The sequence below is a fragment of the Pseudorhodoferax sp. Leaf265 genome, from assembly GCF_001422365.1.
GTDB lineage: Bacteria > Pseudomonadota > Gammaproteobacteria > Burkholderiales > Burkholderiaceae_C > Pseudorhodoferax.
The window spans coordinates 276,687-500,366 of sequence record NZ_LMMT01000012.1 but is presented as its reverse complement, the minus strand read 5'-3'; the positions used below and the strand labels follow the sequence as shown (position 1 = coordinate 500,366).

Below are 223,680 nucleotides of genomic sequence, written 5' to 3'. Positions count from 1 at the left end.
GGCTTGCCCTAGGGCGACAATGCAAGCTGCCCCACTGCACCGCGCCCATGCTCGCACGCCTGCAACGACTGCTCTGCCTGCTTCTCGCCTCGCTGGCCCTGGCCTGGCTGCTGGGCTGGTGGTCCTCGTCGCCGCTGCTGGCCATGGCCGGCCTGGCATTGCCAGCGCTCGGCTACGGCGCCCTGCTGGCCTGCGAGTTCGCGCTGCTGGCCCGCCAGCACAACGACCCCGCGCCACGGCCGACGCCGGCGCAACTGCTGGCAGCCTGGTGGGCCGAATGGCGCAGCGGCGTGCAGGTGTTCTTCTGGCGCCAACCGTTCCGCGAACATGCCGAGCCCGACCACTTGCCGCCAGGCACGCGGGAGCGCGGCGTGGTGTTCGTGCACGGCCTGTTCTGCAACCGTGGTTTCTGGGCGCCCTGGATGCGGCGCGCCCGCGCGCTGGGCCTGCCCCACGTCGCCGTGAGCCTGGAGCCCGTGACCGGATCGATCGATGCCTACGTGCCGGCCATCGATGCCGCGGTGGCCAGGCTCATGGCGGCAACCGGCCAGGCGCCGGTGCTGGTGTGCCACAGCATGGGCGGCCTGGCGGCGCGCGCCTGGCTGCGCACGCCAGGGGCTGCGGCCCGCGTGGCGCGCGTGGTCACGATCGCCAGCCCGCACAGCGGCACCTGGATGGCGCAGCTGGGCCATGGCGAGAACGCCCGCCAGATGGAGCGGAACAGCCGCTGGCTGGTCCGGCTCGCACGCGACGAGCTCCAGACCCCACCCGTGCCCTTCACTTGCTGGTATTCCAACTGCGACAACGTGGTGTTCCCGGTGTCCACGGCCGCGCGGACCGGCGCCGACAACCGTTTCGTGCCGGGCCATCCCCACGTGGCGCTGGCCTTCCAGGAACTGGTGCTGCACGACAGCCTGCAGCTCGTGCGCGCCGCCTGAATCCAGCGGCAGAATCCCCCTCCCCATTTCCTTCGAAGCAGGAGCGGCCTTGGAAACGCTGGACAAGCTGGATCGCCAGATCCTGAACGCGCTGCAAACCGATGGCCGCGCCACCTACGAGCAGATCGCCGAGCAGGTGGGCCTGTCGGCCAGCGCCGTGCTGCGGCGCGTCAAGCGGCTGGAAGACAGCGGTGTGATCGACCGCTACGTGGCGCTCGTCAAGCCCGAATCCGTGGGTCTGGCGCTGACGGCCTACCTCAACGTGCGGCTGGAGAAGCTGGCCGAGACACACAAGCGCAACCCCATGGACCTGTTCCGCGCCAGCGTCGTCACCTGGCCCGAGGTCGTGGAATGCGAGGCCCTGACGGGCGACATGGACTACCTGCTGCGCGTGGTGGTGCGCGACATGGCGCACTACCGCAGCTTCGTGATGGGCACGCTGCTCAAGCACCCCAGCGTGCAGGACTGCAAGACCAGCTTCGTGCTGGACCGCGTCAAGGCCACCACCGCCCTGCCGCTGTAGCCAGTCTCAGTGGTCGGCGCGCAGCTGCGCCGCGTTGCGCACCAGGCCACGCGGCATGTCGGTGCGCAGCACCTCCAGGCCGGTACGCGCATGCTCCTCCCGGTCCAGCAGGCCGGAGAACATGAAGCTCACGTCGCTCATGCGCTGGCGCGCCAGCAGCAGGCCCTCGTGGTCCGCAAGCGCTGCCATCCAATCGCCACGCAAGACCCACAGGGCCTCCGGATCGGCTGCCGATTTGATGCGGACGGCAAGGCTCACCCGCTGCTCCGCATTGGCCACGGTCGCGAGCTGGGCCAGCATCAGGCGCCGGATCTCCTCCAGCCGGCCGCCCCGTCGGGACCATGGCCAGCGCAACCAGCCCTGGCGTTCAACACGCTGCGCGGAATCCGAGCGATCACCGGAAGCACTGCCGAGAGTCGTCAAAAACACGGGGGGTTCTCCTGCTGCGGGACCAACTTCATGTGCCGCAGTATCTAAACGGCTGGTTACAGCCAGATTGCAGCCCGCACCAAGCTTTGTTTCGTTTGTTGCGTGATGCCAATTGCCCTTCAGTCTCGGCAGAAATCCGTGCGGTACTGCCTGCAACAAGGTCGCATTGGTCGTATATTGCTGCAATGCAGCATAACACCCCACCCCCTGTACCGTCCGCGGTTGACGGTATCGCGCGTCCGCATCGGCGCGACGGGGCCGACAAACGCCGCACTGCCCCGGTCATCGTGCCGATCCGCTCCCTGGGCCCGGAGCACCGGGAACGCATTTCCCGCCACCTGATGGCCTTGAGCCCGCACGACCGCTACCTGCGCTTCGGCTACGCAGCCGCCGACGAGCATGTGCGCCGCTATGTCGACAGCCTGGACTTCACGCGCGACGAGATCTTCGGCATCTACAACCGCCGGCTCGAACTGATCGCCATGGCGCATCTGGCCTTCTCCATCGATCCTTCGCTGACCTCCTGCGCGGAGTTCGGCGTGTCGGTGTCCGAGCATGTGCGCGGGCGTGGCTACGGCGCACGCCTGTTCGAGCGCGCCGTCATGCATGCCCGCAACGAGGGCGTGCAAAGCCTGTTCATCCACGCGCTCAGCGAGAACACGGCCATGCTCAAGATCGCGCGCAACGCTGGCGCCACGGTCGAGCGCGACGGCTCCGAATCCGAGGCCTTCCTGCGCCTGCCGGCCGCCACGCTGGACTCGCGCGTGAACGAACTCGTGCAGCAGCACCTGGGACTCACGGACTACCACCTCAAGGCCCAGGCCCACCAGTTCCGCGGCTTCCTGCAAGGCCTACAGGAAGTGCGCCAGGGTGTGCAGGGCGCGCGCCAAAAGTCCGGCCGCTGAGCGCTGCCGGCGCATGCCGGGCTGGGTGCCCCGGCGGCGATCCGCTATCCTTGCGGTTCCCCCACAGCCGCACGCCGTGCACCCCCGTCAGTGTCAGACCCCTATCCTGGGCGCTCCGCGCCCGGTAGCCTCGAGCGCGAAGACAAGCGCAGCTTCCTGCAACGCCTGGCCGAATTCATCCATCCCGGCCCGGATTCGCGGGCGGAATTGATCGAAACACTCAACGACGCGGAGCAGAACGACATCATCGGGCCCGACGCCCGCGTGATGCTCGAAGGTGTGATCCGCATGGCCGACCAGACGGCCGGCGACGTGATGGTGGCGGCCACGCGCATGGACTGCCTGGACATCGACGCACCCTACGAAGAACTGCTGCACCAGGTCATCAACACGGCGCACTCGCGTTTCCCCGTCTACGAGGGCGAGCGCGAGAACATCATCGGCATCCTGCTCGCCAAGGACTTGCTCAAGTTGCAGCGGGCTCCCGAACTGAACCTGCGCGCGCTGCTGCGCCCGGCCGTGTTCGTGCCCGAGAGCAAGGGCCTGAACGACCTGCTGCGCGAATTCCGCGGCAACCGCAACCACCTGGCCGTGGTCATCGACGAGTTCGGCCGCGTGGCCGGCCTCATCACGATCGAGGACGTGCTCGAGCAGATCGTTGGCGAGATCGAGGACGAGTTCGACATCGTGGAAGACCATGGCGACATCTTCGGCCTGGCCGACCGCACCTACCGCGTCAGCGGCGACACGCCGGTCGAGCGCGTCGAAGAAGCCTTCGCCGTCACGCTGCAGGCCGGCCCGGAAGATGACCGCTTCAACACCATCGGCGGCCTGATCGCGCACGAGGTCGGCCACGTGCCGCGCCGCGGCGAGAGCCACGACCTGTCCGGCCTGCGCTTCCTGGTGCTGCACACCAAGGGCGGCGCGGTGCGCTGGTTCAAGGTGTTTCCCGCGACCGAAGCCGGCGACTCCGCTCCATGAATTTGCGCGCCCTGCCAGGCGCCTGGGTGGCCATGGCGGGCGCGCTGCTGGCCGGCGGGGCCCATGCCTTGTCCATCTCCGCGCCCTGGGACGGCCAGCCCCAGTGGTGGCTGCAGCTGTTCGCGCTCGAGGTGCTGGTGCGTCTGGTCGACAGTGCGCCCAGCACGCGCGCCGCGGCGCTGCGCGGCTTCCTGTTCGCGCTGGCCTGGTTGGGCGGCACCTTCTGGTGGCTGTTCATCTCGCTGCATGTCTACGGGGGGCTGCCGGCCGTGCTCGCGGTGCTGTCGGTGGTGGCACTCGCCGCTTTGCTCGCGCTGTACTACGCGCTGGCTGCCGGCATCGTGCGCCACTGCAACATCCACAACCCGTTCGGCCGCGCGCTGCTGTGGGCCGCACTCTGGACGCTGGCCGAGCTCGCGCGTGGCCTGCTGTTCACGGGCTTCCCCTGGGGCGCGGCGGGCTATGCGCACGTGGACGGCCCGCTGGCCGCCTTCGCGCCCTGGGTCGGCGTCTACGGCATCACGGCCGTCGCAGCGCTGGCGGCCGCGCTGCTGGCCTCGGTCGCTGCCTCGGCGCAGGGCCGCCTGCCAGCCGCGCTGGCGCTGGTGGCGGTGGTCGCGCTGTCCTTCGGCCTGGGCCGCCTCCAGCCGGCGGCCGAGAGCGCCGTCATCGCCCAGCCGCTGCGCGTGAGCCTGCTGCAAGGCAACATCCCGCAGGATGTGAAGTTCGAGCCCGGCATCGGCATCGAGCAGTCGCTGCAGTGGTACGGCCAGCAGCTCAACCTGGCCTCGGCACCGCTGGTGGTCGCGCCCGAGACCGCGCTGCCGCTGCTGCCCGAGCAGTTGCCCATCGGCTACTGGCAGGCGCTGCAGGCACGCTTCGCGGCGGGCGGGCAGACCGCGCTGATCGGCATGCCCATGGGCGACATGCGCAGTGGCTACATCAACGCCGCGGTGGGCTTCACCCCGGGCCACACGGCCCATTACGAATACGCCAAGCACCACCTGGTGCCCTTCGGCGAGTTCATCCCGCCGTTCTTTCGCTGGTTCACCGAGATGATGCACATCCCGCTCGGCGATTTCCGCCGCGGCGATGTGGGCCAGGCCTCCATGGTGCTGGGCGCGCAGCGGCTCGCGCCCAACATCTGCTACGAGGACTTGTTCGGCGAGGAACTCGCCGCGCGCTTCGTCGACCCGGCCAAGGCGCCCACCATCTTCGTGAACATGAGCAACATCGCCTGGTTCGGCGACAGCATCGCCATCGACCAGCACCTCTCGATCTCGCGCATGCGCGCGCTGGAGTTCCGCCGGCCCATGCTGCGCGCCACCAACACCGGCGCCACCGCCATCGTCGATGCGCAAGGCCAGGTCACGCACGCGCTGCCGCGCCTCACGCGCGATGTGCTGACCGGCGAGGTCTATGGCCGCACCGACATCACGCCGTTCGCCTGGTGGGCGGGGCGCTTCGGCCTGGCACCGCTGTGGGGCCTGGCGCTGGCCGTCGTGGCGCTGGCGCTGTGGCGCAGGCAGCGCCCGTAGAATCTGCGGTTTGCGTGCCCACGGCGCGCCGCTTTCGACCACATTGCCGGCCTGCGGCCCGGCTCCGCATCGATGCTGTCATTCCAACAAATCATCCTCAAGCTGCAGACGTACTGGGCCGAGCAAGGCTGCGCACTGCTCCAGCCCTACGACATGGAAGTGGGCGCGGGCACCTCGCACACCGCCACCTTCCTGCGCGCGCTCGGCCCCGAGCCGTGGAAGGCTGCCTACGTGCAGCCCAGCCGCCGCCCCAAGGACGGCCGCTACGGCGAGAACCCGAACCGCCTGCAGCACTACTACCAGTACCAGGTGGTGCTCAAGCCCGCGCCCAGCAACATCCTGGAGCTGTACCTGGGTTCGCTCGAAGCGCTGGGTTTCGACCTCAAGAAGAACGACATCCGCTTCGTCGAGGACGATTGGGAGAACCCCACGCTGGGCGCATGGGGCCTGGGTTGGGAGGTCTGGCTCAACGGCATGGAGGTGACCCAGTTCACCTACTTCCAGCAGGTCGGCGGCATCGACTGCAAGCCCATCACGGGCGAGATCACCTACGGCCTGGAGCGCCTGGCCATGTACCTGCAGGGCGTGGACAACGTCTACAACCTGCAGTGGACGGAAGGCCTCAGCTACGGCGACGTCTACAAGCAGAACGAGGTGGAGCAGTCCACCTACAACTTCGAGCACTCCGACGCCGACTTCCTGTTCACCGCCTTCAACGCACACGAGAAGCAGGCCAAGCACCTCATGGAGCAGCAGCTCGCGCTGCCGGCCTACGAGCAGGTGCTCAAGGCGGCGCACAGCTTCAACCTGCTGGACGCCCGCGGCGCCATCAGCGTGACCGAACGCGCCGCCTACATCGGCCGCATCCGCAACCTGGCACGCGCCGTGGCGCAGAGCTACGTCGACAGCCGCGAGCGCCTGGGCTTCCCGATGGCACCGCGCGAATGGGTCGCGCAGATTCCCCCGAAGAAGGCGGCCTGAGAACCCTATGACTGCCCAGAACCTTCTCGTTGAACTGTTCGTCGAAGAACTCCCGCCCAAGGCCCTGCGCAAGCTTGGCGACGCCTTCGCGGGCCAGCTGCTGGAGCAGCTGCGCGCCCAGGGCCTGGCCAACGCCGACGCGCAACTGACCGCCTTCGCCTCGCCGCGCCGCCTGGCCGCCCACATCACGGGCGTGCTCGCGCGCGCGGCCGACAAGCCGCAATCGACCAAGCTCATGCCTGTGGCCGTGGGCCTCACGGCTGACGGCCAGCCCACGCCCGCGCTGCTCAAGCGCCTAGCGGCGCTGGGCGCCGATGCCTCCGCCGTGCCGCAGCTCAAGCGCGCGCCCGATGGCAAGGCCGAAGCCCTGTTCTTCGACAGCGTGCAGGCCGGCGTCGCGCTGGCCGAAGGCCTGCAGAAGGCGCTGGCCGAGGCCATGGCCAAGCTGCCCATCCCCAAGCTCATGAGCTACCAGCTCGAAGAAGGCTGCGAGCTGCCGGGCTGGACCAGCGTAAGCTTCGTGCGCCCGGCCCATGGCCTGGTGGCGCTGCACGGCAGCGAGGTCGTGCCTGTCACGGCCCTGGGCCTGAAGGCCGGCAACAGCACGCAGGGCCACCGCTTCGAGGCGGCCCAATCGCCCGTGGTGATCGCCCACGCCGACCGCTATGCCGACACGCTGGCCGAGATTGGCGCCGTGATCGCCGGCTTCGACGCGCGCCGCGCCGAGATCGTGCGCCAGCTGGCCGCCGCAGCCGCCCAGGTCGGCGGCGGTGCGCGCCCCATCGAGGACGAGGCCCTGCTCGACGAAGTGACGGCCCTGGTCGAACGCCCCAATGTGCTGGTCTGCGCCTTCGAGCCCGAGTTCCTGGATGTGCCCCAGGAGTGCCTGATCCTCACGATGAAGGCCAACCAGAAGTACTTCCCGCTGCTGGACGCCGAAGGCCGGCTGACCAACCGCTTCCTCGTGGTCAGCAACATCCGCCCCGCAGACGCCAGCGCAGTGACCGGTGGCAACGAACGCGTGGTGCGCCCGCGCCTGGCCGACGCCAAGTTCTTCTACGACCAGGACCGCAAGAAGACGCTGGCCGCGCGTGTGCCGGGTCTGGACAAGGTGGTCTACCACAACAAGCTGGGCAGCCAGGGCGAACGCATCGCGCGCGTGCGGGCCATCGCGGCTGCAATCGCGCAGCAACTCGGCGGCGCCGGCCTCGCGGCCCAGGCCGACCAGGCCGCGCAGCTGGCCAAGAGCGATCTCGTGACCGACATGGTCGGCGAGTTCCCCGAGCTGCAGGGCACCATGGGCCGCTACTACGCGCTCAACGACGGCCTGCCGCCCGCCGTGGCCGACGCCATCGAAGACCACTACAAGCCGCGCTTCGCGGGCGACGCGCTGCCGCGCAACGAGGTCGGCCTGGTGGTCGCCCTGGCCGACAAGCTGGAAACCCTGGTCGGCATGTTCGGCATCGGCAACCTGCCCACCGGCGACCGCGACCCGTTCGCGCTGCGCCGCCATGCGCTGGGCGTGCTGCGCATGCTGTCCGAGAAGAACCTGCCGCTGGCACCCGAGGCGCTGGTGCGCGCAGCCGTGCCGGCCTTCGGCGACAGGATCCAGGACCCGACCGAGGCCCTGCTGAACTTCCTCGACGAACGCCTGGCCGGCAGCCTGCGCGAGCAGGGCTACAGTGCCCAGGAGGTCGACGCCGTGCTGGCGCTGCGCCCCGCGCGCCTGGGCGAGGTGCCCAAGCGCCTGGCGGCTGTGCGCGCCTTCGCCGCCCTGCCCGAGGCCGCCGCGCTGGCCGCCGCCAACAAGCGCGTGTCCAACATCCTCAAGAAGGCCGGCGAGGTCGATGCCCATGTCAGCGAACTGCTGCTGCAGGAACCCGCTGAGAAGGACCTGTACGCCGCGCTGCAGCGCACCGCACCCGCCGCCGACGCGCAGTTCGAGGCCGGCGACTACACCGCCTCGTTGCAGACCCTGGCCGCGCTGCGCGCGCCCGTGGACGCCTTCTTCGACGGCGTGATGGTCAACGCCGAGCAGGCCGACCTGCGTCTGAACCGCCAGGGCCTGCTCAAGTCCCTGCATGCCGCGATGAACCGTGTCGCCGACCTCGCACGCCTGGCCTAGACCCGCCATGAAACTGGTCATCCTGGACCGCGACGGCACCATCAACGTCGACAGCGACGAGTTCGTCAAGTCGCCCGAGGAATGGGAGCCGCTGCCCGGCGCGCTGGAAGCCATCGCCAAGCTCAACCACGCCGGCTGGCACGTGGTGGTCGCCACCAACCAGTCGGGCCTGGGGCGCGGCCTGTTCGACGTGGTCTCGCTCAACGCCATCCACGCCAAGATGCACAAGGCGCTGGCCACACTGGGCGGCCGCATCGACGCGGTGTTCTACTGCCCGCACACGCCCGACGACCACTGCGCCTGCCGCAAGCCGCAGCCGGGGCTGTTCCAGCAGATCGGCGAACGCCTGGGCGTGGACCTCAGGGATGTGCCCACCGCGGGCGACAGCGCGCGCGACCTGCAGGCCGGCGTGGCGGCCGGCTGCGAACCGCACCTGGTGCTGACCGGCAAGTCCGCGGCCTGGAGCAACCAGGGCACGGCACCGCCGCTGCCGAACGACTTTCCCGCCCACACCATCGTGCACCAGGACCTGGCGGCCTTCGCCGAATTCCTGACCGCGCGCGAACTGCTGCAACGCTCCGCCCCCGCACCATGAGAAAAGCCCCCACGCTCCCCCGCTGCGCGAGGTCCGCGGCCCCCCGAGGGGGCGCTTCTCGTCTTGGGGCGGCCCGGCGATGAGAAACGGCCTGTCCCCCGGCGCCTGGCTGCTGGCCTTCGTGCGCTCCGTGCTGCACCTCGTCTGGATGGTCGTGACCATCGTGCCCTGGGCCACGTTCGCGATCGTCGCCTCGGTGTTCGTGAGCCCCACGCGCATGTACTGGATCTGCGCCGGCTGGCTCAAGACGGCCGTCAACGGCGGGCAGTGGATCCTGGGGATCCGCAACCGCATCACCGGCTTCGAGAACCTGCCGCATGGCTCGCTCGATGCCGCCGTGCTGCTGGTCAAGCACCAGTCGACCTGGGAGACGCTGGTGATGCCGGCGATCATGCCGCACCCCCTGGCCTACGTGTTCAAGCGCGAGCTGCTCTACATCCCGTTCTTCGGCTGGTCCATGGCGCGCATGGACATGATCCACATCGACCGCAAGGACGGCTCGCGCGCCTTCGCCAAGGTGGTGCAGCAGGGCCGCCGCCTGCTCAAGCAGGGCAACTGGGTCATCATGTTCCCCGAAGGCACGCGCATCCCGCGCGGCGGCGTGGGCAACTACAAGTCGGGCGGCACGCGCCTGGCGATCGCCTGCGGCGCGCCGGTGGTGCCGATCGCCGTGACCTCGGCCAAGTGCTGGCCGCGCAAGGCCTTCGTCAAGCGGCCCGGCATCGTCGACATCTCCATCGGCAAACCGATTCCCACCGAGGGCCGCAAGGCCGACGAACTCATGCGCGAGGTGCAGGCCTGGATCGAGGCCGAGATGCACCGGCTCGACCCCGACGCCTACCCAGGACTCAAGTGAAGCCCCTGGTCCAGCTGGCGCTCGACTTCTTCGCGCCGCCCGCCGCGCCCGCCCAGGTGCCGGCGGCGCCGCTGCCGGACCCGGTGGCGGCCGTGCGCTTCTCGCACCCGCAGGCCAACCGTCAGGCCCTGCTCGGCCCGGCCGTGGTGGACTACCTGTTCAAGCGGGCCAAGCGCCGCAGCATCGGCTTCGTGGTCGCGGCCGACGGCCTGGTCGTCAGCGCGCCGCGCTGGGTGCCACTCGCGGAGATCGACACGGCCGTGCGTGACAAGAGCGGCTGGATCCTGCGCAAGCTGGGCGAAGCGCAGGCGCGCCAGCAGCGCATGGCCGATGCCCGCATCGTCTGGCAGGACGGCGCCACCCTGCCCTTCCTGGGCCAGCACGTCCGGCTCGAACTCGACCCCAGCCACCGCTTCGCGGGCAGCGGCGGCGCCGCGCTGGATGCCGAGCGCGGCGTGCTGCAGCTGGCCTTGCCCGGCCATGCCGCACCCGAGCAGATCCGCGACACCGTGCAGGCCTGGCTCATGCGCCAGGCCAAGCGCCTGTTCACCGAACGGCTGCAGCACTACGCGCCGCAGCTGGGCGTGCAATGGACCAAGCTCACACTGTCCAGTGCCGGCACGCGCTGGGGCAGCGCCAGCAGCAGCGGCGCGATCCGGCTGAACTGGCGGCTGGTCCACCTGCGCCTGTCCATCATCGACTACGTCGTCGTGCACGAGCTGAGCCATCTGCGCGTGATGGACCACAGCCCCCGCTTCTGGGACACGGTGGCCTCCATCGTGCCCGACTACGCCGCGCTGCGCGGCCAACTCAAGGACGAGCCCATCCCCCAATGGCCATGACCTCTTTCGCGCGGAGCGCGCACCCATGACCGAACTCCTGCTGCTGCTGGCCGTGCTGGGCATCGCCGCGCAGGTGCGCAAGACGCGCGAACAGCAGGCCCGCGTGGCCCTGCTCGCCCAGTACCTGCGCCCCTACCAGATCGAACAGCAGATGGAAGCGCTGACCGACGGCTACCTGCGCTGGCTCGGCGAGTCCGACGCGGAGCGCGCACGCCAGGTGCGCGGCGTACTGGCCGGCACCGAACAGGCGCTGGCCGGCCAGTTCCAGCGCTTCGCCACCGATGTCGCCACCATGCCCGCGCCGCAGGCCCAGGTCAGCAAGCTGCCGATGTGGATTCCCTGGGCCCAGCAGCTGCTGCCGCGCTACCGGATGTTCGACGTGCGCGAGGCCTTCAAGATCCATGCGCGCGGCATCGCCGAGGTGGCCGCCAACAACGCAGGGTTGAGCGAGAAGACTTTGGCACGCCGCATGATGGCCGAGCTGCTGCTCATGCAGCACACCTGCCACTGGTTCTGCCGCTCCAAGGCCGTGGCCGACGCACGCCTGGTGCTGCGCCACCAGACCGCCTGGCAGCAGGCGCTGGACACGGCCTCGCCGCAGACCGCGCGCGACTACCGCGAACTGCTGGGTCTCCCGCCAGCCTGATCCTCAGCGGCGCGCGCCGGCCGCCTGCACCGCGGTGGCCGCCTGCCGCACGCCATGCGCGCCCTGCACCACGAGTTGCAGCCGGCGCTGCAGCCAGGGCAGCAGCGGCGCCTGCGGCTCGGGCCAGCCCAGGTCCGGATCGGCCTGGCCGCCCACGCCGGATTCCACGGTGCCGGCCAGCACCCCCGCCACCTCGGCCTGCGCCGCCACGAGCGCCTGGCGTGCCGAGGGCTCGTCGAGCCGCTCGCGCCGGCGCTCCAGCATGGTGCGCACGGCCGACAGCTGCGCCAACAGCACATGGCAGCGCGTGAGCAGCGTGGCCATGGCCGGCACCGGCAGCTGCACGCGCGTGGGCTCGGCATGGCTGCGCTGGGCGCTGGCGGCGATCGAGCCGATCGCCTCGTAGAACTCGCGCCGCGCCAGCCGCAGCGCCAGGTCGGACTGGCCAGCCTCGGGCCAGCGCAGCGCCTCGGCCGCGAGCACGCGCGCGGCCTCCTGCACGCGCGCGATCAGCCGCGCGAGGCTGCGCCGCTCCCAGGCCGGCAGCACGTAGCAAAAGCCCCAGGCCAGCAGCGCGCCCAGCAGCGTATCGGCCAGGCGCTCGCCGATGGCGTAGCCGCCGGCCGGGTGCGCCATGTGGGCCTGCAGCAGCGCCATCATGGTGGCCGCCGTGGCCGTGACCAGGTAGCGCACGTTGACGAAGGCGTGGGCCACGCCCACGGCCAGCAGGAAGGCCACGCCCGACAACCAGGTCTGCCCCAGCCAGGCGAACAGCAGCACCAGCAGGCAGCCCAGCGCGGTGCCGGCCACGCGCGCATCGCGCCGGGCCAGGGTCTGGTCCAGGTTGCCGCGCAGCACCACGGCCACGCTGAGCACCAGCCAGTGCGGGTGCGAGGCCCAGGGCAGCGCAAGCGCCAGGAAGTAGGCCGTGCCCAGCGCCGCGGCGCTGCGCAAGGCCTGGCGCAGGATCGGTGAGGACAGCCGTCGGTGCGGTGCCAGCGCGGCCAGCGGCCAGCCTTCGGGCGAGACGAAGAACTGCAGTTCGGCCGCGCTCAGCGGCGTGGGCTGGGCCTGGCCGCGCCAGGTCTGCAGCATGCGCGCGAGATCGTCGGCGATGTGCTGGGCCCGCTCTCCCAGGGCGGCCGCCAGCGCGCTGCGGCGTGGATCGTCGGCAAAGGCGGCCAGCGCCGCCGGCAGGCCCTGGTCGCCGACCGGCGCGGCGGCCATGGGCCGGTCCCATTGCACGGCCTGGGCCAGCCAGCCCAGCGTGTCGGCCGTGGCCGCGATGCGCGCCGCCAGCGCCAGCCGCAACCGCTCGGCCGCGGCATCGTCGCCGAGCAGGTCCAGGTCGAGTTCGCTGCCCAGCAGCGTGTCGCGCAGCGCGATGGCGTGCAGCAGGATCGCGATCTGGCGCTGCGCGCCGCTCGCCTCGGTGGCCGGGAACAGCAGGTCGCGCGCGGGCTGCAGGCGCTCGTCCAGCGCCACCTGCCGCTGCATCCAGTCCTGCAAGGGCAGCGCGCCCGAGATCTCGCGCGGGCCGGCCGACAGCATGGCGGCGCGTGAGCGCAGCAGCGCGGCCGTGCCCTCGACCACGGCCGCCAGCGCCAGCGCGCGGTAGCGCGGCTGCAGCCAGCGCGAAGCCATGAGCGCCCAGCCCAGGTAGACCAGGCTGCCGAAGGCCGTCCACAGCGCGTGCTCGACCTGGACCTGCCAGGAGTCTGGCGCCGGCCCGGCCATGGTGAACACGATGGCCAGCACCGGCACGAAGGAGATCGGCCCTGCGCGCGGCCCCCAGGCCAGCAGCATGCTGGAACCGAAGCCCAGCACGGCGACCAGCCCGCCCAGCACCACGGCATGGCCGCGCAAGGCCGTGACCAGCACGCTGGAGACCAGGCCCACGGCCGCAGCCATCGCCACGCGCCGCCAGGTGCGGTGCGGCGGATTCGGCGTGTCCGCTAGGCTGGCGTAGATGGCGCCGCCCGAAGCCAGCAGCGAGGCCGGAAGGCCGCCCAGCGCGCCAGCCAGCAACTGCACGAGCAGCACGCCCAATGCCGTGCCGATGCCGTTCAGGCCGTAGGCGGGCAGTTGCACCAGCCAGCGGCGGATGGCTTCGAAGGGGGAAGTCAACGCGGCTCCTTCATGGGGCCGGCGATCTTAGACGCCGCGGGTGGCACATAGGTTGCCCACTCGGCTTCGGGCGCCCGCATGGCCTCGGCCAGGTAGCCCACCATCGAGGCGATGCGCACCGACACGGCCGACTGCTGGTGGTAGACCGCGTGCACGGGCCGCGGCCTGTACAGCGTGGCCTGCGGCAGCACCTCCACCAGCCGGCCTTGCGCGATGTCGCGCGCGGTCATGAAGTCGCCCAGGTAGGTGATGCCCATGCCCGCGATCGCCATCTGGCGCAGCGTCTCGCCGCTGGACGACAGCAGCGTGGGCTGGATGCGCGCGGGGCGGCCATCGGCATGCTGCACGGGCCACAGGTTCAGCGCCTCGGGCTGGCTGAAACCCAGCAGCTCGTGCGCACGCAGCGCTTCGGCGTCGGCCGGCGTGCCGCGGCGGGCCAGGTAGTCCGGGCTGGCCACGAGCCGGTTGCGCACCTGGCCCAGCAAGCGGCTGTGCAGCGTCGAATCCTTGAGCTCGCCGATGCGGATGGCCAGGTCCACGCGGCGCTCCAGCAGGTCGATGAAGCCCTCGTTGCTGTTGAGCACCAGGTCCACGCCCGGGTGCAGCGCGCGGTAGCCCGGCAGCAGCGGCACCAGCACGTGCAGCACGAAGGGCGAGGCCGCATCGATGTGCAGCGGGCCCGCCAGCCGGCCGCGCCGTTCCATGAGCCGGTCTTCGGCCACGCGCACCGACTCCAGGATCTGGCGCGCGTCGTGCACGAAGTTGCAGCCCTCGTCGGTCAGGTCCAGCCGCCGCGTGGTCCGGCGCAGCAAGGTGGTCTGCAGCTTGTCTTCGAGCCGCGCCAGCAGCCGGCTCGTGGTGGAGACCGGCTGGCCCAGGTGCTCGGCCGCGGCGGTCAGCGAGCCCGTGTCCACGACGGTCAGGAACACGGTGACTTCTTCGAGCGTCAGCTTCATTTTCTCAATCAAAGCAAAAGTATTTTCGAAATTCTGCCGTTTACTGGAAAGGTGTGCATCGCCACAATCGCCGTCTCCGGGTTATCCCTAGACACACCACCCTGCCCGCCATGCACGCCACCACCCCATCCACCCAGGCCGCAACCAGCGGCCCCGCCCGCAGCGCCACAGGGCCGCTGCTGGCCCTGGCCATCAGCTCCTTCGGCATCGGCACGACCGAATTCGGCCCCATGGGCATGTTGTCGTCCATCGCCGAGGGCGTGGACGTGTCCATCCCGTCCGCCGGCCTGCTGGTCTCGGCCTACGCCATCGGCGTGACGCTGGGCGCCCCCTTCATGACGCTGCTGCTGGGGCACTGGTCGCGGCGCAAGGCCTTAATGGTGCTGATGGCCATCTTCACGCTGGGCAACCTGTTGTCGGCGCTGGCGCCCGGCTACGCCAGCCTGATGGTGGCGCGCGTGGTCACCAGCCTCACGCACGGCGCCTTCTTCGGCATCGGCGCCGTCGTCGCGGCCAGCCTGGTGCCGCCGAACAAGCAGGCCAGCGCGGTCGCCACCATGTTCATGGGCCTCACGCTGGCCAACATCGGCGGCGTGCCGGCCGCGACCTGGCTGTCCGACAGCGTGGGCTGGCGCCAGTCCTTCGCCGCCATCGCGGCGCTGGGCGTGCTGGCCATGCTCGCGCTGCGCCTGGCACTGCCGCGCGACCATGCCGCACGGGCGCGCACCGACGTGCGGGCCGAACTGCGGGTGCTCACGCGGCCCGTGGTGCTGGCCGCCATGCTGACCACGGTGCTGAGCTCGGCCGCGATGTTCTCGCTCTACACCTACATCTCGCCTGCGCTCAAGACCTTCAATGCGGCTTCGCCCGCGCTCATCACCGGCCTGCTGGCGCTGGCCGGTGTCGGCTTCACGATCGGCAACAGCCTGGGCGGCAAGTTCGCCGACCGCTCGGTCGACAAGACGCTGATCGGCTTCCTGCTGCTGATCGCGGCCAGCATGCTGGCCTTCCCGTGGCTGGCGCAGACGCACATCGGCGCGGCCGTCGGCGTGCTGGTCTGGGGCATCGGCGCGTTCGCCGTCGTGCCGCCGATCCAGATGCGCGTGATGCGCGCGGCGGCCGAGGCGCCTGGCCTGGCCTCGGCCGTCAACATCGGCGCGTTCAACCTCGGCAACGCGGTGGGCGCGGCCATGGGCGCGGCCGTGCTGAGCGCAGGGCTGGGCTATGCGGCCGTGATGGTCGCGGGCGCCGCCGTCGCCATCCTGGCGCTGCTGCTGGTGCTGTGGTCCGCCCGGCGTGGCGCCCGGCAGGACGTGGTGCACGCCGCGGCCTGCTGCTGATCAGCCTTCGCGCACGCAGACCAGGCTGTAGGCCCAGGGAGCGACCGAGAGCGTGAGCCGGTAGCTGGCCTCGGGCGCATCGATGGCGAAGGCGATGGGCACGACATCCAGCAAGGCGCCCGCAGCGCCCAGTTGCCGAAGGTAGTCCCCCAGGTGCAGGCGCAGTTCGTAACGGCCCATGCGCAACGGGGCGCCGGCCAGCAGGGTCAGGCCGCGGCCCTCTTGCACCGCCTCGGCCAGCGGCGCGCCATCGGCGTCGTGCAGCGCCACGCGCAGGCCTTCAGCCAACCGGCCGTGCTGGCTGTCCAGCACCTGCACCACCACGCTGCCGTGCAGGCCGTCCAAGCCGTGGTCCGCGATGCGCCCGGCCAGCCGCAGCCGCGTGATGCGGCCGATCTCGGCCAGCGTGTTGGCCAGTTCGGTGGCACGGTCGTTGGCAAGGCGTTGCGCGAAGACCGCGAGCGCCGAGGCCCGCGTGTGCCGCTTGATGCACAGGATGAACGGAAAGCCGAAGCGCGCGCGGTAGGCCGCGTTGAGCGCATCCCAGCGCGCGCTGTCCTCGGCGCCCAGCGCGCCCAGCGCCAGCCCCCCTTGCTCGCGCACCGAGTCGGCCGTCATGTCGCCCAGACGGGCGGCCGCGCCGGCCAGTTCAGGGTGGCCGTTGAACAGCGCCACGCGCGCCTGCTCGGGCCGCGCGGCCACGGCCGCCAGCATCGCGCGGTGCAGCGCATCCGCGCTCGCGAAGGGCCGCTGGTCGACGATGGCTGCGGCGACCCAGGGCGCGTGCTCGAACACCTCGCCAAGGTGGTCCGAGAACGCTGACGCGTCGGCCGCGTTGAGCAGCGCGAGCGTGGGCAGGGCCGCCATCACAGCAGCTGCGCCAGCGTGCGCACGCGCGCGGCGAGCGGCGGCAGGAAGCCGGCGTCGAACAGGCGCGTGGCGGCCGGCACGGACGGCAGGGCCTTGGCCTGCGCCATGAGCGCGGCGGTCGCCGTCAGCCGCTCGGGGTTGACCGCACCGATGCCGATGCGCGCCCCCTCGGGATGCGCCATCTCCAAGCCCAGCGTGCCGACCAGGCGGGCCCGGTTGGCCACCCGGTCCAGGCCAGGGTTGCGCCGCGCCACGGCTGCGATGGCCGCGTCGGGATCGGCCACGGTGTCGGCCAGGCCCCGGTTCACGGCCCGCACCAGACCCGCCACGGCCCCGGGGTGCGCATCGCGCAGCGTCGGCGTGACCATCAGCGCCGCGCCGTACAGCGAGGGCACGTGGTGTTGCCACTCGAAGTGGCGCAGCAGCCGGTCGGCATCCAGCCCGGCCTCGATGGTCTGCGCGCGAATGGTGTTGACGAAGCCGAACAAGCCGTCCCAACGGCCTTGCAGCATCAGCGGCACGATGTCCTTGTGCGGCAGCGCCGAGACTTCGATGGACACGCTGTCCGGTGCGATGCCGCAGGCCGCGCAGAACTCGGGGAACATGCGCCAGGCTGCATCGTTGGGGTGCGTCACCAGGCGCTTGCCGGCCAGGTCCTGCGGCGCCAGCACCGGCCCATCGGCCGGCACGGCAATCGTGTACGGCGATCGGTTGTGCATGGCGAACACGGCCACCGGCGCCTCCTCGGGCCGGCTGGCCGCGCACTCGACCAGCGCGTTCATGTCGCCGTAGCCCGCGTCGTACAGGCCGTCGGCCAGGCGCGGCACGGCATTGGCCAGCGTGTCGCCCTCGGTGAACTCCAGGGCCAGACCCTCCTCGCGGAAGTAGCCTTTGTCCTCGGCCACGAAGAACCAGGCCTGCGGGCCGGAATAGAAGGTGTTCAGGATGAAGCGCAGGCGCAACGGGGTCTGCACGTCGGATGTCGTCATGGGGGGTCTCCTGGGAACGGTTCAGTCTTCTTTGAGCGCTTCGGCGCGGGTGCGCTTGACGCCGGGCAGGGCCATGGCCGCGAGCATCAGCGCGGCGGCCACGAGCAGGCCGGCGCTGATCGGCCGCTCGACGAAGGTCTGGGCATCGCCGCCCGACAGCAGCATGGCGCGCTTGAAGTTCTCTTCCATCATCGGCCCCAGGATGAAGCCCAGCACCAGCGGCGTGGCCTCGAAACCGAGCTTGACCATCAGGTAGCCCAGCAGGCCGATGCCGACCGCGAGGTAGACGTCGAGCGCGCGGTTGTTGATGCTGTAGATGCCGATCGCGCAGAAGAACACGATGGCCGGGTACAGCAGCCGGTAGGGCACCTGCAGCAGCTTGACCCACAGGCCCACGAGCGGCAGGTTCAGCACCACCAGCATCAGGTTGCCGACCCACATGCTGGCGATCATTCCCCAGAACAGCGTGGCGTGTTCGGTCATGACCTGCGGGCCCGGCACGATACCCTGGATGGTCATGGCGCCGGCCATCACGGCCATGATGGCGTTGGACGGCACGCCCAGCGTCAGGAGCGGGATGAACGAAGTCTGCGCGCCCGCGTTGTTGGCCGATTCGGGCGCGGCCACGCCGGCGATGGCGCCCTTGCCGAAGCGCTCGGGCGTGCGGCTCAATTTCTTCTCCAGCGCATAGGCGCCGAACGAGGCCAGCAGCGCGCCGCCGCCGGGCAGCACGCCCAGCACCGAGCCCAGCAGCGTGCCGCGCAGGATGGGGCCGATGCTTTCCTTCAGTTCTTCCTTGGTTGGCAGCAGCTCGTGCATGGGCACGGCCTGCACCTCGCGCGGCTTGTGTTCCAGGTTGAGCATGATCTCGGTCAGGCCGAACAGGCCGACCGCGATGGCCACGAAGTCGATGCCGTCGGCCAGTTCCATGACGCCGAAGGTCAGGCGCGGCATGGGCGAGTTGGCGTCGGTGCCGGCCAGGCCCAGGAACATGCCGAAGACGATCATGACCACGGCCTTGGACAGCGAGCCGTTGGCCAGCACCATGGAGCAGACCAGGCCCAGCAGCATCAACGAGAAGTACTCGACCGGGCCGAATTGGAGCGCCAGCGCCGCCATGCCCGGGCCGAACACCGAGATCAGCAGCGTGGCCACCGTGCCCGCGACGAAGGAGCCGATGGCCGCAATCGCCAGCGCCGCGCCGCCGCGGCCGTTCTGCGCCATCGCGTAGCCGTCCAGCGTGGTGGCGACCGAGTTGGCCTCGCCCGGCAGGTTGACCAGGATGGCCGTGGTCGAGCCGCCGTATTGCGCGCCGTAGTAGATGCCGGCCAGCATGATCAGCGAGGTGGCCGGCGGCAGGTGGAAGGTGATGGGCAAGAGCATCGCCATGGTGGCCACCGCGCCGATGCCGGGCAGCACACCGATCAGCGTGCCCAGCAGCACGCCGACGAAGCAGAACAGCAGGTTCTGCGGCAGCACGGCCACCTGCAGGCCCATGGCGATGTTGGAGAGGAGTTCCATGGCGGCTCCTGCTCAACGCGGCCAGATGGGAATCGCCAGGCCCAGGCCCTTGACGAACACGAGCGCGGCCAGTGCAGCCAGTACCGCGCAGACCAGCGGGGTCTCGCGCTGGCGGCTGATGTTGCTGGCCAGCGAGGCCACGGCCGTGGACACGATGACCGCCAGCACGATGCCCAGCCGGTCCACCATGGTGCCGAACAGCAGCACGGCCAGCGACAGTACGAGCACGGGCCGCAGCACGATGGCCACGGGTTCGGCCGCCACGCGGCGCGCCCCCGTGAGGGCCATGCCCGTGCCCGCGGCGACCAGCATCCAGGCCAGTGCGCGCGGCACGTAGCCCGGGCCCATCTCGGTGGCGTTGCCGATCTCCAGGTCGCCCACGGCGGCCAGGCAGACCAGGCCGAGAACCAGCACGAACAGGCCGGCCAGAAGGTCCTGGCGCCAGGCCAGGGCACGCAGCAGTTGCATGGCGGTGCTCCGGTGTGCAGCGCCTGCTTACTTCTCTTGCGCGCCGGCTTCGATGATGAGCGGCTTCCACACCTCGATCTGCTCGCCGACGAACTTCGTGTAGTCCGCGCTCGTCATCGCAATGGTCTCCACGCCCCAGCCGAACAGCTTGTCCTTGACGGCCGGCAGTGCCACGGCCTCGGCCACGGCGTCATGGATCTTCCTGACCAGGTCGGCCGGCATGCCGGCCGGGCCCGACACGCCGAGCCAGTTTTCCAGCACGATGTCCAGGCCCTGCTCGCGGAAGGTCGGCACCTCGGGCGCCTGCGAGATGCGCTTGGGCGCGGCCACGGCGATGGCCACGGCCTCGCCGGCCTTGACCATGGGCATGTTCTGCGCCAGCAGGTCGTAGTAGGTCTTGAGCACGCCGGCCTTGAAGTCCTGGATCGCCGGCGCGCTGCCCTTGTAGGGCACGTGGACCATGGTGATGCCGGCCTTCTTCTTCACGCCCTCGCCCAGGATGTGGCTGATCGAGCCCACGCCGCTGGAGCCATAGCTGAGCTTGGTCTCCTTCTTCGTGAGTTCGATGAAGCCCTTCAGATCCTTCACGCCCAGCGCGGGCTGCACCAGCAGGCCGGGCGCCGAGGCGCCGATGTAGGCCACGTGCGTGAAGTCCTTGAGCGGGTCGTACGGGATCTTCTTGAACTGCGTGGGCGCGATCGTGAACGGCGCGTTGTTGGCCAGGATCAGCGTGTAGCCGTCCGGTGCTTCCTTCTTCACGATGTCGGCCGCCAGCGTGCCGCCGGCGCCGGGCCGGTTGTCGACGAGGAACTGCTGGCCGAGCTTCTCGCTCAGGTGCTGGCCCACCAGGCGCGCCACGATGTCGCTGGTGCCCCCGGGCGGGAAGCTCACGACGATGCGCACGGGCTTGCTGGGCCAGGTGGTGGCCTGGGCCACGGCCTGCTGGGCCGGTGCGAAGGCAAGGACGGCCAGCGTGGCCAGGGCAGACAAGGTGCGGAGCGACATGGCGATTTCCTTGGGTGGGATGCGGGAATGGGGCGGATCGTAGAAATCGGCTGCATTGCCGTCCATCACCGATTTCGAAGTGCTGCATTCGAAAAATCCGTATGCTCCAGGCCCATGCCGCAATCCCTCGTCTCTGCCAACCTGCGCTACCTGGACCAGGTGGCGCGCTCCGGCTCCATCCAGGCCGCGGCCAAGGAGCTGCACGTGGCGGCCTCGGCCATCAACCGGCAAATCCTGCAACTGGAGGAGCAGCTCGGCGCGCCGCTGTTCGAGCGCTTGCCGCGCGGCATGCGGCTGACGGTGGCCGGCGACGCCGTGGTCACGCTGGCACGGCGCTGGCGCCAGGACGAGCGCCGGCTGGAGAGCGAGATCCGCCGCTACCAGGGCGTGCACCAGGGCCATGTGACGCTGTATGCCATGGACAGCCACTCCACCAGCGTGCTGCCGCCCCTGGTCGCGGCGCTGGGCGAGAGCCACCCGCTGATCTCGCTGTCCGTCAACCTGGGCAGCACCGACGAGGCGCTGGCCGCCGTGATGGCCGGCACGGCCGACCTGGTGGCCGCCTTCAACCTGCCGCCGCGGCGCGAGGTGCTGGTGCTGTGGCGCACCGAACTGCCGTTCGGTTGCGTGGTCGCGCCCAGCCACCCGCTGGCCGGCGCGCGTTCGGTCAGCCTGCAGGAGGCGGCTGCCTACCCGGTGGCGCTGCAAAGCCGCGCCCTGGCGATCCGGCGCTACCTGGACGCGCAGTACGGCTGGCTGTTCACCGAGGCGCGCGGGCGCTTCGAGAGCAATTCGCTGCAGCTGGTCAAGCAGCTGGCCCTGGGCGGGCGCCATGTGGTGTTCACCTCGGAACTGGACGCCGCGCCCGAACTGGCCGCCGGCCTGCTGCGCTTCGTGCCCGTGCGCGACAAGGGCGCCGAGCCGCAGACCATCGGCATCGCGGTGGACGCGACGCGTCCGCCGGGGCCACTGGTCAAGGTGGTGGCCGAGCATTTGCAGGCCGCCATCGAACGGGCATTGGCGGCCAGCCGCGACGGGGCTTCTAGAATCGCGCCCCCAGCCTCTGGATGAACACCATGAACCGCTGCCGCACCACGATGGCCTTGCTCGCCACCCTCCTCGTCGCCACCGCCGCTTCGGCCCAGGTGCGCGAATTCCCGGCCGCCGCCCTGCGCGGAACCTTCCAGGTCGTCCAGCCGCCCGACATCCTGCTCGACGGCAAGAGCGACCGCCTCTCGCCCGGTGCGCGCATCCTGGGCGTGCGCAACGAGCTTGTGATGTCGGCCGCCCTCGTCGGCGAGCGCCTGGTCGTGAACTACACGCGCGAGCCCAACGGCATGGTCCACCAGGTCTGGCTGCTGAACCAGCAGGAAGCCGCGCTCAAGCGCGACAGCGCCACGCGCGAACGCAACTTCCTCTTCGCCTCCGAAGAGGACACCCGGCCCAAGGACGACGGCAAGACGCCGTTCCACCTGCTGCCCAAGTACGGGCAGTAAGCAGCGCCCTCCCCTTGACCAAGAGCGGCCGCCAGCCGCCTGTCTGCCATTTCCCCGCGAGAACGCCATGACGAAAAAAGTCTTCATCAAAACCTTCGGCTGCCAGATGAACGAGTACGACTCGGACAAGATGGCCGACGTGCTGCATGCCGCCGAGGGCTACGAGCCCACGCAGGATGTGGACGAGGCCGATCTGATCCTGTTCAACACCTGCTCGGTGCGCGAGAAGGCGCAGGAGAAGGTCTTCTCCGACCTGGGCCGCGTCAAGCACCTGAAGAAGAAGGGTGTGCAGATCGGCGTGGGCGGCTGCGTGGCCAGCCAGGAGGGCGAGGCCATCATCGCGCGGGCGCCCTTCGTCGATGTGGTGTTCGGCCCGCAGACCTTGCACCGCCTGCCCGAGCTGCTGGCCCAGCGCCGCCGCCAGGACCAGCCCCAGGTGGACATCAGCTTCCCCGAGATCGAGAAGTTCGACCACCTGCCGCCCGCGCGCGTGGAAGGCGCCACCGCCTTCGTCTCCATCATGGAGGGCTGCTCCAAGTACTGCAGCTACTGCGTCGTGCCCTACACGCGCGGCGAAGAGGTCTCGCGCCCGTTCGAGGACGTGCTGGTGGAGATCGCCGGCCTGGCCGACCAGGGCGTGCGCGAGGTCACGCTCCTGGGCCAGAACGTCAACGCCTACCGCGGCCGCATGGGCGACACCACGGAGATCGCCGACTTCGCCCTGCTGGTCGAGACCGTGGCCGAGATCCCCGGCATCGCCCGCATCCGCTACACCACCAGCCACCCGAACGAGTTCACGCCGCGCCTGATCGAGGCCTACGCGCGCGTGCCCAAGCTCGTGAGCCACCTGCACCTGCCCGTGCAGCATGGCTCGGACCGCATCCTGATGGCCATGAAGCGCGGCTACACGGCCATGGAATACAAGTCCACCGTGCGCAAGCTGCGCGCGATCCGGCCCGCCATGGCCATGAGCAGCGACTTCATCGTCGGCTTCCCGGGCGAGACCGAGGAAGACTTCGGCAAGATGATGAAGCTCATCGACGATATCGGCTTCGACAACAGCTTCTCGTTCATCTTCAGCCCGCGCCCCGGCACGCCGGCTGCCAACCTGCACGACGACACGCCGCACGCGGTCAAGTTGAAGCGCCTGCAGCACCTGCAGGGCGTGGTCGACGCCAACGTGCGTGCCATCGCCGCGCGCCGCGTGGGCACGGTGCAGACCATCCTCGTGGAAGGCCCGTCCAAGCGCAGCCATGCCGGCCAGCCCGAACTGATGGGCCGCACCGAGTGCAACCGCGTCGTCAACTTCCCGGGCTCCGAGCGCCTGGTCGGCCAGATGGTGGACGTGCGCGTGACCGAGGCCATGTCCTACTCGCTGCGCGGCGAGGTCTGCACGCGCGAGACCGCGCCGGCCGCGTGACGCGCCCGCGCTTGTCCTTCCGCCAGCTGCTGCTGCTGGCCTTCCTGCTGATCGCCGCGCTGCTGGGCGGCGTGGCGGTGCGCGCGGTGTTCACGTTCGACATCCTGATGCAGCGCAGCCTGGGCTTCTCGGCCCGCACGCTGCAGCTCAACGGCGTGGCACAGACGCTCAGCGAGCGCAGCGCCACGGCCGAGCGCGCCGCGCGCCAGTCGCTGATCTTGAACGACGCGCTGCTGCGCCGGCGCTTCGCCGACAGCGCGCGCGAGGCCCAGGGCCTGGTGACGGGCCTGCAGCCGGCCGACCTGCCGCCGGCGCTGGCCGCGCGCTGGCGCGGCCAGATGGGCAAGATCGAGCAGCTCATGGACGGCCCGGCCGAAACCGCGCTGGACCGCGAGCGCGCCGTGGCGGCCGAGTTCCGCGAGCTCGACGTGCTCAACGTCACGCTGGCGCAGCAGATGCAGGCCGCCATCGAGCAGCGCCGCCAGGCGCTCAACGCCGAACTGGACGCCAGCCGCAGGCAGATCACGCAGCAGGTGATCGGCATGGTGGTGCTGGCCGTGCTGCTGGCCATCGCGCTGGGCCTGTGGCTGGCACGCCCGCTCAAGCGCGTGGAGCGCGCCATCGTGGGCCTGGGCGAGAACCGGCTGGACCAGGCCATCGAGATCCAGGGCCCATCCGACGTGCACCGCATCGGCCAGCAGCTGGACTGGCTGCGGCTGCGGCTGTCCGAACTCGATGCCGACAAGGCGCGTTTCCTGCGCCACATCTCGCACGAGCTCAAGACGCCGCTGGCCGCGCTGCGCGAGGGCGTCTCGCTGCTCGAGGAAGGCGTGGCCGGCGAACTCAACGACAACCAGCGCGAGGTGGCCGGCATCCTGCGCCAGAACACGGTGCAGCTGCAAAGCCAGATCGAGGCGCTGCTGCGCTTCAACGCCGCGGCCTTCGAGGCACGCCAGCTCAAGCGCGAGCGCGTGGACCTGCTGGAACTCATCGAGGCCCAGGTCGACGCCCAGCGCCTGCAGTGGCGCGCCAACCAACTCACGGTGCAGGTCGAGGGCGAGAGCCTCACGACGCGGGTGGACGCCGAGAAGATCGGCACGGTGCTGGCCAACCTGCTGTCCAACGCGATCCGTTTCTCGCCGGTCCGCGGCCGCATCCTGATCCAGCTGCAGCAGCACGAGCAACTCGTGCAGATCGACGTGCAGGACGAAGGCCCCGGCGTGGCCGAACCCGACCGCGACCGCATCTTCGAGCCCTTCTTCCGCGGCCAGCGCCAGCCCGAGGGCGCCGTGAAAGGAACGGGCATCGGTCTTTCCATCGTTCACGAGTACATCGCGGCCCATGGTGGCAAGATGGCGCTCCTGCCCGGCCCGGCCGGCGCCCATTTCCGCATCGAACTACCCCATGTGTCCTGAACCACGCGCGGCCCGCGCGTCCTCATCCTTGCTGTGTGCGCTGGCCGCTGCGCTGCTGGCCGGCTGCGTGGCCCCGCCACCCGCGCCGCCGCCCGCCCCGCCGCCACCGCCGCCCGCGGTGGCTCCGGTGCCGCCGCCGCCCGCCGTGCCGCCGGTCGAATCGGCCGTGCCGCTGCCCGTGCAGGGCGGCCAGCCCGGCGGTGTGCGCACGGACAGCAGCACCGTGGCCCAGGCCTTGCTCGTGTATGCCGACCGTGTGCGCCGCATGGCCCCCAGCGAACTCGCGCAGGAGGTCACGCGGCTGTCGGACATCCCCGAGGCGCAGCGCCAGCCGGCCGAGGAGCTGCAGCTGGCGATCACACTGGCGCAGACCCGCGTGCCGGCCGACCTCGTGCGCGCCCAGGGCCTGGCCCAGCGCGTGCTCGGCAACCCGCGCGAGGAAGCGCGCGGCCTGTACCCGCTGGCCGGCATGCTGGTGGCGCGCTATGCCGAACAGCGCCGTGTGGAAGATGCCCTGGACCGCCAGGCGCAGCAGCTGCGCGAGCAGCAGCGCCGCATCGACCAGTTGACCGAGCGGCTGGAGGCCGTGCGCGCCATCGAGCGCAGCCTGACCTCGCGCCCGCCGCCCAACGGTGGCCACCGCCCGCCGCCAGGCCAGCCCTGACATGCCCGCCACCGAATCCGCACGCACCAACATCCTCGTCGTCGACGACGACGCGGACATGCTGCGCCTCCTGTCCATGCGCCTCACGGCCGCCGGCTACCGCGTCACGGCCGTGGGCTCGGCCGAGGCCGCGCTGAACCAGCTCGACATCGAGCAGCCGCAGCTGGTGCTGTCCGACGTGCAGCTGCCCGGCCGCGACGGCCTGGCGCTGTTCGACCTCGTGCGCGCGCGGCATCCGGCCCTGCCCGTGATCCTGCTGACCGCGCACGGCACCATCCCCGACGCCGTGGAGGCCACGGCGCGCGGCGTGTTCACCTACCTGACCAAGCCCTTCGACGGCAAGGCCCTGCTCGACAAGATCGCCCAGGCGCTGTCGCTGTCGGCGCCCACGGCCGCCGTCGTGCCCAAGGGCGGGCACGACGAGAGCTGGCGCGACGAGATCGTCAGCCGCTCGGCCCGCATGGCCGAGGTGCTGGCCGAGGCCAAGATGGTGGCCCAGTCCGACGCCAGCGTGCTGATGCTGGGCGACAGCGGCACCGGCAAGGAGCTGCTGGCGCGTGCCATCCACAAGGCCAGCAGCCGCGCCAAGAAGCCTTTCGTGGCCGTGAACTGCGGTGCCATCCCCGAGGCACTGCTGGAGTCCGAACTGTTCGGCCACATGCGCGGTGCCTTCACCGACGCCGTGACCAACCACAAGGGCCTGTTCCAGACCGCCGACGGCGGCACGCTGCTGCTCGACGAAATCGGCGACATGCCGCTGGCGCTGCAGGTCAAGCTGCTGCGCGTGCTGCAGGAGCGGGCGGTACGGCCGCTGGGCTCCAGCCAGTCGATCCCGGTGGACGTGCGCATCCTGTCGGCCACGCACCGCGATCTGGAGGTGGCCATGGCCGCCAAGGAGTTCCGCGAGGACCTGTACTACCGGCTCAACGTGGTCACGCTCACGCTGCCGCCGTTGGGTGAACGGCGCGAGGACATCGCGCTCCTGGCCCAGCACTTCCTGCAGACGCTGGCGACCAAGTACAGCAAGCGCCTGTCGGGCTTCGCCCCTGAAGCGCTCAAGGCGCTGACCACCGCAGCCTGGCCCGGCAACGTGCGCCAGCTGCACAACGTGGTCGAGCAGGTCTGCGCGCTGTCGACCACGCCGCTGGTGCCGCTGGCCCTGGTGCAGCGCGCGCTGCGCCAGCCGGCCATCGAGGTGCTGCCCTATGCCGAGGCCAAGCGCAAGTTCGAGCGCGAGTACCTGATCAACCTCTTGAAGCTGACCGACGGCAACGCCGCCGACGCGGCCCGGCTGGCCGACCGCAACCGGACCGAGTTCTACCGGCTGATGCAGAAGCACGAGCTCACGCCGGGGTTGTTCAAAGGAGAATCTGCGGCTTCCGGCGAGACCGTCGCCGAACCGCGACAAGGCTAAGTCCTTGTTTTTCCTCGATATCACCACACAGCGACCGCGACCTGTCGCTGTTCGGCGACAAAAACCGGGGTTTTGGGGGCCGTTTCCCGAACGAACCCGTGGAAACCCCGACAAACCCGTCCAAGCCGTTGATTCATAAGGTGTTCTAGCGTTGGCATGGGGATTGCAGTGAGAGAGGCATATGAGCTCTGTCTCTTCCTCCTCCTCTCACCGCGAGAACACCATGGAACAACCCAACGTCGCCCGCGTCGGCCGGCAAATCGTCGGTCGTGCCTGGGACAAACAGCGCAGCCCGCTGCGCGCCGAGCGCCATCCCAATTCCGTCACCGCACCGCCCGTGAACCGCGGCTCCATGACGCCCCGTCCCTGGCGCGGCTTCTGGAACAGCCTGGGCACGGCGCTGCTGATGTCCATCCCGGGCATGGGCCCGGCCGCCGCCAAGGTCGCCGCGCCCGCACCGGAAGCCTGGCAGCAGGCTGCCAGCCGCCGCCGCATGGCGCTGATGCTGATCGTGCTGCTGACCACCGCACTGGCCACCGGCCTGTTCGCCAGCATGCAGCCCGACTACGACAGCGTGCTGCTCGAAGTCGGCCAGCTGTCGCTGTTTGCGCTGCTGTCGGCCTGGATCGTGTCGGGCTTCGGCACGGCGCTGATGGGCTTCTTCGTCGTGCTGCGCGGCGACAAGCACGCGCTGTCGGCCAAGGAAGTGCGCGACCACGCGATGCCCACCGGCGCCGACGAGCGCACGGCGATCATCATGCCGATCTGCAACGAGGACGTGGCCACGGTGTTCGCCGGCCTGCGCGCCACCTGCGAATCGGTGCTGGCCACGGGCCACGGCCGTGCCTTCGACGTGTTCGTGCTGTCCGACAGCAACGACCCCGAGAAGCGCCGCGCCGAACGCGCCGCCTGGGAAGACCTGCGCGCCGTGCTGGCCCAGGAGTCCAACGGCGGCCCGTCCATCGAGGTCTACTACCGCCTGCGCACCCGCCGCACGCACCGCAAGGCCGGCAACGTGGCCGACTTCTGCCGCCGCTGGGGCAAGGACTACAAGTACATGGTGGTGCTGGACGCCGATAGCGTCATGAGCGGCGACTGCCTGACCTCCATGGTCAAGCTCATGCAAGCGCACCCCCGCGCCGGCATCATCCAGACCGCCACCCAGTCCATCGGCCACCAGACCCTGCACGCCCGTGCGCAGCAGTTCGCCTCGCGCATGACCGGCCGTTTGTTCACGCTGGGCATGCAGTACTGGCAGCTGGGCGAGTCCCACTACTGGGGCCACAACGCCATCATCCGCGTCAAGCCCTTCATGGAGCACTGCGCGCTGGCCCCGATCAAGGGCACGGGCGGCCTGTCCGGCGGCATCATGTCGCACGACTTCGTCGAAGCCGCGCTGATGCGCCGCGCCGGTTTCCATGTCTGGCTGGTGTCCGACCTGGTCGGCAGCTACGAGCAGCAACCGCCGGACCTGCTGTCCGAACTGCAGCGTGACCGCCGCTGGTGCCAGGGCAACCTGCAGAACGCCCGCCTGATGGCCGAGCCCGGCATCGCCGGTGTGCACCGCGCCATGTTCATCACGGGCACCATGTCCTACCTGTCGGCGCCGCTGTGGCTGGCCTTCATGACGCTGGGCACCACGCTGTGGCTGTCCGGCCATGCCCAGGCCACCGGCCTGGCCAGCGTGAGCCATGCGCTGTCCGCCATCCCCGCCGAGCTGATCGGCCTGTGGATCTGGACCCTGGCCGTGCTGTTCCTGCCGCGCCTCTTGGGCATCGCCGCCGTGCTGATCCAGGGCGAGCAACGCCGCTACGGCGGCACCGCCGGCCTGGTCAAGAGCGCTGCGCTGGAAAGCGTGCTGGCCATGCTGCAATCGCCGGTGCGCATGCTGGCCCACTCGCTGTTCGTGTTGGTCGCGCTGACCGGCGTGAAGCTGGAATGGAAGTCGCCCCCGCGGGACGCCGAAGCCCTGCGCTGGCGCGATGCGGCCCGCAGCCTGGCCCCCATGAGCGGCATCATCGCCCTGCTGGCCGTCGGCATCGCGCTGATCGACCCGAGCGCGCTGGTCTGGCTGATCCCGGTGGGCCTGCCGCTGCTGCTGGCCATCCCCGCCAGCGTGCTGACCAGTCGCAGCGACCTGGGCGCCGCCATGCGCCGCCAGCGCTGGCTGCTGATCCCGGAAGAAAGCTGGTCGCCCGCCGTGCTGCGCCGCGCCTGGATGCACGCCAAGCTGCCGCTGCGCCAGCAGCCCCTGGCCCTGGCCGCCTGACCGGTCGCCCTCCCCAAAACGCCCCTCGCCGAGGGGCGTTTTTGTTTTTGCAGCCTGTGCGCTTTTTGCGCACGCCCAGCGCGAAAATCAGCGCTTGAGAGCAGCACCCTGTTTGCCTACGATGCGGCCCCATTCCCACCATCACAAGGCGATTCCCATGCACCTCCTGCGTGCCCCGCGCTCCATCCTGGCCTGGCTGGCCGCCGCCGCACTGCTGGCCGGCTGTGCCACAGGCCCCTCCCCGTCCTCGCCATCGGCCAGCGTCGCGCCGGCCAGCGCACGGGCAACCGAACCTGTGCGCGTGAAGGTCTTCATCGCCGCGATGTTCGAGATCGGCCAGAACACAGGCGACCGCGCCGGCGAGTTCCAGCACTGGTACGAGCGCTACTGGAGGAACGCCACACCCATCCGCGTGCCGGGCGCCATCGCGCCCGTCTACTGCAACAGCGACGGCGTCTGCGGCGCCGTGCTGGGCATGGGCAAGGTCAACTCCTCGGCCTCGATGCAGGCCATCCTGCTGAACCCGGCCTTCGACTTCTCCCAGGCCTACTACCTGATCACGGGCGTGGCCGGCACGCCGCCTGCGCGCGGCACCATCGGCGACGTGTCCTGGGGCAGCTGGCTGGTGGACTACGACCTGGGCCACCGCTGGGCGCCCGAGGAGAACACGCCGGGTGCGCCGACCTTCATGCCGCGCAAGGGCTACGAGGAATACCGGCGCTTTCAGCTCAACCCCGCGCTGCTGGCCTGGGCCATGCAGCTGTCGGCCAAGACGCAGCTGTTGGACTCCGACAGCGCGCGCGCCTACCGGCTGCGCTACCCCGAGCCGCGCGCGCGCCAGGCCCCGAGCGTGGGCCAGGGCACGCACATGACGGGCGACACCTTCTTCCACGGCCCGGGCATGTCGGCGCAGGCCCAGTACATCGCCAAGCTCTACGGAGCGGACGACTACGTCATCACCGAGATGGAAGCCGCGGCCATCACGCTGGTCATCAAGCGCACCCATGGCACGGACCGCATCATGAGCCTGCGCGGCGCCGTCAACTTCGACCAGGGCAACCCGCGCGAGACCACGCTGCAGCACCTGGACCCTGCGCCCGGCGAGACCGCGGGGGGCTTCGCCGAGACGGTGGAGAACATCGCACGCGTGGGCGAGCGCGTGGTCGACCACATCGTCAGCCAATGGCCCGAATGGTCGGCCGGCGTGCCGCCGCGCTGAGCGCCTGAAGGGCCATGCACGCCAGCGTCCTCACCTACTTCATCGAGGTGGCCCGCAGCGGCTCGGTGCGCAAGGCATCGGAGCGGCTGCATGTGGCGGCCAGTGCCGTCAACCGCCAGATCCTGAACCTGGAGCAGGAGCTGGGCACGGAGCTGTTCGACCGCCTGCCCGGCGGCATGCGGCTGAACCCCGCCGGCGAGCGGCTGCTGCGCCACGCGCAGGAAACGCTGCACGGCTACCAGGTGCTGCGCACCGAACTCGACGCGCTGCGTGGCGAGCGCAGCGGCCACATCCAGCTGGCGGCCATGGACTCATGCTTCGAGAACCTGCTGCCCGCCGCGGTCGAGGCGTTCTCGCAGCTGTTCCCCGCGGCCACCTACACCATCGTCTCGACCCAGCCCATGGAGGTGCCGCAGCTCGTGGCCTCGGGCCAGGTCGACGTCGGGCTGAGCTTCGTCACGCGGCTGCCGGCCGGCGCGGTGGCCGTGAGCCTGGCGCACCTGCCTTTGGGCGTGGTGATGCCGCCGGGCCACCCGCTGGCCAGCCACGCGCGCGTGGCGCTGCGCGACTGCGCGCGCCATCCCTTCATCCGCTCGGGCGCCCAGCCGGTGTTCGGCCCCACGCTGTCGGCCGAATACACCGCCTTCTGGGAGGCCATGGAGCCGGTCGCCACCTGCAATTCCACACCGCTGGTCAAGCGGCTGGTGATGGCCGGCAAGGGCATCACGACCTTCTCCAAGATCGCGCTGCTGGACGAGCTGCGCCGCGGCGAACTGGTCTGGCGGCCGTTCGCGCTGCCGGTGCTGAACCAGCTGCAGGTCGGCATCGTGGTGCCGGCCCAGCGCGCGCTGCCGCAGCTCACGCAGAACTTCGTGGGCCGGCTGGCACACCGGCTGGCGCAGCTGGAGCAGGAAGCCGCGGCGCTATAGGCGGCGCGGCCTGCGCACGGCGCGAGCGCCGGCCTCGCCATCGCAGACACCGCGGCGCACCCCACGCGCCTATGCTGGCGGGCAGGAGAAACCATGCCAGACGCCGCCGCCAAATTCGACGCCGAACGCGCCGCCGAGTACGAACGCCAGAGCCGCATCGCGCTGGCCGGCTACGAGGCCTGCCACGAACTCGCCGCCTGCCTGCTCAGCGCGGCGGTGGAGCCGGGCGGCACCGCCCCACGCACGGTGCTGGTGGTGGGCGCGGGCGGCACGGCGCAGGAGATCCAGTGCCTGGCGCGCCTGCAGCCGCACTGGCGCTTCACGGCCGTCGACCCGTCGCCGCAGATGCTGGACCAGGCCATGGACAGGCTGCGCTCGCTCGGCCTGGCGGACCGGACCGAGGCCGTGTGCGGCACCGTGCAGGACCTGGCACCTGCACGGACCTTCGACGCCGCCACGCTGATCGGCGTGCTGCACCACCAGGGTGGCGATGCGGCCAAGCACGCCCTCCTGCGGACCATCGCGGAACGCCTGCCCGCGGGCGCGCCGCTGGTCCTGGCGGGCAACAGCCACGCCTACGCGAGCCGGCCGCTGCTGCTCAAGGCCTGGGCCGAACGCTGGCGCATGGCCGGCGCCGGACCGGACGAGGTGCAGGCCAAGCTCGCCAAGATCCTGCAGGGCGCCGACCCGCCGGCCACGGAAGCGGCCTCGCTGCAGCTGCTGGAAGCGGCGGGCTTCATGCGGGCCGAGCGCTTCTTCTCCAGCCTGTTCTGGACCGCCTGGATTGCCTTGCGCGCCTGAGCCGCAGCGGCGTCCGCACTTGTGCGGACAGCAGCCGCCACCGCAGCTCCGCATGCCATGGCAGCGTCATGCCGTGTCACGGCCTTGTCGTGCGCACTGTCGACACTGCGCGGCTCCGGGCAAGCGCCCACAACCGCTCCAGTGCAATGACCCAAGAACCACGCGACGCCACCGAACAGGACGTCGCGACAACACCAACGCACCCCTTCGCCAGCGACCGCCGCAGCATGCTGCGCGGCGCTGCCGGCCTGTCCGCCATGGCGGTGGGCGGTGGCTTCCTGCAGGCCGCGCAGGCGGCGCAGGCGGCCGTCACGAGCTTCGCGATCGCCGTGCTGCCCGACACGCAGTTCTATTCGCGCTACGCGACGACCGACGAGGGCCAGCAGTTCCAGAACCGCTACGGCTCCACACCCTATGCCGCGCAGACCCGCTGGATCGCCAACAACGCGGGCACCTACAACATCCCGTTCGTGATCCACCTGGGCGACGTGGTCGACCAGGTCGGCAAACCCAACCAGTGGCGCGTGGCCGACGAGGCGATGCGGCAGCTGGAAAATGCCAGCGTCCCCTATTCCATCCTGGCCGGCAACCACGACGTGCTGGCCGACTACGACTACCACGGCCCGAGCGACCAGGGCTTCGGCACCGATGCCCAGCGCAACCTGGCGGCCGAGCCCTACCTGCAGTGGTTCCCGACGAACCGCGCCGCCCGCCAGAGCAGCTTCCGCGAGCGCGACAGCTCGGGCTTCAACGAATGCCACGTGTTCAGCGCGCATGGCGTGCAGTTCATGGTGCTGTCCCTGTCCTGGCGCGTCTCCGACGCCGCCATCGCCTGGGCCCGCGACGTGATGCGCCGCAACCCCACGCTGCCGGTCATCCTGTCCAACCACCAGTTGCTCAACATCGCGGCCGACGGCGTCACGCCGGCCGAGACCGACTACGGCAAGATGCTGTGGGACAGGCTGATCTGCGACAACGACCAGATCTTCATGACGCTGAACGGCCACCACCACGGCGCGGCCTACCTCAAGAAGTTCAACAACTTCGGCAACGAGGTGCACCAGATGGTGGTGGACTACCAGATGGACTACCAGGGCGGCAACGCCATGATGCGCCTGTACGAGGTGGACTTCAGCGCCAACAAGATCGACGTGATGTCGTTCTCGCCCTGGGTCGTCGGCAAGCCCGCCAACACGCTGACGCAGTTCGACTTCGCCGAGCTGACCGCGGCCAACCAGCGCTTCACGATCCCCATCAACTTCAAGAAGCGCTTCGCGGGTTTCCTGCGCTGGCGGCCGCTGCTGGCCACCACCGGCACGCCCATCCTGCCGCGCGTGCGCAGCGAGTTCCTCGCGGGCTACGTGGAACCCCAGCCCACGGTGCAGCGTCCACCGGCCGACGCCAACGACTTCCCGCTGATCACCGGCGAGGACAACTATGCGCATTGGCGCGCGCCGGCCGGCATCGCCGAGGGCCAGGTGGTGCGCGTGGGCGAGGCCCTGCCCAACATCACCACCAGCGGCCAGCACGTGGGCCAGCACATGTACCGTGCCGCACCCACCGGCGCCGCGCAGCTGGGCGATGTGGTCTGGTCCACCGACAGGCACTACCTGTCGTCGGCCCCCGGCAGCGTGCGCTTCCTCAACTCCGACAAGACCGTGGACCGCCTGAACGCCTTCCTGACCCAGGTCGGCGCGTCCATCAACAACCGCAGCTTCTGGAACGGCTACACCATCGAGGCCTTCATCAAGCTGCCGGCGGACTGGGACGCGAACAAGCACCGCTGGGCCAACCTGCTCGGCCGCGTGGGCCGGCGCGGCAACGTGCCGGGCGGCTTCCGCGGTGGCGACCCGGAAGCCTCCAGCGTGCTGTTCGCCGTCTCCAGCCTGCGCGAGGTGCAGTGGGAGATCGTGCCCGCCAGCAACGCGCAGTACCCGCAGACGGCCTGGTCCGGTGAGCTGATCCGCAACACCTGGTACCACGTGGCCATCGTCAACGACCCGGCCACGCGCACGACCACGATGTACGTGGACGGCGCGCCGGTGCTGCGCAACATCGCCAACGCGGAGACGGGCACGCGCTCGCTGAGCGTGAACAACCCCTGGATCGTCGGCGCCGGCTGGTGGGACACCGTGCTCACGGACGGCTACTACGGCTGGATCGGCGAGATCCGCCTGGTCGGCCGGCCGCTGCCGGCGACGCAGTGGCTGACGGCCCGCCGCAGCTGATCCCCGCGCTTCATCCCCGGAGGCGGCCCGCGGGCGGGCTGCCCGCCCTTTTTTCGTTCTGGAGTTTTCGCATGTTCTCTCGCATCGCCATGGCTGCGGCTGCAGCCCTGCTGGTCGGCACCGGCGCGCACGCCGCACCCCTGCAGGCCACCGCCAGCATCTTCAACGGCAGCGGCTACGGCAGCAGCTACGCCGGCCCGGGCGGCACCACCTCGCCGGGCAACGCGGCCCTGGGCTGGGTCGTCGACGGCGGCAACGGCGCCTTCGACGCGTTCGGCTTCTACAACAGCGGCACGGCCGGCCTCACGCAGACGCGCCAGGTCGAGCTGCTGAGCGGCAATGTCTTCCGCTTCTTCGACAGCTTCGCCAACACCTCCAGCCAGGTCATCACCACCACGCTGAACTTCTTCGGCAACCTGGGTTCGGACGGCGACGAACTCGTCCATTACAACCAGAACGGCCTGGTCGTCAGCTGCGAGGACGACTGGACCGGCCACTGCGGCAGCGACCCGGTGCTGGCACTGGTCTCGGGCAACAACGGCCTGGGCATGGCCTCGATCAGCCCGGACCGCTACAACGTCAGCTTCTCGGTCAGCATCGCGCCCGGCGAGGTCCTGAGCCTGCTGAACTTCGCCTACCTCGCCAGCGACGAGAACGGCCCGGGCGCCGACGACGTGGCCCTGGCCCAAGCCACCGGCCTGGCCCTGCTGGACGCGCCGCGCCTGGAGGGCCTGAGCGCCGAGCAACTGGCCACGCTGGCCAACTACACGCTGGCCAACGAGGTGCCCGAGCCCTCGGGCATGGCGCTGATGCTGGCCGGCCTGGCGGCCCTGGGCTGGCGCGCCCGGCGCCAGGCTTGAGCACACCATGAAAAAGGCCCGCGGCGCTGGCGCGCCGCGGGCCTGGCGGCTTGGGCGCGCCTCAGAACGGCAGCTTGGGCATGCCGCCCCCGCCGCCCATGAGGCCCTTCATGCCGCCCATGCGCTTCATCATCTTCATGAGGCCGCCGCCCTTCATCTTCTTCATCATCTCCTGCATCTGGCCGAACTCATTGAGCAGGCGGTTGACCTCCTGCACCTGAACGCCGGCACCGGCGGCGATGCGGCGCTTGCGCGTGGCCTTGATGAGGTCGGGCTTCCTGCGCTCCAGCGCCGTCATGCTGTGGATGATGCCCTGCTTGCGGCGGATCTCGCGCTCGGCGCGGTCCATGTCGACCTGGCCGGCCTTGGCCGACATCTGCGTGGGCAGCTTGTCCATCAGGCTGGACAGGCCGCCCATCTGGTTCATCTGCTGGATCTGGGCCAGGAAGTCGTTGAGGTCGAAGCCCTCGCCGCTCTTGACCTTGGCCGCCAGCTTCTGCGCCGCCGCCATGTCCACGTTGGCCGTGACCTGCTCGACCAGGGCCACGATGTCGCCCATGCCCAGCACACGGCCGGCATGGCGCTCGGCGTCGAACACCTCCAGCCCATCGATCTTCTCGCTGGTACCGGCGAACTTGATCGGCACGCCCGTGACATGGCGGGCCGACAGCGCGGCACCGCCGCGCGAGTCGCCGTCGGTCTTGGTCAGCACGATGCCGGTGAGCGGCAGCGCCTCGCCGAAGGCCTTGGCCACGTTCATTGCATCCTGGCCCTGCATGGCGTCGACGACGAACAGTGTCTCCACCGGGTTCAGCGCGGCGTGCAGTTCGCGGATCTCCTGCATCAGCGCCTCGTCCACGGCCAGGCGGCCGGCCGTGTCGACCAGCAGCACATCGAAGTAGTGGCGTTTGGCGTGGTCCAGCGCGGCGCGCGCGATGTCCACGGGCTTTTGCTCGCCCGTGCTCGGGAACCATTCGGCGCCGGCCTGTTTGGTGACGGTCTTGAGCTGCTCGATGGCGGCCGGGCGGTAGACGTCGGCCGACACCGTCAGCACCTTCTTCTTGCGCCGCTCGGTCAGCAACTTGGCCAACTTGGCCGTGGTGGTGGTCTTGCCGGTGCCCTGCAGGCCGGCCATCAGCACCACCGCGGGCGGCTGGGCCGCCAGGTTGAGCTCTGCGCCCGGCAGACCCTGGCCCATGGTGGCGGCCAGCTCGCGGTTGACGATGCCGACCAGGGCCTGGCCCGGCGACAGCGATCCCAGCACCTCCTGGCCGAGGGCCTTTTCCTTCACGCGGGCGATGAAGTCGCGCACCACGGGCAGGGCCACGTCGGCCTCCAGCAGCGCCATGCGCACCTCGCGCAGCATGTCGGTGACGTTGGCTTCGGTGATGCGGGCCTGGCCGCGGATCTCCTTGACCAGACGCGAGAGTTTTTCGGTGAGAGCGGACGCCATGGAGGTCCTTTGCTCCAGCACAAGGAGCGCAGTTGGGGGAAGGGAGAAGCGGCCGGCGCCCGGAAGGCGTGCCGGTAAACTGAGCCCATGATTTTAGCGAGCGCCTCCATGGCCACCGTGTTGCTGTCGGCCGCCGCCGCCGCGGCCTATGCGGTTCCGGCGGCGGTCGCCTCGCGCCTGCAGCCCGAGCGCAGCCGTCACGCGCTGTTGCCGGCCTGGGTGCTGCATGCGCTGCTGCTGTGCTGGGGCCTGTGGTTCACGGCCACGCCGCGCTTCGGCTTCGCGCCCGCGCTGTCGGTCACGGCCTGGCTGGTGCTCACGGTCTACGCCGTGGAAAGCCATGTGTTCCCGCAACTGCGTGCGCACTGGGCGCTGGCCGGTTTCGGCGCCGTGGCGGTGCTGATGGCCCTGGTGTTCCCGGGCACGCCCCTGCACGAGAACGCCTCGCCCTGGCTGCCGCTGCACTGGGCCCTGGGCATCGCCTGCTATGGCCTGTTCGCGGCGGCCGTGCTGCACGCCTGGCTGATGCGCCGCAGCGAGCGCGCCATGCGCGACGCCGGCCCCTCGTTCAGCGGCGTGCCGCTGTTGACGCTGGAGCGGCTGACCTTTCGCTTCGTGCAGGCCGGCTTCGTGCTGCTGACGGCCACGCTGGCGGCCGGCTGGCTCTTCGGCGAGTCGCTCTACGGCGCGGGCGCCGGCCACTGGCGCTGGGACCACAAGACGGTGTTTTCGCTGCTGTCCTGGCTCACCTTCGCGGTGCTGCTGGTCGGCCGCGCGCGCTTCGGCTGGCGTGGCCGCACCGCCGTGCGCGTGCTCTATGCGGGTGCCGTGCTGCTGCTGCTGGCCTATGTGGGCTCGCGTTTCGTGCTCGAAGTGTTGATCGGCCGGGGAGCCGCATGAAGTTCCTGATTGTCCTGCTGGTGGTGGCCTTCGGCGTCTGGCTGTGGCGCTCGCGCCGGCCGGCGCCACCGCCGGCCAAGCCGCGTGCCCGCAACGCACTGCCGGCCGAGATGGTGCGTTGCGCTGCCTGCGGCCTGCACCTGCCGCTGGCCGACGCCGAGCGCAGTCCGCGCGGCGTGTACTGCAGCAAAGAGCACCGGCGCCAGATCGAGGGCTGAGACGTGACGGGGGAGACGGCATGACCGCCCTCGACGACGCCTGGCCACCGTCCGACTTCGACCCGCGCACCGCGGTCCTGCCGCCGGTCGGCGACCTGGCCATGACACGTGCCTGGTACGGTTTCATGACGGCGCGCGTCACGATCGCACTGGCCCTGCTGCTGCTGCAGGCCACGCAGTACGCGCTGACGGGCACCGTGCCGGCCTGGGTGCTGGCCATGTGCGCGCTGTACCTGGCCAGTGCGCTGGCGACGCGGCTGCTGGCGCGGCCGCGCCTGCCGCGCCATGCGCTGGAGCCGACCTGGCTGCTGACGGTGGGCATGGATGTGCTGGTCATCGCGCTGCTGCAGCTGTTCCAGTCCGGCACCATCAGCTACACGCCCTTGCTGGGCGTGCCGGTGCTGCTGACGGCGGTGCTGGGCACGCGGCCCATGGCCATCGGCATGGCGCTGGCCATCACCTTGCTGCTGCTGTTGGAGACCTGGTGGGCCTCCGCGCACGGCATGGCCGAAAGCACAGGGCGCTCCCTGCAGGCCGGGCTGGCCGGCCTGGGCTACCTGCTGGTGGCCTTCCTGGCCAACCAGTTGGCGGCCCGGCTCATGCGCGAGGAGCAGCTCGCGCTCGCCGGCCTGCACGCCGCCCGGCTGCAGGCCCAGGTGAACCAGCTCGTGATGGAAACGCAGACCGACGGCGTCGTGGTGGTGGACACGCACACCCGCATGCGCACTGCGAACCCGGCGGCGCGGGCGCTGCTGGGCCTGGACCCGGCGGGCCTGCGGCCTGCGCTGGACGCGCAGCCCAGTTGGGCGCCGCTGCTGGAACTGGCGCGCGCCACGTTCGAGCAAGCCACGCCGCAGGCGGCCGACCTGACGCTGCGCAGCACCAGCCGCGGCGCCCGGCGCCTGCGCGTGCACACCCGCATGACCGAGGCCCCGGGCCGCGCCCACGAGCGGCTGTGCGTGATGTTCCTGCACGACCTGCGCGAGGCCGAGGCGCGCACGCGCACCGAGAAGATGGCGGCCATGGGCCGCATGTCCGCCGCCGTCGCGCATGAAATCCGCAACCCGCTGGCCGCCATCGTCCAGGCCAATGCGTTGCTGGACGAGGAGCTGCAGGCACCCGGCCAGCGCCAGCTCACCCAGATGATCCAGCACAACGCACAGCGCCTGTCCAAGATCGTCGACGAGGTGCTGGATGTGGCCCGCGTGCCCGAGGCCGGCCGCACGGCACCGCCCAGCCTGCTGCTGGATGCCAGCGTGCAGGACATCTGCGCCGACTGGGCGCAGCGCGCGCCGCAACGCCGCCGCGTGCAACTGGACCTGGCCACCCAGGGCCTGCCGGTGGACTTCGACAGCGAGCACCTGCGCCGCGTGCTGGTCAACCTGCTGGACAACGCGCTGCGCTATGCCAGCGAGCGGCCGGCAGCGATCCAGGTGACGACGCGGCTGTCGGCCGATCGCCAATCCAGCCTGCAGGTCTGGAGCGATGGCGCGCCCCTGGAGGAATCGGTCGAACGCCACCTGTTCGAGCCATTCTTCTCCTCGGAGAGCCGCTCCAGCGGACTGGGGCTGTACATTTGCCGCGAACTCTGTGAGCGCCACCGCGCCAGCATCGGCTACCAGCGCAGCGCGCGGCAGCGGGGCGGCGCCAGCGTCCAGGGCAACGAGTTCTCCGTGCAGTTCCGTCCCCCGAAGCCCGCAGAGCGCACCCCGCCCGCCCATTGAGCCATGCCACCGCACACGCAAGCCCCTTCCGCGCAACCTGCCAGCGTCCTGGTGGTGGACGACGAGCCCGACCTGCGCACGCTGTACGAGCTCACGCTGCTGCGCGAGGGCCACCGCGTGGAGACCGCCGGCACCCTGGCCGAAGCGCAGGCAGCGCTGCAGGAGCAGCGCTTCCGTGCCGTCATCACCGACATGCGGCTGCCCGATGGCCTGGGCCTCACGCTGCTGCAGGAGCTGCGCGCGCAGCAGCGCGCCGAGCGCTGCATCGTCATCACGGCCTACGGCTCGGCCGAGAACGCCGTGGAAGCGCTCAAGGCCGGCGCCTTCGACTACCTGACCAAGCCGGTGGACCTCAAGCAGTTCCGCGCCGTGGTGGCCTCGGCCCTGCAGGAGCACGATGCGGTGGTGCCGCGCCCGGTTGCGCGCAGCGCCCAGCCCGATGGCGCGGCCCATGCGGCACCCGCGCTGGACCGGCTGGTCGGCGAGTCCGAGCCCATGCGCCTGGTCAAGCAGCGCATCCTGAAGGTGGCGCGCAGCATGGCACCGGTGCTGGTGCGCGGCGAATCGGGCACCGGCAAGGAACTCGTGGCCCAGGCCCTGCACGCCGCCAGCCACCGCGCCGCCGCGCCGCTCGTCGCCGTGAACTGTGGCGCCATTCCCGAGAACCTGCTCGAGGCCGAATTCTTCGGCGCCAAGAAGGGCTCCTACACCGGCGCGATGACCGACAGGCTGGGCTACTTCCAGGCCGCGCGCGGCGGCACGCTGTTCCTGGACGAGATCGGCGACCTGCCGCTGGCCATGCAGTCCAAGCTGCTGCGCGCGATCCAGGAGCGCAGCGTTCGGCCGCTGGGCTCTACCCAGGAGGACACGGTCGACGTGCGCATCGTCAGCGCCACCCACAAGGACCTGGCGGCCGAGGTCAAGGCCGGCCGCTTCCGCCAGGACCTCTACTACCGCCTGAACGTGATCGAGATCGTGGTGCCGCCGCTGCGCGAGCGCCGCGACGACCTGCCTGCGCTGTGCACGGCCCTGCTGGGCCGCATCGCGCACGAATCCGGGATGCGGGTGCCGCCGCCTTCCGGCGCGCTGCTGGCCGAGCTGCAGCAGCATCCGCTGGCCGGCAACGTGCGCGAGCTCGAGAACCTGCTGCACCGTGCCGTGGCCATGAGCGAGGGCGATGAACTCAGCGCCGATTTCCCCGACAGCGGCAGCCAGGCACTGGCACCACTGCCGGCAGGCGACGAGGCCACGCCCAGCGACCTGCAGGCCTATTTGGACCGGCAGGAGCGCGCCATCCTCGTGCGCGTGCTGCACGAGACCGGCTTCAACCGCACCGCCGCGGCGGCGCGGCTGGGGCTGTCGCTGCGGCAGATCCGCTACCGCATCGCGCGGCTCAACATCGCCACGCCGCAGGACAACGAACCCCATGACGAGTGACGCACTGTGGCAGGGCGGCTGGTACCGCTTCGCGCGGCACCAGCCCTCGCCCAACTTCGGGCCGCGCCCGGTCGGTGCGCGCATCGATCTGGTGGTGCTGCACTCCATCAGCCTGCCGCCCGGCCAGTACGGCGGCGACGAGGTCCTGGCCCTGTTCGACAACCGGCTCGACTGGGACGCCCACCCCTACTTCGCGCAGATCCGCGGCCTGCAGGTGTCGGCGCATTTCTTCATCCGCCGCGGCGGCGAGCTCTGGCAGTTCGTGGACGCCGATGCGCGGGCCTGGCATGCCGGCCGCTCGCACTGGCGCGGCCGCGACGAGTGCAACGACGACTCCATCGGCATCGAGCTCGAGGGCCTGGAGGGCGAGCGCTTCGAGCCGGCCCAGTACGACACCCTGGCCAGCCTGTGCGCCGCGCTCGCCCAGCGCTACCCAATCGCCCATGTGGCCGGCCACGAGCATGTGGCGCCCGGCCGCAAGCAGGACCCCGGGCCGGGTTTCGACTGGGCCGCGCTGCAGCAGGGCACGGGCTGGCCGGCCGACTGGTTTCCACTTGCAGTGCGCGGATCCGCCCCCATCTAAAACGGGTTGCTGGAACAGCTTGCGAAAGCGCCTGGCGGGCCGGACCCAGCAACCATGCCGGCTGCAAGGCGGAATGGGGCGCCATCCCGCATGAAACCTCATCTTTGCGCGACCATGGCGCACCGCTGCTGGCGCTGCGGCGCAGTGCCACGCATCCTCATACAAAAAGCCGCACAACACGCTACCTGTAGTGGCTAGAATGCCGCCGAACCCTAGATATGGGGCCGGCCCGGAACGCTTTTCTGCTGCGCCAAGGCCCTGTTTGCGGTGACGACACACCGCCAGATTTCGATCCCGTACCCAGCACCACAAGGAAGCCATGCAAACCGCAGCTCACCTCCCATCCGCCTCGCAACCGTCTCCCACGGGCGCCGCTGCGCGCGCCACCACGGCCGGCAGCACTGCACCGAACGCGCTGGCGCACTACCAGATCATCCGCCGCAACGGCGCCGTCGTGCCGTTCGAGCCGAACAAGATCGCCGTGGCCATGATGAAGGCCTTCCTGGCCGTGCACGGCACCCAGGGCGCGGCCTCGGCCAGCGTGCGCGAGACCGTGGACAGCCTGACGCAGGCCGTCACGCGCGCGCTGGTGCGCTCGCGCCCGGGCGGCGGCACCTTCCACATCGAGGACGTGCAGGACCAGGTCGAATTGGGCCTGATGCGCGGCGGCCACCACGAGATCGCACGCGCCTACGTGCTGTACCGCGAGCGCCGTGCGCAGGAACGCCACCGCCAGGGCGAGCAGGAGCAACCGGCCGCAGCCCCGACGCTGCATGTGCTGGACGGCGGCGAGCGCGTGGCGCTGAACCTGGCCGACCTGCAGCAACTGATCGCCGACGCCTGCGCCGGCCTGGGCGCGGACGTCAAGCCCGAGCCCATCGTGGCCGAGACCATGCGCAACCTGTACGACGGCGTGCCGCTCGAAGAGGTGTTCAAGGCCGCCATCCTGGCCGCCCGCACGCTGATCGAGAAGGATCCGGACTACACCTACGCCACGGCCCGCCTGCTGCTGCACACCATCGTCAAGGAAGTCCTGGGCCGCGAAGTGGCGCCGGCCGACATGGGCGCGGCCTACGCCGACTACTTCCCGCAGTTCATCAAGAAGGGCGTGGAGAACGACCTGCTGGACGAGAAGCTGCAGCAGTACGACCTGGCCCGGCTGGGCGCGGCCCTGAAGGCCGAGCGCGACCAGAAGTTCGACTACCTGGGCCTGCAGACCCTGTACGACCGCTACTTCCTGCACGTCAAGAAGACCCGCATCGAACTGCCGCAGGCCTTCTTCATGCGCGTGGCCATGGGCCTGGCGCTGGGCGAGATCGACCGTGAGGCGCGCGCCATCGAGTTCTACGAGGTGCTGTCCTCGTTCGACTTCATGTCCTCCACGCCGACGCTGTTCAACAGCGGCACGCTGCGCTCGCAACTGTCCTCGTGCTACCTGACCACCGTGCCCGACGACCTGGACGGCATCTACGAGTCGATCAAGGAAAACGCACTGCTGTCCAAGTTCGCAGGCGGCCTGGGCAACGACTGGACGCGCGTGCGCGCGCTGGGCAGCCACATCAAGGGCACGAACGGCGAATCGCAGGGCGTGGTGCCCTTCCTCAAGGTGGTCAACGACACGGCCGTGGCCGTGAACCAGGGCGGCAAGCGCAAGGGCGCGGTCTGCACCTACCTGGAAAGCTGGCACCTGGACATCGAGGAGTTTCTCGAGCTGCGCAAGAACACTGGCGACGACCGCCGCCGCACGCACGACATGAACACGGCCAACTGGATTCCGGACCTGTTCATGCGCCGTGTCATGGAGAAGGGCAACTGGACCTTGTTCTCCCCTTCGTCCGTGCCCGACCTGCATGATCTCTTCGGCACCGAATTCGAGAAGGCCTACGTGGCCTATGAAGAGAAGGCCGCGCGCGGCGACATCAAGCCCAGCAAGACCGTCCCCGCCACCGACCTGTGGCGCAAGATGCTCTCGATGCTGTTCGAGACCGGCCACCCCTGGATCACGTTCAAGGACGCCTGCAACGTGCGCTCGCCGCAGCAGCACGTGGGCGTGGTGCACTCGTCCAACCTGTGCACCGAGATCACGCTGAACACCAGCGACACCGAGACCGCCGTCTGCAATCTGGGTTCGGTGAACCTGCTGCAGCACTTGAAGGACGGCCCGAACGGCAAGTCCATCGACCACGAGAAGCTCAAGAAGACGATCTCGACGGCGATGCGCATGCTCGACAACGTGATCGACATCAACTACTACGCCGTGAAGAAGGCGCGCGACTCCAACCTGCGCCACCGCCCCGTGGGCCTGGGCGTGATGGGCTTTCAGGACGCGCTGTACGAACTGCGCATCCCCTACGCCAGCGATGCCGCCGTGCAGTTCGCCGACACCTCGATGGAAGCGGTCTGCTACTACGCCTACTGGGCCTCGACCGAGCTGGCAGCCGAACGCGGCCGCTACTCCAGCTTCAAGGGCTCGCTGTGGGATAAGGGCATCCTGCCGATGGACTCGCTGAACCTGCTCGAACAAGCCCGCGGCGGCTATGTGGAAGTCGACCGCTCGGCCACGCTGGACTGGGACAGCCTGCGCGCCAAGATCAAGCAGGACGGCATGCGCAACTCCAACTGCGTGGCCATCGCCCCGACCGCGACGATCTCCAACATCATCGGCGTCGACGCGTCGATCGAACCGTGCTTCGGCAACCTGTCGGTGAAGTCCAACCTGTCGGGCGAGTTCACGGTCATCAACCACTACCTCGTGGCCGACCTCAAGCGCCTGCACCTGTGGGACGACGTGATGGTCATGGACCTCAAGCACTTCGACGGTTCGCTCGAGCCCATCGACCGCGTGCCGCAGGAGATCAAGGCGCTGTACGCCACGGCCTTCGAGGTCGAGCCGGCCTGGCTGGTCGAAGCCGCGGCACGCCGCCAGAAGTGGATCGACCAGGCCCAGTCGCTGAACATCTACATGGCCGGTGCCTCGGGCAAGAAGCTGGACGACACCTACAAGCTGGCCTGGACGCGTGGCCTCAAGACCACCTACTACCTGCGCACGCGCAGCGCCACGCACGCCGAGAAATCGACCGTGGCACCGGGCCGTCTGAACGCCGTGTCCTCGGGTGCGAATGCCGCACCGGCCATGAGCGCGCTCGACGCCGCGGCCGCCAAGGCACGCGCCCAGATGGACGCGCAGATGAATGCGCCGCTGGCCGCTTCGGCCGCGACCGATGTGAAGTTCTGCGGTGTGGACGACCCCACCTGCGAAGCCTGCCAATAAGACCGCGATGAAGCGCTGACGCGCAGCCTCTTTGCATCGCATGCGCCTGCGCGTTTTGCGATGCACTGGAGCAACAAACATGCACGGCGCCCGGGTGAAGCCTTTGCTTTTCAGGGCGCCGCTTTCATAATCTCGGCACTGGAAAATCTATGCTTACCTGGGACGACGAAGTCAAGCCCTCCTCGCCATCGACACAACACAGCGGGTCCACGGGACACCGCGAGGCAGCGGTCTCTCCCAATTCCGTGAACGCTGTCCCCGCCGCCGCAACGGCCGCGGTCCAAACCTCCTCCTTCAACGCGCCTGCGACTGCATCGCGCCTGCCCGATGTGGCGCTGCCGCCAGTGGCCGCACCGCGCCCCGCCGCAGCAGCGGGTGCCGGCACACACCGCGTGAACGCGGCCGACAAGCGCATCATCAACGGCCAGACCGACGTCAACCAGCTGGTGCCGTTCAAGTACAAGTGGGCCTGGGAAAAGTACCTCGCCACCTGCGCCAACCACTGGATGCCGCAGGAAGTGAACATGAACCGCGACATCGCCCTGTGGAAGGACCCGAACGGTCTGACCGAGGACGAGCGCCGCATCGTCAAGCGCAACCTCGGCTTCTTCGTGACGGCCGACTCGCTGGCCGCCAACAACATCGTGCTGGGCACCTACCGCCACATCACGGCGCCCGAGTGCCGCCAGTTCCTGCTGCGCCAGGCCTTCGAGGAAGCGATCCACACGCACGCCTATCAGTACATCGTGGAGTCGCTGGGCCTGGATGAGTCCGAGATCTTCAACGCCTACAACGAGGTGCAGTCGATCCGCGACAAGGACGAGTTCCTGATCCCCTTCATCGAGGCGATCATGGACCCGAACTTCCATACCGGCACGCCCGAGAACGACCAGACCCTGCTCAAGAGCCTGATCGTCTTCGCCTGCCTCATGGAAGGCCTGTTCTTCTATGTCGGCTTCACGCAAATCCTGGCGCTGGGTCGGCAGAACAAGATGACGGGCGCGGCCGAGCAGTACCAGTACATCCTGCGCGACGAGTCCATGCACTGCAACTTCGGCATCGACCTGATCAACCAGCTCAAGCTCGAGAACCCACACCTGTGGACGCCCGAGTTCAAGGCCGAGATCAAGGCGCTGTTCGAGAAGGCCGTCGCACTCGAGTACCGCTACGCCGAGGACACCATGCCGCGCGGCGTGCTGGGCATGAACGCCTCCATGTTCAAGGGCTACCTGCGCTACATCGCCAACCGGCGCGCCACGCAGATCGGCCTGGAGCCGCTGTTCCCGAACGAAGAGAACCCGTTCCCCTGGATGAGCGAGATGATCGACCTGAAGAAGGAACGCAACTTCTTCGAGACGCGCGTCATCGAGTACCAGTCCGGCGGCGCGCTGTCCTGGGACTGAGACACCGACAACAACATGTTCCACCGCACGTCACGCCCTCCGAACCGCACCGACAGAGTGCCGGCGTGCACGTGTCCTGAATCCATGGCGCTGGGGCTTTTGGCCCCAACGCCATGCATCGCTTGTGGCGCCCCAACGCGCCGCAAGTGCTCTTTGTAATCCGATCAAGGAGAAAACCATGGCAACTGCGAAGAAACCGGCCGCTAAGAAGGCCGCCCCGGCGAAGAAGGCCGCTGCTCCGGCAAAGAAGGCCGCTCCGGCCAAGAAGGCTGCTGCTCCGGCGAAGAAGGCTGCACCGGCCAAGAAGGCTGCGCCTGCGAAGAAGGCCGCACCGGCCAAGAAGGCGGCACCGGCGAAGAAGGCCGCACCGGCGAAGAAGGCAGCGCCCGCCAAGAAGGCGGCACCGGCGAAGAAGGCCGCACCTGCGAAGAAGGCAGCACCGGCGAAGAAGGCTGCGCCCGCCAAGAAGGCCGCTCCGGCCAAGAAGGCTGCGCCCGCCAAGAAGGCCGCTCCCGCCAAGAAGGCTGCTGCTCCGGCGAAGAAGGCCGCTGCTCCCGCCAAGAAGGCTGCTGCCAAGAAGGCCGCTCCGGCCAAGAAGGCGACCGCCAAGGCCGCCCCCGCCAAGAAGGCTGCTGCCAAGAAACCTGCAAAGAAAGCGGCCCCTGTGCCTGCTGCCGCTGCCCCTGCAGCGTCCACGCAGACCACGCTGAACCCGCAGGCCGCCTGGCCGTTCCCGACGGCCAGCAAGCCCTGAGCGTTGCGCTGCAAGGCGCGACCAAGCCCGGTGCCGCAAGGCCCCGGGCTTTTTCATTTCATGGCCCGCTCACAAACCCCATGCGGCCCGGTCCACGCTGTAGTTCTGCGGGCCGCGCTGGGCAATCTTCAAGGCCCCGATGCGGCTGCCCAGCTCAGCGCAACGCGCCAGCGGCCAGCCACGCTCCAGTCCGAACAGCAAAGCGCCGCGGTAGGCGTCGCCGCAGCCCGTGGGATCGACGAGTTCGTCCACGCGCACCGGCGCGACCAGTGTGCGCTCGCCCGCGACCCAGACCTCGCTGCCCTCGCCGCCCAGCGTGACCACCAGCCCCTGCACCTGGCGCGAGAGTTCGGCGAAACCCAGGCCGGTGCGGTCGCTGAGCATCTTGCCCTCGTAGTCGTTGACGGTGACCCAGGTGGCCAGCGAGACGAAATGGCGCAGCGCGGCGCCATCGAACATCGGCAGGCCCTGGCCCGGATCGAAGACGAAGGGAATGCCGGCAGCGGCGAACTGCTCGGCGTGCTGCAGCATGGCGTCTCGCCCGTCGGGCGAAACGATGCCGAGCTTCACATCGCCGCGCGCCTCGATGCGCGTCTGGTGCGCCTGCATCATGGCGCCGGGGTGGAAGGCCGTGATCTGGTTGTTGTCGCTGTCCGTCATGATCATGGCCTGGGCCGTGTAGCTGCCCTCCACCACGCTCACGTAGTCGGTGGCGATGCCCAGGTCCTTCAGGCGCTGCAGGTAGTCGGCACCATCGGTGCCCAGCGTGGCCATGGGCAGCGGGTCGCCACCGAGTTGCTGGAGCGCGTAGGCGATGTTGCCGGCACAGCCGCCGAAGTCGCGCCGCAGGCTGGGGACCAGGAACGACACGTTCAGGTTGTGGATCTGGTCGGGCAGGATCTGGTCGGAGAACCGCCCCTCAAATCGCATGATGGTGTCGAACGCGAGCGAGCCGCAGATGATGCTGGCCATGGAGACTCCTGGAAGGTGGAAGATCAGGGATAGAAGGGGTCGAGCCGGTAGCCAACGACGCGCGCGCGGCCCGCGTTGTCGGCGATCTGCAGGTCGGCACTGGCCGTCCATTCGCCATGGGCATCCAGCGCTGCGGGCGGGCTGCCAAGCTCCTGCGGCATCAGCACGCGGCGCAGCACGGGCTGCTCGGCGATGTCGGTCAACGTCAGCGCGATGGCCGGCAGCGCCACCGCATGCGCGGCCCGGTTGCGCAGCGTCAGGCTGAGCCGGAAGCCGCCATCGCCCAGAGCCTGGAAAGCCGAGCCGTCGATGACGATGGCGTCGATGCGGCGCAGTGGCTGGACGCTGCAGGACAGCGGTGCGCACAGCACGCTCAGCAGTGGCTGCAGGCCGGGCGCCGTGGCGGCCAGGCGGTCGCGCTCGTGCACGGCCCACTGCCACAGGAGCAGCACCCCGGCCAGGCCGGCGGTCAGGGACCAGAGCAGGCGCGTGCGGCGCGTGGTGGCTGGCACCACCACGGGCGGCACGGGCGCGGCATCGCGCAGGAACGAGAGTTCGGCATGCGTCGGGTCTTGCGGAACGGGCCGCACCACGGGTGGCGCAGCCACCACGCGTGGCGGCAACGGCGCGGGCCTGGGCGCGTCCTCGGCGGCCGCGCGCAGCGGCAAGGGCATGGCGTGGTCGGCCTGGGCGGTCCGCAGCGGCGGCGCCGACCCGGCCGCCAGCGACACCACGAGGCGGCCGGGCGGCTCGGCCGGCGTGGGTGTCTGCCCCGGCTCGGCGCTGACGCGCTGCAACTCCGGCACGACGGTTGCCCCGGGCAGGCCAGAGGCCGGTTCCGCGGCCGGACCAGCAGCCTGGGCCTGCACGTAGTCGGCCAGGTCCTGCTCCAGCGACGCGACGGAATCGGTCACCGGGATCTCGGCAGGCGCATGGGGCAGCCAGGGCGGCACATCGTCGTCGGCGACGGGCTGCGGTGCCTGGCGCTCGTTCGCCTCCAGGCCTTCGGCTTCGACGGGCTGCGGCGCCTCGGCCACGGACTCGGCCGTCGCCAATGCCGCCGGGGCGGCTTCGTCCGGTGCGCCCAGGTGGCGGGCAGCGTCAAAGATCTCGGCGCAGTGGCCGCAGCGCACCCAGCCTTCGGAGATGCGCAGCTGATCGGGCACGACCCTGAAGCGGGTTCCGCATGCAGGGCAGCGTGTGATCAGCTGGGCCATGGACGCGGTCAGCGTGGCGCGCCGCGCGTGGCCGTCATCAGGATCCAGCCGTCTTCCTCGTCAGCCACCTGCAGCGCCAGATAGGGCGCGTAGGCGGCCTTGAGCTCGTCGGCCTGGCGCGCGAGGATGCCGGCCAGCACCAGGGCACCGCCGGGCGCCACATGGGCGCTGAGCAACGGCGCCAGCATCTTGAGCGGCGTGGCCAGGATGTTGGCCAGCACCACCTGGTAGACGCCGCTCGCGGCATCGGGAAGGCCGGCACGCAGGAGCACGCCGTTGGCGTGGGCGTTGTCGCCGGTGGCCTGCACGGCCGCCTCGTCGATGTCGACGGCATCGACGGCGCTGGCGCCATGCTTGGCGGCCGCGATGGCCAGGATGCCGGAACCGCAGCCGTAGTCCAACACGCGGCCCCAGTCGCCACCCGTCCCGCGGCCGGCGATCCAGCGCAGGCACATGCGCGTGGTCGGGTGCGTACCGGTGCCGAAGGCCAGGCCCGGGTCCAGCCGCAGCACGTGCTGCGCCGCGGCCGGCGGCTCATGCCAGGTCGGCACGATCCAGAAGGCCGGCGTGATCTCGACCGGCGCGAACTGCGATTGCGTCAAGCGCACCCAGTCCTCGTCGGGCACGGCACCCACGCCCTGCAGCGTGCAGGCCGCGAAGAAATCCTGCGCCTGCAGCAGCAACGCGGCCTCGTCGGCCAGCGCCTCGGTGGCGAACAAGGCCACCAGGCGCGAACGCTGCCAGCCCTCGGCCGGTGGGGGCATGCCGGGCTCGCCGAACAGGGCGTGCTCGGCCTTGGTGTCGCCATCGGCGTCCTCGACGCTGACCGACAGCGCGTCCAGCGCTTCCAGCGCATCGCTCAGGGTCTCTACCCGGTCCTCCGGGCACAGCAGGCGCAGTTCGAACATGGAACTCACCGCTTGTGCTGCGCCAGCCACTCTTCCAGGTAGTGGATGTTGGTGCCGCCCGCCATGAACTTGGCGTCCACCATCAGCTCGCGGTGCAGCGGGATGTTGGTGTTGATGCCCTCGATGACGGTCTCGGCCAGCGCCGTGCGCATGCGGGCCATGGCCTGCTCGCGCGTGTCGCCGTGCACGATGATCTTGCCGATCATGGAGTCGTAGTTGGGCGGCACGAAGTAGTTGCTGTAGGCGTGCGAATCCACGCGCACCCCAGGTCCGCCTGGCGCATGCCAGGTCGTGATGCGGCCCGGCGAAGGCGTGAACTTGTACGGGTCTTCCGCGTTCACGCGGCACTCGATGGCATGGCCGCGGATCTCGATCTGGCGCTGCGTGAACGGCAGCTTCTCGCCGGCCGCCACCATGATCTGCGTACGCACCACGTCCACGCCGGTGATCAGCTCGGTCACCGGGTGCTCGACCTGCACGCGCGTGTTCATCTCGATGAAGTAGAACTCGCCGTTCTCGTACAGGAACTCGAAGGTGCCGGCGCCGCGGTAGCCGATGCGCTTGCAGGCCGCCACGCAACGCTCGCCAATGCGCTCGATCAGCTTGCGCGGGATGCCCGGCGCGGGCGCCTCCTCAATGACCTTCTGGTGGCGCCGCTGCATGGAGCAGTCGCGCTCGCCCAGGTACACGGCGTTCTTGTGCTTGTCCGCCAGCACCTGGATCTCCACGTGCCGCGGGTTCTGCAGGAACTTCTCCATGTAGACGGCCGGGTTGCCGAAGGCCACGCCGGCCTCGGCCTTGGTCATCTGCACCGCGTTGACGAGCGCCGCCTCGGTGTGGACCACGCGCATGCCGCGCCCGCCACCGCCGCCGGCGGCCTTGATGATGACCGGGTAGCCGATGGTCTTGGCGATGCGGCGCATCTGCACCGGATCGTCGGGCAGTTCGCCCTCCGAGCCCGGCACGCAGGGCACGCCGGCCTTGATCATGGCCTGCTTGGCCGAGACCTTGTCGCCCATCATGCGGATGTTCTCGGGCGTCGGGCCGATGAACTGGAAGCCGCTCTTCTCGACGCGCTCGGCGAAATCGGCGTTCTCGCTCAGGAAGCCGTAGCCGGGGTGGATGGCTTCGGCATCGGTGACTTCGGCAGCCGAGATGATGGCCGGCATGTTGAGGTAGCTCTGGGCCGAGGGTGCCGGGCCGATGCAGACGGCCTCGTCGGCCAGGCGCACGTACTTGGCGTCGCGGTCGGCCTCGGAATAGACCATCACGGCCTTGATGCCGAGCTCACGGCAGGCGCGCTGGATCCGCAGGGCGATTTCGCCGCGGTTGGCGACGAGGATTTTTTTAAACATTGCGGCTCCGCGGCGAAATCGCCCAGCACGCTGCGCGTGCCAATGCGATGTGCCGGACTGCGTCCGTCCGCGCCAGCGCGCGAGCGCCGCGGTTGGCGACGAGGATCTTCTTGAACATGAGGCGGCTTATTCGATGACGAACAGCGGCTGGCCGTACTCGACGGCCTGGCCGTTCTCGCACAGGATCTGCGTGATCGTGCCGGCCTTGTCGGCCTCGATCTCGTTGAGGATCTTCATGGCCTCGATGATGCAGACCGTCTCGCCTTCCTTGACCGTGCTGCCGATCTCCACGAAGGCCTTGGCGCCGGGACTGGGCGAACGGTAGAAGGTGCCCACCATGGGCGACTTGGCCACATGTCCCTTGATGGCCGGCGCCGCAGCGGGTGCGGCGGCAACGGGCGCCGCAGCCGCCTCGGCCACGGGCTGCTGGGCGGCCTGGACCGGTGCGGCCACATAGGCCACGGGGCCCGGCGGGACGCCCTTGACGATGCGCACCTTGCCTTCGGCTTCGGTGATTTCCAGTTCGGAGACGTTGGAGTCCGAGACCAGGTCGATCAAGGTCTTGAGTTTGCGTAAATCCATGAAGGCTCCTGTCGCCCAGACGAAAAGGCTGGAATCTAACTCAAATCCAGCAAACTTTCGCCTATTGCAGGCATTTTTGATGTTCTTCGCCGATCAACGGCGAACAGATTGGCGTCGATGGGACTAGGAAACGCGGATTTGCGTCGCCCAACGTTGCAAATCTTGGGGGGTTATTTGCCCTATTTTACGTTCGGCCACATGTCCGGTCGCATCCAGCACCAAGGTGAAGGGCAAACCGCCCGCGGCATTGCCCAGTTCCTTGACCACCGACAGGCCCGCCAGACCCAGGATGCCAACCGGGAAAGCGACCGGCGTCTTGTCGAGGAACTTCTGCACGGCCGCGGGCTTGTCGACGGCCAAGCCGACCACTTGCCAACCGTTCGGCGCATGTTGACGGAAGAAGGCATCGATCATGGGCAGTTCCTCGACGCAGGGCGGGCACCACGGCGCCCAGAAGTTGACCAGCAGCGCACGCCCCTTGAAGGCGGACATGGGCAGCGTTCCACCTTCGGGCCGCTCGCTTTTCAGCGCCCACAGGCCGGCGCTTTCGGCCGGAACTGCCGCACCCGCCCGGCGCAACCACCAGGCAGAGCCGGCGCCGGCCACCAGCGCCACCGCACCGGCGGCCAGCAGCACGCCACGCCGGGCAGGAGAAAAAGTTCGCCCGCTCATGCCGTGGCCTCCTGTGCGACGAGCTTGCGCACGGCCTCCAGGCTGCCGCGCGGCGTGCGGCCGCGCGCATCGGGCTTCAAGGCACCGCGCAGTTCGCCCAGGTCGTGCACCAGCAGGTGCACGCCGATGGTCTCGTCGAGATCGGAGCACCGGCTTTGCAGGCTCAGCGCCTCGACAGGGTCGCCGCGAAAGCCGGGCACGGTGCTGGGCGCGTAGCGCACGCCACGGTCGATCAACATGATCTCGGCCGACTTCGGGTCGTCGCAGAACAGCTGCAGATAGATGTCGGAGCGGCGCGTGGCCGTGCCATGCCACACGGCGCCGGCCAGGTAGGGGCGGAAGGACTCCAGCCGCTCCATCCAGGTCAGTGCCAGCCGGCGCAGCGCAGCCAGCTCCCGGGGTTGGGTGTCGGCGCAGAAGATCGCAATGTGCTCGCGCACTGCGTCTTCCAGTTCATCGTTGCCCGGCAGCCGTGCGCGCGACCCCAGGCCCAGTTGCTGCACTGCACGGCGCTTGGCGGCCCCCCACTCCAGCCCGTCGTCGACGACCAGGCGCGCCGCAACGGCCGCGATCTCTGCACTTGCGTTGTCCATGGACGGATTGTGCGCCGCGCCCGAACAGCCCTGGCGCCACTCCTAGAATCCCGCGATGCACATCCATATCCTCGGCATCTGCGGCACCTTCATGGGCGGCCTGGCGGCGCTCGCGCGCAGCGCCGGCCACCGCGTGACCGGCTGCGATGCCGGCGTCTACCCCCCCATGAGCGACCAGTTGCGCTCGCTTGGCATCGACCTGATCGAAGGTTTCGGCGCGGACCAGCTGGCGCTGGCGCCGGATGTCTTCGTGGTCGGCAACGTCGTGTCCCGGGCCCGGCTGGCCGACGGCACGCCCAAGTTCCCGCTCATGGAGGCCATCCTGGACGCGGGCGCGGCCTACACCAGTGGCCCGCAGTGGCTGGCCGAGCAACTGCTGCAGGGCCGGCATGTGCTGGCCGTCGCCGGCACGCACGGCAAGACCACCACCACCTCGATGCTGGCGTGGGTGCTCGAGTGCGCCGGCCTGAACCCTGGCTTCCTGGTCGGCGGCGTGCCTTTGAACTTCGGCATCTCGGCCCGGCTCGGCGCGCCCGGTGGCTGCTTCGTGATCGAGGCCGACGAATACGACACGGCTTTCTTCGACAAGCGCAGCAAGTTCGTGCACTACCGCCCGCGCACGGCCGTACTGAACAACCTGGAGTTCGACCACGCCGACATCTTTGACGATTTGCCCGCCATCGAGCGCCAGTTCCACCACCTCGTGCGCACCGTGCCGGGCCGGGGCCGTGTGGTCGTCAACACCGAGGAAGCCGCCCTCGCGCGCGTGCTGGCCCAGGGCTGCTGGAGCGAGACCGTGGGCTTCGGCGCAGGCGGGCGCTTCACGGCAAAGGGCACGGCCGAGCGCTTCGACGTGCTCGACCAGGGCCGGCCCGTGGCCCAGGTGCAGTGGGCGCTGTCGGGCCTGCACAACCGCATGAACGCGCTGGCCGCCATTGCCGCGGCCGAGCACCTGGGCGTGGCGCCCGCGGTAGCGGCCGAGGCCTTGCAGCGCTTCGAGAACGTGCGCCGGCGCATGGAACTGCGTGGCGAAGTCGCCGCCGGTGGCGGCTCGGTGCGCGTCTACGACGACTTCGCCCACCACCCCACGGCGATCCGCACCACGGTGGACGGCCTGCGCGCCCAGATCGGCCCGGCCGGCGGCCGCATCCTCGCCATCTTCGAGCCGCGCAGCAACACCATGAAACTGGGCAGCATGAGCGCCAAGCTGCCCTGGAGCCTGGAATCGGCCGACCTGGCGTTCTGCCATGCGGCCGGACTCGGCTGGGACCCGCGCGAAGCCCTGGCCGCCATGGGCGAACGCATCCAGGTGGCCGACAGCATCGACCAGTTGCTCACCCAGGTGCTGGCCGCCGTGCAGTCCGGCGACCACCTGCTGTGCATGAGCAACGGCGGCTTCGGCGGCGTGCACACCCGCCTGCTCGATGCGCTCAGGGCGCGCTTCGCTCAGTAGCTGACGGTCAGCTGGTCCAGGTCCAGCCGCACGACCGGCTTGGCCAGCGCCGCGCTCGCGGCGCGCGCGAAGCTCGCGAACCACTGCGGGTCGGCAAGCAACTCGGGGCCGGCGGCACGGGCGATGGCGACCAGCTTGTCGGCCAGCAGCACCTTGCCGGTGGCACGCAGGGGCTCGCACTCCAGCTGCACGAACTGCGTGTCCAGCCAGACGCGGGCCTGCTCCTGCAGCATGGGCGTGGCGTCCTCGAGGTCGAAACGCAGTTCCTGGCCACCGGCCAGCCGCACGGACACTTCACTGCGCATGGCTTCTCCCAGAAAAGCCCGCAGCATCGCCGCGGCGCCATGCCGCGGCAATCGACGCAAACCCGACTTCAGGCCGCCGTGCGGCGCTTGGCCACGGCCCGGGCCAGTGTCTCCAGCACATCGACCGACGGCTCCCAGCCCAGGCAGGCGTCGGTGATGCTCTTGCCGTAGGCCAGCGCGTGCACATCGTCCTTGCCCGGCGTGAACTTCTGCGCCCCGGCCACGAGGTGGCTTTCCACCATCACGCCGAACACCTGGCGCGAGCCGGCAGCGATCTGGGCCGCGATGTCGCCAGCCACCTCGACCTGCTTCTCGTGCTGCTTGCTGCTGTTGGCGTGGCTGCAGTCCACCATGAGCGTGGGCTGCATGCCCGCCGCCTCCAGTTCCTTGCAGGCCGCGGCCACGCTGGCGGCGTCGTAGTTGGGCGCCTTGCCGCCGCGCAGGATCACATGGCAATCCTTGTTGCCGTTGGTCTGCACGATGGCGACCTGGCCGTTCTTGTGCACCGACAGGAAGTGGTGGCCGCGGGCCGCCGCCTGTATGGCATCCGTGGCGATCCGGATGTTGCCGTCCGTGCCGTTCTTGAAGCCAATGGGGGCCGACAGGCCCGAGGCCAGCTCGCGGTGGACCTGGCTTTCGGTGGTCCGCGCGCCGATGGCGCCCCAGGCGATCAGGTCGCCGATGTACTGCGGTGAGATCACATCCAGAAACTCACTACCGGCCGGCAGGCCCAGACGGTTGATGTCGATCAACAACTGGCGTGCGATACGCAGGCCTTCATCGATGCGGTAACTCTCGTCCAGGTATGGATCGTTGATCAAACCCTTCCATCCCACGGTGGTGCGCGGCTTTTCGAAGTAGACCCGCATGACGATCTCCAGGTCGTCGGCGTACTTGTCGCGCAGCGGCTTCAGGCGGCGCGCGTACTCCAGCGCGGCGGCCGGATCGTGGATCGAGCAGGGGCCGATGACGACCAGCAGGCGGTCGTCCTTGCCGGCCATGATGTCGTGGATGCGCCCGCGCGTGCGGCTGATCAGCGCCTCGACCGGCGTGCCGCGGATCGGGAAGAAGCGGATCAGATGTTCGGGAGGCGGGAGCACGTTGATGTCCTTGATGCGTTCGTCGTCGGTCTGGCTGGTTTTCTCGACGTTCGCGTACCAGGCGTCGGGGGTCTGTTGCGTGCTCATGGTCTCTTCCGTGGGTTGAAATCGATGGGGCCAAAAAAAACCGCCGGTCCTTGCGGTACCGGCGGTCTTTGGAGGTTCTGTCGTCTGCTGTTTACGCGCGCGCCTCTCGTCCGCCGGATTCCGGGAACCAAAAGTAGGCAAAGTAAAAAGCGCGGGAGGCAGACATCGGGGGCGACTCTAGCACATCGAATCGGTCAAGCCGTGCCACCGACCGTGAGGCCGTCGATGCGCAGCGTGGGCTGGCCCACGCCGACCGGCACGCTCTGGCCTTCCTTGCCGCAGGTGCCCACGCCCGAATCGAGCTTCATGTCGTTGCCGATCATGGACACGCGGGTCAGCGCGTCCGGCCCGTTGCCGACCAGCGTCGCGCCCTTGACCGGGTACTGGATCTTGCCGTTCTCAACCCAGAAGGCCTCGCTCGCGGAGAACACGAACTTGCCCGAGGTGATGTCGACCTGGCCACCGCCGAAGTTGCTCGCGTACAAGCCCTTCTTGATGCTGGCGATGATCTCGGCCGGCTCCTTGTCCCCTCCCAGCATGTAGGTGTTGGTCATGCGCGGCATGGGGATGTGGGCGTAGCTCTCGCGCCGGCCGTTGCCGGTGGGCTGGACCTTCATGAGGCGCGCGTTCATCGCGTCCTGGATGTAGCCCTTCAGGATGCCGTCCTCGATCAGCACGTTGCGCTGGCTGGCATTGCCCTCGTCGTCCACGTTGAGCGAGCCGCGGCGGTCGGCAATGGTGCCGTCGTCCAGCACGGTGACGCCCTTGGCCGCCACGCGCTGGCCGATGCGGCCGCTGAAGGCGCTGGAGCCCTTGCGGTTGAAGTCGCCCTCCAGGCCGTGGCCGATGGCCTCGTGCAGCAGGATGCCGGGCCAGCCGGCACCCAGCACCACGGTCATCTCGCCGGCCGGCGCGGGGCGCGCGTCCAGATTGGTCAGCGCGGCCTGCACGGCCTGGTCGACGTACGTGTCGATGACTGCGGAATCGAAGTAGGCCAGGCCAAAACGGCCGCCGCCGCCGCTGGAGCCGACCTCGCGCCGCGTCTGGCCGCCCACCTGCATCTCGGCGATCACGGTCACGGACAGGCGAACCAGCGGACGCACGTCGGCCGCCAGCGTGCCGTCGGCCCGCGCGACCAGCACCACGTCGTACTCGCTGGCCAGGCCGGCCATGACCTGCACCACGCGCGGGTCCTTGGCACGGGCGCGTTGCTCCACCTGTTCGAGCAGCTTGACCTTGGCCGTGCTGTCCAGCGTGGCGATCGGGTCCAGACCGTCGTACAGCGAGCGGCTGCCCGCGATCCTCTGCGCCGGCACCTTCGCACGCTTGCTCTGCGCGACCGAGGAGATCGCGCGCACGGTGCGCGCGGCATCCAGCAGCGAGGCCTCGGAGATGTCGTCGGAATAGGCGAAGGCCGTCTTCTCGCCGCTGACCGCACGCACGCCCACGCCCTGGTCGATGCTGAACGAGCCGGTCTTGACGATGCCCTCCTCCAGGCTCCAGCCCTCGCTGCGCGTGTACTGGAAGTACAGGTCGGCATCGTCGACCTTGTGCGCCTGGATCTCGGCCAGCGCGCGCTGCAGGTGCGCGGGCGTGAGGCCAAAAGGATCGAGCAGCAGTTGCTGGGCAGTGGCGATGCGGGCCAGGGTGGGTTCTCTGGAGATCATCAGGGCATTCTAGGAGCCCACTGCCGGCCGTGCTGCCGTCAGGTTTGCAGCAGCCGCTTGGATTTGGCGATGGACATCAGGATGCCCAAGCCCATGCCCAGCGTGACCATGGCCGTGCCGCCGTAGCTCACGAAGGGCAACGGCACGCCCACCACGGGCAGCATGCCGCTGACCATGCCCATGTTGACGAAGGCGTAGGTGAAGAAGATCAGCGTCACGGCCCCCGCCAGCAGCCGCGAGAACAGCGTCGGCGCTTCCAGCGCGATGACCAGGCCGCGCAGGATCAGGAACACGAAGGCCAGGATCAGGAAGCCGTTGCCCAGCAGGCCGAACTCTTCCGAGTAGGCGGCGAAGATGAAGTCGGTGGTGCGCTCGGGAATGAATTCCAGGTGCGTCTGCGTGCCCTGCATGAAGCCCTTGCCGAACACGCCGCCCGAGCCGATCGCGATCATGCCCTGCAGGATGTGGAAGCCCTTGCCCAGCGGGTCGCGCGTGGGGTCCATCAGCGTGCACACGCGTTGCTGCTGGTACTCGCGCAGCACCACCCAGCGCACGCCGTCCTGGCACAGGTCGGACGAGAACCAGACCAGGAGACCGATGCCGATCGCACCCAGCAGCACGGGCGGCACGATCAGCCGCCAGGGCAGGCCGGCGAAGAAGATCACCGACATGCCGGCCGCCGCCACCAGGATGGAGGTGCCCAGGTCGGGCTGGTGCATGATCAGCAGCACCGGCACGGCCAGCAGCGCGAACGCCACGACGAAGTCGAACGGCTGGCGGTGCCCCTCGCGCCGCTGGAACCACCAGGCCAGCATCAGCGGCGTGGCGATCTTGAGGATCTCGCTGGGCTGGATCACCACGCCGACGTTGATCCAGCGCTGCGCGCCCTTCTTGGTGATGCCGAAGAACTCCACACCCAGCAGCAGCACCACGCCTACCACATAGACGGGCACGGCGAACTTCATGAGCTGCTGCGGCGGCACCTGGGCGACCACGAACAGGATGGCGCCGGCCAGCAGCATGTTGCGGCCATGGTCGACAAAGCGCGTGCCATGGTCGTAGCCCGAGGAGTACATGGCCAGCAGGCCGGCCGCGCACAGCAGCAGCACGGCGAAGGCCAGCAGCGCGTCGAAGCCACGGAACAGCGGCAGCGCACGGCGCCACAGCGGGGGATTGTCGAGAACAGCGGCCATGGAAGAGAAAAAATCCGAGGGCGGATTATCCGGCGCGCGCGGGCCGCAGCATGCATGGCACCGCGATCACCCGGCCCTTCACCGGTCCATCACCCCCCCAATACGCGGTTCTTCCCGGTCCGTTTGGCCAGATACATGGCCGCGTCGGCACGCTTGAGTGCGTCGGCCATGGTCTCCTCGTCGCCCAGCTGGGCCACGCCGGCACTGAAGGTGATCAGCACCTTGTCCTTGCCGTTGAGGAAGTAGCGCGTGGTCAGTTCGCGCTGCAGGCGTGTGAGGATGGCGATGGCGTCGACCAGCACGGTGTCGGGCAGCACGATCACGAACTCCTCGCCGCCATAGCGCGCGAGCGCATCCTGCGGCCGGATCGCCATGCGCGCCACCTCGGTCAGGTGCAGCAGGGCGTTGTCGCCGGCATCATGGCCGAGCTGGTCGTTCAGGCGCTTGAAGTTGTCCACGTCCAGCAGCGACACGCACAGCGCCTGGCTCTTGCGCCGCGCCGTGGCCAGCTCGCGCTGCAGCGTCTCGTCCAGGCCACGGCGGTTCAGCACGCCGGTCAGCGCGTCGTGGCGGGCCAGCGCGCTCACGCGGTCCAGCTCCACATGCAGCTTGGTGATCTCCACTTCGGCCTCCTGGGTCTTGGCCCGCATGGCCTGCAGCTCGTCGCGCGAGTGCACGGTGTCGCGCGCCATCGCACGCGTGGCGGCGATGGCCTCCTGCAGCACCGGGCCCAGTTCCTCGAGCGAGGTCGCCTGTTCGATCTGGCGCGCGCAGTGCTCGATCTTGCTGTGGTAGGTGCTGCTGCTCTCGGTCATGAGCGACAGGCGGTCGACGAAGGTGGCCAGCAGCTGGCGCATCTGCAGCTGCGCCTCGTAGGCGCGGCCCTTGGCTTCCGTCTGCTTGAAGATGACGTCCTTGAGCCGGCGCTCCACGTCGTCGAGCCGGCGCAGGTTCAGCGGCGGCGTGGCGGCGCTGCGCAGCGCGTCGATCTGACCGCGCATCCAGCGGTCGTCCACGCAGAGTTCCCCGATGTTCTCAAACACCAGGTTCAGCAGGTTCAGCAGGCCGTTGCGGATCTCGGCCTGGTCCTCGGCCGCGAACGACAGCCGCAGCGTGTAGTTGCCCAGCACCGAGCGCGCGTCACGCAATTGCAGCTGCGGCCGGCGCAGCAACTGCAACACCTCGGCCGTCTGCTCGGCAAAGCGGGCATCTTCCTTGCCCAGGGCCGGCTGCGCGCACTCGATCAGCCGCGCCACCTGCTCCAGCACCAGCACGGTGGCCGCATCCGGCTCCGGGCCTGTGGCGACGGGCTCCAGCGCAGCGAAGGAAGAAGGCCCGACCGCAAAGCTGCCATAGGCCACCAGCGCGGCCTCGACCTTGTCCCAGCTGCGCTGGCCGATGGCCGACTCCAGCAGGCCCAGCTGTTTCTCCTGGCCCGGGTTGCGCGCGGGCATGGCGGCCGCGATCTGGCGCAGGGACTCGGATGGAAAGTGGGCGGGCGGCAGCGTGCCCGCCACCTCGTGGTAGAGCGTCTGGTAGTTCTCGGGCGTGGGTGGCAGGCGCTTCTCGGCCAGCCGCTTGAAGGCTTCTCTGGCGATTTCGCTGGGCGATCGGTCGAGCATGGAACGACGGGGAAGCAAGGTCGAAAGCGTGACGGAGGGCGTACGGAGTCGGTGATCGTACCGAATTCGGCCCTCAGCATCCAATTTGTGTGTACAAGCAACACCCGGCGCCATCTTCCCCGGGAGAGGAGGCATTCAGCGGACCGCTGCGACGCGCCGGCGCGGCGGCCGTGGTCGGGCGCAAGGTGTGGCGGAGCCAAAGGCAGCGGGACTGGCTCTGCCAGACCGCTGGATGTGCCCCTTCGCGCGGTAAAAAAAGGGGCGGCTCAGCCGCCCCCGGGGACGGTCTTTACCTGATGGCGATCGGGTTCACGATCGCCTGGACCCCGCCGGTCATCCGGCTCGCGCCCAGCACGAACATGAACTCCCAGGCCTTGTCCTTCACGAGTTCGGCCGTGTCCACGTTCTCCAGGATGTAGATGCCGTTCTTCGGGATCAGGATCTGGTGGATCTCGAAGATGCCTACGCCCTTCTCGAACGGAATCGCCTCCACGCCCCAGGTGTCGGCGCCCACGGCCACCACCTGCTTGCTGGCCAGGTACTCGGCACCCTCCTTGCCGACGCCGGGCTCGCCACCGATGTAGCGCTTGTCGTCCTTGCCCACCAGGCTCAGCCAGCCGCTGTAGAACAGCACCACGTCGCCCTTCTTGATCTCCACGCCCTGGCGCCTGGCCTGCTCGTCGATCTCCTTGCGGTTGTAGGCGGTGCCCTCGGCGACAGGGTTCTGGCCGTAGTAGGCCGTCATGTCCAGCACCACGCCGCGTGTGACGAAGCCCGGCACCTTCTCGATGCCCAGCTTGGTCAGCCCGTTGGCCTGCACGAACTCGCTGTTCCTGTTGCAGTTGTAGTAGACGTTGTCCACGCCGATGTGGCCCATGCCGTCGATCTGCGTGCCGGTGCCCACGTAGCCCATGTAGATGTCGTCGTTGTAGTTGGTCTTGGTGGCGCCCAGGCCGACGCCGCCGACCTGGCCGGGCTGGTTGATGACCAGCGCCCAGCTGCGCGGCCCATAGGCCGGCGTCTTGGCATTGGTCTCCACGCCCAGCCGGTAGGTCTTGCCGGTCTTGACCAGCTTGGACGCGGCCAGCGCCAGTTCGGGCGTGAGCAGGTTGCCGGCGCCGATCTCGTCGTTGGCGCCCCACTTGGACTTGCACCAGTCGGGCTGCTGCGGCTGCTGTGCACAGGCCGGCAACACGGCCAGGCTGGCCGCGGCCAGCAGCAGTGGAACGAATCGGTAGGGGGTTCCCATGGCATCTCCTCCTTGGCGAGGGCCGGCAGATGCTGAACGCTCCGCGCGCCCCGCGGGTCTCCTCGTGAACGGGCCGGCACACGGGGCTGGACCATCATCGCCAAAGGGCCAGCGGCGCGGTATTAAAAGATGGCAAAGGGGGGCCTCAGCGCGGCGCTTCAATGCGCTTGAAGGGCCGCTTGCCGAAAACCAAATGGACGCGCCGGGCCTGCGCCGCCAAGCTTGCCGCATGACGGATGACGACGTGCAGGCCGCATTGCGCCGGCTGCGGGGCCGCAGCACACAGCGCGTGGACGAGGTCACGGCCGCGCCGCTGGCCGCGCTGGCGGCCACGCTGGACCATGCCGAGCGGCCGCCGCTGCCGGGCGATGCGCTGCCGCCGCTGGCGCACTGGCTGTTCTTCTGGCCGCTGCGCACCACCAGCGGCGTGGAGCGCGACGGCGAGGCTGACCGCCACGCCGAACTGCTGCCGCCCGAATGGCCGCAGCGCCAGTGGACCGGCGTGCGGCTGCGCTTCCACCATGCGCTGCGCGTGGGCGACGAGATGTTGCGCCAATCGCGCGTGCAGCAGGCGCAGGCCCTGCCCGAAGGCGGCGTGCGGCTGACGCTGCGCCACGAGATCACCAACGCCCAGGGACTGGCACTCGAGGAAGAACAGGATCTGGTCTGCCGCGCGGCCGGCGCCCGGCCCGGCACCACGCCGCAGCCGGCACCCGCCGAGGCGCATTTCGCGCGGCTGCTGACGCCCGGCGCCGTGCTGCTGTTCCGCTATGCGGCCCTGCGCTTCGACAGCCAGGCCGCGCACGACGGCGCCACCGGCCTGCTGCCGCCGGCCCTGCTGGCCACGCTGGCGGTGGACCTGCTGCGGCGCGAGCGGCCGGACACCGCCCTGCACGCACTGGATTGCACGCTGCTGCGCCCGGTGCCGGCCGGCCAGCCACTGCGCCTGGCCGGGCGCGACGACGGCCCGGGGCATCGCACACTGTGGGCCCAGGATGCCGCGGGCCGGCTCGCGCTGCGGGCGCACGCCGAGTGCGCGGACTGATCAGGCCGTTTCCAGCTGCTGCGCCCGGGCCGCCGCCGCATCGGCCACCAGCAGGTCGACCAGGTCGCGCGCGAACGGCGGCAGCGCCTTCAGGCTGCGCATGCAGATCTGCTGGGCGCGCACGGCCCAGTCGTCGGACAGCGACACCGTGCGGATGGCCATGGACTGCGCGTGGCGCGCGGCCGCGCTGGCCGGCAGCACGCCGATGCCGGTGCCCGCCTCGATGAGCCGGCAGGCCGTCTCGAAGTTGCCGACCTGGATGCGCACCTGCATGGGCCGGTGCAGGCTGTCGCACACACGGCGCAGGAAGCCGTGCAGTGCGCTGGCCTCCGACAAGCCGATGTGGTCGCAGTCCAGCGTGTCCCCGAAAGCCATGCAGGGTGCCTGCGCAAAGGCATGGCCGGTGGCCACCACGAGCACCAGCCGGTCCACGCGGTAGGGAATCACCTCCAGATTCTCGGTGCGCACGGCGCCAGCCACGAGGCCGATGTCGGTTTGCCCTTCGCTGACGGCGCGCACGGTGTCCGGGCTCAGCTTCTCGCGCAGATCCACGTTCACGTCGGGATGGCCGACCAGGTACTCCTTCAGCACGCCAGGCAAATACTCCAGCGCCGTGGTGTTGGCGAACACGCGCAGATGGCCCTTCACGCCCTTGGCGTACTCCTGCAGTTCGCCGCGCAGGTGCTCCAGCTGCGCCAGCACCAGGCGCGCGTGCTGCACCATGGCCTGGCCCGGCGGCGTCAGCGTCACGCCCTGGCTGGTGCGGTAGAGCAGCTTGGTGCCCACGCTTTCCTCCAGGTTCTTCACGCGGATGCTGGCGCCGGGCAGCGAGATGTGCGAGGCCTCGGCGCCGCGCGTGAGGCTGTTGGCTTCGGCAATGCGTACCATCAGGCGCAGATCGACGAGGTCGAAATGGACGGCCATGCGGGTCTCCTCCGCTTGTTTTTGTCGGTCGCGGATTCTGTGGTGCCCGCAGGCTTTGCGGCGCATCCCGAAACACTTGCTCACACCATGTCCTTGACCCACCTGCTCTACCTGCATGGCTTTCGCTCCTCGCCGCTGTCAACCAAGGCCCGCCTGATGGCCGCGCGTGTACAGGCACAGCACCCGGACCTCACTTGGTGGTGCCCGCAGCTGCCGCCCTCGCCGCGCGAGGCCATGGACGGCCTGCTGGCCGGCACCCAGGACTGGCCGCGCGAGCGCATGGCCGTGGTCGGCTCCTCGCTGGGCGGCTTCTACGCCACCTGCGTGGCCGCGCAGACCGGCTGCCGCGCCGTGCTGCTGAACCCGGCCGTGCACCCGGCGCGCGACCTGTCGCGCCACATCGGCGAGCACAGCGGCTGGCACGACCCGGCGCAGCGCTTCGTCTTCACGCCCGACCACGTGGCGGAACTGCGCGTGCTGGAGCAGCAGGCCGCCGCGGCCGACACCGCGCGCATGTTCGCCATCGTGGCCAAGGGCGACGAGGTGCTGGACTGGCGCGAGATGTGCGCGCGCTATCCCGAGGCCCGCATCCGGCTGCTCGAAGGCAGCGACCACGCCATCAGCGAATTCCCCGCGCACATCGACGAAGTCTTCGATTTCCTGCTGGCCGCTTAGGCTTCACCCGGCTCGGGGACAATACCGCCCATGTACGCATTGTTCGAAGAAGCCGGCAAGTTCATGACCGGCCGGGTGCTGTCCGAGGCCGATGCCTCGGCCCAGGTGGAGCTGGACAGCGGCAAGCGGGTCAAGGTCAAGGCCGCCAACCTGCTGCTCAAGTTCGAGAAGCCCACGCCGCAGGTGTTGCTGGCCGAGGCCCGCTCGCAGGCCGAGTCCATCGAGCTCGAACTGGCCTGGGAGTTCGCCAGCGACGACGAATTCGGTTTTGCCGACCTCGCCAAGGTCTATTTCAGCGACAACGCCACGCTGGCCCAGCAGGTCGGCGCGCTGCTGCGCCTGTTCGAAGCGCCGCACTACTTCCGCCGCGCCGGCAAGGGGCGCTTCCGCAAGGCCCCGGCCGAGCAGATCCAGCAGGCACTGGCGGCCATCGAGAAGAAGCGGCTGCTGCAGCTGCAGATCGACGACTGGGCGCAGGAACTGGCCGAGGGCCGCTGCCCCGCGCCCATCCGCGACCAGCTCTACCGCATCCTGTTCAAGCCCGACAAGAACGGCCCCGAGTACAAGGCCGTGGTCGAGGCCTCGCGCGCCACGCAGACCGCGCCGCTGGACCTGCTGCAGCGCGCCGGCGCCATCGATTCGCCCTACGAGTTCCACTGGCGCCGCTTCCTGTTCGACCAGTTCCCCAAGGGCACGGGCTTCGCCGCGCTGCAGGCCCCGGCCATCGCCGACGAACTGCCGGTGGCCGCCGTGCGCGCCTACTCCATCGACGATTCGCAGACCACCGAGATCGACGATGCGCTGTCGCTGCAGGGCCTGGGCACGGACGAGGTCACGGTCGGCATCCACATCGCCGCACCGGGCCTGGCGATTGCGCCCGGCACGGCCATCGACCAGGTGGCGCGCACGCGCCTGTCCACGGTCTACATGCCCGGCCACAAGATCACCATGCTGCCCGACGAGGTGGTGCAGAGCTACACGCTGCAGGAAGGGCGCGACTGCCCAGCCGTCTCGCTGTACGCGCGCTTCGACGCCCAGACGTTGGCATTGCGTGGCACCGAGACCCGGCTGGAACGCGTGCCGATCGCCGCCAACCTGCGCCATGACCAGCTGGACACGCTGATCACCGAGGAATGGCTGGCGCAGGAGACGCCGCCCGCGTTGCCGGATCTTCCGGCGGGTGTGCAGCCGGCCGAACTGGCCTTCCTGTACCGGCTGGCGCGCCACCTCAAGGCCCAGCGCGAAGTCGTGCGCGGCAAGCCCGAGACCTTCAACCGGCCGGACTACAACTTCCGCCTCGTCGAGAGCCCCGAGGCGCCGCTGGGCGAGGAACCGGCCGGCCGCGAACGCGTGGAGATCAGCGTGCGCCAACGCGGTGCCCCGCTCGACCTGATCGTGGCCGAAGCCATGATCCTGGCCAATAGCAGCTGGGGCCAGTGGCTGGCGGCCTGCGGCGTGCCCGGCATCTACCGCAGCCAGGCCAGCCTGGCGCCCGGCGTCAAGGTGCGCATGGGCACCAAGGCCTTGCCGCACGCAGGCATCGGCGTGCCGGCCTACGCCTGGAGCACCTCGCCGCTGCGCCGCTACACCGACCTCGTGAACCAGTGGCAGATCATCGCCTGCGCGCGCCATGGCAAGACGGCCGCGCTGGCCGCGCCGTTCAAGCCCAAGGACGCCGACCTGTTCTCCATCATCTCGAGCTTCGATGCCGCCTACAGCGCCTACAACGGTTTCCAGGGCGGCATGGAACGCTTCTGGACCTTGATGTACCTGCAGCAGAACGGCATCACCGAGATCGACGGCCAGGTCATCAAGGACGGCCTGGTGCGCGCCGACACCCTGCCGCTGGTGCTGGGCGTGATGGGCGCGCAAGGCCTGCCGCGCGCCGCCCATGTGCGCGTGAAGCTGGGCGCCATCGACCTCATCACGCTGGACGTGGCCGGCACCGTGGTCGAACGGCTGGACCCGCTGGACGCGCCCGCCGCCACCGAGGAAGAGACGGACGACGAGGAGGCCGCGGCCGGCCCCATCGCGATCGCCGTGGACATGGACGCGCCGGTCGCCCCGGCAGAGGACGCACCCACGCCATGAAGGCGCCGGCCTGGTTGCGCCGACTCAGCACGCTGCAGGCGGCACTGCTGTTCTCGGTCGCCGCGCACGCCGCGCTGCTGGCCGTGCGCTTTGCCGACCCGGCCGCGTTCGACCGGCTGTTCCAGGACACGCCGCTGGAGGTCATCCTCGTCAACGCCAAGTCCGACGAGCGGCCCGACAAGGCCCAGGCCATCGCCCAGACCTCCCTGGCCGGCGGCGGCGATGCCGCGGCCGGGCGCGCCACCTCGCCGCTGCCGCCTTCGCCGCGCGCCGACGTCGGCGACGCCATCGAAGAGGCGCAGCGCCAGGTCGAGGCCATGCACCAGCAGCAAACCCTGCTGCTGGCCCAGGTCACGCGCATGCTGGCCGCGCTGCCGCCGCCCGACCCGCGCAACATCAGCGAATCGGCCGAGGCACGCGAGCAGGACGAGCGCCGGCGCCAGCTGCTGCAGCACCTGGCCGAGATCGAGCGGCGCATCGAGATCGAAAACGCGCGGCCCAAGCGCCGCGTGGTGAGCCCCTCCACGCGCGAGGCGGTCTACGCCGTCTACTACGACGCGCTGCGCCGCAAGGTCGAGGAGCGCGGCACGCAGAACTTCCCCGAACACAACGGCAGGAAGCTGTACGGCGAACTGGTCATGATCATCACGGTGGACCACAGCGGCCAGGTGCTGTCCACCGAGGTCGCCGAGAGCTCGGGCAACCGCCTGCTGGACCAGCGCGCCCAGGCCATCGCGCGCGCCGCCGGCCCCTACGGCGGCTTCACGCCGGCCATGCGCATGCAGGCCGACCAGATCCTCGTGGTCTCGCGCTTTCGCTTCGCGCGCGATGCCACGCTGCAAACCAACGTCAGCACGCCACCATGAGCTTTGATTACTGCGTGATGGGCAACCCGGTCGCCCACAGCCGCTCGCCCTGGATCCACGCCCGCTTCGCCGAACTGACCGGCGAGGCCGTGGTCTACGACCGCCTGCATGTGGAACTGGACGGCTTCACGGCCGCCGTGCAGGCCTTCCGCGACCGCGGCGGCCAGGGCTGCAACGTGACCGTGCCGTTCAAGCTCGAAGCCGCGGCGCTGGCCACGGCGCATTCGGCGCGCGCGCAGCTGGCCCAGGCCTGCAACACGCTGAAGTTCTCGCCCGAGGGCATCTATGGCGACAACACCGACGGCGCCGGCCTGGTGCAGGACATCACGCAGCACGCGGGCCAGGCCATCGCCGGCCATGACCTGCTGCTGGTCGGCGCTGGCGGCGCTTCGGCCGGGGTGCTCGGTCCGCTGATCGAAGCCGGTGCCCGGCGCATCGTCGTCGCCAACCGCACGGTCGCCAAGGCCCAGGCGCTCGTCGAGCGGCACGCGCCACTGGCCGCGCCGCGCGGCTGCGTGTTGTCGGCCTGCGGGCTCGACGCGGTTCCCGGCCGCTTCGACATCGTCGTCAACGCGAGTGCGAGCAGCCTGGCCGGCGCCAGCGTGCCCGTCGCGGCCACCGTGCTGGCCGAAGGTGCGTTGGCCGTGGACATGATGTACGGACCTGCAGCCGCGCCCTTCCTGGCCTGGGCGCGTGCCCACGGAGCGCGCGCGCGCGACGGCCTGGGCATGCTGGTCGAGCAGGCGGCCGAATCCTTCGCGCTGTGGCGCGGCGTGCGCCCGCCCTCGGCCCAGGTGCTGGCCGAGCTGCGCGCCATCGTGGACGCCTGAATGCGCCAGATCGGCCGCTGGCTGCTGTTGCTTGCCGTCGCCGCGCTCGCGCTGCAGCTGTTCTTCGTCGCCCGCATCGCGCTGATGGCCCAGCTCGCGCCGCAGTCCACCGCATTCCAGCGCTCGGAGGCCTGGCGCCTGGCGACCGGCGGCGGCAGCTTCCACTGGCGCCAGCAGTGGGTGGACGCGGACCGCATCTCCGACCACCTCAAGCGCGCCGTCATCGCCTCGGAAGATTCCGGCTTTCCCGACCACGACGGCGTGGACTGGCAGGCCATGGAGAAGGCCTGGGAGAAGAACGAGAAGGCCGCGGAACGTGCCACGACGCGGCCCAACGCCAGGCCGGCCAAGATCGTCGGCGGCTCCACCATCACGCAGCAACTGGCCAAGAACCTGTTCCTGTCGGGTGAGCGCACGCTGCTGCGCAAGGGCCAGGAGTTCGTGCTCACGCTGGTGCTCGAAGCCCTGCTGGACAAGCGCCGCATCCTGGAGATCTACCTCAACAGTGTGGAATGGGGCGAAGGCGTGTTCGGCGCCGAGGCTGCCGCGCGCCACTACTTCAAGAAGAGCGCGGCGCAGCTGTCGGCCTACGAGGCCGCGCGGCTGGCCGTGATGCTGCCGCGGCCGCGCTACTTCGAGAAGCTGCCGAACTCGGCCTACCTGGCGGGGCGCAGCCGCACCATCGTCGCCCGCATGGGCGACGTGCAACTGCCGTGATGGGAACAGGCACCCGCGCCAAGATCGTCGGCTGGCTGCTGCTGGGTCTTGTGCGCCTGCTCACCGGCGCGCAGGCGCGCTGGTGGGGCTGCCCGCCCAAGGCCGAGCAGCGCATCTACTTCGCCAACCACCAGAGCCATGCCGACCTGGTCATGATCTGGGCCGCGCTGCCGGCCGAGCTGCGCGGCATCACACGGCCCATCGCGGCCAAGGACTACTGGACCAAGACGCCGCTGCGCCAGTGGATCACCACCGCCGTGTTCAACGCCGTCTACGTGGACCGCGAGCGCACCGAAGGCCAGGACCCGCTCGCCCCGCTGGTGCAGGCGCTGGACGCCGGCGACTCCATCATTCTGTTCCCTGAAGGCACGCGCGGCCACGCCGAGGAGCCGCAGGCCTTCAAGGCCGGGCTGTACAACCTGGCGCTGCGCTTTCCGCAGGTGGTGCTGGTGCCGGCCTGGATCCACAACGTGCAGCGCGTGATGCCCAAGGGCGAGGTCGTGCCCGTGCCCATCCTGTGCTCGGTGACCTTCGGTGCGCCCATGCAGCTGCAGGCCGATGAATCCCGCCAGGACTTCCTGGCCCGCGCGCGCGATGCAGTGGTCGCGCTGAGAGACGTATGAGCAGCTGGCTGCGCAGCTTGAGTTCCAGCGAGCAGGTCGGCGCGCTGTTCGTGCTCGTGTTCGGACTGCTGGTCCTCGTGACGGGCGCGCTGGTCACGCTCTCGGTGCGCAGCCGCCACGAAGCGGACGAGGTGCGTGCGGCCTTCCACGCCGACTGGTGGGCGCTGCTCAAAACCAGCTGGTTCATGGTCAGCGTGTTCTGGATCGGCTGGGTGATGGGGGAGGTCGCCGCCACCGTGCTGTTCGCGCTCGTGGCCTTTCTCGCGCTGCGCGAGTTCATCACGCTGTCGCCGACGCGGCGCGGCGACCACCGCAGCCTGGTGCTGGCCTTTTTCGTGGTGCTGCCGGTGCAGTTCTGGCTGGCGGGCAGCAAGCACTTCGACCTGTTCACGGTGTTCATCCCGGTCTATGTGTTCCTGGCCATCCCGGTGGTCAGCGCGCTGGCCGACGACCCGCAGCGCTTCCTCGAGCGCAACGCCAAGCTGCAATGGGGCATCATGGTCTGCGTCTACGGCATGAGCCATGTGCCGGCCCTGCTGCTGTTGAACCTGCGCCACTACGAGGGCCGTGGCGCCTTCCTGGTGTTCTTCCTGGTGTTCGTGGTGCAGACCTGCATGCTCATCCAGCACCTCGCGGCGCGGCATTTCCCGCGCCCGCCGGCAGCGCCCCACGTGAGCCGCAGCTTCAATTGGACCAGCTGGGCCGTCGCCGTGCTGGCCGCCAGCAGCCTCGGCGTGCTGCTCTACGCGATCACGCCGTTCCGTCCGCTGGAGGCGCTGGCCATGGGCGCCATCGCCTGCGTGGCCGGCAGCATGGGCCACCTGGTCATGAAGGCGCTCAAGCGCGACCGCGGCGTCACCAACTGGGGGCCGCAGGGCCGCTCGGTCACAGGCGCCAACGGCCTGCTCGACCGCGTGGATGCGCTGTGCTTCGCGGCGCCGGTGTTCTTCCACTCCGCGCGCTGGTACTTCGGCGCATGACCCCTGCATGAGGCCCGCATGAGAATCCTGGGCATCGACCCCGGGCTGCAGTGCACCGGCTTCGGCGTGATCGACGCCGACGGCCCGCACCTGCGCTACGTGGCCAGCGGCACGATCAAGACCATGGCCAGCGCCGCCATGGGCGACTTGCCGGCCCGGCTCAAGGTGCTGTTCGACGGCATCGGCGAAATCAACGCACGCTACGCGCCGCAGACGGCCGCGGTAGAGATCGTGTTCGTCAACGTCAACCCGCAATCCACGCTGCTGCTGGGCCAGGCGCGCGGCGCCTGCCTCACGGCGCTGGTCGCGCGCGACCTGCCCGTGGCCGAGTACACCGCCTTGCAGATGAAGAAGGCCGTGGTCGGCAGCGGCCGCGCCGACAAGAGCCAGGTCCAGGAGATGGTCAAGCGACTGCTGCAGCTGCCAGGCGTGCCCGGCAAGGACGCGGCCGATGCGCTGGGCATCGCGATCACGCACGCCCATGTGGGCCAGGCCATGGCACGGATCGCGCAGGCCACGCCGCTCAGGCGCGCGACGACGGGGATGTACAAGGGTGGGCGGGCGCGCTGAGCGCCACGCTCAAACGATGCGTTCGAGGACCAGCACCGCGAAGAAGCCCAGCGCCGCCAGCACCGTCCACTTGAGCGTGAGCAGCCCCCAGCGCTTGTAATGCGGCCGCCCGGTGCCGGCATAGAACGCGAACATCACGCCCGCGGCCAGGAGCAGGAAGAAGATCGCCCAGCGGAACAGCAGCATCGGCTGGGCGGCTCACCAGGCCCGCAGGGGCTGGGCGAAGCCCTTGGGCGCCTTGCGCTCGTCGTCGAAGCTGACGATCTCGTAGCACTCGGGGTGGGCCAGCAGTTCGCGCAGCAGCTTGTTGTTCATGGCATGGCCCGAACGGAAGGCGCTGTAGGCCGCCAGCAGCGGCTTGCCGACGATGTAGAGGTCGCCCATGGCGTCCAGGATCTTGTGCTTGACGAACTCGTCGTCGTAGCGCAACCCATCGCTGTTGAGCACCTTGTAGTCGTCCATGACGATGGCGTTGTCCAGCCCGCCGCCCAGGGCCAGGCCGTTGGCCCGCATCATCTCCACGTCCTTGGTGAAGCCGAAGGTGCGGGCACGCGCGATGTCGCGCGCATAGGAGTCCGACGACATGTCGAACTCCACGCGCTGGCCCGTGGAGTCCACGGCCGGGTGGTGGAACTCGATCTCGAAGCTGAGCTTGAAGCCGTGGTAGGGCTCCAGGCGCGCCCACTTGAGATTGGCGCCCTCGCCCTCGCGCACCTCCACGGGTTGGGTCATGCGGATGAAGCGGCGCGGCGCGCGCTGCAGTTCGATGCCGGCGCTCTGCAGCAGGAACACGAAGGACGCGGCCGAGCCATCGAGGATGGGCACCTCTTCGGCGCTGATGTCCACGTACAGGTTGTCGATGCCCAGGCCGGCACAGGCCGACATCAGGTGCTCGACCGTGTGCACCTTGGCGGCGCCGTTGGCAATGGTCGATGCCATGCGTGTGTCGCTGACCGACTGTGCCGTGACCGGGATGTCCACGGGCTCGGGCAGGTCGACACGGCGGAACACGATGCCGGTGTCGGGCTGGGCAGGGCGCAGCGTCAACTCCACGCGCTGGCCGCTGTGCAGGCCCACACCCACGGCCGTGGTGATGGATTTGAGGGTGCGTTGCGCAAGCATGGACACGATTTTAAAGGGCATGGTGCCTGCCTACGCCCCGCAGGGCCATCGCTCCAACGATCACCCCGATCGCCACAATCAATGCAGCGACGGCAGCACCCGCAAAGGCTCCGGCGGCCGCGGAGCAGGCCATGGCCAGCAGCCGCCGCGGCCTGGCTCTGCCAGGCCGCAGGCGGCGCCCCCCCTGGGGGGTTTCGGACTTCTACACGCAGTGAGAAGTCCAGACGGGGGAGAGCCGTTTAATCGGCTTGCTTGCGCAGGAAGGCCGGGATCTCGTAGTCGTCCATGCCACCCGAGGACAGCGCGTCCACGCGCGCCGTGGCCTGCGTGCGGTTGGGTGTGCGCCAGACCTTGGGCACCTGCATCGCGTCGTAGTCGGGCTGGGCGTGGCCCATGCCGCCCATGCCGCTGGCGGCGCTGAGCGTGGGGATGGCGAAGCCCTGGTTGTCGGTGCCGGTGCGCTGCACCACCTGCAGCGGCGGCGCGACACGGCGCTGGTTGCGCGCCAGGCCGGTGGCGACCACGGTCACGCGGATCTGGTCACCCAGGCTTTCGTCGTAGGCCGTGCCGTAGATCACGTGCGCTTCGGCCGAGGCGTAGGCGCGGATGGTGTTCATGGCCAGGCGCGACTCGGACAGCTTCAGCGAGCCCTTGGCCGCCGTGATCAGCACCAGCACGCCCTTGGCGCCGGACAGGTCGATGCCTTCCAGCAGCGGGCAGGCCACGGCCTGCTCGGCAGCGATGCGCGCGCGGTCCGGGCCGGCGGCCAGGGCCGTGCCCATCATGGCCTTGCCGGGCTCGCCCATCACGGTGCGCACGTCTTCGAAGTCGACGTTCACATGGCCGGGCACGTTGATGATTTCGGCGATGCCGCCCACGGCGTTCTTGAGCACGTCGTTGGCGTGGGCGAAGGCTTCGTCCTGGGTGGCGTCGTCGCCCATGACCTCGAGCAGCTTCTCGTTGAGCACCACGATCAGCGAGTCGACGTTGGCTTCCAGCTCGGCCAGGCCGGCATCGGCGTTGGACATGCGCTTGGGGCCTTCGAAGTCGAAGGGCTTGGTGATGACGCCGACGGTCAGGATGCCCATCTCCTTGGCCACGCGGGCGATCACGGGCGCCGCGCCGGTGCCGGTGCCACCACCCATGCCGGCCGTGATGAACAGCATGTGCGCGCCGTTGATGGCCTGGCGGATGTCGTCGATCGCGGCCTCGGCCGATTCGCGGCCCTTCTCGGGCTTGCTGCCGGCGCCCAGGCCCGTGGTGCCGAGCTGGATGGTCTTGTGCGCGGCCGTCCGCGTGAGGGCCTGCGCGTCGGTGTTGGCGCTGATGAACTCCACGCCTTGCACGCCGCAGCCGATCATGTGCTCGACGGCATTGCCGCCGCCGCCGCCGACGCCGATGACCTTGATTTGGGTGCCGAGGTTGAACTCTTCGACTTCGATCATTTCGATGGGCATGTTCTTGTCCTTCAATCTTTAAAAATGTTGCAGTTGCCTGGTGTGTTCTGACGTTCTAGATGCTCTTGTGTCTTCGTTGCGGGGGCGGGTGTGGGCTTCGCCATCGCCCCCCGTCCCCGGCATGCCAGGGACCGGCGCGCGCCGGCCGCGGGGGCCGGCTTTGCTGGATCAGTCGGTGTGACATGGATGGTTCTCAGAAGTTGCCGATGAACCAATCTTTCACACGGCCCATGGCGGTCTTCATCGAGCCCGCCTTCTGCGCCACCTTGTAGCCGCGCATGCGTGCCACGCGGCCCTCTTCGAGCAGGCCCATGACGGTGGCCGCCCGCGGCTGGGCCACCATGTCGGCCAGCGCGCTCGAGTACTTGGGCACGCCGCGCCGCACGGGTTTCAGGAAGATGTCCTCGCCGAGCTCGACCATGCCGGGCATGACCACGCTGCCGCCCGTCAGCACGATGCCCGAGGACAGCACCTCCTCGAAGCCCGACTCGCGGATGACCTGCTGCACGAGCGAGAAGATCTCTTCCACGCGCGGCTCGATCACGCCGGCCAGCGCCTGGCGGCTCAGCATGCGCGGGCCGCGGTCGCCCAGGCCCGGTACTTCGACCTGGGTGTCCGGGTCGGCCAGCAGCTGCTTGGCGCAACCGTTCTCGACCTTGATGTCCTCTGCGTCCTTGGTCGGCGTGCGCAGCGCCATCGCGATGTCGCTGGTGATCAGGTCGCCGGCGATCGGGATCACCGCCGTGTGGCGGATCGCGCCCCCCGTGAAGATCGCCACGTCGGTGGTGCCGGCGCCGATGTCCACCAGCGCCACGCCGAGTTCGCGCTCGTCTTCCGTCAGCACGGACAGGCTGGAAGCCAGCGGGTTCAGCATGAGCTGGTCCACGTCCAGGCCGCAGCGGCGCACGCACTTGATGATGTTCTCGGCCGCGCTCTGCGCGCCCGTCACGATGTGGACCTTGGCCTCCAGCCGGATGCCGCTCATGCCGATCGGCTCCTTCACGTCCTGGCCGTCGATCACGAACTCCTGCGGCTCCACCAGCAGGAGACGCTGGTCGGTCGAGATGTTGATGGCCTTGGCCGTCTCGACCACGCGCGCCACGTCGGCCTGCGTGACCTCGCGGTCCTTCACGGCCACCATGCCCGAGGAATTGATGCCGCGGATGTGGCTGCCCGTGATGCCCGTGTAGACATGGGCGATCTTGCAGTCAGCCATGAGCTCGGCCTCCTTCAAGGCCTGCTGGATGCTCTGCACGGTGGCGTCGATGTTGACGACCACGCCGCGCTTGAGTCCGTTGCTCGGCGCCACGCCGAAGCCGGCCAGCTTGAGCTCGCCACCGGGCATGACCTCGGCCACCACGGCCATCACCTTGGCCGTACCGATGTCCAGCCCCACCACCAGATCTTTGTATTCCTTCGCCATGTCGGTTCCTGTTGTTGGCGTCTATTTGCGTTTGGGCGCCGCCGTCGTGACCGTGGTCACGCCGCGCAGCTTGAGGGCGAACCCGGTCGGGTAGCGCAGGTCGGCCGATTCCAGCGCATCCGCGCCGCGGCCGTACTGCTGTGCCACCGTGGGCAGGGTCTTCACGAACCGTTCGATGCGCCCGGTGATCTCCTCGGGCGTGCCGCGCCCGAGTTCCACCACGGCGCCCGATCCGAGCTGCACGCGCCAGCTGCCGCGGCCCGTGAGCTCCAGTTGCGCGACCTCGGCGTCGAGCGGGTCGAACAGCGGTGCCAGCGTGCGGTACATGCCCAGGATCTGGTCCGACTCGCCATCGGGCCCGAGCAGGCGCGGCAGATCGCTGCGGTGCACCTCGTCCACGTTGGCCTCGAACACCTCGCCGAAGCTGTTGAGCAGCTGCGAGCCGCTCTCCGGGCCCCAGTAGGCGGCGGCCTGGTGCTCCTGCAGCGTCACGCCCAGCCGGTTCGGGAACTCGCGGCGCACGGTGGCGCGGCGCACCCAGGGCACGGCCTCGAAGGCGCCGCGCGTGGCGTCCAGGTCCACTGTGAAGAAGGTGCCGCGCAGATGCGGTGCCACGTTGGCCTTGAGCGTGAGCACGTTGTTGTGCGTGACCTCGCCGCGCACCTCGATGCCGCCCAGCGCGAACACCGGCTGGCGCAGCACCCACAGGCACAGCGCGCCCAGCGTGAGGCCGGCGAAGATCAGGAACAGCACCGAGGCGGTGACGTTCATGAGCTTGACGTCCATCGGCGCTGGCAGCGTGGCGTTCATGCGGCGGCGGCTCCCGGGGTGTCCAGCGTGGCCGAAGCCAGCACGCGCAGGCACAGATCAGGGTAGGCGATGCCCGACGCGCGTGCGGCCATGGGCACGAGCGAGTGGCCGGTCATGCCCGGCGAGGTGTTCATCTCCAGCAGGAAGGGCTTGCGGTCGCTGGCGCGGATCATCAGATCGGCCCGGCCCCAGCCGCGGCAGCCCAGCGCGCGGTAGGAGGCCAGCACGATGCGCCGGATCTCCATCTCCTCGGCCTCGGGCAGGCCGCTCGGGCACAGGTAGCGCACCTCGTCGGTGAAGTACTTGTTTTGGTAGTCGTAGGCGCCTTCGGGGGCCTGGATGCGGATCACCGGCAGGGCTTCGGCGCCGGCACCCGTGCCCAGCACGGCGCAGGTCACTTCCTCGCCTTCGATGAACTCCTCGCAGAGCACGTCGGGGTCGTACTTCGCCGACAGGCGCACAGCGTCGATCATCTCGGAGTAGCCCTGCACCTTGGTCACGCCGATGGACGAGCCCTCGCGCGGCGGCTTCACGATCAGCGGCAGCCCCAGCGCGTCGGGCACCTGGCGCACGTCGGCCAGTTCCTGGCTGCCGGGCTGCAGCACCACATGGCGCGGCGTGGGCAGGCCGCAGGCCTCCCAGATGCGCTTGGTCATGACCTTGTCCATGGCCATGGCGGAGGCCATCACGCCGGAGCCGGTGTAGGGGATGCCCAGCAGCTCCAGCGCGCCCTGCACCGTGCCGTCCTCGCCATGGCGGCCGTGCAGCGCGATGAAGCAGCGCGCGAAGCCATCGCTCTTGAGTTCGTGCAGGCCGCGTTCCGCCGGGTCGAAGGCGTGCGCATTGACACCGACCAGGCGCAGCGCGTCCAGCACGCCGTTGCCCGACAGGAAAGAGATCTCGCGCTCGGCCGACGTGCCGCCCATCAGGACCGCGACCTTGCCCATGCTGGCTGCCAAACCCGTGCTCATGCCTTCACCCCCGCCAGTTCCACCACCTTCGCCGGCACGCCGCCGATGGAACCGGCGCCCATGCACAGCACCACATCGCCGTCGCGCGCATTGCTGCGGATCGCGGCCGGCATCGCGCCGATGTCGTCCACAAACACCGGCTCGACCTTGCCGGCGACGCGCAGCGCACGGGCCAGCGCCCGGCCGTCGGCCGCGACGATGGGCGTCTCGCCGGCCGCGTAGACCTCGGCCAGCAGCACCGCATCGGCCTCGCCGATGACCTTGACGAAGTCCTCGAAGCAATCGCGCGTGCGGGTGTAGCGGTGCGGCTGGAAGGCCAACACCAGGCGGCGGCCCGGGTAGGCGCCGCGCGCAGCGGCCAGCGTCACGGCCATCTCGACCGGGTGGTGGCCATAGTCCTCGATCACGGTGTAGTGGCCGCCATCGGCTGCCGGCTGCTCGCCGTAGCTCTGGAAGCGCCGGCCCACGCCACGGAACTCGGCCAGGGCCTTGAGCAGGGCCGCATCTGGCACGTTCAATTCCACCGCCACGGCAATCGCCGACAACGCGTTGAGCACGTTGTGGCGGCCGGCCAGGTTCAGCACCACCTGCAGGTCGGGCAGCGTCACGCCGTTGCGGCGCAGCACCGTGAAGTGCATCTGCGTGCCCACCGCGCGCACGTCCACGGCGCGCACCTGGGCGTCCTCGCCGAAGCCGTAGCTCGTGATCGGGCAGGTCACCTGCGGCACGATCTCGCGCACGGCGGCATCGTCCGTGCACAGGATGGCCGTGCCGTAGAACGGCATGCGGTGCAGGAAGTCGACGAAGGCCCCCTTGAGCCGGCCGAAGTCGTGGCCGTAGGTCTCCATGTGGTCGGCGTCGATGTTGGTCACGACGGCCATCACGGGCAAGAGGTTCAGGAACGAGGCATCGGACTCGTCGGCCTCGACCACAATGTAGTCGCCGCCGCCCAGCTTGGCGTTGGCGCCGGCGCTGTTGAGCCTGCCGCCGATCACGAAGGTCGGATCCAGCCCGGCCTCGGCCAGCACGCTGGCCACCAGGCTGGTGGTCGTGGTCTTGCCGTGCGTGCCGGCGATCGCGATGCCCTGCTTCAGGCGCATCAGCTCGGCCAGCATCAGCGCGCGCGGCACCACCGGGATGCGCATGGCGCGGGCCTGCTGCACCTCGGGGTTGTCGGCCTGCACGGCGGTCGAGGTGACGACCGCGTCGGCGCCGGCCACATGGGCCGCGTCGTGGCCGATGAAGGTCTGGATGCCGAGGCCGGCGAGACGGCGCAGCGTGGCGCTGTCGGACATGTCCGAGCCCGAGATCTGGTAGCCCAGGTTGCGCAGCACCTCGGCGATGCCGCTCATGCCGGCGCCGCCCACGCCGACGAAGTGGATGTGACGGATCGCGTGTTTCATCGCGCGGCACCTCCCGAACGCTGCGCCACTTCGTCGGCCTCGCAGTGCTCGACGAAATGGATGGAATGACGGATGGCGTGCTTCATGGGCGGGCCAATGCTTCGATCTGGTCGGCGACACGTGCGGCCGCCTGGGGTTTTGCCAATGCGCGCGCCTTGGCCGCCATGGCCTGCAGTGCGTCGCGCGAGAGTCCGGCCAGCAGCTGCGCTAGCCGGCCCGGGGTCAATTCGGTTTGGGGCAGGTGCATGCCGGCGCCCTGCCCGGCCAGCCACTGCGCGTTGTCGCGCTGGTGCGACGTGGTGCTGACGATCAACGGCACCAGCACGGCCGCCACACCGGCCACGCAGAGTTCGCTGACAGTGATCGCACCGGCGCGGCAGACCACCACGTCGCAATCGGCCAGGGCCTGGGCCATGTCCTCGATGAAGGGCACGGCCTGGGCCGTGGCACCGGCACCGGCAGCGGCATAGGCCTGGGCCACGGCTGCATCGTTGCCCTGGCCGCACTGGTGCAGCACCTGGGGGCGCTGCGCCGGCTCCATGGCTGCCAGCGCCTGGGGCAGGCAGTCGTTGAGCACGCGCGCGCCCAGGCTGCCGCCGACGACCAGCACGCGCAACGGACCACTGCGGCCGGCAAAGCGTTCGGCCGGCGCCGGCAGGGCCTCGATCTCGCGGCGCACCGGGTTGCCGGTGACCTGCGATTTCTTGACGCGGGCCACGTCCGGCCCGTCGAAGCCGAAGGCGACAAAGTCGGCCACCGGCAGCAGCGCCTTGTTGCTCATGAGCAGGGCCGCATCGGCATTGACCAGCGCCAGCGGCTTGCCGAGCGCGGCCGCCATCAGCCCGCCTGGGAAGCAGACGTAGCCGCCCATGCCTAGCACCACATCGGCGCGGCGCCGGCGCAGGATCTGCAGGCAGGACCAGAACGCCCCCAGCATGCGCATGCCACCGGTCAGCGTGTGCACGAGGCCCTTGCCACGCAGGCCCGAGAAGCCGATCGTGTCCAGCGCGATGCCCGAGGGCGGCACGAGGCGGTTTTCCATGCCGGTGCGCGTGCCCAGCCAGCTGACGGTCCAGCCGCGCGATTGCAGCTCGCGCGCCACCGCCAGGCCCGGCATCACGTGCCCGCCCGTTCCCGCCGCCATGACGACCAAGTGGCTCATCCGCCGCGGCCCCCGTGCATGAGTTGCCGGCTCTCGTAGTCGATCCGCAGCACCACCGCGATGGCCACTACATTGAGCAGGATGGCCGAACCGCCGAAGCTCATGAGCGGCAGCGTGAGCCCCTTGGTGGGCAGCGCGCCCAGGTTCACGCCCATGTTGATGAAGGCCTGGAAGCCCATCCACACGCCGATGCCCTGGGCCACAAGGCCGGAGAACACGCGGTCCAGCGCGATGGCCTGGCGGCCGATGTGCATGATGCGGCGGATCAGCCAGAAGAACAGCACGATCACGCAGACCACGCCGACCAGGCCGAACTCCTCGCCGATCACGGCCAGCAGGAAGTCGGTATGGGCTTCGGGCAGCCAGTGCAGCTTCTCCACGCTGCCGCCCAGGCCCACGCCAAAGATCTCGCCGCGGCCGATGGCGATCAGCGAATGCGAGAGCTGGTAGCCCTTGCCCAGCGCGTGCTTCTCGTCCCAGGGGTTGAGGTAGGCGAAGATGCGCTCGCGCCGCCACTCGGAGGTCAGGATCATGAGGCTGAAGGCGGTCAGCAGCACGGCCGCGATCAGGAAGAACATGCGCGCGTTGACGCCGCCCAGGAACAGGATGCCCATGGCGACGATGGCGATCACCATGAAGGCGCCCATGTCGGGCTCCAGCAGCAGCAGCACGCCGACCAGCGCGATGGCCACGCCCATGGGCAGCACGGCGCGCCAGAAGTTCTCCTTCACCTCCATCTTGCGGACCATGTAGGCCGCGGCATAGAACACCACGGCGAGCTTGGCCAGCTCGGACGGCTGGAAGTTCATGATGCCGATGGAGATCCAGCGGCGCGCGCCGTTCACACCCTTGCCGATGAAGGGCACCAGCACCAGCACCAGCAACGCGACCGAGAACACGAACAGCCAGCCGGAGTACTTCTCCCAGGTCTGCATCGGCACCTGGAAGGCCAGCAGCGCAGCGACGAAGGCCACGCCGATGGCGATCGCGTGGCGGATCAGGAAGTGGGTCTGGGTGTAGTTCTTGAAGCGCGGGTTGTCCGGCATCGCGATGGAGGCCGAATACACCATCACCAGGCCCCAGGCCAGCAGCGCGACGCAGACCCACAGCAGGGTCTGGTCGAAGCCCAGCACGCGCACGGGTGTGGCGCGCGTCTGCGCGTAGCCGCCCAGGCCCAGGCGCACGGGCAACGCGTCGGCGGCGGCCTGCGGCAGGCCGCGGAACCAGTTGGGCAGGCGCAGCGAGGGCAGATTCACAGGGAGCCTTCCATGGCCACGCCAGCGGCGTCGGCCAACACGCCCACCGCGGCGCGGAAGACCTCGGCGCGGTGTTCGTAGTTGCGGAACATGTCGAAGCTGGCACAGGCCGGCGACATCAGCACGGCGTCGCCGGGTTGGGCGCGGTCGGTGGCCAGGCGCACGGCCTCGTCCATGCTGGATGCGTCGTGCAGACCGACGCCGGCCTCGGCCAGCGCGGCACGGATCAGCGGCGCGTCGCGGCCGATCAGCACCACGGCGCGCGCGAAGGCGGCCACGGGCTGCGCCAGCGGCGCGAAGTCCTGGCCCTTGCCTTCGCCGCCCAGGATCACGACCACGCGGCGCTCGGCGCCCAGGCCGTTCAGCGCGGCCACGGTGGCGCCCACGTTGGTGCCCTTGCTGTCGTCGAAGTACTCGATCTCCTCGACGAGGGCGATGGGCTCCACGCGGTGCGGCTCGCCGCGGTATTCGCGCAGGCCGTAGAGCATGGGCGCCAGCGCGCAGCCGGCGGAATGGGCCAGCGCCAGCGCGGCCAGCGCGTTGACGGCGTTGTGCCGGCCGCGGATGCGCAACGCGTCGGCCGGCATCAGGCGCTGCAGGCTCAGTTCCTCGGGCGCCTCGGAGCGCTTGCGCTTCAAGCCATCGCTCTCGCGTGCGCGCACCAGCCAGGCGATGCCGTTGACGACTTCCAGCCCCCAGTCGCCCGGGCGCTGCGGCAGTTCGGCGCCGAAGCTCTGGTGGTCGCGCTGCACGGGCTTGGCCTTGGAGCCCTTGGCCACCACAGGCTTGGGCAGCATGGCCATGACTTCGGCGTCGTCGCGGTTGAGCAGCATCAGCGTGCGCGCGCCGAAGATGCGGGCCTTGGCCTGGGCGTAGGCGGCCATGCTGCCGTGCCAGTCCAGGTGGTCCTGCGTGAGGTTGAGCACGGTCGCGGCCGTGGGCTCGAACTGGCTGGAGGCGTCCAGTTGGAAGCTGGACAGCTCCAGCACCCAGACCTCGGGCAGGTCCTGGGCCGCGATACGCGCGGCCAGCGTGTCCAGCAGCGTGGGGCCGATGTTGCCGGCCACGGCCACGCTCTTGCCGGCGCGCTCGACGAGCTGGCCGGTCAGCGAGGTCACGGTGGTCTTGCCGTTGGTGCCGGTGATGGCCAGCACGGCCGGACGGTAGCCGGTCTCGACGGGCGGCGGCGCGATGGGCGGCAGGCTGGTGTCGTCGTCGTCGGACAGCACGGGCGCGGCCGGCGGCGGGGCCGACTCGGACGGCGCGGTGTCGTCGGACGGGTCGGCGTGGATGGGTTCTTCCGCCTGCTCGGGCTCCTGCGCTTCCTGCTCCGGGGCATCTTCGGCCTCGGCGGGCAGTTCTGCGTCGCGCAGGTCCTTGATCGCCTGTGCGAACAGGTCGAGTTCGCCGCCGACGAACAGGCCGATGGCGCGCGCGGCGTCCAGCACCGGTGCCAGCTGTGCGGGCGACAGGCCGGGCGAGCGGTAGACGGCACGCACGTCCTGGCCTTCGACCAGGGCCGCGCCGAATGCGCCAGCGACGAAACGCACCTGCGGCAACTCGGCCTGCAACTGGGCCAGTTGCGGCGGCGCCTCGCGCGTGTCGGCCACGGTCACGCGCGCACCATGGGCGGCGCACCAGCGCGCCATCGCCAGGCCGGACGCGCCCAGGCCCAGGATCAGCACGGAGAGGTCTTGAAGGTGTTTCATCGCAGCTTCAAGGTGGACAGGCCGATCAGGCACAAGAGCATGGTCACGATCCAGAAGCGCACGACGACCTGCGTCTCCTTCCAGCCGCTCTTCTCGAAGTGGTGGTGCAGCGGCGCCATCTTGAGGATGCGCCGGCCCTGGCCGTACTTCTTCCTGGTGTACTTGAACCAGCTGACCTGGATGATCACGGACAGCGCCTCGACCACGAAGATGCCTCCCATGATGGCCAGCACGATCTCCTGGCGCACGATGACCGCGATGGTGCCGAGCGCCCCGCCCAGCGCCAGCGCGCCCACGTCGCCCATGAAGACCTGGGCCGGGTGCGCGTTGAACCACAGGAAGGCCAGGCCCGCGCCGGACATGGCGGCGCAGAAGATCATGAGTTCGCCCGCGCCCGGGATGTTGGGCAGCAGCAGGTACTTGGCGAACACGGCGTTGCCGGTCACGTAGCAGAACAGGCCCAGCGCTGCACCGACCAGGATGACGGGCATGATGGCCAGGCCGTCCAGCCCGTCGGTCAGGTTCACGGCGTTGGACGCGCCGACGATGACCAGGTAAGTCATCACCACGAAGCCCAACACGCCCAGCGGGTAGCTGACTTCCTTGAAGAACGGCACCTGCAGGCCGGCCTTGGGCGGCAGGCTCAGGTCGAAGCCGGACTGCACCCAGGCCATGAACAGCTCGAACACGCGCTGGTTGGAGTTCTCCGAGATCGAGAACACCAGGTAGACCGCGGCCACCAGGCCAATCAGCGACTGCCACAGGTATTTCTCGCGCGAGCGCATGCCCTCGGGGTCCTTGCGGACGACCTTGCGCCAGTCGTCGACCCAGCCGATCGCGCCGAAGCCGAAGGTGACCAGCATCACGATCCAGACGAAGCGGTTGGACAGATCGAACCAGAGCAGCGTGGACAGCGCGATGGACAGCAGGATCAGCACGCCGCCCATGGTCGGCGTGCCGCTCTTGGCCAGGTGCGCCTCGATGCCGTAGCCGCGGATCGGCTGGCCGATCTTGAGTTCGCGCAGCCTGCGGATCACGAACGGGCCCATGCCGATGCCGATGACCAGCGCGGTCATGGCGGCCATCACGGCGCGGAAGGTGATGTACTGGAACAGGCGCAGGAAGCCCAGTTCGGGCGACAGCGTCTGCAGCCATTGGGCCAGGCTAAGCAGCATGGGCACCCTCCTGCTGCAGTGCCTCGACCACACGCTCCATCCTCATGAAGCGCGAGCCCTTGACCAGCACGCTGGCCACCTGCGGTGCGCGCGCGCGCACCGCGGCGATGAGCGCCTGGGCGTCGTCGAAATGTGCGGCTCCGGGGCCGAAGGCCGCGACCGCGCCTGCGCTCTGCGCACCCAGCGCGAGCAGGTGCTCGATGCCGGCCGCACGCGCCTGCGCGCCGGCTTCGGCATGGAACTGCGGGCCGGCGTCGCCGACCTCGCCCATGTCGCCCAACACCAGCAGGCGCGGGCCCGGCAGCGCGGCCAGCACGGCGATCGCGGCGGCCACGGAATCGGGATTGGCGTTGTAGCTGTCGTCCACCAGCGTGCGGCCGCCGGACAGCGCCAGCGCGCGCGAACGGCCCTTGACCGGCTCGAAGGCCGCCAGGCCTGCGGCGATGGAGGCGATCGGCACCCCGGCCGCCAGCGCGCAGGCCGTGGCGGCCAGCGCGTTCTGCACGTTGTGGCGGCCGGCGATGCGCAGGCGCAGCGCGAAGCCGCCCTGCGGCGTGTGCACGCGCACCTGCCAGGCGCCGCCGGACCAGCGCGGCTCGTCGGCGCGGACTTCGGCGCTCGCGCTGTCCAGGCCGAAGGTGATGACGCGGCGTTGGCCGGCCATCTCGCGCCACAGCGGCAGGTAGGTATCGCCGGCTGGCAGCACCACGGTGCCGCTCGGCGGCAACGCGGCGATGACGGAACCGTTCTCGCGCGCCACGGCCTCGATGGTGGCCATGAACTCCATGTGCTCGCGCTGCGCGTTGTTGACCACGGCCACCGTGGGCTGGGCGATGGCGCCAAGCAGCGCGATCTCGCCCGGATGGTTCATGCCGAGTTCGACCACGCCCAGCCGGTGGCCGGCGCGCAGGCGCAGCAGCGTGAGCGGCAGGCCGATGTCGTTGTTGAAGTTGCCCTGGGTGGCGAAGGCGGCCTCTCCGACCGCCGCGCGCAGGATGGCCGCGACCATTTGCGTGACCGTGGTCTTGCCGTTGCTGCCCGTCACCGCCACCAGCGGCAGCGTGAACTGGGCGCGCCAGCCGCGCGCCAGCGCGCCCAGTGCGGCGACCGTGTCGTCGACCTCGATGCAGGGCAGGCCATGCACGGCAAAGCCGCCGCTGGCGCCGCGCAGGCACAGCGCGGCCGTGGCGCCGGACGCCTTGGCCTGCGCCAGCATGTCGTTGGCGTCGAAGCGCTCGCCGCGGATCGCGACGAACAGGTCGCCGGCCGCCAGCGTGCGCGTGTCGCTGTGCACCCGGGCACAGCGCACGGCGCCGTCACCCTGCAACGCGCCGCCGGGAATCCAGGCCAGGGCCTGGTGCAGGCTCAGCATGCAACACCTCCGGCCCGGGCCGACAGCGCGGCTTCGGCCTGTGCGCGGTCGGAGAACGGCAGCTTGGCGCCGGCGATCTCCTGGGTGGTCTCATGCCCCTTGCCGGCCAGCAGCACCACATCGTGTGCGGCGGCCTGGGCCAGGGTTTCGGCGATGGCGCGGGCGCGGTCGGCCTGCACCCGCGCCTCGCGACGGTGGGCAAGGCCCGCAAGAATCTGCTCGATGATGCTCTCCGGGGTTTCCTGCCGGGGGTTGTCGCTGGTCACGACGACGCGGTCGGCCGTGCGCTCGGCCACGGCGCCCATCAGCGGGCGCTTGCCGGCGTCGCGGTTGCCGCCGCAGCCGAACACGCACCAGAGCCGGCCGCCGCGGGCCTCGGCCAGCGGGCGCAGCGCGTGCAGCGCCTGCTCCAGCGCGTCGGGGGTGTGGGCGTAGTCGATGGCCACCAGGGGCTGGCCGTCCAGCGCGATGCGCTCCATGCGGCCCGGCACGGGCAGCAGCGCCGTGCAGGCCGCGACGGCGTCCGCCAGCGCGAAGCCCAGCGCGCGCAGGGCGCCGATGACGCCCAGCAGGTTGTTGACGTTGTACTGGCCGATCAGCGGCGTGGCCAGGTGGACGGCCTCGCCGCCTTCGCGCACCGTGAAGGCCAGGCCACCGTCGGCGTAGCCGATGTCGGTGGCCACCAGGCGTGCGGCGCCCTGGGCCGAGACCGTCCACAGGTCCAGCGCACCGGCGGCCAGCCGGTCGGCCAGGCCGCGGCCATGGCCGTCGTCCACGTTGACGACGGCGGCCTGCAGGCCGGGCCAGGCGAACAGGTCGGCCTTGGCCTGCCAGTAGGCGGCCATGGAACCGTGGTAATCCAGGTGGTCCTGCGTGAAGTTGGTGAAGATGGCCAGGCGGATGCGCGTGCCGTCCAGCCGCCGCTCGGCGATGCCGATGGACGAGGCCTCGATGGCGCAGGCCGCCAGGCCCGTGTCCACGAACTGGCGCAGCCGCGCCTGCAACAGCACCGGGTCGGGCGTGGTCATGCCGGTGGACACCAGGGCCGGCGGCACGCCCGTGCCCAGCGTGCCGACCACGGCGCAGCCACGCGGCTCCACACCGGCGGCCTGCTGCGCCTGCGTGAGTGCCTGGGCCAGCCACCAGGCGGTAGAGGTCTTGCCGTTGGTGCCGGTCACGGCCAGCAGGTCCAGCGCCTGCGAGGGTTGTTCATAGTAGGCCGCAGCGATCGGGCCGGAGCCGGCCTTCAGGCCATCGAACGCGGCCACGGCTTCGCCACCGAAGCCATAGGCTTCGCTGCCTGCGCGCTCGACCAGGCAGGCCACCGCGCCCTGGGCCAGCGCCTGCGGCACGAAGCGCCGGCCGTCCGTGGCCGCGCCGGGCCAGGCGATGAAGCCGTCGCCGGGGCCGACCTGGCGGCTGTCGGTGTGCAGCACGCCCGTGACGCGGCTGCGCAGCCAGGCTGCGCAGTCGGCGACGGTGGCGATGCTGGCCAGTGCTGGCATCAGAACGACTCCTCCACGGTGGTCGCGACCACCTGGGGCTTGACGGCCATGTCGGGCTGCACGCCCATCATGCGCAGCGTCTGCTGCACCACTTCGCTGAACACCGGGGCGGCCACCGTGCCGCCGTAGAAGGTGCCGTTGCTGGGCTCGTCCACCATCACGCCGACGATGATGCGCGGCTTGTCGATGGGCGCCATGCCCGTGAACCAGGCGCGGTACTTGCCCACCGCGTAGCCCTTGCCGGCCTGCTTGCGCGCCGTGCCCGACTTGCCGCCGACCGAGTAGCCCACGGTCTGCGCCAGCTGGCCCGTGCCGCCGGGGCCGGCCGCCATCTGCAGCATGTGGCGCACAGCGGCCGCATTCTTGGCCGAGAACACCTGCGTGCCGACCGCCGGCTCGCTGTGCTTGAGCATGGTCACGGGGATGATGGAGCCGTCGTGCGCGAAGGCCGTGTACGACTGCACCATCTGGAACAGCGAGGCCGACAGGCCGTAGCCGTAGGCCATGGTGGCCTGCTCGACCGGCTTCCAGCTCTTCCAGGGGCGCAGCCGGCCCGTGACGGCACCGGGGAACTGCACCTGCGGCTTCTGGCCGTAGCCCAGCGCCGTGAAGGTGTCCCACATCTCGTGCGGCGTCATCTTCTGGGCGATCTTGAGCGCGCCGACGTTGGAGGACTTCTGGATCACGCCCTCGACCGTCAGCGTGCCGTAGTTGTGGGTGTCGCTGATCGTGAAGCCACCGAGCTGGAAGCGGCCCGGGTTGGTCTCGATGATGGTCTGCGGCGTGACGCGGCCGGCCTCCAGCGCCATGGCCACGGTGATGGGCTTCATGGTCGAGCCGGGCTCGAAGGTGTCGGTGATGGCGCGGTTGCGCAGCTGCTCGCCGGTCAGGTTGCGGCGCTGGTCGGGCACGTAGCTGGGGTAGTTGGCCAGCGCCAGCACCTCGCCCGTGACGGCATCGAGCACCACCACGCTGCCGGCCTTGGCCTTGTGCTGGGCCACGGCGTCGCGCAGCTTCTGGTAGGCGAAGAACTGCACCTTGCTGTCGATGGACAGCTGGATGTCGCGCCCGTCCACGGGCGGCACCTCGTCGCCGATGTCCTCGACCACGCGGCCGAGCCGGTCCTTGATCACGCGGCGCGAACCGGCCTTGCCCAGCAGCTCGTGCTGGAACGCCAGTTCCACACCTTCCTGGCCCTGGTCTTCGACATTGGTGAAGCCGACCACGTGGGCCGAGGACTCGCCTTCGGGGTAGTGGCGCTTGTACTCGGGCCGCTCGTGCACGCCCTTGATCTTGAGCGCCATGATCTGCTGCGCGATCGGCGCATCGACCTGGCGGCGCAGCCAGACGAAGGTCTTGTCCTCGTCCTCCAGGCGCTTGTTGAGGTCGGCGATGGGCATGTCCAGCAGCTTGGCCAGCTGGCGCAGCTTGGCCGGGTCGCGGTCCACTTCCTCGGGAATGGCCCAGATGCTGGCGGCCACCACGCTGCCGGCGAGCAGCAGGCCGTTGCGGTCGAGCACGCGGCCGCGGCTGGCCGGCAGCTCCAGCGTGCGCATGAAGCGCACCTTGCCCTGGCGCTGGAAGAAATCGTTCTCGATGACCTGGATGTAGGCCGCGCGCGCGGTCAGGCCGACGAAGCCCAGGGCCAGCGCGGCCACCACGAACTTGCTGCGCCACACCGGCGTCTTGCCCGCGAGCAGCGGACTGGAGGTGTAGCGCACGCTACGGCTGTTGCGGCTCATCGCCGGGCTCCCGGACGTTGCGGCGCCGCCGCTGCCGAGGCCGCGGGGGCGGCGGGCAGCGGGATCAGGGCGCCGGTGCTGGCACTGACGTATTGCGTGATGGCCGGCGTGGTGGTGCGCATCTGCAGCTGCTCCTTGGCGAGCTTTTCCACGCGCAGCGGCGTGGCCTGGCCCCGGCGCTCGACCTGCAGGCGATCGAACTCCACGTCCAGCCGGCGCGCCAGCCGGGTCTCGCGGTCCAGCTGCACTGTGAGGTTGCGCGACTCGTACTGCGTGCGCACGAGGTACATGGCGCTGGCCATCACGGCCAGCAGCAGCACGAGGTTGAGCCGGGTCATAGGGCCCCCACGCTTGTCACTGCGTGTACTACGCTGCCCCCCGAGGGGGTCGCGTTCCGCCTCGGGGCGGCCCGGCGGCAGAACTTCGCTTCGCTCATGCGCCCGTCCTCTCGGCCACGCGCATGACCGCACTGCGCGCGCGCGGGTTGGCGGCGACCTCGGCCGCCGAGGGCATCACGCGGCCCAGCGACTTCAGCGGCATGGCCGCGCTCTTGCCCAGCATCCAGTCGGGCGAGCGGCGGTCCACCGTCTCCTTGGCGTGGCGCGCGACGAACTGCTTGACGATGCGGTCTTCCAGCGAGTGGAAGCTGATCACCGCCAGCCGGCCGCCCGGCGCAAGCACGCGCAGGGCCGCGTTCAGCGCTTGTTGCAGCTCTTCAAGCTCGGCGTTGATGTGAATCCGAAGAGCCTGAAATGTGCGCGTTGCAGGGTCCTTGCCCGGCTCGCGGGTTTTGACCGCGCCAGCCACGAGTTGGGCCAGCTCGGCGGTGGTTGAAACAGGGCCCCGTTCTTGTCGGCGAGCAACAATCGCCTTTGCAATCGGAACAGCAAACCGTTCTTCGCCATAGTCACGAATCACCTCCGCGATGGTTGTGGTGTCGGCCGTGGCAAGCCACTCGGCCACGCTAGCGCCGCGCGTCGTGTCCATGCGCATGTCCAGCGGCCCATCGGCGCGGAAGCTGAAGCCCCGCGCCGGATCGTCGATCTGGGGCGAGCTGACGCCCAGGTCCATCAGCACGCCGGCCACGCTGGCCTCGGGCAGCTCGCCCAGGGCATGGAAGGCCTGGTGCCGAATGGAAAAGCGCGGGTCGGCGATCTGCGCCGCGGCCGCCACGGCCTGCGGGTCGCGGTCGAACGCGACCAGCCGGTCGTCCGGGCCCAGCCGCGACAGCAGGAGGCGGCTGTGGCCGCCGCGGCCGAAGGTCGCGTCCACGAAGGTGCGTGCCGCACCCGGTGCCGGCTGCGCCTGCTTGTTGAAAAGAGCCTCGACTGCTTCGTTCAACAAGACGGTGGTGTGAATCCATGAGGTTTCCACCGCCGGCCCTTAGAAGTTGATGCCCTTGAACGCTTCGGGCGGCGGCGCCTTCAGCGCCTCGGCTTCCTTGGCCTGGTAGGTCGCCTTGTCCCACAGCTCCAGGTGGTTGCCCATGCCCAGCAACACCGTGTCCTTGGTGATGCCGACCGCCTCGCGCAGTTCGGGTGCGACCAGCACGCGGCCGCTGGCGTCCATGTCGACGTCCATCGCGTTGCCCAGAAAGAGGCGCTTCCACCAGTGGGCTTCGGCCGGCAACGCGACGATCTGGGCGCGGAACAGTTCCCACTCGGGTCGCGGATAGACCATCAGGCAGCCGTGCGGATGCCTGGTGATGGTCAACGCGCCCTTGCCGCCAGCCTCCGATTCGAGCGCAGGCCGATACCGGGTCGGCATGGATAGCCGACCCTTTGCATCGAGACTGAGCGACGAAGGCCCTTGAAACACCGCGCACCACCTTGGGTTCGTGCTGGGGAAAATTGGGCTGAAATAGCCCTGACACCCCACAAAACTGCACCTTTTCCCACTGTAGCACCAAACGCGCGGGCCACCCGATGGGTGGCCCGTCTTTTTGTAATCAAATCAATGACTTAGCTAGCAGAAACGCAGCGCCGCAAAAGAGTAAAAATCGTTAAAAATGAAGCACTTAGCACGAATATTCAATGTGCGTGCTGAGCTTCGCGATTTCGACCCACTGGCTGCATACACAGGTGACGCCTGGTACGCGGTTCACAGAATATAGCGCGACAGATCCTCGTCCCGGCTCAGCGCGTCGAGACGTGCATTGACGTAGGCGGCATCGACGACGACGGTCTGTCCATCGAGCTTGGTGGCCTCGAAGCTGACCTCGTCCAGCAGCCGCTCCAGCACCGTGGACAGGCGCCGCGCGCCGATGTTCTCGGTGCGCTCGTTGACCTCGTAGGCGATGTGGGCCAGGCGCGTGACCCCCTCGGGCGTGAACTCCAGCGTGACGTTCTCGGTCGCCAGCAGCGCCTGGTACTGGCGCACCAGCGAAGCGTGGGTCTGCGTGAGGATGGCCTCGAAGTCCTGCACCGACAGCGACTGCAGCTCCACGCGGATCGGGAACCGGCCCTGCAGCTCGGGGATCAAGTCGCTGGGCTTGGACAGGTGGAAGGCGCCCGAGGCGATGAACAGGATGTGGTCGGTGCGCACCACGCCGTACTTGGTGGTCACGGCCGTGCCTTCGACCAGCGGCAGCAGGTCGCGCTGCACGCCCTGGCGCGAGACCTCGCCGGCCTGGCCCTCGCTGCGCGAGGTGACCTTGTCGATCTCGTCGATGAAGACGATGCCGTTCTGCTCGGCGTTGTGCACGGCCTCGAGCTTGATCTCTTCCTCGTTGACGAGCTTGGCCGCCTCCTCCTCGGTCAGGAGCTTCATGGCCTCGCCGATGCGCAGCTTGCGCGTCTTGCGCTTGGACTGGCCCATCTGGCTGAACATGCCGCGCAACTGCTCGGTCATTTCCTCCATGCCGGGCGGACCCATGATCTCCAGCGCCTGCTTGGCATCGGCCACGTCGATCTCGATCTCCTTGTCGTCCAGCAGGTGCTCGCGCAGCTTCTTGCGGAAGGCTTGGCGCGCCGTGCTGTCCACCGGCTTTTCGGCCGGGCTGCTCGCGGAAAAGCCGAAGGAGGCGTCGGTGGCCGGCAGGCGCGCGGGCGGCAGCAGCACGTCGAGCACGCGCTCCTCGGCGGCGTCCTCGGCGCGCGTGCGCATCTTGCGCATGGCCTGCTCGCGCGTTTGCTTGACGGCCGAGTCGACGAGGTCGCGGATGATGGAATCCACGTCTTTGCCGACATAGCCGACCTCGGTGAACTTGGTGGCCTCGACCTTGATGAAGGGCGCATCGGCCAGCCTGGCCAGGCGGCGCGCGATCTCGGTCTTGCCCACGCCCGTGGGGCCGATCATGAGGATGTTCTTGGGCGTGATCTCCACGCGCAGCTTTTCCTCGACCTGCTGGCGGCGCCAGCGGTTGCGCAGCGCGATGGCCACGGCGCGCTTGGCGTCCTTCTGGCCGACGATGTGGCGGTCGAGCTCGGAGACGATCTCCTGCGGGGTCATCGATGACATGGGATTACAGGACCTCGACCGTGTGGTGCATGTTGGTGTAGATGCAGATCTCGCCGGCGATGCCGAGCGACTTGCGCACGATGTCCTCGGCCGACAGCTCGGTGTTCTGCAGCAGTGCGATGGCGGCCGACTGCGCATAGGCGCCGCCCGAACCGATGGCCACGATGCCGTGCTCGGGTTCGAGCACGTCGCCGTTGCCGGTGATGATCAGCGAGGCCGTGTGGTCGGCCACGGCCAGCATGGCTTCGAGCCGGCGCAGCACGCGGTCCGTGCGCCAGTCCTTGGTCAGCTCGATGGCCGCGCGCGTCAACTGGCCCTGGTGCTTCTCGAGCTTGGCCTCGAAGCGCTCGAACAGCGTGAAGGCGTCGGCGGTGGCGCCGGCGAAGCCCGCCAGCACCTTGCCCTGGTGCAGCTTGCGCACCTTGCGGGCCGAGCCCTTGACGACGATGTTGCCCAGCGTGACCTGGCCGTCACCACCGATGGCGACCTGGACGCCCTGGGGTGTGGACCGGCGCACGCTGACGATGGTGGTACCGTGAAATTGCTCCATCGGATGGACCTGGGGTTGGATGCGTGAAAAACAAGCGGCTGGCGCGCAGCGCCGGCCGGGCGCGACCGCTTCAGTGGCTGCGCGGCAGGAGGGTGGCGTGGTCGGCCAGGCCGATCACATGGAAGAAGACAGCCACGAGCCGGTGCAGTCCGCGGAACTCCAGCCGCTGCCCGGCGGCCTGTTGGGCCGCGGTCCAGTTCAGCACCGAGCCGGCGGCGGCGAAGTCGATGCGCACCAGGTCCGCGCAATCCACCACCAGCGGCTGGCCGGCAGTGGGCGGCGCACCCATGGAAACCAGTGCGCCCAGTGCGTCGCCGGTCACCACGCCAGCGAGCCGCACGGCAGGCCCAGGCCCATCGTTGGCTGCGGCCTGGCCGCGAGCGCCGGCAGCATCCGACGCGGCCAGGCTGCAACGCCCGTCCTCCCAGGGCGGCGGCGCCACCTCATAGGTGATGCAGTAGTCGAGCGCGACGAGGTCGAACTCCTCGGGCCGCTGCGTCAGCCGCAACCAGGCCAGGCGCAGCCGCCACCACGCGGCGGGCTGCGCGCGCTGCCCCGACACGGTGTGGTGGCGCAGCAGCTGCTCCAGCCGCGGGCTGCCCCGCGCCGACAGGCGCAGCGGCTGGTCGGCCAGCCGGGACAACAGATCGGCCAGCGGCCCGAGCGCGGGCGGTTGCACCGCGTCGAGAGCGCCCCAGTCCAGCTGCACGGTGTCGCCGCGGAACTCGGCGAGCTGCACGGCCAGCGCCGTGACCTGGGCCGCATCCAGCAAGGCCGGCGCCGTCCAGGCGAGCGCGGCGCCGGCGGCCGGCATTGCGCGGTCCGGCGCGCCGATCACCGCCCAGGCCGGCGCCTGGCGCTGGTGGCGCACCGTGAAGTCGATGGCCATGGCCTCGAAGCGGCCCTGCTGCGCCGTGGCACGGTAGAGGTCGAACAAGGCCGCCCAGGCGCGCAGGGCCACGGGCACCGGCGTCTGCGCCTCGGCCAGCGCGAGCAGTGCCGCCTCGCAACCGGCGTCGTCGCCATTGGCGAAGCGGATCGCGGCCTCCTCCAGCCCGGGGTCGGCCACGAACTCGCCGCCTTGGGCGCCAGCGCCCAGCGACCAGTCCACATCCGGCAGCATGTCTTCGGGCGGCGCCTCGGCCAGCAAGGCCTCGCGCGGCTGGATGTCGGTGGCCGCGAAGTCGGTGACGCGGGCCTCGGCCGGCTGCGGCTCGGCATTGACGGTGGGCGAGAACCGGGGCACGGCGGCGGCAGCGTCGCGCGGCGGTTGCCACGGTTGGCGCACCATCTGCGCCTCGATCTCGTCGATCTTCTTGAGCGTGCCTTCGCGCTGGCCGGGGGCGGATGGCCGGCTGCTGTCGAAGAAACCGGAATCGTCCAGCGCCATCGGCGTGGCGGACGCGCCCACGGCGCTGCGCTGGCGCAGCTTGCGCAGCTGGTCGAACTCACGCTTGCGCACGAAGTCGTTCGCGCGCTTGCGCTCGATCATCTCCTTGAGCACATGCTTGTTGTACTGGCTGTCGCGTTCGTCCAGCTGGTCCAGCTCGGACCAGTTGACCATCGGGTTGCGAACGAACTTGACGACCTTGGACAGCAGTCCGCCGGGCGGTGGCGCGTCTTGGGCCATGGGCGTGGCGGAACGAAAGGCGGAACGGGACCTCAGTCGCCGAACATCTTCTGCTTGAGCTCGCGGCGCTGCTGCGCTTCCAGCGACAGCGTGGCCGTGGGGCGGGCCAGCAGGCGGCCAACGCCGATGGGCTCGCCGGTCTCGTCGCAGTAGCCGTAGTCGCCAGCGTCGATGCGGGCGATGGACTGCTCGATCTTCTTGAGCAGCTTGCGCTCGCGGTCGCGCGTGCGCAGTTCCAGCGCGTGCTCTTCCTCGATGGTGGCGCGGTCGGCCGGATCGGGCACGACCACGGTGTCCTCGCGCAGGTGCTCGGTGGTCTCACCGGCGTTGTTGAGCATGTCCTGCTTGAGCGTGACCAGCTTGAGGCGGAAGAAGGCCTGCTGCTTCTCGTTCATGTACTCCGAATCCGGCATGGACAGGACTTCAGCGTCGGTCAGTTCCTCGGCCGACTTGGTCTTCCAGTTGTTGGCCAGCTTGGGGTCCTTCTTGGACACAGCGGCGGAGGGCGGCGGAGCGATCATGGGAGACGACATATCTTGCAGAAAACTGGCTTTGGCGGCGGTGGAGGCCACCGCAGGGGCCATCGATGGTACGGTGATTTGCGAGAGCCGCGAAGCCCTGCCGGCACGGGCGGGCATGGGGGCCGCTGCGGGCTCCGCAGCGGGTGCCGACGCCTTGGCCGCCTTCTTGGCGGGCGTGGGCGCGGCCGGTGCAGGCGCCTCCTGCGGCTTGGCCGCAGCCTTGGTCTTGGCGGATGGTTCTTTCACTCGGCGCCTCCTTGCGGGTTGGCGGAACCCGGTGCCAGCGATTCCAGCACCAGGCAGGTCCAGCTACCGCCCGCAACGTCGGCACGGTTTATACCCGCAATAGGGGCCTTTTCCGCGCCAGCGCGAAACTTTGTGGCGCCGGCCTCAAACCAGGCACTGCTCCAGGCCCTGCAGGAAGATGTCCTTGGGCAGATCGATGCCGATGAACACCATCTTGCTGGTGCGCGCCTCGCCCTCGGCCCAGGCCGGCCCCAGGTCGCTGCCCATGAGCTGGTGCACGCCCTGGAAGATGACCTTGCGCTCGGTGCCCTGCATGTGCAGCACGCCCTTGTAGCGCAGCATGCGCGCGCCGTAGATGTTCACCACGGCACCCAGAAAGTCCTCCAGCTTGGCGGGGTCGAAGGCGCGGTCGGCGCGGAAGACGAAGCTCTTGACGTCGTCGTCCGTGTGGTGGTGGTGCCCATGGCCGTGCTCATGCGCGTGCGAGGGGTGGTCGCAGTGCTCGCCGTGTTCATGGTCGTGGTGGTGATGGTCGTGCTCGTCTTCCTTGAGGAAGTCGGGGTCGATGTCCAGCTTGGCGTTGAGGTTGAAGCCGCGCAGGTCGAACACCTCGGACAGCGCCACCTCGCCGAAATGCACGGCCTTGTGCGGCGCGCGCGGGTTCATGTGCTTCAAGCGATGGACCAGCGCGTCGACCTCGTCCTGGGCCACGAGGTCGGTCTTGCTGATGAAGATCTGGTCGGCGAAACCGACCTGACGGCGCGCCTCCTGGCGTTCGTTGAGCTGCTCGGCGGCGTGCTTGGCGTCCACCAGCGTCAGGATGGAGTCCAGCAGGTAGCTCTCGGCGATCTCGTCGTCCATGAAGAAGGTCTGCGCCACCGGGCCGGGGTCGGCCAGGCCGGTGGTTTCGATGACCACGCGCTCGAAGTCGAGCTCGCCCTTGCGCTTCTTCTCGGCCAGCATGGCCAGCGTGGAACGCAGGTCTTCGCGGATCGAGCAGCACACGCAGCCGTTGTTGAGCTGGATGATCTGCTCGCCGGGCTCGGAGACCAGGATCTCGTTGTCGATGTTCTCCTCGCCGAACTCGTTCTCGACGACGGCGATCTTCTGGCCATGGGCCTCGGTCAGCACGCGCTTGAGCAGCGTGGTCTTGCCCGAGCCGAGGAAGCCGGTGAGGATGGTGGCGGGAATCAGGGCCATGGGGGTCTCGCTAACGACGAAAGGCGGGGAGTTTAAAGAGCTTGCGTGGCGGCTGCCGGTCAGCGCCGCATGACCACCAGCCCCTTGAGGTAGTCGCCCTCGGGGAATTCGATGGTCATCGGGTGGTCGGGCGCGGCGCCCGTGCGCTGCACGATGTAGCCGTCCACGCCGGCGTCGATGCCGGCGCCGGCCACGATCTTGTGGAACAGGTCGGGCGCGATGCCGCCCGAGCAGGAGTAGGTGAACAGCACGCCGCCGGGCTCCAGCAGGCCCAGCGCGAGGCGGTTGATGTCCTTGTAGGCGCGCGCGGCGCGCTCGGCATGGGCCACCGTGGGCGCGAACTTGGGCGGATCGAGCACGATGGCGTCGAAGCGCCGGCCCTCGTCCTTGAAGCGGCGCAGCGAGGCGTTCACGTCGGCGTCCAGGCATTCGGACTGGTCGGCCGCAAAGCCGTTCAGCGCCACATGGGCCTGCACACGCGCCAGCGCCGGGCCGGACGAATCGATGGAGGTCACGTGCCCGGTCACGCCGGCCGCGCGCATGCCGGCCAGCGCCGCGACCGTGAAGCCACCCGTGTAGCAAAAGCAGTTCAGCACGCGCTGGCTACCGAGCCGGGCCACGGTGTCGGCGAACAGCTTGCGGCTGTCGCGCTGGTCCAGGTAGAAGCCGGTCTTGTGGCCGGTGGCGATGTCCAGCGTCAGCTTCCAGTCGTGCTCGGCGATGGTCAGCTCGGTCGCGCCCTCGCCGCGCAGCCAGCCGGTGGCCTCGGGCAGGCCTTCGAGGCCGCGCACGCTGGCGTCCGAGCGCTCGTACAGGCGCATGAGGCCCGTCAGCGCGCACAGTGCGTCGGCCAGTTGCGCCTTCCAGCGCTCGGTGCCGGCGGCGCCGAACTGGGCCACCAGCGTGTCGCCGTAGCGGTCCACCACCAGGCCGGGCAGGCCGTCGGCCTCACCATGGACCAGGCGCACGCCGTCGCTGCGGACATCGAAGCGCTGGCGCGCCGCGATGGCCTGGGCCAGGCGTTCGCGCAGAAAGGCCGCGTCGATGCGCTGGCCCTCTTCGAAGCTCCAGGCGCGCGCGCGGATGCGCGAGGCCGGGCTGAACGCGGCCCAGGCCAGGAAGCGGCCGTCGGCCGCCTCCACGCGCACGGTTTCGCCGGCATCGGCGCCGCCGCGGGCGATGGCCGATTCGAACACCCAGGGATGGCGGCGCAGCAAGGACTTTTCCTTGCCCTCGCGGAGACGGATGACTTTCATTGGCCGGGATTGTCGCTGCTGCACCCGCCGATACTGGGGGCATGAGCACCATCCAATTCCGGCGCCGGCTGATCGTCGTGCTGCTGCTGTGCACGGCCGCCATCGCCGCCCTGGTCCGGCACCAGGCCGATCCCGGCTCCACCGTGCACGATGTCAGCACTGTCCTGATGCTGCTGTGGCTGCCGGTGCTCGGCAGCATCCTGGGCTGGGTCTACGGCAAGCTGCTGCGCAAGCCGCCACCGCCGCCCGAAGGCTTCGCGCCAGGGCAGGCCTTCCAGCCGCAGGCGCTGGTCACGTTCACGCTGCGCCCGGCCGCGATTCCCGCAGAAGACATCCCCGTGCAGGCCGGCGAGCACCGCTGCGTGCTGGTGGTCGGCAACCAGGGCTTCCAGATGCGCTGGCAGATGCCGCCCGGCGAAACCTTCCGCCGCGGTGAGCCGCGCGAGGCGGCGGTCGAATTCCTGGCGCCGCACAAGGCGCTGCCGCTGTTGCCGCAGGGCACGGCCTTTCGCATGATGGTCGGCGACGCCTTCGTCGGCGACGGCCGCGTGCTGCAGCAGTTGCCCGGCGCCTGAAGGCGCCTCAGCCGCCGCTCTTGCGGCGCGCGCGCGGATGCGCCGCGTCGTAGGCGCGGGCCAGGTGCTGGAAGTCCAGCCGCGTGTAGACCTGGGTGGTGCTGATGTTGGCGTGGCCCAGCAACTCCTGTACGGCACGCAGGTCGCCGCTGGACTGCAGCACATGGCTGGCGAAGGAGTGCCGCAGCATGTGGGGGTGCACGGGCGTGGCCAGCCCGGCCAGTTGGCTGCGCCGGCGCAGGCGCTGCCAGATCGATTGCGAGGTCAGCCGCGTGCCGTGGCGGCCCACGAACAAGGCCGGGTTCAGCGTGGCGCCATCGCCGCGCAGGGCCAGCCAGGCCTTGAGGGCACTGGTGGCGGACGCACCGATGGGCACGCTGCGCCGCTTGCTGCCCTTGCCCAGCACATGGGCCTCACCGGCATCCAGGTCGATCCAGCCGCGCGCCGTGCCGCTGGCGCGCACGTCCAGCCCGGTCAACTCGGCCACGCGCAGACCGGCGCCGTAGAGCAGCTCGACCATGGCGGCATCGCGCGCCTCCAGCCAAGGGTCGTCTGCCTCGCTGCTGAACTCGGCCAGCTGCACGGCCTCGTCCACGCCCAGCGCCTTGGGCAGCGGCTTGCCGGACTTGGGCGCGCGCACGTCCTGCACCGGGTTGGCCGCGACCAGGCCTTCGCGGCCCAGCCAGGTGTAAAAGCCGCGCCAGCCCGACAGGATCAGCGCGATGCCGCGCCCGCTGCGGCCCCCGCCGTGCATCTGGGCGACCCAGCGGCGGATGTGGGCGTTGTGCACAGCCACCAGCGCCACGGGCACGGCCTCGGCGTGGGCCCGGAGCTTGGCCAGGTCGGCCTGGTACAGCGCCAGCGTGCGCGCGGCCAGGCGGCGCTCGACGCGCTGGTGTTCGAGGTAGCGCTCGACCAGCGCGGCGTCGTCCATGGACGCTTGGCTTACTGCAGGCGCGACAGCGCGGCGCTGGCCAGTTCGGCGATGCGCTCGAGAAAGTCCGTGCCCATGCCGGACTCGAAGCGCTGCGGATCGGGCGAGGCCAGCACCAGCATGCCAAAGGCCGGCTCGGTGCTGTTGAGCTCGCCCACGCGCAGCGGCATCAGCACCACCGACATGGCCTGGGCCGGCTCGGGCAGCCATTGCACGGCGTCGAAGCCGGGGTTGACGCCGCAGAATGGCGCCGTCAACGAGGAGGCAAAGCTCTTGGCATCGTCGCTCACGCCCTGCGCGAAGCCGTGGCCGGCGTAGTCCGCCGTCACGCCCCAGACCTTGAGGGCCGCCTGCGGCACGCCGAACTGCGCCTGCACCTCGGCCACGATGCGCTGCGGCAGCTCCGCCGGCGCGCGCGTGCGCAGCAGGCTGCGCGCCCAGCGCTGCAGCTTGTCGGCGATCAGCACGTTCTCGTTGCCGTGGCGGATCATGTCCATGATCCGGTGCTCCAGGCCCTTGATCTTCTCGCGCAGCATCTCGGCCTGGCGTTCCTGCAGGCTCACGGCGCGGTTGCCGTGCGGGCTGGTCATCTGCACGGCCGTCAGCACCTCGGCGTGGCGCTCGAAGAAGGCCGGCGTGTGGATCAGGAAGTTGGCGATGTCGTCTTCGGTGATCGGGTTGTTGGCGTTCATGAGATGGTTCATTCCGGAATGTCGATTTCGCCTTCGAAGACGGTCTGCGCCGGGCCGGTCATGCGCACCGGAGTGCCCAAGCCCTCCCAGGCGATGGTCAGCACGCCACCGCGTGTCTGCACGTCGACCGGGCTGTCGAGCCAGCCCTGCTGGATGCCGCCCACCACGGCCGCGCAGGCGCCCGTGCCGCAGGCCAGCGTTTCGCCCGCACCGCGCTCGTGGACGCGCAGCTTCACGTTGCGCCGGTCCAGCACCTGCAGGAAGCCGGCGTTCACGCGGTTCGGAAAGCGCGGGTGGTGCTCGACCAGCGGACCCTGCTCTGCGACGGGCGCCGTGTCCACGTCGTCCACGCGCTGCACGGCGTGCGGGTTGCCCATGGACAGCACGGCCAGCTCCACGGTCGGGCTGTCGGCCTCCGTGCCCAGCGCCAATTTCCAGGGGCCGACGGCACTGGCGCCCTGCGGCGACAGGCCGGCGGCGTCGAAGGGCACCTGTGCGGCTTCGAACACGGGCGGACCCATGTCCACCGTCACGCGGCCATCCGCCCCCATGGACGGGGCGATCACGCCGGCCGCCGTGTGCACGCGCAAGGCGGCCTTGTCGGTCAGACCATGCTCGCGCACGTACTGGAAGAAGCAGCGCGCGCCGTTGCCGCACTGCTCGACCTCGCCGCCGTCGGCGTTGTGGATCACGTACTCGAAGTCCACGCCGGGGCCGGTGGAAGGCCGCACGGTCAGGATCTGGTCGGCGCCCACGCCGAAGTGCCGGTCGGCGAGAAAGCGGTACTGGTCCGCGCGCAGCCCGAGCCGGCCGCGCGTCTCGTCCAGCACCACGAAGTCGTTGCCGGCCCCGTGCATCTTGGTGAATCGGATTCGCATGGCGGGATTATCGCGGGCGGGCGCCGACCCTGTAGCCTATGGGACAGTCCCCCGAGCACCAAAGCGGGGCAGCCGGCAGAATCCGCGCCATGCCACGCTCCAGCCAACTGCTCCACCCGCAGCGCGACCCGGTCGTGCCGCGCCCCGCCGCCACCGTGCTGCTGCTGCGCGACACGCCGGCCGGCATCGAGGTGCTCATGACCCGGCGCTCGCTGACGGCCAGCTTCGCGCCCGGCGCCTTCGTGTTCCCGGGCGGCGCCATCGACGCGGCCGACCACGCGGCCCACGCCCAGGCCAGCCGCCGGCCCGGGCAGGACGACGCGCGGCTGACCCAGGCCATCGCGGCCGTGCGCGAGAGCTTCGAGGAATTGGGCGTGCTGCTCGCCCGCCGCGCCGACGGTCGCTGGGCGGATGCCGCCGACGCGGCCCGGCTCGATCGCCACGCACCGCTGCTGCCGCAGTGCGCCACCCTGGGCCTGAGCCTCGCGGCCGACCAGGTCTACGTGCTGGCCCATTGGATCACCGACCGCGACCTGCCCAAGCGCTTCGACGTGCCCTTCCTCGTCGCGCGCATGCCCGCGGGCCAGGAACCGGTGGCGGACGAAGCCGAGCAGTTCGAGCCCTGCTGGGTGCGCCCGGCCGATGCGCTGGCACGGCATGCAGCCGGCCAGTTCGAGATCATCTTCCCGACCATCCGCACCCTGCAGCGCCTGCAGGCCTACGCCACGGTCGATGCCGTGCTGGCCGCCTGCGCCGGCGAGCAGCCGCTGTGGACATCCTGCCCGCGCGCCGGCTTCCTGGATGGCGCCGAGGCCCGCTTCATGGAGCACGAAACGGCCTTCGGCGAACTGGCCATGGTCTGCCCCGACGGCCAGCTGCTGCACGCTCTGGACTGGCGCCACGACCGGCCCACGGCCCTGCTGCGCAACGTGCAGCGCCTGACCTGCGGCAACCCGGGCGTGATGACCGGCCCTGGCACCAACAGCTATCTGGTCGGCGATGCGGCCAGCGGCTACATCGCGATCGACCCAGGACCCTTGGACGAAGCGCACCTGGACCGGCTGTTTGCGGCCGCTGGCGGCGACATCCGCAGCATCGTCTGCACGCACTCCCACGCCGACCATTCGCCCGGCGCGCGACCGCTGGCCGAGCGCGTGGAGCGCGCTGGCCGCCCGCGCCCGCCGGTGCTGGGCCTGGCCTCGCGGCCAACCGCGCGCCCGGCCAGCCAGTTCACGCCCGACCGCGAGATGGAAGACGGCGAACGCCTGGTGCTGCAGGGCGACGGCCTCACGCACACGCTCCAGGCCGTCTTCACGCCCGGCCACGCCGCCAACCATGTCTGCCTGGTGCTGGAGGAAGATGCCCTGCTCTTCAGTGGCGACCATGTGCTGAACGGCAGCACCACCGTGGTGGACCCGCCGGACGGCGACATGGGGCAGTACCTGGCTTCGCTGGACAAGCTGGCCGCCGCCTGCGCCGCGTTCGGCATCGAATCCATCCTGCCGGCCCACGGCTACGTGCTGGGCGACGCGCCGGGCGCCATCGCCAAACTCAAGGCGCATCGCCTCGCGCGCGAGGCCAAGGTGCTCAAGGCCATGCGCGCCATCCCGGCCGGCAGCATGCGCGACTGGGTGGCCATCGCCTACGACGACGTGCCGCAGAAGATGTGGCCGGTGGCTGAGCGTTCCATGCTGGCGCATGTGGAGCACATCCGTGCCACCCAGGCGATCTGAGCCCTACTCCCCGAGATAGGCCCGCATCAGCGCACCGTCGGCCTGCAATTCGGCCGCGCTGCCCTGGGCCACGATGCGGCCCGACTCCAGCACGTAGGCATGGTCGGCCAGCGACAGCGCCAGCCCGGCCATCTGGTCCACCAGCAGCAGCGTCATGCGCTCGTCGCGCAAGCGCGAGAGCGCGGCGAACAGGTCCTCGATGACCTTGGGCGCCAGGCCCAGTGAAGGCTCGTCGAGCAGCAGCACCCGGGGCTGCGCCATGAGGCCGCGCGCGATGGCCAGCATCTGCTGCTCGCCACCCGACAGCAGGCCGGCGCGCTGGTGCAGCCGTTCGCGCAGCCGCGGGAAGCGCTGCAGCATGTCTTCCACGCGCGCCTCGCGCCCCTCGGGCTTGAGGAACGCGCCCAGGCGCAGGTTGTCCAGCACGCTGAGCTCGGGGAACACCTGGCGCCCCTCGGGCACCAGCACCAGGCCCAGCGCCACGATCTGCTCGGCGCCCAGGCCGGCCAGTTCGCGGCCGTCCAGGTGGATGCCGCCCGCCACCGGCCGGTGCAGGCCGGCCAGCGAGCGCATCAGCGTGGACTTGCCGGCGCCGTTGGCACCCAGCAGCGCCGCCATCTGGCCGGCACGCACGCTGAGTGCCACGCCGTGCAGCACGGGTTCTGCGCCGTAACCGGTCTGCAACGCGCCGATGCCCAGCACCTCTTCGCTCGCGGCGGCTGCGGGCCGCGCCACCACGCCGCCCTGCAGTCCGGCCTCGCCCAGGTAGGCGCGCCGCACGGCCGGGTCGGCCCGCACCATGGCCGGCGTGCCGTCGGCCAGGCGCTGGCCGGCGTCGAGCACGACGATGCGGTCGGACAGGTCCATCACCAGCGCCATGTCATGTTCCACGATCACCACGCCGATGCCGCTGTCGGCGATCGCACGCAGCAGCGCGGCCAAGCGCGTCTTGTCTTCGCGCGAGAGGCCGGCGGCCGGCTCGTCGAGCAGCAGCACCTGCGGATCGGTGGCCAGCGCGCGGGCGATCTCCACGAGGCGCTTGTCCACGTGGGCGAGATCCGCCGCGGGCGTCTGCGGTGGCCCGCCATAGCCGCACTGCGCGAGCAGCGCCCGCGCCCGTTCGCGCAGCGCAGGCGCATGGAATCGCCGCGCCGCCAGCGGCGAGCCCAGGCGGCCGCGGCACAGGCCCAGCGCCACGTTGTCCTCCACGCTCAGGCTGCTGAACAGTTGCGAGGTCTGGTAGCTGCGCGCGATGCCGGCTTGGGCCAGCCGGTGGGCCGCGCGGCCCTGCAAGGCCTGGCCCTGCAGGCTGAAGCCGCCCGCGCTCGGCTGGTAGAAGCCGCTCAGCATGTTCAGCACCGTGGTCTTGCCGGCACCGTTGGGGCCGATCAGGCTGGTCACGCCGCCGGCCACGGTCTCGAAGCTCAGGTCGTGCACCGCGCGCACGCCGCCGAACTGGCGGCCCAGGCCCTGCACGCGCAGCACGCCGCGCGCGGCACCGCGCGCCAGCGGCTGCGCCGCCACCGGCGCCGCAGCCGCGGCGGGCTGGCGGCGCCAGCGCGCGAACAGCCCCGCCACGCCCAGCGGCGCGACCCAGAGCACGACCAGCAGCAGCACGCCGAAGAACAGCAGCCGCCAGTCCTCCAGCCCGGCCAGCACCTCGGGCAGCAGCCCCACCACCAGCGCGCCGATCAGCGGTCCGGCCACGGCCCCCGCCCCGCCCACCATGACCACCAGCACGAACAGGATGGACTGCAGCATGCCGAAGGTCTGCGGTGTGACGAAGCCCGACAGCGGCGCGAACAGCCCGCCGGCCAGCCCCGCCAGCGCGGCCGACAGCGCGAAGGCCACGGCCTTCACGCGCACCGGCGAGATCGCGACGGATTCGCTGGCCACCTCGCTGTCGCGCACCGCACGCAACGCCGCGCCCCAGGCGCTGCGGTCCAACCAGGCGTAGAGCAGCACCAGCAGCGCGCAGGCGACGACTGCCAGCGCAGCCACGCCGCGCTCGCCGGCGGGAAAGCCCCACACCGCCGGCGCGGCGATGCCCATGATGCCGTTCTGCCCGCCCGTCAGTCCGCGCCATTCCACGGCGCCGTGTTCGACGATGAAGCCGAAGGCGATCGTGACCATGGCCAGGTACGGCCCCTTCACGCGCAGCGCGGGAACCGCCAGCAGCAGGCCGACCGCGCCGGCCAGCAGCACGCCGATGGGCCAGGCCAGCCAGAACGAGAGGCCGGCCTTGCTCGTCAGCACCGCCACCGCATAGGCGCCGATGGCATAGAAGCCCACATGGCCGAACGACACCTGCCCGGCCAGGCCCAGCAGCACGTTCATGCCGATGCCCACGATGGCCAACAGCGCCACATTGGCGAGCACGTAGACGTAGTAGCCGTTCAGCGTGGCGGCCATCGTCAGGCCCGCGGCCAGCAGCACCAGCCAGGCGCCCCAGCCAAGCTTCGACACGGGAGACTTCATACCTTCTTCACCTCGGCACGGCCGAACAAGCCATCGGGCCGCAGCGCCAGCGCCACGATCACCAGCGAGAACATCATGATCTGCGTGTAGCCCGAGCCCAGCGTGGCCGTGACCAGCGCCTCGCCGGCGCCGAACACCAGGCCGGCCAGCATCACGCCCCAGGCGCTGCCGATGCCGCCCAGGATGGCGACCGCGAACGCCTTGAGCCCGAACAGCGTGCCCATGTCGGCATGCACGTTGAACAGCGGCGCCACCAGCGCGCCCGCCACACCCGCCAGCAGCGTGGACAGCGCGAAGGCCAGCAGCACCACGTGCTTGACCGGGATGCCCATGAGCCGCGCGGCATCGCGGTTCTGCTGCACGGCCAGCACGGCCACGCCCCAGCGCGTGCGGCGCGCCACGAAGTGCAGCACGCCAGCCAGCGCCAGGCCCACCACCGGGATCACGAGCTGCAGCGGGTAGACGCCCAGGGCGGTGTCGCCCAGCACCATCGGCGTCTGTGCCCAGGGCGACGGCAGGCTGCGCGGCTCCTTGCCGAAGCCGTGCATGACCAGGTTGTCCAGCACGATGCCCAGCGCCACGGTGGACATCAGCCAGGCATTGGAGCCGCGCCGCACGAAGGGCCGCACCGCCACCAGCTCGACCACCATGCCGTAGACCGCGCAAACGGCCAGCGCCACCGCCAGGGCCAGCGGCATGGGCCAGCCCATGGACTGCGAGAACACCCAGGTCAGCACCGCGCCCAGCATCATCGAGGAGCCCTGCGCGAAGTTGACCGTGCCCGACACCGCATAGGTGATGTGGAAGCCCAGCGCGATCAGGCCGTACATGGCGCCCAGGCCCAGGCCGCTGACCAGGGCGGAGATCAGCAGCATGGCACGCCCTTCCAGCGATCCCCCCTCACTGCGCGACCGGCAGGATGCGGTTGTCGACGAACTGCGCCCAGACGTAGTCGTTCTCGCTCACCGCGTCGTGCACCTCGGCCGTGAACGGCCGCTCGTAGGTCTTGATGAGGCCCTCGTAGCGCCCGATCTTGTAGAAGCCCTGGCGGATGGCGTCGCCCTGGGTGCTGCCGGCCTGGGCGATGGCCAGCGCGCTGAGCTGTACCGCGTCGTAGGCGTTGGCCACGCCGACCGCGGGCGTCACGTCGTCCGGCCCCTTGATGTCCGGGTACTTGGCCTTCAACGCCGCCAGCACCTTCTCGCCCACCGGCGTCTGCTTGCCGAAGAAGCTGTAGGTCTGCACGAAGTGCACGTTCTTGGCGTTGGGGCCGGCCAGCTCGGTGAAGCGCCCGCCCGCGGGGCCCCAGTGCGAGACCAGGGGCACCTTCCAACCCATGCGGTCCAGCGACTTGACGACCTGGGCCGAGGGGCCCACGTTGCCGACCAGGAACAGCGTGTCGGCCCCTGCCGCCTTGAGCTTGGTCAGCTGCGGCACCACGTCCACCGCGTTGCCGTCGAACTTCTCGATGCCCGCGGCCTTCATGTTCTTGGCGGCCAGCGCGGCCACCAGGCCCTTCTCGTTGGACTCGCCCCAGGGGTTGTCCACCAGGATCATGGCCGGCTTGGCCGATTGGAAGGTCTTCTGCGCGTACTGCAGCATGGCCTTGTTGACGATCTCGTCCACGGCCGACACACGGAACGCGAAGTTGGGGTTGGCGCCGTTCTTGGTGATCGGCGTGCCCGCGGCCCAGGGGCCCATGAACGGCACCTTCTCCTGGTTGGCGATCGGCACGATGGCCATGGACACCGGCGTGTCCAGCCCGCCGAACAGCACGGCCACCTTCTCCTTGTAGATCAGCTCGCGCGCGGCGACCACGCCCTTGGCCGGGTTGCCCTCGTCGTCGCGGCGCACGAGTTCGAGCTTGCGGCCGCCCAGCAGGCCGCCCTTGGCATTGATCTCGTCGATGGCCACGGCCATGCCGCGCGTGATGGCCTCGCCGGCGCGTGCCGACTGGCCCGACAGCGCGGTCACGAGACCGATCTTGATGGTCTCCTGGGCGAAGGCCTGGGAGCCGGACAGGGCGGCCAGCGCCGTCAGGGAAGTCACGGCCAGCGAGAGCAGGGAGCGGCGAAGCAAGGGCATGGGTTTCTCCGTCAGATGGACAAGGACGGACGCCTTTCGCAAGCTCCATGCCACTCCTGGCAGCAAACCCATCAGCACATTGACGCCAAAGCCAAAATCAGATTGTCGACAATTAGAGCCAAAGATAGGCACCATAATTGCTCGGCACTGTCCGGCGCAGCAGACGGCGCCACGCACCATGTCCTTGCACCAAAAGCATTCCTTCTCGCACCTTGACAGTGCAGGCCCACTGGCAGAGCGCGCGCTGCCGCACCACGGGCTGTTCGACTACCGCGCCATCACGCAGCGCAGCGACTACCACTGGCCCGGCGGGCGGCGCCTGGCCTGCTACATCGGCTTCAACCTGGAGCACTTCGCGTTCGGCGACGGCCTGGGTGCCTGCCTGGGGCCGGCCACGCCACACCCCGACGTGCTGAACTACGCCTGGCGCGAGTACGGCAACCGCGTGGGCGCCTGGCGCTGCCTGGAGCTGTTCGACCAACTGGGCTTGTCCACCGGCGCCATCCTCAACACCGCGCTGTACGACCACTGCCCCGAACTCGTGGCGGCCTGCGCCGCGCGCGGCGACGAACTGATCGCCCACGGCCACACCAATGCCGAGCGGCAGGCCGCCATGGACCCGGCCGCCGAGCGCCGGCTGCTGGCCGACTGCCGCGCCCGCATCGCGCGCGAGAGCGGCGTGCTGCCGCAGGGCTGGCTGTCGCCCTGGATCTCCGAGAGCCCGGCCACGCCGCACCTGCTGGCCGCCACCGGTTACGGCTACACGCTGAACTGGTGCCACGACGACCAGCCCGTGCGCATGGCCACGCAGGACGGGCCGCTGTGGTCCGTGCCCTACCCGCAGGAGCTCAACGACATCCCGATGATCATGGCGCGCCAGATGGACGCCAAGGACTTCGCGCAGATGGTCGTCGACAACTTCGACGAGATGCTGGAGCAGTCGCGCGCGCAGCCGCTGGTGATGGGCATCGCATTGCACCCGTACATCGTTGGCCAGCCCTACCGGCTGCGCCACCTGCGCCGCGCGCTGGAGCACATCGCAAGGGCGCGCGACGCCGGCGACATCTGGTGGACCACGCCCGGCGCCATCGCCGCCCACATGCAGGAGAACCATCCCCATGGCCACGCGTAGCCGCGCTGCCGCCCCGGCGACCCCGGCCGCCCCCGCCCCTGTCACCGGCCTCAACGAGGCCGAGAGCCGCATCTACCACGCCGTGTTCGAAAGCGTCATGAGCCAGCGCCTGGCGCCCGGCACCAAGCTGCCCGAGCAAGGCCTGTCGGACCTGTTCGGCGTGCACCGCGCCGTGGTGCGCAAGGTGCTGCAGCGCCTCGCGCACGACCGCATCGTCGACCTGCGGCCCAACCGCGGCGCCGTGGTGGCCGAGCCCACGGTGCAGGAGACGCGCCAGATCTTCGAGGCCAGGCGCTTGCTGGAGGCCGCCATCCTGCCGCTGGCGGCCGCCCGCATCACCAAGGCCGAACTGGCCGCGCTGCGCCGCCAGCTGCGCGAGGAGCACGCCACGCTGCACCAGCACAACCAGCCGGCCTGGGCGCGGCTGGCCAGCGCCTTCCACCAGCGGCTGGCCGAGATCGCCGGCAACGCCGTGCTGCAGCGCTACCTGCACGAGCTGATCTCGCGCTGCTCCCTGATCGTGGCGCTGTACGAGCCGCCCGGCAACGCCGCCTGCGAGCACGACGAGCATGCGCGCATCGTCGACCACCTCGAGAAGGGCGAGGTCGCCAAGGCGATCAAGCTCATGGACGAGCACCTGCTCGACCTGGAGCAGCGGCTGCACCTGGACCGCCCGCAGTCCGAAAAGTCGCTCGGGCAAATGCTCGGCCTGGGCTAGGAGCCAGCATGGACATCGATTTTTCCGCCATCACCGAGTACCAGCGCTACAAGCTCATGGCCAGCCTGATCGTGCCGCGCCCGATCGCGCTGATCACGACCCTGAACGACCAGGGCGTGGTCAACGCCGCGCCGTTCAGCATGTTCAACATGCTGGGCGAGGAGCCGCCGATCGTGATGGTCAGCATCAACCGGCTGCAGGACGGCGAGCTCAAGCACACGGCGCAGAACATCGTGGCGAACAAGGAGTTCGTGGTCCACATCGCCGACGAGGCCATGGCGCAGCAGATGCACCGCTGCGGCGAGCGCTTCGCGGCGGACGTGAGCGAGCTGGCGGCCGTGGGATTGACCGCCGCGCCCTGCCAGCGCGTCAAGCCGCCGCGCATCGTGGAGGCGCCCGTGGCCTTCGAGTGCACGCTGCACGAACTGCTGGAGACGGCCAGCCGGCAGATCTTCATCGGCCAGGTGCGGTGGCTGCATGCGCGCGAAGGGCTGATCGACACCGGCACATGGCGCGTACGATTGCAGGATTACTTCCCGGTCGCGCGCTTCGGTGCCAGCTTCTACGTGAACACGCGCGAGCGGTTTTCGCTGGAGGGCAGCGCCAGCGCGCCGGCCACCACGACACCGATCGATGAAATCTGAATCCGACGACCCAGAAGGCGTGCGCTTGGCCAAGCGCGTGGCCGAACTCAGCGGCTACTCGCGCCGCGAGGCCGAACTGCTGATCGACAACGGCGTGGTGCGCGTGGACGGCACCGTCGCCACCACGCCGCAGATGCGCGTGCGCCCCGATCAGCGCGTGGAGATCGAAAAGAACGCCACGCCGCAGCCGGTGCCGCCGATCACACTGGTGCTGCACAAGGCGGCCGGCGTGCGCCTGGACCTGGCCGCTCCGCTGGCCGGCGCGCGCCGCAGCGACCTGGACCGCTCCGGCCTCGTGCCGCTGCCACGCCATCTGGTGGACCTGCGCTGCGTCGCCCCGCTGGGGCAGGCCGACAGCGGCCTGGTGGTGTTCACGCAGGTGCACGGGATCGAGCGCAAGCTGGTCGAGGACGCCGGCATCCTGGAACACGAGTTGCAGGTGGAAGTGCAGGGCGAGGTCACGCCCGAGGCGTTGCAAGGCATGCGCCCCGCGCGCGTGAGCATCGGCTCTCAGCGCGAAGGCCGCACCGTGCTGCGCGTTGCCATCAAGGGCCCGCAACCGGGCCAGGTCAGCGCCACGTGTGCGCGTGCCGGCCTCAAGGTGCTTGGCGTGCGCCGCATCCGCCTGGGCCGCGTGCCGCTGGCCGGCATGGCACCCGGCGAATGGCGCTACCTGCATCCAGACGAGCGCTTCTGACGCCCCGGGGCGGAGCGCCCTGCATGAGAAAGTGTGAAGCCCGCCGATACGCCGGATTCTGTGCACCGGGGTCGCCCCCGGTGTGACCGCCATTCCTCTGGGCCGTCTGTCGCCAGACGGCTCGGTGCTACCTACCCGCCAGCTCCGCGGAGCCACATCATCACTGGCCTATTTGGTATTGCTGCGCGTAGAGATTGCCCGTTTCACCCCCGGTGGTCTGCCTTGCGGCACTCCCCCGGGACTCGTCTCTGTTGCTCTGATCCTCACCTCGCGGTGGAGAGCCGTTAGCTCCTACGCTGCCCTGTGCAGTCCGGACGTTCCTCCAGTGCGGCCTTTCGGCCCGACGCAAGCGTCGTCTTTTCAGATTGCACCAGCGGCGGCCTGGCGGGCTTCACGGCGCGCATTATCGCAGTGCGCCAGAATGCCCTCTTTGCCCACCCACCGGGAGACGCCATGAAAGCCGCCAACGTCCTGCACACCATCGGCAACACGCCGCACATCCGCATCAACCGCCTGTTCGGCGGCCAGGCCCAGGTCTGGGTCAAATCCGAGCGCAGCAACCCGGGCGGCTCGATCAAGGACCGCATCGCGCTGTCCATGGTCGAGGACGCCGAGAAGTCCGGCCAGTTGCAGCCTGGCGGCACCATCGTCGAGCCGACCTCGGGCAACACCGGCGTGGGCCTGGCCATGGTGGCGGCCGTCAAGGGCTACAAGCTGGTCCTCGTGATGCCCGATTCCATGTCGGTCGAACGCCGCCGGTTGATGCTGGCCTACGGCGCCAGCTTCGAGCTCACGCCACGCGAGAAGGGCATGAAGGGCTCGATCGCGCGCGCCCAGGAGATCGTGGCCAGCACGCCCGGCGCCTGGATGCCGCAGCAGTTCGAGAACCCGGCCAATGTGGAGGTGCACGTGCGCACCACGGCGCAGGAGATCCTGGCGGACTTCCCCGACGGCCTGGATGTGCTGATCACAGGCGTGGGCACGGGCGGCCACCTGTCCGGCTGCGCGCGCGTGCTGAAGGAAAAGTGGCCGCAACTCAAGGTCTTCGCGGTCGAGCCCGTGGCCTCGCCCGTGATCTCGGGCGGCGCCCCCTCGCCGCACCCGATCCAGGGCATCGGGGCAGGCTTCATCCCCAAGAATCTGGACACCGCCCTGCTCGACGGCGTGATCCAGGTCGACGCCGAGCCCGCGCGCGAGATGGCGCGCCGCTGCGCGCGCGAGGAGGGCCTCCTGGTCGGCATCTCCTCGGGTGCCACGCTGGCCGCCATCGCGCAGAAGCTGCCGGAGCTGCCGGCCGGCAGCCGCGTGCTCGGCTTCAACTACGACACGGGCGAGCGCTACCTGTCGATCGAAGGCTTCCTGCCGGCATGACCTCCCCGCGCACGCTGGCCATCGCGCAGCCGGCGGCCGCCAGGCTGTCGCCCGCGCAGAAGAAGTTCAACAGCGTGGTCAAGCGCATCGCCGAGCAGCGCGCGCTGCTGGCACAGAGGGAGGAGGCGGTGTCTCTGTTCCGCGAGCAAGACGGCGCCCAAAGCGATGCCATGGCGCGCGAGATGGCGCGCGATCTGTTCGGCATGGACATCGCCCATGCCAACGAGCGGCTGCTTGGTCTGCTGCAGCTGCAACTGGAGGCCGAGCAGATCGACCCAGGCCAGCTCGCCAACCTCGGCGCAGAGCGCCTCAAACACGACAACCATGTGCTGGCTGAGCAACCGGACGAACTGCGCCACCAGATCGCGCAACTCACCCTGGACACGCACCATCTGCGCCAGCAACTGCCGCTGCTGGACGATCTGCCAACGCTCAAGCGCGGGCTCGAGGAACAGCGTGCCGCGGTGCGCGCACGGCAGGAAGAGGAAGACCTGCTGAGCCTGTTGGGGCGCTGAGTGGCGATGGCGGATCTCGTCACCACGGCCGACCGCGGCCAGCCGCCCCAGCTGGCCGAATTCCACCGCCTGACCGACGCCATCGCCGCGCAGCGCGCCGTGCTGCAGCGCTGGCAGCAGGCCAGTGCGGACTTCCACCGGCAGCAGGCCCAGGCCCTGGCGCCGCTGCTGGCCAGCCAGCGCGCGATCGACCTGGACCTGCTGCGCCTGCTGGACCAGGCCGCCCATGCCGGCGACCTGGGCCGCACCGACCTGCAGATCCTGCATGCGCTGGTGCGCGACCTCGCGGCCAGCCTGCTGCGCCAGGGCGAGGAGCCCGAGCTGCGCGCGATCTTCGCGCGCCACCAGGACGGCACGGACGCCGAAGCGCCCGAAGCCGAGGAGCCAACCGACGCAGCGGCACCTGCCCCGGCGCCGGCGGACGACGACTGGATGGCCCAGTGGGAGCGCATGGAAGCCGCGCAATCCGATGCCGCCCAGCAGCGCGCACGCCAGCGCGCCCAGCACAAGGCCGCCAGCCGGCGCCGGCGCATGGCCGCGCCGGAGCCCGAGGACGCCAGCCAGACCATCCGCGCCGTGTTCCGCAAGCTCGCCAGCGCGCTGCACCCGGACCGCGAGCCCGACGATGGTGAGCGCGCAAGCAAGACCGCGCTGATGCAGCGTGTCAACGTGGCCTACAGCGCACGCAATCTGCTGGACCTGCTGCAGCTGCAGTTGGAGATCGAGCAGATCGACTTGCACAGCATCGCCGCCATGGGCGAGGTGGCGCTGGCCCGCCACAACCGCGTGCTGGCCGAGCAGCTGGACGAGCTGCGCCAGGAGACCTCGGATACCGAGCGCGGCTTTCGCACGCTGCTGGGCCTGGGCCATGGCGCCGAGCCCACGCCGGTGCGCATCGCGCGCGCAATCCGCGAGCAGAGCCGCGCGCTGCAGCAGAACATCGCCTACTACCGCTGGGAACTCGACGAGCTGCAGGATCCGCGCTTCTTCAAGCAGTGGCTGCGCGAGCAGCGCGCATGAGCCTCAGCGCAACAGCGTGCGCCGCGCAAACCGCACGACCGTGACGCCGGCGCGGGCCTGCCGCGTCGAGGGCATGACCAGCACGCAGTCGTCGTAGGGCGTCGCCACCGGTTCGCCGTCGTTGTCGCCGATCACGGTGCCCCGCCTTCGCGATCATTTCCAGCTCGGTGAAGGCCTCGGTGAAGCGAAAGCGCGCGGTGCGCGCGCATTCCGTATCATCCGCGAGCCTCAAAAGCCTGCCCGATCACCACGGGCCACCACCATGCCCCTGCGCATTTCCGAGATCAAGCTGCCGCTGGACCACGATGCCGCGGCCCTGGCCGACGCCATCGCCCACAAGCTGGACCTGCCCTCCACCGCCCTCGCCAGCCACACGGTGTTCAAGCGCAGCTTCGACGCGCGCAAGGCCGCGCTGCTGCGCGTGTACATCGTCGACGTGACGCTGGTCGACGGACAGGACGAGGCCGCCGTGCTGGAGCGCTTCGCCGGCGATCCGCACGTTGGCGCCGCGCCCGACATGGCCTGGCACCCGCCCGTGCGGCTGGCGCAGCCGCCCCTGCTCCGCCCCGTGGTCGTGGGTTTCGGGCCCTGCGGCATCTTCGTGGCGCTGGCGCTGGCGCAGATGGGCCTGGCGCCCATCGTGCTGGAGCGCGGCAAGGCCGTGCGCGAACGCACGCAGGACACCTGGGACCTGTGGCGCCAGCGCGAGCTGCACCCCGAGTCCAACGTGCAGTTCGGCGAAGGCGGCGCCGGCACCTTCTCCGACGGCAAGCTCTACAGCCAGATCAAGGACCCGCGCTTTCTGGGCCGCAAGGTGCTGGAAGAGTTCGTCAAGGCCGGCGCACCCGAGGAGATCCTGTGGGAGGCGCACCCGCACATCGGCACCTTCCGGCTCGTGAAGATGGTGGAGAACATGCGCGCGGACATCATCGCGCTGGGTGGCGAGATCCGCTTTCAGCACAAGGTGGTGGACCTTGCGGTGCAGGACAGCCCCGATGGCCGCCATTTGCGCGGCCTGGTGGTGCTGAACCAGGCCAGCGGCGCCACCTACGAACAGCGCGCCGACCACGTGGTCATGGCGCTGGGCCACAGTGCGCGCGACAGCTTCGAGATGCTGCACGCGCGCGGCGCACCCATGGAGGCCAAGCCCTTCTCGATCGGTTTCCGCGCCGAGCACCCGCAGAGCCTGGTGGACCGGGCGCGCTGGGGCAAGCACGCCGGCCACCCCGACCTGGGCGCGGCGGAGTACCGGCTCGTGCACCACGCAAGCAATGGCCGCTCCGTCTACAGCTTCTGCATGTGCCCGGGCGGCACGGTGGTCGCGGCCACGAGCGAGCCCGGCCGCGTGGTCACGAATGGCATGAGCCAGTACTCGCGCGCGGAGCGCAACGCGAACTCGGGCATCGTGGTCGGCATCACGCCGGCCGACTTCCCGACCGAGTACCGGTACCTGGACGTGCCGGCATCGGCCCAGGGCAAGCCGCACCCGCTGGCCGGCATCGAGCTGCAACGCCGGCTGGAGTCGGCCGCGTTCGTGCTGGGCGGCAGCGACTACAGCGCACCGGGCCAGCTGATGGGCGACTTCCTGGCCGGCAAGCCGTCCACGCAGTTCGGCGAGGTCCAGTCCAGCTACAAGCCCGGCGTGCACCTGACCGACCTGTCCGGCGTGCTGCCCGACTACGCCATCGTCGCGATGCGCGAGGCCTTCCCGGCCTTCGCGCGCAAGATTCCCGGCTACGACCTGCCCGATGCCGTGCTGACCGGCGTGGAGACACGCACCTCGGCCCCCGTGCGCATCGAGCGCGACCCTGCCACGCTGCAGTGCGTGGGCCTGGCAGGCCTGTACCCGGCCGGCGAAGGCGCAGGCTACGCGGGCGGCATCCTGTCGGCCGGCGTGGACGGGCTCAAGGTGGCCGAGGCCGTGGCCCGCGCGCTGGCACCCGCATGAGCGCAGCGCCGGGCCGCCCCAGGCACGCTCGCTCCCGCTCGGCGGGACAGGCCGCAGGCCGAAGGGTGCACCAGTGAACCAGGGCGCGCCGCGCGGCGCCGACGGCCGGTTCCGCAACACCGAGGCCTTCGAATCCCGCGGCCTGGCCGATGTGCTGCGCTGGCAATGGCAGGCCCGGCGCGAGCAGCAGGCACCCGTGCAGCCCACGCCCACGCAGGCGGTGGACCTGGACTTCCTCGCACGCAACCGCGGCGGCGCCGTCGCACCGGCCGTGACCTGGCTGGGCCATGCCACCGTGCTCGCGCAGTTCGGCGGCGTGAACCTGCTGACCGACCCGCATTGCAGCCACCGCGCCTCGCCGTTCACGTTCAGCGGCCCGCAGCGCGCGCAGCCGCCGGCCATCGCGCCCGCGCAGATGCCGCCCATCGACCTCGTGCTGGTCTCGCACAACCACTACGACCACCTGGATGTCGCCACCGTGCAGGCGCTCGCGCGCCAGGCCGGCGGCCCGCCGCTGTTCGTGGTGCCGCTGGGCCTGAAGACCTGGTTCGCGCGGCGCGGCATCGCCGAGGTGGTGGAACTGGACTGGTGGCAGACCGAACGCCTGCGCGGCGTGGAGCTCACGCTGACGCCGGTGCGCCACTGGTCCTCGCGCACGCTGGGCGACCGCATGGCCACGCTGTGGGGCGGCTTCGCCGTGCTGGCGCCCGACATGCACCTGTACTTCGGCGGCGACACGGGCTACTCGCCCAGCAACTTCCTCGACACGCGCGCGCATTTCGCCGAACGCCAGAGCGCCGCGCGCGGCGGCGGCTTCGACCTCGCGCTGCTGCCCATCGGCGCCTACGAGCCGCGCTGGTTCATGGCGCCGCAGCATGTGAACCCCGAGGAGTCCGTGCGCATCCACCAGGAGCTCGGCGCCAAGCGCTCGCTGGGCATCCACTGGGGCACCTTCAAGCTGACCAACGAACCGCTGGACGAGCCGCCGCGCAAGCTGGCCGAGATGCTCCGCGCCGCGGGCCTGACGGCTGCGGACTTCTGCGTGACCGCCATCGGCGAAACCCTGCGGCTTGCGCCGCGCACTCCCCTGCCAACACCATGATCCACACCGACCTGCACAGCTACGAACCGCGCGGAGGCCACGGCCTGCCGCACGACCCCTTCAACGCCATCGTCGGCCCGCGGCCCATCGGCTGGGTGTCCACCCGCGGCGCAGGCGGCCAGGTGAACCTCGCGCCCTACAGCTTCTTCAACGCGTTCAACTACGTGCCGCCCATCGTGGGCTTCGCCAGCATCGGCCGCAAGGACTCGCTGAACCACATCGAGGAAACCGGCGAGTTCGTCTGGAACCTGGCCACGCGGCCGCTGGCCGAGCAGATGAACGCCAGTTGCGCCGCCGTGCCGCCCGACGTGAACGAATTCGAACTGGCGGGACTGACACCAGTGGCTTCGCAGCGCGTGGTCCCGCCGCGCGTGGGGGAAAGCCCCGTCGCGTTCGAATGCAAGCTGTCGCAGCTGATCCGCTTGCAGGACGCCGACGGCCAGTCTGTGGACACCTGGCTGGTGCTCGGCGAGGTGGTGCAGATCCACATCGCCCGGTCATTGCTCGTCAACGGCATCTACGACACGGCCGCCGGCCAGCCCATCCTGCGCGGCGGCGGCCCGGCCGACTACTTCGCGCTGGGTGAAAAATTCCTGATGCGCCGGCCACGCTGAAACCCGCACGCCCAAACGACAAGAGCCGCCCGAGGGCGGCTCTTGTCATCGTGCAACGAAGCTCAGACTTCGCCGCCCAGCTGCTGGCCGTGGCGCACGGCGTAGACGGCTTCGGCACGCACGGCGTCGCGCGTCAGGTTGCTCTTGGCGCTGGCCACGGCACCGGTGTCGGCACCTTCGCCGAACTCAGGCAGCGTGCCGTTGCGCTCGGCTTGCAGGTAGTCGGCACGCACGGCTTCGCGGGTCAGGCTGCTCTTCGCAGAGCTCACCTGGGGCACGTAGCCGACTTCACCGCTGATGTTGTCGCCAGCGAAGCTGGGGGCTGCTGCAAAACCGGCGGCGGCGATCAGGGCGGAGGCAATGAACTTGTTCATGATGGATTCCTTTCGGTGGATGGATGCGACTTCTCATTCGGCGAGGCCAGACCCCATGTCTGCCGCGTCTCGATGAGTCGTCTTGTGTGCGTCTCATCGATGGGTTGAATTGTGGAAGTCGCGGCTCGAAAGAAAAACCAGGCGTTGAGCAATGGATCGTTTCTGCGAGAGAAACAAACGCCCGTAAAAAGCCGCCCGAAGGCGGCTCCCTTGCCAGCGCGCGGCGCGCTTACTGCGCGTTCTGCAGGGCGGCGATGCGCTGTTCGATCGGCGGGTGCGTCGAGAACAGCTGGCCGATGCCACCGGCGATGCCGAAGGCGGCCACGCTCTTGGGTAGCTCGGCCGTGTGCAGGCCGCCCAGGCGGGCCAGCGCGTTGATCATGGGCTGCTTGCGGCCCATCAGTTGCGCGGCGCCGGCGTCGGCACGGAACTCGCGCTGGCGCGAGAACCAGGCCACGATGATGGCGGCGGCGAAACCCAGCACGATGTCCAGCACGATGGTCGTGACCCAGTAGCCGATGCCAGGGCCCGAGTTCTCGCTGTCGCCCTTGCGCAGGAAGCTGTCCACCGCATAGCCGATCACACGCGACAGGAACACCACGAAGGTGTTCATGACGCCCTGGATCAGCGTCATGGTGACCATGTCGCCGTTGGCGATGTGCGCGACCTCGTGGCCGATCACGGCCTCGACCTCTTCGCGCGTCATGTTCTGCAGGAGGCCAGAGGACACCGCGACCAGGGCCGAGTTCTTGAACGCACCCGTGGCGAAAGCGTTCGGGTCGCCCGGGAAGATGCCGACCTCGGGCATGCCGATGCCGGCCTTGTCGGCGAACTTGCGCACCGTCTCGACGATCCAGCGCTCGTCGGCCGAGCCCGTGCCGTCGATGACCTGCACGCCCGAACTCCACTTGGCCACGGGCTTGCTGATCAGCAGCGAGATGATCGCGCCGCCGAAGCCCATGATCAGCGCGAAGCCGAGCAGCGCGCCCAGGTTCAGGCCGTTGGCCGTGAGGTAGCGGTTGACGCCGAGCAGGCTGGCGACGACGCCCAGCACCACCACGACGGCGAGGTTGGTGAGGACAAACAAGACGATGCGTTTCATGGATTCTCCGGGGGGCCCTCTGTTCATGTGGCTACGTTTGCGCACATGGGGGCAGTGTGCACAAGCTCAAGCCGCAGCCTGCAATGTCCTTTGTTGTGGTGTGTCTGAACGGCCGGCGCGGCGAAAAACAAACGGATCATCATAGAAGGATTCGTGTGCGTTCCCTGCGCACCAGCCCGGCACGCCAAGCACCGGCAGTGGCGCGAACGGCTTCGCGGCCCACGCGCGCGCATCGATGGCAGCGGCCAGCCAGCGGTCGATGTTCGCTATCGAATCAAGAGCATGCGGAGCCGCCAGCACATGGGCGGTGAGCGGCTTGCGCGGGTGTTGCAGTTGCTCCAGCAGGCCATGGCCGAAGACCAGCAGGCGGGCGCTCCGCCACTGCCCGCGGCGCGTGACGAAGAGGCCACGCCAGTCGCGCGCACGCAGCGCATCCCACATGCCGCGTGGGGCCAACAGCAAGGCGCCGTTCTCGTCGAACAGCGTCATCGCATCGCGCAGCGGGCCGCGCCGCGGGCCGGCGCCCAGCCGCGCGATCTCGGCCGCGTGCAGGGCATTGAGCCGCCATTTGCTGCGCGGAAAGTGCAGCCATGACAAGCCGTTGAACAGGTCGTGCAGGTTCTCGCGCGTGGGACAGACACGCTGCCCGTGCAGCAGGGCTTCGTACCCCCGGCCCGGCGGCAGCGGCTGCTGCGGCACGAAGCGTGGTTGTTCTGCGCCGGCGACGGCGTTGAGTGCCGCATACAGCGGCCGGCCGCCGTCCAGGGCCTGCCCCAACGCACGGCCTTGCGTGGCATAGGGCTGCAGCCAGGGCCGCGACCAGTCGGGGCTCACGCCGGGCCGGGTGCCCAGCGCAGCTTGCGCGGCTGCGCCTGCGGCGTGAGCTCCACGCCGGGCACATGCTTCTTGAGGAACTTGGACATCACGGCCTGGCGGCCCAGCAGCTTGGCCTCGCGCAGGCGCTTGGCAACCTCGCCGAAATCGACCTCCTGGCCTTCGACCACGCCCGGCAGTTCGCGCAGCAGGGCCTGCACACGCTCGCTGAGTTCGGCCTCCCTGGCGGCAGCGGCGGCGGCACGCGCAGAAACCGGTGCCGGTGCCGGTGCCGGTGCTGGTGCCGGTGCCGGTGCCGGTGCTGGTGCCGGTTCGGGTGCCGGCGGCGCGACCGGTGCCGGTGCAGGGGCGGCTTCGACCCCGGCCTTGGCCGTGGTCTTGCGCGCCGGCGTCTTGCGGGCGGCCGTCTTGCGGGCCGGTGCCGGTGCCGGTGCCGGCGCCGGCGCCGGGGCGGCAACCGCCACCACGCTGGCTGCGGCACTGCGCCGCGCACCGAGCAGCACCACCTCGTCGTAGAAGCCGTGCACCTCGGGCGACATCTTGTTGGCCTGCGAGAAGCACACGGTGCGCACGCCGCGCTCGCGCAGGCGCAGCACCAGCGGCGCGAAGTCGGCGTCGCCCGTGCCGATGGCCACCACGCCGGGCGCGTACCGGGCACACAGGTCCATGGCGTCCACGGCCAGGGCCATGTCGGTGGTGTTCTTGGCCAGCGGCAGGTTCACGCACAGGTGGAACGCGAACTCGCGCAGCACGCCGGCCAGGCCCTTGAGGTTCTCGGCGCTGCCGTAGGCGCGGCGGATGGCGACGGGGCCGGCCAGCTGGGTCAGGTGCCGCAGCGCCTGGGCCACCATCTCGGGGGCCGACAGGTTGTCGGCGTCGATCAGCAGGGCGACCGGGCCGGGCGGGACGACGGCGCTCACGCGACCACCTTCCAGGGCAGCACCTCGCCGGCCCGCAGCGGCTTGAGGTTGGCCTCGCCGTAGACATAGCTGTCGGGCACGGTCCATTCCTCGCGCCGCAGGGTCACGGTGCCCTGGTTGCGCGGCAGGCCGTAGAAGTCGGCACCGTGGAAGCTTGCGAAGCCTTCCAGCTTGTCAAGCGCGCCGGCCTTGTCGAAGGCCTCGGCGTACATCTCCAGCGCGGCATGGCCGGTGTAGCAGCCCGCGCAGCCCGTGGCGTGCTCCTTCAGCTGCGCGGCGTGCGGCGCGCTGTCGGTGCCCAGGAAGAACTTGTTGCTGCCGCTGGTGGCAGCCTCGACCAGCGCCACGCGGTGCGTCTCGCGCTTGAGCACGGGCAGGCAGTAGTAATGCGGCCGGATGCCGCCCGTGAAGATGGCGTTGCGGTTGTAGAGCAGGTGGTGGGCCGTGATGGTGGCGGCCGTGTGCGCGCCGGCGCTGCCCACGTACTGCGCGGCCTCGCGCGTCGTGATGTGTTCCATCACGATCTTCAGTTCGGGGAAGTCGCGGCGCAGCGGGATCAGCTGCTGGTCGATGAAGGCAGCCTCGCGGTCGAACAGGTCCACCGTCTGGTCGGTCACCTCGCCGTGCACGAGCAGGCGCATGCCTTCACGCTGCATGGCCTCGAGCACGGGGTAGACCGTGCGCAGGCCGGTCACGCCGGAATCGCTGTTGGTGGTGGCGCCAGCCGGGTACAGCTTGGCGGCCACGATGCCGGCCGCGCGGGCGCGGCGGATCTCATCGGGCGCGATCTGGTCCGTGAGGTACAGCGTCATGAGCGGCTCGAAGGCCACGCCCTGCGGCACGGCCGCGAGGATGCGGTCGCGGTAGGCCAGCGCCTGCTCGGTCGTGGTGACGGGCGGGCGCAGGTTGGGCATCACGATGGCGCGCGCGAACTGCGCGGCGCTGTGCGGCACCAGGGTGCGCAGCACCTCGCCGTCGCGCAGATGCAGGTGCCAGTCGTCGGGGCGGGTCAGCGTCAGGGTGTCGGTGGTTGCGTGCATGGGGGCGGATTCTCCCATCGCCGCCCGCACGGAATGTGCTGTATCCATAGAATCGATCATCGATATCCACCACAACTCCATCGCACGCACCATGTCGGAACACCGATGCGGCACGCTGGTGCGGCAACACATCCGATGGCAACACGCAAGCAAGCGGCCCCTTCGCCCGTCGAACAGGCGGAGGCCAGGCCTGCCGACCCCCTGTTCAACCAGTCGCTGGAAAAAGGCCTGGCAGTGCTGCGCGCCTTCGACGCCTCGCACCGCACGCTGACGCTGGCCGAACTGGCCGAGCTGACCGGCATGACCAAGGGCTCGGCCCAGCGCACCGTGCACACGCTGCAGGTGCTGGGCTACGTGGGCAAGCACCCGCGCGCGCGGCGCTTCCAGCTGCTGCCGCGGGCCATGGAGATCGGCGCCAACTACCTGGTGGGCCATCCGCTGGTGCAGGTCTCGCATCCCTACCTGGCGCAGCTGACCCATGCCAGCGGCGAGACCGCCAACGTGACCGAGCCCGTGGGCCAGGACATGCTGTACCTCGCGCAGCTGACCACCTCCAAGCACATCCCGGTGTTCACGCCCGTGGGCATGCGCATCCCGATGTACTGCAGCAGCTGCGGCCGGGCCTATCTGAGCATGCTGCCCGACGACGAGGTGCGCCAGATCCTGGAGGCCTCGCCGCGCGCCGCGCGCACGCAGCACACGCTGACCGATGTGGACGCCATCCTCGAGCAGGTGCGCCAGTGCCGCCAGGTCGGCTACGCGACCAACTGCGAGGAGCTGTTCCTGGGCGACATGGGCCTGGCCGCGCCGCTGGTGGACCGCCAGGGCCAGCCGGTCGGCGCGCTGCACCTGTCGCCGCCGACCAGCCGCTGGACCCTGGAAGAGGCGCGCAAGAAGCTCGCGCCCATGCTGATCGAGAGCGCGCGGGCGATCTCCAGCACGATCGCGTTCTGAGCGCCCCTCAGACCACCGAGGCGCCCCCGGCCGCGCCGGGCCGGTGCGCGAAGCGGTCGTCCGGCGCTGCCGTCACGATGGAGTCGAATGCCGGATCGGCCGGTTGCAGCCGGGCGATGTCCGGCCGCGGGCGGCGCAGCGTGGGGCGGCTTGCGAACGCGCCCTCCATCGCTTTCGCGACCGACAGCAGCCGCAGGTCGCCGCGGAACGCACCGACCACCTGCAGACCGAACGGCATGCCCTTCTCGTCCACGCCGCAGGGCAGCGTGATGGACGGGTGCGTGGTCAGCGTGGTCAGGTAGGTCAGCGCGAGCCAGCGGTAGTAGTTCTCCTGCGGCCGGCCGTCGATCTCGGCCGCGTAGGGCTGCGTCCACGGAAACGGCGAGACCGGCGTGGTTGGCGCCAGCACCAGGTCGTGGTCCTGGTAGACGCGCTGGAAGCGCTGGATGATGCGGGTCTGCTCGGTCTGCGCCCAGGCCGCGTCGCGCAAGCTCATGCGCACGCCCATCTCGTAGTTGGCACGCGGGTTGGGCCCCAGGCTGGCGGGGTCGCGCTCGTAGGTCTCGCGCATGCCGGCCACGAAGGCTTCCGCGCGCAGCACGTCGAAGCAGCGGTGCACGTCGCCCAGGTCGTCGAAACGCACCTCGTCGCAGGCGGCGAACAGGCCGCGCATCTCGGCCATGCGCGCGCGCATCGCGCGGCGCACCACGGGGTCGACATCGCAGCAGCCGAAGTCTTCCGTCCAGGCCACGCGCAGGCGCGACAGGTCCAGCGCCGCGGGCTGCAGGAAGGCCAGCGGATCCAACGGGTGGCTCAGCGGATCACCGGCATGCGGCCCGGCGGACGCGGCCAGCTGCAGGCAGGCGTCGCCCACGTCGCGGCCCATCGGGCCGACCACCGAGATCGGCGAGAAGCCCAGCGGCTTGCGCACGCTGGGCACCACGCCCGGCGACGGCCGAAAGCCCACCACGCCGCACTTGGCCGCGGGGATGCGCAGCGAGCCACCGGTGTCCGAACCGGTGCACACCGGCAGCAGGTCCAGCGCCAGCGCGGCGGCCGAGCCGCCGGACGAGCCGCCCGCATTGAGGTTGGGGTCGAACGGGTTGCCGGTGGCGCCCCAGACCGGGTTGCGGCTGTTGGCGCCGGCGCCCATTTCGGGCACGTTGGTCTTCCCGACCACGATGGCGCCAGCCGCTCGCAGCCGGCGCACCAGCTCGATGTCGGCCGCCGGCACGTGGTTGCGCAGGCTGGGCGTGCCGGCCGTGGACAGCAGGCCCTCCGTCGGCTCCAGGTCCTTCACGCCCAGCGGCAGGCCGTGCAGCAGGCCCAGCGGCTCGCCGCGCAGCACGGCCTGTTCGGCGGCGCGTGCCTCGGCGCGCGCACGTTCGTAGCAGGTGGCCGTGACAGCGTTGACGAAGGGGTTGAGCTGCTCGATGCGCGCGATGCAGGCTTCCAGCAGTTCGACGGGCGAGAGTTGGCGTGCCCCGATCAGGCGGCGCAGTTCGACGGCAGAGGTTTCGACGAGCATGGTGTCAATCGGGTCGGATGTCGGCACGTTGAGCCACCGCACGCATCAGCGGCAGCTCCTTCTCGATCAGAGTCACCGATGCAGCGGAGCCTGAGAACAGCGGCTCGGCACCGTTGGCGCGCAACTGGGCCGCGACGGCCGGCACCGCGACGATGCGGGCCAGTGCGCTTTCGAGCTTCTGGCGCACGGAAGCCGGCGTGCCCTTGGGCGCGACGAGCATGATCCAGGTGTCCGCATCGACATCGGCGTAACCGGCCTCTGCGAAGGTGGGCACGTCGGGCAGCTGTGAGGACCGCTTGGCCGTGGTCACGGCGATGGCCTTGACCTTGCCGGCCTTGAGCTGCGGCAGCGCGGCCGTGACCGTGTCCACCGAGAACGGCACCTGGCCACCGATCAGGTCGGTCATGGCCGGCGCGCTGCCTTTGTAGGGCACGTGCAGGATCCTGGCACCCACCGCGCGCAGCACGATCTCGCCCGTGAAGTGCGAGGTCGAGCCCGAGCCGAACGAGGCGTAGGCGTACTTGTCGGGCGTGGCACGCAGCGCCGCCACGAACTCCTTGACGTTGTTGGCGGGCACGCTGGTGTTGGCCAGCACGATGAGCGGAATGCGCGCGACCACGGCGATGGGGTCGAAGCTCTTGACCGCGTCGTAGGGCAGGTTCGTGCGAATCGCCGGGTTGGCCGTGAAGGTGGAGCCCGAGCTGATCAACAGCGTGTGGCCGTCTGGCTGCGCCTTGGCCACGAGGCCGGCGGCGATGGCCGTGCCGGCGCCGGGACGGTTGTCGATGATGACGGGCTGGCCCAGCGCCTCGGACAGTTGCTGGCCCATGAGCCGGCCCACGGTGTCGGCGCTGCCGCCGGGCGGGAACGGCACGACCAGCGTGATGGGTTTGCTGGGGTAGGTGCCCTCGGCCAGGACCGGCAGCGCGGCCAGGGCCGTGGCCAGGCCGGCAACGGCCAGGGCCAGGCGGCGAAAGACAGGGGCGAAGTGCATGGGTCAGACCTTGGGTGAGGAAGTGACTGCATCGTAGGAACGCCTCAGCAGTGCAGCAAGCACAATGATGTGAAAGCTTCATTGCCCATGTCGCAACGCACAGACAAGGCCAGCACCATGCCTCCCACCACCACCCGCCGCCCGCGCGCGCGCCGCGGCCTGAACCAGCGCGTCCTGCAGGAGGTGGCGCTGCGCCACTTCCTGGAGGTCGCGCGGGCCGGCTCGGTCACCGAAGCCGCGGCCCGGCTGGAGGTGGCGCCCTCGGCCGTCAGCCGCCAGATCGGCCGACTCGAACAGGAGCTGGACACGCTGCTGTTCGAACGCCGCGCGCGCGGCATGGTGCTCAACAGCGCCGGCGAGCTGCTGGCCGCGCACGCCCGCCGGGCCTGGCTGGACATCGAGCGCGTGGCCGACGACATCCTGGGCCTGCGCGGCCTGCGCCAGGGCGAGGTGCGCATCGTCGCCACCGAGGGCTTCGCCTACGAGTTCCTGCCGCGCCTGGTGGCCGAATTCCAGCAGCGCAACCCGGGCATCCGCTTCACGCTGGACATGTCGGTGCAGAGCGAGGTGAGCCGGCGCGTGCGCGAGGGACTGGCGGATCTGGGCGTCACGGTGTCGCTGCGCTCGGAGCGTGGCATCGACGTGGTGCTGCGGCATCCGGCGCCCATCCTGGCCGTCGTCGCCGCCGGCCATGCGCTGGCGGCGCGGCGGCATCTGGCACTGGCGCAGCTGGTGGCGCATCCGCTGGCACTGCCGGCGGCCAGTTCCACGTTGCGCCAGCTGCTGGACATCAGCGCCAGCCGCCAGGGCCTGGCGCTGGACGCGACGGTCACCAGCGACCACCTGTACCCGCTGATCCAGTACGTGGCCCACACCCAGGCCGTGACCTTCTGCGGCGAACTGGCGCTGCGCCAACAGCTGCAGGCCGGCAGCATCGCCGCCGTACCGCTGCGCGACCGCGAGATGAACGAGCGCTACTTCGAGGTGCAGGCCATGGCCGGGCGGCACCTGCCGGATGCAGCACGGGCCTTCGTCGAACACCTGCGCGAGGCGCTGACGCTCGCCCCCTGAGCAGCGCAGCGTTGCGGTGACGGCAACGCAGGCTTGCCCGCGGCCGTCTTGGTGCGCACTGCGCCAGACGACACAATGGGCGACCCCTTCCTGCAAGCACCACTCCACCATGCCCACGTCCCTGGCACCGCCTCCCGCCCAGCCCCCGCGCCACACGCGCGCCGAACCGGTACGCCTTGGTGCGCGGCTGGCGTCCGCCGCGGCCGGGGACTTGCCAGCATGACGGCCAGCGTCCTGGTTCTGGGCGCCGGCATGGTCGGCACCTGCACCGCCATCCACCTGGCCATGCGCGGCCATAGCGTGGTGCTGGCCGACCGGCGCGCGCCTGGCGAGGAAACCTCGTATGGCAACGCCGGCCTGATCCAGCAGGAGGCGGTCGAGCCCTATGCCTTTCCGCGCGAGGCGGCCAAGCTGTTGCGCGTGGCCTTCAAGCGCGGCATCGACGTGAACTACCACGCCACGGCGCTGCCCGGCCTGGCCGGCCCGCTGGGACGTTACTGGCAGGCCTCCGGGCCGGCGCAGTACCCGGCCATCGCGCAGGCCTACAGCCGGCTCATCGCCAAGGCCATCCCGGAACACGCGCCGCTGATCGCCGCGGCCGGTGCCGAGGACCTGGTGCAGCGCACCGGCTACCGCTGGGTGTTCCGCGAGCCGGCCACCATGGACGAGGCCCTGGCCCGCGCCCGGCGCCTGCAAGCGGACTACGGCGTGCAGCATCTCGCCATGGACGCCGCGGCCCTGTCCGCCGCAGAGCCGGCGCTGAAGGCACGGCTGGCCGGCGCCATCCACTGGACCGCGCCTTGGGCCGTCGCCGACCCGGGCGCCTTGGTGGCGCGCTACGCGGAGCACTTCGTGCGCCTGGGCGGGCGCATCGTGCAGGCCGACGCCAGCACGCTGCGCGCCAGCGGTGCGGGCTGGTCGCTGCAATCGGCCGAAGGCACGCTGTCGGCCCAGCATGCGGTGCTGGCCCTCGGCCCCTGGGCCGACACCGTGCTGCGCCCGCTGGGCTACCGCTTGCCGCTGTTCGTCAAGCGCGGCTACCACCGCCATTACGCCGGCGGGCCGGCCCCCACCATGCCCTGGCTGGACGCCGACCGTGGCCTGGTGGTCGCGCCGATGCGGCGCGGCGTGCGCGTGACCACGGGCGCGGAATTCGCGCCGCGCGACGCTGCGTCCACGCCGCGCCAGATGGCTGGCGCAGAAGCCGCGGCGCGGGAGTTGCTGGACCTGCCGCAGCCGGTGGAAGAACACCCCTGGCGCGGCGCCCGCCCCTGCACGGGCGACATGCTGCCCGTGGTCGGCCCGGCGCCCCGTCACCGCGGCCTGTGGTTCAACTTCGGCCACGCGCACCAGGGCTTCACGCTGGGGCCGGCGAGCGGGCGGCTGCTGGCCGAACTGATCGACGGCGAGGCGCCGTTCGTCGAGCCGGCGCCCTACGCGCCGGCGCGCTTTGGCGACGCGTGACGATTGCGCGCAGCCGGCGGCGAAGCCGTCTGATGGACCGAAGGCTCAGGCCGCGCGGCGCTGCAGAAGCGATCGCATGGCGCTGGCGACGTTCTTTGGTTGCGTCAGCGTCGGCAGGGCGGCGGCGACGCCGCGGCTCAGGAGCTGCCGGACCTGCCGTATCCGGTGGAAGAACACCTGGCGCGGCGCCCGCAGCCTGCACGGGCGACATACTGGCCGCGGTCGACCGGCGCCGCGCCGCCGCGGCCTGTGCCAGCCAGTCGGCGTAGGCGCCAGCCGCCTTGATGGCAGGCGCCCAGCTCCGGATTTCGCTGGCGAGGAAGTGGCGATGGCCCTCGGCGCTCAGCCGCTCGTCCGTCACCGGCTGCATGCCGGCCTCGACAAGTTGCCGACGATAAGCCGGACTTCTCGCGACAGTGACCAGATCTGTTCGGCCCCGGAGACCATCGCCTGGCTGCGTTCCCATGATGTCCGCTCGCAACGCACCTGCAGCGTCTGCACCGGCGCGTTTTGCTGGCTGCCGCCGCCTGCCCGACGGCCAGAAGGTGACCACCCACTGGCGCTCGGCGCAATTGCTGCAGCGGCGGTATCCCGCGATCGAGGTGAGCGACGGGCTCCTCTTCTGCGAGAGCGGCAAGTACTGGACGACAGCGGGTGTCAGTGCAGGCATCGACCTGGCGCTCACGCTCGTCGAGCGGGACTGCGGCACCCACGTCGCCCAGAAGGTGGCACGCCGCTTGGTGCTGTACCTGCGTCGCGGCGGCCACTGGCGGCGTCAGGCGCCATGTCGCGCAAACAGATCCAGCGTGCGGTCGCGGCCTGAGCCGTCGCGCCAGCCGCACGCGTCAGCCCGCGCGCTCCAGCATCGCCAGCAGCAGCACGTTGGCCCCGGCTTCGATGTGCTCGGGCAGCGCGTCCTCGATCTCGTTGTGGCTGATGCCGTCCTTGCACGGCACGAAGACCATGCCGGTGGGCGCGACCTGCGCCACGTAGACGGCGTCGTGCCCTGCGCCGCTGACCACGTCCATGTGCGGCAGGCCCAGCTGCGCGGCCGCGCCGCGCACGCTGGCCACGCAGTCCGCGTCGAAATGGCAGGCGTCGAACTGGACGACCTGGCGCAGGTCCACCGCCACGCGCGTGGCGCCGGCGATCTGCACCAGCTGCGTGCGCAACGCAGCCTCCATGCGGTCCAGGCCCTCGTCGGTCAGGTTGCGCAGGTCGACAGAGAAGCGCACCTCGCCCGGGATCACGTTGCGTGAATTGGGCAGCACCTGCAGGTGCCCGACCGTGCCGCGGCCATGCGGCGCCTCGCCCAGCGCGATGCGGTTCACGGCCTCGACCATGCGTGCCGCGCCGAGCATGGCGTCGCGCCGCAGCGCCATGGGCGTGGGGCCGGCGTGGGCGTCCATGCCGGTCACGGTCACGTCGAACCAGCGCTGGCCGAGCGCGCCGCTGACCACGCCGATTGGCAGGCCCGCATCCTCGAGCACCGGCCCCTGCTCGATGTGGGCCTCGAAGTAGGCCGCGTAGCCGCCACCGGGCACCTCGCCGCAGGGCTGCGCGCCCAGGTAGCCGATGCGGCGCAACTCGTCGCCGACCGACAGGCCTGCACCATCGACCTGCGCGCGCACGAAATCGGGCGCGAACACGCCCGCGAATGCACCTGAACCCATCATGACCGGCGTGAAGCGCGTGCCTTCCTCGTTGGTCCAGACCACCACCTCGAGCGGCGCGCGCGTGGCGATGCCGTGGTCGTTCAGCGTGCGCATGACCTCCAACCCGGCCAGCACGCCGAAGTTGCCGTCGAACTTGCCGCCCGAAGGCTGGGTGTCGATGTGGCTGCCCGTGGCCACGGCGCGGGCCTGCGGGTCGGTGCCAGGGCGGCGCGCAAACATGTTGCCGACCTCGTCCACGCGCACGTCCAGCCCGGCCGCGCGGCACCAGGCCGCCACCTGGTCGCGGCCGGCCCTGTCCTCGTCGGTCAGAGCGATGCGGCAGACGCCGCCCTTGGGTGTGGCACCGATGCGGGCCAGGTCCATCAGCGAGCGCCACAGGCGCGCACCGTCGATGCGCAAGCGTTGGGTGCCGACGGCTGCGGCGTAAGGGGTGAGAACGGACGGATCCATGTTGCGTGCTCCAAGTGGGATTGAACGCCAGGGAAAGGCGTGAATTGGCCAACTGGCCGATCGAAGCAATAAACGAACCATCCATCGATGCAATCAATAGAAGTGGACTGTCTTTCGATCTACAAAAGAACTTATCCAGAACATGTAAATCGATTATCGATACCAAGCACTGTCCCTGGCACACCGCTTGCTAACCACATCCGGACCGTCTTTCGCTCACCCACTGCCCCCACAGGAGATTCCACGTGAACCTTGCCTCCCCTTCCTTTGCGCTGAAGTCCGTGGCCGCCGGCGCCGCGCTGTGCCTGCTGTCGCTGTCCGGCACCGCCCACGCGCAGGAAAAGACGCTGCGCATCGCCATGACCGCGGCCGACATCCCGCGCACGCTGGGCCAGCCCGACCAGGGTTTCGAAGGCAACCGCTTCACCGGCATCCCCATGTACGACGCGCTGACGCACTGGGACCTGTCCAAGGCCGACGCCCCCAGCGTGCTGATCCCGGGCCTGGCGACCGAATGGGCCGTGGACGCCAAGGACAGGACCAAGTGGACGTTCAAGCTGCGCCCCGGCGTGAAGTTCCATGACGGCTCGGCCTTCAACGCCGACAGCGTGGTCTGGAACGTGCGCAAGGTGCTCGACAAGGCTGCCCCGCACTTCGATGCCAGCCAGGTCGGTGTGACGGCCTCGCGCATGCCCACGCTGGTGTCGGCCCGCAAGATCGACGACCTGACGGTGGAACTGACGACCAGCGAGCCCGACTCCTTCCTGCCGCTGAACCTGACCAACTTGTTCATGGCCTCGCCCGCGCACTGGGAAGCCAAGCTCAAGGCCGTGCCGGCCAGCGTGGCCGACCCGGCCGAGCGCGCCAAGCAGGCCTGGACCGCCTTCGCCTCCGACGCCTCGGGCACCGGCCCGTTCAAGATGACGCGCTTCGTCGCGCGCGAGCGCCTGGAAGTGGCGGCCAACAAGGCGTATTGGGACCCCAAGCGCACGCCCAAGATCGACAAGGTCGTGATGCTGCCCATGCCCGAGGCCAACGCCCGCACGGCCGCGCTGCTGGGCAACCAGGTCGACTGGATCGAGGCCCCCTCGCCTGACGCCATGCCGCAGATCACGCAGCGCGGCTACAAGATCTATTCCAACGCCCAGCCGCATGTGTGGCCGTGGCAGCTGTCGTTCGCCGAAGGCTCGCCCTGGCTGGACAAGCGCGTACGCCAGGCCGCCAACCTGTGCGTGGACCGTGCGGGCTTGAAGCAGTTCCTGGGCGGCATGATGGCCGAGCCCAAAGGCACGGTGCCGCCCGGCCACCCCTGGTGGGGCAACCCCAAGTTCGACATCAAGTACGACGTGAAGGCCGCCCAGGCGCTGATGGCGCAGGCTGGCCACACGGCGGCCAAGCCGCTCAAGGTCAAGGTGCAGATCTCGGCCTCGGGCTCGGGCCAGATGCAGCCGCTGCCCATGAACGAGTTCGTGCAGCAATCGCTCAAGCAATGCTTCTTCGATGTGCAGTTCGACGTGATCGAGTGGAACACGCTGTTCACCAACTGGCGCCGCGGCGTGAAGGACGCGACCGCCAACGGCGCCAACGCGATCAACGTGAGCTTCGCGGCCATGGACCCGTTCTTCGCCATGGTGCGCTTCGCGTCGACCAAGACCTTCCCGCCGGTCTCCAACAACTGGGGCTACTACGGCAATGCCGAGGTCGACAAGCTGATCGCCGATGCGCGCACCACCTTCGACGACAAGGGCCGAGACGCCGCGCTGGCCAAGCTGCATGCCCACCTGGTCGATGACGCGGCGTTCATCTGGATCGCGCACGACGTGGGCCCGCGCGCCATGTCGGCCAAGGTCAAGAACGTGGTGCAGCCCAAGAGCTGGTTCATCGACATCGCCACGATGACGATGGAGTAACAGCCCACCCTCGCTTCTTGCTCACTGCGTGTAGCCGAGTCCTCCCTCCACGGAGCAACACCAGCGGCCCGGCAAAGCCGGTTCCGCGGTGTTCCCGCAGGGGCTCGCGCCCGTTGTCACGGCCGCACAGGTCGGCACACGCATCCGAGAGCAGGACCTCGCCACCGCCAGCTTCAAGCCAGCCACACCCATGCTCGCCTACATCCTGCGCCGCATCGTCTATGCCATCCCCATCATGCTGGGCGTGGCCCTGGTCTGCTTCGCGCTGGTGCACCTCGCGCCAGGCGATCCGCTCGTCTCCATCCTGCCGCCCGACGCCTCGGCCGACCTGCAGGCCCAGATGCGCGAGCTCTACGGCTTCAACCGCAGCCTGCCCGAGCAGTTCGCCAGCTGGGTCTGGCGCGCGCTGCAGGGCGATCTGGGCACGTCCATCGCCACCAGCCGCCCGGTCGCCGGCGAGGTGATCAAGGCCGTGGGCAACACGCTGCGCCTGGCCGTGGTCGCCACCGCCATCGGCTTCGTCTTCGGCTGCCTGTTCGGCTTCGTGGCCGGCTACTTCCGCGGCTCGTGGATCGACCGTGTGGCCTCGGTCATTTCGGTGCTGGGTGTGTCGGTGCCGCACTACTGGCTGGGCATGGTCATGGTGATCGTGTTCTCGTCCATCCTGGGCTGGCTGCCGGCCACGGGCGCGGGGCCCACCGGCTCGGGCGACTGGAATTGGAACTGGGAGCAGCTGCAGTTCCTGGTGCTGCCGGCCATCACCATGTCGGTGATCCCCATGGGCATCATCGCGCGCACGGTGCGCGCGCTGGTCGCCGACATCCTGGAGCAGGAGTTCGTGCTGGGCCTGCGCGCCAAGGGGCTCACGCACTTCGGCGTGTTCTGCCACATCGTCAAGAACACGGCACCCACGGCACTCGCGGTCATGGGCCTGCAACTGGGCTACCTGCTGGGCGGATCGATCCTGATCGAGACCGTGTTCTCCTGGCCCGGCACCGGCTTCCTGTTGAACTCGGCCATCTTCCAGCGCGACCTGCCGCTGCTGCAAGGCTCCATCCTGGTGCTGGCCATGTTCTTCGTGGTGCTGAACCTCGTCGTGGACATCGTGCAGACGCTGCTGGATCCGCGCATCGCCCGCGGCTGAAACGGAGAACAACCATGTCCGCAGTCCTGTCCCCCTCCGCCGCGGCCGTCGAACCGCTGCCGGCACAACGCTCGCGCGGCTACTGGGCCTCGGTCTGGCTGCGCTTTCGGCGCGACCCGGTGGCCGTGGGCGCCGCCTGCGTGGTGCTGCTGCTGATCGCCATCGGCATCTTCGGCCCCTGGCTCGCGCCGGCCGACCCCTACCAGGCCTCGATGCTGAACCGGCTCAAGCCCATAGCCACCAGCGGCTACCCGCTGGGCAGCGACGAGCTGGGCCGCGACATGCTGTCGCGGCTGATCGTGGGTGCGCGGCTGTCGCTGTTCATCGGCATCACACCTGTGCTGTTCGCGTTCGTGTTCGGCGCGGTCATCGGCATCGTGGCCGGCTACGCGGGCGGTGCCGTCAACAGCGTGATCATGCGCACCATCGACGTGTTCTACGCCTTCCCGTCGGTGCTGCTGGCCATCGCGCTGTCGGGCGCGCTGGGGGCCGGCATCCTGAACTCGCTGATCTCGCTGACCATCGTGTTCATCCCGCAGATCGCGCGCGTGGCCGAGGCCGTGACCACGCAGGTGCGCGGGCGCGACTACGTGGAAGCGGCGCGCGCCTCGGGCGCCAGCGCCTTCACCATCGTGCGCGTGCACGTGCTGGGCAATGTGCTGGGGCCGATCTTCGTGTACGCCACCAGCCTGATCGCGGTGTCCATGATCCTGGCTTCGGGCCTGTCCTTCCTGGGCCTGGGCGTGAAGCCGCCGGAACCCGAGTGGGGCCTGATGCTCAACACGCTGCGCACCGCCATCTACGTGCAGCCCTGGATCGCCGCGCTGCCGGGCGTGATGATCTTCATCACCTCGATCTCGTTCAACCTGCTCTCCGACGGGTTGCGCACGGCCATGGACAACAAGGGGTGAACGCAATGACGACAGAACTGCAAGCAGCCGCCGCGATGCTGGAGCATGCCGACGAGATCGGCGGCCCGGCCCAGCCGCTGCTGACGGTCCGCGGCCTCACCAAGCACTTCGCGCTCAAGGGCGGCACGCTGCCCGGCGCACCGCGCAAGGTGGTGCGCGCCGTGGACGGCGTGGACTTCGAGGTGCTGAAGGGCGAGACGCTGGGCGTGGTCGGCGAGTCCGGCTGCGGCAAGTCGACCACGGCGCGGCTGCTCATGCAGCTGATCGACCCCAGCGCGGGCGAGGTGGTCTTCGACGGCCGCACCGTGGGCAGCCGCGAGCTGCCGCTCAAGGAGTTCCGGCGCCAGGTGCAAATGGTGTTCCAGGACAGCTACGCCTCGCTGAACCCGCGCCTGACCATCGAGGACTCCATCGCTTTCGGCCCGCAGGTGCACGGTGTGTCCACGCGCGAATCCGTGGCCCGCGCACGCGACCTGCTGGCCCGCGTGGGCCTGGAGCCCGGCCGCTTCGCCGAGCGCTATCCGCACGAGCTCTCCGGCGGCCAGCGCCAGCGCGTGAACATCGCGCGTGCACTGGCCTTGCAGCCGCGCATGGTGATCCTGGACGAGGCCGTCTCGGCGCTGGACAAATCGGTCGAGGCCCAGGTGCTGAACCTGCTCATGGACCTCAAGGCCGAGTTCGGCCTGACCTATGTGTTCATCAGCCACGACCTCAACGTGGTGCGCTTCATCAGCGACCGCGTGACGGTGATGTACCTGGGCAAGGTGGCCGAGGTCGGCCCCTCGGACGCGCTGTTCGACGAACCGGCCCACCCCTACACGCGCGCGCTGCTGTCGTCCATGCCGTCCATGGATCCCGACAACCGCACCATGGAAGTGCCGCTGGCGGGCGATCCGCCCAACCCGATCGATCCGCCGAGCGGCTGCCGGTTTCATCCGCGCTGCCCGCAGGCTGCAGCCGTGTGCAACCGCACCGAGCCGCAGCGCGTGGCGCGCGCGCAGCAGTCGGTCGCCTGCCTGATCCATCAACGTGGCAGCGGCCACCCCCTCGCGAGCCTGCCATGAACACCACCGCAGAACCCTTCGTCCGCCTGCGCGACCTCCACGTCACCTTCACCGGCGGGCGCAAGCCCGTACAGGCCGTCAACGGCGTGAGCCTGGACCTGCGCCAGGGCGAGGTCGTCGCGCTGATCGGCGAGTCCGGCTCGGGCAAGAGCGTGACCATGCGCACGCTGCTGCGACTGCCCCCGCCGCGGCGCAGCCAGGTCACCGGGGAGGTGCGCGTGGCCGGCCGCGACGTGCTGGCCATGTCCGAGCGCGAACTGGCCGACTACCGCGGCAAGATGGTCTCCATGATCTTCCAGGAGCCGCTTCTGGCGCTGGACCCGGTCTACCCCGTGGGCGCGCAGATCGTCGAGTCGATCCGCCGGCACGAGAACGTGTCCAAGGCCGAAGCGCATGCCCGCGCGCTGGCGCTGTTCGAGCGCGTGCGCATCCCCAGCCCCGAGCGGCGCCTCGCGGCCTACCCGCACGAGATGTCGGGCGGCATGCGCCAGCGCGCCATGATCGCGCTGGCGCTGGCCTGCAAGCCGCAGGTGCTGCTGGCCGACGAGCCCACCACTGCGCTGGATGCGACGGTGCAGATCCAGATCCTGCTGCTGCTGCGCGAGCTGCAGCGCGACCTGAATCTGTCGGTGCTGTTCGTCACGCACGACATCGGCGCGGCCGTCGAGGTGGCCGACCGCATCGCCGTGATGTATGCCGGCCGCATCGTCGAGGAAGGCACGGCGCGCGAGCTGATCCGCGCGCCGCGCCATCCCTACACTGTCGCCCTGCTCAAGAGCCGCGCGCATGGCGCGCTGGCCAAGGGCGCGCGGCTGGAAACGATTGGCGGCGCGCCGCCCGACCTGGCCGCGCTGCCGCCCGGCTGCGCTTTCGCGGCGCGCTGCAGCCTGGCCGAGGCGGCCTGCCTGCAGACCCGCCCCGATCCCGTCACACTCGCACCGGGCCACCGCGCCCGCTGCCTGCGCACCGATGCCGTGGCCGCGCTCGCGCCCGTGGCGGTCGGTTGAACCCACCCTGGAGATTCCCACGATGCCCTTGCACGATCCCGCCCACGCCTTCGTTCCCTACCCCGACGTGCCGGTCCCGGCGGCGCCCACCGGCCCGTTGACGGGCCTGAGCTTCGCGGTCAAGGACCTCTACGACGTGGCGGGCTATCCCACGGGCGGCGGCAGCCCCTTCGTGCTGGCCATGTCCGGCATCAAGACGCGCAACGCGCCCGTGGTGCAGCAGTTGCTGGACGCGGGCGCACGCTTCGTCGGCAAGACCGTGACCGACGAGCTGGCCTTCTCGATGAACGGCAACAACGCGCACTTCGGCGCGCCGATCAACGGCGCGGCGCCGGACCGCATCACGGGCGGCTCGTCCTCGGGCTCGGCCTCGGCCGTGTCGTCGAACCTGTGCGACTTTGCGCTGGGCAGCGACACGGGCGGCTCGGTGCGCGCGCCGGCCAACCACTGCAAGCTCTACGGCATCCGGCCCACGCACGGCCGCATCAGCCTGCAAGCGACGCTGGACCTCGCGCCCAGCCTGGACACCTGCGGCTGGTTCGCGCGCGACGTGCAGACCTTCGCGCGCGTGGGTGCCGTGCTGCTCTGTGACGACCCCGCACCGCTGCCGACCAAGGTCCGGCTGCTGCGCCCCAACGATGTCTGGTCGCTGGTCGAGCCGCCCGTGGCCGACGCGCTGGCCGCCGCCGTGGCACGCGCGGAGCAGGCCTTCGGCCACGCGACCGACTGCCGCGTGGCGCTGGAATCCTGGGACGCGATGTACTGGAACTTCCGCTACATCCAGGCGCGCGAGGCCTGGCTGACCGACGGGCCGCTGATCGAGCGCTTCGCGCCGCCGCTGGGCCCGGGCGTGGCCGAGCGCTTCGCCTGGTCGCGCGCCGTGACCGACGCCCAGGTGCAGGCCGCGCGCGCCTTCCGCGAGAAGTTCCGCGGCCTGCTGGCCACGTTGCTCGGCCAGGACGGCGTGCTGGTCATACCCACCATGCCCGACATCGCACCGCTGCGCAGCGAGGGCGAGGCAGGCCTGGAGACCTACCGCAACCGCGCGATCCAGATGCTGTGCATCGCCGGGCTGTCGGGTTTTCCGCAGATCTCGCTGCCGCTCGCGCAGCGCGAAGGCGCGCCGCTGGGGCTGTCGCTGCTGGGGCCGGCCGGCTCGGACCGCTCGCTGATCGCGCTGGCCGCGCAGATGGGGCCGGACTGAAGGGCTCCCGCTGAAGTCGGCCCTGCCTGGCCGGCCTGCGATTCGGCGATAATAAGAACAATTCTTATCCATCTACACCACGGCACGGCCGCCAGTCGATCAGCTGCTGGGATGGGCAACCGTCACGGGCCGAGCCTTGCTGGAGCGATACCACCGCGAACTGCTGAACTTCCTTGCCCGCCAGGTGAGCGACCGCGACGCCGCAGCAGACCTGGCCCAGGAAAGCTACGTGCGCGTTCTGGCGGTGCAGCATGCAGGCCGGTCCATCGTCGACGTGCGGGCTCTGCTCTACCGCACGGCGCACAACCTGCTCATCGACCGCCACCGCCGCGCCAGCGTCAGGCGGCACGAAGACCTGGACACGGTGCCGGAGCACGCGCAGCCTCGCGCCCCCGCGCACCTGCAGCCCGACGAGGCACTGGCCGCGATGCAGGTCGTCCGCGCCTATGTGGCCGCCATCGAGGCCTTGGCCCCACGTTGCCGCGAGGCCTTCGTGCTGCACGTGTTCGACGGGCTCAGCCATGCGCAGGTGGGCCAGCGCATGGGCATCTCCGCCAGCATGGTGGAAAAGCACATCGTCCGCGCCATGGTGGCGTGCAAGCTGTGCGCGCGCCAACTGCACCAAGGCCGGCGGGGTGGGTGAACGTCCCAACGACTGCGCCTACAGTCGCAGCCCGCCCCACCAGTTGCCATGCGCCTGAATTCGCCAGCCCCCTGCCCGCCCCATCACCGCGCGATGACCGATGAGGACGCAGACGCGCGCGCATTCGACGCCTTCGCGCAGCAGCAGGACCCGCTGGATGTCGCGGCCGCCACCTGGGCCGCACGCCGCCGCAACGGCCTGGACGCCCGCGGCGACGCGGAGCTGCAGGCCTGGCTCGCTGCCGACCCGCGCCACGCGGACGCACTGGCAGACATGGACGAAACCTTCGGCGCGGTGGGCCAGTTGCCCCCGGACGAGGTTGCGTCCCTGCGCGCGGCATTGCCGGCGCGGCCTGCCCTCGCTGCCCCGCCGCCGCGACAGTCCCTGCGCGCTGTCATGCCCTGGTGGACCGGCTGGGGCCGTGGGCTCCCGCAGGCCGCCATCGCCACGGTGCTGGCGCTGGCCGTCGGCGGCGGCTGGCTGGGCTGGGACCGGTGGCAGCGCCAGCCGACCTTCGTGCAGGCCTTCGCCACGGAGCGCGGGCAACAGCGGTCCGTCGCACTGCCCGACGCCGCGTCGGGCGCCAGCGCACTGCAACTGGACACCGCCACCCACCTGGAGGCGCGCCTCTACCGCGACCGCCGCGAAGTCCACCTGGCCGATGGCCAGGCCATGTTCAGCATCCACGCCGATCCCGCGCGGCCCTTCCATGTGCTGGCCGGCCCGCTGCGCATCACGGTGGTGGGCACGCGCTTCTCGGTGCGGCACACGTCCTCGGGCGTCGATGCGGGCAAGACCGTGGTGTCGGTGGAGGAAGGCCAGGTGCGGGTGTCGCCCATCACGGCAGGCAACCCCGGCCATGCCGCGGTCGCCGCACAGGCGCCTGTCGAGCTGAGCGCCGGCCTCATGGTCGTCGCCGGCCAGGATGGCCGGCTGGGGCCTGCCACACCCATCGCCAGCGCCGCGATCGCCCCCTGGCGCAGCGGGCGCATCAGCTTCGAGCACACGCCGCTGCACGAGGCACTGGCCGAATTCGAGCGCTATGGCCGCACAGGGCTGGTGGTGCGCGACCCCGCCGTCGCCGCGCTGCCGGTGGGCGGAAGCTACAACCTGCGGCAGTTCCAGCACTTCTCGCGTGCGCTGCCGCAGATCCTGCCGGTGCGCCTGGTCCCGGCGGGTGACGCCACGGAAATCGTGGCGCGCTGAGGCTTGCGCGAGATGCGTTGAAAAAAATTCGGCCGCGACCTGAGGATTGCGGCCGGCGGTGCGTCTTCCACGGTGAGAGGGGCCTGCGCACCGCGCAGGTCCCGGCATTCCAACACTGTTCGAGGAATCTCCACCATGCGCACTGCGCGTTTCCGCTTCGCCCCGCTGGCCCTGGCCGCAGCCGTCGCCACCGCCCTGGCGGCCACCGCCCCTCCTGCTTGCGCGCAGGCAGCAGCCCCCGTCGCCATCGCCATTGCCTCGCAGCCGCTGGCCCAGGCGCTGAACGAACTGGCGCGCCAGGCCAAGCTGCAGATGAGCTTCCCGGCCGCACCCGTGGCGGGCAAGACCGCACCGGCCGTCTCCGGCCAGCTCACGCCGGCCGCGGCCCTGGACCGCCTGCTCGCCGGCAGCGGCCTCGTCGGCGTGATCGAGCAGGGATCGGCCATCGTCCGCCCTGCCGCCAACGGCACGGCGCTGCCGACCGTGGAGGTGAAGGCCGCCGCCGATGCGGCCACCCCGCCACCGCTGTATGCGGGTGGCCAGACCGCACGCGGTGGTCGCGCGGGCCTGCTCGGCAACCGCGACACCATGGACACGCCGTTCAGCGTCACGCAGTACACCGCGCAGTTGATCGAGGACCAGCAGGCCCAGAACATCGGCGACATCCTGGTGAACGACCCCTCGGTGCGCAACACCTATGCACGCGGTGCCGGCCGCGACGAGTTCAACATCCGCGGCTTCACGCTGTTCAACTACGACGTGTCCTTCAACGGCCTGTACGGCCTGTCGCCCCGCAACGCCAGTTCGCTGATCGGCGTGGAGCGCGTGGAAGTGCTGCGCGGTCCGAACGCCTTGCTCAACGGCATGGCGCCGGCCGGCTCGGTGGGCGGCGCCGTCAACCTCGTGCCCAAGCGTGCCGGCGCCGTGCCGCTCAACCGCGTCACGCTCTCGTACATCGGCGATGGCCAGGTCGGCACCCACCTCGACCTGGGCCGCCGCTTCGGCGCCGACCAGCAGGTCGGCGTGCGCGTGAACGCGCTGCGCCGCTCGGGCGACATGCCGGTGGACCACGCCAGCGAAAAGCTCGACGCGCTCACGGTGGGCCTGGATTTTCAGGGCGAACGCGTGCGTGTCGAGGCCGACCTGAACCACCAGAACCGCACCACGCGCGCGCGCAGCAGCCTGCTGTTCCCGCCGGAGTCCGGCACCGCCATCGGCCCGGCGCCCGACGCGAAGCGCAACTTCCTCGAGGAATGGACCTTCTGGAAGGCCAGGGAGACCTCGGCCTTGGTGCGTGCGGAAGTGGACGTGGCCTCCGATGTCAAGGTCTACGGCGCCGTGGGCCGGCAGACCTATGACTTCAGCAGCCTGCAGACCAGCTCGTTGTTGCTGAGCACCGAAGGCGACATCGTGTCGCGCCCGACGCGGCTGGACGAGTACGTCGACACGACGACGGCCGAGGCCGGCATCCGCGGCAAGTTCAGCACCGGCACACTCCGCCATGAAGCGGCGCTCGGCCTGAGCACCTACAGCCTCGACCAGGGCACGCTGCGCGCCACGGGCGCGTTGATCCGCTCGAACATCTACCAGCCGACGCCGAACCCTCGCCCCGACATCGCGCTGGCCGGCCCGATCCCGAAGGTCGGCGAAACGCGTCTGCGCAGCGCGGCGCTGGTCGACACGGTCTCCTTCGACGGCGGCCGCTTGCAGGTGACGTTGGGCGCGCGCAAACAGAATGTCGAGACGGTCTCGTTCACCAGCATCCCACCACGCTACGACGAATCCGCCGTCACGCCGGTCGCCACGGTCCTCTTCAAAGCCAGCCCGGCGCTGTCCTTCTACGGCAACTACATCGAAGGCCTGAGCCAGGGCCCGACAGCGCCCGAGGGTGCCTCCAACGCCGGCGAGACGTTCCCGCCAGGCAAATCGAAGCAGCACGAAGTCGGCGCCAAGTACGACACTGGAAACTTCGTCACGACGCTGAGCGTGTTCCAGATCGAGCGCCCGAACGGCTTCCTGAACCCGGCCACCAATCGCTTCGGCATGGACGGTCTGCAGCGCAACCGCGGCGTCGAGCTGCTCACGCAGGGACAGGCCATGGCCGGACTCCGCGTGCTCGCGGGCGCCGCGTACACCGACGGCAAGCTCGACAAGACCGAGGGCGGCGCGAACGACGGCCGCACCGCCCCCGCGACGCCGAAGCTGCAGCTCAACGCCGCCGGCGAATGGGACGCCGGCTTTCTCGAAGGCCTGACCCTCACGGCGCGTGCCGTGCGCACCAGTTCGCAGTACGTCGACACCGCGAACACGCAGCGGCTGCCTGGGTGGACACGCCTGGACCTCGGTGCGCGCTACCGGTTCTCGACCGGCCCGGTGCCGATCACCCTGCGCGCGACCGTGGAGAACGTGGCCGACAAGAACTACTGGCTGTCCGCTGCACGCGAAGGGCTGACGGTGGGCGCGCCGCGCACCTTGCTGGTGTCGATGACGGCCGACTTCTGAACCCGTGGGCAAGGCGCCAGCCTGCGGCCCCTGGGGGGTCGCTTCGCGCGCACTGGCCGCGGCCGGGGGCGGTTACCTGCTGGCCAGCGTGCTGCCGGTTCCTTTTGTCGCGCTGTGGCCGATGGCGCGCGTGGACGCCGCGCTGGCAGCCATGACCGCGGGCTTCGTGGTCTACGCCGCCGCGGTGGTGTGGGCCTTCGCCGCACGCAGTGCTGGCGTGGCGTGGGCCGGCCTCGCCGGCGCACTGGCCTTGTCTGCGCTAGCCGCCTGGGTCGTGCTGTGAGCCAGGCGCTGCTGCAGCCGGCCTTGCGCCAGGCCATGGCCTGGCTCCACACCTGGATGGGCCTGCTGTGCGGCTGGCTGCTGTACTTCATGTTCGTCACCGGCACGCTGGGCTATGTGGACACCGAGATCGACCGGTGGATGCGGCCGGAACTGCCGCCCGCCAGCGTCCCCCTGCGCGCCGAAGATGCCGCCCGCACAGGGCTCGCCTACCTCGCCGCGCACGCGCCTGGCGCGCGGCGCTGGACCATCTCTGTTCCGGTCGACCGCAACGAGCCCTACCTGCGCGTCACCTGGCGCGGCGCACAGGGGTCCGGTGCCCCGGCCGGGGCGGCCTTCCTCGACCCGACCACCGGCGCGGCGTTCGCGGCGCGCCAGACCGGCGGAGGCCAGGCGCTGTACCAGATGCATTGGGCGCTGCACTACCTGCCGATCACGGCTGCGGAGTGGACCGTCGGCATCGCGACGATGTGCATGCTCGTGGCCATCGTCACCGGCGTGGTGGTGCACCGGCGCATCTTCTCGGACTTCTTCACCTTCCGCCCGGGCAGGGGCCAGCGATCGTGGCTGGACGCGCACAACCTCGCCAGCGTCGTCTCGCTGCCCTACCAGCTCATGATCACGTACTCGGGCCTGGTCTTCCTGATGTTCTCGTTCATGCCGCTGGCCGTCGTCGGCTGGTACGGGCCTGGGGCGCAAGGCAGCCAGGCTTTCCTCGAAGAAGTGTTCCCTTCGCCGGCACGCACGGGTGCTGCGGGCCGGCCCGTCCCGATGGTGGCGCTGGACGGGTTGCTTGCCGACGTGCGTCCCCGGCTCGCGGGCGCGGCCGTCACGCTGCTGGAATTCGACCACCCCGGCGACGCGGCCGCGCGCATCACGGTGGTGGGCGACTTCGCGGCCGGCCCGCTGCGCGCTGCGGACCTGTTCACCTACGACGGCGCCAGCGGCGCGCTGCTGGCGTCGCGCCCGCGGTGGACGTCTGGCCCCAGGGGATTGCGCGATCTCCTGCTCGGTTTGCACGAAGGCCTGTTCGCCGGCCCGGCGCTGCGCGCGCTGTACCTCGTGGCCGGCCTGCTCGGCACCGCGATGGTCGCGACAGGCCTGGTGCTGTGGACGGTGAAGCGCCGCCAACGCGTCGAGCAGGAACGCGCGCGGGCGCACCATGGCCTGCGCCTGGTCGAGCGCCTGAACGTTGGCACCATCGTCGGATTGCCCGTTGGCATCGCCGCCTGCTTCTGGGCCAACCGCCTGCTGCCGACCGACCTGGCCCGGCGTGGCGACTGGGAGTTGCACCTGCTGTTCATCGCCTGGGCGGCGCTGCTGCTGCATGCGGCGCTACGCCCCGCCGCCAGGGGTTGGCAGGAACAGTCCTGGCTGGCCGCAGGGGCGTTTTCGCTGCTGCCCGTGCTCAATGCGCTGACGACGCCGAGGCACCTGGGTGTTTCGCTGCCGCAGGGCGACTGGGCACTCGCCGGCTTCGACCTCACGGTGCTGGCCCTGGGCCTCGCCTTCCTCGGCGTGGCCATGCGGCTCTCGCGCCGGCGCCGCTGCACCGGGCGTTGACCCGGTCGGCAAGGCTTCAAGCGGCCGCAAGCCCCTGCAAAGTTTCGCGGAAACGCCGCGCCGCCGGCGTTTCGCGCTCCTCGCGCCAGGCCAGGGCGATGCCGATCTCGGTGTCCGCCCCCGGGCCATGCAGCGGCCGGAACGCCAGGCTGCGCGTGGCGTGCCGCGCGGCCACCGAGGGCACCAGTGCCACGCCCAGCCCGCTCTCGACGAGGCTGACCACGGTCTGCACCTGCACGGCCTCCTGCTGCACGCGGGGCACGAAGCCAGCCCGCTGACAAGCCAGCAGCGCCATGGCGTGCAGGCCCGGCACGGCTTCGGCGCCGAAGATGACAAAGCGTTCGTCGCGCAGTTCCTCCAGCGCGATGCGCCGCCGCCGGGCCAGGCGGTGCGTCACCGGCAGGGCCGCGACAAAGCGGTCGCGCTCGATCGGCAACAGCTGGGCACCGTGGGCACGCACCAGCGGAAAGCGCAGCAGCGCCGCGTCCAACTGGCCTTGCTGCACATCCTCCAGCAACCGGCGCGTGGTCGATTCGGCCAGCACCAGCTGCACCTCGGGAAAGCGTGCACGGAACACCGGCATGACCTGCGGCATCAGCGCGTAGGTGGCCGAGCCCACGAAGCCGATGCGCAGGCTGCCGGCCTCGCCGCGCGCGGTGGCGGCGGCCACGCGGCCGAACTGCTCGGTGTGGAACAGCGCGCGGCGCGCGTCCTCCAGCGCGGCGGTGCCGGCCGCCGTCAGCGCCGTGCCGCGGCGCGTGCGCTCAAACAGCTGCACGCCGAGCTGCTCTTCCAGCCGGCGGATCGAGGCGGACAGCGGCGGCTGCGACATGTGCAGTTGCTCGGCGGCGCGGTGGTAGTTCAGCGTTTCGGCCACGGCGACGAAGTGGCGCAGTTGTCGGGAGTCCATTGATACGGGTGGGCTATCACAGGTGGAGAAAGAAATATTAGACGCGATGCAGCAGCCACCGAACAATCCGCGCTTTTCAAGCCCATGGAGACGAGACGATGGCACCGCTCAAGGGCCTGCGCGTGCTGGACCTGTCCAGCGTGATCTTCGGCCCGCTGGCCAGCCAGCTGCTGGCCGACTATGGCGCCGAGGTCGTGAAGATCGAGCCGCCCGAGGGCGATTCCACGCGCCACACGGGCCCCGCGCGCGAGGACGGCATGGCCGCGATGTTCCTGGGTGCCAACCGCAGCAAGCAGAGCGTGGTGCTGGACCTCAAGCAGCCGGCCGCGCAGGACGCCTTGCAGGCCCTGCTGGCCACGGCCGACGTGTTCATGCACAGCATGCGGCCGCAGAAGCTTGCGGCGCTGGGCGTGGACCCCGGGACGCTCCGCACGCGCTTCCCGCGCCTGGTCTATGCCAGCCTGCTCGGCTTCCTGCCCGGGCCCTACGCGGGCCGCCCGGCCTACGACGACGTGGTCCAGGGCATGTCGGGCCTGGCCGACCTCATGGCGCGCCAGGGCAGCGACACCCGCTACCTGCCGACCATCGCGGCCGACAAGACCTGCGCCCATGTGGCGGCCCATGCCATCCTGGCCGCGCTGTGGCAGCGTGAACGCACGGGCGAAGGCGCGCATGTGGAGGTGCCGATGTTCGAGTCCATGGTGGGCTTCAACCTGGTCGAGCACTTCTACGGCCAGCACTTCGAGCCACCGCTGTCGGCCCCCGGCTACCCGCGCGTGCTGGCGCCCTGGCGCCGGCCCTACCGCACGGCGGACGGGCACGTGGCCATGATGCCGTACACCGATCTGCACTGGCAGCGCTTCTTCACCGAGGTCGGCGCGCCGCAGCACGCGGCCGATCCGCGCTTCGTCGGCATCGCGAACCGCACGCGCCACATCGCCGAGTTGCTGGAGCTGGCCGGGGCCTACGTGGCGCGCGAGAGCACCGCGCACTGGCTTGCCGCCTGCGAACGGCTGGAGATCCCGGCGGCGCCGGTCGCACGCCTGGACGCGCTGCCACAGGACCCGCACCTGGCCGCCACGGGCTTTTTCGAGACCGTGGACGACAGCGCGATGGGCCTGCTCCGCTTTCCCGGCACGCCCGTGCGCTTCGACGGGCAGCGCCAGCCGGTGGCCTTGCCGCCGCGGCTGGGCCAGCACACGCGCGCGCAGCTGGCCGCCGCCGGCCTCGCGCCACAGCACATCCAGGCCCTGATCGACCAGGGCGCCGCCCGCAGCCATCCCACCGGAGACACCGCATGAACAGCCCCGCCGCCATCGACCGCAGCCTGCCCCGCCTCGGCCAGGGCTACGTCTGGCAGGACCTCGCGGTCGGCCAGCGCCTGCGCACCTTTGCGCGCACCGTGACCGAGGCCGACCTCGTGAACTTCATCGGCGTGACCGGCATGCTGGAGGCCATCTTCATCGAGGAAGGCTACGCGGGCGCGGCCATGGCCGGCCGGCCCGTGCCGGGCGCGCTGACCTATGCGCTGATCGAGGGCTTCATCCTGCAGACCATGATCCAGGGCACGGGCCTGGCGATGCTGGAGCTGCACCAGAAGATCCTCGCGCCCGTGCTCGTGGGCGACACCATCGAGGCGCAGATCGAGGTCACCGGCATCCGACCCACGTCCAAAAGCGGGCGCGCCGTCGTCGACTCGCGGATCGACGTGTTCAACCAGCGTGGCGTGCTGGTCATGACCTACACCGCCACGCGGCTGTTGGCCGGCCGCCCCTGAGACAACGCACCACCATCGAAGGAGACACCGTGAACCTGCCATCCACCCGCCGCGCGGCGCTCGCGCTGGCCCTCGCCGCCGCACTGACGCCCTGGGGCGCCGCCCAGGCCCAGGCCGCCTACCCGGCCAAGCCCATCACCATGGTCGTGCCGTTCCCGCCCGGCGGGCCGACCGACCTGGTGGCACGCGTGCTCGCGCAGAAGCTGTCCGAGCAGATGGGCCAGCCCATCGTGGTCGACAACCGCGGCGGCGCCAACGGCAACATCGGCGCGGTGGCGGTCGCCAAGGCCGCGGCCGACGGCTACGCGCTGCTCTACAACACCTCGTCGATCACGCTGAGCCCCTCGCTGTACAAGAGCCTGCCCTACGACGCGCAGCGCGACCTGGCGCCCGTGGCGCTCACGGCCGTGGTGCCGCTGGCGCTGGTCGTGCACCCCAGCGTGCCGGCCAACACCGTGGCCGAGTTCGTGGCCTATGCCAAGGCCAACCCCGACAAGCTGTCCTACGGCTCGGCCGGCAACGGCAACGTGACGCACCTGGCGGCCTACCAGTTCGTGCGCGCCCAGGGCATCGTGGCCACGCACGTGCCCTACAAGGGCAGCGCACCGGCGGACGTGGACCTGGCGGCCGGGCAGATCCAGTTCATGACCGACACCATCAACTCGGTCATGTCCTTCGTGAAGGACAAGCGCATCAAGCTGCTGGCCGTGACCACGGCCAGGCGCATGTCGCTGTTCCCCGAGGTGCCGACGCTGGCCGAGAGCGTGATGCCGGGCTTCGAGGCCGGCGCCTGGCAGGGCCTGATGGTGCCGGCCGGCACGCCGGCGGCCGTGGTGCAGCGGCTCAACGCCGAGGTGGCCAAGGCGCTCAGGAGCGCCGACGTGCGCGAGAAGCTGGCCCTGCAGGGCGCCGAACCGCTGGGCTCCAGCCCCGAGGAGTACGGCGCCTACCTGCGCAAGGAAACGGAGCGCTGGGCCGGCGTGGTCAAGGCCACGGGCGTCACGCTGGAATGACCACCGACACGCTGCGCTCCCAGCGCACCACGTCGCAGTCCACGGCCTGCGCCGCGCGCTCGACGACCACGAAGTCGCCCGCGTCCACGGCCAGCAGCGCGTGGTGCCAGGTGCCCGGCGCGAGCACCACGCCCTGCGCGCCATCGGTCATGAAGGCCGCCAGCGCGCCCAGGTCGGGTTCGGGTGCCGCCGGCGCCACGACCAGCACGAAGCGCCGCTGCCCCAGCGGCACGAAGGTCTGGCTGCCCAGCGCGTGGCGCTCGAGCTCGTCCACGGCATGCGGAAAGCGGCGCGCCTGCGCGCGGAACAGCGCCAGCATGGGGCGCCCGCCCTCGGCCGACAGCGCCATGTCGGCCAACAGGTCGAAGCGTTGCGAGGTGCCGCCATTGATGGGACGGCCGGGGGCGCCGGCCGGCACGGCGATGACGGTGCCGAAGGGGGCGAAGGCGGCCGCGGTCAGCGGCTGGACGGACAGGGTGTTGTGCATGCGCCGATCCTAAGGAAAGTCCCCGTGCGGCGGTGCAACACGCGCAGCTATGATCCGCGCCCATGCCGCCGGGCCTCGTGGCCGGCGGCTTTTGTTTTTCGACCTTCTTCGCCGCCATGCCTCCTGAGAACGACCCGGGCCTGCCCGATGGTCAATCCCCTGCCGACGAACCGACCCGCGTCCCCCTGAAGATCGAGGATTGGCTGACCGTGCTGATCATGGCCGCGCTGGCACTGATCACCTTCGCCAACGTGCTGGTGCGCTACTTCACCGACAGTTCCTTCGCCTGGACCGAGGAGTTTTCGGTCTTCCTCATGATCCTCCTGGCCATGGTGGCCGGCTCGGCCGCCGTGGCGCGCGACCGGCACATCCGCATCGAGTACTTCAGCGAGGCCGGCTCGATGGCACGCCGCAAGCGCCTGGCGCAGTTCGGCGCGCTCATGGTGGCGCTGCTGTTCTTCCTGATCGCCGCGCTGTCGCTGCGCGTGGTCTGGGACGATTTCCGCTTCGAGGAAACCTCGCCCGGCATCGGCGTGCCGCAGTGGTGGTACTCGGTCTGGTTGCCCATCGTCTGCACGGCGATCGGGCTGCGCGCCGTCGGCCTGTTCATCCGCCGCGGCCGGACCGACAAGCCATGATCGCCACCCTGCTGTTCACGGGCTTCGTGCTCATGATGCTCGCGGGCGTGCCCATCGGCGCCGCCCTGGGCCTGGCCGGTGCGGCCTGCATCGCACTGGCCAATGCCGACGCGCAATGGTTCGGCCTCTTGGCCGTGCCGCAGAACTTCTACGCCGGCCTGGGCAAGTACCCGCTGCTCGCGATCCCGATGTTCGTGCTGGTCGGCTCGATCTTCGACCGCTCGGGCGTGGCGTTGCGGCTGGTCAACTTCGCCATCGCCATGGTCGGCCGCGGTCCCGGCATGCTGCCGCTGGTGGCCATCGTGGTGGCCATGTTCCTGGGCGGCATCTCGGGCTCGGGGCCGGCCAATGCGGCGGCCGTGGGCGCGGTGATGATCGCGGCCATGTCGCGGGCGGGCTATCCGGCCGCCTACTCGGCCAGCGTGGTCGGTGCCGCGGCAGCCACCGACATCCTGATCCCGCCCTCGGTGGCCTTCATCGTGTACTCGGTGCTGGTGCCGGGCGCCTCGGTGCCGGCGCTGTTCGCGGCCGGCATGATCCCGGGCCTGCTGGCCGGCATTGCGCTGATCGTGCCGGCGGTCTGGATGGCACGCCGGCACAACATGGGCCAGCTCGAATCCAGCCTGCCGCGTCCGGCCTTCTGGCAGAGCTTGCGCGAGGCCGTCTGGGGCCTGGCCGCACCGGTGTTGATCCTGGGCGGCATGCGCATGGGCTGGTTCACGCCGACCGAAGCGGCCGTGGTGGCCGTGTTCTACGGCCTGTTCGTGGGCATGGTGGTGCACCGCACGATCACCGTGCGCGACCTGTTTCCCATCCTGCGCGAGTCGGGCGAACTCTCGGCCGTGATCCTGCTCGTGGTGTCGCTGGCGGGCATCTTCGCCTACTCGCTGTCCACGCTGGGCGTGATCGATCCGGTGGCCCAGGCCATCGTGAATTCGGGCCTGGGCGAGTACGGCGTGCTGGCGCTCTTGATCCTGCTGCTGATCACCGTGGGCATGTTCCTGGACGGCGTGTCGATCTTCCTGATCTTCGTGCCGCTGCTGTGGCCCATCGTGCAGCACTACCACTGGGACCCGGTGTGGTTCGGCGTGATCCTCACGCTCAAGGTCGCGCTGGGCCAGTTCACGCCGCCGCTGGCGGTCAATCTGATGGTGTCCTGCCGCATCGCCAAGGTGCGCATGGAAGAGACCGTGCGCTGGGTCGGCTGGATGCTGTTCGCGATGTTCCTGGTCATGGTGGCGGTGATCGCCTGGCCGCAACTCGCGCTGTGGCTGCCGGCCAAGCTCGGCTATTGATGTTCCCAACGAAAGGAAAGTGCCCATGAAATTCCGCCGCTCCCTGCTCGCGCTGGCCGCCGTCGCCACCGCCTTCGGCAGCTTCTCGGTGCCGGCCACTGCGCAGAACTACAAGGCCGAGTACAAGCTCTCGCTGGTGCTGGGCCCGCCGACGCCCTGGGGCATGGCCGGCAAGATCTGGGCCGACATGGTCAAGGAGCGCACCCAGGGCCGCATCAACATCAAGCTGTACCCCGGCGTCTCGCTGATCCAGGGCGATCAGACGCGCGAGTTCAGCGCGCTGCGCCAGGGCGTGATCGACATGGCCGTGGGCTCCACGATCAACTGGTCGCCGCAGGTCAAGGAGCTGAACCTGTTCTCGCTGCCCTTCCTGATGCCCGACTACGCGGCCGTGGACGCGCTCACGCAGGGCGAGGTCGGCAAGGATCTGTTCGCGCGGCTCGAGAAGGCTGGCGTGGTGCCGCTGGCCTGGGGCGAGAACGGCTACCGCGAGATCACCAATTCCAAGCGGCCGATCAAGTCGCCGGAAGACCTCAAGGGCATGAAGCTGCGCGTGGTCGGCTCGCCGCTGTTCGCCGACACCTTCACGGCGCTGGGTGCCAATCCCACGCAGATGAGCTGGGCCGACGCCCAGCCTGCACTGGCCAGCGGCGCCGTGGACGGGCAGGAGAATCCGCTGTTCATGTTCCCCGTGCTCAAGCTGCACAACATGGGCCAGAAGTTCGTGACCACCTGGGGCTACATGGCGGACCCGCTGGTGTTCGTGGTCAACAAGGAGATCTGGGAATCCTGGACGCCGGCCGACCGCGAGATCGTGCGCAAGGCCGCGCTGGACGCGGGCAAGGAAGAGGTCGTGCTGGCCCGCAAGGGCCTGGTCGAGGCCGACAAGCCGCTGCTCAAGGACATCGCCGGCTTCGGCGTGACGGTGACCCAGCTGAGTGCCGCCGAGCGCGACGCCTTCGTCAAGGCCACACGGCCGGTCTACACCAAGTGGAAGGCGCAGATCGGCAGCGGCCTCGTCGACAAGGCCGAGAAGGCCATCGCGGCGCGGCCCAAGTAGTCCGCCGCCCGTTGGCGGCAGTGCTCCGACGCAGAGCCTGCCGCCACCCTGCGCGCTTTCAGCGCAGGTATTCGCCGCTGGCCTCGGGTTGGAACAGCAGGGCGTCCACCCGCAGCGCCGCGGCCCGCCCGTCGGGCAGTGTCCAGCCCGCGACTTCCCCCACCCTGGCGCCCAGCAGCGCCGTGCCGATCGGCGAGAGCACCGAGACCAGGCCTTGCGCGGCATCGGCCTCGGACGGGTAGGCCAGCGTCAACTCGCGCGACGGCGCGCCGGCCTCGTCGGCCACACGCACGCGCGAGCGCATGGTCACCACGTCGGGCGCCATGTCGGATGGCGCGACCAGGTCGGCGTTGTCGAGCAGGGCCTGCACATGGGCATGGGCGGGGTTGCCAGCATCGACGAGCTTGGCGATGCGCACATGGTCGAGCTCGTTCAGGGTTCGGATCGTGGCGGTGGGGGTCGGAACATTCATTGCACACTCCTGTCGCAAAAAAGAAACGCCGGGTGCGAGCCCGGCGATCCGATGTGGCGAAGAAGAAGAGGAAGAAGTTCGCCGGGCTCAGGAGGGTGCGGTGGGCTTTCGGCCCACCACCAGGGGGCGGGCGGCCGGTTCCTGGCGCGCGCGCGCGCCCGTACGCGCTGCACAGCAGCGGTACAGGGAGTGCAGTGCGGCCAGCATGGCGTGCTCAGTGCTGCAGGATCTTGTTCAGGAAGTCCTTGGTCCGCGGCTGGCGGGCCTCGGGGTTGCCGAAGAAGTCTTCCTTGGAGCAGTCTTCCAGGATGCGGCCACCCACGTCGATGAAGATCACGCGGCTGGCCACCTTGCGGGCAAAGCCCATCTCGTGCGTCACGCACATCATGGTCATGCCTTCCTTGGCCAGGCTGACCATCACGTCCAGGACCTCGCCAACCATTTCGGGGTCCAGCGCCGAGGTGGGTTCGTCGAACAGCATCACGATGGGGTCCATCGACAGCGCGCGCGCGATCGCCACGCGCTGCTGCTGGCCGCCCGACAACTGGCCCGGGAACTTGTCCTTGTGCGCCATGAGGCCCACGCGGTCCAGCATCTTGAGGCCACGCGTCTTGGCCTCGTCGGCGCTGCGGCCCAGCACCTTGATCTGCGCGATCGTGAGGTTCTCGGTCACCGACAGGTGCGGGAACAGCTCGAAGTGCTGGAACACCATGCCGACCTTGGAACGCAGCTTGGGCAGGTCGGTCTTGGGATCGCTGACCTTGACGCCGTTGACGATGATCTCGCCCTTCTGGATCGGCTCCAGCGCGTTGACGGTCTTGATCAGCGTGGACTTGCCCGAGCCCGAGGGGCCGCAGACCACGACCACGTCGCCCTTGTTGATGCTGACGTTGCAGTTGTTCAGCACCTGCACCGGGCCGTACCACTTGGACACGTCCTTGATTTGGATCATTTGTTCAGCCATTTGATTTCTTTCCAGACGGGTGCTTGTTCAACGGATGATGGCGATTTTCTTGTGCAGGCGCTTGACCAGCCAGGACAGCGCATAGCACAGCACGAAGTAGACAACCGCAGCGAGCAGGTAGGACTCGATCGGGCGGCCGAAATTCTTGCCGGCCGTCTCGAAGCCCTTGAGCATGTCGTAGGCGCCGATGGCGTAGACCAGCGAGGTGTCCTGGAACAGGATGATGGTCTGCGTCAGCAGCACCGGCAGCATGTTGCGGAAGGCCTGCGGCAGGATCACCAGCGTCATGTTCTGCTTGTAGCTCATGCCCACCGCCATGCCCGCGAAGACCTGGCCACGCGGAATGGACTGGATGCCGGCGCGCATGATCTCCGAGAAGTACGCCGCTTCGAACGCGATGAAGGTGATGATGGCCGACATCTCGGCGCCGATGGGCCGCCCGATGATGAAGGGCACGATCAGGAAGAACCACAGGATCACCATCACCAACGGGATGCTGCGCATGCCGTTGACGTAGATGGCGGCCGGGGTGTCCAGCCATTTCTTGCCCGACAGGCGCATCAGCGCCAGCAGCGTGCCGAAGAAGATGCCGCCCAGCGTCGCCACGACCGTCAGGAACACGCTGAAGTAGAAGCCCTTCAGCACGAAGTCGGTGATGACGCTCCAGTTGTAGAAGCCGAAGTCGAGATTCATGTCAGTGGCCTCCCGTGCCGCCGGCCGCGACGAAGCCCGGCACGCGTGCACGCCTCTCGATGAAGGCCATGATGCGGTTGATGACCATGGCCGAGATGATGTAGAGCACCGTCACGCCCAGGTACATCTCGATCGGGCGGGCGGTTTCCTCACCGGCCTGCATGGCGAACTGGGTCAGCTCGGCGATCGACACCGCGAACGCGACCGAGGAGTTCTTGAAGATGTTCATGGACTCGCTGGTCAGCGGCGGCAGGATCATGCGGTAGGCCATGGGCAGGATCACATAGCGGTAGTACTGCCAGGTCGTGAACCCGACGGCCATGCCGGCGTAGCGCTGGCCGCGTGGCAGGGCCTGGATGCCTGCGCGCAGTTGCTCGGCGATCCGCGCAGAAGTGAAGAAGCCCAGCGCCAGCACCACCAGCACGAAGGGCGGCACGTCGCGCGCGGCCGTGAAGATGGCGGGCACCACGTGGTACCACAGGAAGATCTGCACCAGCAGCGGGATGTTGCGGAAGAGTTCCACCCAGGCGTTGCCGAAACGCACCCAGCCAGGGCTGTTGGGCAGCGTACGCAGGATGCCGATCAGCGAGCCCACGACCAGCGCCACCAGCAGCGCCGACAAGGCGACCGAGATCGTCCAGCCCCAGGCCGAGAGCATCCATTGCAAGTAGGTCGGGTCCTTGCCGCCCGGATCCTGCAGGTAGACCTGCCAATCCCAATTTCCCATCGGGAACTCCTCTTTGTCGTCTTTGAATTCGGTTCCGGCACAAAAAACGCCCGCTCGAATCGGCGGGCGTTCAGTGCGTCACCCAGTGCGGATTACTTGGCTGCGTAATCTTCCATGGGCTTGTCGTTCGGGCTGGCCCAGGCTTGCTTGGTGGCCTCGGACATCGGCAGGCTTGTCGTACAGCTTGGCCAGCGAACCGTCTGCGATCTGGCGCTTGATGCTGTCGTCCACGGCCTTCTTGAAGGCCGGGTCGTCCTTGCGCAGCATGCAGGCGATGGGTTCGACCGACAGCACTTCACCGACCATCTTGTAATCGGCCGCGTTGCGCGACTTGGAGGCATTGGCGGCCAGGATGGAGCCATCCATCACGAAGGCATCGGCACGGCCGGACTCGAGCAGCAGGAAGCTGTCGGCGTGGTCCTTGCCCATCACTTCCTTGAAGTCGATGCCTTCGGCGCGCTTGTTCTTGCGCAGGGTCTGCACCGAGGTGGTGCCGGTGGTGGTGGCCACCGTCTTGCCCTTGAGGTCGGCGATGCCGTTGATGCCCGAGTTGGCCTTGGTCAGGATGCGCACTTCCTCCACGTAGGTCGTCACGGCGAAGGACACATCCTTGGCGCGCGTGGCGTTGTTGGTGGTGGAGCCGCACTCCAGATCGACCGTGCCGTTCTGCACCAGCGGGATGCGGTTCTGCGAGGTCACGGGCGTGTACTGGATCTTCAGTTCCTTGCCGGCCGCCTTGGAGAGGTCGGCAACGATGCGTTCGCCCATTTCGGTGTGGAAACCGACGTACTTGCCATTGCCCAGCGTATAGGACAGGGCAGACGAGTCGCGCACGCCGAGGCTGATGCTGCCGCTGGCCTTGATCTTCGCCAGCGTGTCGTTGCTTTGCGCGAAAGCGCCGCCCGCGGCCAGTGCCGTGCACACGATAGCGAGGATGTGCTTCTTCATTCAATCTCTCCTAAGAAAACGGAAGGGAAATAAGACCTTAAACCAGGATATCGGCGTCAGCGGAGATACCCGCATGCGTCTCGACAACACGAAAGAACCGTGAGAACTGTGGCAATTGTTTGTCTCTCATTGCGGTCGCGTTGCCGCTGCCATCGAAGGAAAAGGTCTTGGTCGCTGCATGGGCAGGAGCACAAGCAGCTTGCGTGCCAGTCTTTACTGCCCACACCGGGCGCCGCGGACTGTAAGGTCCCCGGCGGTATTCAAGCCAATGCCGATTGAATGCGGACAGATGCAAGAAACGAATAATCTTACGCCGCACCCGAGGCCTCGGCTCCGCGGCTCCCTGCCGTCTCGACCAGATAGGTCCACAGTGCCTGGGCCGAACGCTTGGGCACGGCGTGCGTTCCGGGTTTCTCGCGGTAGGCCCGCACATCCAATGTCATCTCCATGCCGGGCATGCCGGCCGGCGCTGCGCTGACCAGGCGGCGCGCACGCAGCTCCTTCTTGACCGCGCTGTAAGGCAGGAAGGCAATGCCGTGGCCCTCCAGCGCCATGGCCTTCAGGCCCTCGGACATGTCGGTCTCGTAGACGCGGTCCAGGTGGATCGGCGTGGGCGACTGCTTGAGCAGCATGTCCACCATCTGCCCCATGTAAGCGCCCGGCGCATAGCCCAGGTAGGGCAGCAGCTGGCCGGGACGGCCCGGCAACTGGTAGAGCGGCGCGCCGTCGGCGTCGGCCTTGACATAGGGCGCCATGACCTCGCGGCCCAGGCTGACCATCTCGTAGCGGTTGGCGGCGAGCTGGAAGGGTTGCGAGCTGTGGTGGTAGGCGATCAGCAGGTCGCAGCTTCCTTCGACCAGGCGCATCACCGCGTCGTGCACATTCAGCGCGATGAGCCGGCTCTTGAGCGGGCCGAACTTCTCGCGCAGGCTGGTCACCCAGGCCGGGAAGAAGGTGAAGGCCAGCGTGTGCGGCACGGCGAACTCGATCACGTCCTGCCCCGCCGAGTTGTGGCCGCGCAGCATGGCGCGCGTGCTCTGCAGCGCCTGCAGCATCTCCAGCGACTGGGTGTAGAGCGTCTCGCCGGCCGGCGTGAGCCGCGTCGGGTACGAACTGCGGTCCACCAGGTCGGTGCCGGCCCAGGCCTCCAGCGCCTGGATGCGGCGCGAGAACGCCGGCTGCGTCACATGGCGCAACTGGGCCGAGCGGCTGAAACTGCGCGTCTCGGCCAAGCTCACGAAATCTTCGAGCCACTTGGTCTCCATCGCCGCATTATGGAACGGCGGCGATGCCCGGCCGCGCGGCCTGCAGGGCGTCAGCCCGCTGCGGACAGCGCCAGCAGCAGGACGAGCAGCACGGCGTAGGGAAACGCCACCGTGGGCCGGGCCGCGGCCGCGAGGTACTCCGCCAGCAGGCCCATGGTGCCCGGGCGCATGGCCTGCCAGTCCGAGTACAGCTGGCAGGGCGCACGGGGCGAGGCCATGGTGTCGCGCAGCAGGCCCTCCACGTAGAGCAGCCGGTCGACCAGACGGGCCTGGCCGGTGCGCACGATGGCCTCCTGCAGCCACAGCACGCCGACCAGAGCGATGGTCAGCACGGCGTCGAAGCTCAGGGCCACGGCCGTGGCCGTCAGCGCCACGGCGCCCAGCTTGATCCACAGGACACTGCGTTCGCTGGCTTCGCAGTCGCGGTGCAGTGCCGTCCATTCGCGCCCCAGCAGGGCGGCTTCACTCGTTTCCATGCGGGCAAGCATAGCCGCCCGCCGCGGCGCCTCAGCGCCGGCGCTTGTCGATGAAGGACTGCACTCCGTCCAGCGCCGACGCATCCATCATGTTGCAGGCCATGGTGGCGCCGGCATCCTGGTAGGCGGCCGCCATGCCGACCTCGAGCTGACGGTAGAACAAGGCCTTGCCCATGGCCAGGGCCACCTGCGGCTTGGCCACGATGCTGGCCGCCAGCGCGGCGACGGCCCCGGCCAGCGCCTCGGGCGCGGCCACGCGGTTGACGAGGCCCTTGGCGCGCGCCTCCTCGGCGCCGATGAAGTCGCCCGTGACCAGCATCTCGAACGCGGCCTTGCGCGGCAGGTTGCGCGACAAGGCCACGCTGGGCGTGGAGCAGAACAGGCCCAGGTTCACGCCGCTGACGGCGAAGCGCGCATCGCTGGCGGCCACGGCCAGGTCGCACATGGCCACCAGCTGGCAGCCGGCCGCAGTGGCGATGCCCTGCACCTGGGCGACCACGGGCACGGGCAGCTTCTGGATCGACAGCATCAGCTTCGTGCACTGGGCGAACAGGCGCTGGTAGTAGGCCAGCGAGGGGGCGGCACGCATCTCCTTCAAGTCGTGGCCAGCGCAGAAGGCGCGGCCGGCCGCGGCGATGACCAGCACGCGCAGCCCATCGTCGCCGGCCGCTGCGTCGAGCTCGTCCTGCAGCGCCTCCAGCATGGCCTCGCTGAGCGCGTTGAAGGCATCGGGACGGTTCAGGGTCAGGGTGCGGACGCCGCTGGCGTCCTGGCTGCGCAGCACCAGCGGTGCAATGGGTTCGGTCATGCGTGTCTCCAGCGAAGGCCCGCAGTCTGCCACCACAATGCGGCCATGCCCGCCCCGCCCAAGGCCTTGCCCGTGATCGCGCCGGAACGCTGCACAGGCTGCGGGCGCTGCGTGGGCGCCTGCCCGCCGCATGTGCTCTCGCTGGAGGTGCCGAACGGCCAGCGCTGGGGGCGCAAAAACGCCGTGCTGCACGACAGCGCCGGCTGCACGGGCTGCGCGCTGTGCTTCGTGGTCTGCCCGTTCGACGCGATCCGCATGGAGCGGACCGCGGCCCCCTAAGCCTTGGCCCGCTGGCGCAGTTCGAACTTCTGGATCTTGCCGGTCGAGGTCTTGGGAATGGCCTCGAAGCGCACGTCGCGCGGCACCTTGTAGCCGGCCAGGTGGGCCTTGCAATGGGCCACCAGGTCCTCGGCCGTGACCTGGGCGCCGGCCTTGACTTCGACATAGGCGACCGGCGTCTCGCCCCACTTGGCGTCGGGCCGGGCGACCACGGCGCAGGCCAGCACGGCCGGATGGCGGTACAGCACGTCCTCGACCTCGATGGAGCTGATGTTCTCGCCGCCGCTGATGATGATGTCCTTGCTGCGGTCCTTGATGCGGGCGTAGCGGTCGCTCTCCAGGACCGCCAGGTCGCCGGTGTGGAACCAGCCGCGCTCGAAGGCCTTGGCGGTGGCCACCGGGTTCTTGAGGTAGCCCTTCATGACGATGTTGCCGCGGAACATGATCTCGCCCATGGTCTCGCCGTCGGCCGGCACTTCCACAAGCGTCGCCGGGTCCAGCACCGTCATGCCGTCCTGCAGCGCGTAGCGCACGCCCTGGCGGCCATTCAGGCGTGCCTGCTCGGCGATGTCGGCCTGCGCCCAGGCGGCGCGCTTGGCCGCCACGCCGGCCGGGCCGTAGACCTCGGTCAGGCCGTAGACGTGCGTGATGTCGAAGCCGATCTTCGCCATGCCCTCGATCATGGCGGCCGGTGGCGAAGCACCCGCGACCATGCCGCGCACGCCCGTCACGCCTTCGCGCAGGGCCGGGTCGGCGTTGATGATGAGGCTGTGCACGATGGGCGCCGCGCAATAGTGGGTCACGCCGTGCTCGCGCATGGCAGCCAGGATGGCCGGCGCCTCGACACGGCGCAGGCAGACATGCACGCCGGCCTGCAGCGCCACGGTCCAGGGGAAGCACCAGCCGTTGCAGTGGAACATGGGCAGCGTCCACAGGTAACGCGGGAACTGCGGCATGGTCCAGGTCACCACGTTGCTGACCGCGTTGAGGTAGGCGCCGCGGTGGTGCGTGACCACGCCCTTGGGGTCGCCCGTGGTGCCGCTGGTGTAGCTGATGGCAATCGCATCCCACTCGTCCTGCGGGCCGTCCAGCCGCGCCAGCGGTGCGTGGGCGGCGAGCCAGGCCTCGTACTCGTGCGTGCCCAGGCGCCGGTGCTCGCCCGGGTACTCGCTGTCGGCCACGTCGATGACCAGCGGCGTGCGGCCGTGCTGGCTCTGCAGCAGCGCCAGCGCCTTGGCCATGACGGGCGCGAACTCGGTGTCGGTGATCAGCACGCTGGCCTCGCAGTGGTGCATCTGCCAGGCCAGCAGCTCGGCGTCGAGCCGGGTGTTCAGCGTGTTGAGCACGGCGTTGAGGGCCGGCACGGCGTAGTGCGCCTCGGCCATCTCGGGCGTGTTGGGCAGCATCACGCTGACCGTGCTGCCGCGGCCCACGCCGGCCGCGCGCAGCGCCGCCGCGAGCCGGCGCGAGCGCTCGTGCACCTGCGCCCAGGTATAGCGGCGCTGGCCGTGGATGACGGCCGGCAGGTCGCCGAAGACCTCGGCCGTGCGCTCCACGAAGCCCATGGGCGACAGGGCCACGTGGTTGGCCGCGTTCTGGGCCAGGTCTTGTTCGTAGATGTTCATGCGCTGTCTCCTCAGAACGTGTGAATGAACCGATCGCGCCCACGACGGGGTGCGGCGGGCCGCAGGCGTAGGCGCAGGCCGCAGCCCGGGCTTCTGCCCGGGCCAGGACTGCAACGCCCGCGTGCGGCCTGGCGCGCCCCGGCCCGAAGGGCGAGGCCCTGGACGCGGCGATCATGATGGAAGCGGGTGCTCATTGGGGCCTCGCGTGGGTGTGAGCGGTTCGTTCACACGTTCTCAAGCGAAGGGCGCATTCTGAAGCCGGCGCCCGGCGGGGGTTGCGACGAATGTTTTCAAGCCGTGGCGGCCAGCGCCTGGTCCAGGTCCCACAGGATGTCGTCGATGTGCTCCAGCCCCACCGACAGCCGCACCATGTCGGGCAGCACGCCGGCGGCGATCTGCTGGTCCGGCTCCAGTTGGCGGTGGGTGGTGCTGGCCGGATGGATGATCAGCGTGCGCGTGTCGCCAATGTTGGCCAGGTGGCTCATGAACTGGGCCGACTCGATGAAGCGCACGCCGGCTTCCACGCCTCCATTGACGCCGAAGGCCAGCAGGCCCGAGGCGCCGCGCATCTGCCGCTGCACCAGCGCATGCTGCGGATGGTCCGGCAGACCAGGGTAGTTGACCCAGCTGACCCGCGGGTGGTCCTTGAGGAACTGCGCCACCTTGAGCGCATTGCTGCAATGCCGCTCCATGCGCAGCGGCAGCGTCTCCACGCCCTGCAGGATCTGCCAGGCCGACATCGGCGACAGCGCCGCGCCGTACACGCGCAGCGTCTCCATGCGCGCGCGCATCGTGAACGCGAAGTCGCCGAAGGTCTCGTGGAACTTCACGCCGTGGTAGCCCGGCGAGGGCTCGGTCATGCCGGGGAACCTGCCGTTGTTCCAGGCGAAGCCGCCATGCGGCCGGCCGCTCTCGACGATCACGCCGCCCAGCGTGGTGCCATGGCCCGCGAGGTACTTGGTGGCCGAGTGCACGACGATGTCGGCGCCGAGTGCGAGCGGCCGGCACAGGTAGGGGCTGGGCACGGTGTTGTCCACCACCAGCGGCACGCCGTGGGCATGGGCGACCTCGGCCACGGCCGCGATGTCCAGCACCGTGAGGCTGGGGTTGCCCAGGGTCTCGGCGAACACCGCGCGCGTGTTGGGTCGCATGGCCGCGGCGAAGGCCTGCGGGTCGGTGGCGTCGACGAAGCTGGTCTCGATACCGAACTTCCTGAGGTTCACCGCCAGCATGGTGACCGTGCCGCCGTACAGCGCGCCGGCCGCCACCACGTGGTCGCCGGCCTGCAGGATGGTCATGAGCGCCATGGCCTCGGCCGCCATGCCGGAGGCGCTGGCCACCGCCGCGCGGCCGCCTTCGAGCGCGGCCACGCGTTCCTCCAGCGCAGCGACCGTGGGGTTGGACAGGCGCGAGTAGACGTTGCCGAAGGTCTGCAGGTTGAACAGCGCGGCGGCGTGCTCGGCGCTGTCGAACACGAAGCTCGTGGTCTGGTAGATCGGCAGCGCGCGGGCGCCCGTGGCCGCGTCGGGGATCTGGCCGGCGTGGATGGCCAGGGTCTCGGGTTGGAACTGGTGGTCCGACATGCTCAGCCTTGGTGGAGCGGCCGCTTGGCCGAGATCACGCGCGTGTTCACGCCCGCCCAGTGCAGGCCGCCGAACAGGCGTGCATGCTCGATCTTCACGCAGCGGTCCATCACGCTGTCCAGCCCGGCCGCGCGCACCAGCGCGTCGGCCTCGATGTTGACCACACCGATCTGCTGCCACAGGCATTTGGCGCCGATGGCGATGGCCTGCTGCGCGATGGGCAGCACGTCCTCGGTGCGGCGGAACACGTCGACCATGTCGACCGGCCCGGCCAGGTCCGTGAGGCTGGCCACGCAGGGCCGGCCCAGCACCTCGCCGCCGGCGTAGCGCGGGTTCACCGGAAAAATTTCATAGCCATGCTGCTGCATGTACTTGGCCGCGAAGTAGCTTGGCCGGTGCCATTCGGCCGACAGGCCGACCACGGCGATGCGCCGGTGGGCGTGCAGGATGCGGCGCAGGGTGCTGATGTCGTCCGCCATGGGCGCGGGTCTCCTGGATTCTTGGACCGCGCCACTGTAGCGCGCGGCTACGGCAGGTAGTCGGAGACCACTTTCCAGCGCCCGTCCTGGATCTGCGCCAGACGCGAGCGCGCGTTGCCCAGCCGCTTGGTCGGGCTGTAGCTGCTGGGCGCGCCGCCGAACATGTCGGCACCGAAACGCATGGTGTCCATGGCCTGCACGAAGCTGTCGGTGCTCAGGTTGGGCCCCGCCTTCCGCGCCGCCTGGATGAACTGGTCGATGATGATGTAGCCATAGGCCGAGAACACGGTCGGGTCGTCGCCGAAGCGGGTCTTGTACTTGTTGGCCCAGAAGCGGATCGGCTGCGAGGCCTCGTCCAGGTAGGGGTGCTGCGCCGTGATCGCGGCGTACAGGCCCTCCACGCCCTTGCCACCGAGCTTGTGCAGCAGGTCGCTGTAGACCGTCACGGCGCCGAAGAAGGTGGGCGCGAAGCCGGTGCGGCGCGCCTCGGCCATGGTGGCTATGGTCTCGCGGATGATGGTGCCCAGCACCACCAGGTCGCAGCCCGCCGCCTTGAGCCGCGCCACCTGCGAGGAAAAATCGGTCGCGCCGCGCTTGAAGCTGGTCTTCTCCGCCAGCGCCATCTGCATGGCCTGGAGCGCGTCCTCGGTGCCGCTCAGCACCTCCTGGCCGAACTCGTCGTCCTGGTACAGCGTGCAGACCTTCTTCGCATTCTTCTCCCTGACCAGCACCGGCAGCGTGAGCCGGACCTGGTCGTAGTAGGTCGCCGCGAACGAGTACTTGAGCCGGTGCAGCGGCTCGTACATCTCGCGCGCGGCCGACATGGGATAGAAGTTGACGACGTTCTTGGCGAACTGCACGGGCATGGCCGCCATGTTCTGCACCGTGCCCAGGTGGCCCGCGACGACGAAGACCTGGTCCAGATTGACCAGCTTCTGTGCCGCCAGCACGGCGCGCTTGGGGTCGTAGCCACTGTCTTCGGTCAGCAGCTTGAGCTTGCGGCCGTGCAGCGTGCCTTGCTCGTTCAACTCGTCCACGCGCAACTGCATGCCGTTGCGCAGCTGCTTGCCGTAGCCGGCCAGCGGGCCGGACAGGTCCTGGATCGTGCCGATCAGGATTTCGGTCTTGCTCACGCCCTGCTGCTGGGCCTGGACCGGTAGGGCAACACGCAAGGCAAAGGCCGCCAAGGCGGCCGACAAGGCACGGCTGGTCATGTGCAACGCTCCCTTGGACCGCCATACTCGGGCAGCCGTTGGAGCCAATATCTCACATTCTTCGGGCAGAACGGAGACGAATGTGCGGCCGACGCTGCACCCGCCTCACTTCACATAACCGGACACGGCCTTCCAGCGACCGTCCTGGATCTGCGACAGGCGCGACTCGTCGGTGCCCAGGCGCTTGGTCGGGCTGTAGCTGGACGGCGCGGCGCCGAACATGTCCGACGGGTAGCTCATGGTGTCCATGGTCTTCACGAAGCTGTCGGTCGTGAGGTTCGGCCCCACCTTCTGCACCGCCTGGAGCAACTGGTCGAGGATGGTGTAGCCATAGACCGACAGCACGGTCGGATCCTCGTTGAAGCGCGTCTTGTACTTGTTGGCCCAAAAGCGGATCGGCTGCGAGGCCTCGTCCAGGTAGGGGTGCTGCGCGCCCATCGCGGCGTACAGCCCGTCCATGTTCTTGCCGCCCAGCTTGTGGATCAAATCGGTGTAGGCGCCGCTGGAGGCGAAGAAGGTCGGCGCAAAGCCGGTCTTGCGCGCCTCGGCGATGGTGCCGATGGTCTCGCGGATGATGGTGCCGAGCACCACGAAGTCGCAGTTGGCGGCCTTGAGCCGCGCCACCTGCGAGGAGAAATCCGTCGCGCCGCGCTTGAAGCTGGTCTTCTCGCCCAGCTCCATGTTCATGGTCTTGAGCCCGGCCTCGGCCCCCCGCAGCACCTCCAGGCCGAAGTCGTCGTCCTGGTAGATGATGCAGACCTTCTTCGCGCCCTTCTCCCTGGCCAGGGTCGGCAGCATGGAGCGGATCTGGTCGTAGTAGGTCGCCGCGAACGAGTACTTGAGCCGGTGCAGCGGCTCGTACATCTCGCGCGCCGCCGTGATCGGCTGGAAGTTGACGATGTTCTTCTCGAACTGCACCGGCATGGCCGCCATGTTCTGCGCCGTGCCCAGGTGGCCCGCGATGATGAAGACCTTGTCCTGGTTCACGAGCTTCTGCGCCGCCAGCACCGCGCGCTTGGGGTCGTAGCCGCTGTCCTCGACCAGCAGCTTGAGCTTGCGCCCGTGCAGCCCGCCCTGCTCGTTGGCCTCGTCCACGCGCAGCTGCATGCCGTTGCGCGCCTGCTTGCCGTAGCCGGCCAGCGGGCCGGACAGGTCCTGGATGGTGCCGATCAGGATCTCGGTCTTGCTCACGCCCTGCTGCTGGCCCCAGGCCAGCGGCGAGGCCGACAGAACGATGGCGGCAAGTGCCGCGGAAACCGTGCGAAAAGACATGTGAACCCTCCTGCGACCGCGGTCGATGACACGAACACACAGGGGCCGGGCGCACTGGAACACGCCCGCACCGTCCCCCTCACTTCACATAGTCCGAGACCACCTTCCAGCGGCCGTCCTGGATCTGCGACATGCGCGAGATGCTGTTGCCCAGCCGCTTGGTGGCGCTGTAGCTGCTGGGCGCGCTGCCGAACATGTCGGGTTCGAAGCGCATGGTGTCCATGGCGGCGACGAAGCTGTCCGTCGTGAGGTTGGGCCCGGCCTTCTGCGCGGCCTGGATGAACTGGTCGATGATGCTGTAGCCGTAGACCGAGAACACCGTCGGGTCTTCGTTGAAGCGCGTCTTGTACTTGTTGGCCCAGAAGCGCACCGGTTGCGAGGCCTCGTCCAGGTAGGGGTGCAGCACCGTCATGGTGGCGTACAGGCCGTCCACGGCCTTGCCGCCCAGCTTGTGGATCAGGTCCGAATAGGCCGCGCTGGAGGCGAAGAAGGTCGGCGAGAAGCCGGTCTTGCGCGCCTCGCCGATGGTGCCGATGGTCTCGCGGATGATGGTGCCCAGCACCACCAGGTCGCAGTTGGCCGCCTTGAGCCGCGCCACCTGCGAGGAGAAATCCGTCGCGCCGCGCTTGAAGCTGGTCTTCTCGCCCAGCTCCATGTTCATGGCCTTGAGCGCGGCCTCGGCGCCGCGCTGCACTTCCAGGCCGAAGTCGTCGTCCTGGTAGATCGTGCAGATCTTCTTGGCGCCCTTCTCCTTGGCCAGCGCCGGCAGCGTGAGCCGGATCTGGTCGTAGTAGGTCGCGGCGAACGAGTACTTGAGCTTGTGCAAGGGCTCGTACATCTCGCGCGCGGCCGTGATCGGGAAGAAGTTGACGATGTTCTTGTCGAACTGCACCGGCATGGACGCCATGTTCTGCGCCGTGCCCAGGTGGCCGGCCACGATGAAGACCTTGTCCTGGTTCACGAGCTTCTGCGCCGCCAGCACGGCCTTCTTGGGGTCGTAGCCGTCGTCCTCGGCCAGCAGCTTGAGCTTGCGGCCATGCACCGCGCCCTGCTCGTTGAGTTCCTCCACGCGCAGCAGCATGCCGTTGCGCGCCTGCTTGCCGTAGCCGGCCAGCGGGCCGGACATGTCCTGGATGGTGCCGATCAGGATCTCGGTCTTGCTCACGCCCTGCTGCTGGGCCCAGGCGGCGGGCAGCGCCAGTGCGGCGGCGAGGACCAATGGAATGCGTGCGTGCATGGCGGTGTCTCCTGGCTGTTGTCGTGAACGGAACCTGCGCTGCGAACGGCGTCAGCGGTACATGGCCTCGATGCGCTCGGCGTACTTCTTCTCGATCAGCTTGCGCTTGAGCTTCATGGTCGGCGTGAGTTCCTCGTCTTCGGCGCTGAGCTGCGTCTCGAGCAGGAAGAACTTCTTGATCTGCTCCACCCGCGCGAACTTGGCGTTCACGCGGTCGAACTCGCGCTGGATCAGCGCCAGCACCTCGGGTGCGCGCGTGAGGCTGGCGTAGTTGCTGAACGGCACGTCGGTGTCCTGGGCGAACTTCTCCACGTTCTCCTGGTCGATCATGACGATGGCCGTCAGGTAGGCGCGGCGGTCGCCGATCACCACCGCGTCGGTGATGTAGGGCGAGAACTTGAGTTCGTTCTCCAGCTCGCTGGGCGTGATGTTCTTGCCGCCGGCCGTGATGATCACGTCCTTCATGCGGTCGGTGATGCGGAAGTAGCCATCGGCGTCCACCGTGCCCACGTCGCCCGTGTGCAGCCAGCCCTGGTCGTCGATGGCTTCGGCGGTCTTCTCGGGCAGGTTCAGGTAGCCCATGAACACGTTGGGGCCGCGCACCAGCAGCTCGCCCGTGGCCGGGTCCAGCCGCACCTCGTTGAAGCTGGCGGCCGGGCCGATGGTGCCGGGCTTGATGCGCGCGGCCGGCACGCCGGTGGCGGCGCCGCAGGTCTCGGTCATGCCCCAGACTTCCAGCATGGGCACGCCCAGCGCGAGGTACCAGCGCACCAGGTCGGGCGAGATGGGCGCGGCGCCCGTCACGAGGTAGCGTGCGCGGTGGATGCCGATCAGCTTGCGCACGTTGTCCAGCGCCAGCCAGCGCGCGATGCGAAAGCGCAGCTTGTCCAACGACGCCACGGGCCGGCCAGCCAGCACCTGGTCGGCGATGCGCTGGCCCACGCCGATGCTCCAAGCGTAGGCCGCCTGCTGCAGCCGGCTGGCGTCCTTGAGCGCGATCATCACGCCCGAGTAGAACTTCTCCCAGACCCGCGGCACGGCCGTGAACACCGTGGGCGCGATCTCGCGCACGTTCTCGGGCACGGTCTCGGGGTTCTCGACGAAGTTGAGCTTCGCGCCCGTGTACAGCGCGGAGTACTCGCCGCCCAGGCGCTCGGCGATGTGGCACAGCGGCAGGAAGCACATGCGCTCGTCCGTCGCGTCCTGGGACGCCAGCGTGTTGTAGCCGCGCGCGGCGTACACCAGCGCGCGGTGGTTGTGCATGGCACCCTTGGGCTTGCCCGTGGTGCCCGAGGTGTAGACCAGGATGGCCAGGTCCTCAGGCCGGCAGGCGGCCGCGCGCTGCTCCAGCAGGCCCGGGTGCTTGGCGGCATGGGCGCGGCCACGCTCGCGCAGCGCGGCCAGGCTCAGCACATCGGGGTCGTCCAGGCCGCGCAGGCCCTCCATGTCGAACACCACGATCTTGGCCAGCAGCGGCAGCTGCGCGCGCACCTGCAAGGCCTTGTCGAGCTGCTCGTCGTCCTCCACGAACAGCACGCGCGTGCGCGAGTCCTCGCACAGGTAGTGCACCTGGCTGGCCGCGTCGGTCGGGTAGATGCCGTTGGCCACGCCGCCGGTGCTGAGCACCGCGAGGTCGGCCAGCACCCAGTCGACCACGGTGTTGGACAGGATGGACGCCGTGTCGCCGGGCACGCAGCCCAGGTCCAGCAGGCCGTGGCCGATCTCGCGCACGCCCTGCGCCACCTCGGCCCAGCTGTGGCTGCGCCAGATGCCGAGCTCCTTCTGGCGCAACCAGGTGTCCGAGCCGCGCTGGGCGACGGCCTCCCAGAACATCGCGGAGATGGTCTCGCCCGGCACCATGATGTCGGTGCGTGGCTGGATGTGCGACAGGTCCCAGAGGTGCATCTCAGTTTTCCACCGCGCTGGCGCGCCACCTGCAGGGTACAAAGCCGGCTCGCAAGCCTCGGCGCAGAAGGCCGCGGAGCAGGCCATGCAAGCGCAGCCGCGGGACGGGCTCTGCCCGGCCGCCGGGTGCGCCCCTTGAGGGGGATGGGATGGCTACACGAAGTGAGCCAGCCAAACGGGGTGGTCTCATATCACCTCCAGTTCTTCTTTTTCTTCCAGCGCCGCTCGCCGCGCACGCCGGCTTCCTTCATGCCGAGGTAGAACTCCTTGATGTCGTCCTTCTCGCGCAGGCGGGCACAGGTGTCTTCCAGCACGATGCGGCCGTTCTCCAGCACATAGCCGTAGTCGGCCACGTTGAGCGCCATGTTGGCGTTCTGCTCGACCAAGAGGAAGGTGGTACCGCGCTCGCGGTTGATGCGCACCACGATCTCGAAGATCTCCTTGGTCAGCTTGGGCGACAGGCCCAGGCTGGGCTCGTCGAGCAGGATCAGGTCGGGCGCGGCCATCAGCGCGCGCGAGATCGCCAGCATCTGCTGCTGGCCGCCCGAGAGCAGGCCGGCGTCCTGCGCCGCGCGCTCGCGCAGGATGGGGAAGTAGCCGAACACGTCCTCCAGGTCGCGCGCCACGCCGTCGCGGTCGCTGCGCGTGTACGCGCCCATGGCCAGGTTGTCGCGCACGCTCAGGAGCGGGAACACCTCGCGACCCTCGGGCACGTGCGACAGGCCCAGCCGCACGATCAGCGCCGGGTCTTGCGCGGTGATGTCCTCGCCCTTGAACTCCACCGAGCCCTTGCGCGGATCGAGGATGCCCGAGATGGTCTTGAGAATCGTCGTCTTGCCCGCGCCGTTGCTGCCCAGCACGGTGGAGATCTCGCCGCGCCGCACCTGCAGGCTCACGCCGCGGATGGCCTTGATCGGGCCGTAGGCGCTCTCCACGTTGAGCAACTTCAGGACGGGCTGGTCGCTGACGGGCGGTGGAACTTCGCTCATGCCGTTCTCCGCAGACCCGCAACGTCGTCCACCGTCCCGAGGTAGGCCTCCACCACCGCCGGATCGGCCTGCACCTCGCCCGGCGTGCCCAGGGCCAGCAGCTCGCCCTGGTTCATGGCCAGCACGCGGTCGGACACCTTGGACACCAGCGACATGTCGTGCTCCACCATCAGCACCGTCACGCCCAGTTCGTCGCGGATGTCCTGGATCCAGAAGGCCATGTCGTCGGTCTCCTCCACGTTCAGGCCCGAGGAGGGCTCGTCCAGCAGCAGCAGCTTGGGTTCGGTGCACAGCGCGCGCGCCAGCTCCACCACCTTGCGCACGCCATAGGGCAGGCCGGCGACCATGGCATCGCGGTGGTGCTGCAGGTCCAGCAGCTCGATCACGCGCTCGACCTTCTCGCGCGCTTCGATCTCGGCCCGGCGCGCACGCGGCGTGAACAGCACATCGCCCCAGAAGCCGGTCTGCCGGTGCGTGTGGCGGCCGATCAGTAGGTTGTGCAGGACCGTGGCGTGCTCGAACAGCTCGATGTTCTGAAAGGTGCGCGCGATGCCCAGCGCCGCGATGCGGTGCGGCGCCTGTGCCGTCAAGGACTCGCCGCGGTAGCGGATCTCGCCCGAGGTCGGCGTGTAGATCCGGCTGATCAGGTTGAACACCGTGGTCTTGCCCGCGCCGTTGGGGCCGATCAAGGTGAACACCTCGCCCTCCTGCACCTCGAAACCCACGCGGTTGACGGCCAGCACGCCGCCGAAACGCATGCTGACGTCCTGCACCTGCAACAGAGGCGCCGCGCTCATTTCAAACGCTCCGACTTCTGGAACGACTTCTGCCGCTTGAACATGCCCTTGCGGTAGAACGGGAACATGCTGAAGTAGGTGCGCACCTTGAGCCAGCGGCCGTACAGCCCCAGTGGCTCGAACAGCACAAACACGATCAGCACCAGGCCGTAGACGAAGCCCTGCAGGCCCGGCGCCATGGCGATGGCCTCGGGCAGATAACCCTTGCCCAGCGCGATCAACTGCGGCATGGCGATCAGGAAGATGGCCCCCAGAAAGGCGCCGTGCACCGAGCCCAGCCCCCCGATCACCACCATCAGCAGCAGGTCGATGGACTGCAGCACGCTGAACTGGTCGGGCGACAGGAAGCTGATCTTGTGCGCGTACAGCGCGCCGGCCAGGCCGGCCAGAGCGGCCGACAGCGCGAACGACAGCGTCTTGTAGCGCGCCAGGTGGATGCCCATGCTCTGCGCCGAGACCTCGGAATCGCGGATCGCGACGAAGGCCCGCCCAGTCGGCGCGCGCAGCAGGTTCAGGATGGCCAGCGTGGCAACCACCGCCAGCGCCAGGCACAGGAAGTAGAAGCCCTCGCCGCTGTCGAGCTGGAAGCTGCCGATGGCCGGGGCCTTCATGTGCAGCCCGGCGTTGCCGCCCGTCACGCTCTCCCAGCGCGCCAGCACCTCCTCGACGATCACGCCGAAGGCCAGCGTGGCCATGCCCAGGTAGATGCCCTTCACGCGCAGCGCCGGCAGCCCCACCACCACGCCCACAGCCCCCGCCAGCACCATCGCCATCACCATCGCCAGCGGGAACGGCCAGCCCAGGTTGGTCAGCACGCCCTGGGTGTAGGCCCCCACGCCCAGGAAGGCCGCGTGGCCCAGCGAGAACTGGCCAGTGAAGCCGGACAGCAGCATGAGCCCCAGCCCGGCGATGCCGTAGATCAGCACGAAAGTCAGCTGCGCCAGCCAGTACTCGGGCAGGGCCAGCGGCGCCAGCAGCAGCGCCACGAGCAAGAGGCCATACCAGAAGCGGTGGCCCTCGTGCTTGGCCAAGGCGATGTCCTGGGCGTAGCCGGTCTTGAATAGGAACCTCATATCAGTCCGCCCGCCGGGCCGCCCCAAGGGCGGACTGCGCCCCCTTGGGGGGAAGCGATACGCGTAGCGATGAGCGTGGGGGCTTCATACCTTCTTTCTGAGGCGTTCGCCGAACAGGCCGTTGGGCCGGACCATGAGCATGACCAGCACCACGATGTAGGCGGCCGTGTCCTTGAAGCCGTCGGGCAGGTAGAAGCCGGCCAGCGACTCCACCACGCCGATCAGCACCCCGCCCACGATGGCCCCCGGCAGGCTGCCGAAGCCGCCTACCACGGCGGCCGGGAAGGCCTTGAGCCCGATGAAGCCCATGTTGGCGTGCACGAAGGTGATGGGCGCCAGCAGCAGGCCGGCCAGCGCCGCCACCGCGGCCGCCAGCCCCCAGACCAGGCCATTGAGCCGGCGCACCGGGATGCCCATGTAGTAGGCCGCCAACTGGTTCTGCGAGGACGCCTGCATGGCGATGCCCAGCTTGCTGTAGCGGAACAGCGCGAACAGCAGCGCGCACAGCACACCCGTGGCGCCGATCACGACCAGTTGCTCGGCGTTGAGCACGAGCTCGCCCAGGCGGTAGATCTCGTCCTTGTAGGGCACGGGCAGCGTGTGCGTCTCGGTGCCGATGCCCGGCACCATGGTGATGAGCCCGCGCGCCACGTAGCCGATGCCGATGGTCAGCATGACGATGGAAAACGCCGGCTGCCCCAGGATGGGGCGGATCACCACGCGCTCGAGCAGCATGCCCAGCAGGGCCACGGCCGCCACCGCGCACAGCACCGCGACCCAGAACGCCAGCCCCAGCCAGGTCATCGCGGCAAGGCCGGCGAAGGCGCCCAGCATCATGAGCTCGCCCTGGGCGAAGCTCACGGTTTCCGTGGCCTTGTAGATCAGCACGAAGCCGAGCGCGATCAGGCCGTAGATGCAGCCCTGCGCGATGCCACTGATCACCAGTTGGAGAAACTGCACCCGGCCCCCCGTGTGTTGTGCCGGGTTTATAGCCGCGCCCTGCGCAATGGCGCTCAGGGTTGTTCCTCATCCACCGGGCAACGCGGCCCAGTCTAGGGGTTTGCCGGGGTCAGCCCGGTCCCGGCGTTGCCGTTGGCTGCACCAAACGCGGCCGTCCATCGTCGCCGATGGCCACGTAGGTCAGCCGCGCCTCGGTCACCTTCACGTAGCGCTGCGGCGTGTGGCGCCGCTCGGCATAGACCTCCACCTGCACCGTCACCGAGGTCTTGCCCACGCGCGTGATGGCCGCAAAGAACGACAGCAGGTCGCCCACGCGCACGGGCTGCTTGAAGATGAACTCGTTGACGGCCACGGTGGCGAACTTGCCGACGATGAGCCGTGCCGGCAGCACGCCGCCGGCCAGGTCGACCTGGGCCATGACCCAGCCGCCGAAGATGTCGCCGTTGCCGTTGGTGTCCGCTGGCATGGGGATGACCTTGAGCACCAGCTCCATGTCGGTGGGCAATGCGACGGGGGCGCTTGAATCGGTGGACATCCGGGACAATCTCCGAAGAACAAGAAGAAGACTTGCAACGCCACCGATTGTCTGCCAATGCGCCACCTCGCCCCCTCCGCCCCCACCCCCACGACCGCCCCCGGCGCGCCACCGCCGGCGCCAGCGCGCTCGGACTGGGCCACGCTGCGCCGCCTGCTGCCCTACCTGTGGCAATACAAGTGGCGCGTGGTGTTCGCGCTGGCCTTCATGCTGGGCGCCAAGTTCGCCAACGTGGGCGTGCCGGTGCTGCTGAAGAACCTCATCGACGCGATGACGATCAAGCCCGGCGACCCGGCCGCGCTGCTGGTCGTGCCGCTGGGCCTGCTGCTGGCCTACGGGCTGCTGCGGCTGTCGACCTCGCTGTTCGCCGAGCTGCGCGACCTGGTGTTCTCCAAGGCCACGCAGGGCACCGCCCGCACCATCGCGCTGCAGACCTTCGAGCACCTGCATGCGCTCTCCCTGCGCTTTCACCTGGAGCGCCAGACCGGCGGCATGACGCGCGACATCGAGCGCGGCGTGCGCGGCATCGAGTCGCTGATCTCGTACTCGCTCTACAGCATCGTGCCCACGCTGGTCGAGGTGGCGCTGGTGCTGGGCATCCTGGCCGTCAAGTTCGACGCCTGGTTCGCCTGGATCACACTGGCCGCACTGGTGCTGTACATCACCTTCACGGTCACGGTGACCGAATGGCGCACGCAGTTCCGCAAGCAGGTCAACGAGTTCGACTCCACCGCCCACACGCGCGCCATCGATTCGCTGCTGAACTACGAGACCGTCAAGTACTTCGGCAACGAGCGCTACGAGGCCGGCCGCTACGACGAGAGCCTGGAGCGGCTGCGCCGCGCGCGGCTCAAGAGCCAGAGCACGCTGTCGCTGCTCAACACCGGCCAGCAGCTCATCATCGCCGTGGCGCTGGTGCTGATGCTGTGGCGCGCCACCCAGGGCGTGGTCGATGGCCGCATGACGCTGGGCGACCTGGTCATGGTCAACGCCTTCATGATCCAGCTGTACATCCCGCTCAATTTCCTGGGCGTGCTGTACCGCGAGATCAAGCAGAACCTGACCGACCTGGACAAGATGTTCACGCTGATGGAGCGCGAGCGCGAGGTGGCCGACGCGCCCGGCGCGCTGCCGCTGGACACCGCGCGCGGCAGCGGCATCCGCTTCGAGGACGTGGACTTCGCCTACGAGCCCGCCCGGCCCATCCTGCACGGCGTGCGCTTCGAGATCCCGGACGGCAAGACGGTGGCCGTGGTCGGCCCCTCGGGCTCGGGCAAGAGCACGCTGGGCCGGCTGCTGTTCCGCTTCTACGACATCCAGCGCGGCAGCATCCGCATCGGCGGCCAGGACATCCGCGCCGTGACCCAGGCCAGCGTGCGCCAGGCCATCGGCATCGTGCCGCAGGACACGGTGCTGTTCAACGACACCATCGCCTACAACATCGGCTACGGCCGGCCCGGCGCCAGCCAGGAGGAGATCGAGGCAGCGGCGCGCGCGGCCCACATCCACGACTTCATCGCCGCCATGCCGCTGGGCTACCAGAGCATGGTGGGCGAGCGGGGCCTGAAGCTCTCGGGCGGCGAGAAGCAGCGCGTGGCCATCGCGCGCACGCTGCTCAAGAACCCGCCCATCCTGATCTTCGACGAGGCCACCTCGGCGCTGGACTCGGCCAACGAGCGGGCCATCCAGGCCGAGCTGCAGTCGGTGGCGCGCGGGCGCACCACGCTGGTCATCGCGCACCGTCTCTCCACCGTGGTCGATGCGCACGAGATCCTGGTCATGGAGGCCGGCCGCATCGCCGAGCGCGGCACGCATGCCGAGCTGCTGGCAGCCGGCGGGCGCTATGCGCGCATGTGGGCACTGCAGCAGAACGAGCCGGCGCCTGCGGCCGGCGAGGATCACCAGGCCGTCGGGTCGACGCCGTAGAAGGCCTGCAGCTCGGTGTACAGCGCCGGCCGCTCGGCCGCCAGCTGCGGGCCCTGCTCGAAGAACACCTCGGACGCCACCGCGAAGAACTCGGCCGGGTTGGTCGCGGCGTAGTCGCCAAGCAGGTTGGGCTCACCCGCCGCCAGCTGGCGCTGCAACCGATCGAATTCGGCCTGCAGCACGCGCGTCCAACGCGCCGCGCTCATGCCCCGTGGCAGCGGCGGCGCGCCGTTGGACTGGCCATCGGCCTGGTCGAGCTGGTGCGCGAACTCGTGCACCACCACGTTGCGGCCATCCACCGGGTCGGCCGCGCCGGCCAGCACGTCGTCCCAGGACAGCACGACCTGGCCTTGCGACCAGGATTCGCCGGCGAGCGCCTGGCGCTCGTCGCGCAGCACGCCGCCGGCCTCGGTGCGCACGCGGTCGACCAGGAAGGCGCCCGGGTACAGCAGCACCTGGCGCAGGTTGGCGAAATGGCCTTCGGGCCGGCCCAGCAGCAGCAGGCAGGCCTGGGCCGCGACGACCACGCGCATGGCCTCGGTCACGACCAGGCCGTTGCAGCCGATGAAGGGCTTCTCGGCGATGAAGACCTGCATGCGCTGCTTGAGTTTCAGCTGCAGGTCCGCCGGCAGGCGGCGCACCTGCGGCACATGGCGCGCCAGCACACGCCGCCAGGGCGAAGGAAACGGCTGGCGCGCCAGCGCGCGGCGGCGCCAGGCCCGCCAAGCCGGCGCCAGCGCGATGCCCAGCACGGCCACCAGCGCGCCGAGCAGGACGGCGCCGAACAGGAACTGGGAAAGCATGGGCATGCGGATCGGGCGGCAGTGTGATCCGGGCAACTGGAGGCGCGCCCGCCGTTTTCAAGCATGGCACGCATCGCCAAGCACGAGGCGCGGGGCCGCTGGTTCTACGCTACGCTCGCCGCCCCACCATGGACATTCCCGCTCTGCCCGCCTGGGCCTGGATCCCGATCACGCTGGCCGCCGCGCTGGCGCAGACCGTCCGCAACGCCGCTCAGCGCAGCCTCGTCAGCCAGGCCGGCACCTTGGCCGCCACGCTGGCCCGCTTCCTCTACGGCCTGCCGTTCGCGCTGGTGTTCGTGGCGCTGGCGCAGCAGCTCTCGGGCCGGCCGGTACCGGCCTTCCATGTCGGCTACTTCGGCTGGGTCGCCATGGGCGCCGTGGCCCAGTTGCTGGCCACGGCCTGCCTGCTCAAGGCCATGCAGCAGCGCAACTTCATCGTCGGTGTGGCGTTTTCCAAGACCGAGGTGCTGCAGGTCGCGCTGTTCTCCACGCTGTTCCTGCACGAGGTGCCGACCTGGCTGGCCGCGCTGGCGATGCTGCTGGCCACGCTGGGCGTGGTGCTGCTCTCGCTGCCGGCGCGCGCGGCGGCCCCGGGCGCCGCGGCGGCCCGCGGCGGCAGCCAGGCCGTGCTGTACGGCATCGCCTCGGGCGCCTGCTTCGCGCTGTCGGCCGTGGGCTTTCGCGGCGCGGCCCTGTCCATGACCGACGTGGCGCCCTGGCTGCTGGGCGGCTGGGGCGTGCTCTGGGCCCAGCTGCTGCAAAGCCTGCTGCTGGGCGGCTGGCTCGCCGCGCGCGATCCGGCGGCCCTGGCCACCACGGCGCGGGTCTGGCGCGTGTCCATCCTGGCCGGCGCCATGGGCGCGCTGGCCTCCACGGGCTGGTTCACGGCCATGGCCATCCAGCCCGCCGCCGACGTGCGCACGCTGGGCCTGGTCGAGGTCTTCTTCAGCCTGCTGGTCTCGCGCCGCATCTTCCGCGAGAAGCTGCGCGCGGGCGAGCGCTGGGGCCTGGCGCTGGTGCTGCTGGGGCTGGTCGGGATCTGCCTGCAGCTTTAGGCCGCCAGGAAGGGAAGCACTGCGTCCAGCAGCGCCTGCGGCGCTTCTTCGGCGATGTAGTGGCCGCAGGGCAGCGGACGGCCGCGCACATCGGTTGCGACCCGCTGCCATTCGGCCAGTGGGTCGAAGCAGCGGTGCACCACGCCTTCCTCGCCCCACAGCGCGAGCAGCGGGACCGTCAGCTTGCGGCCGGCCGCGCGGTCGGCGCGGTCGTGTTCGAGGTCGATGCCGGCCGAGGCACGGTAGTCCTCGCACAGGCCGTGCGCGGCACCGGGTTGGCGCAGGCCCGCCTCGTAGGCGGCCAGCGCGCGCGGGTCGAACGGCGCCAGGCCGGCGCTGCGCCGGCCCACCACGTCGCGCAGGTAGGCGCCGGGGTCGGCCTCGATCAGGCGCTCGGGCAGCGGCGCGGGCTGGATCAGGAAGAACCAGTGCCAATAGGCGCGCGCAAAAGCCTCCGTGGTCTGCTCGTACATGGCCAGCGTGGGCGCGATGTCCAGCAGCACGAGCCGGCGCACGGCATCGGCGTGGTCGACGGCCAGCCGGTGCGCCACGCGCGCGCCGCGGTCGTGCGCGAGCACGTCGAAGCGCGCATGCCCCAGCGACCGCATGAGCACCAGCATGTCGCTCGCCATCGTGCGCTTGCTGTAATTGGCGTGGTCCGCGTCGCCGGCCGGCTTGGACGAGCCGCCGTAGCCGCGCAGGTCGGCCAGCACCAGCGTGAAGCGTTCGGCCAGCGTCGGTGCCACCTTGTGCCAGATCGCGTGCGTCTGCGGATGGCCGTGCAGCAAGAGCAGCGGCGGGCCCTCGCCGCCGACCAGCGCGTGGATGTACAGGCCGTCGCCGACCTCGGCCAGGTGCGGGCGAAAGCCCGGGAACAGGGGGGTGTCCGTCATGGCGCGATCCTAGCGGCGCCGCCGTCCAGCCGCTGGCGTGTGCGTGCGGCCACGTCGCGCAGCCAGGGCTGCGCGGCCCAGTGGCGCTGCGCGAAGGCCTCGGTCTGCGCACGGTAGGTCAGCGACAGGCCGATGCTGTCCAGGCCTTCGAGGAACATGCGCCGGTGCCGCGGCAGCAGGTCGAAGCGGGCCTGCACGCTGCGGCTGGCCAGGGTCTGCGCAGCCAGGTCGATGTCCACTGCATTGGTCGCCGGGTCGTCCGCATCGTCCATGAGCTGCGCGATCTGCGCGGCCGGCAGTGCCACCAGCAGCAGCCCGTTGTTCATGGCATTGGCATGGAAGATCTCCGCGAAGCTGGGCGCCACGATGGCCCGGATGCCGAACTGCTGCAGCCCCCAGACCGCATGCTCGCGGCTGGAGCCGCAGCCGAAGTTGGAGCCGCCCACCAGCATCGACACGCCCGCGTAGCCAGCACGGTTCAGCACGCAGTCCGGCCGCGGCCGGCCCTGTGTGTCGAAGCGCAGGTCGTAGAGCAGGCCTTCCTTCAGGCCGGACTTGTCGATGCCGCGCAGGAACTGCTTGGGCATGATCTGGTCGGTGTCCAGGTTCTCGATGCGCAGCGCAGCCGCGCGGCCCTGGATGCGAAGGTGGTCGGTCATGGCAGCAGCTCCAGTTGGCGGACGTCGGTGATGCGGCCCGTGACGGCGGCCGCGGCGGCCATGGCCGGGCCCATGAGGTGGGTGATGGCGCCGCGGCCCTGGCGCCCTTCGAAGTTGCGGTTGGTCGTGGAGGCGCAGCGCATGCCCTCGGCCAGCACGTCGTCGTTCATGGCCAGGCACATGGAGCAGCCCGGGTTGCGCCACTCGAAGCCGGCCGCCAGGAACACGCGGTCCAGGCCCTCGGCCTCCGCCGCCGCCTTCACCGCGCCCGAGCCCGGCACGACCATGGCCCGCACGCCGGGTGCCACCTGCCGGCCGCGTGCGACGCCGGCTGCCGCGCGCAGATCCTCGATGCGGCCGTTGGTGCACGAGCCGATGAACACGTGCTGGATCGGGGTGCCCGCGATCGCCGCGCCGGCCGCAAGCCGGGCGTAGGCCATGGCGCGCTGCGCGCTGCTGCGCGCGGGGCCTGCCGGCAGGTCCGCCAACTGCGGCACATGGCCGTCGATGGCCGCCACCTGGTCCGGGCTGGTGCCCCAGCTCACCTGCGGTGCGATGTGGCTGGCGTCGAAACGGTGTTCCACGTCGAAGACCGCGCCCGCATCCGTGCGCAGGTCCTGCCAGGCCGCGAGCGCCGCCGTGCGGTGCGCGGCCAGGTCGGGCGCGCGCGCCAGCACGTAGTCCACGGCCTTGCGGTCCGGCGCGACCAGCGCGCCGCGCGCGCCGGCCTCCACCGTCATGTTGCACAGCGTGAAGCGGGCCTCGACCGACAGCGCATCGACGGCGCTGCCGCTGTACTCGACCACGCAGCCGCGCGCGCCCTGCGCGCCGATGCGGCCGATCACGGCGAGCACCAGGTCCTTGGCCGTGCTGCCCGCGGGCAGTTCGCCGTCGACACGGATGTGCATGCTGCGCGCGACGCGGTAGGCCAGCGTCTGCGTGGCCAGCACATGCTCGACCTCGGTCGTGCCGATGCCGAAACCCAGGGCGCCGAGCGCGCCGTAGGTCGTGGTGTGGCTGTCGCCGCAGATGATGACCATGCCGGGGCGCACCATGCCGTGCTCGGGCGCGACCACATGCTCGATGCCCTGCAGCGCATCGTTGGTGTCGAACAGCGGGATGCCGAACTGAGCGCAGTTGCTGTGCAGCTTGCTGGCCTGCAGCGCCGAGGCCGCATCGGCGATCACGCGGACCTTGCCCGGGTGCGTGGGGATGATGTGGCTCACGACGGCCACGTTCTGGCCCGGCATGGGCACGCCGCGGCCCCGCTCGTCCAGCCCGGTGAAGGCCTGCGGGCTGGTGTACTCGTTCATGAGATGCAGGTCGCAGAACAGCAGGATGTTCTCGTCGTCGAGCGCGGCCACGGTGTGGCTGTCGACCAGCTTGCGGTAGAGGGTGCGTGGGGGCATGGCGCAAGCGTAATGCTGATCCTGGAAACAATAATTCGCCTCCATGGCACAGCATTTGTTACTTCAACCTCACCAATGACCGCCATTACCGACCTTGCCTTCTTCGCGCAACTGGTCAAGGCCGGCAACTTCACGCTGGCCGCCCAGGAGCTGGGCAACACGCCGGCCGCGGTCAGCAAGCGGCTGGCGGCGATCGAGCGCCGGCTCGGCGTGCGCCTGCTGCAGCGGACCACGCGGCGCATCGGCCTCACGCCCGAGGGCGAGATGTACCTGGTCGAGGGCGCGCGCGTGCTGGCCGACCTGGAGGCGCTGGAGCGCGCCGTCTCGGGCAGCAGCGAGAAGCCGGCCGGCCTGCTGCGCGTGGCCGCCACGCTGGGCTTCGGCCGCAAGCACATCGCGCCGGCGCTCTCGGGCTTCGCGCGCCAGTTTCCGGCCGTCGAGGTGCAGCTGCAGCTGACGGACCGGCCCGTGGACCTGGTCGGCCAGGGCCTGGACCTGCAGATCCGGCTCGGCGATCTGCCCGACTCCAACCTCACCGCGCGGCTGCTCGCGCACAACCGGCGCGTGCTGTGCGCCTCGGCCGCCTACCTGGACGCGGCCGGCACGCCCGAGCACCCGCGCGAACTGGCGCGCCATGCCTGTCTGTTCATCCGCGAGCACGACGAGACCTTCGGCACCTGGCAGCTGCAGTGCGGCGGGCGTTCGGAGAAGGTCAAGGTGCGCGGCCCGCTGGCGGCCAACGACGGCGAGAGCGTGGTCGGCTGGGCGCTGGACGGCCACGGTATCCTGATGCGCTCGCTCTGGGAGGTCGCGCCTCTCCTGCGCTCGGGCCGGCTGCGGCCGGTGCTGCCGCAATGGCAGCTGCCGGCGGCCGACATCCATGCGGTGTTTCCCACGCGCAGCCACCTGTCGGCCAAGACGCGCGCGCTGGTGGATTTTCTGATGGCGGCGTTCGAGACCCACCGGCGCGATGGCGACGGTGGCTGGTGATGCCGCCACCGGCGGGGCTCACAGCGTGAAGCCGCCGTCGATGGTCAGGCTGGCCCCGGTCATGTACCCCGACTCCTCGCGCGCCAGATAGGAGACCAGGGCCCCGATCTCCTGCGGCTTGCCGACGCGCTGCAAGGGGCTGCGCTGCGCCAGCGCGGCGGTCCAGTCCGCCGTCAGGTCCGTCTCGATGGGGCCCGGCTGGATGTTGTTGACCGTGATGCCGCGCGGCGCCAGGTCCAGCGCCGCCCCCTTGACCAGGCCGGCCACCGCGGTCTTCGTGAGCTGGTAGACGCTGGAGCCGGCCTGGCCGGTGCGCAACGCCACGTTGCTGCCGATGGTGATGATGCGCCCGCCGTCCAGCACATGCGGCACGCTGGCCTGCACCGCCAGGAACACGCCACGCACGTTGATGGCCAGCATCTGGTCCAGATCGGCCAGCGGCACCGTGTCGATGGGGCCCGCCTTGTAGATGCCGGCATTGACCACCACGACCTGCAGCGCGCCGAAGCGCTCCACGGCCTGGGCGACGGCGTTGCGGATGGCCTGGGCGTCGGCGCTGTCGGCCGCGATGGCATGGGCCTGGCCGCCGGCCTGCGTGATCTGCGCGACCAGTGCCTGTGCACTGTCGGGCCGCGACACGTAGGTGAACGCGACGGCGTAACCGTCGGCCGCCAGGCGCTGCACGGCGGCGGCGCCGATGCCGCGCGATCCGCCGAACACCAGGGCGGCGCCGCGGGGGGTGGTTGCTTCTTTCATTGCATTTCCTTGTCGGACGCTGTGGTCCGAGATCGACCGAACACCTGCACGCATGCAGGAACAAAAAGCAAGAGGGAGCGCGCCGCCGCGTCAGCCGAACGTGAAGGCGTAGCCGCGCGCGCCGGGATCGAGAAAGCGGATCTCCACGGTGCGGGCCTTCACCGCGCCGCCCTGGCGCACCAGCTGGTACAGGCGGGTGGCATCCACCACGCCGTTGCCATCGGCATCCACGTCGGTGCCGTGGTCCGCGCCGGGCGGCTGGCCGTCCAGCGTCAGGCGAAAGCGCACCGGGCCGCCGGTGCCTGCGCCGAGCACCAGGTTGGCGTCGCGGGCCTGGAAGCGCACGGCCAGGCGGCTCCCCACCTCCATGCCTTCCACGAACTCGGGTTGGACGGTCCAGGCGCCGGCCAGCGACCAGGTGTTGGGCTGCAGCGCGGCAGGCGTGTAGTGCGCCGGCCTGTCGGCGACGACCGGGCCGGCGACGCGCGGGCTGCTCCCCTTCTCGTAGCCGAGGTAGGTCTCGGGGCTGCGCAGGCTACCGGCATCGGCGGCCAGGCCCAGGCCGCGCGTGTCCGGCACCACGTCCGGCGGGGCCGCGCCGGCGCCGGGCGCACCGGCCTCGCGCAGCAGTTCCTCGATCACGCGTTCGGACGCCGCGTAGCCGCCCTCGCCGAACTGGTGGTGCCGCACGCGGCCCTGCGCATCGACGAAGTACAGGGCCGGCCAGTACTGGTTGCCAAAGCCGCGCCAGATGCGGAAGTCGTTGTCCTGCACCACCGGGTAGCCGATCTTCAAATCCTGCAAGGCCCGCCGGACGTTGCCGGCATCCTTCTCGAACGCGAACTCCGGCGTGTGCACGCCCACCACCACGAGGCCGCGGTCGGCGTACTTCTGCGCCCAGGCCTTCACATACGGCAGCGTGCGCAGGCAGTTGACGCAGGAGTAGGTCCAGAAGTTGACCAGAACGACCTTGCCACGCAGTGCGGGGATGGACTGCGGCGCGGCGTTGAGCCACCGCGTGCCGCCCTCCAGGCTGGCCCGCGTGGATTCGACCGGCAGCCGGCTGGGCTGCGGTGCGTCCGCGTGGGCGGCGGGCAGCACGCGCTGCAGCAGGCCGGCTTCGAGCCCCTGCCCCCCGGCACCGCCCAGGCCGCCGAACCGGGCCAGCAGGCCCGTGTCGATGCCGGTGCCCACCGCCACCACGCCGGCCAGCATGGCGGCGCCTGCGATGCGGCGGCCGGCCACCCCGGGCAGCAGCCTGGCCTTCAAGACGGCCAGCGGCTTGGCGCCGACCCGCAGCGCCACCCACAGCGCCAGGGCCGCACCGGCGCCGTACGACAACAGCAGCAGCGAGGTGTGGATGCCGGGCCCCGCCAGTGCGGCCGTGGAGAGCACCACGCCCAGCACCGGGCCTGCGCAGGGGGTCCAGATGAGCCCCGTGGCCGCGCCCAGCAGCGCGGCACTGCGCCAGCTGTTGCGGTCCTGCGTGCGGGCCAGGCGCTCGCCGGCGCGCACCAGCGGTGCACTCCACCACGCGGCCAGGCGCGGCGACAGCAGCGAGGCCGCGAACAGGGCCAGCGCCGCCAGCGCGGCCCAGCGGCCGACCTGGTTCAGCTGCACGGCCCAGGCCCCCGCCACGGCCCCGAGCGAGGCCACAGCCGCGAAGCTGGCGACCATGCCGGCGAGCAGCGGCAGATTGCCCTGCGCGAAGGGCCGGTCGTGGCGTGCGAAGACGAAAGGCAGCACCGGCAGGATGCAGGGGCTGAAGACGGTCAGCATGCCGGCGACGAAGGCGGCAAGTGCGGTAATCGCGAGGCTCATGGCAACTCCGAAGCGGTGCAGCGGTTCAGAGCCGCGTGACGTCGATCACCGCCTGCGCGAACGCGGCCGGTGCTTCTTGCGGCAGGTTGTGGCCGATGCCACCGTCCAGCTGGCGGTGCTGGTAGCGGCCGCTGAACTTCTTCGCGTACACGGCCGGATCGGGATGCGGCGCGCCGTTGGCGTCACCCTCCATCGTGACCGTCGGCACGGTGATCGTGGGCGCCTGGGCCAGCCGCTGCTCCAGCGCGTCGAAGCGCTGCTCGCCCGCCACCAGGCCGATGCGCCAGCGGTAGTTGTGGACCACGATGGCCACGTGGTCGGGATTGTCGAAGGATTGCGCGCTGCGCTGGTAGGTGGCCTCGTCGAAGCGCCACTGCGGCGAGGCCTGCTGCCAGATGAAGCGGTTGAAGGCCACCGGGTTGGCGGCGTAGCCGTCGCGGCCGCGGTCGGTCGCGAAGTACGACTGGTACCACCAGGCGAACTCGGCGGCCGGCGGCAGCGGCCGGGCGTTGGCCTGCGGGTTGCCGATCAGGTAGCCGCTGACCGACACCAGGCCGGCCACGCGCTCGGGCCAGATGGCGGCCAGGATGCAGGCCGTGCGCGCGCCCCAGTCGAAGGCGCCCAGCACGGCCTGGCGGATGCCCAGCGCGTCCATCAGCGCCAGGATGTCCTGGGCCACGGCGCCCTGCTGGCCGTTGCGCGGCGTGGCGTCGGACAGGAAGCGCGTGCCACCGTAGCCGCGCAGGTAGGGCACGATCACGCGGTAGCCGGCGGCCGCCAGGCGCGGCGCGACGTCGACGAAGGCGTGGATGTCGTAGGGCCAGCCGTGAAGCAGGATGGCCACCGGGCCATCGGCCGGTCCGGCCTCGGCATAGGCCACGCGCAGGTCGCCGGCAGCGATGGTCTTGAGCGGCGCGAAGCCCGTGGCACCACCCGCCGTGGCGGCCCGGGCCGGCGTGGCGAGCAGGCTGGCCAACAGACCTGTGGTTGGCGCGGCGGCGAGGGCCAGGGCGGCTCCGCCGAGGAACTGGCGGCGGCGGGAAATGGTGTCTGCGGTGTGCATGGCAAGGCCTTTCGGTAGGAGGTTGGACGCTGCCGGCGCGGTGTGCGCCGGCTGGCCTCCAGTACACCGCCGCGGTGTATGTGGCATGTGTCATGGACACCCTGGAATTGCATGGCCATGTCGCCGATAGCGGGCCGGATACACAGCCATACAAAGCCGCAGACGGGCGGCGCCAGAACGACACCGCCACCCGGAAGGTGGCGGCGCGCTGCGAGCGGAGGAAAGGGGCGGCGCTCAGCCGCCACGCCGCCGCGGCGGCGGCGCGGCGTTGGCCGACGGCACGGCGCAGGGGCGGCCCGCGGACTGGCTCAGCTCCGAGGCCAGCCCACCGAACAGGAAGAACAAGGAGAACAGCAGCTTGCGCATGGCTTCAAACGTCCTGCGCTTCGACCTGCGCCGCGAACACATAGCCCTCGCTGCGCACCGTCTTGATGTAGCGCGGCTCGCGCGCGTCGTCGCCCAGGCACTTGCGCAAGCGGCTGACCATGAGGTCGATGGAGCGCTCGAACAGCTCGGCCTCGCGGCCCTGCGTGATCGAGAGGATCTGGTCGCGCGTGAGCACCTTCTGCGCATGGTCCACCAGCACGCGCAGCAGCCGGTACTCCGCGCCGCTCAGGGACACCACCGTGCCCTCGCGGTCCAGCAGCACGCGCTCCACCGTGTCCAGCCGCCAGTCGCCGAAGGCCAGGAAGCGCGCCTCGTCGCTGCTGCGCAGGTTGGGCGGCAGCATGCGCGTGCGCCGCAGCACCGACTTCACGCGGGCCAGCAGCTCGCGCGCGGCGAAGGGCTTGGCCAGGTAGTCGTCGGCGCCCATCTCCAGGCCCAGCACGCGGTCGGCCTCGTCGCCGCGCGCGGTGAGCATGATGATGGGCAGGGCCTTGTGCTTGCCGGCGCGCAGGTCGCGGCACAGCGTGAGCCCGTCCTCGCCGGGCAGCATGAGGTCCAGGATGACGAGGTCGAAGGGGCCGGCGGTCTCCAGCGCCTGGCGCATGTGCCGGCCCGTGGGCACGGTGGTCACGCGCAGGCCGTTCTTCTGCAGGTAGGCGCTGACCAGGTCGCGGATCTCGCGGTCGTCGTCGACCAGCAGCAGGTGGTCGGCGGCAGGCGTGGTGGTGTTCATGGCTGGTTCTCGGTCATGGAGGTCGGCAGGCGCAGGCCGGCGCTGAGGCCGCCTTCGGGCCGGTTGCGCAGGGCCAGCGCACCACCCAGCGACAGCGCCAGCTGGTGCGCGATGGCCAGGCCCAGGCCCGTTCCGCCGGTCTCGCGGTTGCGCGAGGCCTCCAGGCGGTAGAAGGGTTGCAGCACGGCGGCCAGCTGGTCTTCGGGGATGCCGGGGCCGGCGTCGCAGACCTCGACCAGCACGGCGCCGTCCTGCAGCCGCACGCCCACCTCGGCGCGCTCGCCGTACTTGAGCGCGTTGTCGACCAGGTTGGTCAGGATGCGGCGCAGCGCCTGCGGCCGCGTGGCGATGGCGATGCCGGCCTCGCCCGTGAGCGTGACCGGCCGGCCGGTGTCGGCGTAGTCGTTGACGAGGCTGCGCAGCAGCGCGTCCAGGTCGAGGCGGCGCAGCGGTTCGTCGGAGCCCTGCAGCGTCTTGGCGTAGCTCACGCCCTCGTGCACCAGCGTGCGCATGGCCTCCAGGTCGTCGCGGAACCGGTCGGCATCGGGCAGGTCGTCCGCCAGGTCCACGCGCAGGCGCATGCGCGTGATGGGGGTCTGCAGGTCGTGCGAGATGGCGGCCAGGATCTGCATGCGCTCCTGCACGGTGCCGGCGATGCGCCGCTGCATCGCGTTGAAGGCGCGCGCGGCCTGCGCCACCTCGGCCGGCCCGCTTTCCGCCACGGGCGATGGCCGCAGGTCGGGCCCGAGCCGGTCGGCCGCCTGCGCGAGTCGCGCCAGCGGCCGCGTGACCAGCCGCATGCCGGCCCAGGCGCACAGCGCGAGCACCAGCAGCTGTGCGAGCAGCAGCCAGGTCACCCAGTCCGCCACCGGCATGGGCACGCGGCGTGCCAGCACGTAGAGCGCGGTGCCGTCACTGAGCCGCAGCTGCATGCGCACGGCATCGCTCTGGCCGATCTGGCCGACCGCGAGCACCGGGAACGGCTGCAGCGCCTGCGCCACCACCTCGGCGAAGCGGGCCAGCGCGGGCGCCGTGGGCGGCGGCGTGTCCACGCTGCCTTCCAGCGCAAAGCTGTAGTTGGGCCGCTCCAGCCGCGGGAACCAGGCGGTCCGCTCCTGCGCGGGCAGCCGGTCCAGGATGGCCACGGAACTCGCGATGTCGCGCTCCACGCCGCTGAGCATCAGGTTCATCAGCGTCTGTCCGCGCTCGTGCCGGATGGCGGCATAGGTCAGCAGCTGGGCCAGTGCCATGCCCAGCACCACCAGCAGCATGGCGCGCGCCAGCAGCGTGGTGGGCCACAGGCGTCGCAGGAAGGCGCGCATGGGGTGTGTCAGGCGACCGACAGCGCGACCTGGATGTTGCCGCGCGTGGCCTCGGAATAAGGGCACAGCTGGTGCGCGGCCTCGACGATGGCCAGTGCGGTGTCGGGCGGCACGCCGGGCACGTGGACCTGCAGCCGTGCCGCCAGCTTGAAGCCGTCGGCGCCCTCGACCAGGTCGACCTCGGCATCGACGGCCAGGTCGGCGGGCAGCCGCACGCCCTGGACCTGGGCCGCGCGGGCCATGGCGCCCATGAAGCAGGCCGACCAGCCAGCCGCGAACAGCTGCTCGGGGTTGGTGCCCGTGCCCACGGCGCCGAAGCGCGTGAGCGTGATGTCCAGTCGGCCGTCGTCGCTGCGTGCGGCGCCGCTGCGCCCCCCTGTGGTGTGGGTGCGGCCGGTGTAGAGAAGCTTGTCCTGGGTGGTGGTCATGGTGTGATCCTTCGGAGGGGTTCGTCGAAATGACGGCGCGATTGTTCTTGTGCGCGGCGTTCTCTCCGAGGGGTTTTCTGACCGCATGTAGATGCCATGGCGGCGGGTACAAAACTATACAAAACAGCACCCGCAGCGCGTGCGCAGCCTACTGCGTCACCTACTGCGCCGCCAGCTTGACGGACCGCGCCATCTTCTCGTATTTGGCGATCTCGCCGGCGTAGAAGCGCGCCGAATCCGCCAGCGGCTGCGGCGGGAACGGCTCGGTGCCGGAGATGGCCAGCGCGCGCACCATCTCGGGCGACTGGATCGCCTTCTGGGACGCCTCCACGAGCAGCTGGATCCTGTCCGCAGGGATGCCGGCCCGGGCCATCACGCCCAGCCAGACCGAGTGGACGAACTCGGCCTTGTGCGGCAGGTTGCCCTCCACGACCGCGGGCACCTTGGGCAGCGTCTTCATGCGCGCCATGTCCAGCACCGTGACGGCCTTGATCTTGCCGGTCTCGATCAAGGGGATGGAGCCGCCCAGATTGGGCAGGATCGTGAAGTCGATCTGCTGGCCGGCCAGGTCGGCCAGCAGCGGCGACGCGCCCTTGTACGGCACGTGTACGAGCTGCACGCCCGTGGCCTGCGCCAGGTACTCGGCCACGATGTGGTACATCGTGCCGTGGCCGGGGCTGCCGAAGGTCAGGCCCGTGCGCCCGGCCTTCTTCGCCGCGGCGACGATCTCCTCCAGGCTCCCATAGGGCAGCTCCGGGCGCCCCATCACCACGAGCGGGTGGGTGGAAACGGGTGCGAGCAAGGCCAGGTTCTCGGCCTTGTACCGGGCCGATGCGATCGCCAGTGGCGCCAGGATGGCCTCGTTCGGCGAGCCCATGATGAGGGTGTGGCCGTCAGCCGGCAGGCTCAGCAGGCGCTGCACGGCAATGGCGCCGCCCGCACCGGGCAGGTTCTCGACGATGAAGGGCTGGCCCAGCAGCCGGCCCATGGTCGGCGCCATGGCGCGGGCCAGCACGTCGGCCGGGCCACCCGGCGGGAAGGCCGCGATCATCGTGATCGGCTTGCTCGGGAACGCGTCGCCCGCCCGTGTGGCGAACGGCGCGCCGCCCAGCGCGAGCGCCGCGGCCGCGGCCAGCAGGCGCCGGCGCGGCGGGACGGCGGACGCGGCAGCCGCGCCGTGGTGGATCGGGGTCGTGGTCATGGAATGGCCCTTTCTCTGGTGGTTGCGGCCCGGAGCGTCCCGGGCTTTGCGGGGATGCGTGGATGGGAGGGGAATGGAGGGCGCGCGCGCCGCGTCGCTCAGGCCGCCAGCTGGAACGCCGGGCCGCCGGGCCGCATGCGCATGCCCGCGGCCAGCCGCGTCCACGCGAGCTCGGCCGGGTCGGCGATGAAGGGGCCGGGCGAACGCGCCACGATGATCTCGCTGGCGATGGCCGCGAAGTCGGCGCGGAAGTGCACCGAGCTCTTGTTGACCAGGATCTTCTTGTCGGCCGGCTCGATGCCGACCATGCGGTACATGTTGCGGTCCAGCAGCTGCGCCTTGTGGGACACCACCACGATCTGCACGCCGTCGATGCGCAGCCTGGCGGACGGCCCCAGCTCGGCGCGCTTGCCGCGCATCATCGGGCCGCCATAGACGCAGCGCCCGTCCGACAGCGCCTCGACCAGGAACTCCGCCTCCAGCGGGGCGTCCTGCGCCACCTGCGGGCAGCCGCCGAGCGCCAGCCGGATGCGGGCGCCCACGCCGGCCTGGTGCGCGGCCCGCGCGCTGGCACCGTCCCAGACCAGGCCGACGGCCACGTCCTGCGCGCCCGCGCGCAGCAAGGCCCGGATCAGGCCCGTGGTGTTGGAATCTCCGCCCACGCCCGGGTTGTCCTGCGTGTCGGCCAGGATCACCGGGGCCGTGGCGGTCTGCGCGATCGCCATGGCCTTGCGCACGGCGGCCTCGGCCTCCTCGAACGCGACGGCCCACTGCGCTTCCGGTTCCGCCACGTGCCGGTAGAGCCGGTCGACGGCACGCTCGGCGGCGGCGGCGGAGCTGGCGTAGCCCCAGACCACCGGCCCGCAACCTGGAAAGTCGGCAGCCGGAAAACCGGGCGCGAACGAGAGCGACAGCACCTCCTGCGTTTCCAGCGACGTGAGCAGCGCGTAGCTGCCGCGCGCCGGCTCCATCATGGTGGACATGCTGTTCACCGGGATCAGGAACGGCAGCCGCCGCACCGCCTTGAACGCCGTGCCGCCCGGACGGACCAGGGCCAGCAGCAGTTGCGCCGCCCGGCGGCCGGTGTCGGCCATGTCGATGTGCGGATAGGTCCGGTACGCCACCAGGCCATCGGCCAGCGCGAGCATCTGCGCGGTCACGTTGGCATGCGAATCCAGCGAGGCCACGATGCGCATGTCCGGGCCGACGATGGCGCGGATGCGCGCCAGCAGTTCGCCCTCGCCGTCGTCGATGTGCTGCGCGACCATGGCGCCGTGCAGGTCGAGGTAGATGGCGTCGTACCGCGCCTGCCGCACCGCCTGCAGGATCTCGCCCGCGATGCGCTCGTAGGCGTCCGTCGTCACATGCGCGGAGGCGCCGGCCCCGGCCCACAGGACCGGCAGCACCTCGTGGCCGCACGCCTGCACCGCCTGGATGAAGCCGCTGACCGGGATGTTGACGTCCGCCAGCGCGTGGATCGCCTCGCCGCGCGCCATGGCGGGAAAGTCTTCGCCGTTGACGAAGCTGGCATAGCCCGCGCCCGTCGGCGCGAAGGTGTTGGTTTCGTGCTGGAAACCGGCGACAAGAATCTTCATGGCGTGTCCTGTGGTGGGGGTGGGCCGCATGGGACGTTGCGGCCTGCCTGCATGATCTGCGCCGGTTGCTGTTGCACCAACAGCAATCTGCAACGATCATCGTTGCCCAACGGGCAACATCACGGTGACCAGGACATGCGCGACATCAACCAGAAACGCCTGCGCTACTTCAAGGAGGTGCTGGTACACCGCTCCATCCGTGGCGCGGCCGATGCGTTGAACACGGCGCCGTCGGTCATCACACGGCAGCTGGCGCTGCTGGAGGAGGAACTGGGCGTGCTGCTGTTCGAACGCCAGGCCCGCGGCGTGGTGCCGACGGACGCCGCCACGCACCTGCTGGACTTCTGGCGCGGCTGCCAGGCCCACCAGGAGCGGCTGGAGGAGCAGCTGCAGGCGCTCAGCACCTTCGCGGCCGGTTCGGTGCGCATCGTCGCCAGCGAAGGCTTCATCGACGGGCTGCTGGGCTCCGTGGTCGCGCCCTTCTGCGCGGCGCATCCCCAGGTGTCGGTGCTGGTCGACGCACTGCCCGTGAACGAACTCGTGACCGCCGTGGCAGAGGACGCAGCGCACATGGGCGTGGCCTACAACCCCAAGGCCGATGCGGCGCTGCAATTCGCCGCCACGGCCGCTTCGCCCCTGAAGGTGCTGGTGCGGGCCGGGCATCCGCTGGCCAACGCACAGGGGCCCGTCACGCTGCGCCAGGTGGCGGCCTGGCCGTTGGCGCTCATGCCGCCCAACTACGGCGTGGGGCAGCTGCTCGAAGCGCTGGCGTATGCCGAGCACATGGCCCTGGTGCCGAGCTTCCGGAGCAACTCCGTGGCGGCCCTCAAGCGCTTCGTGCAGGCCACCGATGGCGTCAGCTTCATTGGCGCCGGCGCGGCGACGGCGGCCGAGACCGCAGCCGACGCGCTGGTGGCGCTGGACCTGGCCCACCCGGTCAGCCGCAAGGCCAAGGTCCGCCTGCTCGTGCGCAAGGGCAGGCCGCTGTCGGGCGCTGCGGCCCACATCCTGCAGGCGCTGCAGCGCAGGTTCGCGCTCTTCCAGGGCGCGTAGACGGGGTCTGCACCGGGGCGGCGCAGCACGCGCGCCGCCGCCAGGGCACACTCACGCCTTTCCCGCTCCCCCTGCTCCTGTGGACTTCCTGCTCCAGACCCTCGCCCAGTACGGCATCGCCTTCGTGTTCGCCATGGTGCTCATCGAGCAGCTGGGCGCGCCGATCCCGGCCTTCCCCGTGCTGATGCTGGGCGGCACGCTGGCCGCGCGCGGCGAACTCGCGCTGGCGCCGCTGTTCGCCGCCGCCATGGCCGCCACGCTGATCGCCGACAACCTCTGGTACTGGGCCGGCGAGCGCCTGGGCCGGCGCGTGCTGCGCTTCATGTGCACGGTCTCGCTGACGCCGGACAGCTGCGTGCGCCAGACCGAATCCATCTTCCTGCGCTTCGGCCCGGCCTCGCTGATGGTGGCCAAGTTCGTGCCGGGCTTCGCCTCGGTGTCCACGGCGCTGTCGGGCGCGCTGCACATCCGGCGCGCCACCTTCGTGTTCTTCGACGCCATCGGCAGCGCGCTGTGGATCGGCCTGGGGCTGGCGCTGGGCTGGCTGTTTGCGTCGGCCATCGAGGACGCGCTGGCCACGCTGAGCGAACTGGGCCGCTGGGGCCTGGCGCTGCTGCTGGCCGCCGTGCTGGCCTTCGTCGCGTCCAAGTGGTGGCAGCGGCGCCAGTTCCAGCGCCAGTTGGCCAGCGAACGCATCAGCGTGGAGGCCCTGGCCGCGCACATGGACAGCGGAGCGCCCGCCGTGCTGCTCGACGTGCGGGTGCCCGGCAGCCTGCCGCACGGCCGCATCCCCGGCGCGCTGCAGATGCAGGGCAAGAGACTGCCGGACGCGCTGGATGCGCTGGCGCGCGACACCTTGCTGGTGGTCTATTGCGCCTGTCCCAACGAGGTCTCGGCCGTGCAGGTGGCCCAGCGGCTGCAGCGCCAGGGCTTCACGCGCGTGCTGCCGCTGCTGGGCGGCGTGGACGCCTGGCTGGCCGCCGGCCGGCCGCTCGCCACGCCCTGAGCCCTACCAGGCCAGCCGCCAGCCGCCCGGGCCGATCGGCACCGGCGGCTGCTCCACGGGCAGCGCGCCGGGCTCCAGGAAGTCCGAGAGCACGTCGTCGCGCAGCGCGATGAAACGCGGGTCGCTGCGGTGGCGCGGGTGCGGCAGGTCCACGTCGACGATGCGCCGGATGCGGCCCGGGTGCGGCTGCATCACCACCACCTGGTCGGCCAGGAACACCGCCTCCTCCACGTCGTGGGTGACCAGCAGCATGGTGATGCGCTCGGCCTGCCAGATGCGCTGCAGCTCGTTCTGCAGCCGCGCGCGCGTCAGCGCGTCGAGCGCACCGAAGGGCTCGTCCAGCAGCAGCAGGCGCGGCCGGTTGACGAGGCCGCGCGCGATCGCCACGCGCTGCGCCATGCCGCCCGAGATCTGGTGCGGGAAGGACTGCTCGAAACCCTGCAGCCCGACCAGCGCCACATGCTCGGCCACGCGCGCGCGCTTCTCGGCCGGCGTGAGCTCGGCGTTGCGCAGGCCCACGGCGATGTTCTGCTCCACGTTGAGCCAGGGGAACAGCCGGTGGTCCTGGAACACGATGCCGCGCTCGGGGCCGGTGCCCACGATGGGTTGGCCGTCGAGCTCGATGCGGCCCTCGTACTGGTCCTCCAGGCCCAGCACCAGGCGCAGCAGCGTGGACTTGCCGCAGCCGCTGGCGCCCACGATGCTCACGAAGCGGCCGGCCGGCACGTGCAGGTCGATGTTCTCCAGCACCTGCAGCTCGCCGCCGGCGGCCTGGGTGCTCGCGTAGCGCTTGCCCAGGGCGCGGATGTGCAGTTCGTTCTCGGCAGCGACAACAGTCAAGAGGTTCTCCCCAACCAACGCGCCAGCCGGCGCTCCAACCAACGGGCCGAGGCGTTCATCGCCCAGCCCACCGAGCCGATGACCACCATGCCGAACAGCACGAGGTCCATGCGGAAATGCTCGCTGCCCTCGATCAGCGTGTTGCCGATGCCCTTGCCGGCCACGAGCAGGTACTCGGCGCCGATGGTGGCCAGCCAGGAATAGATCAGCGCGAGGTAGACGCCCGTGAAGATCGCCGGCAGCGCCGACGGCAGCACCACCTGCGTGACGGTCTGCCAGCGCGTGAAGCCATAGACGCGCGCGACCTCCAGCAGCGCCTTGGGCGTGGTACGGATGCCGTCGCAAGTGTTGACCACCACCGGCACCAACGCGGCCAGCGACAGGAACACCACCTTGGCCACGTCGCCCAGGCCGAACCAGACCGAGATCAGCGGGATCCAGGCGAACAGCGAGATCTGCTTGAAGGTGTTGAAGCTGGGGCCGACGAGGCGGTTGAACAGCGGCGACAGGCCCAGCAAGGCCCCCAGCAGGAGGCCGCCCAGCGTGCCGATCAGAAAGCCCGTGGCTTCGCGCGCCAGGCTGGCCGACAGCGCGCGCCACAGCCGCCCGGTCTCGATCTGCTCCCAGGCCGTGGCCAGCACCTTGCCCGGCGCCACCAGCAGCGCCGAGTTCACGAGTTCGAAGCTGGCGGCCAGCGACCACAGCGCGATGGCCGCCACCGGCAGCACGAAGCCGCGCCAGCGGCCTGTCGCTTGCGGCTTGAGCGGCGCGAGCGCGGACAGCTCCGCACGTTCCGTCGCGGCGCTCATGTGGTCCCCTTCACGCGGCGCTCGGCCCAGTCCAGCACCCGGTCGATGGCGTAGCCGATGGCACCGACCACGATCACGGCCGCCATCACCTGGTCCAGCTGGAACAGCTGGCGGCCGTAGACGATCAAGTAGCCCAGGCCTTCGCTGGACGCGACCAGCTCGACCACCACCAGCGACAGCCAGGCCTTGGTGAAGCCCAGGCGCAGCCCGGTGAACAGCGTGGGCACGGCATGCGGCAGAACAATCTCGAGCACCTGCTGGCGTGGCGTGTAGCCATAGACGCGGCCGACCTCACGCAGGTTCAGCGGCGTCTGCCGGAAGCCCTGCAAGGTGTTGAGCGCCACGGGCACCAGCGCGGCCTTGGCGATCAGGATGTATTTCAGCGGCTCGCCGATGCCGACCAGCAGCAGCACGAAGGGCAGCCAGCCCAGCACCGGGATCTGCACCAGCGCATTGAAGCTGGGCAGCAGGTAGGCCTCGGCGCTGCGCGACAGCCCCATGGCCGAGCCCAGCGCCAGCCCCAGCAGCGCGCCGGCCGCGAAGCCGACCAGCACGCGCTGCAGGCTGGCCGACACGTGCAGCCACAGGTCGCCGCTGGTGGCCAGGTCGCGCAGCGTCTCCCAGACGAATTGCGGTGGCGGCAGCACCTGGGGCGAGATCCAGCCCTGGGCGGCGCCCAGGAACCACAGCCCCAGCAGGGCCGCCGGCAGCAGCCAGGGCAGCAGCGCGTCGCCGCGCAAGCGTGCTGCCTTGCGCGGCACGGCGGCGGGCGCGGCCGGCGCAGCAGGGACAGCCGGCGCGGGCAGCGACGACGCGGCCAGCGCCCCGCCCGTCAGCAGCGGCACGAAGGTCTGCTCGACGCCCATCTCAGCGTGCCGCGACCGAGGCGCTGCCCGCCACGGGCTTGCCCTTGGCGTCGTAGGCCGTCCAGTGGTTCTCCAGGCCCTGCTTCTTGAGCGCGGCCTGCAGGTACTTCGGCTCGAACCAGTCGTCCACGGTCACGCTGCGACGGATCAGCTTGAGCTTGAGCGCGTCGTCGACCACGGCCTTGTAGCGGGCGTTCAGGAACGCGTCGAGCAGCGGCGAATTGCGCTCGGCCAGCGACTGGTTCTCGAACTCCGCCTTGTACGAGGCGGCTGGCGTGCCGCTCTTGGCCCAGGTCGCGAACAGCTCCTCGCGGTTTTTCTCGTCGGACGCCCACTTGGCGGCGCGCACGAACACGTCGACCACGCGCTGCACCTCGGCCGGGTTGGCTTTCTCGAACTCGCCGTGCACGAGCAGCGCGGCCTGGCGCGTGTAGGCCGGGTCCTGGCCCTGGGTGGAGTAGACGATGCGGGCCAGCCCCTGGTCGCGCACCTTGAACCACTCGCTGCCGCCGAAGGCCGCATCGACGCCGCTGGAGACCAGCGCCGCCTGGGCGCTGCCGGTGTCCAGGTTCACGCCCTTGATGTCGCGCTCGGTGAGGCCGTTGGCGGCCAGCACGTTGATCGCGACCAGGTGGCCGTTGGTGCCGCGGAAGATCGAGACCTTGCGGTCCTTGAGGTCCTTGATCGACTGGATGGCGGACTGGGGCGGCACCACCACGTAGAGGTTGTTGCGCGTGCCGCTGGCCAGCAGCAGCCTGGTGTTCAGGCCGTTGGCGCGGCCCACGAGCGAAGGCAGGTCGCCCTGGTAGGCGAAGTCGATCTGCTTGTTCGACAGCGCCTCGTTGACCGCCGGGCCCGCGCCCTTGAAGAACAGCCACTCGATCTTGGTGCCCGAGCCCTTGAACTCCTGTTCCAGCCACTGCTGGTTGCACGCCACGCCGCCGGGCGAGCCGCCCCAGGTGACGGGATCGCCACCGCCGGCCGTGGCCACGCCGATGCGGATGACCTCGGGCGCGGCCTGCGCCGCGGTGAATGCGCCGAACAGCGCCAGTGCGGCGGCCCAGCCCTTGAAGACTTGCTTGGTCGAGAACATGCGGAGTCCTTGGAAAACGGTTCAGGTGGCAGACGCGAGGCCCAGCTGGCGGCCCACGGCCGTGCCGTCGAAGAAGTGCGGATTGGCCTCGGTGTAAAAGCGCAGCGGGTTGCCGAAGGTGAAGGCGCGGAAGTCCTGCGCCGAGAGCACGCCCTGCTCCACGAGGTCCCAGGTCTCGGCCAGAGGCTCGGTGAACTCGGGCACGTCCCAGTGGCCCACGTCGGACGACCAGATCGCGTTGATCTTCACGCCGCCCGGGTGCACGCGGTGGTTGAAGGCGGCGGCCACGGTGCGGTCGTCGGCCTCCGAGCCGAAGAAGAACGGATCGACCCAGCGCGCGCGGATGTCGTCCACGCTCTCGATGCCGGCCAGCGCGAAGTCGTCGATCTCGCTGTCGTTCGGCTCGCGGCTGTGCGGCAAGGCCGAGATACCCAGGCTGTCGCGCACCAGCGTGGCCTTGTCCACCGCGCGGCCCTGCAGCAGATCGACGCCGTGCTGGTCGAACAGCGCGGCCAGCAGGTCGACGTCGACGGCGGCCGGGTCGTAGTTGCGCACGGCATTGCGGTTGCGCTTCTCCCAGCGGTCCACCAGGTGGGTGAACACGTGCGAGCCCCAGTCGGCCCCGCCCTCCAACAGCGCCACGCGCAGGCCCGGGAAGCGCCGCGTGACGCCGCCGAAGAACAGCGCCTTGGCGAACGCCTGCGAGCCATCGGCGAAGTGGCCGATGTGGTTGAACATGTAGTTGCTGGTGGAATGCCGGCCGGTCCAGCCCTGGCTGCCGTAGTGCGTGGTCACGGGCACGCCGAGCTCGACCACCTTGGCCCAGAACGGGTCGTAGTCGTGCGGGCTGTCGATGCCGTAGAAGTCGGTGTAGGTCGCGTGCTTGGCGATCTCGGGGTGGTCCTTGGCCGGGTACTTCTCGGCCATCGCCGGGATCGGCCGGCGCACGCCGCCCGGGATGTTGGCCACCTTCAGGCCCAGCGTCTTGATGGCGAACTCCAGCTCCTCGATGGCTTCCTTGGGGTTGTGCATCGGGATGCCGGCCACGGGCGTGAGCCGGTCGGCGTAGGCGCGGTACTGGTCGGCGTGGAAGTGGTTCAGCGCGCGGTGCAAGGGCTGGCGGTACTCGCTGCCGGCCGCGGCCGGCGACAGCACGTCGTTGGGGAACAGCACCGAGTAGTCCGAGCCCTGCTCGGCCAGGCGCTCGTACAGCAGCGCGGGGATGGTGTAGGTGGCCAGGTCGTAGGTGTTGCGCGTGACGCGGGCCCACCAGGGTGCGCGCAGCGTGCGGTGGTGGGCGCGTTCCTCGGCGCTTTGCTGGTACCAGTCCTTGCCGCCGCCGTCGCGCGTGACGAAGCGCCCGCCCAGGGCCTTGCGCAGCGCATCGACCAGCTTGGGGCCGCCGTACTGGGCGATGTAGTCCTCCAGCACCGGCGCGTAGTCGTTCACATGCACGTCGGTGTCGATGACGGGATGGTCCAGCCGCGCCTTGACGGCGGCCGAACGCGAAGCCTTGGCGGGGTTCAGGCGGGTGTTCACGCGGGTGCTCCTTGGATGGAATCGGTCCGCGCATCTTCGAAGCCGGCCCGCCCCGTGCAAACGAAGGCTTTCGCATGTGCATGCGTGCAGAACGGATAAGACGTAAGCTGCGCGGCACCATGGCCCACCCCCTTTTGCGCTGGAGCGCCCCCCTACTCGCCGCCCTTCTCGCCGCCCTGCTCGTTGCCTGCGGCACCGTCGAGAGTCTGAAGCCCGGCATGCCCCGTGCCGAGGTGCTGTCGCGCTGGGGCCAGCCCACGCGTGTCGTGCCGCTGGCCCAGGGCGAGCGGCTGCAGTACAGCTTCCAGCCCCAGGGCCAGGAGGTGGTGATGGTGGACATCGACGCCGCAGGCCGCGTGCTGCAGGCGCGCCAGGTGCTCAACGAGAACGACTTCGCGCGCATCCCGCTGGACGGCAGCTGGACCCAGGCCGACATCGACCGCGAGTTCGGCCCGCCGGGCTACGTGGGGCAGGTCGGGCGCTGGGACGGACCGGTCTGGACCTACCGCTGGCGCGGCGGCATGGTGGACCAGATGTTCTATGTCTACTTCGATCCGGCCGGCCGGGTGCGGCGCACCGAGATCGGCATGGACCCGCGGCAGTTCCGCAATATGCGCTAGACAGGGGTACCGGGCTGCACCGGCCGCCTGGCGCGGCCTGTGTCATGCGTGGAAAAAATGCTTGGCTGGCCTGAAGAGTTGGCTAGCAAAAACGACCTTGGAGACCGAAGTCTCGGGTCGCCCCACGATGAAACCGGTGGAAATGCCTGCAGTGCTGCACTGCACTTCCGATGGGATCAACTATACATCAATTGAGAAGCACTCTCATTTGAGGCCCTGTTGGCGGTGCGGCCTTTGCGTCGGCCGCACCAGCCAGCCGGGGCTCAGGCGCCGCGCTCCCAGCCACCGCCCAGCGCGCGCACCAGGCCCACGGTGGCCTGGTACTGCGCCGACCTGACCTGCAGCGCCTGGCGCCGGTTGCGCAGCTCGCTGCGGCGCGCGTCCAGCAGCTCGATCTGGCTCACGAGGCCATTGCGGTAGCGCGTCTCCGACAGCGCGGAGGCGCGCGTCGCCGCGGTCACGGCGCGGCCCTGGGCCTGCGATTGCGCGTCGAGCAGGCGCAGCGCGGCCAGCTGGTCCTCCACATCGCGGAAGGCACCCAGCACCTGGGAGCGGTAGCCAGCGGCGGCCACGTCCAGCTGCGCGGCCGCGTTCTGCAGGTTGGCCTCGCGGCGGCCACCGTCGAAGATCGGCAAGGACAACAACGCGCCGATGCCCCACGACCGGGCCGACCACTTGAACAGGTCGCCGAGGTCGGTGGAGGCGAAGCCACCCGAACCGGTCAGCGCGATGTCGGGAAACCAGGCCGTGCGCGCCACGCCCACGCGGGCCTGGGCGGCCTGCAGGCTCAGCTGCGCGGCCGACACATCGGGCCGGCGCGCGAGCACCGCGGCCGGCACGCCGGCCGGGATCTGCGGCAGCGCGCTGCGCCAGTCCTGCGGTGCCAGCGCGAAACTGGAGGCGGCCTCGCCGACCAGCACGGCCAGCGCATGCTCCGTCTCGGCACGGCTGCGGTCCAGCGCCAGCGCCTCGGCCTCGTTGGCAGCCACCTCGCCCTGCACGCGCACGAGGTCGAGCTCGGCCACGTCGCCCGCGTCGTAGCGGCGCTGCGTCAGGCGCAGCGTGTCGTCGTAGGCGGCCACGGTCTGGCGCACCAGCGCGCGTTCATCGTCCAGCGCGCGGAGCAGGAGGTAGGTCTGCGCGGTCTGGGCCTGCACCAGCAGGCGCGTGCTCTGCAGCAGCGCGGCGCGCGCATCCGCATCCAGGCCAGCCGCATCGCGCGCCTGCGCCAGGCGGCCGAACAGGTCCAGCTCGTAGGAGAAATTCGCCTTGGCCGTCAGCACGCTGGCCGGCTGGCTGCCCTGCGCGGTGTCGGCCCCGGCGCCGCGCTGGGCGCCGGCGCCGATGCCGATCTGCGGCGCACGGTCGGCCTCGGCGCTGCGCAGCAGCGCGCGCGCCTGGGCCAGCCGCGCGGCGGCCTCCTGCACGCTGGTGTTGCGGGCGCCGGCGCGTTCGACCAGGTCGTTCAGCACCGGGTCGTTGAAGGCCAGCCACCAGGCGCCGCGCTCGGCCTGTTCGGCCGGGGCGACGGTGGCGAAGCGTGCGTTGCCTTCCTTGAAGGCGGTGGGCACGGCCGGCAGTGCGTGCTCGGCCGGGGTGGCCGGCAGCGGGCCGCTGGCACAGCCGGCCAGGATCAGCGCGGCCAGCAGGGGGGTGACGATGGCGTTCAGTCGCATGGTTCTTCTCCTCACTCGATGGGGTGGCGCGGCGCGGCCGGCAGCGGCTGGATGGAGCCACCGCCCGCACCGTGGGCCGGGGCCGATGCCACGACCGGCACATGCACCTCGCCGTGCTGCACCAGCGGCCGGTTGCCGGCCAGGCGGCGCATCAGCACGTAGAACACCGGGGTCAGGAACAGGCCGAAGGCCGTCACGCCGATCATCCCGGCGAACACCGCCACGCCCATGGCCGAGCGCATCTCGGCGCCGGCGCCGGTGGACAGCACCAGGGGCAGCACGCCCATGATGAAGGCCAGCGAGGTCATCAGGATCGGGCGCAGCCGCAGCCGGCTGGCCTCGATGGCGGCCTGCACCGGCGTGCGCCCGCCGAACTCCAGCTCGCGCGCGAACTCCACGATCAGGATCGCGTTCTTCGCCGAGAGCCCCACCAGCACGATGAGCCCGATCTGGGTGAACACGTTGTTGTCCCCGCCGTCGATCCAGACGCCGGTCATCGCCGCCAGGATGCCCATGGGCACGATCAGGATGATGGACAGCGGCAGCGTCAGGCTTTCGTACTGCGCAGCCAGCACCAGGAACACCAGCAGGATCGCCAGCGGGAACACCAGGAAGGCGGAGTTGCCGGCCAGGATCTCCTGGTAGGTCAGCTCGGTCCATTCGTAGCTCACGCCCTTGGGCAGCGTCTCGGCCGCGATGCGTTCGATCGCGTCCTGCGCCTGGCCCGAGGAGAAGCCCGGTGCTGCGCCGCCGTTGATGTCGGCCGACAGGTAACCGTTGTAGCGCATGGCGCGTTCCGGACCGAAGCTCGAATTCACCTTCATCAGGGCCGACAGCGGCACCATCTCGCCCGAGGACGAGCGCACCTTGAGCAGGCCCACGTCTTCGGCGCGGGCGCGGTAGGGCGCATCCGCCTGCACGCGCACGCTGTAGGTGCGGCCGAACTTGTTGAAGTCGTTGGCGTACAGGCTGCCCAGGTAGATCTGCATGGTGTCGAAGATGTCGGTCACCGGCACACCGAGCTGGCGCGCCTTGGTGCGGTCGATGTCGGCGTACAGCTGCGGCACGTTGACCTGCCAGCTGGTGAACATGCCGGCCAGCTCGGGCGTCTGGTAGGCCTTGGCCATGAAGGCTTTGACGGCCTTGTCCATCTCGTCGTAGCCCAGGCCGCCACGGTCTTCCAGCTGCAGCTTGAAGCCGCCGGTGGTTCCGAGGCCGGCCACGGGTGGCGGCGGGAACATCACGATGAAGGCGTCCTGGATCGCACCGAAGGCCTGGTTCAGCTGGCCGGCCACGGCACCGCCGCTCTGGTCGGCGCGCTTGCGCTCGGCGAAGGGCTTGAGCGTGGCGAACACGATGCCCGAGTTCGAGCTGTTGGTGAAGCCGTTGATCGACAGGCCGGGGAAGGCGATGGCGTCTTCCACGTTCGGGTTCTGCTTGACGATCTCGCCCATGCGCTTGATCACGTCCTCGGTGCGGTCCAGCGTGGCGCCGTCGGGCAGCTGGGCGAAGCCGATCAGGTACTGCTTGTCCTGCGCCGGCACGAAACCGCCGGGGATGGCCTTGAACAAGCCGAAGGTCACGCCGATCAGCGCGAGGTAGACCACCATCATCAGCGCCTTGCGCCCGATGACGCGCTTGACGCCGCCGCTGTAGGCCTCGGAGCCGCGGTGGAAGAACCTGTTGAAGCCGCGGAACAGCCAGCCCAGCGTCTTGTCCATGAAGCGTGTCAGCGCGTCCTTGGGCGCGTCGTGGCTCTTGAGCAGCAAGGCGGCGAGCGCGGGCGACAAGGTCAGCGAGTTGATCGCCGAGATCACGGTGGAGATCGCAATCGTCACCGCGAACTGCTTGTAGAACTGGCCCGTGAGCCCGCTGATGAAGGCCAGCGGCACGAACACGGCCACCAGCACCAGCGCGATGGCGATGATGGGGCCCGACACCTCGCGCATGGCGCGGTAGGTGGCTTCGCGCGGCGACAGGCCCGCCTCGATGTTGCGCTCCACGTTCTCCACGACCACGATGGCGTCGTCCACCACGATGCCGATGGCCAGCACCAGGCCGAACAAGGAGAGCGCGTTGATCGAGAAACCGAGGATGTGCAGCACCGCGAAGGTGCCCACCACCGACACCGGCACGGCCAGCAGCGGGATGATGGAGGCGCGCCAGGTCTGCAGGAACAGGATCACCACCAGCACCACCAGGGCGATGGCTTCCAGCAGCGTGTGGATCACCGACTCGATCGATGCCCGCACGAACTGCGTGGGGTCGTAGGCGATGCGGAACTCCACGCCCTCGGGCATGCTCTTGGCCAGTTCGGCCATGGTGGCACGCACGTCGCGCGAGATGTCCAGGGAGTTCGAGCCGGGCGACTGGAACACGCCCATGCCGACGGCCGCGTCGTTGTTCAGCAGCGAGCGCAGCGAGTAGTCGGCCGCGCCCATTTCCAGGCGGCCGATGTCACGCAAGCGGGTCACGGCGCCGTCGGTGCCGCTCTTGACGATGATGTCGCCGAACTCCTCTTCGCTCTGCAGGCGGCCCTGGGCGTTGATGGACAACTGCATGTCCACGCCGGCCAGGCCGGGCGACGCGCCCACCACGCCGGCCGCGGCCTGGATGTTCTGGCCGCGGATCGCCGCCACCACATCGCTGGCCGACAGGCCGCGCTGCGCCACCTTCTGCGGATCCAGCCAGACACGCATCGCATAGTCGCCGCCGCCGAAGATCTGCACCTGGCCCACGCCCTGGATGCGTGCGAGGCGGTCCTTCACGTTGAGCACCGCGTAGTTGCGCAGGTAGTTCATGTCGTAGCGGTCGTTCGGCGAGACCAGGTGCACCACCATGGTCAGGTCGGGAGCGCTCTTGACCGTGGTGATGCCCAGGCGGCGCACCTCCTCGGGCAGGCGCGGCTCGGCCTGCGAAACCCGGTTCTGCACCAGCTGCTGGGCCTTGTCGGGGTCGGTGCCGAGCTTGAAGGTCACGGTCAGCGTCATCACGCCGTCGGTGGTGGCCTGGCTGCCCATGTAGAGCATGCCTTCGACGCCGTTGATCTGTTCTTCCAGCGGCGTGGCCACGGTCTCGGCGATCACCTTGGGGTTGGCGCCGGGGTAGTTGGCGCGCACCACCACCTGCGGCGGCGCGACCTCGGGGTACTCGGAGATCGGCAGCGCGCGCATGGCGATCAAGCCGGCGAGGAAGATCAGCACCGACAGCACACCGGCAAAGATCGGCCGGTCGATGAAGAATTTGGAGAGGTTCATGGCAAAGGTCCCCCCTGCCACCGGCGCGCTGGGCGCCGGCAGGCATGGTGTGGCTGGATTCGGATGGGCTAGGGAATCAGGACTTGGGCGCCGCGGCGGTGTCGGCCGCCTTGGCCTGCTGCCCCGGGCCTTGCGGCCGGGCGTCCATGGCCACCGGTTGCGGGTCCAGCACCGCGCCGGGGCGCACGCGCTGCAGGCCGTTGACGACCACCCGCTCGCCCGGTTGCAGGCCCTGCGTCACGATGCGCAGGCCGTTCGCGCTGGCACCCAGCTGCACTTGCCGCCACTGCGCCTTGTTGTCGGCGTCGACCACGAACACGAACTTCTTATCCTGGTCGGTGCCGACCGCGCGTTCATTGACCAGCAACGCGGGCGCGGTCTTGACCTGGCCCATGCGCAGCCGCGCGAACTGGCCGGGCATCAGCGCGCCGTCCTTGTTGTCGAACTGGGCGCGCACGCGCACCGTGCCGCTCTTGGCGTCGACCTGGTTGTCGACCCACTGCAGGCGGCCGACCAGCGGCGTGGCATCGTCCGCCGCCGTGCCCATCTGCACCGGGATGCGGTCGACCTGCGTGCGCGCGCCGCCGCCGGGCAGGTCGCGCAGCGCCCGCGTGACGACCTGCTCGTCGGCGTCGAAGCTGGCGTAGATCGGGCTGACCGAGACCAGCGTGGTCAGCACCGGTGCGCCGGCACCGGCCGACACCAGGTTGCCCACCGTGACCTCGACCTTGCCGGCACGGCCGGCGACCGGCGCGCGCACCTGCGTCCACGACAGGTTGAGCCGGGCCGATTGCAGCGCGGCCTGGGCGGCGCGCAGGTTGGCCTGGGCCTCGCGGTGGGCGTTGGCGCGTTCGTCGTGCTCGCGCTGGGCGATGGCACGTTCGTCCAGCAGGCGCTGGGCCCGGTCGAGTTCGCCGCGGGTGAAGGACTGGCGCGCTTCGGCGGCCACCACCTGGGCTTCGGCACGCTCGACATCGGCCGCGTACGAAGCCGGGTCGATGGTGACGAGCAGGTCGCCCTTCTTCACGAGTGCGCCTTCGCGGAAGTGCACCGACAGCACGGTGCCGGCGACGCGCGAGCGCAGGTCGACACGCTCCACGGCCTCGAGCCGGCCCGAGAACTCGTCCCAGGTGGCGACATCGGACTGCGTCACGGTGGCAACCGAGACCGGCGTGGCCTGGGGCGCGGCCGGCAGCGCGTCGGCATGCACCTGGGGCGACTGCAGCATGAAGCCCAGGCCGGCGGCGGCCATGGCCAGCACCAGCGCGGTGCCCACGGCCAGCAGGCGGTTGCGCCGCGGACGGCGTGCGGAATACGGATCGGCAAACGGATCGTTGGTCGGATCGGACATGGCTACTCCCTCGAACAAGAAAACGAGAACAACAAAACCTCTCCGGCCGTTCTGCGGCGGCCGGTCCAGGCGGATCGGAAAGAAGGCCCCTCCCCGTGGGAGAAGGGGCGGACGGCTACTCGGTGCTCTTCTTCGCCGGCAGGTGTGCGGCGAAGAAGCCCTCCAGGCGCGGACGCACCATGGCGGCGCAGGCGCACTCCATGGGCTCGCTGGCCAGCAAGGTGTTGGGCCAACCCGTGGCCGGGGTCAGCATCTCGAAATCGACGGCGACACCGGCGGCGCGCAGCTTCTCGGCATAGGCACGGGCCTCGTCGCGCATCGGGTCGTCGCTGGAGGTCAGCACCAGCGTGGGCGCAATGCCCGCCAGCCGCAGCGAACCGCCCGGCACGGCGTAGGGGTGGGTGGCGTCCTGCGGGCAGCGCAGGTAGTTGCGCCAGCCCTCGGCCCACTTGCCCTGGGTCTCGGTGCAGTTGAATTCACGCACCGAGGCCATGCCCGTGCAGGGGTCCAGCATGGGCGAGACCAGCACCTGGCCGGCCAGCGGCGGATGGGCACGGTCGCGCGCGATCAAGGCGGTGGCCGCGGCCAGGTTGCCGCCGGCTTCCTCGCCGGCCAGGAACACCGGGGCGCCGGTGCCGGCCAGCTTGGCTCGCTGCTTCCAGGCCCACTCGAGCACGCCGTAGCCCACGTCCAGCGCCTGCGGGAACGGATGGGCGGGCGCCAGCGGATAGGCGATGGAGACGACGATGGCGCCGGCCTCGGCCAGCATGCTGGCCAGCTTGACGCCGCAGTCCAGCCCACCGGCCGTGAAGGCGCCGCCGTGGTAATGCACCACGAGCGGTGCCGCCTGGCCGCGCTTCTTCTCCCCGTAGATCCGGGCGGGCACGGGCTCCAGGCCCTTGAGCTCGACCACGGTCTCGCGCCAGCTCGCAAAGCCGTTGCCCTGCGGGGCAGCGGTGGTCGACGGGGTGGCGGTGGCGGCGGACATGGCAGGCTCCTGGAACAGCGTAGAGAGAGGACTCAGGTTGACGATGCTGGTTAATGTAGAGCCGTCGCTGTGTCGGATAAATGTGCAACACACCGCTTCACTGTTTCCGAGCCGCCAACAATGTCCCGAGAATGACAGGGGACAGGGCGGCAGAACCTTTTGGACCTACGGGTATCTACTGAACCCCAACTAGAAGCAAGAAGGAAGCCAATGGACCAGATCCAGTCGATGCGGACGTTCACGCGCGTCGTGGAAGCAGGCAGTTTCACGAAGGCGGCCGAGTCGCTGGATGTGCCCAAGGGCACGGTCACCAAGCAGATCCAGGCATTGGAGACGCGGCTGCGCGTGCGGCTGCTGAACCGCACCACGCGCCGTGTGACCGTGACCGCCGACGGCGCGGCCTACTACGAGCGCACGCTGCGGCTGCTCTCGGACCTGGACGACATCGAGGCCAGCATGAGCAACGCCCAGGCCCGGCCCAGCGGCCGGCTGCGCGTGGACATCGGCGCCTCGGTGGCGCGGCTGCTCGTGATCCCGGCGCTGCAGGGTTTCTTCGAGCGCTACCCCGACATCCAGCTCGACCTGGGCGTCAGCGACCGGCCGGTCGACCTGATCGCCGACAACGTGGACTGCGTGATCCGCGGCGGCGAGCTGACCGAGCAGTCGCTGGTGGCGCGGCGCATCGGCAACATCGACTTCGTGACCGTGGCCTCGCCGGCCTACCTGGCGCGCCACGGCACGCCGGCGCACCCGACCGAGCTGGCGCACCAGCACACCATGGTCAGCTTCTTCTCCTCGCGCACGGGGCGCCAGTACACCCACTCCTTCGAGTGCAACGGCGAGAGCCACGAGATCACGGGCCGCTACCAGCTGGCCGTGAACGAGAGCAACGCGCTGTCCGAGGCCGCGCTGGCCGGCCTGGGCATCGTGGCGCTGACCCGCTTCGACGTGAAACCGCACATCGAGAGCGGCGCATTGGTGCAGATCCTGCCGGACTGGAAGCGCCGCACCCTGCCCTTCTACGTGGTCTACCCGCCCAACCGCCACCTCTCGGCCAAGGTACGCGCCTTCGTCGACTGGGCAGCCGAGCTGTTCGCCCAGAACCCTTACATGCAGGTCCGCTGACAGGATCGCGCGTTCCCGCTACAGTCGCGCCCCCACCGCACCCGCGGGCACCCCAACAGCACAGGAAAGACGAATGGACCAGATCCATTCCATGCGCATGGTCGCGCGCGTCGTCGAGGCTGGCCGCTTCGGCACGCAGATCCGGTCTGTGGGCGGCAGCATGTCCCGCGCCGCTCCAGCCAAGAGGGTCATCGGCCTGCCGACTTGACCTTCCCAAGATGTGAGCTTGGAGACTGCGGCCCTTATCGCAATCCACCCATGGAGAACCACATGATTGCCTCGGAGGTCCACCCTCTGCACCGCGGCCACCGCGCGCGCCGCGCCGACCTGGAGCGCTTTTGATGGACCAGATCCAGTCCATGCGCATGTTCACGCGCGTCGTCGAGGCCGGCAGCTTCACCAAGGCGGCCGAGTCGCTCGACATTCCCAAGGGCACCGTCACCAAGCAGATCCAGTACCTGGAGGCGCGGCTGCGCGTCAAGCTGCTCAACCGCACCACGCGCCGCGTGACCGTCACGCCCGACGGCGCGGCCTACTACGAGCGCACGGTGCGCCTGCTGTCGGATTTCGACGACATCGAAGCCAGCATGAGCAGTGCCCAGTCGCGTCCGAGCGGGCGGCTGCGCGTGGACGTGGGCGCCTCCATCGCGCGGCTGCTCGTGATCCCGCAGCTGCACACCTTCTTCGAGCGCTTTCCCGACATCCAGCTCGACCTGGGCGTCAGCGACCGCCCGGTCGATCTCATCGCCGATAACGTGGACTGCGTGATCCGCGGCGGCGAACTCACCGAGCAGTCGCTGGTGGCGCGGCGCATCGGCGGCGTGGAACTCATCACCGTGGCCACGCCGGGCTACCTGGCCCAGCACGGCACGCCGGCCCACCCGAGCGAACTGGAGAAGGGCCACCGCCTCATCAACTACTTCTCCTCGCGCACCGGCCGGCAGTTCCCGCATCTGTTCGTGCAGGGCGGGGAGCAGCTCGAGATCCTCGGGACCTACCAGCTCGCTGTGAACGAAAGCAACGCGCTGACCACGGCCGTGCTGGCCGGCCTGGGCATCACGCAGGTCGCGCGTTTCGGCCTGCAGCACCACCTGGACAACGGCACGCTGGTGCGTGTGCTGCCCGACTGGAGCCACCCGCCCATTCCGCTGCATGTGGTCTACCCGCCCAACCGCCACCTGTCCGCCAAGGTGCGCGCCTTCGTGGACTGGGCGACCGAGCTGCTCGCGCGCACGCCCTACCTGCAGGCGCGCTGAAGAATCTGGACAAAACGTCTACATCTGGACAAAATATCCAGATGCCGACCGCCAAACCGTCCAGAACCGCTGCCCAGCGCGCCCTGCTGGGCCAGCTCGAGCACATCGCCCAGGGCCTGGGCGAGACCTTCGCGCCGTTCTGTGAGGTCGTGGTGCACGACCTGCTGGACCCCGGTCATGCGATCGCCGCGATCCACAACAACCTGTCGGGCCGCGCCGTCGGCGACCCGGCCACCGAGCTGGGCCTGGCCCGCATCGCCGACCCGGCCTACGCGCCGGTGCTGGCCAACTACGCCAACCGCTTCGCCGACGGGCGCCAGGCCAAGAGCACGTCGATCGGCATCAAGGACGCCGAGGGCCGCTACGTCGCCGCCCTGTGCCTGAACGTGGACTTGACCCTGTTCAAGAGCCTGCAGAGCGCCATGGGCCAGTTCGTGCAGGTCGACGCCCAGGCCGCACCGGCCGAGTCGCTGGACCCGGCCGGCGCCGACGCGATCCGCGCGCGCATCGACCGCTACGCCGCCGCGCGCGCGAGCACGCCGCGCGCACTCAAGGCCGACGAACGCCGCGCGCTGCTGCAGGAGCTCAAGGCCGAGGGCCTGCTGCAGTTGCGCCATGCCATGCAGACCGTCGCCGCCCACCTGGGTGTGTCGCGCGCCACGGTGTACAGCGATGCGCGCTGAAGCCCGCATGCGCCTGCTCGACGGCCCGACCGTGGCCACGCTGCTGGAGCCTGCCGCCGTGCGCGCGGCCGTGGCCGAGGCCTTCGTGCTGCACAGCCGCGGCGAGGGCCGCACCTTTCCCGTGGTGCGCGAGCAGCTGGCAGGCGGCGTGTTCGGCATCAAGTCGGGCGCCGTGCCAAGCCAGGCGCTGCTGGGCTACAAGGCAGCAGGCTTCTGGCCGGCCAACCGCGGCCAGGGCGGCGAGCCGCACCAGGCCACCATCGTGCTGCACGACCCGGCCACGGGCCGGCCGCTCGGCGTGCTGGACGGCAATGCGATCACCAGCGCACGCACGGCCGCCGCCGGCGCCATCGGCCTGCAGCGCCTGGCCCGGCCCGAGAGCCGCGCGCTGTGCCTGTTCGGCACCGGCGTGCAGGCCCGCGCCCACCTGGCCGAAGCGCTGCGCGTGCTGCCTGCGCTGGAGCAGGTGCGCTACTGCACGCACCGCGGCCAGCCCGACGCGGCCTTCGAGGCCGCCTTCGCGGACCGGTGCGCGCTGCGGTTCGCGCCCGATGCCGACACCGCCGTGGCCGCCAGCGACGTCGTCATCACCGCCACGCCCGGCGCCGGCGCCCTCTTCGGCCCGGGCGCCGTGCGCCCCGGCACGCACATCAACGCCGTCGGCGCCGACACACGCGGCAAGCGCGAACTGCCCGATGGCCTGCTCGCACGCGCCAGGCTCGTGGTCGACGACCGCACCCAGGCGCGCCAACTCGGCGAGGCGCAATGGGCGCCCGACCTGCCCTGCACCGAAATCGGCGAGCTCGACGGCGCCGCCCGTGCCCCCGAGGCCATCACCGTGTTCGACCTGACCGGCCTGGCGCTGCAGGACCTGGCCGTCGCGCGCCTGGTGTTGGCCCGCGCCCAGGCCCAGGGCCTGGGCCTGGACATCGCCTGGCCCTGGTAACCCCTTTCTCCACCCGCCCCTTCCACCGCCATGAACGATCTGACCCTGCCGACCTACGAAGACGTGGCCGCCGCCGCACGCCGCATCGAGGGCCATGCCCACCGCACGCCCGTGATGACCTCGCGCACGCTCAACGAGGCCATCGGCGCCGAAGTGTTCTTCAAGTGCGAGAACCTGCAGCGCATGGGCGCCTTCAAGTTCCGCGGTGGCTTCAATGCCTTGTCCAAGTTCGACGCGGCCCAGCGCCGTGCCGGCGTCGTGGCCTTCTCCTCGGGCAACCATGCCCAGGCCATCGCACTGTCAGCGCGCATCCTCGGGATTCCGGCGACCATCGTCATGCCCAGCGACGCACCGGCCATGAAGGTCGCCGCCACCAAGGGCTACGGCGCCACCGTGGTCAGCTACGACCGCTACACCGAGGACCGCGAGCAGATCGGCCGCGAGCTCGCCCAGAAACACGGCTTCACGCTGATCCCGCCCTACGACCATCCCGACGTGATCGCCGGCCAGGGCACCGCGGCCAAGGAACTCATCGAAGAGGTCGGCCCGCTCGACGCCTTCTACGCGCCGCTGGGCGGCGGCGGCCTGTTGTCGGGCTCGGCACTGGCGCTGCGCGCGCTGTCGCCCAAGACGCGCATCGTGGGCGTGGAGCCCGAGGCCGGCAACGACGGCCAGCAGTCGTTCCGCAGCGGGAAGATCGTGCACATCGACGTACCCAAGACGATTGCGGACGGTGCGCAGACCCAGCACCTGGGGAACTACACCTTCGGCGTGATCCGCCGCGATGTGGACGACGTGCAGACCGCCAGCGACGCCGAGCTCGTGGACGCCATGGCCTTCGCCGCTGCGCGCATGAAGATCGTCGTCGAGCCGACCGGCTGCCTGGGCCTGGCGGCCGTGCGCCGCGAGGCCAGCGCGCTGCGCGGCCAGCGCATCGGCGTGCTGCTGAGCGGCGGCAACGTGGACCTCGCGCGGCTGTGCGAACTGCTGGGCGCGCAAGCCGCATGAACTCCGCCGACCTCGCAGCGCTGGAAACCCCGCTGCTGCTGCTCGACGAAGCCCGCATGCAGCACAACATCGCGCGCATGCAGCAGCGCATGGACGCGCTGGGCGTGCGCTTTCGCCCGCACGCCAAGACCAGCAAGTGCGCCGAGGTGGTGCGCCGCCAGCTCGCGGCCGGCGCACAGGGCATCACGGTCTCCACGCTCAAGGAGGCCGAGCAGTTCTTCGCCGCCGGTGTCGACGACATCCTGTACGCCGTGGCCATCGTGCCGTCCAAGTTCGACCACGCGCTGCGTCTGGTGCGCGCGGGCTGCCGGCTCACGCTGCTGGTCGAATCGGTCACGGCCGCCGAGCAGCTGGCCGCGCACGGGCGGACGAACGGCCACAGCCACCGCGTGCTGATCGAGGTCGACACCGATGGCCACCGCAGCGGCATCCCGCCCGAGGACGCACGGCTGCTGGCCGTGGCCGCCGCGCTGGTGGACGACGGCGCAGAACTGGCCGGCGTGCTGACCCATGCCGGCAGCTCCTACGGTCTGAACACGCCCGCAGCGCTGGAGGCCATGGCCGAGCAGGAACGCGCCGGCTGCGTGCGCGCGGCCGAGCGCCTGCGCGCCGCCGGCCACGCCTGCCCCGTGGTCAGCGTGGGCTCCACGCCCACCGCGCTGCACGCGCGCCGGCTCGACGGCGTGACCGAGGTGCGTGCCGGCGTCTACGTGTTCTTCGACCTCGTGATGGCCGGTGTCGGCGTCTGCGGCGTGGACGAGATCGCACTGTCGGTGCTGGCCACCGTGATCGGCCACCGGCCCGAGGCCGGCTGGATCATCACCGACGCGGGCTGGATGGCCATGAGCCGCGACCGCGGCACGGCCAGGCAGACGCACGACCACGGCTACGGCCTCGTGGCCGACCTGCAAGGCCAGCCCATCGCCGAGCTGGGCTTCGGCGAGGCCAACCAGGAGCATGGCGTGCTGCAGTGGAAGGGCGCGAGCGGCGCGAACCTGGAGCAGCGCTTTCCGCTCGGCAGCCAGCTGCGCGTCTACCCCAACCATGCCTGCGCGACGGGTGCGCAGCATGCGGCCTACCAACTGGTGCCAGCCGATGGCGGCGCGCTGCAGACCTGGCCGCGCTTCAGCGGCTGGTGAGGTTCAGAAGACCGACAACCCGGTCCGGCCCACGAACATCTCCAGCGCCTGGCGCCCCAGCGCCGAGTTGCCGGTCGCATCCAGCGCGGGCGACCACACCGCCAACGTGAGCCGGTCCGGCACCACGGCCACGATGCCGCCGCCCACGCCGCTCTTGCAGGGCAGGCCAATGCGGTAGGCGAACTCGCCGGCCGCGTCGTAGGTGCCGCAGGTCAGCATCAGCGCGTTGATGCGCCGCGTCTGGCGCTCGGTGCAGACGGCGCGCCCGGCCCACAGCGGATGATGGCCGTCGCGGCTCAGGTAGGCGGCCGCGCGCGCCAGCTGCAGGCAGCTCATGCGCAGCGCGCACTGGTGGAAGTACAGGTCCAGCACCTGCTCGACCGGGTTGTCGAGCTTGCCGAAGCTCTTCATGAAATTGGCCAGCGCGAGGTTGCGGAACCCGGTGGCGGCCTCCGACGCCGCCACCTCCTCGTCGAAGGCGATGGGCTCGCCCGCCAGTGCCGTCATGAGCGCCAGCAGCTCGGCCTTGGCCTGGCTGCCGAACAGCGTGACCAGCCGGTCGGCCACAGCGATGGCGCCGGCATTGATGAAGGGGTTGCGCGGCCGGCCCTGCTCGAACTCCAGCTGCACCAGGGAGTTGAAGGCGCTGCCCGAGGGCTCGCGGCCGATGCGCTCCCACAGCGACTCGCCCAGGTGCTGCATGGCCAGCGTCAGCGTGAAGACCTTGGAGATGCTCTGGATGGAGAACGGCAGTGCGCCGTCGCCGGCCACCGCCTCCTGGCCGTCGGCCGTGACCAGGGCCACGCCGAAGTGCCGGGCATCGACGCGGGCCAACGCCGGGATGTAGCTGGCGACCTGGCCTTCGGCACCGCGCAATTCGGCCAGCGCCGCGACGATCCCTTCCAGCACGGGCTGGAACGCGGGGCCCGCGCTCACTTGTCGTCGTCGCGCAACTCGTAAAGACCGGGGCGGTCGGTCTGCACGAACACGGGCTGCTCTTCCTCGTTCACGCGGGGGCCGATGGCCATGTTGTCGTCGGCCAGCGCGCTGAGCACGGCTGTGCCGTTCGCCCATGCGTCGCCGTAGGTGGCGGAGCTCTCTTCGGCCGCCAGCAGCACTTCGAAGGGCTCGTCGTCCGCGAAGCGCTCCAGGACGACCCAGCGGTACTCGCCGCTGCGGTACTCCTGCACCGACAGGGCCAGGGATCTGAGTGCGGGCAATGGCATGGAAACAGTCTCCGTCGCTTGCGCGGTGGGTGGGCGCGGCTGATGTGGGTTGCGTGCATGCTAGCAAGCACGGGACCGGCTCACGCCGGGGGATCGAAAAAAAATGCGTGGGCAGCGTCTCAGCGCAAGGGCTTGAGCAGATGCCCCAGGCCGTTGTGGTCGATCTCCAGCATCAGCGCCAGCAGCCGGCCGAGCTCGCCCTTGGGAAAGCCCTCGCGCGCGAACCAGGCCAGGTAGTTGCCGGGCAGGTCGGCGATCACGGTGCCCTTGTAGCGGCCATACGGCATGGCCAGGGTGGTCAGGCGCTGCAGGTCTTCGGGGTTCATGCGGTGTTCTCGGTGCAATGCGGCTCGCAGGAGGCACCATACCCGGGCGCGCCGCAAAGACACACAGAAGATGAGGCCTTCTGTCCCGCTTGGACGGATGCCCGCGTGGCTATAGTGCTTTTGTCATTCCATGTCGAACACCGCGAACACCGCGCCAGCACCGGACCCCGCCCATCAGGCAGGGCCCCGACCACCGGCGCCCTGGCTGCGCGACGCCCTGCAGCGCTGGCAGCCCTGGGTGATCGGGACCACGGCGGCGGTACTGATCCTGCTCGTCGGCATCGCCTTACACAGCCTGCTGCGCGAGGTGCGCTACGCCGAGATCATGCATGCCGTGCACGGCACACCTGCGCTGCAGGTGCTGGCAGGGTTGGCCTTCACGGCCGCGAGCTACCTCGCGCTGTCGGGCTACGACGCCTCGGCCCTGGCCTATGCCCAGGCCAGGGTCTCGCGCGGCATGCTGCTGCTGACCTCGTTCGTCGCCTATGCGCTGGGCAACACCATCGGCCTCGGAACGCTGACCGGTGGCGCCGTGCGCATGCGCCTGTTCGCGGCCGCGGGGGTGGAACCGGCCAAGATCGCCCAGGTCGTGGCCTTCAACGCCAGCGCCTTCCTGCTCGGCATGTCGGCGTTCGGTGCGCTCGCACTGTTGTGGGGCGCGCCCGACGTGGCGCGGCTGCTGCACCTGCCGGCCGGCGTCTTGCGCGGGGCCGCCGCGCTGCTGCTGGCGGGCGTGGCCGTGCTGCTGTGGCTGTGCGCACGCCAGCGCGTGGTGCAGATCGCCGGCCGCTGGACGCTGCGCCTGCCGCCCTTTCCGCTGGCGCTGCGGCAGCTGGCGATCTCGGCCGTGGAGCTCGGGGCCTCGGCGCTCGCGCTGTGGGTGCTGCTGCCCCCATCGGACCTGCCGCTGCCGACCTTCCTGGCCTTCTATGCGATCGCCATCAGCGCCAGCCTGCTGAGCCACGTGCCGGGCGGCATCGGCGTGTTCGAGGCCGTGATGCTGCTGGCCAGCGGCCCCTACCTGCCGACCGAGGCCATGCTGGGCGCGCTGCTGCTGTACCGCGCGCTGTACTACGTGCTGCCGCTGGTGCTGGCCACGGCGCTCCTGGCCGGGTTCGAACTGCGGGCCGGCGTGGGCGCCCAGGTCGGCCGCGCCGCCGCGCCGGCCGTGCGCGCCGCGGCCAGGCTGGGGCCGCGCCTGCTGGCCGCGCTGACGCTGGTGGCCGGGCTGTGGCTGCTGGTCTCCGGGGTGACGCCGTTCACCGAAGACAGCCAGCTGCTGCTGGAGTCGCTCCACATGCCCCTGCCGCTGGTGGAGACGGCGCACTTCCTGGGCAGCGTGGCCGGCCTGGGCCTGTTGCTGGTCGCGCGCGGCCTGCTGCACCGGCTCGACGCGGCCTGGTGGGCGGCGCTGGCGCTGTCCATCGTGGCCGGGCTGCTGGCCCTGCCCAAGGGCATCGCCTGGGGCGAGGCCGCCCTGCTCTCGGTGCTTGCCGTGCTGCTGCTGCTGTCGCGCCGCCAGTTCGACCGGCCCTCCTCGCTGTTCGCGCAGCGGCTGGAGCCGGGCTGGCTGCTGGCCGTGGGCGGTGTGCTGGCGGCCTGCGTCTGGATCCTGTTCTTCGCCTACCAGGAGGTGGCCTACAGCAGCCGGCTGTGGTGGCAGTTCGAGCTCGATGCGCAGGCGCCGCGCTCGCTGCGCGCGCTGCTGGGCGTGGCCCTGGGCGCGCTGGCCATCGGCCTGTGGCAACTCATGCGCCCGCCCGCCGGCGCGGTGGTGCCGCCCACCGACGAGGAGATCGAGCGCGCCGCCGCCATCGTGCGCGCCAGCCCCAGCGCGGCCGGCTGCTTCGCGCTGGTCGGCGACAAGAACCTGATGTTCTCCCCCTCGGGCAAGAGCTTCATCATGTACGGCAAGCAGGGCCGCTCCTGGGTCGCGCTGTTCGGGCCCATCGGCGAGCGCAAGGAATGGGCCGACCTGGTCTGGCGCTTCATCGAGCATGCCAATGCCCACGGCGGGCGGTCGGCCTTCTACCAGGTGCGCCCGTCCATGCTGCCGCTGTTCCTCGATTGCGGACTGCAGGCCTTCAAGCTCGGCGAGTACGCCCATGTGCCGCTGCCCGAATTCAACCTCAAGGGCGCCAAGCGCGCCAACCTGCGCTCGGGGGTGAACCGCGGCGAGCGCGAGGGCCTGGTGTTCGAGGTGGTGCCGGCCGCCGAGGTGGCGCCGCTGCTGCCCGCGCTGCGCGCCGTCTCCGACGCCTGGATGCGCAAGCAGAGCGCACGCGAGAAGAACTTCTCGGTCGGCCGCTTCGACGATGCCTACCTCGTCCGGCTGCCCGTGGCCGTGGTGCGGCGCGAGGGCCAGGTCATCGCCTTTGCCAACCTGCTCGTCACGGGGCAGAAGGAAGAGGCCAGCATCGACCTCATGCGCTACCTGCCCGAGGCCCCGCCCGGCACCATGGACTACCTGTTCGCCAAGACCATGCTGCACCTGCAGGCCGAGGGCTACCAGCGCTTCGGCCTGGGCATGGCGCCCATGGCCGGCATGGCCGAGCGCCGGCAGGCGCCACGCTGGCAGCGCATCGGCCGGCTGCTGTTCGAGCACGGCGAACGCTTCTACAACTTCCGCGGACTGCACAGTTTCAAGGACAAGTTCGAGCCCGTGTGGGAAGCGCGCTACCTGGCCGCGCCGGGCGGGCTGGAGCCCGTGCTGGTGCTGGCCGATGTCGCCACGCTGATCGGCGGTGGCGTGAAAGGGGTGGTTTCCAAATGAAATCCGCGTTGACGCTCGCCTGGCTGGCCTGTGGCGCGGCGCTGGCGCAGACGCCGCCCGTGCAAAGCATCAGCCATGGCCAGTTCGAGCGCGTGCAGGTGCATTCGCCCAGCGGGCCGGTGCGCCAGTTCGCCTTGCTGATGGTCGAAGGCAACACGCCCTCTGCCCAGGAACAGGCCATGCGCAGCCGCCTGCTGGCCGGCGGTGCCATGGTGGCCGAGGTCTCGATGGCGGCCTACCAGGCCAAGGTGCGCGCACAGAAGGAGAAGTGCGGCTACGCCGGCGGCGACTTCGAGAACCTCGCACGCCACATCCAGGCCATGCTCAAGCTGCCGGCCTACTTCGAAAGCACCGTGGTCGGCGCGGGCGACTACGCCGCCTATGCCTACGGCCTGGTCGCGCAGGCGCCGGCCGGCTCGTTCGGTGCGCTGCTGACGACCGGCTTCTGCCCGCGGCTCGTGGTGCAGCCGCCGCTGTGCGCGGTCAACAAGCTCAGCTGGCGCGTGGCCGGTGCCGGACCGGCCGTGGACATGGCGCCGGTGGCGCTCGGCATCCCGTGGATGGCGGCGCCGGGCAACAGCCCTGCGGCCTGCGACGCCGCCACGGCCCAGGCCTTCGTCGCCCAGGTGCCGCAGGCGCGCCAGCGCGCCAGCTTCGACGCCGCCGCGGCCGAGATCGCCGCGCAGCGGCCCGTGCTGGAGGCCGCCCCCGCCCAGCTGGCCGACCTGCCCGTGGTGGAAGTGCCCACGCAGGCCGCCGGCAAGCGCTTCGCCGTGCTGCTGTCGGGCGACGGCGGCTGGGCCAACATCGACAAGGACATCGCCGCCGAACTCGCGCGCCAGGGCGTGCCCGTGGCCGGCTTCGACTCGCTGCGCTACTTCTGGAGCAAGCGCACGCCCGAGGGCGTGGCCGCCGATCTGGACCGGCTGGTGCGCTACTACGCGGCGCGCTGGCAGCGCAGCGAGGTGATCCTGATCGGCTTCTCGCAGGGCGCCGACGTGCTGCCCTTCGCGCTGAACCGCCTGCCCGAGCGTACGCGCGCGGCCGTGCGCCTATCGGTGCTGCTGGCCCCCAGCGAGAAGGCCTCGTTCGAATTCCACGTCAGCAACTGGCTGGGGCCCAGCGGCGACAGGCCGGTGCTGCCCGAGGCGCAGAAGCTGGACGCCGCGCGCACGCTGTGCGTGCACGGCAGCGAGGAAAAGCGCTCGCTGTGCCCGCAGCTCTCGCCCGCGCGGGCCCAGGTGGTCACGATCAAGGGCAACCACCACTTCGACGGCGACTACGCCGGCCTGGCCAAGCGCATCCTGCGCGCGGCCGAGCCCTGAAGCTCAGCGCAACAGGCTGCGCTGCAGGAACGCCAGCAGCCGCGCCGTGACCTCCTCGCGGTTGGTCTCGTTGAGCAGTTCGTGCCGCGCCTCGTGATACAGCACGACCTCGACGTCGCGCACGCCGGCATCCCGGTAGCGCTGGCCGACCAGCTGCACGGCCGCGCCGCCGGGCCCGGCGATCGGGTCGGCATCGCCCGACAGCAGCAGGATGGGCAGGTCCGGGCGCACACGGGCCAGTGCCGCCGGATCGGCCGCACGCGCCAACGTCTCCAGGCCGCGGAACGGCTCGGGCACAAAGCCGCAGGCCGGGTCGGCGCAGTAGGCGTCGACCTCGGCCGCGTCGCGGCTCAGCCACTCGAAGCCTGTGCGGTGTTCGAACCCCTGGTTCAGCGCACTGAGGTCCACCGGCCCTTCGGCGCTCAGCATGGCGGCGATGCCGGCCGGCTCGCTGGTGCCCAGCAGCACGGCCGCCTGCACAGCATCCGAATGGTCCAGCAGGAACTGCTGCGTGGCGAAGGAGCCCATGCTGTGGCCGACCAGGCCCAGCGCCAGGCCCGGGTGCTCGGCGCGGATGCGCTGGTTGAGCTGCCAGACGTCGTCGACCCAGCCGGGCCAGCCGTCGCGGCCCCAGCGGCCGTAGGCACCGGCCGCGCTGCGCCCGGAGCCACGGCCGTCCGGCGCGTAGACCACATAGCCCGCGGCGGCCAGCGCCGCGCCGAAGCGCCGGTAGCGGCCCGCATGCTCGCCCAGGCCGTGCTGCAACTGCACGGCTGCGCGCGGCTGGCCTTCGGGCGCCCAGCGCCAGGTCTGCAGCGCGATGCCGTCGCGCGTGGTCACGGTGATCGTGCTCTCTTGCATGTCGTCTCCTTGTGTTGTTGGGGAATTCTCAGTCGCTGGGCTTGAGGCCGGCGCGCTCGATCACGGGCCGCCACAGCCGCAGCTCCTTGCGCATGAAGTCCGCCAGCTCCTGCGGCGTGCTGCCCACCGGGTCGAAGTAGGCGGTCTGCAGCCGACGCTTCGTCTCTGGATCCTGGAGCACCTCGGCGATGGCCGCGCTCATGCGCTGCACCACGGCCGGCGGCGTGCCCCTGGGCGCCATGTAGGCGAACCAGGGCACGGCCTGGATGTCGGGCAGGCCGGCCTCGCGCAGCGTGGGCAGGTCAGGCAGCAGCGCCGAGCGCTCGGCCGAGCTCACGGCCAGTGCGACCAGCTTGCCGGCCTGCACCTGCGGCATCACGGACACCGGCGGCAGGCAGGCGAAGTGCACGTCGCCCTGCAGCATGGCCGTGGTGGCCTGGGCCGAAGAGGCGTACGGGATGTGCACCGCGAAGGACTGCGTGCGCAGCTTGACGAGCTCCACGCCCAGGTGCGCGATCGAGCCGTTGCCGGTGGAGGCGAAGTTGTACTGCCCCGGGTTGCGCCGCAGCGCGGCCAGCCAGTCCTTGACCGAGGCCACGCCCATGCCCGGCGTGGCCACGCAGACGTTCGGCGTGGTGGCGGCCAGCGACACCGGCACCAGGTCGGTGAAGGGGTCGTAGGGCAGGCGCTTGAACAGCACCGTGTTGTAGACCAGCGGCGCGTTGACCGAGAGCAGGAAGGTCTGGCCGTCCGGCGCGGCCTTGGCCACGAGGTCGGTGCCGGTGTTGCCGCCCGCGCCGGGCTTGTTGTCCACGACCAGCGGCTGGCCCAGCAGCGGACCCAGCCTGTCGTTGACGATGCGCGCCAGGATGTCGGGCGAGGAGCCCGCCGCGAACGGCACCACGATGCGCACCGGGCGCTGCGGCCAGTCCTGCGCGGTGGCGGTCGTGGCCAGCACGGTGCCCAGCGCCAGCAACGCGGCGCGGCGGGTCCAGGCAGAGAGCAAGGGCTGCATGTTCATTCCTCGGAGGCCACCAGCGTGACACGCTCCTTGCGCGTGCTGCCGGCGCGCCACAGCGTGATCTCGACACGTTCGCCGGCCTGGCGCCGCTCCAGCGCATTCAGCACATCGTCGGCGCTGGCCACGGCCTCGCCGTCGATGGCGGTGATCACGTCGCCCGCGTGGATGCCGCGCTCGCCGCGCGTGAACGCACGCAGGCCGGCCTGTGCGGCCGGACTGCCCGGCTGCACGCGCAGGATGGCCACGCCACGCGGCAGGCCCAGCGCGCGGTTGAAGGGCTCGGCGGCATAGGCCACGCCCAGCGCCGGCCGCACGAAGCGGCCGTCGCGGATCAGCCGCGGCACGATGCGGTTGACCTCGTCCACCGGGATCGAGAAGCCGATGCCGGCGCTGGCGCCCGAAGGGCTGTAGATGGCGGTGTTGACACCGACCAGGCGGCCGGCCGAATCGAGCAACGGCCCGCCCGAGTTGCCCGGGTTGATGGCCGCGTCGGTCTGGATCGCGCCGCGGATGGTGCGCCGCGTGACGGATTCGATCTCGCGGTTCAGCGCGCTCACGATGCCGGTGGTCAGCGTCTGGTCCAGGCCGAAGGGGTTGCCGATGGCGTAGACCGACTGGCCCACCTGCAGGTCGGCGCTGCTGCCGATCGGCAGCGGGCGCAGCTGGCCGGCCGGCGCCTCGATCCGAAGCACGGCCAGGTCGCGGTCGGGGAACACGCCGACCAGCTTGGCCGCGTAGTGGCTCTGGTCGGCCAGCGTCACGCGCGCGCCGCTGGCGCCCTGGATCACATGGAAGTTGGTGACGATGTGGCCCTGTGCGTCCCAGACGAAGCCCGTGCCCGTGCCCTGCGGCACCTGCTGCACATTGCGCGAGAACAGCTCGCGCTCCAGGCCCAGCGAGGTGATGTTGACCACCGAGGGCGAGGCCGCCTTGAACACGGTGATGTTGTTCTGCTCGTCGGCCCCCAGCGGGCCGCGCGGCGTGACGGGGCGCGGCGCGGCCTCGGTGCGGGCGAACACGGGCACGGCCAGCGCCATGCACAGGAACAGACCAGGAAGACGGCGAAACAGCGCCATGGAGATCCTCGGGCAAACGACAGCCGGGGATGGTACTGGGCCCGATGGCCCTGCCCCCCGTGCGCGAAACGGCAGGTGCCACGGGCAGCCGCGGCGCATGCGCGATCATCGCCGCATGAACCCCACGATCTACGCCTTCCTCCTCTTCGTGCACCTGGCCAGCGCCGCCTTCTGGGTCGGTGGCATGGCCACCATGCACCTGGCCGTGCGGCCGGCCGCGGCGGCCGTGCTGGAGCCGCCCTTGCGGCTGCCCTTCATGGCGGCGGCGCTGGGCCGCTTCCTGCGCGGCGTGGACGTGGCGCTGGCCGCGCTGTGGATCAGCGGCCTGGCCATGTTCATGGCCATCGGCGGCTTCCGCGGCGCGCACTGGCGCATCCACGCCATGTTCACGCTGGCGCTCGTGATGACGGTGGTCTACGGCTTCATCCGCGGCCGCGTGTTCCCGCGCATGCGCCGTGCCGTGGCCGACAAGCAGTGGCCGCAGGCCGGCGCGCAGTTGGGTACGGTACGCCAGCTGGTGGCGCTGAACCTGGCATTGGGCACGCTGGTGTTCGCGGTGGCATTGGTGGGCCGGGCGGTCTGATCCCGGCGCACGCTGGTCCGCACGACAGGACCAGCAGGTTCCATTGAGTCCCGGGCCTCGCATGCCTAGCATGCGGGCATTCCCCACAGACCCGGAGACAACATGCCTTCCCTGCCCACGCGCCGCGCCAGCCTGGCCGCGCTGCTGCTGGCCGCCATGGCCACCACCCCCTTCCCGGCCACCGCCCAGGGCCGTCCCATCACCATCGTCGTCGGCAGCCCGGCCGGCGGCACCACCGACACGCTGGCCCGCGTGATCGGCCGCATGGTGGGCGACACGCTGGGCCAGCCCGTCATCGTCGAGAACCGCGCCGGCGCCGGCGGCAACATCGCGGCCAGCTTCGTCGCCAAGGCCCCGGCCGACGGCAACACGCTGCTCATGAGCTTCACGGGCCACACCATCAACGCCACGCTGTACAAGAACCTGGGCTTCGACCCGGTCAAGGACTTCACGCCCATCACCATGGTCGCCAAGGTGCCGAGCGTGCTGATCGCGCGCAAGGGCCTGCCGTTCTCCGACACCGCCGGCCTGATCGCGTATGCGAAGAAGAACCCCGGCAAGCTGAACTTCGCGATCGGCGCGCAGGGCTCCTCGCTGCACCTGGCCAGCGAGCAGTTCAAGATGGTGACGGGCACCGACATCGTGAACGTGCCGTACAAGGGCACGGGCCCGGCGCTAGCCGACGTGCTGGCCGGCACCGTGGACCTGATGTTCGCCAGCACCGTCAACGTGCTGCCGCACCAGAAGACCGGCGCCATCCAGCTGCTGGGCGTGAGCAGCCGCGAGGCGCTGCCGCAGTTCCCGGGCGTGCCGCCGCTGACGCAGACGGTCAAGGGCTTCGAGTCCCAGGCCTGGTTCGGCCTGTTCGGCCCTGCAAAGATGCCCAAGGAGACGACCGACCGCCTGTACGCCGCCGTCAAGAAGGCTGTCGAGTCGCCCGCCTACCAGGAGCGCATGCACACCGAGGCCGCCAGCGCCGTCGACATGACGCCCGACGCGTTCGCGAAGTTCGTGGCGCAGGACGTGCAGGACTGGGCGAAGATCATCAAGGCCTCGGGCGCCACGGTCGAATGAACACCATGACCGCACCGCAGACGCTGGCGCAAAAGCTGGTGGCACGCGCCGCCGGCCTGCCGCAGGTGACGCCGGGCGAGACCGTGACCTGCCGGGTCGACCTGGCCATGATGCACGACTCGGGCGGCCCGCGCCGCGTCAAGCCGATGCTGGAAAAGCTCGGCGCCAAGGTCTGGGACCCCGACAAGGTGGTGGTCGTGACCGACCACTATGTGCCCGCCTACGACGCCGACAGCCAGGCCATCGTGCAGATCGCCCGCGACTGGGTGCGCGAGGCCGGCGTGGCTCGCTTCCACGACATGGAGGGCATCTGCCACGTGGTCGTGCCGCAGAAGGGCTACCTGCGCCCCGGCATGTTCGCCGTGGGCGGCGACAGCCATTCGCCCACGGGCGGGGCCTTCGGCGCCTACATGTTCGGCGTGGGCGCCACCGACATGCTGGGCGTGCTCGTGACGGGCGAGATCTGGCTGCAGGTGCCGCACACCATCCGCATGGTGTGGGACGGGCGGCTCGCCGCCGGCGTCTCGGCCAAGGACATGATGCTCTACCTGTGCCGGCGCTTCGGCATGGAGGGCGGCCAGTACCAGGCCGTGGAGTACGCGGGCAGCGCCGTCGCGGCCCTGCCCATGCAGGAGCGCATGACGCTGGCCAACATGACGGCCGAGCTCGGCGGCCAGGCCGGCCTGGTGGCGCCCGACGCGACCACGCAGGCCTGGCTCGCGCAGGCCGGCGCCGGCGATGTGGACATCGCACCCTGGCACAGCGACGCGGGCGCGCCCGTGCTGGCCGAGCACCGCTTCGAGGCCGACCGGCTGCCGCCCCAGGTGGCCGAGCCGCACAGCCCCACGCGCGGCCACGACGTGGACGCGCTGGCCAGCACCGCCATCAATCTCGCCTACGTGGGCGCCTGCACCGGCGCCAAGCTGGAAGACCTGCGCATGGCGGCCCAGGTGCTGCGCGGGCGCAAGGTCGCGCGCGGCGTGCGCCTGCTCGTGGCGCCGGCCAGCCTGCAGGACCAGCAGCAGGCGGCCGCCGAGGGCGTGCTGGGCGCGCTGACCGATGCCGGTGCCGAACTGCTGCCCACCGGCTGCGGCGCCTGCGCCGGCTACGGCGCCCACACCTTCGGCGACGACACCGTGGCCATCAGCACCACGGCGCGCAATTTCAAGGGCCGCATGGGCTCGGCCCAGGCGCAGATCTACCTGGGCTCGCCCTGGACCGTCGCGGCCTCGGCCGTCGCCGGCCGCGTGGCCGACCCACGGGACATGCTGGCATGAATACACCATTCCACCCCGCCACCGGCCAGGCCTGGCTGTTCAGCGACGACCTCAACACCGACCTGCTCGCGCCGGGCCGCTACATGAAGCTGCCGATCGCCGAGATCGCCCGGCACTGCCTGGAGTCCGTCGAACCACGCTTCGCGGCCGAGGTCCGCCCTGGCGACATCCTGTTCGCGGGCCGCAACTTCGGCGCCGGCTCCTCGCGCGAGCAGGCGGCCGAGGTGCTGCGCCACATGGGCATCGCCTGCGTGGTCGCGCAGTCGTTCTCGGGCATCTTCTACCGCAACGCCTTCAACCTGGGCCTGCCGCTGCTGGTCTGCGACCAGGCGCCCACGGTCGCGCCCGGCGCACCCGTGGCCTGCGACCTGGACAGCGCCACCGTGCACGACCACCGCAGCGGCCGCGTGCTGGCCTGCGTGGCGCCGCCCGTCCATCTGATCGCCATGGTCCGCGCCGGCGGCCTGGTGCCCCATCTCGCCCACCGCCTGGCCGCGCAGCGCGCCGCCCCCACGACATGACCACCTTGAAGAACCGGCTGCAATCGCCGGACATCGTCACGGCCCCCGGCGTCTACGACGCCTTCTCTGCGCTGCTCGTGGCGCAGGCCGGCTTCGACGCCGCCTACCTCTCGGGCGCGTCCATCGCCTACACGCGCTTCGGCCGGCCCGACATCGGCCTGCTGTCGCTCGACGACGTCGCGCACGTGACGGGCAGCATCCGCGAGCGCGTGGACCTGCACCTGGTCGTCGACGCCGACACCGGCTTCGGCAACGCACTGAATGTGCAGCGCACCGTGCGCCTGCTCGAACGCGCGGGCGCCAGCGCCATCCAGCTCGAAGACCAGACCAGCCCCAAGCGCTGCGGCCACCTGGACGGCAAGACCCTGGTCCCCGCGGCCGAGATGGCCGGCAAGATCCGCGCCGCCGTGGACGCGCGCCGCAGCGCCGACACGCTGGTCGTGGCCCGCACCGACGCGGTCGCCGTCGAGGGCCTGGACGCCGCGCTGGACCGCATGGACCGCTATGCCGACGCCGGCGCCGATGTGCTGTTCGTCGAAGCCCTGCGCACGCCGGCCGACATGGCCACGGCCTTGACGCGCCTGGCCCCGCGCGCGCCCATGCTGGCCAACATGGTCGAAGGCGGCAAGACGCCCATCCTGCCCGCGGCCGAACTGCAAGCCCTGGGCTACCGCATCGCGATCTTCCCGGGCGGCACGGTGCGTGCGCTGAGCTTCGCGCTGCAGGGCTACCTGGCCAGCCTGCGCCAGCACGGCACGACCGAACCCTGGTGGCCGCAGATGCTGCAGTTCGACCAGCTCAACCAGCTCATCGGCACGCCCGAGATGCTGGCTGCGGGGAAGGAATACGAGTGAGCTTGCGGCCGCGTACAGTGGCCCAATGCGCACCGACGACACGCCGCTGCCGCGCTTCCACCAGGTCCGGCTGGTGCTGCGCGAACGCCTGAAGACCGGCGTCTACGAGCGCGGCCTGCCGCTGCCCGGCGAACGCCAGCTGGCCGAGGAATTCGGCGTGGCGCGCGTGACCGTGCGTTCCGCGCTGGCCCGGCTCGAGGAGGAAGGCCTGGTCGTGCGCCTGCGCGGCAAGGGCACGCTGCCGGCCACGCAGGCCGAACCGCCCAGGCACCTGCGGCTGCGCGGCGGCCTGCTGGACAACATCGTCAACATGGGCCGGCGCACGCGCGTGACGGTGCTGGAGCGGCGCCTGCTGCCGGCCCCCTCGCACGCGGCCGAGGCGCTGCGTGTGGCGCCCGGCAGCCGCGTGCTCAAGGTCGTGCGCGTGCGCAAGTTCAAGGGCCAGCCCATCGCCTACACCGAGGTGTTCCTGCCGCCCGACCTGGCCGACGCGGTCGACCGGGCCACGCTGCAGGACATCCCGATGCTGGTGGCGCTGGAGCAGCACGGCGTGCAGGTGGAATCGGCCGAGCAGACCCTGGGCGCGGCACTGGCCGATCTGCATGTGGCGCAGGCCCTGCGCGTGCCGCCCGGCACGCCGCTGCTGCGCGTGGCGCGCGTGGCCTTCGACCGGGATGGCCGGCCCGTGCAGTTCCTGACCGGTCTCTACCACCCCACACGCTACGAGTACCACATGCAGCTCTCGCGCGTGGGCGGCGCGACCAAGGTTTGGATCGAGAACGACCGGCCGCCGGAGGCGGCGGGCTGACGCCCCGGAAACGCACGGCCCCGCAGTGGGCATTCGCAGCGCCTTGCACCAGCAGCTCCGGCTTCGACGACAGTCGCCAGCATGTCCCGCCTGCTGTTCATGGCCCAGCCCTCGCCCACGGTGCGCGCCGCGATGCAGCACAGCCTCGCGTACTGGCAGTTGCGCGAGCGGCTCGGCGACAGCCTTTCCCCACCCGGCACCTGGCATCAGACGCTGTCGGACCGCTTCTTCGAGGGACGCGACCTGGCGAAGCCCTTGCAGCGGGCGGGCGACAGCGTGCGCGCCAGCGCCTGTACCCTGCTGCTCAACCGCATCCAGGGCGTGGACCACAGCACGCCCGGCCGCCGCGAACGTATCCATTGGGCATTCCGCGCCAAGGGCGAACCTGCCGGCTTCGCGGCCCTGCTGGCAGCGGTGCGCGAGGGCCTGGCGCAGGAGGGGCTGGCCAGCCCCGGCGGCCACACGCCGCATGTCACGGTCAGCGACGACGCACCCATGGCCCTGGGCACCCAGAAGATCACGCCCATTCCGTGGACGCTGGAGGAACTGCTGCTCGTCGAGGGCGGCGGCGAGCCCTATGCCTACGAAGTGATCGCTCGCTGGCCACTGCAGCCGCTGCCCGCGTGCCAGCAGCTCGCGCTGCTGTGAGGCCGCCGGCGCTACGCCCGGCCCAGCAGCCCGCGCAGCCGCCGCACCTCACGCTGCAGTTCGATGATCAGCGCGGCCGCGTCCACGCCCACGCCGAAGTCGCGCTGCAGGCGCCGCGCCTCCAGCGCGCCGCGCAGCGCCTCGCCGTGGAAGGCCCATTGCGCGCGCGGCGCGCCGGGCGCGGTCGGCGCGATCACGCCGGCCTCGACGAGCTCCAGAACCCATTCGAGCCGGTCGCCCGCGGCACGCGCGATCTCCTCGGCGCGCAGCGGATGGTCTTCGTCCACCGGCACGCACTGCACGACGGACACCGTGGTCTGACGGATCTGCATGTTCAGGCTCCCGTGGTGGTCAGTTGGGCGCGCGGGTCGAAGCCGGCCGCGGCCCGGGCCAGCGCCTCGTAGGCCGCGCGCGCGGCGGCGGAGTCGGCCGGCGGCAGCGCGATCTCCAGTTCCAGGTACAGATGGCCGGGTGTCTTGCCCGCGAAGCCGCGCTCCTTGAGCCGCAGCTTGCGGCCGCTGCGCGAGTTCGGCGGCACCGAAACCTCCACCTCGCCGCCGGCCGGCAGCGGCACGCGCACCTGGGCGCCCAGCGCAGCCTCGCTGGGCGTCACGGGCAGGCGCATGGTGAGGTCATGGCCTTCGACGCGCCAGCGCGCATCGGGCGCGATGCGCACCTCCAGGAACAGGTCGCCCGCCGGCTCGCCACCGTGGCCCGGCAGGCCCTGGCCCGCAAGCCGGATGAACTGGCCGGGCCGCACGCCCGCGGGAATGCGCACCTGCAAGGTGCGCTGCACCAGCTGCGGCTCGCCCTGGGCGTCGAGTTCCAGCGCGCGCAGCTGCAGTTGGCGCTCGCCGCCACGGAAGGCCGTGGCCACGTCGATCTCGATCGCGGCATGCTGGTCCTCGCCGCGCATGCGCGGCTGCTGCCGGCCGGCCTGGCGCCGCTGCGCGGCGCCGAACAGCGAGGAGAAGAAGTCGCTGAAGTCGGCGTCGTCGGCCGGCCCGCCGCCGCTGCGGCTGAACTCGAAGCCCTGGTCCCAGCCGGGTGGGGGCGTGAAGCCGGCGCCGCCCGCGCCGGCGTGTTGGCCGCTGGCCACGCGCGCGGCCAGCGCATCGTAGGCGGCACGCTTGTCCTTGTCGCGCAACACGTCGTAGGCCTCGTTGAGCTCGCGCATGCGCTGCTCCGCGTCG

208 protein-coding genes, 1 other RNA gene and 2 pseudogenes (1 of these 211 cut by a window edge) are annotated in these 223,680 nt (G+C 70.1%); 97 read left to right on the top strand and 114 right to left on the bottom strand.

Translation table 11 applies throughout. The annotated features are described in order from the left end of the window. Nucleotides 1–47: 47 nt before the first annotated feature. The gene (locus ASF45_RS14180; protein WP_056663206.1) at nt 48–938 is read left to right on the top strand and encodes a triacylglycerol lipase; all 891 of its coding nucleotides are present in this window, start codon (nt 48–50) and stop codon (nt 936–938) included. Between the two features lie 49 nt (nt 939–987). Continuing rightward, nucleotides 988–1,461 (top strand): Lrp/AsnC family transcriptional regulator, encoded by a 474-nt coding sequence (locus ASF45_RS14175; RefSeq protein ID WP_056663203.1) that lies wholly within the window; start codon nt 988–990, stop codon nt 1,459–1,461. Nucleotides 1,462–1,467: 6 nt separating this feature from the next. Here ASF45_RS14175 and ASF45_RS14170 read toward each other — a convergent pair whose 3' ends face one another. After that, entirely contained in the window at nt 1,468–1,890 is a 423-nt protein-coding gene (locus ASF45_RS14170; RefSeq protein WP_162243998.1) for a hypothetical protein, read from the bottom strand. A 185-nt stretch (nt 1,891–2,075) separates the two neighbouring features. Here ASF45_RS14170 and ASF45_RS14165 point away from each other — a divergent pair, with 185 nt between their 5' ends. The 9 genes from ASF45_RS14165 to ASF45_RS14125 all read left to right on the top strand — a co-directional run bounded on the left by ASF45_RS14165 (nt 2,076) and on the right by ASF45_RS14125 (nt 11,359). Continuing rightward, nucleotides 2,076–2,795 (top strand): GNAT family N-acetyltransferase, encoded by a 720-nt coding sequence (locus tag ASF45_RS14165; protein ID WP_082550999.1) that lies wholly within the window; start codon nt 2,076–2,078, stop codon nt 2,793–2,795. Between the two features lie 90 nt (nt 2,796–2,885). Next, the gene (locus tag ASF45_RS14160) at nt 2,886–3,776 is read left to right on the top strand and encodes an HlyC/CorC family transporter (RefSeq protein WP_056663197.1); all 891 of its coding nucleotides are present in this window, start codon (nt 2,886–2,888) and stop codon (nt 3,774–3,776) included. Next, nucleotides 3,773–5,314, top strand: coding sequence for an apolipoprotein N-acyltransferase (gene lnt, locus ASF45_RS14155; RefSeq protein ID WP_056663194.1), 1,542 nt, complete (start codon nt 3,773–3,775; stop codon nt 5,312–5,314). The genes ASF45_RS14160 and lnt overlap by 4 nt, the downstream gene beginning before the upstream one ends. 72 nt (nt 5,315–5,386) lie before the next feature. Continuing rightward, entirely contained in the window at nt 5,387–6,295 is a 909-nt protein-coding gene (gene glyQ, locus ASF45_RS14150; protein ID WP_056663191.1) for a glycine--tRNA ligase subunit alpha, read from the top strand. A gap of 7 nt (nt 6,296–6,302) precedes the next feature. Then, nucleotides 6,303–8,420, top strand: a complete 2,118-nt coding sequence (glyS, locus tag ASF45_RS14145) for a glycine--tRNA ligase subunit beta (RefSeq protein ID WP_056663188.1) — start codon at nt 6,303–6,305, stop codon at nt 8,418–8,420. Nucleotides 8,421–8,427: 7 nt separating this feature from the next. Continuing rightward, entirely contained in the window at nt 8,428–9,015 is a 588-nt protein-coding gene (gene gmhB / locus ASF45_RS14140) for a D-glycero-beta-D-manno-heptose 1,7-bisphosphate 7-phosphatase (RefSeq protein WP_056663185.1), read from the top strand. Nucleotides 9,016–9,127: 112 nt separating this feature from the next. Beyond that, the gene (locus ASF45_RS14135) at nt 9,128–9,871 is read left to right on the top strand and encodes a 1-acyl-sn-glycerol-3-phosphate acyltransferase (protein ID WP_056663361.1); all 744 of its coding nucleotides are present in this window, start codon (nt 9,128–9,130) and stop codon (nt 9,869–9,871) included. Then, nucleotides 9,868–10,713 carry a M48 family metallopeptidase gene (locus ASF45_RS14130; RefSeq protein ID WP_056663181.1) on the top strand — a complete coding sequence of 282 codons (846 nt, stop codon included), beginning with the start codon at nt 9,868–9,870 and terminating at the stop codon, nt 10,711–10,713. The genes ASF45_RS14135 and ASF45_RS14130 overlap by 4 nt, the downstream gene beginning before the upstream one ends. 25 nt (nt 10,714–10,738) lie before the next feature. Next, nucleotides 10,739–11,359 (top strand): hypothetical protein, encoded by a 621-nt coding sequence (locus tag ASF45_RS14125; protein ID WP_056663177.1) that lies wholly within the window; start codon nt 10,739–10,741, stop codon nt 11,357–11,359. A 3-nt stretch (nt 11,360–11,362) separates the two neighbouring features. Here the strand turns inward: ASF45_RS14125 and ASF45_RS14120 are convergent, their stop codons facing one another. Together ASF45_RS14120 and ASF45_RS14115 are read right to left on the bottom strand one after the other, a co-directional pair. Next, the gene (locus tag ASF45_RS14120; protein WP_056663175.1) at nt 11,363–13,486 is read right to left on the bottom strand and encodes an FUSC family membrane protein; all 2,124 of its coding nucleotides are present in this window, start codon (nt 13,484–13,486) and stop codon (nt 11,363–11,365) included. Then, nucleotides 13,483–14,442: a LysR family transcriptional regulator gene (locus tag ASF45_RS14115; RefSeq protein WP_056663171.1), complete on the bottom strand. Its 960-nt coding sequence runs from the start codon at nt 14,440–14,442 to the stop codon at nt 13,483–13,485. Before ASF45_RS14115 ends, ASF45_RS14120 begins: the two co-directional genes overlap by 4 nt. Nucleotides 14,443–14,552: 110 nt before the next feature. Here ASF45_RS14115 and ASF45_RS14110 point away from each other — a divergent pair, with 110 nt between their 5' ends. Continuing rightward, nucleotides 14,553–15,782 carry an MFS transporter gene (locus tag ASF45_RS14110; RefSeq protein ID WP_056663169.1) on the top strand — a complete coding sequence of 410 codons (1,230 nt, stop codon included), beginning with the start codon at nt 14,553–14,555 and terminating at the stop codon, nt 15,780–15,782. Here the strand turns inward: ASF45_RS14110 and uraD are convergent, their stop codons facing one another. From uraD to ASF45_RS14085, 5 genes are read right to left on the bottom strand one after another with little or no spacing between them, the layout of a single operon-like run. Continuing rightward, nucleotides 15,783–16,649 carry a 2-oxo-4-hydroxy-4-carboxy-5-ureidoimidazoline decarboxylase gene (gene uraD, locus ASF45_RS14105; protein ID WP_056663165.1) on the bottom strand — a complete coding sequence of 289 codons (867 nt, stop codon included), beginning with the start codon at nt 16,647–16,649 and terminating at the stop codon, nt 15,783–15,785. Further along, nucleotides 16,649–17,641, bottom strand: a complete 993-nt coding sequence (locus ASF45_RS14100; protein ID WP_056663161.1) for an ABC transporter substrate-binding protein — start codon at nt 17,639–17,641, stop codon at nt 16,649–16,651. The genes uraD and ASF45_RS14100 overlap by 1 nt, the downstream gene beginning before the upstream one ends. Nucleotides 17,642–17,662: 21 nt before the next feature. Further along, nucleotides 17,663–19,162 carry a tripartite tricarboxylate transporter permease gene (locus ASF45_RS14095; RefSeq protein ID WP_056663158.1) on the bottom strand — a complete coding sequence of 500 codons (1,500 nt, stop codon included), beginning with the start codon at nt 19,160–19,162 and terminating at the stop codon, nt 17,663–17,665. Between the two features lie 12 nt (nt 19,163–19,174). Continuing rightward, entirely contained in the window at nt 19,175–19,630 is a 456-nt protein-coding gene (locus ASF45_RS14090) for a tripartite tricarboxylate transporter TctB family protein (protein ID WP_056663155.1), read from the bottom strand. A 27-nt stretch (nt 19,631–19,657) separates the two neighbouring features. Beyond that, nucleotides 19,658–20,635, bottom strand: coding sequence for a tripartite tricarboxylate transporter substrate binding protein (locus tag ASF45_RS14085; protein WP_156472983.1), 978 nt, complete (start codon nt 20,633–20,635; stop codon nt 19,658–19,660). A gap of 114 nt (nt 20,636–20,749) precedes the next feature. On the opposite strand from ASF45_RS14085, the gene ASF45_RS35255 reads away from it, so the two are divergent. From ASF45_RS35255 to ASF45_RS14025, 12 genes are all read left to right on the top strand, one after another. Next, complete coding sequence (locus tag ASF45_RS35255; RefSeq protein ID WP_056663150.1) at nt 20,750–21,706, top strand: LysR family transcriptional regulator; 957 nt, start codon at nt 20,750–20,752, stop codon at nt 21,704–21,706. A gap of 5 nt (nt 21,707–21,711) precedes the next feature. After that, nucleotides 21,712–22,131 carry a hypothetical protein gene (locus tag ASF45_RS14075; protein WP_235580909.1) on the top strand — a complete coding sequence of 140 codons (420 nt, stop codon included), beginning with the start codon at nt 21,712–21,714 and terminating at the stop codon, nt 22,129–22,131. Between the two features lie 67 nt (nt 22,132–22,198). Further along, nucleotides 22,199–23,551 carry a tRNA (N6-isopentenyl adenosine(37)-C2)-methylthiotransferase MiaB gene (gene miaB, locus ASF45_RS14070; RefSeq protein ID WP_056663147.1) on the top strand — a complete coding sequence of 451 codons (1,353 nt, stop codon included), beginning with the start codon at nt 22,199–22,201 and terminating at the stop codon, nt 23,549–23,551. After that, entirely contained in the window at nt 23,548–24,966 is a 1,419-nt protein-coding gene (locus ASF45_RS14065; RefSeq protein WP_235580908.1) for an ATP-binding protein, read from the top strand. Before miaB ends, ASF45_RS14065 begins: the two co-directional genes overlap by 4 nt. After that, a complete protein-coding gene (locus tag ASF45_RS14060; protein WP_063887662.1) occupies nt 24,956–25,630 on the top strand; it encodes a hypothetical protein in 675 nt (224 codons plus the stop codon). Before ASF45_RS14065 ends, ASF45_RS14060 begins: the two co-directional genes overlap by 11 nt. A gap of 1 nt (nt 25,631) precedes the next feature. Further along, nucleotides 25,632–27,044, top strand: coding sequence for a sigma 54-interacting transcriptional regulator (locus tag ASF45_RS14055; RefSeq protein WP_056663355.1), 1,413 nt, complete (start codon nt 25,632–25,634; stop codon nt 27,042–27,044). Nucleotides 27,045–27,267: 223 nt separating this feature from the next. Next, complete coding sequence (gene mdoH, locus ASF45_RS14050) at nt 27,268–29,313, top strand: glucans biosynthesis glucosyltransferase MdoH (protein WP_156472981.1); 2,046 nt, start codon at nt 27,268–27,270, stop codon at nt 29,311–29,313. A gap of 157 nt (nt 29,314–29,470) precedes the next feature. Further along, the gene (locus tag ASF45_RS14045; RefSeq protein WP_056663141.1) at nt 29,471–30,532 is read left to right on the top strand and encodes a purine nucleoside permease; all 1,062 of its coding nucleotides are present in this window, start codon (nt 29,471–29,473) and stop codon (nt 30,530–30,532) included. Nucleotides 30,533–30,546: 14 nt separating this feature from the next. Beyond that, a complete protein-coding gene (locus ASF45_RS14040) occupies nt 30,547–31,461 on the top strand; it encodes a LysR family transcriptional regulator (RefSeq protein WP_056663139.1) in 915 nt (304 codons plus the stop codon). A 93-nt stretch (nt 31,462–31,554) separates the two neighbouring features. Then, nucleotides 31,555–32,262, top strand: a complete 708-nt coding sequence (locus ASF45_RS14035) for a trans-aconitate 2-methyltransferase (protein ID WP_056663137.1) — start codon at nt 31,555–31,557, stop codon at nt 32,260–32,262. Between the two features lie 146 nt (nt 32,263–32,408). Beyond that, nucleotides 32,409–34,490 carry a LamG-like jellyroll fold domain-containing protein gene (locus ASF45_RS14030; RefSeq protein WP_056663135.1) on the top strand — a complete coding sequence of 694 codons (2,082 nt, stop codon included), beginning with the start codon at nt 32,409–32,411 and terminating at the stop codon, nt 34,488–34,490. A 71-nt stretch (nt 34,491–34,561) separates the two neighbouring features. Next, nucleotides 34,562–35,350 carry a PEP-CTERM sorting domain-containing protein gene (locus ASF45_RS14025; protein WP_056663133.1) on the top strand — a complete coding sequence of 263 codons (789 nt, stop codon included), beginning with the start codon at nt 34,562–34,564 and terminating at the stop codon, nt 35,348–35,350. A 61-nt stretch (nt 35,351–35,411) separates the two neighbouring features. Here ASF45_RS14025 and ffh read toward each other — a convergent pair whose 3' ends face one another. Further along, nucleotides 35,412–36,803 carry a signal recognition particle protein gene (gene ffh, locus ASF45_RS14020; protein ID WP_056663131.1) on the bottom strand — a complete coding sequence of 464 codons (1,392 nt, stop codon included), beginning with the start codon at nt 36,801–36,803 and terminating at the stop codon, nt 35,412–35,414. Between the two features lie 87 nt (nt 36,804–36,890). On the opposite strand from ffh, the gene ASF45_RS14015 reads away from it, so the two are divergent. The 8 genes from ASF45_RS14015 to ASF45_RS13980 all read left to right on the top strand — a co-directional run bounded on the left by ASF45_RS14015 (nt 36,891) and on the right by ASF45_RS13980 (nt 47,093). After that, nucleotides 36,891–37,703 (top strand): inner membrane protein YpjD, encoded by an 813-nt coding sequence (locus ASF45_RS14015; protein WP_056663129.1) that lies wholly within the window; start codon nt 36,891–36,893, stop codon nt 37,701–37,703. Then, a complete protein-coding gene (locus ASF45_RS14010) occupies nt 37,700–37,921 on the top strand; it encodes a PP0621 family protein (RefSeq protein ID WP_056663128.1) in 222 nt (73 codons plus the stop codon). Before ASF45_RS14015 ends, ASF45_RS14010 begins: the two co-directional genes overlap by 4 nt. A gap of 20 nt (nt 37,922–37,941) precedes the next feature. Beyond that, nucleotides 37,942–39,645: a PAS domain-containing sensor histidine kinase gene (locus ASF45_RS14005; RefSeq protein ID WP_056663124.1), complete on the top strand. Its 1,704-nt coding sequence runs from the start codon at nt 37,942–37,944 to the stop codon at nt 39,643–39,645. A gap of 3 nt (nt 39,646–39,648) precedes the next feature. Then, complete coding sequence (locus ASF45_RS14000; RefSeq protein WP_056663121.1) at nt 39,649–41,082, top strand: sigma-54 dependent transcriptional regulator; 1,434 nt, start codon at nt 39,649–39,651, stop codon at nt 41,080–41,082. Next, entirely contained in the window at nt 41,072–41,665 is a 594-nt protein-coding gene (gene ampD, locus ASF45_RS13995; protein WP_056663118.1) for a 1,6-anhydro-N-acetylmuramyl-L-alanine amidase AmpD, read from the top strand. Before ASF45_RS14000 ends, ampD begins: the two co-directional genes overlap by 11 nt. Nucleotides 41,666–41,984: 319 nt before the next feature. Further along, complete coding sequence (locus ASF45_RS13990; RefSeq protein WP_056663115.1) at nt 41,985–44,936, top strand: ribonucleoside-diphosphate reductase subunit alpha; 2,952 nt, start codon at nt 41,985–41,987, stop codon at nt 44,934–44,936. Nucleotides 44,937–45,085: 149 nt separating this feature from the next. Next, a complete protein-coding gene (locus tag ASF45_RS13985) occupies nt 45,086–46,339 on the top strand; it encodes a ribonucleotide-diphosphate reductase subunit beta (RefSeq protein WP_082550997.1) in 1,254 nt (417 codons plus the stop codon). 178 nt (nt 46,340–46,517) lie between these two features. After that, complete coding sequence (locus tag ASF45_RS13980; RefSeq protein ID WP_056663109.1) at nt 46,518–47,093, top strand: hypothetical protein; 576 nt, start codon at nt 46,518–46,520, stop codon at nt 47,091–47,093. 69 nt (nt 47,094–47,162) lie between these two features. On the opposite strand, the gene ASF45_RS13975 is transcribed toward ASF45_RS13980, so the two are convergent. The 7 genes from ASF45_RS13975 to ASF45_RS13945 form a co-directional block, all read right to left on the bottom strand. Continuing rightward, nucleotides 47,163–48,065: a carbohydrate kinase family protein gene (locus tag ASF45_RS13975; RefSeq protein WP_056663104.1), complete on the bottom strand. Its 903-nt coding sequence runs from the start codon at nt 48,063–48,065 to the stop codon at nt 47,163–47,165. 23 nt (nt 48,066–48,088) lie between these two features. Continuing rightward, nucleotides 48,089–49,282, bottom strand: coding sequence for a DUF3426 domain-containing protein (locus ASF45_RS13970; protein ID WP_082550996.1), 1,194 nt, complete (start codon nt 49,280–49,282; stop codon nt 48,089–48,091). Between the two features lie 8 nt (nt 49,283–49,290). After that, nucleotides 49,291–50,190: a 50S ribosomal protein L11 methyltransferase gene (gene prmA / locus ASF45_RS13965; RefSeq protein WP_056663094.1), complete on the bottom strand. Its 900-nt coding sequence runs from the start codon at nt 50,188–50,190 to the stop codon at nt 49,291–49,293. A 5-nt stretch (nt 50,191–50,195) separates the two neighbouring features. Beyond that, nucleotides 50,196–51,545, bottom strand: a complete 1,350-nt coding sequence (gene accC / locus ASF45_RS13960) for an acetyl-CoA carboxylase biotin carboxylase subunit (RefSeq protein ID WP_056663091.1) — start codon at nt 51,543–51,545, stop codon at nt 50,196–50,198. A gap of 126 nt (nt 51,546–51,671) precedes the next feature. Then, nucleotides 51,672–52,127 carry an acetyl-CoA carboxylase biotin carboxyl carrier protein gene (gene accB / locus ASF45_RS13955; protein WP_056663088.1) on the bottom strand — a complete coding sequence of 152 codons (456 nt, stop codon included), beginning with the start codon at nt 52,125–52,127 and terminating at the stop codon, nt 51,672–51,674. Between the two features lie 123 nt (nt 52,128–52,250). Further along, nucleotides 52,251–52,799, bottom strand: coding sequence for a TlpA disulfide reductase family protein (locus tag ASF45_RS13950; RefSeq protein WP_056663085.1), 549 nt, complete (start codon nt 52,797–52,799; stop codon nt 52,251–52,253). Further along, a complete protein-coding gene (locus ASF45_RS13945) occupies nt 52,796–53,392 on the bottom strand; it encodes a hypothetical protein (RefSeq protein WP_056663082.1) in 597 nt (198 codons plus the stop codon). The genes ASF45_RS13950 and ASF45_RS13945 overlap by 4 nt, the downstream gene beginning before the upstream one ends. Before the next feature lie 55 nt (nt 53,393–53,447). Here ASF45_RS13945 and mpl point away from each other — a divergent pair, with 55 nt between their 5' ends. Next, nucleotides 53,448–54,845 carry a UDP-N-acetylmuramate:L-alanyl-gamma-D-glutamyl-meso-diaminopimelate ligase gene (gene mpl, locus ASF45_RS13940; protein ID WP_056663079.1) on the top strand — a complete coding sequence of 466 codons (1,398 nt, stop codon included), beginning with the start codon at nt 53,448–53,450 and terminating at the stop codon, nt 54,843–54,845. Here the strand turns inward: mpl and ASF45_RS13935 are convergent. From ASF45_RS13935 to ASF45_RS13910, 6 genes are all read right to left on the bottom strand, one after another. After that, a complete protein-coding gene (locus tag ASF45_RS13935) occupies nt 54,839–55,150 on the bottom strand; it encodes a hypothetical protein (protein WP_056663353.1) in 312 nt (103 codons plus the stop codon). The genes mpl and ASF45_RS13935 overlap by 7 nt on opposite strands. Nucleotides 55,151–55,218: 68 nt before the next feature. After that, a complete protein-coding gene (locus ASF45_RS13930; RefSeq protein WP_056663076.1) occupies nt 55,219–56,337 on the bottom strand; it encodes a 3-deoxy-7-phosphoheptulonate synthase in 1,119 nt (372 codons plus the stop codon). 194 nt (nt 56,338–56,531) lie between these two features. Further along, the gene (gene tldD / locus ASF45_RS13925) at nt 56,532–58,004 is read right to left on the bottom strand and encodes a metalloprotease TldD (RefSeq protein WP_056663073.1); all 1,473 of its coding nucleotides are present in this window, start codon (nt 58,002–58,004) and stop codon (nt 56,532–56,534) included. A gap of 38 nt (nt 58,005–58,042) precedes the next feature. Next, nucleotides 58,043–59,197, bottom strand: coding sequence for a rod shape-determining protein RodA (gene rodA, locus ASF45_RS13920; RefSeq protein ID WP_056663071.1), 1,155 nt, complete (start codon nt 59,195–59,197; stop codon nt 58,043–58,045). Between the two features lie 89 nt (nt 59,198–59,286). Next, nucleotides 59,287–60,819, bottom strand: coding sequence for a diguanylate cyclase (locus ASF45_RS13915; protein WP_056663069.1), 1,533 nt, complete (start codon nt 60,817–60,819; stop codon nt 59,287–59,289). Nucleotides 60,820–61,108: 289 nt separating this feature from the next. Further along, on the bottom strand, nt 61,109–62,068 hold the full coding sequence (locus ASF45_RS13910; RefSeq protein ID WP_056663063.1) for a cyclase family protein: 960 nt from the start codon (nt 62,066–62,068) through the stop codon (nt 61,109–61,111). A 229-nt stretch (nt 62,069–62,297) separates the two neighbouring features. Between ASF45_RS13910 and ASF45_RS13905 the strand changes: the two genes are divergently transcribed. Further along, nucleotides 62,298–63,113, top strand: coding sequence for a hypothetical protein (locus tag ASF45_RS13905; protein WP_063887674.1), 816 nt, complete (start codon nt 62,298–62,300; stop codon nt 63,111–63,113). On the opposite strand, the gene ASF45_RS13900 is transcribed toward ASF45_RS13905, so the two are convergent. Next, entirely contained in the window at nt 63,114–64,037 is a 924-nt protein-coding gene (locus tag ASF45_RS13900) for a LysR family transcriptional regulator (RefSeq protein ID WP_056663054.1), read from the bottom strand. An 87-nt stretch (nt 64,038–64,124) separates the two neighbouring features. Between ASF45_RS13900 and ASF45_RS13895 the strand changes: the two genes are divergently transcribed. The 8 genes from ASF45_RS13895 to ruvC are packed head-to-tail and all read left to right on the top strand — an operon-like array spanning nt 64,125 to nt 71,389. Then, nucleotides 64,125–64,712, top strand: coding sequence for a YqiA/YcfP family alpha/beta fold hydrolase (locus tag ASF45_RS13895; RefSeq protein ID WP_056663047.1), 588 nt, complete (start codon nt 64,125–64,127; stop codon nt 64,710–64,712). A 30-nt stretch (nt 64,713–64,742) separates the two neighbouring features. After that, nucleotides 64,743–66,803: a ribonuclease catalytic domain-containing protein gene (locus ASF45_RS13890; RefSeq protein WP_056663045.1), complete on the top strand. Its 2,061-nt coding sequence runs from the start codon at nt 64,743–64,745 to the stop codon at nt 66,801–66,803. Further along, nucleotides 66,800–67,669, top strand: a complete 870-nt coding sequence (locus tag ASF45_RS13885; protein WP_056663043.1) for an energy transducer TonB — start codon at nt 66,800–66,802, stop codon at nt 67,667–67,669. Before ASF45_RS13890 ends, ASF45_RS13885 begins: the two co-directional genes overlap by 4 nt. Continuing rightward, a complete protein-coding gene (aroE, locus tag ASF45_RS13880; protein WP_056663040.1) occupies nt 67,666–68,499 on the top strand; it encodes a shikimate dehydrogenase in 834 nt (277 codons plus the stop codon). The genes ASF45_RS13885 and aroE overlap by 4 nt, the downstream gene beginning before the upstream one ends. After that, nucleotides 68,500–69,216 carry a monofunctional biosynthetic peptidoglycan transglycosylase gene (gene mtgA / locus ASF45_RS13875; protein WP_056663036.1) on the top strand — a complete coding sequence of 239 codons (717 nt, stop codon included), beginning with the start codon at nt 68,500–68,502 and terminating at the stop codon, nt 69,214–69,216. After that, nucleotides 69,216–69,839, top strand: a complete 624-nt coding sequence (locus tag ASF45_RS13870; protein WP_056663034.1) for a lysophospholipid acyltransferase family protein — start codon at nt 69,216–69,218, stop codon at nt 69,837–69,839. Before mtgA ends, ASF45_RS13870 begins: the two co-directional genes overlap by 1 nt. Then, entirely contained in the window at nt 69,836–70,819 is a 984-nt protein-coding gene (locus tag ASF45_RS13865) for a phosphatidate cytidylyltransferase (protein WP_056663032.1), read from the top strand. Before ASF45_RS13870 ends, ASF45_RS13865 begins: the two co-directional genes overlap by 4 nt. Before the next feature lie 18 nt (nt 70,820–70,837). Continuing rightward, entirely contained in the window at nt 70,838–71,389 is a 552-nt protein-coding gene (gene ruvC / locus ASF45_RS13860) for a crossover junction endodeoxyribonuclease RuvC (protein WP_056663031.1), read from the top strand. Between the two features lie 9 nt (nt 71,390–71,398). Here ruvC and ASF45_RS36080 read toward each other — a convergent pair whose 3' ends face one another. The 23 genes from ASF45_RS36080 to ASF45_RS13750 form a co-directional block, all read right to left on the bottom strand. Then, nucleotides 71,399–71,575: a hypothetical protein gene (locus ASF45_RS36080; protein WP_200932157.1), complete on the bottom strand. Its 177-nt coding sequence runs from the start codon at nt 71,573–71,575 to the stop codon at nt 71,399–71,401. Nucleotides 71,576–71,587: 12 nt separating this feature from the next. Continuing rightward, on the bottom strand, nt 71,588–72,511 hold the full coding sequence (lpxC, locus tag ASF45_RS13855; protein WP_056663030.1) for a UDP-3-O-acyl-N-acetylglucosamine deacetylase: 924 nt from the start codon (nt 72,509–72,511) through the stop codon (nt 71,588–71,590). Between the two features lie 239 nt (nt 72,512–72,750). Next, the gene (ftsZ, locus tag ASF45_RS13850; protein WP_056663350.1) at nt 72,751–73,968 is read right to left on the bottom strand and encodes a cell division protein FtsZ; all 1,218 of its coding nucleotides are present in this window, start codon (nt 73,966–73,968) and stop codon (nt 72,751–72,753) included. 193 nt (nt 73,969–74,161) lie between these two features. Next, nucleotides 74,162–75,391, bottom strand: a complete 1,230-nt coding sequence (gene ftsA / locus ASF45_RS13845; RefSeq protein WP_056663029.1) for a cell division protein FtsA — start codon at nt 75,389–75,391, stop codon at nt 74,162–74,164. A 21-nt stretch (nt 75,392–75,412) separates the two neighbouring features. Then, nucleotides 75,413–76,201 (bottom strand): cell division protein FtsQ/DivIB, encoded by a 789-nt coding sequence (locus tag ASF45_RS13840; protein ID WP_056663026.1) that lies wholly within the window; start codon nt 76,199–76,201, stop codon nt 75,413–75,415. After that, entirely contained in the window at nt 76,198–77,172 is a 975-nt protein-coding gene (locus tag ASF45_RS13835) for a D-alanine--D-alanine ligase (protein ID WP_056663024.1), read from the bottom strand. Before ASF45_RS13835 ends, ASF45_RS13840 begins: the two co-directional genes overlap by 4 nt. Beyond that, nucleotides 77,169–78,575, bottom strand: coding sequence for a UDP-N-acetylmuramate--L-alanine ligase (gene murC, locus ASF45_RS13830; protein ID WP_056663021.1), 1,407 nt, complete (start codon nt 78,573–78,575; stop codon nt 77,169–77,171). Before murC ends, ASF45_RS13835 begins: the two co-directional genes overlap by 4 nt. Nucleotides 78,576–78,657: 82 nt before the next feature. Beyond that, nucleotides 78,658–79,737 carry an undecaprenyldiphospho-muramoylpentapeptide beta-N-acetylglucosaminyltransferase gene (murG, locus tag ASF45_RS13825; RefSeq protein WP_056663018.1) on the bottom strand — a complete coding sequence of 360 codons (1,080 nt, stop codon included), beginning with the start codon at nt 79,735–79,737 and terminating at the stop codon, nt 78,658–78,660. Continuing rightward, entirely contained in the window at nt 79,734–80,993 is a 1,260-nt protein-coding gene (gene ftsW / locus ASF45_RS13820; RefSeq protein ID WP_056663016.1) for a putative lipid II flippase FtsW, read from the bottom strand. Before ftsW ends, murG begins: the two co-directional genes overlap by 4 nt. Continuing rightward, nucleotides 80,990–82,702 (bottom strand): UDP-N-acetylmuramoyl-L-alanine--D-glutamate ligase, encoded by a 1,713-nt coding sequence (gene murD, locus ASF45_RS13815; RefSeq protein ID WP_056663014.1) that lies wholly within the window; start codon nt 82,700–82,702, stop codon nt 80,990–80,992. Before murD ends, ftsW begins: the two co-directional genes overlap by 4 nt. After that, a complete protein-coding gene (gene mraY / locus ASF45_RS13810; protein WP_056663012.1) occupies nt 82,699–83,877 on the bottom strand; it encodes a phospho-N-acetylmuramoyl-pentapeptide-transferase in 1,179 nt (392 codons plus the stop codon). Before mraY ends, murD begins: the two co-directional genes overlap by 4 nt. Beyond that, nucleotides 83,867–85,249: a UDP-N-acetylmuramoyl-tripeptide--D-alanyl-D-alanine ligase gene (gene murF / locus ASF45_RS13805; protein ID WP_056663008.1), complete on the bottom strand. Its 1,383-nt coding sequence runs from the start codon at nt 85,247–85,249 to the stop codon at nt 83,867–83,869. Before murF ends, mraY begins: the two co-directional genes overlap by 11 nt. Next, nucleotides 85,243–86,754, bottom strand: a complete 1,512-nt coding sequence (locus tag ASF45_RS13800) for a UDP-N-acetylmuramoyl-L-alanyl-D-glutamate--2,6-diaminopimelate ligase (RefSeq protein ID WP_056663005.1) — start codon at nt 86,752–86,754, stop codon at nt 85,243–85,245. Before ASF45_RS13800 ends, murF begins: the two co-directional genes overlap by 7 nt. Next, on the bottom strand, nt 86,754–88,496 hold the full coding sequence (locus tag ASF45_RS13795; protein ID WP_056663002.1) for a penicillin-binding protein 2: 1,743 nt from the start codon (nt 88,494–88,496) through the stop codon (nt 86,754–86,756). The genes ASF45_RS13800 and ASF45_RS13795 overlap by 1 nt, the downstream gene beginning before the upstream one ends. Beyond that, nucleotides 88,493–88,834: a cell division protein FtsL gene (gene ftsL, locus ASF45_RS13790; RefSeq protein WP_056662999.1), complete on the bottom strand. Its 342-nt coding sequence runs from the start codon at nt 88,832–88,834 to the stop codon at nt 88,493–88,495. The genes ASF45_RS13795 and ftsL overlap by 4 nt, the downstream gene beginning before the upstream one ends. 94 nt (nt 88,835–88,928) lie before the next feature. Then, the gene (rsmH, locus tag ASF45_RS13785; RefSeq protein ID WP_056662997.1) at nt 88,929–89,870 is read right to left on the bottom strand and encodes a 16S rRNA (cytosine(1402)-N(4))-methyltransferase RsmH; all 942 of its coding nucleotides are present in this window, start codon (nt 89,868–89,870) and stop codon (nt 88,929–88,931) included. A gap of 9 nt (nt 89,871–89,879) precedes the next feature. Next, on the bottom strand, nt 89,880–90,314 hold the full coding sequence (gene mraZ / locus ASF45_RS13780) for a division/cell wall cluster transcriptional repressor MraZ (RefSeq protein ID WP_056662994.1): 435 nt from the start codon (nt 90,312–90,314) through the stop codon (nt 89,880–89,882). A 282-nt stretch (nt 90,315–90,596) separates the two neighbouring features. Continuing rightward, nucleotides 90,597–91,955 carry an ATP-dependent protease ATPase subunit HslU gene (gene hslU, locus ASF45_RS13775; RefSeq protein WP_056662992.1) on the bottom strand — a complete coding sequence of 453 codons (1,359 nt, stop codon included), beginning with the start codon at nt 91,953–91,955 and terminating at the stop codon, nt 90,597–90,599. Between the two features lie 4 nt (nt 91,956–91,959). Continuing rightward, the gene (gene hslV, locus ASF45_RS13770; RefSeq protein WP_056662989.1) at nt 91,960–92,505 is read right to left on the bottom strand and encodes an ATP-dependent protease subunit HslV; all 546 of its coding nucleotides are present in this window, start codon (nt 92,503–92,505) and stop codon (nt 91,960–91,962) included. Nucleotides 92,506–92,575: 70 nt separating this feature from the next. Then, the gene (locus tag ASF45_RS13765; RefSeq protein ID WP_056662986.1) at nt 92,576–94,135 is read right to left on the bottom strand and encodes an STAS domain-containing protein; all 1,560 of its coding nucleotides are present in this window, start codon (nt 94,133–94,135) and stop codon (nt 92,576–92,578) included. A gap of 32 nt (nt 94,136–94,167) precedes the next feature. Beyond that, nucleotides 94,168–94,902 carry an RNA polymerase-binding protein DksA gene (gene dksA, locus ASF45_RS13760; RefSeq protein WP_369802138.1) on the bottom strand — a complete coding sequence of 245 codons (735 nt, stop codon included), beginning with the start codon at nt 94,900–94,902 and terminating at the stop codon, nt 94,168–94,170. Between the two features lie 144 nt (nt 94,903–95,046). Continuing rightward, nucleotides 95,047–96,102: a GTP-binding protein gene (locus tag ASF45_RS13755; RefSeq protein ID WP_056662984.1), complete on the bottom strand. Its 1,056-nt coding sequence runs from the start codon at nt 96,100–96,102 to the stop codon at nt 95,047–95,049. 59 nt (nt 96,103–96,161) lie between these two features. Beyond that, the gene (locus ASF45_RS13750; protein ID WP_056662981.1) at nt 96,162–97,358 is read right to left on the bottom strand and encodes a class I SAM-dependent rRNA methyltransferase; all 1,197 of its coding nucleotides are present in this window, start codon (nt 97,356–97,358) and stop codon (nt 96,162–96,164) included. A gap of 41 nt (nt 97,359–97,399) precedes the next feature. On the opposite strand from ASF45_RS13750, the gene ASF45_RS13745 reads away from it, so the two are divergent. Then, complete coding sequence (locus tag ASF45_RS13745) at nt 97,400–97,933, top strand: hypothetical protein (RefSeq protein WP_056662977.1); 534 nt, start codon at nt 97,400–97,402, stop codon at nt 97,931–97,933. Between the two features lie 7 nt (nt 97,934–97,940). On the opposite strand, the gene ASF45_RS13740 is transcribed toward ASF45_RS13745, so the two are convergent. From ASF45_RS13740 to dapF, 3 genes are read right to left on the bottom strand one after another with little or no spacing between them, the layout of a single operon-like run. Continuing rightward, a complete protein-coding gene (locus ASF45_RS13740) occupies nt 97,941–98,867 on the bottom strand; it encodes a tyrosine recombinase XerC (RefSeq protein ID WP_056662972.1) in 927 nt (308 codons plus the stop codon). Between the two features lie 11 nt (nt 98,868–98,878). Beyond that, on the bottom strand, nt 98,879–99,571 hold the full coding sequence (locus tag ASF45_RS13735; protein WP_056662970.1) for a DUF484 family protein: 693 nt from the start codon (nt 99,569–99,571) through the stop codon (nt 98,879–98,881). Continuing rightward, on the bottom strand, nt 99,568–100,437 hold the full coding sequence (dapF, locus tag ASF45_RS13730) for a diaminopimelate epimerase (protein WP_056662967.1): 870 nt from the start codon (nt 100,435–100,437) through the stop codon (nt 99,568–99,570). The genes ASF45_RS13735 and dapF overlap by 4 nt, the downstream gene beginning before the upstream one ends. A gap of 89 nt (nt 100,438–100,526) precedes the next feature. Between dapF and ASF45_RS13725 the strand changes: the two genes are divergently transcribed. Next, entirely contained in the window at nt 100,527–102,170 is a 1,644-nt protein-coding gene (locus tag ASF45_RS13725) for an MBL fold metallo-hydrolase (RefSeq protein ID WP_056662964.1), read from the top strand. Nucleotides 102,171–102,173: 3 nt separating this feature from the next. Here ASF45_RS13725 and ASF45_RS13720 read toward each other — a convergent pair whose 3' ends face one another. The 3 genes from ASF45_RS13720 to ASF45_RS13710 are packed head-to-tail and all read right to left on the bottom strand — an operon-like array spanning nt 102,174 to nt 106,733. Then, nucleotides 102,174–104,648 carry a branched-chain amino acid ABC transporter ATP-binding protein/permease gene (locus ASF45_RS13720; protein ID WP_056662962.1) on the bottom strand — a complete coding sequence of 825 codons (2,475 nt, stop codon included), beginning with the start codon at nt 104,646–104,648 and terminating at the stop codon, nt 102,174–102,176. Then, the gene (locus tag ASF45_RS13715) at nt 104,645–105,523 is read right to left on the bottom strand and encodes a branched-chain amino acid ABC transporter permease (protein ID WP_056662959.1); all 879 of its coding nucleotides are present in this window, start codon (nt 105,521–105,523) and stop codon (nt 104,645–104,647) included. The genes ASF45_RS13720 and ASF45_RS13715 overlap by 4 nt, the downstream gene beginning before the upstream one ends. A 25-nt stretch (nt 105,524–105,548) precedes the next feature. Beyond that, nucleotides 105,549–106,733 (bottom strand): ABC transporter substrate-binding protein, encoded by a 1,185-nt coding sequence (locus ASF45_RS13710; protein ID WP_056662956.1) that lies wholly within the window; start codon nt 106,731–106,733, stop codon nt 105,549–105,551. A gap of 178 nt (nt 106,734–106,911) precedes the next feature. On the opposite strand from ASF45_RS13710, the gene ASF45_RS13705 reads away from it, so the two are divergent. The 4 genes from ASF45_RS13705 to ASF45_RS13690 are packed head-to-tail and all read left to right on the top strand — an operon-like array spanning nt 106,912 to nt 109,924. Then, on the top strand, nt 106,912–107,865 hold the full coding sequence (locus ASF45_RS13705) for a polysaccharide deacetylase family protein (protein WP_235580907.1): 954 nt from the start codon (nt 106,912–106,914) through the stop codon (nt 107,863–107,865). Beyond that, the gene (locus ASF45_RS13700) at nt 107,852–108,583 is read left to right on the top strand and encodes a GntR family transcriptional regulator (protein ID WP_056662953.1); all 732 of its coding nucleotides are present in this window, start codon (nt 107,852–107,854) and stop codon (nt 108,581–108,583) included. The genes ASF45_RS13705 and ASF45_RS13700 overlap by 14 nt, the downstream gene beginning before the upstream one ends. 8 nt (nt 108,584–108,591) lie before the next feature. Further along, nucleotides 108,592–109,227 (top strand): flavin reductase family protein, encoded by a 636-nt coding sequence (locus ASF45_RS13695; RefSeq protein ID WP_056662949.1) that lies wholly within the window; start codon nt 108,592–108,594, stop codon nt 109,225–109,227. After that, on the top strand, nt 109,217–109,924 hold the full coding sequence (locus ASF45_RS13690; protein WP_056662946.1) for an RNA pseudouridine synthase: 708 nt from the start codon (nt 109,217–109,219) through the stop codon (nt 109,922–109,924). The genes ASF45_RS13695 and ASF45_RS13690 overlap by 11 nt, the downstream gene beginning before the upstream one ends. A gap of 31 nt (nt 109,925–109,955) precedes the next feature. On the opposite strand, the gene rnpB is transcribed toward ASF45_RS13690, so the two are convergent. Next, an RNA gene (gene rnpB / locus ASF45_RS14225) (RNase P RNA component class A) lies at nt 109,956–110,317 on the bottom strand. A gap of 60 nt (nt 110,318–110,377) precedes the next feature. Here rnpB and cysK point away from each other — a divergent pair. The 3 genes from cysK to ASF45_RS13675 are packed head-to-tail and all read left to right on the top strand — an operon-like array spanning nt 110,378 to nt 112,830. Continuing rightward, nucleotides 110,378–111,295 carry a cysteine synthase A gene (gene cysK, locus ASF45_RS13685; RefSeq protein WP_056662943.1) on the top strand — a complete coding sequence of 306 codons (918 nt, stop codon included), beginning with the start codon at nt 110,378–110,380 and terminating at the stop codon, nt 111,293–111,295. Beyond that, nucleotides 111,292–111,810, top strand: a complete 519-nt coding sequence (locus ASF45_RS13680; protein ID WP_056662940.1) for a hypothetical protein — start codon at nt 111,292–111,294, stop codon at nt 111,808–111,810. The genes cysK and ASF45_RS13680 overlap by 4 nt, the downstream gene beginning before the upstream one ends. 6 nt (nt 111,811–111,816) lie before the next feature. Then, nucleotides 111,817–112,830, top strand: coding sequence for a J domain-containing protein (locus ASF45_RS13675; RefSeq protein WP_056662937.1), 1,014 nt, complete (start codon nt 111,817–111,819; stop codon nt 112,828–112,830). Between the two features lie 3 nt (nt 112,831–112,833). Here ASF45_RS13675 and ASF45_RS34500 read toward each other — a convergent pair. Beyond that, a pseudogene (locus ASF45_RS34500) lies at nt 112,834–113,035 on the bottom strand (succinylglutamate desuccinylase); the annotation flags it as partial. Between the two features lie 57 nt (nt 113,036–113,092). Between ASF45_RS34500 and ASF45_RS13670 the strand changes: the two are divergent. The 3 genes from ASF45_RS13670 (at nt 113,093) to ASF45_RS13660 (ending at nt 116,494) form a co-directional block, all read left to right on the top strand. Further along, a complete protein-coding gene (locus tag ASF45_RS13670; RefSeq protein ID WP_056662933.1) occupies nt 113,093–114,778 on the top strand; it encodes an NAD(P)/FAD-dependent oxidoreductase in 1,686 nt (561 codons plus the stop codon). Nucleotides 114,779–114,851: 73 nt separating this feature from the next. Continuing rightward, nucleotides 114,852–115,880, top strand: coding sequence for an MBL fold metallo-hydrolase (locus ASF45_RS13665; RefSeq protein WP_056662929.1), 1,029 nt, complete (start codon nt 114,852–114,854; stop codon nt 115,878–115,880). Continuing rightward, nucleotides 115,877–116,494: a flavin reductase family protein gene (locus ASF45_RS13660; protein WP_056662926.1), complete on the top strand. Its 618-nt coding sequence runs from the start codon at nt 115,877–115,879 to the stop codon at nt 116,492–116,494. The genes ASF45_RS13665 and ASF45_RS13660 overlap by 4 nt, the downstream gene beginning before the upstream one ends. Before the next feature lie 62 nt (nt 116,495–116,556). On the opposite strand, the gene ASF45_RS13655 is transcribed toward ASF45_RS13660, so the two are convergent. The 5 genes from ASF45_RS13655 to pyrC form a co-directional block, all read right to left on the bottom strand. After that, the gene (locus ASF45_RS13655; RefSeq protein ID WP_056662919.1) at nt 116,557–116,868 is read right to left on the bottom strand and encodes a DUF4148 domain-containing protein; all 312 of its coding nucleotides are present in this window, start codon (nt 116,866–116,868) and stop codon (nt 116,557–116,559) included. 229 nt (nt 116,869–117,097) lie between these two features. After that, nucleotides 117,098–117,970 carry a protease HtpX gene (htpX, locus tag ASF45_RS13650; protein WP_056662915.1) on the bottom strand — a complete coding sequence of 291 codons (873 nt, stop codon included), beginning with the start codon at nt 117,968–117,970 and terminating at the stop codon, nt 117,098–117,100. Between the two features lie 66 nt (nt 117,971–118,036). Further along, on the bottom strand, nt 118,037–118,747 hold the full coding sequence (locus tag ASF45_RS13645; protein ID WP_235580906.1) for a DUF3025 domain-containing protein: 711 nt from the start codon (nt 118,745–118,747) through the stop codon (nt 118,037–118,039). Between the two features lie 53 nt (nt 118,748–118,800). Next, nucleotides 118,801–119,724, bottom strand: coding sequence for an NYN domain-containing protein (locus ASF45_RS13640; protein ID WP_056662909.1), 924 nt, complete (start codon nt 119,722–119,724; stop codon nt 118,801–118,803). Continuing rightward, the gene (gene pyrC, locus ASF45_RS13635; RefSeq protein ID WP_056662901.1) at nt 119,721–120,764 is read right to left on the bottom strand and encodes a dihydroorotase; all 1,044 of its coding nucleotides are present in this window, start codon (nt 120,762–120,764) and stop codon (nt 119,721–119,723) included. Before pyrC ends, ASF45_RS13640 begins: the two co-directional genes overlap by 4 nt. A 135-nt stretch (nt 120,765–120,899) precedes the next feature. Here pyrC and ASF45_RS13630 point away from each other — a divergent pair, with 135 nt between their 5' ends. Then, a complete protein-coding gene (locus ASF45_RS13630; protein ID WP_056662898.1) occupies nt 120,900–121,718 on the top strand; it encodes an IclR family transcriptional regulator in 819 nt (272 codons plus the stop codon). A 7-nt stretch (nt 121,719–121,725) separates the two neighbouring features. Here ASF45_RS13630 and ASF45_RS13625 read toward each other — a convergent pair whose 3' ends face one another. Both ASF45_RS13625 and ASF45_RS13620 read right to left on the bottom strand, forming a co-directional pair. Continuing rightward, nucleotides 121,726–123,246 (bottom strand): amidase, encoded by a 1,521-nt coding sequence (locus tag ASF45_RS13625; protein WP_056662895.1) that lies wholly within the window; start codon nt 123,244–123,246, stop codon nt 121,726–121,728. A 4-nt stretch (nt 123,247–123,250) separates the two neighbouring features. After that, a complete protein-coding gene (locus ASF45_RS13620; protein ID WP_056662892.1) occupies nt 123,251–124,240 on the bottom strand; it encodes a tripartite tricarboxylate transporter substrate binding protein in 990 nt (329 codons plus the stop codon). A gap of 117 nt (nt 124,241–124,357) precedes the next feature. On the opposite strand from ASF45_RS13620, the gene ASF45_RS13615 reads away from it, so the two are divergent. Further along, nucleotides 124,358–125,311 (top strand): LysR family transcriptional regulator, encoded by a 954-nt coding sequence (locus tag ASF45_RS13615; RefSeq protein ID WP_056663338.1) that lies wholly within the window; start codon nt 124,358–124,360, stop codon nt 125,309–125,311. Nucleotides 125,312–125,530: 219 nt separating this feature from the next. Further along, entirely contained in the window at nt 125,531–126,775 is a 1,245-nt protein-coding gene (locus ASF45_RS13610; RefSeq protein ID WP_056662889.1) for an FAD-binding oxidoreductase, read from the top strand. 845 nt (nt 126,776–127,620) lie between these two features. On the opposite strand, the gene ASF45_RS13605 is transcribed toward ASF45_RS13610, so the two are convergent. Beyond that, entirely contained in the window at nt 127,621–128,901 is a 1,281-nt protein-coding gene (locus ASF45_RS13605) for a Zn-dependent hydrolase (protein WP_082550993.1), read from the bottom strand. A gap of 245 nt (nt 128,902–129,146) precedes the next feature. Here ASF45_RS13605 and ASF45_RS13600 point away from each other — a divergent pair, with 245 nt between their 5' ends. The 11 genes from ASF45_RS13600 (at nt 129,147) to ASF45_RS13550 (ending at nt 142,337) form a co-directional block, all read left to right on the top strand. Further along, nucleotides 129,147–130,811, top strand: coding sequence for an ABC transporter substrate-binding protein (locus ASF45_RS13600; protein WP_056662885.1), 1,665 nt, complete (start codon nt 129,147–129,149; stop codon nt 130,809–130,811). Nucleotides 130,812–131,001: 190 nt separating this feature from the next. Next, entirely contained in the window at nt 131,002–131,955 is a 954-nt protein-coding gene (locus ASF45_RS13595) for an ABC transporter permease (protein ID WP_056663333.1), read from the top strand. A gap of 14 nt (nt 131,956–131,969) precedes the next feature. Further along, the gene (locus tag ASF45_RS13590) at nt 131,970–132,866 is read left to right on the top strand and encodes an ABC transporter permease (RefSeq protein WP_056662883.1); all 897 of its coding nucleotides are present in this window, start codon (nt 131,970–131,972) and stop codon (nt 132,864–132,866) included. Between the two features lie 5 nt (nt 132,867–132,871). After that, nucleotides 132,872–133,930, top strand: coding sequence for an ABC transporter ATP-binding protein (locus tag ASF45_RS13585; RefSeq protein WP_369802137.1), 1,059 nt, complete (start codon nt 132,872–132,874; stop codon nt 133,928–133,930). Further along, nucleotides 133,927–134,937 carry an ABC transporter ATP-binding protein gene (locus ASF45_RS13580; RefSeq protein ID WP_056662880.1) on the top strand — a complete coding sequence of 337 codons (1,011 nt, stop codon included), beginning with the start codon at nt 133,927–133,929 and terminating at the stop codon, nt 134,935–134,937. The genes ASF45_RS13585 and ASF45_RS13580 overlap by 4 nt, the downstream gene beginning before the upstream one ends. A gap of 22 nt (nt 134,938–134,959) precedes the next feature. Further along, nucleotides 134,960–136,141, top strand: a complete 1,182-nt coding sequence (locus ASF45_RS13575) for an amidase (RefSeq protein WP_056662878.1) — start codon at nt 134,960–134,962, stop codon at nt 136,139–136,141. A gap of 136 nt (nt 136,142–136,277) precedes the next feature. Further along, nucleotides 136,278–136,784 carry a sigma-70 family RNA polymerase sigma factor gene (locus ASF45_RS13570; RefSeq protein ID WP_056662873.1) on the top strand — a complete coding sequence of 169 codons (507 nt, stop codon included), beginning with the start codon at nt 136,278–136,280 and terminating at the stop codon, nt 136,782–136,784. A gap of 93 nt (nt 136,785–136,877) precedes the next feature. Continuing rightward, nucleotides 136,878–137,990 (top strand): FecR family protein, encoded by a 1,113-nt coding sequence (locus ASF45_RS13565; RefSeq protein WP_082550992.1) that lies wholly within the window; start codon nt 136,878–136,880, stop codon nt 137,988–137,990. A 135-nt stretch (nt 137,991–138,125) separates the two neighbouring features. After that, nucleotides 138,126–140,492: a TonB-dependent receptor gene (locus ASF45_RS13560; RefSeq protein ID WP_056662870.1), complete on the top strand. Its 2,367-nt coding sequence runs from the start codon at nt 138,126–138,128 to the stop codon at nt 140,490–140,492. Nucleotides 140,493–140,496: 4 nt separating this feature from the next. Beyond that, entirely contained in the window at nt 140,497–140,775 is a 279-nt protein-coding gene (locus ASF45_RS13555; protein ID WP_056662867.1) for a hypothetical protein, read from the top strand. Further along, nucleotides 140,772–142,337 (top strand): PepSY domain-containing protein, encoded by a 1,566-nt coding sequence (locus ASF45_RS13550; RefSeq protein WP_235580905.1) that lies wholly within the window; start codon nt 140,772–140,774, stop codon nt 142,335–142,337. Before ASF45_RS13555 ends, ASF45_RS13550 begins: the two co-directional genes overlap by 4 nt. Before the next feature lie 16 nt (nt 142,338–142,353). Here the strand turns inward: ASF45_RS13550 and ASF45_RS13545 are convergent, their stop codons facing one another. Further along, nucleotides 142,354–143,247 (bottom strand): LysR family transcriptional regulator, encoded by an 894-nt coding sequence (locus ASF45_RS13545; protein ID WP_056662865.1) that lies wholly within the window; start codon nt 143,245–143,247, stop codon nt 142,354–142,356. Between the two features lie 98 nt (nt 143,248–143,345). On the opposite strand from ASF45_RS13545, the gene ASF45_RS13540 reads away from it, so the two are divergent. Genes ASF45_RS13540 through ASF45_RS13530 form a run of 3 tightly spaced genes read left to right on the top strand, consistent with a single transcriptional unit; the run spans nt 143,346 to nt 146,037 of the window. Further along, entirely contained in the window at nt 143,346–144,548 is a 1,203-nt protein-coding gene (locus ASF45_RS13540) for a CaiB/BaiF CoA-transferase family protein (RefSeq protein ID WP_056662862.1), read from the top strand. Then, nucleotides 144,545–145,024, top strand: coding sequence for a MaoC family dehydratase (locus ASF45_RS13535; RefSeq protein WP_056662859.1), 480 nt, complete (start codon nt 144,545–144,547; stop codon nt 145,022–145,024). Before ASF45_RS13540 ends, ASF45_RS13535 begins: the two co-directional genes overlap by 4 nt. 29 nt (nt 145,025–145,053) lie before the next feature. Then, nucleotides 145,054–146,037 carry a tripartite tricarboxylate transporter substrate binding protein gene (locus ASF45_RS13530; protein WP_056662856.1) on the top strand — a complete coding sequence of 328 codons (984 nt, stop codon included), beginning with the start codon at nt 145,054–145,056 and terminating at the stop codon, nt 146,035–146,037. Here ASF45_RS13530 and ASF45_RS13525 read toward each other — a convergent pair. Then, complete coding sequence (locus ASF45_RS13525) at nt 146,024–146,524, bottom strand: ureidoglycolate lyase (protein WP_056662855.1); 501 nt, start codon at nt 146,522–146,524, stop codon at nt 146,024–146,026. The two genes, ASF45_RS13530 and ASF45_RS13525, sit on opposite strands and share 14 nt — an antisense overlap. 116 nt (nt 146,525–146,640) lie before the next feature. On the opposite strand from ASF45_RS13525, the gene ASF45_RS13520 reads away from it, so the two are divergent. The 3 genes from ASF45_RS13520 to ASF45_RS13510 are packed head-to-tail and all read left to right on the top strand — an operon-like array spanning nt 146,641 to nt 149,517. Continuing rightward, nucleotides 146,641–147,162 carry a TRAP transporter small permease gene (locus ASF45_RS13520; RefSeq protein WP_056663321.1) on the top strand — a complete coding sequence of 174 codons (522 nt, stop codon included), beginning with the start codon at nt 146,641–146,643 and terminating at the stop codon, nt 147,160–147,162. Further along, nucleotides 147,159–148,457, top strand: a complete 1,299-nt coding sequence (locus tag ASF45_RS13515) for a TRAP transporter large permease (RefSeq protein WP_056662852.1) — start codon at nt 147,159–147,161, stop codon at nt 148,455–148,457. Before ASF45_RS13520 ends, ASF45_RS13515 begins: the two co-directional genes overlap by 4 nt. A gap of 25 nt (nt 148,458–148,482) precedes the next feature. Then, a complete protein-coding gene (locus tag ASF45_RS13510; RefSeq protein ID WP_056662849.1) occupies nt 148,483–149,517 on the top strand; it encodes a DctP family TRAP transporter solute-binding subunit in 1,035 nt (344 codons plus the stop codon). 58 nt (nt 149,518–149,575) lie between these two features. On the opposite strand, the gene ASF45_RS13505 is transcribed toward ASF45_RS13510, so the two are convergent. From ASF45_RS13505 to ASF45_RS13470, 8 genes and pseudogenes are all read right to left on the bottom strand, one after another. Next, entirely contained in the window at nt 149,576–149,989 is a 414-nt protein-coding gene (locus ASF45_RS13505; RefSeq protein WP_056662846.1) for a GreA/GreB family elongation factor, read from the bottom strand. Between the two features lie 214 nt (nt 149,990–150,203). Then, nucleotides 150,204–150,941, bottom strand: a complete 738-nt coding sequence (locus ASF45_RS13500; RefSeq protein WP_056662844.1) for an amino acid ABC transporter ATP-binding protein — start codon at nt 150,939–150,941, stop codon at nt 150,204–150,206. Between the two features lie 39 nt (nt 150,942–150,980). After that, nucleotides 150,981–151,646, bottom strand: coding sequence for an amino acid ABC transporter permease (locus ASF45_RS13495; protein ID WP_056662839.1), 666 nt, complete (start codon nt 151,644–151,646; stop codon nt 150,981–150,983). A 1-nt stretch (nt 151,647) separates the two neighbouring features. Continuing rightward, complete coding sequence (locus tag ASF45_RS13490) at nt 151,648–152,373, bottom strand: amino acid ABC transporter permease (RefSeq protein ID WP_056662836.1); 726 nt, start codon at nt 152,371–152,373, stop codon at nt 151,648–151,650. A 92-nt stretch (nt 152,374–152,465) separates the two neighbouring features. Further along, nucleotides 152,466–153,321: pseudogene (locus ASF45_RS13485) on the bottom strand (amino acid ABC transporter substrate-binding protein). Nucleotides 153,322–153,629: 308 nt separating this feature from the next. After that, on the bottom strand, nt 153,630–154,586 hold the full coding sequence (locus ASF45_RS13480; RefSeq protein WP_056662835.1) for a LysR substrate-binding domain-containing protein: 957 nt from the start codon (nt 154,584–154,586) through the stop codon (nt 153,630–153,632). 50 nt (nt 154,587–154,636) lie between these two features. Further along, the gene (locus ASF45_RS13475; RefSeq protein ID WP_056662832.1) at nt 154,637–155,062 is read right to left on the bottom strand and encodes a hypothetical protein; all 426 of its coding nucleotides are present in this window, start codon (nt 155,060–155,062) and stop codon (nt 154,637–154,639) included. A gap of 31 nt (nt 155,063–155,093) precedes the next feature. Next, on the bottom strand, nt 155,094–155,870 hold the full coding sequence (locus ASF45_RS13470) for an enoyl-CoA hydratase (RefSeq protein ID WP_056662829.1): 777 nt from the start codon (nt 155,868–155,870) through the stop codon (nt 155,094–155,096). 45 nt (nt 155,871–155,915) lie between these two features. On the opposite strand from ASF45_RS13470, the gene ASF45_RS13465 reads away from it, so the two are divergent. Beyond that, the gene (locus tag ASF45_RS13465) at nt 155,916–156,149 is read left to right on the top strand and encodes an ATP-binding protein (RefSeq protein ID WP_056662827.1); all 234 of its coding nucleotides are present in this window, start codon (nt 155,916–155,918) and stop codon (nt 156,147–156,149) included. Here the strand turns inward: ASF45_RS13465 and ASF45_RS13460 are convergent. From ASF45_RS13460 to ASF45_RS13405, 12 genes are all read right to left on the bottom strand, one after another. Then, nucleotides 156,146–157,774, bottom strand: a complete 1,629-nt coding sequence (locus tag ASF45_RS13460; RefSeq protein ID WP_056662824.1) for an acyl-CoA synthetase — start codon at nt 157,772–157,774, stop codon at nt 156,146–156,148. The genes ASF45_RS13465 and ASF45_RS13460 overlap by 4 nt on opposite strands. Before the next feature lie 290 nt (nt 157,775–158,064). Next, complete coding sequence (locus ASF45_RS13455) at nt 158,065–159,357, bottom strand: O-acetylhomoserine aminocarboxypropyltransferase/cysteine synthase family protein (RefSeq protein WP_056662821.1); 1,293 nt, start codon at nt 159,355–159,357, stop codon at nt 158,065–158,067. Nucleotides 159,358–159,359: 2 nt separating this feature from the next. Next, a complete protein-coding gene (locus ASF45_RS13450) occupies nt 159,360–159,836 on the bottom strand; it encodes a CoA-binding protein (protein WP_056662817.1) in 477 nt (158 codons plus the stop codon). A gap of 47 nt (nt 159,837–159,883) precedes the next feature. Next, nucleotides 159,884–161,050: an ABC transporter substrate-binding protein gene (locus ASF45_RS13445; RefSeq protein WP_056662815.1), complete on the bottom strand. Its 1,167-nt coding sequence runs from the start codon at nt 161,048–161,050 to the stop codon at nt 159,884–159,886. A 105-nt stretch (nt 161,051–161,155) separates the two neighbouring features. Continuing rightward, nucleotides 161,156–162,322 (bottom strand): ABC transporter substrate-binding protein, encoded by a 1,167-nt coding sequence (locus ASF45_RS13440; RefSeq protein ID WP_056662812.1) that lies wholly within the window; start codon nt 162,320–162,322, stop codon nt 161,156–161,158. Between the two features lie 79 nt (nt 162,323–162,401). Further along, the gene (locus ASF45_RS13435) at nt 162,402–163,559 is read right to left on the bottom strand and encodes an ABC transporter substrate-binding protein (protein WP_056662809.1); all 1,158 of its coding nucleotides are present in this window, start codon (nt 163,557–163,559) and stop codon (nt 162,402–162,404) included. Between the two features lie 51 nt (nt 163,560–163,610). Next, on the bottom strand, nt 163,611–165,464 hold the full coding sequence (locus tag ASF45_RS13430) for a long-chain fatty acid--CoA ligase (protein WP_056662806.1): 1,854 nt from the start codon (nt 165,462–165,464) through the stop codon (nt 163,611–163,613). Nucleotides 165,465–165,655: 191 nt separating this feature from the next. Next, the gene (locus tag ASF45_RS13425) at nt 165,656–166,453 is read right to left on the bottom strand and encodes an ABC transporter ATP-binding protein (RefSeq protein ID WP_056662803.1); all 798 of its coding nucleotides are present in this window, start codon (nt 166,451–166,453) and stop codon (nt 165,656–165,658) included. Beyond that, nucleotides 166,450–167,250 (bottom strand): ABC transporter ATP-binding protein, encoded by an 801-nt coding sequence (locus ASF45_RS13420; RefSeq protein ID WP_056662800.1) that lies wholly within the window; start codon nt 167,248–167,250, stop codon nt 166,450–166,452. Before ASF45_RS13420 ends, ASF45_RS13425 begins: the two co-directional genes overlap by 4 nt. Then, nucleotides 167,247–168,323: a branched-chain amino acid ABC transporter permease gene (locus tag ASF45_RS13415; protein ID WP_056662797.1), complete on the bottom strand. Its 1,077-nt coding sequence runs from the start codon at nt 168,321–168,323 to the stop codon at nt 167,247–167,249. Before ASF45_RS13415 ends, ASF45_RS13420 begins: the two co-directional genes overlap by 4 nt. 84 nt (nt 168,324–168,407) lie before the next feature. Next, nucleotides 168,408–169,283 (bottom strand): branched-chain amino acid ABC transporter permease, encoded by an 876-nt coding sequence (locus tag ASF45_RS13410; protein WP_056662794.1) that lies wholly within the window; start codon nt 169,281–169,283, stop codon nt 168,408–168,410. Nucleotides 169,284–169,392: 109 nt separating this feature from the next. Further along, nucleotides 169,393–169,818: an acyl-CoA thioesterase gene (locus ASF45_RS13405; RefSeq protein WP_056662791.1), complete on the bottom strand. Its 426-nt coding sequence runs from the start codon at nt 169,816–169,818 to the stop codon at nt 169,393–169,395. 57 nt (nt 169,819–169,875) lie between these two features. On the opposite strand from ASF45_RS13405, the gene ASF45_RS13400 reads away from it, so the two are divergent. Next, nucleotides 169,876–171,744: an ABC transporter ATP-binding protein/permease gene (locus tag ASF45_RS13400; RefSeq protein ID WP_056662788.1), complete on the top strand. Its 1,869-nt coding sequence runs from the start codon at nt 169,876–169,878 to the stop codon at nt 171,742–171,744. Here the strand turns inward: ASF45_RS13400 and ASF45_RS13395 are convergent. Beyond that, entirely contained in the window at nt 171,717–172,553 is an 837-nt protein-coding gene (locus ASF45_RS13395) for a zinc-dependent peptidase (RefSeq protein ID WP_056662786.1), read from the bottom strand. The two genes, ASF45_RS13400 and ASF45_RS13395, sit on opposite strands and share 28 nt — an antisense overlap. A 122-nt stretch (nt 172,554–172,675) precedes the next feature. Here ASF45_RS13395 and ASF45_RS13390 point away from each other — a divergent pair, with 122 nt between their 5' ends. Continuing rightward, the gene (locus ASF45_RS13390; RefSeq protein ID WP_056662783.1) at nt 172,676–173,602 is read left to right on the top strand and encodes an EamA family transporter; all 927 of its coding nucleotides are present in this window, start codon (nt 172,676–172,678) and stop codon (nt 173,600–173,602) included. Here the strand turns inward: ASF45_RS13390 and ASF45_RS13385 are convergent. Genes ASF45_RS13385 through leuC form a run of 3 tightly spaced genes read right to left on the bottom strand, consistent with a single transcriptional unit; the run spans nt 173,599 to nt 176,563 of the window. Beyond that, nucleotides 173,599–174,495: an alpha/beta fold hydrolase gene (locus ASF45_RS13385; RefSeq protein WP_056662780.1), complete on the bottom strand. Its 897-nt coding sequence runs from the start codon at nt 174,493–174,495 to the stop codon at nt 173,599–173,601. The genes ASF45_RS13390 and ASF45_RS13385 overlap by 4 nt on opposite strands. Next, nucleotides 174,492–175,154, bottom strand: a complete 663-nt coding sequence (leuD, locus tag ASF45_RS13380) for a 3-isopropylmalate dehydratase small subunit (protein ID WP_056662776.1) — start codon at nt 175,152–175,154, stop codon at nt 174,492–174,494. Before leuD ends, ASF45_RS13385 begins: the two co-directional genes overlap by 4 nt. Beyond that, complete coding sequence (leuC, locus tag ASF45_RS13375) at nt 175,151–176,563, bottom strand: 3-isopropylmalate dehydratase large subunit (protein ID WP_056662772.1); 1,413 nt, start codon at nt 176,561–176,563, stop codon at nt 175,151–175,153. The genes leuD and leuC overlap by 4 nt, the downstream gene beginning before the upstream one ends. Before the next feature lie 75 nt (nt 176,564–176,638). On the opposite strand from leuC, the gene ASF45_RS13370 reads away from it, so the two are divergent. Beyond that, nucleotides 176,639–177,553 (top strand): LysR substrate-binding domain-containing protein, encoded by a 915-nt coding sequence (locus tag ASF45_RS13370; RefSeq protein WP_056662769.1) that lies wholly within the window; start codon nt 176,639–176,641, stop codon nt 177,551–177,553. An 18-nt stretch (nt 177,554–177,571) separates the two neighbouring features. On the opposite strand, the gene ASF45_RS13365 is transcribed toward ASF45_RS13370, so the two are convergent. The 9 genes from ASF45_RS13365 to ASF45_RS13330 form a co-directional block, all read right to left on the bottom strand. After that, on the bottom strand, nt 177,572–178,309 hold the full coding sequence (locus ASF45_RS13365; RefSeq protein WP_056662765.1) for an SDR family oxidoreductase: 738 nt from the start codon (nt 178,307–178,309) through the stop codon (nt 177,572–177,574). Nucleotides 178,310–178,399: 90 nt separating this feature from the next. Continuing rightward, nucleotides 178,400–180,130, bottom strand: coding sequence for a cytochrome c biogenesis protein DipZ (locus ASF45_RS13360; protein ID WP_056662762.1), 1,731 nt, complete (start codon nt 180,128–180,130; stop codon nt 178,400–178,402). A 25-nt stretch (nt 180,131–180,155) separates the two neighbouring features. Further along, nucleotides 180,156–181,193: an alpha/beta fold hydrolase gene (locus tag ASF45_RS13355; RefSeq protein ID WP_056662759.1), complete on the bottom strand. Its 1,038-nt coding sequence runs from the start codon at nt 181,191–181,193 to the stop codon at nt 180,156–180,158. Nucleotides 181,194–181,427: 234 nt separating this feature from the next. Continuing rightward, a complete protein-coding gene (locus ASF45_RS36840; RefSeq protein WP_255357793.1) occupies nt 181,428–181,559 on the bottom strand; it encodes a hypothetical protein in 132 nt (43 codons plus the stop codon). A gap of 4 nt (nt 181,560–181,563) precedes the next feature. Then, a complete protein-coding gene (locus ASF45_RS13350; protein ID WP_056662756.1) occupies nt 181,564–182,313 on the bottom strand; it encodes a response regulator in 750 nt (249 codons plus the stop codon). Further along, the gene (locus ASF45_RS13345) at nt 182,310–183,635 is read right to left on the bottom strand and encodes an ATP-binding protein (protein WP_056662751.1); all 1,326 of its coding nucleotides are present in this window, start codon (nt 183,633–183,635) and stop codon (nt 182,310–182,312) included. Before ASF45_RS13345 ends, ASF45_RS13350 begins: the two co-directional genes overlap by 4 nt. A gap of 8 nt (nt 183,636–183,643) precedes the next feature. After that, entirely contained in the window at nt 183,644–184,063 is a 420-nt protein-coding gene (locus tag ASF45_RS13340; protein ID WP_056662748.1) for an organic hydroperoxide resistance protein, read from the bottom strand. A gap of 160 nt (nt 184,064–184,223) precedes the next feature. After that, nucleotides 184,224–185,264 carry a tripartite tricarboxylate transporter substrate binding protein gene (locus tag ASF45_RS13335; protein WP_056662745.1) on the bottom strand — a complete coding sequence of 347 codons (1,041 nt, stop codon included), beginning with the start codon at nt 185,262–185,264 and terminating at the stop codon, nt 184,224–184,226. Nucleotides 185,265–185,362: 98 nt separating this feature from the next. Then, nucleotides 185,363–186,859 carry a M81 family metallopeptidase gene (locus tag ASF45_RS13330; protein WP_056662744.1) on the bottom strand — a complete coding sequence of 499 codons (1,497 nt, stop codon included), beginning with the start codon at nt 186,857–186,859 and terminating at the stop codon, nt 185,363–185,365. A 135-nt stretch (nt 186,860–186,994) separates the two neighbouring features. Between ASF45_RS13330 and ASF45_RS13325 the strand changes: the two genes are divergently transcribed. Next, nucleotides 186,995–187,912: a LysR substrate-binding domain-containing protein gene (locus ASF45_RS13325; protein WP_056662740.1), complete on the top strand. Its 918-nt coding sequence runs from the start codon at nt 186,995–186,997 to the stop codon at nt 187,910–187,912. 79 nt (nt 187,913–187,991) lie between these two features. Next, nucleotides 187,992–188,918, top strand: a complete 927-nt coding sequence (locus ASF45_RS13320) for a VTT domain-containing protein (protein ID WP_056662736.1) — start codon at nt 187,992–187,994, stop codon at nt 188,916–188,918. 3 nt (nt 188,919–188,921) lie between these two features. Here the strand turns inward: ASF45_RS13320 and ASF45_RS13315 are convergent, their stop codons facing one another. The 5 genes from ASF45_RS13315 to ASF45_RS13295 are packed head-to-tail and all read right to left on the bottom strand — an operon-like array spanning nt 188,922 to nt 194,065. Next, nucleotides 188,922–189,758 carry an ABC transporter ATP-binding protein gene (locus ASF45_RS13315; RefSeq protein ID WP_056662733.1) on the bottom strand — a complete coding sequence of 279 codons (837 nt, stop codon included), beginning with the start codon at nt 189,756–189,758 and terminating at the stop codon, nt 188,922–188,924. Beyond that, nucleotides 189,755–190,567: an ABC transporter permease gene (locus ASF45_RS13310; RefSeq protein ID WP_082550991.1), complete on the bottom strand. Its 813-nt coding sequence runs from the start codon at nt 190,565–190,567 to the stop codon at nt 189,755–189,757. Before ASF45_RS13310 ends, ASF45_RS13315 begins: the two co-directional genes overlap by 4 nt. Continuing rightward, nucleotides 190,564–191,433 carry an ABC transporter permease gene (locus ASF45_RS13305; RefSeq protein WP_082550990.1) on the bottom strand — a complete coding sequence of 290 codons (870 nt, stop codon included), beginning with the start codon at nt 191,431–191,433 and terminating at the stop codon, nt 190,564–190,566. The genes ASF45_RS13310 and ASF45_RS13305 overlap by 4 nt, the downstream gene beginning before the upstream one ends. A 1-nt stretch (nt 191,434) precedes the next feature. Then, the gene (locus ASF45_RS13300) at nt 191,435–192,526 is read right to left on the bottom strand and encodes an ABC transporter substrate-binding protein (protein WP_056662731.1); all 1,092 of its coding nucleotides are present in this window, start codon (nt 192,524–192,526) and stop codon (nt 191,435–191,437) included. Between the two features lie 21 nt (nt 192,527–192,547). Next, a complete protein-coding gene (locus ASF45_RS13295) occupies nt 192,548–194,065 on the bottom strand; it encodes an amidohydrolase family protein (RefSeq protein ID WP_056662729.1) in 1,518 nt (505 codons plus the stop codon). A 218-nt stretch (nt 194,066–194,283) separates the two neighbouring features. Here ASF45_RS13295 and ASF45_RS13290 point away from each other — a divergent pair, with 218 nt between their 5' ends. After that, complete coding sequence (locus ASF45_RS13290; RefSeq protein ID WP_235580904.1) at nt 194,284–194,685, top strand: hypothetical protein; 402 nt, start codon at nt 194,284–194,286, stop codon at nt 194,683–194,685. 263 nt (nt 194,686–194,948) lie between these two features. Here the strand turns inward: ASF45_RS13290 and ASF45_RS13285 are convergent, their stop codons facing one another. From ASF45_RS13285 to ASF45_RS13270, 4 genes are all read right to left on the bottom strand, one after another. Next, nucleotides 194,949–196,361, bottom strand: coding sequence for an efflux transporter outer membrane subunit (locus tag ASF45_RS13285; RefSeq protein WP_056662722.1), 1,413 nt, complete (start codon nt 196,359–196,361; stop codon nt 194,949–194,951). Between the two features lie 11 nt (nt 196,362–196,372). After that, the gene (locus ASF45_RS13280; protein ID WP_056662720.1) at nt 196,373–199,618 is read right to left on the bottom strand and encodes an efflux RND transporter permease subunit; all 3,246 of its coding nucleotides are present in this window, start codon (nt 199,616–199,618) and stop codon (nt 196,373–196,375) included. A gap of 76 nt (nt 199,619–199,694) precedes the next feature. Then, nucleotides 199,695–200,969 carry an efflux RND transporter periplasmic adaptor subunit gene (locus ASF45_RS13275; RefSeq protein ID WP_082550989.1) on the bottom strand — a complete coding sequence of 425 codons (1,275 nt, stop codon included), beginning with the start codon at nt 200,967–200,969 and terminating at the stop codon, nt 199,695–199,697. Nucleotides 200,970–201,084: 115 nt separating this feature from the next. After that, the gene (locus ASF45_RS13270) at nt 201,085–201,957 is read right to left on the bottom strand and encodes an alpha/beta hydrolase (protein WP_056662718.1); all 873 of its coding nucleotides are present in this window, start codon (nt 201,955–201,957) and stop codon (nt 201,085–201,087) included. 210 nt (nt 201,958–202,167) lie between these two features. On the opposite strand from ASF45_RS13270, the gene ASF45_RS13265 reads away from it, so the two are divergent. From ASF45_RS13265 to ASF45_RS13240, 7 genes are all read left to right on the top strand, one after another. Next, nucleotides 202,168–203,082, top strand: coding sequence for a LysR family transcriptional regulator (locus tag ASF45_RS13265; RefSeq protein WP_056662715.1), 915 nt, complete (start codon nt 202,168–202,170; stop codon nt 203,080–203,082). A gap of 73 nt (nt 203,083–203,155) precedes the next feature. After that, nucleotides 203,156–203,290, top strand: coding sequence for a hypothetical protein (locus ASF45_RS36835; RefSeq protein WP_255357792.1), 135 nt, complete (start codon nt 203,156–203,158; stop codon nt 203,288–203,290). A 133-nt stretch (nt 203,291–203,423) separates the two neighbouring features. Further along, nucleotides 203,424–204,338, top strand: coding sequence for a LysR family transcriptional regulator (locus ASF45_RS13260; protein WP_056662712.1), 915 nt, complete (start codon nt 203,424–203,426; stop codon nt 204,336–204,338). 41 nt (nt 204,339–204,379) lie between these two features. Continuing rightward, nucleotides 204,380–205,021, top strand: a complete 642-nt coding sequence (locus ASF45_RS13255) for a transcriptional regulator (protein ID WP_056662709.1) — start codon at nt 204,380–204,382, stop codon at nt 205,019–205,021. Then, entirely contained in the window at nt 205,011–205,967 is a 957-nt protein-coding gene (locus ASF45_RS13250; RefSeq protein ID WP_056662706.1) for an ornithine cyclodeaminase family protein, read from the top strand. Before ASF45_RS13255 ends, ASF45_RS13250 begins: the two co-directional genes overlap by 11 nt. Before the next feature lie 30 nt (nt 205,968–205,997). Continuing rightward, entirely contained in the window at nt 205,998–206,975 is a 978-nt protein-coding gene (locus ASF45_RS13245; protein WP_056662703.1) for a threo-3-hydroxy-L-aspartate ammonia-lyase, read from the top strand. Continuing rightward, nucleotides 206,972–208,114, top strand: coding sequence for an alanine racemase (locus ASF45_RS13240; protein ID WP_056662699.1), 1,143 nt, complete (start codon nt 206,972–206,974; stop codon nt 208,112–208,114). The genes ASF45_RS13245 and ASF45_RS13240 overlap by 4 nt, the downstream gene beginning before the upstream one ends. A gap of 3 nt (nt 208,115–208,117) precedes the next feature. On the opposite strand, the gene ASF45_RS13235 is transcribed toward ASF45_RS13240, so the two are convergent. The 3 genes from ASF45_RS13235 to ASF45_RS13225 form a co-directional block, all read right to left on the bottom strand. Next, a complete protein-coding gene (locus ASF45_RS13235) occupies nt 208,118–209,050 on the bottom strand; it encodes a glutaminase (protein WP_056662697.1) in 933 nt (310 codons plus the stop codon). After that, entirely contained in the window at nt 209,047–209,340 is a 294-nt protein-coding gene (locus ASF45_RS36435; RefSeq protein ID WP_056662694.1) for a hypothetical protein, read from the bottom strand. Before ASF45_RS36435 ends, ASF45_RS13235 begins: the two co-directional genes overlap by 4 nt. 119 nt (nt 209,341–209,459) lie before the next feature. Next, a complete protein-coding gene (locus ASF45_RS13225) occupies nt 209,460–209,666 on the bottom strand; it encodes a DUF3820 family protein (protein ID WP_056662692.1) in 207 nt (68 codons plus the stop codon). A gap of 130 nt (nt 209,667–209,796) precedes the next feature. Here ASF45_RS13225 and mprF point away from each other — a divergent pair, with 130 nt between their 5' ends. Together mprF and ASF45_RS13215 are read left to right on the top strand one after the other, a co-directional pair. Continuing rightward, nucleotides 209,797–212,439 carry a bifunctional lysylphosphatidylglycerol flippase/synthetase MprF gene (gene mprF / locus ASF45_RS13220; protein ID WP_056662689.1) on the top strand — a complete coding sequence of 881 codons (2,643 nt, stop codon included), beginning with the start codon at nt 209,797–209,799 and terminating at the stop codon, nt 212,437–212,439. Further along, nucleotides 212,436–213,764 (top strand): virulence factor family protein, encoded by a 1,329-nt coding sequence (locus ASF45_RS13215; protein ID WP_063887660.1) that lies wholly within the window; start codon nt 212,436–212,438, stop codon nt 213,762–213,764. Before mprF ends, ASF45_RS13215 begins: the two co-directional genes overlap by 4 nt. A gap of 3 nt (nt 213,765–213,767) precedes the next feature. On the opposite strand, the gene ASF45_RS13210 is transcribed toward ASF45_RS13215, so the two are convergent. Genes ASF45_RS13210 through ASF45_RS13200 form a run of 3 tightly spaced genes read right to left on the bottom strand, consistent with a single transcriptional unit; the run spans nt 213,768 to nt 216,722 of the window. Beyond that, on the bottom strand, nt 213,768–214,625 hold the full coding sequence (locus ASF45_RS13210) for an alpha/beta hydrolase (protein WP_056662684.1): 858 nt from the start codon (nt 214,623–214,625) through the stop codon (nt 213,768–213,770). A gap of 28 nt (nt 214,626–214,653) precedes the next feature. Next, nucleotides 214,654–215,640, bottom strand: coding sequence for a tripartite tricarboxylate transporter substrate binding protein (locus tag ASF45_RS13205; protein WP_056663306.1), 987 nt, complete (start codon nt 215,638–215,640; stop codon nt 214,654–214,656). Nucleotides 215,641–215,642: 2 nt separating this feature from the next. Continuing rightward, the gene (locus ASF45_RS13200) at nt 215,643–216,722 is read right to left on the bottom strand and encodes a S1C family serine protease (protein WP_056662681.1); all 1,080 of its coding nucleotides are present in this window, start codon (nt 216,720–216,722) and stop codon (nt 215,643–215,645) included. Nucleotides 216,723–216,837: 115 nt separating this feature from the next. On the opposite strand from ASF45_RS13200, the gene ASF45_RS13195 reads away from it, so the two are divergent. The 7 genes from ASF45_RS13195 to ASF45_RS13165 all read left to right on the top strand — a co-directional run bounded on the left by ASF45_RS13195 (nt 216,838) and on the right by ASF45_RS13165 (nt 222,487). Beyond that, complete coding sequence (locus ASF45_RS13195) at nt 216,838–217,305, top strand: CopD family protein (protein ID WP_056662679.1); 468 nt, start codon at nt 216,838–216,840, stop codon at nt 217,303–217,305. A 102-nt stretch (nt 217,306–217,407) separates the two neighbouring features. Beyond that, nucleotides 217,408–218,379, top strand: a complete 972-nt coding sequence (locus tag ASF45_RS13190; protein WP_056662675.1) for a tripartite tricarboxylate transporter substrate binding protein — start codon at nt 217,408–217,410, stop codon at nt 218,377–218,379. A 5-nt stretch (nt 218,380–218,384) separates the two neighbouring features. Beyond that, nucleotides 218,385–219,656 carry a 3-isopropylmalate dehydratase large subunit gene (locus ASF45_RS13185; protein WP_369802128.1) on the top strand — a complete coding sequence of 424 codons (1,272 nt, stop codon included), beginning with the start codon at nt 218,385–218,387 and terminating at the stop codon, nt 219,654–219,656. Beyond that, nucleotides 219,653–220,177: a 3-isopropylmalate dehydratase gene (locus ASF45_RS13180; protein WP_056662669.1), complete on the top strand. Its 525-nt coding sequence runs from the start codon at nt 219,653–219,655 to the stop codon at nt 220,175–220,177. Before ASF45_RS13185 ends, ASF45_RS13180 begins: the two co-directional genes overlap by 4 nt. Next, complete coding sequence (locus ASF45_RS13175) at nt 220,174–221,031, top strand: oxaloacetate decarboxylase (RefSeq protein ID WP_056662668.1); 858 nt, start codon at nt 220,174–220,176, stop codon at nt 221,029–221,031. The genes ASF45_RS13180 and ASF45_RS13175 overlap by 4 nt, the downstream gene beginning before the upstream one ends. Nucleotides 221,032–221,056: 25 nt before the next feature. Continuing rightward, nucleotides 221,057–221,839: a GntR family transcriptional regulator gene (locus tag ASF45_RS13170; RefSeq protein ID WP_056662665.1), complete on the top strand. Its 783-nt coding sequence runs from the start codon at nt 221,057–221,059 to the stop codon at nt 221,837–221,839. Between the two features lie 81 nt (nt 221,840–221,920). Continuing rightward, complete coding sequence (locus ASF45_RS13165) at nt 221,921–222,487, top strand: 2'-5' RNA ligase family protein (RefSeq protein ID WP_056662662.1); 567 nt, start codon at nt 221,921–221,923, stop codon at nt 222,485–222,487. An 11-nt stretch (nt 222,488–222,498) separates the two neighbouring features. On the opposite strand, the gene ASF45_RS13160 is transcribed toward ASF45_RS13165, so the two are convergent. Both ASF45_RS13160 and ASF45_RS13155 read right to left on the bottom strand, forming a co-directional pair. Next, nucleotides 222,499–222,819 carry a chaperone modulator CbpM gene (locus tag ASF45_RS13160; RefSeq protein ID WP_056662660.1) on the bottom strand — a complete coding sequence of 107 codons (321 nt, stop codon included), beginning with the start codon at nt 222,817–222,819 and terminating at the stop codon, nt 222,499–222,501. A gap of 2 nt (nt 222,820–222,821) precedes the next feature. Next, nucleotides 222,822–223,680, bottom strand: the 3' portion of a protein-coding gene (locus tag ASF45_RS13155) for a DnaJ C-terminal domain-containing protein (protein ID WP_056662658.1). It continues 119 nt past the right edge of the window; 859 of the gene's 978 nt are visible here — the last part of the coding sequence; its start codon lies off the right edge, out of view; the stop codon is at nt 222,822–222,824.

What these genes read in the sequence shown, in the direction of transcription:
- ASF45_RS14180 (WP_056663206.1), top strand. Translation starts at nt 48, where the DNA reads ATGCTCGCACGCCTGCAACGACTGCTCTGCCTGCTTCTCGCCTCGCTG.
- ASF45_RS14165 (WP_082550999.1), top strand. Translation starts at nt 2,076, where the DNA reads ATGCAGCATAACACCCCACCCCCTGTACCGTCCGCGGTTGACGGTATC.
- lnt (WP_056663194.1), top strand. Translation starts at nt 3,773, where the DNA reads ATGAATTTGCGCGCCCTGCCAGGCGCCTGGGTGGCCATGGCGGGCGCG.
- glyQ (WP_056663191.1), top strand. Translation starts at nt 5,387, where the DNA reads ATGCTGTCATTCCAACAAATCATCCTCAAGCTGCAGACGTACTGGGCC.
- glyS (WP_056663188.1), top strand. Translation starts at nt 6,303, where the DNA reads ATGACTGCCCAGAACCTTCTCGTTGAACTGTTCGTCGAAGAACTCCCG.
- gmhB (WP_056663185.1), top strand. Translation starts at nt 8,428, where the DNA reads ATGAAACTGGTCATCCTGGACCGCGACGGCACCATCAACGTCGACAGC.
- ASF45_RS14125 (WP_056663177.1), top strand. Translation starts at nt 10,739, where the DNA reads ATGACCGAACTCCTGCTGCTGCTGGCCGTGCTGGGCATCGCCGCGCAG.
- ASF45_RS14115 (WP_056663171.1), bottom strand. Translation starts at nt 14,442, where the DNA reads ATGAAGCTGACGCTCGAAGAAGTCACCGTGTTCCTGACCGTCGTGGAC.
- ASF45_RS14110 (WP_056663169.1), top strand. Translation starts at nt 14,553, where the DNA reads ATGCACGCCACCACCCCATCCACCCAGGCCGCAACCAGCGGCCCCGCC.
- uraD (WP_056663165.1), bottom strand. Translation starts at nt 16,649, where the DNA reads ATGGCGGCCCTGCCCACGCTCGCGCTGCTCAACGCGGCCGACGCGTCA.
- ASF45_RS14100 (WP_056663161.1), bottom strand. Translation starts at nt 17,641, where the DNA reads ATGACGACATCCGACGTGCAGACCCCGTTGCGCCTGCGCTTCATCCTG.
- ASF45_RS14095 (WP_056663158.1), bottom strand. Translation starts at nt 19,162, where the DNA reads ATGGAACTCCTCTCCAACATCGCCATGGGCCTGCAGGTGGCCGTGCTG.
- ASF45_RS14090 (WP_056663155.1), bottom strand. Translation starts at nt 19,630, where the DNA reads ATGCAACTGCTGCGTGCCCTGGCCTGGCGCCAGGACCTTCTGGCCGGC.
- ASF45_RS14085 (WP_156472983.1), bottom strand. Translation starts at nt 20,635, where the DNA reads ATGTCGCTCCGCACCTTGTCTGCCCTGGCCACGCTGGCCGTCCTTGCC.
- ASF45_RS35255 (WP_056663150.1), top strand. Translation starts at nt 20,750, where the DNA reads ATGCCGCAATCCCTCGTCTCTGCCAACCTGCGCTACCTGGACCAGGTG.
- ASF45_RS14075 (WP_235580909.1), top strand. Translation starts at nt 21,712, where the DNA reads ATGAACCGCTGCCGCACCACGATGGCCTTGCTCGCCACCCTCCTCGTC.
- miaB (WP_056663147.1), top strand. Translation starts at nt 22,199, where the DNA reads ATGACGAAAAAAGTCTTCATCAAAACCTTCGGCTGCCAGATGAACGAG.
- ASF45_RS14060 (WP_063887662.1), top strand. Translation starts at nt 24,956, where the DNA reads ATGTGTCCTGAACCACGCGCGGCCCGCGCGTCCTCATCCTTGCTGTGT.
- ASF45_RS14055 (WP_056663355.1), top strand. Translation starts at nt 25,632, where the DNA reads ATGCCCGCCACCGAATCCGCACGCACCAACATCCTCGTCGTCGACGAC.
- mdoH (WP_156472981.1), top strand. Translation starts at nt 27,268, where the DNA reads ATGGAACAACCCAACGTCGCCCGCGTCGGCCGGCAAATCGTCGGTCGT.
- ASF45_RS14045 (WP_056663141.1), top strand. Translation starts at nt 29,471, where the DNA reads ATGCACCTCCTGCGTGCCCCGCGCTCCATCCTGGCCTGGCTGGCCGCC.
- ASF45_RS14040 (WP_056663139.1), top strand. Translation starts at nt 30,547, where the DNA reads ATGCACGCCAGCGTCCTCACCTACTTCATCGAGGTGGCCCGCAGCGGC.
- ASF45_RS14035 (WP_056663137.1), top strand. Translation starts at nt 31,555, where the DNA reads ATGCCAGACGCCGCCGCCAAATTCGACGCCGAACGCGCCGCCGAGTAC.
- ASF45_RS14030 (WP_056663135.1), top strand. Translation starts at nt 32,409, where the DNA reads ATGACCCAAGAACCACGCGACGCCACCGAACAGGACGTCGCGACAACA.
- ASF45_RS14025 (WP_056663133.1), top strand. Translation starts at nt 34,562, where the DNA reads ATGTTCTCTCGCATCGCCATGGCTGCGGCTGCAGCCCTGCTGGTCGGC.
- ffh (WP_056663131.1), bottom strand. Translation starts at nt 36,803, where the DNA reads ATGGCGTCCGCTCTCACCGAAAAACTCTCGCGTCTGGTCAAGGAGATC.
- ASF45_RS14015 (WP_056663129.1), top strand. Translation starts at nt 36,891, where the DNA reads ATGATTTTAGCGAGCGCCTCCATGGCCACCGTGTTGCTGTCGGCCGCC.
- ASF45_RS14010 (WP_056663128.1), top strand. Translation starts at nt 37,700, where the DNA reads ATGAAGTTCCTGATTGTCCTGCTGGTGGTGGCCTTCGGCGTCTGGCTG.
- ASF45_RS14005 (WP_056663124.1), top strand. Translation starts at nt 37,942, where the DNA reads ATGACCGCCCTCGACGACGCCTGGCCACCGTCCGACTTCGACCCGCGC.
- ASF45_RS14000 (WP_056663121.1), top strand. Translation starts at nt 39,649, where the DNA reads ATGCCACCGCACACGCAAGCCCCTTCCGCGCAACCTGCCAGCGTCCTG.
- ampD (WP_056663118.1), top strand. Translation starts at nt 41,072, where the DNA reads ATGACGAGTGACGCACTGTGGCAGGGCGGCTGGTACCGCTTCGCGCGG.
- ASF45_RS13990 (WP_056663115.1), top strand. Translation starts at nt 41,985, where the DNA reads ATGCAAACCGCAGCTCACCTCCCATCCGCCTCGCAACCGTCTCCCACG.
- ASF45_RS13985 (WP_082550997.1), top strand. Translation starts at nt 45,086, where the DNA reads ATGCTTACCTGGGACGACGAAGTCAAGCCCTCCTCGCCATCGACACAA.
- ASF45_RS13980 (WP_056663109.1), top strand. Translation starts at nt 46,518, where the DNA reads ATGGCAACTGCGAAGAAACCGGCCGCTAAGAAGGCCGCCCCGGCGAAG.
- ASF45_RS13975 (WP_056663104.1), bottom strand. Translation starts at nt 48,065, where the DNA reads ATGGCCAGCATCATCTGCGGCTCGCTCGCGTTCGACACCATCATGCGA.
- ASF45_RS13970 (WP_082550996.1), bottom strand. Translation starts at nt 49,282, where the DNA reads ATGGCCCAGCTGATCACACGCTGCCCTGCATGCGGAACCCGCTTCAGG.
- prmA (WP_056663094.1), bottom strand. Translation starts at nt 50,190, where the DNA reads ATGTTCGAACTGCGCCTGCTGTGCCCGGAGGACCGGGTAGAGACCCTG.
- accC (WP_056663091.1), bottom strand. Translation starts at nt 51,545, where the DNA reads ATGTTTAAAAAAATCCTCGTCGCCAACCGCGGCGAAATCGCCCTGCGG.
- accB (WP_056663088.1), bottom strand. Translation starts at nt 52,127, where the DNA reads ATGGATTTACGCAAACTCAAGACCTTGATCGACCTGGTCTCGGACTCC.
- ASF45_RS13950 (WP_056663085.1), bottom strand. Translation starts at nt 52,799, where the DNA reads ATGAGCGGGCGAACTTTTTCTCCTGCCCGGCGTGGCGTGCTGCTGGCC.
- ASF45_RS13945 (WP_056663082.1), bottom strand. Translation starts at nt 53,392, where the DNA reads ATGGACAACGCAAGTGCAGAGATCGCGGCCGTTGCGGCGCGCCTGGTC.
- mpl (WP_056663079.1), top strand. Translation starts at nt 53,448, where the DNA reads ATGCACATCCATATCCTCGGCATCTGCGGCACCTTCATGGGCGGCCTG.
- ASF45_RS13935 (WP_056663353.1), bottom strand. Translation starts at nt 55,150, where the DNA reads ATGCGCAGTGAAGTGTCCGTGCGGCTGGCCGGTGGCCAGGAACTGCGT.
- ASF45_RS13930 (WP_056663076.1), bottom strand. Translation starts at nt 56,337, where the DNA reads ATGAGCACGCAACAGACCCCCGACGCCTGGTACGCGAACGTCGAGAAA.
- tldD (WP_056663073.1), bottom strand. Translation starts at nt 58,004, where the DNA reads ATGATCTCCAGAGAACCCACCCTGGCCCGCATCGCCACTGCCCAGCAA.
- rodA (WP_056663071.1), bottom strand. Translation starts at nt 59,197, where the DNA reads ATGGCCGCTGTTCTCGACAATCCCCCGCTGTGGCGCCGTGCGCTGCCG.
- ASF45_RS13915 (WP_056663069.1), bottom strand. Translation starts at nt 60,819, where the DNA reads ATGCTCGACCGATCGCCCAGCGAAATCGCCAGAGAAGCCTTCAAGCGG.
- ASF45_RS13910 (WP_056663063.1), bottom strand. Translation starts at nt 62,068, where the DNA reads ATGGGAACCCCCTACCGATTCGTTCCACTGCTGCTGGCCGCGGCCAGC.
- ASF45_RS13905 (WP_063887674.1), top strand. Translation starts at nt 62,298, where the DNA reads ATGACGGATGACGACGTGCAGGCCGCATTGCGCCGGCTGCGGGGCCGC.
- ASF45_RS13900 (WP_056663054.1), bottom strand. Translation starts at nt 64,037, where the DNA reads ATGGCCGTCCATTTCGACCTCGTCGATCTGCGCCTGATGGTACGCATT.
- ASF45_RS13895 (WP_056663047.1), top strand. Translation starts at nt 64,125, where the DNA reads ATGTCCTTGACCCACCTGCTCTACCTGCATGGCTTTCGCTCCTCGCCG.
- ASF45_RS13890 (WP_056663045.1), top strand. Translation starts at nt 64,743, where the DNA reads ATGTACGCATTGTTCGAAGAAGCCGGCAAGTTCATGACCGGCCGGGTG.
- ASF45_RS13885 (WP_056663043.1), top strand. Translation starts at nt 66,800, where the DNA reads ATGAAGGCGCCGGCCTGGTTGCGCCGACTCAGCACGCTGCAGGCGGCA.
- aroE (WP_056663040.1), top strand. Translation starts at nt 67,666, where the DNA reads ATGAGCTTTGATTACTGCGTGATGGGCAACCCGGTCGCCCACAGCCGC.
- mtgA (WP_056663036.1), top strand. Translation starts at nt 68,500, where the DNA reads ATGCGCCAGATCGGCCGCTGGCTGCTGTTGCTTGCCGTCGCCGCGCTC.
- ASF45_RS13870 (WP_056663034.1), top strand. Translation starts at nt 69,216, where the DNA reads ATGGGAACAGGCACCCGCGCCAAGATCGTCGGCTGGCTGCTGCTGGGT.
- ASF45_RS13865 (WP_056663032.1), top strand. Translation starts at nt 69,836, where the DNA reads ATGAGCAGCTGGCTGCGCAGCTTGAGTTCCAGCGAGCAGGTCGGCGCG.
- ruvC (WP_056663031.1), top strand. Translation starts at nt 70,838, where the DNA reads ATGAGAATCCTGGGCATCGACCCCGGGCTGCAGTGCACCGGCTTCGGC.
- ASF45_RS36080 (WP_200932157.1), bottom strand. Translation starts at nt 71,575, where the DNA reads ATGCTGCTGTTCCGCTGGGCGATCTTCTTCCTGCTCCTGGCCGCGGGC.
- lpxC (WP_056663030.1), bottom strand. Translation starts at nt 72,511, where the DNA reads ATGCTTGCGCAACGCACCCTCAAATCCATCACCACGGCCGTGGGTGTG.
- ftsZ (WP_056663350.1), bottom strand. Translation starts at nt 73,968, where the DNA reads ATGCCCATCGAAATGATCGAAGTCGAAGAGTTCAACCTCGGCACCCAA.
- ftsA (WP_056663029.1), bottom strand. Translation starts at nt 75,391, where the DNA reads ATGGCGAAGGAATACAAAGATCTGGTGGTGGGGCTGGACATCGGTACG.
- ASF45_RS13840 (WP_056663026.1), bottom strand. Translation starts at nt 76,201, where the DNA reads ATGAACGCCACGCTGCCAGCGCCGATGGACGTCAAGCTCATGAACGTC.
- ASF45_RS13835 (WP_056663024.1), bottom strand. Translation starts at nt 77,172, where the DNA reads ATGAGCACGGGTTTGGCAGCCAGCATGGGCAAGGTCGCGGTCCTGATG.
- murC (WP_056663021.1), bottom strand. Translation starts at nt 78,575, where the DNA reads ATGAAACACGCGATCCGTCACATCCACTTCGTCGGCGTGGGCGGCGCC.
- murG (WP_056663018.1), bottom strand. Translation starts at nt 79,737, where the DNA reads ATGAGCCACTTGGTCGTCATGGCGGCGGGAACGGGCGGGCACGTGATG.
- murD (WP_056663014.1), bottom strand. Translation starts at nt 82,702, where the DNA reads ATGAAACACCTTCAAGACCTCTCCGTGCTGATCCTGGGCCTGGGCGCG.
- mraY (WP_056663012.1), bottom strand. Translation starts at nt 83,877, where the DNA reads ATGCTGCTTAGCCTGGCCCAATGGCTGCAGACGCTGTCGCCCGAACTG.
- murF (WP_056663008.1), bottom strand. Translation starts at nt 85,249, where the DNA reads ATGCTGAGCCTGCACCAGGCCCTGGCCTGGATTCCCGGCGGCGCGTTG.
- ASF45_RS13800 (WP_056663005.1), bottom strand. Translation starts at nt 86,754, where the DNA reads ATGCCAGCACTGGCCAGCATCGCCACCGTCGCCGACTGCGCAGCCTGG.
- ASF45_RS13795 (WP_056663002.1), bottom strand. Translation starts at nt 88,496, where the DNA reads ATGAGCCGCAACAGCCGTAGCGTGCGCTACACCTCCAGTCCGCTGCTC.
- ftsL (WP_056662999.1), bottom strand. Translation starts at nt 88,834, where the DNA reads ATGACCCGGCTCAACCTCGTGCTGCTGCTGGCCGTGATGGCCAGCGCC.
- hslU (WP_056662992.1), bottom strand. Translation starts at nt 91,955, where the DNA reads ATGTCATCGATGACCCCGCAGGAGATCGTCTCCGAGCTCGACCGCCAC.
- hslV (WP_056662989.1), bottom strand. Translation starts at nt 92,505, where the DNA reads ATGGAGCAATTTCACGGTACCACCATCGTCAGCGTGCGCCGGTCCACA.
- ASF45_RS13765 (WP_056662986.1), bottom strand. Translation starts at nt 94,135, where the DNA reads ATGGCCCAAGACGCGCCACCGCCCGGCGGACTGCTGTCCAAGGTCGTC.
- ASF45_RS13755 (WP_056662984.1), bottom strand. Translation starts at nt 96,102, where the DNA reads ATGGCCCTGATTCCCGCCACCATCCTCACCGGCTTCCTCGGCTCGGGC.
- ASF45_RS13750 (WP_056662981.1), bottom strand. Translation starts at nt 97,358, where the DNA reads ATGAAAGTCATCCGTCTCCGCGAGGGCAAGGAAAAGTCCTTGCTGCGC.
- ASF45_RS13745 (WP_056662977.1), top strand. Translation starts at nt 97,400, where the DNA reads ATGAGCACCATCCAATTCCGGCGCCGGCTGATCGTCGTGCTGCTGCTG.
- ASF45_RS13740 (WP_056662972.1), bottom strand. Translation starts at nt 98,867, where the DNA reads ATGGACGACGCCGCGCTGGTCGAGCGCTACCTCGAACACCAGCGCGTC.
- ASF45_RS13735 (WP_056662970.1), bottom strand. Translation starts at nt 99,571, where the DNA reads ATGAACCATCTCATGAACGCCAACAACCCGATCACCGAAGACGACATC.
- dapF (WP_056662967.1), bottom strand. Translation starts at nt 100,437, where the DNA reads ATGCGAATCCGATTCACCAAGATGCACGGGGCCGGCAACGACTTCGTG.
- ASF45_RS13725 (WP_056662964.1), top strand. Translation starts at nt 100,527, where the DNA reads ATGCCACGCTCCAGCCAACTGCTCCACCCGCAGCGCGACCCGGTCGTG.
- ASF45_RS13720 (WP_056662962.1), bottom strand. Translation starts at nt 104,648, where the DNA reads ATGAAGTCTCCCGTGTCGAAGCTTGGCTGGGGCGCCTGGCTGGTGCTG.
- ASF45_RS13715 (WP_056662959.1), bottom strand. Translation starts at nt 105,523, where the DNA reads ATGCTGCTGATCTCCGCCCTGGTCAGCGGCCTGGGCCTGGGCGCCATG.
- ASF45_RS13710 (WP_056662956.1), bottom strand. Translation starts at nt 106,733, where the DNA reads ATGCCCTTGCTTCGCCGCTCCCTGCTCTCGCTGGCCGTGACTTCCCTG.
- ASF45_RS13705 (WP_235580907.1), top strand. Translation starts at nt 106,912, where the DNA reads ATGTCCTTGCACCAAAAGCATTCCTTCTCGCACCTTGACAGTGCAGGC.
- ASF45_RS13700 (WP_056662953.1), top strand. Translation starts at nt 107,852, where the DNA reads ATGGCCACGCGTAGCCGCGCTGCCGCCCCGGCGACCCCGGCCGCCCCC.
- ASF45_RS13695 (WP_056662949.1), top strand. Translation starts at nt 108,592, where the DNA reads ATGGACATCGATTTTTCCGCCATCACCGAGTACCAGCGCTACAAGCTC.
- ASF45_RS13690 (WP_056662946.1), top strand. Translation starts at nt 109,217, where the DNA reads ATGAAATCTGAATCCGACGACCCAGAAGGCGTGCGCTTGGCCAAGCGC.
- cysK (WP_056662943.1), top strand. Translation starts at nt 110,378, where the DNA reads ATGAAAGCCGCCAACGTCCTGCACACCATCGGCAACACGCCGCACATC.
- ASF45_RS13680 (WP_056662940.1), top strand. Translation starts at nt 111,292, where the DNA reads ATGACCTCCCCGCGCACGCTGGCCATCGCGCAGCCGGCGGCCGCCAGG.
- ASF45_RS13675 (WP_056662937.1), top strand. Translation starts at nt 111,817, where the DNA reads ATGGCGGATCTCGTCACCACGGCCGACCGCGGCCAGCCGCCCCAGCTG.
- ASF45_RS13670 (WP_056662933.1), top strand. Translation starts at nt 113,093, where the DNA reads ATGCCCCTGCGCATTTCCGAGATCAAGCTGCCGCTGGACCACGATGCC.
- ASF45_RS13660 (WP_056662926.1), top strand. Translation starts at nt 115,877, where the DNA reads ATGATCCACACCGACCTGCACAGCTACGAACCGCGCGGAGGCCACGGC.
- ASF45_RS13655 (WP_056662919.1), bottom strand. Translation starts at nt 116,868, where the DNA reads ATGAACAAGTTCATTGCCTCCGCCCTGATCGCCGCCGCCGGTTTTGCA.
- htpX (WP_056662915.1), bottom strand. Translation starts at nt 117,970, where the DNA reads ATGAAACGCATCGTCTTGTTTGTCCTCACCAACCTCGCCGTCGTGGTG.
- pyrC (WP_056662901.1), bottom strand. Translation starts at nt 120,764, where the DNA reads ATGCACGCAACCACCGACACCCTGACGCTGACCCGCCCCGACGACTGG.
- ASF45_RS13630 (WP_056662898.1), top strand. Translation starts at nt 120,900, where the DNA reads ATGGCAACACGCAAGCAAGCGGCCCCTTCGCCCGTCGAACAGGCGGAG.
- ASF45_RS13625 (WP_056662895.1), bottom strand. Translation starts at nt 123,246, where the DNA reads ATGCTCGTCGAAACCTCTGCCGTCGAACTGCGCCGCCTGATCGGGGCA.
- ASF45_RS13620 (WP_056662892.1), bottom strand. Translation starts at nt 124,240, where the DNA reads ATGCACTTCGCCCCTGTCTTTCGCCGCCTGGCCCTGGCCGTTGCCGGC.
- ASF45_RS13615 (WP_056663338.1), top strand. Translation starts at nt 124,358, where the DNA reads ATGCCTCCCACCACCACCCGCCGCCCGCGCGCGCGCCGCGGCCTGAAC.
- ASF45_RS13610 (WP_056662889.1), top strand. Translation starts at nt 125,531, where the DNA reads ATGACGGCCAGCGTCCTGGTTCTGGGCGCCGGCATGGTCGGCACCTGC.
- ASF45_RS13605 (WP_082550993.1), bottom strand. Translation starts at nt 128,901, where the DNA reads ATGGATCCGTCCGTTCTCACCCCTTACGCCGCAGCCGTCGGCACCCAA.
- ASF45_RS13595 (WP_056663333.1), top strand. Translation starts at nt 131,002, where the DNA reads ATGCTCGCCTACATCCTGCGCCGCATCGTCTATGCCATCCCCATCATG.
- ASF45_RS13590 (WP_056662883.1), top strand. Translation starts at nt 131,970, where the DNA reads ATGTCCGCAGTCCTGTCCCCCTCCGCCGCGGCCGTCGAACCGCTGCCG.
- ASF45_RS13585 (WP_369802137.1), top strand. Translation starts at nt 132,872, where the DNA reads ATGACGACAGAACTGCAAGCAGCCGCCGCGATGCTGGAGCATGCCGAC.
- ASF45_RS13580 (WP_056662880.1), top strand. Translation starts at nt 133,927, where the DNA reads ATGAACACCACCGCAGAACCCTTCGTCCGCCTGCGCGACCTCCACGTC.
- ASF45_RS13575 (WP_056662878.1), top strand. Translation starts at nt 134,960, where the DNA reads ATGCCCTTGCACGATCCCGCCCACGCCTTCGTTCCCTACCCCGACGTG.
- ASF45_RS13565 (WP_082550992.1), top strand. Translation starts at nt 136,878, where the DNA reads ATGACCGATGAGGACGCAGACGCGCGCGCATTCGACGCCTTCGCGCAG.
- ASF45_RS13560 (WP_056662870.1), top strand. Translation starts at nt 138,126, where the DNA reads ATGCGCACTGCGCGTTTCCGCTTCGCCCCGCTGGCCCTGGCCGCAGCC.
- ASF45_RS13545 (WP_056662865.1), bottom strand. Translation starts at nt 143,247, where the DNA reads ATGGACTCCCGACAACTGCGCCACTTCGTCGCCGTGGCCGAAACGCTG.
- ASF45_RS13540 (WP_056662862.1), top strand. Translation starts at nt 143,346, where the DNA reads ATGGCACCGCTCAAGGGCCTGCGCGTGCTGGACCTGTCCAGCGTGATC.
- ASF45_RS13535 (WP_056662859.1), top strand. Translation starts at nt 144,545, where the DNA reads ATGAACAGCCCCGCCGCCATCGACCGCAGCCTGCCCCGCCTCGGCCAG.
- ASF45_RS13525 (WP_056662855.1), bottom strand. Translation starts at nt 146,524, where the DNA reads ATGCACAACACCCTGTCCGTCCAGCCGCTGACCGCGGCCGCCTTCGCC.
- ASF45_RS13520 (WP_056663321.1), top strand. Translation starts at nt 146,641, where the DNA reads ATGCCTCCTGAGAACGACCCGGGCCTGCCCGATGGTCAATCCCCTGCC.
- ASF45_RS13515 (WP_056662852.1), top strand. Translation starts at nt 147,159, where the DNA reads ATGATCGCCACCCTGCTGTTCACGGGCTTCGTGCTCATGATGCTCGCG.
- ASF45_RS13510 (WP_056662849.1), top strand. Translation starts at nt 148,483, where the DNA reads ATGAAATTCCGCCGCTCCCTGCTCGCGCTGGCCGCCGTCGCCACCGCC.
- ASF45_RS13505 (WP_056662846.1), bottom strand. Translation starts at nt 149,989, where the DNA reads ATGAATGTTCCGACCCCCACCGCCACGATCCGAACCCTGAACGAGCTC.
- ASF45_RS13500 (WP_056662844.1), bottom strand. Translation starts at nt 150,941, where the DNA reads ATGATCCAAATCAAGGACGTGTCCAAGTGGTACGGCCCGGTGCAGGTG.
- ASF45_RS13495 (WP_056662839.1), bottom strand. Translation starts at nt 151,646, where the DNA reads ATGAATCTCGACTTCGGCTTCTACAACTGGAGCGTCATCACCGACTTC.
- ASF45_RS13490 (WP_056662836.1), bottom strand. Translation starts at nt 152,373, where the DNA reads ATGGGAAATTGGGATTGGCAGGTCTACCTGCAGGATCCGGGCGGCAAG.
- ASF45_RS13480 (WP_056662835.1), bottom strand. Translation starts at nt 154,586, where the DNA reads ATGGAGACCAAGTGGCTCGAAGATTTCGTGAGCTTGGCCGAGACGCGC.
- ASF45_RS13475 (WP_056662832.1), bottom strand. Translation starts at nt 155,062, where the DNA reads ATGGAAACGAGTGAAGCCGCCCTGCTGGGGCGCGAATGGACGGCACTG.
- ASF45_RS13470 (WP_056662829.1), bottom strand. Translation starts at nt 155,870, where the DNA reads ATGACCGAACCCATTGCACCGCTGGTGCTGCGCAGCCAGGACGCCAGC.
- ASF45_RS13465 (WP_056662827.1), top strand. Translation starts at nt 155,916, where the DNA reads ATGCCCGCCCCGCCCAAGGCCTTGCCCGTGATCGCGCCGGAACGCTGC.
- ASF45_RS13460 (WP_056662824.1), bottom strand. Translation starts at nt 157,774, where the DNA reads ATGAACATCTACGAACAAGACCTGGCCCAGAACGCGGCCAACCACGTG.
- ASF45_RS13455 (WP_056662821.1), bottom strand. Translation starts at nt 159,357, where the DNA reads ATGTCGGACCACCAGTTCCAACCCGAGACCCTGGCCATCCACGCCGGC.
- ASF45_RS13450 (WP_056662817.1), bottom strand. Translation starts at nt 159,836, where the DNA reads ATGGCGGACGACATCAGCACCCTGCGCCGCATCCTGCACGCCCACCGG.
- ASF45_RS13445 (WP_056662815.1), bottom strand. Translation starts at nt 161,050, where the DNA reads ATGACCAGCCGTGCCTTGTCGGCCGCCTTGGCGGCCTTTGCCTTGCGT.
- ASF45_RS13440 (WP_056662812.1), bottom strand. Translation starts at nt 162,322, where the DNA reads ATGTCTTTTCGCACGGTTTCCGCGGCACTTGCCGCCATCGTTCTGTCG.
- ASF45_RS13435 (WP_056662809.1), bottom strand. Translation starts at nt 163,559, where the DNA reads ATGCACGCACGCATTCCATTGGTCCTCGCCGCCGCACTGGCGCTGCCC.
- ASF45_RS13430 (WP_056662806.1), bottom strand. Translation starts at nt 165,464, where the DNA reads ATGCACCTCTGGGACCTGTCGCACATCCAGCCACGCACCGACATCATG.
- ASF45_RS13425 (WP_056662803.1), bottom strand. Translation starts at nt 166,453, where the DNA reads ATGAGCGAAGTTCCACCGCCCGTCAGCGACCAGCCCGTCCTGAAGTTG.
- ASF45_RS13420 (WP_056662800.1), bottom strand. Translation starts at nt 167,250, where the DNA reads ATGAGCGCGGCGCCTCTGTTGCAGGTGCAGGACGTCAGCATGCGTTTC.
- ASF45_RS13415 (WP_056662797.1), bottom strand. Translation starts at nt 168,323, where the DNA reads ATGAGGTTCCTATTCAAGACCGGCTACGCCCAGGACATCGCCTTGGCC.
- ASF45_RS13405 (WP_056662791.1), bottom strand. Translation starts at nt 169,818, where the DNA reads ATGTCCACCGATTCAAGCGCCCCCGTCGCATTGCCCACCGACATGGAG.
- ASF45_RS13400 (WP_056662788.1), top strand. Translation starts at nt 169,876, where the DNA reads ATGCGCCACCTCGCCCCCTCCGCCCCCACCCCCACGACCGCCCCCGGC.
- ASF45_RS13395 (WP_056662786.1), bottom strand. Translation starts at nt 172,553, where the DNA reads ATGCCCATGCTTTCCCAGTTCCTGTTCGGCGCCGTCCTGCTCGGCGCG.
- ASF45_RS13390 (WP_056662783.1), top strand. Translation starts at nt 172,676, where the DNA reads ATGGACATTCCCGCTCTGCCCGCCTGGGCCTGGATCCCGATCACGCTG.
- ASF45_RS13385 (WP_056662780.1), bottom strand. Translation starts at nt 174,495, where the DNA reads ATGACGGACACCCCCCTGTTCCCGGGCTTTCGCCCGCACCTGGCCGAG.
- leuD (WP_056662776.1), bottom strand. Translation starts at nt 175,154, where the DNA reads ATGACCGACCACCTTCGCATCCAGGGCCGCGCGGCTGCGCTGCGCATC.
- leuC (WP_056662772.1), bottom strand. Translation starts at nt 176,563, where the DNA reads ATGCCCCCACGCACCCTCTACCGCAAGCTGGTCGACAGCCACACCGTG.
- ASF45_RS13370 (WP_056662769.1), top strand. Translation starts at nt 176,639, where the DNA reads ATGACCGCCATTACCGACCTTGCCTTCTTCGCGCAACTGGTCAAGGCC.
- ASF45_RS13365 (WP_056662765.1), bottom strand. Translation starts at nt 178,309, where the DNA reads ATGAAAGAAGCAACCACCCCCCGCGGCGCCGCCCTGGTGTTCGGCGGA.
- ASF45_RS13360 (WP_056662762.1), bottom strand. Translation starts at nt 180,130, where the DNA reads ATGAGCCTCGCGATTACCGCACTTGCCGCCTTCGTCGCCGGCATGCTG.
- ASF45_RS13355 (WP_056662759.1), bottom strand. Translation starts at nt 181,193, where the DNA reads ATGCACACCGCAGACACCATTTCCCGCCGCCGCCAGTTCCTCGGCGGA.
- ASF45_RS36840 (WP_255357793.1), bottom strand. Translation starts at nt 181,559, where the DNA reads ATGCGCAAGCTGCTGTTCTCCTTGTTCTTCCTGTTCGGTGGGCTGGCC.
- ASF45_RS13350 (WP_056662756.1), bottom strand. Translation starts at nt 182,313, where the DNA reads ATGAACACCACCACGCCTGCCGCCGACCACCTGCTGCTGGTCGACGAC.
- ASF45_RS13345 (WP_056662751.1), bottom strand. Translation starts at nt 183,635, where the DNA reads ATGCGCGCCTTCCTGCGACGCCTGTGGCCCACCACGCTGCTGGCGCGC.
- ASF45_RS13340 (WP_056662748.1), bottom strand. Translation starts at nt 184,063, where the DNA reads ATGACCACCACCCAGGACAAGCTTCTCTACACCGGCCGCACCCACACC.
- ASF45_RS13335 (WP_056662745.1), bottom strand. Translation starts at nt 185,264, where the DNA reads ATGACCACGACCCCGATCCACCACGGCGCGGCTGCCGCGTCCGCCGTC.
- ASF45_RS13330 (WP_056662744.1), bottom strand. Translation starts at nt 186,859, where the DNA reads ATGAAGATTCTTGTCGCCGGTTTCCAGCACGAAACCAACACCTTCGCG.
- ASF45_RS13325 (WP_056662740.1), top strand. Translation starts at nt 186,995, where the DNA reads ATGCGCGACATCAACCAGAAACGCCTGCGCTACTTCAAGGAGGTGCTG.
- ASF45_RS13310 (WP_082550991.1), bottom strand. Translation starts at nt 190,567, where the DNA reads ATGAGCGCCGCGACGGAACGTGCGGAGCTGTCCGCGCTCGCGCCGCTC.
- ASF45_RS13305 (WP_082550990.1), bottom strand. Translation starts at nt 191,433, where the DNA reads ATGGGCGTCGAGCAGACCTTCGTGCCGCTGCTGACGGGCGGGGCGCTG.
- ASF45_RS13300 (WP_056662731.1), bottom strand. Translation starts at nt 192,526, where the DNA reads ATGTTCTCGACCAAGCAAGTCTTCAAGGGCTGGGCCGCCGCACTGGCG.
- ASF45_RS13290 (WP_235580904.1), top strand. Translation starts at nt 194,284, where the DNA reads ATGCCCCGTGCCGAGGTGCTGTCGCGCTGGGGCCAGCCCACGCGTGTC.
- ASF45_RS13285 (WP_056662722.1), bottom strand. Translation starts at nt 196,361, where the DNA reads ATGCGACTGAACGCCATCGTCACCCCCCTGCTGGCCGCGCTGATCCTG.
- ASF45_RS13280 (WP_056662720.1), bottom strand. Translation starts at nt 199,618, where the DNA reads ATGAACCTCTCCAAATTCTTCATCGACCGGCCGATCTTTGCCGGTGTG.
- ASF45_RS13275 (WP_082550989.1), bottom strand. Translation starts at nt 200,969, where the DNA reads ATGTCCGATCCGACCAACGATCCGTTTGCCGATCCGTATTCCGCACGC.
- ASF45_RS13270 (WP_056662718.1), bottom strand. Translation starts at nt 201,957, where the DNA reads ATGTCCGCCGCCACCGCCACCCCGTCGACCACCGCTGCCCCGCAGGGC.
- ASF45_RS13265 (WP_056662715.1), top strand. Translation starts at nt 202,168, where the DNA reads ATGGACCAGATCCAGTCGATGCGGACGTTCACGCGCGTCGTGGAAGCA.
- ASF45_RS36835 (WP_255357792.1), top strand. Translation starts at nt 203,156, where the DNA reads ATGGACCAGATCCATTCCATGCGCATGGTCGCGCGCGTCGTCGAGGCT.
- ASF45_RS13260 (WP_056662712.1), top strand. Translation starts at nt 203,424, where the DNA reads ATGGACCAGATCCAGTCCATGCGCATGTTCACGCGCGTCGTCGAGGCC.
- ASF45_RS13255 (WP_056662709.1), top strand. Translation starts at nt 204,380, where the DNA reads ATGCCGACCGCCAAACCGTCCAGAACCGCTGCCCAGCGCGCCCTGCTG.
- ASF45_RS13250 (WP_056662706.1), top strand. Translation starts at nt 205,011, where the DNA reads ATGCGCGCTGAAGCCCGCATGCGCCTGCTCGACGGCCCGACCGTGGCC.
- ASF45_RS13245 (WP_056662703.1), top strand. Translation starts at nt 205,998, where the DNA reads ATGAACGATCTGACCCTGCCGACCTACGAAGACGTGGCCGCCGCCGCA.
- ASF45_RS13240 (WP_056662699.1), top strand. Translation starts at nt 206,972, where the DNA reads ATGAACTCCGCCGACCTCGCAGCGCTGGAAACCCCGCTGCTGCTGCTC.
- ASF45_RS36435 (WP_056662694.1), bottom strand. Translation starts at nt 209,340, where the DNA reads ATGCCATTGCCCGCACTCAGATCCCTGGCCCTGTCGGTGCAGGAGTAC.
- ASF45_RS13225 (WP_056662692.1), bottom strand. Translation starts at nt 209,666, where the DNA reads ATGAACCCCGAAGACCTGCAGCGCCTGACCACCCTGGCCATGCCGTAT.
- mprF (WP_056662689.1), top strand. Translation starts at nt 209,797, where the DNA reads ATGTCGAACACCGCGAACACCGCGCCAGCACCGGACCCCGCCCATCAG.
- ASF45_RS13215 (WP_063887660.1), top strand. Translation starts at nt 212,436, where the DNA reads ATGAAATCCGCGTTGACGCTCGCCTGGCTGGCCTGTGGCGCGGCGCTG.
- ASF45_RS13210 (WP_056662684.1), bottom strand. Translation starts at nt 214,625, where the DNA reads ATGCAAGAGAGCACGATCACCGTGACCACGCGCGACGGCATCGCGCTG.
- ASF45_RS13205 (WP_056663306.1), bottom strand. Translation starts at nt 215,640, where the DNA reads ATGCAGCCCTTGCTCTCTGCCTGGACCCGCCGCGCCGCGTTGCTGGCG.
- ASF45_RS13200 (WP_056662681.1), bottom strand. Translation starts at nt 216,722, where the DNA reads ATGGCGCTGTTTCGCCGTCTTCCTGGTCTGTTCCTGTGCATGGCGCTG.
- ASF45_RS13195 (WP_056662679.1), top strand. Translation starts at nt 216,838, where the DNA reads ATGAACCCCACGATCTACGCCTTCCTCCTCTTCGTGCACCTGGCCAGC.
- ASF45_RS13190 (WP_056662675.1), top strand. Translation starts at nt 217,408, where the DNA reads ATGCCTTCCCTGCCCACGCGCCGCGCCAGCCTGGCCGCGCTGCTGCTG.
- ASF45_RS13185 (WP_369802128.1), top strand. Translation starts at nt 218,385, where the DNA reads ATGACCGCACCGCAGACGCTGGCGCAAAAGCTGGTGGCACGCGCCGCC.
- ASF45_RS13180 (WP_056662669.1), top strand. Translation starts at nt 219,653, where the DNA reads ATGAATACACCATTCCACCCCGCCACCGGCCAGGCCTGGCTGTTCAGC.
- ASF45_RS13175 (WP_056662668.1), top strand. Translation starts at nt 220,174, where the DNA reads ATGACCACCTTGAAGAACCGGCTGCAATCGCCGGACATCGTCACGGCC.
- ASF45_RS13170 (WP_056662665.1), top strand. Translation starts at nt 221,057, where the DNA reads ATGCGCACCGACGACACGCCGCTGCCGCGCTTCCACCAGGTCCGGCTG.
- ASF45_RS13165 (WP_056662662.1), top strand. Translation starts at nt 221,921, where the DNA reads ATGTCCCGCCTGCTGTTCATGGCCCAGCCCTCGCCCACGGTGCGCGCC.
- ASF45_RS13160 (WP_056662660.1), bottom strand. Translation starts at nt 222,819, where the DNA reads ATGCAGATCCGTCAGACCACGGTGTCCGTCGTGCAGTGCGTGCCGGTG.